Annotated in this window: 220 protein-coding genes and 3 pseudogenes (2 of these 223 running past the window's edge); 99 read left to right on the plus strand and 124 right to left on the minus strand. The window is 62.9% G+C overall.

All coding sequences use genetic code 11. The annotated features are described in order from the left end of the window. The 4 genes from ACWA1U_RS01090 to ACWA1U_RS01105 form a co-directional block, all read left to right on the plus strand. Positions 1-939 carry the 3' portion of a DUF2252 domain-containing protein gene (locus tag ACWA1U_RS01090; RefSeq protein ID WP_463723502.1) on the plus strand. The gene continues 375 nt to the left of window position 1, outside the view, so the window shows 939 of its 1314 coding nt (coding positions 376-1314); its start codon lies beyond the left edge, outside the window; the stop codon is at positions 937-939. Between the two features lie 71 nt (positions 940-1010). Beyond that, the gene (locus ACWA1U_RS01095; RefSeq protein ID WP_463723503.1) at positions 1011-2420 is read left to right on the plus strand and encodes a dihydrolipoyl dehydrogenase family protein; all 1410 of its coding nucleotides are present in this window, start codon (positions 1011-1013) and stop codon (positions 2418-2420) included. A 118-nt stretch (positions 2421-2538) separates the two neighbouring features. Continuing rightward, a complete protein-coding gene (locus tag ACWA1U_RS01100; protein ID WP_463723504.1) occupies positions 2539-2817 on the plus strand; it encodes a hypothetical protein in 279 nt (92 codons plus the stop codon). Next, a complete protein-coding gene (locus tag ACWA1U_RS01105) occupies positions 2814-3047 on the plus strand; it encodes a DUF6480 family protein (protein ID WP_463723505.1) in 234 nt (77 codons plus the stop codon). The genes ACWA1U_RS01100 and ACWA1U_RS01105 overlap by 4 nt, the downstream gene beginning before the upstream one ends. 56 nt (positions 3048-3103) lie before the next feature. On the opposite strand, the gene ACWA1U_RS01110 is transcribed toward ACWA1U_RS01105, so the two are convergent. From ACWA1U_RS01110 to ACWA1U_RS01130, 5 genes are all read right to left on the minus strand, one after another. Continuing rightward, positions 3104-3412 carry a PRC-barrel domain-containing protein gene (locus ACWA1U_RS01110; RefSeq protein WP_463723506.1) on the minus strand — a complete coding sequence of 103 codons (309 nt, stop codon included), beginning with the start codon at positions 3410-3412 and terminating at the stop codon, positions 3104-3106. 119 nt (positions 3413-3531) lie between these two features. Beyond that, positions 3532-4599 (minus strand): ABC transporter substrate-binding protein, encoded by a 1068-nt coding sequence (locus ACWA1U_RS01115; protein ID WP_463723507.1) that lies wholly within the window; start codon positions 4597-4599, stop codon positions 3532-3534. Between the two features lie 111 nt (positions 4600-4710). Beyond that, the gene (locus ACWA1U_RS01120) at positions 4711-5139 is read right to left on the minus strand and encodes a ChaB family protein (protein WP_463723508.1); all 429 of its coding nucleotides are present in this window, start codon (positions 5137-5139) and stop codon (positions 4711-4713) included. Positions 5140-5226: 87 nt separating this feature from the next. After that, entirely contained in the window at positions 5227-6324 is a 1098-nt protein-coding gene (locus ACWA1U_RS01125; RefSeq protein WP_463723509.1) for an SDR family oxidoreductase, read from the minus strand. Then, the gene (locus ACWA1U_RS01130; protein ID WP_463723510.1) at positions 6311-7312 is read right to left on the minus strand and encodes an ATP-grasp domain-containing protein; all 1002 of its coding nucleotides are present in this window, start codon (positions 7310-7312) and stop codon (positions 6311-6313) included. Before ACWA1U_RS01130 ends, ACWA1U_RS01125 begins: the two co-directional genes overlap by 14 nt. A gap of 179 nt (positions 7313-7491) precedes the next feature. On the opposite strand from ACWA1U_RS01130, the gene ACWA1U_RS01135 reads away from it, so the two are divergent. Further along, complete coding sequence (locus ACWA1U_RS01135; protein WP_463723511.1) at positions 7492-7776, plus strand: hypothetical protein; 285 nt, start codon at positions 7492-7494, stop codon at positions 7774-7776. Positions 7777-7857: 81 nt separating this feature from the next. On the opposite strand, the gene ACWA1U_RS01140 is transcribed toward ACWA1U_RS01135, so the two are convergent. Together ACWA1U_RS01140 and ACWA1U_RS01145 are read right to left on the minus strand one after the other, a co-directional pair. After that, positions 7858-9051 carry a TerC family protein gene (locus tag ACWA1U_RS01140; protein WP_463723512.1) on the minus strand — a complete coding sequence of 398 codons (1194 nt, stop codon included), beginning with the start codon at positions 9049-9051 and terminating at the stop codon, positions 7858-7860. Positions 9052-9122: 71 nt separating this feature from the next. Further along, entirely contained in the window at positions 9123-9665 is a 543-nt protein-coding gene (locus ACWA1U_RS01145) for a TetR/AcrR family transcriptional regulator (protein ID WP_463723513.1), read from the minus strand. Positions 9666-9763: 98 nt separating this feature from the next. Between ACWA1U_RS01145 and ACWA1U_RS01150 the strand changes: the two genes are divergently transcribed. Further along, positions 9764-11320 (plus strand): APC family permease, encoded by a 1557-nt coding sequence (locus tag ACWA1U_RS01150; RefSeq protein ID WP_463723514.1) that lies wholly within the window; start codon positions 9764-9766, stop codon positions 11318-11320. Between the two features lie 55 nt (positions 11321-11375). Then, the gene (locus ACWA1U_RS01155) at positions 11376-12602 is read left to right on the plus strand and encodes a saccharopine dehydrogenase family protein (protein ID WP_463723515.1); all 1227 of its coding nucleotides are present in this window, start codon (positions 11376-11378) and stop codon (positions 12600-12602) included. A gap of 81 nt (positions 12603-12683) precedes the next feature. On the opposite strand, the gene ACWA1U_RS01160 is transcribed toward ACWA1U_RS01155, so the two are convergent. Then, positions 12684-13655 carry an aldo/keto reductase gene (locus ACWA1U_RS01160; RefSeq protein ID WP_463723516.1) on the minus strand — a complete coding sequence of 324 codons (972 nt, stop codon included), beginning with the start codon at positions 13653-13655 and terminating at the stop codon, positions 12684-12686. A 123-nt stretch (positions 13656-13778) separates the two neighbouring features. Here ACWA1U_RS01160 and ACWA1U_RS01165 point away from each other — a divergent pair, with 123 nt between their 5' ends. Beyond that, positions 13779-14480 (plus strand): SDR family oxidoreductase, encoded by a 702-nt coding sequence (locus tag ACWA1U_RS01165; RefSeq protein WP_463723517.1) that lies wholly within the window; start codon positions 13779-13781, stop codon positions 14478-14480. Next, positions 14477-14755 (plus strand): acylphosphatase, encoded by a 279-nt coding sequence (locus ACWA1U_RS01170; protein WP_463723518.1) that lies wholly within the window; start codon positions 14477-14479, stop codon positions 14753-14755. Before ACWA1U_RS01165 ends, ACWA1U_RS01170 begins: the two co-directional genes overlap by 4 nt. Here ACWA1U_RS01170 and ACWA1U_RS01175 read toward each other — a convergent pair. Both ACWA1U_RS01175 and ACWA1U_RS01180 read right to left on the minus strand, forming a co-directional pair. After that, positions 14752-15465, minus strand: coding sequence for a YqjF family protein (locus tag ACWA1U_RS01175; RefSeq protein WP_463723519.1), 714 nt, complete (start codon positions 15463-15465; stop codon positions 14752-14754). The genes ACWA1U_RS01170 and ACWA1U_RS01175 overlap by 4 nt on opposite strands. Further along, positions 15458-16759, minus strand: coding sequence for a cation:proton antiporter (locus tag ACWA1U_RS01180; RefSeq protein ID WP_463724924.1), 1302 nt, complete (start codon positions 16757-16759; stop codon positions 15458-15460). The genes ACWA1U_RS01175 and ACWA1U_RS01180 overlap by 8 nt, the downstream gene beginning before the upstream one ends. 144 nt (positions 16760-16903) lie before the next feature. Here ACWA1U_RS01180 and ybaK point away from each other — a divergent pair, with 144 nt between their 5' ends. The 5 genes from ybaK to ACWA1U_RS01205 all read left to right on the plus strand — a co-directional run bounded on the left by ybaK (position 16904) and on the right by ACWA1U_RS01205 (position 22624). Continuing rightward, the gene (ybaK, locus tag ACWA1U_RS01185; RefSeq protein WP_463724925.1) at positions 16904-17392 is read left to right on the plus strand and encodes a Cys-tRNA(Pro) deacylase; all 489 of its coding nucleotides are present in this window, start codon (positions 16904-16906) and stop codon (positions 17390-17392) included. An 83-nt stretch (positions 17393-17475) separates the two neighbouring features. Next, positions 17476-18390 (plus strand): diacylglycerol/lipid kinase family protein, encoded by a 915-nt coding sequence (locus tag ACWA1U_RS01190; RefSeq protein ID WP_463723520.1) that lies wholly within the window; start codon positions 17476-17478, stop codon positions 18388-18390. Positions 18391-18717: 327 nt separating this feature from the next. After that, positions 18718-20175, plus strand: coding sequence for a M23 family metallopeptidase (locus tag ACWA1U_RS01195; RefSeq protein WP_463723521.1), 1458 nt, complete (start codon positions 18718-18720; stop codon positions 20173-20175). A 202-nt stretch (positions 20176-20377) separates the two neighbouring features. Then, positions 20378-21544, plus strand: coding sequence for a M14 family zinc carboxypeptidase (locus ACWA1U_RS01200; RefSeq protein WP_463723522.1), 1167 nt, complete (start codon positions 20378-20380; stop codon positions 21542-21544). Between the two features lie 45 nt (positions 21545-21589). After that, entirely contained in the window at positions 21590-22624 is a 1035-nt protein-coding gene (locus ACWA1U_RS01205; protein WP_463723523.1) for a M14 family zinc carboxypeptidase, read from the plus strand. 314 nt (positions 22625-22938) lie between these two features. Here the strand turns inward: ACWA1U_RS01205 and ACWA1U_RS01210 are convergent, their stop codons facing one another. The 6 genes from ACWA1U_RS01210 to ACWA1U_RS01235 form a co-directional block, all read right to left on the minus strand. Then, positions 22939-24363 (minus strand): GTP pyrophosphokinase, encoded by a 1425-nt coding sequence (locus ACWA1U_RS01210; protein ID WP_463723524.1) that lies wholly within the window; start codon positions 24361-24363, stop codon positions 22939-22941. 32 nt (positions 24364-24395) lie between these two features. Continuing rightward, the gene (locus ACWA1U_RS01215; RefSeq protein WP_463723525.1) at positions 24396-27470 is read right to left on the minus strand and encodes an alpha-mannosidase; all 3075 of its coding nucleotides are present in this window, start codon (positions 27468-27470) and stop codon (positions 24396-24398) included. Between the two features lie 4 nt (positions 27471-27474). Continuing rightward, a complete protein-coding gene (locus ACWA1U_RS01220; RefSeq protein WP_463723526.1) occupies positions 27475-28371 on the minus strand; it encodes a carbohydrate ABC transporter permease in 897 nt (298 codons plus the stop codon). Then, entirely contained in the window at positions 28368-29270 is a 903-nt protein-coding gene (locus tag ACWA1U_RS01225) for a carbohydrate ABC transporter permease (RefSeq protein ID WP_463724926.1), read from the minus strand. The genes ACWA1U_RS01220 and ACWA1U_RS01225 overlap by 4 nt, the downstream gene beginning before the upstream one ends. A 32-nt stretch (positions 29271-29302) precedes the next feature. Beyond that, positions 29303-30658, minus strand: coding sequence for an extracellular solute-binding protein (locus ACWA1U_RS01230; RefSeq protein ID WP_463723527.1), 1356 nt, complete (start codon positions 30656-30658; stop codon positions 29303-29305). 87 nt (positions 30659-30745) lie between these two features. Then, positions 30746-31942: an ROK family transcriptional regulator gene (locus tag ACWA1U_RS01235; protein ID WP_463723528.1), complete on the minus strand. Its 1197-nt coding sequence runs from the start codon at positions 31940-31942 to the stop codon at positions 30746-30748. A gap of 152 nt (positions 31943-32094) precedes the next feature. Between ACWA1U_RS01235 and ACWA1U_RS01240 the strand changes: the two genes are divergently transcribed. Further along, on the plus strand, positions 32095-33744 hold the full coding sequence (locus tag ACWA1U_RS01240; RefSeq protein ID WP_463723529.1) for a sensor histidine kinase: 1650 nt from the start codon (positions 32095-32097) through the stop codon (positions 33742-33744). 63 nt (positions 33745-33807) lie between these two features. Beyond that, entirely contained in the window at positions 33808-34566 is a 759-nt protein-coding gene (locus tag ACWA1U_RS01245) for a response regulator (RefSeq protein ID WP_463723530.1), read from the plus strand. A 2-nt stretch (positions 34567-34568) separates the two neighbouring features. Here the strand turns inward: ACWA1U_RS01245 and ACWA1U_RS01250 are convergent, their stop codons facing one another. Beyond that, on the minus strand, positions 34569-35114 hold the full coding sequence (locus ACWA1U_RS01250) for a hypothetical protein (RefSeq protein ID WP_463723531.1): 546 nt from the start codon (positions 35112-35114) through the stop codon (positions 34569-34571). Between the two features lie 273 nt (positions 35115-35387). Here ACWA1U_RS01250 and ACWA1U_RS01255 point away from each other — a divergent pair, with 273 nt between their 5' ends. From ACWA1U_RS01255 to ACWA1U_RS01345, 19 genes and pseudogenes are all read left to right on the plus strand, one after another. Further along, on the plus strand, positions 35388-36050 hold the full coding sequence (locus ACWA1U_RS01255) for a GntR family transcriptional regulator (RefSeq protein WP_463723532.1): 663 nt from the start codon (positions 35388-35390) through the stop codon (positions 36048-36050). Between the two features lie 128 nt (positions 36051-36178). Further along, positions 36179-36334 (plus strand): hypothetical protein, encoded by a 156-nt coding sequence (locus ACWA1U_RS01260; protein WP_463723533.1) that lies wholly within the window; start codon positions 36179-36181, stop codon positions 36332-36334. Between the two features lie 40 nt (positions 36335-36374). Continuing rightward, positions 36375-37229: an RCC1 domain-containing protein gene (locus tag ACWA1U_RS01265; RefSeq protein ID WP_463723534.1), complete on the plus strand. Its 855-nt coding sequence runs from the start codon at positions 36375-36377 to the stop codon at positions 37227-37229. Positions 37230-37450: 221 nt separating this feature from the next. Continuing rightward, positions 37451-38209, plus strand: a complete 759-nt coding sequence (locus ACWA1U_RS01270; RefSeq protein WP_463723535.1) for an SDR family NAD(P)-dependent oxidoreductase — start codon at positions 37451-37453, stop codon at positions 38207-38209. Positions 38210-38237: 28 nt separating this feature from the next. Further along, positions 38238-38795: a carboxymuconolactone decarboxylase family protein gene (locus ACWA1U_RS01275; protein WP_463723536.1), complete on the plus strand. Its 558-nt coding sequence runs from the start codon at positions 38238-38240 to the stop codon at positions 38793-38795. Positions 38796-38853: 58 nt separating this feature from the next. Further along, positions 38854-39867 carry a TAXI family TRAP transporter solute-binding subunit gene (locus tag ACWA1U_RS01280; RefSeq protein WP_463723537.1) on the plus strand — a complete coding sequence of 338 codons (1014 nt, stop codon included), beginning with the start codon at positions 38854-38856 and terminating at the stop codon, positions 39865-39867. Positions 39868-39885: 18 nt separating this feature from the next. Further along, positions 39886-40386, plus strand: coding sequence for a hypothetical protein (locus ACWA1U_RS01285; protein WP_463723538.1), 501 nt, complete (start codon positions 39886-39888; stop codon positions 40384-40386). Further along, positions 40383-42506, plus strand: coding sequence for a TRAP transporter permease (locus ACWA1U_RS01290; protein WP_463723539.1), 2124 nt, complete (start codon positions 40383-40385; stop codon positions 42504-42506). The genes ACWA1U_RS01285 and ACWA1U_RS01290 overlap by 4 nt, the downstream gene beginning before the upstream one ends. Beyond that, positions 42506-43717 (plus strand): MFS transporter, encoded by a 1212-nt coding sequence (locus ACWA1U_RS01295; RefSeq protein ID WP_463723540.1) that lies wholly within the window; start codon positions 42506-42508, stop codon positions 43715-43717. The genes ACWA1U_RS01290 and ACWA1U_RS01295 overlap by 1 nt, the downstream gene beginning before the upstream one ends. Then, the gene (lhgO, locus tag ACWA1U_RS01300; protein WP_463723541.1) at positions 43714-44940 is read left to right on the plus strand and encodes an L-2-hydroxyglutarate oxidase; all 1227 of its coding nucleotides are present in this window, start codon (positions 43714-43716) and stop codon (positions 44938-44940) included. The genes ACWA1U_RS01295 and lhgO overlap by 4 nt, the downstream gene beginning before the upstream one ends. After that, positions 44937-45827 carry a dihydrodipicolinate synthase family protein gene (locus ACWA1U_RS01305; RefSeq protein ID WP_463723542.1) on the plus strand — a complete coding sequence of 297 codons (891 nt, stop codon included), beginning with the start codon at positions 44937-44939 and terminating at the stop codon, positions 45825-45827. The genes lhgO and ACWA1U_RS01305 overlap by 4 nt, the downstream gene beginning before the upstream one ends. After that, entirely contained in the window at positions 45827-46600 is a 774-nt protein-coding gene (locus ACWA1U_RS01310; RefSeq protein WP_463723543.1) for an SDR family oxidoreductase, read from the plus strand. The genes ACWA1U_RS01305 and ACWA1U_RS01310 overlap by 1 nt, the downstream gene beginning before the upstream one ends. Next, a complete protein-coding gene (locus ACWA1U_RS01315) occupies positions 46600-47463 on the plus strand; it encodes a fumarylacetoacetate hydrolase family protein (protein ID WP_463723544.1) in 864 nt (287 codons plus the stop codon). Before ACWA1U_RS01310 ends, ACWA1U_RS01315 begins: the two co-directional genes overlap by 1 nt. A 24-nt stretch (positions 47464-47487) precedes the next feature. Further along, entirely contained in the window at positions 47488-48654 is a 1167-nt protein-coding gene (locus ACWA1U_RS01320) for a CaiB/BaiF CoA transferase family protein (protein WP_463723545.1), read from the plus strand. A 7-nt stretch (positions 48655-48661) separates the two neighbouring features. Continuing rightward, complete coding sequence (locus ACWA1U_RS01325; RefSeq protein WP_463723546.1) at positions 48662-49816, plus strand: acyl-CoA dehydrogenase family protein; 1155 nt, start codon at positions 48662-48664, stop codon at positions 49814-49816. Next, the gene (locus ACWA1U_RS01330) at positions 49813-51576 is read left to right on the plus strand and encodes an IlvD/Edd family dehydratase (protein WP_463723547.1); all 1764 of its coding nucleotides are present in this window, start codon (positions 49813-49815) and stop codon (positions 51574-51576) included. Before ACWA1U_RS01325 ends, ACWA1U_RS01330 begins: the two co-directional genes overlap by 4 nt. Positions 51577-52128: 552 nt before the next feature. Then, positions 52129-52428, plus strand: a pseudogene (locus tag ACWA1U_RS01335) (acyl-CoA dehydrogenase family protein); the annotation flags it as partial. A gap of 436 nt (positions 52429-52864) precedes the next feature. Then, a complete protein-coding gene (locus tag ACWA1U_RS01340; RefSeq protein ID WP_463723548.1) occupies positions 52865-53833 on the plus strand; it encodes an AAA family ATPase in 969 nt (322 codons plus the stop codon). Continuing rightward, entirely contained in the window at positions 53826-56384 is a 2559-nt protein-coding gene (locus ACWA1U_RS01345) for a S8 family peptidase (protein ID WP_463723549.1), read from the plus strand. The genes ACWA1U_RS01340 and ACWA1U_RS01345 overlap by 8 nt, the downstream gene beginning before the upstream one ends. 261 nt (positions 56385-56645) lie before the next feature. Here the strand turns inward: ACWA1U_RS01345 and ACWA1U_RS01350 are convergent, their stop codons facing one another. The 8 genes from ACWA1U_RS01350 to ACWA1U_RS01385 form a co-directional block, all read right to left on the minus strand. Next, on the minus strand, positions 56646-57590 hold the full coding sequence (locus ACWA1U_RS01350; protein WP_463723550.1) for a hypothetical protein: 945 nt from the start codon (positions 57588-57590) through the stop codon (positions 56646-56648). Then, a complete protein-coding gene (locus ACWA1U_RS01355; RefSeq protein WP_463723551.1) occupies positions 57583-58689 on the minus strand; it encodes a DUF3696 domain-containing protein in 1107 nt (368 codons plus the stop codon). The genes ACWA1U_RS01350 and ACWA1U_RS01355 overlap by 8 nt, the downstream gene beginning before the upstream one ends. Beyond that, on the minus strand, positions 58686-59888 hold the full coding sequence (locus ACWA1U_RS01360) for a GmrSD restriction endonuclease domain-containing protein (protein ID WP_463723552.1): 1203 nt from the start codon (positions 59886-59888) through the stop codon (positions 58686-58688). The genes ACWA1U_RS01355 and ACWA1U_RS01360 overlap by 4 nt, the downstream gene beginning before the upstream one ends. 341 nt (positions 59889-60229) lie before the next feature. Further along, complete coding sequence (locus tag ACWA1U_RS01365; protein ID WP_463723553.1) at positions 60230-61597, minus strand: MFS transporter; 1368 nt, start codon at positions 61595-61597, stop codon at positions 60230-60232. Positions 61598-61823: 226 nt separating this feature from the next. After that, positions 61824-63254, minus strand: coding sequence for an aspartate ammonia-lyase (locus tag ACWA1U_RS01370; RefSeq protein WP_463723554.1), 1431 nt, complete (start codon positions 63252-63254; stop codon positions 61824-61826). A gap of 22 nt (positions 63255-63276) precedes the next feature. Continuing rightward, positions 63277-64422: a M20 family metallopeptidase gene (locus ACWA1U_RS01375; protein WP_463723555.1), complete on the minus strand. Its 1146-nt coding sequence runs from the start codon at positions 64420-64422 to the stop codon at positions 63277-63279. After that, positions 64412-65083 carry a DUF1028 domain-containing protein gene (locus tag ACWA1U_RS01380; RefSeq protein ID WP_463723556.1) on the minus strand — a complete coding sequence of 224 codons (672 nt, stop codon included), beginning with the start codon at positions 65081-65083 and terminating at the stop codon, positions 64412-64414. The genes ACWA1U_RS01375 and ACWA1U_RS01380 overlap by 11 nt, the downstream gene beginning before the upstream one ends. Further along, positions 65080-65505, minus strand: coding sequence for a RidA family protein (locus ACWA1U_RS01385; RefSeq protein ID WP_463723557.1), 426 nt, complete (start codon positions 65503-65505; stop codon positions 65080-65082). Before ACWA1U_RS01385 ends, ACWA1U_RS01380 begins: the two co-directional genes overlap by 4 nt. Positions 65506-65635: 130 nt before the next feature. Here ACWA1U_RS01385 and ACWA1U_RS01390 point away from each other — a divergent pair, with 130 nt between their 5' ends. Beyond that, positions 65636-66562, plus strand: a complete 927-nt coding sequence (locus ACWA1U_RS01390) for a LysR family transcriptional regulator (protein ID WP_463723558.1) — start codon at positions 65636-65638, stop codon at positions 66560-66562. Here ACWA1U_RS01390 and ACWA1U_RS01395 read toward each other — a convergent pair. Continuing rightward, positions 66559-67170, minus strand: coding sequence for a TetR/AcrR family transcriptional regulator (locus tag ACWA1U_RS01395; RefSeq protein WP_463723559.1), 612 nt, complete (start codon positions 67168-67170; stop codon positions 66559-66561). The genes ACWA1U_RS01390 and ACWA1U_RS01395 overlap by 4 nt on opposite strands. A 92-nt stretch (positions 67171-67262) precedes the next feature. Next, positions 67263-69263 carry a primary-amine oxidase gene (locus ACWA1U_RS01400; RefSeq protein WP_463723560.1) on the minus strand — a complete coding sequence of 667 codons (2001 nt, stop codon included), beginning with the start codon at positions 69261-69263 and terminating at the stop codon, positions 67263-67265. A 198-nt stretch (positions 69264-69461) separates the two neighbouring features. Between ACWA1U_RS01400 and ACWA1U_RS01405 the strand changes: the two genes are divergently transcribed. The 4 genes from ACWA1U_RS01405 to ACWA1U_RS01420 all read left to right on the plus strand — a co-directional run bounded on the left by ACWA1U_RS01405 (position 69462) and on the right by ACWA1U_RS01420 (position 74600). Further along, entirely contained in the window at positions 69462-69866 is a 405-nt protein-coding gene (locus tag ACWA1U_RS01405) for a hypothetical protein (RefSeq protein WP_463723561.1), read from the plus strand. Between the two features lie 24 nt (positions 69867-69890). Further along, complete coding sequence (locus ACWA1U_RS01410; protein WP_463723562.1) at positions 69891-71381, plus strand: aldehyde dehydrogenase family protein; 1491 nt, start codon at positions 69891-69893, stop codon at positions 71379-71381. 178 nt (positions 71382-71559) lie between these two features. Next, complete coding sequence (locus ACWA1U_RS01415) at positions 71560-73080, plus strand: APC family permease (protein WP_463723563.1); 1521 nt, start codon at positions 71560-71562, stop codon at positions 73078-73080. Positions 73081-73322: 242 nt separating this feature from the next. Next, complete coding sequence (locus ACWA1U_RS01420; protein ID WP_463723564.1) at positions 73323-74600, plus strand: flavin-containing monooxygenase; 1278 nt, start codon at positions 73323-73325, stop codon at positions 74598-74600. Positions 74601-74650: 50 nt separating this feature from the next. Here ACWA1U_RS01420 and ACWA1U_RS01425 read toward each other — a convergent pair whose 3' ends face one another. The 5 genes from ACWA1U_RS01425 to ACWA1U_RS01445 all read right to left on the minus strand — a co-directional run bounded on the left by ACWA1U_RS01425 (position 74651) and on the right by ACWA1U_RS01445 (position 80027). Next, on the minus strand, positions 74651-75886 hold the full coding sequence (locus ACWA1U_RS01425; RefSeq protein ID WP_463723565.1) for an ADP-dependent glucokinase/phosphofructokinase: 1236 nt from the start codon (positions 75884-75886) through the stop codon (positions 74651-74653). Between the two features lie 89 nt (positions 75887-75975). Next, on the minus strand, positions 75976-76839 hold the full coding sequence (locus tag ACWA1U_RS01430) for a ketose-bisphosphate aldolase (RefSeq protein WP_463723566.1): 864 nt from the start codon (positions 76837-76839) through the stop codon (positions 75976-75978). A gap of 46 nt (positions 76840-76885) precedes the next feature. Continuing rightward, positions 76886-77728, minus strand: coding sequence for a carbohydrate ABC transporter permease (locus ACWA1U_RS01435; protein WP_463723567.1), 843 nt, complete (start codon positions 77726-77728; stop codon positions 76886-76888). A 7-nt stretch (positions 77729-77735) separates the two neighbouring features. Further along, positions 77736-78662 (minus strand): carbohydrate ABC transporter permease, encoded by a 927-nt coding sequence (locus tag ACWA1U_RS01440; RefSeq protein ID WP_463723568.1) that lies wholly within the window; start codon positions 78660-78662, stop codon positions 77736-77738. 72 nt (positions 78663-78734) lie between these two features. After that, on the minus strand, positions 78735-80027 hold the full coding sequence (locus ACWA1U_RS01445) for an ABC transporter substrate-binding protein (protein ID WP_463723569.1): 1293 nt from the start codon (positions 80025-80027) through the stop codon (positions 78735-78737). Between the two features lie 227 nt (positions 80028-80254). Here ACWA1U_RS01445 and ACWA1U_RS01450 point away from each other — a divergent pair, with 227 nt between their 5' ends. After that, positions 80255-81067 carry a DeoR/GlpR family DNA-binding transcription regulator gene (locus ACWA1U_RS01450; protein WP_463723570.1) on the plus strand — a complete coding sequence of 271 codons (813 nt, stop codon included), beginning with the start codon at positions 80255-80257 and terminating at the stop codon, positions 81065-81067. A 111-nt stretch (positions 81068-81178) separates the two neighbouring features. After that, positions 81179-82531, plus strand: a complete 1353-nt coding sequence (locus tag ACWA1U_RS01455) for an alkaline phosphatase PhoX (protein ID WP_463723571.1) — start codon at positions 81179-81181, stop codon at positions 82529-82531. Positions 82532-82643: 112 nt separating this feature from the next. Here the strand turns inward: ACWA1U_RS01455 and ACWA1U_RS01460 are convergent, their stop codons facing one another. Beyond that, positions 82644-83186 (minus strand): dihydrofolate reductase family protein, encoded by a 543-nt coding sequence (locus ACWA1U_RS01460; RefSeq protein WP_463723572.1) that lies wholly within the window; start codon positions 83184-83186, stop codon positions 82644-82646. Between the two features lie 107 nt (positions 83187-83293). On the opposite strand from ACWA1U_RS01460, the gene ACWA1U_RS01465 reads away from it, so the two are divergent. Then, entirely contained in the window at positions 83294-83923 is a 630-nt protein-coding gene (locus ACWA1U_RS01465; protein ID WP_463723573.1) for a TetR/AcrR family transcriptional regulator, read from the plus strand. Between the two features lie 60 nt (positions 83924-83983). On the opposite strand, the gene ACWA1U_RS01470 is transcribed toward ACWA1U_RS01465, so the two are convergent. Continuing rightward, a complete protein-coding gene (locus tag ACWA1U_RS01470) occupies positions 83984-84181 on the minus strand; it encodes a hypothetical protein (RefSeq protein ID WP_463723574.1) in 198 nt (65 codons plus the stop codon). 48 nt (positions 84182-84229) lie between these two features. Here ACWA1U_RS01470 and ACWA1U_RS01475 point away from each other — a divergent pair, with 48 nt between their 5' ends. Next, positions 84230-84502 carry a hypothetical protein gene (locus tag ACWA1U_RS01475; RefSeq protein WP_463723575.1) on the plus strand — a complete coding sequence of 91 codons (273 nt, stop codon included), beginning with the start codon at positions 84230-84232 and terminating at the stop codon, positions 84500-84502. A 442-nt stretch (positions 84503-84944) separates the two neighbouring features. Here ACWA1U_RS01475 and ACWA1U_RS01480 read toward each other — a convergent pair whose 3' ends face one another. Then, the gene (locus ACWA1U_RS01480; protein WP_463723576.1) at positions 84945-85697 is read right to left on the minus strand and encodes an SDR family oxidoreductase; all 753 of its coding nucleotides are present in this window, start codon (positions 85695-85697) and stop codon (positions 84945-84947) included. A 75-nt stretch (positions 85698-85772) separates the two neighbouring features. Between ACWA1U_RS01480 and ACWA1U_RS01485 the strand changes: the two genes are divergently transcribed. Both ACWA1U_RS01485 and ACWA1U_RS01490 read left to right on the plus strand, forming a co-directional pair. Beyond that, positions 85773-86378 (plus strand): TetR/AcrR family transcriptional regulator, encoded by a 606-nt coding sequence (locus ACWA1U_RS01485; RefSeq protein ID WP_463723577.1) that lies wholly within the window; start codon positions 85773-85775, stop codon positions 86376-86378. 111 nt (positions 86379-86489) lie between these two features. Beyond that, a complete protein-coding gene (locus tag ACWA1U_RS01490; protein ID WP_463723578.1) occupies positions 86490-87404 on the plus strand; it encodes a helix-turn-helix transcriptional regulator in 915 nt (304 codons plus the stop codon). A gap of 34 nt (positions 87405-87438) precedes the next feature. On the opposite strand, the gene ACWA1U_RS01495 is transcribed toward ACWA1U_RS01490, so the two are convergent. The 6 genes from ACWA1U_RS01495 to ACWA1U_RS01520 form a co-directional block, all read right to left on the minus strand. Further along, the gene (locus ACWA1U_RS01495; RefSeq protein WP_463723579.1) at positions 87439-88635 is read right to left on the minus strand and encodes an MFS transporter; all 1197 of its coding nucleotides are present in this window, start codon (positions 88633-88635) and stop codon (positions 87439-87441) included. Positions 88636-88791: 156 nt separating this feature from the next. Continuing rightward, a complete protein-coding gene (locus tag ACWA1U_RS01500) occupies positions 88792-89430 on the minus strand; it encodes a TetR/AcrR family transcriptional regulator (RefSeq protein WP_463723580.1) in 639 nt (212 codons plus the stop codon). Next, positions 89427-90191 carry a tyrosine-protein phosphatase gene (locus tag ACWA1U_RS01505; RefSeq protein WP_463723581.1) on the minus strand — a complete coding sequence of 255 codons (765 nt, stop codon included), beginning with the start codon at positions 90189-90191 and terminating at the stop codon, positions 89427-89429. Before ACWA1U_RS01505 ends, ACWA1U_RS01500 begins: the two co-directional genes overlap by 4 nt. Continuing rightward, entirely contained in the window at positions 90188-91045 is an 858-nt protein-coding gene (gene phnE / locus ACWA1U_RS01510; protein WP_463723582.1) for a phosphonate ABC transporter, permease protein PhnE, read from the minus strand. The genes ACWA1U_RS01505 and phnE overlap by 4 nt, the downstream gene beginning before the upstream one ends. Beyond that, on the minus strand, positions 91026-91853 hold the full coding sequence (locus ACWA1U_RS01515) for a phosphonate ABC transporter ATP-binding protein (RefSeq protein WP_463723583.1): 828 nt from the start codon (positions 91851-91853) through the stop codon (positions 91026-91028). The genes phnE and ACWA1U_RS01515 overlap by 20 nt, the downstream gene beginning before the upstream one ends. Next, on the minus strand, positions 91854-92765 hold the full coding sequence (locus ACWA1U_RS01520; RefSeq protein WP_463723584.1) for a phosphate/phosphite/phosphonate ABC transporter substrate-binding protein: 912 nt from the start codon (positions 92763-92765) through the stop codon (positions 91854-91856). A gap of 247 nt (positions 92766-93012) precedes the next feature. Between ACWA1U_RS01520 and ACWA1U_RS01525 the strand changes: the two genes are divergently transcribed. The 6 genes from ACWA1U_RS01525 to ACWA1U_RS01550 all read left to right on the plus strand — a co-directional run bounded on the left by ACWA1U_RS01525 (position 93013) and on the right by ACWA1U_RS01550 (position 98982). Further along, the gene (locus ACWA1U_RS01525; RefSeq protein ID WP_463723585.1) at positions 93013-93411 is read left to right on the plus strand and encodes a MerR family transcriptional regulator; all 399 of its coding nucleotides are present in this window, start codon (positions 93013-93015) and stop codon (positions 93409-93411) included. A 53-nt stretch (positions 93412-93464) separates the two neighbouring features. Continuing rightward, positions 93465-94808 (plus strand): NtaA/DmoA family FMN-dependent monooxygenase, encoded by a 1344-nt coding sequence (locus ACWA1U_RS01530; protein WP_463723586.1) that lies wholly within the window; start codon positions 93465-93467, stop codon positions 94806-94808. Then, the gene (locus ACWA1U_RS01535) at positions 94805-95311 is read left to right on the plus strand and encodes a flavin reductase family protein (protein ID WP_463723587.1); all 507 of its coding nucleotides are present in this window, start codon (positions 94805-94807) and stop codon (positions 95309-95311) included. The genes ACWA1U_RS01530 and ACWA1U_RS01535 overlap by 4 nt, the downstream gene beginning before the upstream one ends. Before the next feature lie 121 nt (positions 95312-95432). Beyond that, positions 95433-96176 carry an NADPH-dependent F420 reductase gene (locus tag ACWA1U_RS01540; RefSeq protein WP_463723588.1) on the plus strand — a complete coding sequence of 248 codons (744 nt, stop codon included), beginning with the start codon at positions 95433-95435 and terminating at the stop codon, positions 96174-96176. A gap of 56 nt (positions 96177-96232) precedes the next feature. Continuing rightward, on the plus strand, positions 96233-97456 hold the full coding sequence (locus ACWA1U_RS01545) for an MFS transporter (protein ID WP_463723589.1): 1224 nt from the start codon (positions 96233-96235) through the stop codon (positions 97454-97456). A 29-nt stretch (positions 97457-97485) separates the two neighbouring features. Continuing rightward, positions 97486-98982, plus strand: a complete 1497-nt coding sequence (locus tag ACWA1U_RS01550) for a DHA2 family efflux MFS transporter permease subunit (protein ID WP_463723590.1) — start codon at positions 97486-97488, stop codon at positions 98980-98982. A 204-nt stretch (positions 98983-99186) separates the two neighbouring features. Here the strand turns inward: ACWA1U_RS01550 and ACWA1U_RS01555 are convergent, their stop codons facing one another. Next, entirely contained in the window at positions 99187-100023 is an 837-nt protein-coding gene (locus tag ACWA1U_RS01555; RefSeq protein ID WP_463723591.1) for an alpha/beta fold hydrolase, read from the minus strand. Positions 100024-100272: 249 nt separating this feature from the next. On the opposite strand from ACWA1U_RS01555, the gene sigK reads away from it, so the two are divergent. Further along, complete coding sequence (gene sigK / locus ACWA1U_RS01560; RefSeq protein WP_463723592.1) at positions 100273-100854, plus strand: ECF RNA polymerase sigma factor SigK; 582 nt, start codon at positions 100273-100275, stop codon at positions 100852-100854. Positions 100855-101101: 247 nt separating this feature from the next. Here sigK and ACWA1U_RS01565 read toward each other — a convergent pair whose 3' ends face one another. Further along, positions 101102-102241, minus strand: a complete 1140-nt coding sequence (locus tag ACWA1U_RS01565; RefSeq protein WP_463723593.1) for a ferritin-like domain-containing protein — start codon at positions 102239-102241, stop codon at positions 101102-101104. 159 nt (positions 102242-102400) lie between these two features. Continuing rightward, positions 102401-102880: a class F sortase gene (locus ACWA1U_RS01570; RefSeq protein ID WP_463724927.1), complete on the minus strand. Its 480-nt coding sequence runs from the start codon at positions 102878-102880 to the stop codon at positions 102401-102403. On the opposite strand from ACWA1U_RS01570, the gene ACWA1U_RS01575 reads away from it, so the two are divergent. The 3 genes and pseudogenes from ACWA1U_RS01575 (at position 102828) to ACWA1U_RS01585 (ending at position 103787) form a co-directional block, all read left to right on the plus strand. Next, complete coding sequence (locus tag ACWA1U_RS01575) at positions 102828-103061, plus strand: hypothetical protein (protein ID WP_463725098.1); 234 nt, start codon at positions 102828-102830, stop codon at positions 103059-103061. The genes ACWA1U_RS01570 and ACWA1U_RS01575 overlap by 53 nt on opposite strands. Before the next feature lie 294 nt (positions 103062-103355). Next, a pseudogene (locus tag ACWA1U_RS01580) lies at positions 103356-103605 on the plus strand (hypothetical protein); the annotation flags it as partial. 14 nt (positions 103606-103619) lie between these two features. Beyond that, positions 103620-103787 carry a Txe/YoeB family addiction module toxin gene (locus tag ACWA1U_RS01585; protein WP_463723594.1) on the plus strand — a complete coding sequence of 56 codons (168 nt, stop codon included), beginning with the start codon at positions 103620-103622 and terminating at the stop codon, positions 103785-103787. Between the two features lie 103 nt (positions 103788-103890). On the opposite strand, the gene ACWA1U_RS01590 is transcribed toward ACWA1U_RS01585, so the two are convergent. The 3 genes from ACWA1U_RS01590 to ACWA1U_RS01600 are packed head-to-tail and all read right to left on the minus strand — an operon-like array spanning position 103891 to position 106400. After that, the gene (locus ACWA1U_RS01590) at positions 103891-105399 is read right to left on the minus strand and encodes an MFS transporter (RefSeq protein ID WP_463723595.1); all 1509 of its coding nucleotides are present in this window, start codon (positions 105397-105399) and stop codon (positions 103891-103893) included. 47 nt (positions 105400-105446) lie between these two features. Next, positions 105447-106154, minus strand: a complete 708-nt coding sequence (locus tag ACWA1U_RS01595) for an LppX_LprAFG lipoprotein (RefSeq protein WP_463723596.1) — start codon at positions 106152-106154, stop codon at positions 105447-105449. A gap of 60 nt (positions 106155-106214) precedes the next feature. Further along, positions 106215-106400 (minus strand): PspC domain-containing protein, encoded by a 186-nt coding sequence (locus tag ACWA1U_RS01600; RefSeq protein ID WP_463723597.1) that lies wholly within the window; start codon positions 106398-106400, stop codon positions 106215-106217. A gap of 226 nt (positions 106401-106626) precedes the next feature. Between ACWA1U_RS01600 and ACWA1U_RS01605 the strand changes: the two genes are divergently transcribed. Further along, entirely contained in the window at positions 106627-107469 is an 843-nt protein-coding gene (locus ACWA1U_RS01605; RefSeq protein ID WP_463723598.1) for a PhzF family phenazine biosynthesis protein, read from the plus strand. Positions 107470-107505: 36 nt separating this feature from the next. Here ACWA1U_RS01605 and ACWA1U_RS01610 read toward each other — a convergent pair whose 3' ends face one another. From ACWA1U_RS01610 to ACWA1U_RS01645, 8 genes are all read right to left on the minus strand, one after another. Beyond that, positions 107506-108423, minus strand: a complete 918-nt coding sequence (locus ACWA1U_RS01610) for a nitrilase-related carbon-nitrogen hydrolase (protein WP_463723599.1) — start codon at positions 108421-108423, stop codon at positions 107506-107508. A gap of 31 nt (positions 108424-108454) precedes the next feature. Continuing rightward, the gene (locus ACWA1U_RS01615; protein ID WP_463723600.1) at positions 108455-109072 is read right to left on the minus strand and encodes a bifunctional 4-hydroxy-2-oxoglutarate aldolase/2-dehydro-3-deoxy-phosphogluconate aldolase; all 618 of its coding nucleotides are present in this window, start codon (positions 109070-109072) and stop codon (positions 108455-108457) included. Next, positions 109062-110099 carry a sugar kinase gene (locus ACWA1U_RS01620; RefSeq protein ID WP_463723601.1) on the minus strand — a complete coding sequence of 346 codons (1038 nt, stop codon included), beginning with the start codon at positions 110097-110099 and terminating at the stop codon, positions 109062-109064. Before ACWA1U_RS01620 ends, ACWA1U_RS01615 begins: the two co-directional genes overlap by 11 nt. A 26-nt stretch (positions 110100-110125) precedes the next feature. Beyond that, positions 110126-111301 carry an ABC transporter ATP-binding protein gene (locus ACWA1U_RS01625; RefSeq protein WP_463723602.1) on the minus strand — a complete coding sequence of 392 codons (1176 nt, stop codon included), beginning with the start codon at positions 111299-111301 and terminating at the stop codon, positions 110126-110128. A 4-nt stretch (positions 111302-111305) separates the two neighbouring features. After that, a complete protein-coding gene (locus ACWA1U_RS01630; RefSeq protein ID WP_463723603.1) occupies positions 111306-112142 on the minus strand; it encodes a carbohydrate ABC transporter permease in 837 nt (278 codons plus the stop codon). Further along, a complete protein-coding gene (locus ACWA1U_RS01635) occupies positions 112139-113083 on the minus strand; it encodes a carbohydrate ABC transporter permease (protein WP_463723604.1) in 945 nt (314 codons plus the stop codon). Before ACWA1U_RS01635 ends, ACWA1U_RS01630 begins: the two co-directional genes overlap by 4 nt. Positions 113084-113145: 62 nt before the next feature. Further along, a complete protein-coding gene (locus tag ACWA1U_RS01640) occupies positions 113146-114423 on the minus strand; it encodes an ABC transporter substrate-binding protein (protein WP_463723605.1) in 1278 nt (425 codons plus the stop codon). 107 nt (positions 114424-114530) lie between these two features. Continuing rightward, complete coding sequence (locus tag ACWA1U_RS01645; protein ID WP_463723606.1) at positions 114531-116114, minus strand: N-acyl-D-amino-acid deacylase family protein; 1584 nt, start codon at positions 116112-116114, stop codon at positions 114531-114533. 91 nt (positions 116115-116205) lie between these two features. On the opposite strand from ACWA1U_RS01645, the gene ACWA1U_RS01650 reads away from it, so the two are divergent. The 4 genes from ACWA1U_RS01650 to ACWA1U_RS01665 are packed head-to-tail and all read left to right on the plus strand — an operon-like array spanning position 116206 to position 119615. Beyond that, a complete protein-coding gene (locus ACWA1U_RS01650) occupies positions 116206-116940 on the plus strand; it encodes an IclR family transcriptional regulator (protein ID WP_463723607.1) in 735 nt (244 codons plus the stop codon). Positions 116941-116957: 17 nt separating this feature from the next. Then, complete coding sequence (locus tag ACWA1U_RS01655) at positions 116958-118085, plus strand: aminotransferase class V-fold PLP-dependent enzyme (RefSeq protein WP_463723608.1); 1128 nt, start codon at positions 116958-116960, stop codon at positions 118083-118085. 52 nt (positions 118086-118137) lie between these two features. Next, positions 118138-118518: a RidA family protein gene (locus tag ACWA1U_RS01660; protein WP_463723609.1), complete on the plus strand. Its 381-nt coding sequence runs from the start codon at positions 118138-118140 to the stop codon at positions 118516-118518. An 11-nt stretch (positions 118519-118529) separates the two neighbouring features. Further along, the gene (locus ACWA1U_RS01665) at positions 118530-119615 is read left to right on the plus strand and encodes a Gfo/Idh/MocA family protein (RefSeq protein ID WP_463723610.1); all 1086 of its coding nucleotides are present in this window, start codon (positions 118530-118532) and stop codon (positions 119613-119615) included. A 41-nt stretch (positions 119616-119656) separates the two neighbouring features. Here the strand turns inward: ACWA1U_RS01665 and ACWA1U_RS01670 are convergent, their stop codons facing one another. Further along, the gene (locus ACWA1U_RS01670) at positions 119657-120844 is read right to left on the minus strand and encodes a hypothetical protein (RefSeq protein ID WP_463723611.1); all 1188 of its coding nucleotides are present in this window, start codon (positions 120842-120844) and stop codon (positions 119657-119659) included. A gap of 160 nt (positions 120845-121004) precedes the next feature. Between ACWA1U_RS01670 and ACWA1U_RS01675 the strand changes: the two genes are divergently transcribed. Both ACWA1U_RS01675 and ACWA1U_RS01680 read left to right on the plus strand, forming a co-directional pair. Next, positions 121005-121463, plus strand: coding sequence for a GNAT family N-acetyltransferase (locus tag ACWA1U_RS01675; protein ID WP_463723612.1), 459 nt, complete (start codon positions 121005-121007; stop codon positions 121461-121463). A gap of 35 nt (positions 121464-121498) precedes the next feature. After that, positions 121499-122179, plus strand: a complete 681-nt coding sequence (locus ACWA1U_RS01680; protein ID WP_463723613.1) for a haloacid dehalogenase type II — start codon at positions 121499-121501, stop codon at positions 122177-122179. A 161-nt stretch (positions 122180-122340) separates the two neighbouring features. Here the strand turns inward: ACWA1U_RS01680 and ACWA1U_RS01685 are convergent, their stop codons facing one another. From ACWA1U_RS01685 to ACWA1U_RS01695, 3 genes are all read right to left on the minus strand, one after another. Continuing rightward, positions 122341-123048 carry a 4a-hydroxytetrahydrobiopterin dehydratase gene (locus ACWA1U_RS01685; RefSeq protein WP_463723614.1) on the minus strand — a complete coding sequence of 236 codons (708 nt, stop codon included), beginning with the start codon at positions 123046-123048 and terminating at the stop codon, positions 122341-122343. 123 nt (positions 123049-123171) lie between these two features. Further along, positions 123172-123822, minus strand: coding sequence for a maleylpyruvate isomerase family mycothiol-dependent enzyme (locus ACWA1U_RS01690; protein WP_463723615.1), 651 nt, complete (start codon positions 123820-123822; stop codon positions 123172-123174). Continuing rightward, on the minus strand, positions 123819-124493 hold the full coding sequence (locus tag ACWA1U_RS01695) for a DNA alkylation repair protein (protein WP_463723616.1): 675 nt from the start codon (positions 124491-124493) through the stop codon (positions 123819-123821). Before ACWA1U_RS01695 ends, ACWA1U_RS01690 begins: the two co-directional genes overlap by 4 nt. 167 nt (positions 124494-124660) lie before the next feature. On the opposite strand from ACWA1U_RS01695, the gene ACWA1U_RS01700 reads away from it, so the two are divergent. Further along, complete coding sequence (locus ACWA1U_RS01700; RefSeq protein ID WP_463723617.1) at positions 124661-125272, plus strand: hypothetical protein; 612 nt, start codon at positions 124661-124663, stop codon at positions 125270-125272. Positions 125273-125290: 18 nt separating this feature from the next. Here the strand turns inward: ACWA1U_RS01700 and ACWA1U_RS01705 are convergent, their stop codons facing one another. Both ACWA1U_RS01705 and ACWA1U_RS01710 read right to left on the minus strand, forming a co-directional pair. Next, a complete protein-coding gene (locus ACWA1U_RS01705) occupies positions 125291-126091 on the minus strand; it encodes a MerR family transcriptional regulator (RefSeq protein WP_463723618.1) in 801 nt (266 codons plus the stop codon). A gap of 249 nt (positions 126092-126340) precedes the next feature. Further along, positions 126341-126802, minus strand: coding sequence for a VOC family protein (locus ACWA1U_RS01710; protein ID WP_463723619.1), 462 nt, complete (start codon positions 126800-126802; stop codon positions 126341-126343). Between the two features lie 135 nt (positions 126803-126937). Between ACWA1U_RS01710 and ACWA1U_RS01715 the strand changes: the two genes are divergently transcribed. Continuing rightward, positions 126938-127405, plus strand: a complete 468-nt coding sequence (locus ACWA1U_RS01715; RefSeq protein ID WP_463723620.1) for an SRPBCC domain-containing protein — start codon at positions 126938-126940, stop codon at positions 127403-127405. Positions 127406-127500: 95 nt separating this feature from the next. Here the strand turns inward: ACWA1U_RS01715 and ACWA1U_RS01720 are convergent, their stop codons facing one another. The 3 genes from ACWA1U_RS01720 to ACWA1U_RS01730 all read right to left on the minus strand — a co-directional run bounded on the left by ACWA1U_RS01720 (position 127501) and on the right by ACWA1U_RS01730 (position 129872). Beyond that, positions 127501-128328: an isocitrate lyase/PEP mutase family protein gene (locus tag ACWA1U_RS01720; RefSeq protein WP_463723621.1), complete on the minus strand. Its 828-nt coding sequence runs from the start codon at positions 128326-128328 to the stop codon at positions 127501-127503. 104 nt (positions 128329-128432) lie between these two features. Further along, the gene (locus ACWA1U_RS01725) at positions 128433-128816 is read right to left on the minus strand and encodes an NUDIX domain-containing protein (protein ID WP_463723622.1); all 384 of its coding nucleotides are present in this window, start codon (positions 128814-128816) and stop codon (positions 128433-128435) included. 303 nt (positions 128817-129119) lie between these two features. Further along, positions 129120-129872 carry a GAF and ANTAR domain-containing protein gene (locus ACWA1U_RS01730; protein WP_463723623.1) on the minus strand — a complete coding sequence of 251 codons (753 nt, stop codon included), beginning with the start codon at positions 129870-129872 and terminating at the stop codon, positions 129120-129122. 236 nt (positions 129873-130108) lie between these two features. On the opposite strand from ACWA1U_RS01730, the gene ACWA1U_RS01735 reads away from it, so the two are divergent. Then, positions 130109-130726, plus strand: a complete 618-nt coding sequence (locus tag ACWA1U_RS01735) for a GNAT family N-acetyltransferase (RefSeq protein ID WP_463723624.1) — start codon at positions 130109-130111, stop codon at positions 130724-130726. A gap of 24 nt (positions 130727-130750) precedes the next feature. Here the strand turns inward: ACWA1U_RS01735 and ACWA1U_RS01740 are convergent, their stop codons facing one another. Then, the gene (locus tag ACWA1U_RS01740; protein WP_463723625.1) at positions 130751-131215 is read right to left on the minus strand and encodes an anthrone oxygenase family protein; all 465 of its coding nucleotides are present in this window, start codon (positions 131213-131215) and stop codon (positions 130751-130753) included. Next, positions 131212-132054, minus strand: a complete 843-nt coding sequence (locus tag ACWA1U_RS01745) for a Rossmann-fold NAD(P)-binding domain-containing protein (RefSeq protein ID WP_463723626.1) — start codon at positions 132052-132054, stop codon at positions 131212-131214. Before ACWA1U_RS01745 ends, ACWA1U_RS01740 begins: the two co-directional genes overlap by 4 nt. A gap of 80 nt (positions 132055-132134) precedes the next feature. Between ACWA1U_RS01745 and ACWA1U_RS01750 the strand changes: the two genes are divergently transcribed. The 5 genes from ACWA1U_RS01750 (at position 132135) to ACWA1U_RS01770 (ending at position 140176) form a co-directional block, all read left to right on the plus strand. Beyond that, positions 132135-133073, plus strand: a complete 939-nt coding sequence (locus tag ACWA1U_RS01750; protein WP_463723627.1) for an AraC family transcriptional regulator — start codon at positions 132135-132137, stop codon at positions 133071-133073. A 251-nt stretch (positions 133074-133324) separates the two neighbouring features. Next, positions 133325-134611: an exo-beta-N-acetylmuramidase NamZ family protein gene (locus ACWA1U_RS01755; protein ID WP_463723628.1), complete on the plus strand. Its 1287-nt coding sequence runs from the start codon at positions 133325-133327 to the stop codon at positions 134609-134611. Positions 134612-134754: 143 nt separating this feature from the next. Next, positions 134755-136404, plus strand: a complete 1650-nt coding sequence (locus ACWA1U_RS01760) for a serine hydrolase domain-containing protein (protein ID WP_463723629.1) — start codon at positions 134755-134757, stop codon at positions 136402-136404. A gap of 61 nt (positions 136405-136465) precedes the next feature. After that, positions 136466-138499 carry a glycoside hydrolase family 3 protein gene (locus ACWA1U_RS01765; RefSeq protein WP_463723630.1) on the plus strand — a complete coding sequence of 678 codons (2034 nt, stop codon included), beginning with the start codon at positions 136466-136468 and terminating at the stop codon, positions 138497-138499. 471 nt (positions 138500-138970) lie between these two features. After that, on the plus strand, positions 138971-140176 hold the full coding sequence (locus tag ACWA1U_RS01770; RefSeq protein WP_463723631.1) for a sensor histidine kinase: 1206 nt from the start codon (positions 138971-138973) through the stop codon (positions 140174-140176). Here the strand turns inward: ACWA1U_RS01770 and ACWA1U_RS01775 are convergent. Then, positions 140114-140866 (minus strand): response regulator transcription factor, encoded by a 753-nt coding sequence (locus ACWA1U_RS01775; protein WP_463723632.1) that lies wholly within the window; start codon positions 140864-140866, stop codon positions 140114-140116. The genes ACWA1U_RS01770 and ACWA1U_RS01775 overlap by 63 nt on opposite strands. A gap of 152 nt (positions 140867-141018) precedes the next feature. Between ACWA1U_RS01775 and ACWA1U_RS01780 the strand changes: the two genes are divergently transcribed. Beyond that, the gene (locus ACWA1U_RS01780; protein WP_463723633.1) at positions 141019-141504 is read left to right on the plus strand and encodes a hypothetical protein; all 486 of its coding nucleotides are present in this window, start codon (positions 141019-141021) and stop codon (positions 141502-141504) included. Positions 141505-141564: 60 nt separating this feature from the next. Next, entirely contained in the window at positions 141565-142059 is a 495-nt protein-coding gene (locus ACWA1U_RS01785; protein WP_463723634.1) for a hypothetical protein, read from the plus strand. 64 nt (positions 142060-142123) lie between these two features. On the opposite strand, the gene ACWA1U_RS01790 is transcribed toward ACWA1U_RS01785, so the two are convergent. Continuing rightward, a complete protein-coding gene (locus ACWA1U_RS01790; protein ID WP_463723635.1) occupies positions 142124-142504 on the minus strand; it encodes a hypothetical protein in 381 nt (126 codons plus the stop codon). Further along, positions 142501-142836, minus strand: coding sequence for a PadR family transcriptional regulator (locus ACWA1U_RS01795; protein WP_463723636.1), 336 nt, complete (start codon positions 142834-142836; stop codon positions 142501-142503). The genes ACWA1U_RS01790 and ACWA1U_RS01795 overlap by 4 nt, the downstream gene beginning before the upstream one ends. Positions 142837-142990: 154 nt before the next feature. On the opposite strand from ACWA1U_RS01795, the gene ACWA1U_RS01800 reads away from it, so the two are divergent. Together ACWA1U_RS01800 and ACWA1U_RS01805 are read left to right on the plus strand one after the other, a co-directional pair. After that, positions 142991-144724 carry an ABC transporter ATP-binding protein gene (locus tag ACWA1U_RS01800; protein ID WP_463723637.1) on the plus strand — a complete coding sequence of 578 codons (1734 nt, stop codon included), beginning with the start codon at positions 142991-142993 and terminating at the stop codon, positions 144722-144724. 134 nt (positions 144725-144858) lie between these two features. Continuing rightward, positions 144859-146760 (plus strand): ABC transporter ATP-binding protein, encoded by a 1902-nt coding sequence (locus ACWA1U_RS01805; protein ID WP_463724928.1) that lies wholly within the window; start codon positions 144859-144861, stop codon positions 146758-146760. Between the two features lie 65 nt (positions 146761-146825). Here ACWA1U_RS01805 and ACWA1U_RS01810 read toward each other — a convergent pair whose 3' ends face one another. Next, on the minus strand, positions 146826-147872 hold the full coding sequence (locus ACWA1U_RS01810; protein ID WP_463723638.1) for an NAD(P)-dependent alcohol dehydrogenase: 1047 nt from the start codon (positions 147870-147872) through the stop codon (positions 146826-146828). Between the two features lie 147 nt (positions 147873-148019). Here ACWA1U_RS01810 and ACWA1U_RS01815 point away from each other — a divergent pair, with 147 nt between their 5' ends. Further along, entirely contained in the window at positions 148020-148568 is a 549-nt protein-coding gene (locus ACWA1U_RS01815; RefSeq protein WP_463723639.1) for a heme-degrading domain-containing protein, read from the plus strand. Here ACWA1U_RS01815 and vapC read toward each other — a convergent pair. Further along, positions 148565-148969 carry a tRNA(fMet)-specific endonuclease VapC gene (gene vapC / locus ACWA1U_RS01820; RefSeq protein WP_463723640.1) on the minus strand — a complete coding sequence of 135 codons (405 nt, stop codon included), beginning with the start codon at positions 148967-148969 and terminating at the stop codon, positions 148565-148567. The genes ACWA1U_RS01815 and vapC overlap by 4 nt on opposite strands. Further along, positions 148966-149196: a type II toxin-antitoxin system VapB family antitoxin gene (gene vapB / locus ACWA1U_RS01825; RefSeq protein WP_463723641.1), complete on the minus strand. Its 231-nt coding sequence runs from the start codon at positions 149194-149196 to the stop codon at positions 148966-148968. Before vapB ends, vapC begins: the two co-directional genes overlap by 4 nt. Positions 149197-149337: 141 nt before the next feature. Here vapB and ACWA1U_RS01830 point away from each other — a divergent pair, with 141 nt between their 5' ends. Together ACWA1U_RS01830 and ACWA1U_RS01835 are read left to right on the plus strand one after the other, a co-directional pair. Continuing rightward, a complete protein-coding gene (locus ACWA1U_RS01830) occupies positions 149338-150213 on the plus strand; it encodes a TPM domain-containing protein (RefSeq protein WP_463723642.1) in 876 nt (291 codons plus the stop codon). A gap of 10 nt (positions 150214-150223) precedes the next feature. Beyond that, on the plus strand, positions 150224-151405 hold the full coding sequence (locus ACWA1U_RS01835) for an aminotransferase class V-fold PLP-dependent enzyme (RefSeq protein ID WP_463723643.1): 1182 nt from the start codon (positions 150224-150226) through the stop codon (positions 151403-151405). Here ACWA1U_RS01835 and egtD read toward each other — a convergent pair. The 5 genes from egtD to ACWA1U_RS01860 form a co-directional block, all read right to left on the minus strand. After that, positions 151402-152388: an L-histidine N(alpha)-methyltransferase gene (egtD, locus tag ACWA1U_RS01840; RefSeq protein WP_463723644.1), complete on the minus strand. Its 987-nt coding sequence runs from the start codon at positions 152386-152388 to the stop codon at positions 151402-151404. The genes ACWA1U_RS01835 and egtD overlap by 4 nt on opposite strands. Continuing rightward, positions 152385-153179 (minus strand): ergothioneine biosynthesis protein EgtC, encoded by a 795-nt coding sequence (gene egtC / locus ACWA1U_RS01845; RefSeq protein WP_463723645.1) that lies wholly within the window; start codon positions 153177-153179, stop codon positions 152385-152387. The genes egtD and egtC overlap by 4 nt, the downstream gene beginning before the upstream one ends. Next, positions 153179-154495 (minus strand): ergothioneine biosynthesis protein EgtB, encoded by a 1317-nt coding sequence (gene egtB, locus ACWA1U_RS01850; RefSeq protein ID WP_463723646.1) that lies wholly within the window; start codon positions 154493-154495, stop codon positions 153179-153181. The genes egtC and egtB overlap by 1 nt, the downstream gene beginning before the upstream one ends. Beyond that, the gene (gene egtA / locus ACWA1U_RS01855) at positions 154492-155793 is read right to left on the minus strand and encodes an ergothioneine biosynthesis glutamate--cysteine ligase EgtA (protein ID WP_463723647.1); all 1302 of its coding nucleotides are present in this window, start codon (positions 155791-155793) and stop codon (positions 154492-154494) included. Before egtA ends, egtB begins: the two co-directional genes overlap by 4 nt. 191 nt (positions 155794-155984) lie before the next feature. Further along, on the minus strand, positions 155985-157460 hold the full coding sequence (locus ACWA1U_RS01860; protein ID WP_463723648.1) for an alanine/glycine:cation symporter family protein: 1476 nt from the start codon (positions 157458-157460) through the stop codon (positions 155985-155987). Positions 157461-157629: 169 nt separating this feature from the next. Here ACWA1U_RS01860 and ACWA1U_RS01865 point away from each other — a divergent pair, with 169 nt between their 5' ends. From ACWA1U_RS01865 to ACWA1U_RS01875, 3 genes are read left to right on the plus strand one after another with little or no spacing between them, the layout of a single operon-like run. Continuing rightward, positions 157630-158841, plus strand: a complete 1212-nt coding sequence (locus tag ACWA1U_RS01865) for an amidohydrolase family protein (RefSeq protein WP_463723649.1) — start codon at positions 157630-157632, stop codon at positions 158839-158841. An 8-nt stretch (positions 158842-158849) separates the two neighbouring features. Beyond that, on the plus strand, positions 158850-159542 hold the full coding sequence (locus ACWA1U_RS01870) for a DNA alkylation repair protein (RefSeq protein WP_463723650.1): 693 nt from the start codon (positions 158850-158852) through the stop codon (positions 159540-159542). A 44-nt stretch (positions 159543-159586) separates the two neighbouring features. Then, positions 159587-160015, plus strand: a complete 429-nt coding sequence (locus tag ACWA1U_RS01875; RefSeq protein WP_463723651.1) for a VOC family protein — start codon at positions 159587-159589, stop codon at positions 160013-160015. Between the two features lie 26 nt (positions 160016-160041). Here the strand turns inward: ACWA1U_RS01875 and ACWA1U_RS01880 are convergent, their stop codons facing one another. From ACWA1U_RS01880 to ACWA1U_RS01890, 3 genes are all read right to left on the minus strand, one after another. Then, a complete protein-coding gene (locus ACWA1U_RS01880) occupies positions 160042-160776 on the minus strand; it encodes a hypothetical protein (protein ID WP_463723652.1) in 735 nt (244 codons plus the stop codon). Between the two features lie 92 nt (positions 160777-160868). After that, positions 160869-161327 (minus strand): hypothetical protein, encoded by a 459-nt coding sequence (locus tag ACWA1U_RS01885; protein WP_463723653.1) that lies wholly within the window; start codon positions 161325-161327, stop codon positions 160869-160871. A gap of 600 nt (positions 161328-161927) precedes the next feature. Beyond that, positions 161928-164840, minus strand: a complete 2913-nt coding sequence (locus ACWA1U_RS01890) for an FAD-binding and (Fe-S)-binding domain-containing protein (protein WP_463723654.1) — start codon at positions 164838-164840, stop codon at positions 161928-161930. 51 nt (positions 164841-164891) lie between these two features. On the opposite strand from ACWA1U_RS01890, the gene ACWA1U_RS01895 reads away from it, so the two are divergent. The 3 genes from ACWA1U_RS01895 to ACWA1U_RS01905 all read left to right on the plus strand — a co-directional run bounded on the left by ACWA1U_RS01895 (position 164892) and on the right by ACWA1U_RS01905 (position 167518). Beyond that, entirely contained in the window at positions 164892-165587 is a 696-nt protein-coding gene (locus ACWA1U_RS01895; protein WP_463723655.1) for a GntR family transcriptional regulator, read from the plus strand. Between the two features lie 121 nt (positions 165588-165708). Then, positions 165709-167145: a lipase maturation factor family protein gene (locus tag ACWA1U_RS01900; RefSeq protein WP_463723656.1), complete on the plus strand. Its 1437-nt coding sequence runs from the start codon at positions 165709-165711 to the stop codon at positions 167143-167145. A gap of 55 nt (positions 167146-167200) precedes the next feature. Further along, positions 167201-167518 (plus strand): hypothetical protein, encoded by a 318-nt coding sequence (locus ACWA1U_RS01905; RefSeq protein ID WP_463723657.1) that lies wholly within the window; start codon positions 167201-167203, stop codon positions 167516-167518. 19 nt (positions 167519-167537) lie between these two features. Here the strand turns inward: ACWA1U_RS01905 and ACWA1U_RS01910 are convergent, their stop codons facing one another. The 4 genes from ACWA1U_RS01910 to ACWA1U_RS01925 all read right to left on the minus strand — a co-directional run bounded on the left by ACWA1U_RS01910 (position 167538) and on the right by ACWA1U_RS01925 (position 172793). Then, positions 167538-168146, minus strand: coding sequence for a Pr6Pr family membrane protein (locus ACWA1U_RS01910; RefSeq protein WP_463723658.1), 609 nt, complete (start codon positions 168144-168146; stop codon positions 167538-167540). A 96-nt stretch (positions 168147-168242) separates the two neighbouring features. Further along, positions 168243-170141 (minus strand): S8 family peptidase, encoded by a 1899-nt coding sequence (locus ACWA1U_RS01915; protein WP_463723659.1) that lies wholly within the window; start codon positions 170139-170141, stop codon positions 168243-168245. A 448-nt stretch (positions 170142-170589) separates the two neighbouring features. Continuing rightward, positions 170590-172107 carry a DUF6297 family protein gene (locus tag ACWA1U_RS01920; RefSeq protein WP_463723660.1) on the minus strand — a complete coding sequence of 506 codons (1518 nt, stop codon included), beginning with the start codon at positions 172105-172107 and terminating at the stop codon, positions 170590-170592. Further along, the gene (locus tag ACWA1U_RS01925) at positions 172107-172793 is read right to left on the minus strand and encodes an ABC transporter ATP-binding protein (RefSeq protein WP_463723661.1); all 687 of its coding nucleotides are present in this window, start codon (positions 172791-172793) and stop codon (positions 172107-172109) included. Before ACWA1U_RS01925 ends, ACWA1U_RS01920 begins: the two co-directional genes overlap by 1 nt. Before the next feature lie 102 nt (positions 172794-172895). Between ACWA1U_RS01925 and ACWA1U_RS01930 the strand changes: the two genes are divergently transcribed. Next, positions 172896-174155, plus strand: a complete 1260-nt coding sequence (locus ACWA1U_RS01930) for a multidrug effflux MFS transporter (RefSeq protein WP_463723662.1) — start codon at positions 172896-172898, stop codon at positions 174153-174155. Between the two features lie 65 nt (positions 174156-174220). Further along, a complete protein-coding gene (locus ACWA1U_RS01935) occupies positions 174221-174562 on the plus strand; it encodes a YciI family protein (RefSeq protein ID WP_463723663.1) in 342 nt (113 codons plus the stop codon). A gap of 3 nt (positions 174563-174565) precedes the next feature. Here ACWA1U_RS01935 and ACWA1U_RS01940 read toward each other — a convergent pair whose 3' ends face one another. The 14 genes from ACWA1U_RS01940 to ACWA1U_RS02005 form a co-directional block, all read right to left on the minus strand. Further along, entirely contained in the window at positions 174566-175675 is a 1110-nt protein-coding gene (locus tag ACWA1U_RS01940) for a spore photoproduct lyase family protein (protein ID WP_463723664.1), read from the minus strand. Beyond that, positions 175675-176181 carry a DNA alkylation repair protein gene (locus ACWA1U_RS01945; protein ID WP_463723665.1) on the minus strand — a complete coding sequence of 169 codons (507 nt, stop codon included), beginning with the start codon at positions 176179-176181 and terminating at the stop codon, positions 175675-175677. Before ACWA1U_RS01945 ends, ACWA1U_RS01940 begins: the two co-directional genes overlap by 1 nt. A 3-nt stretch (positions 176182-176184) precedes the next feature. Beyond that, entirely contained in the window at positions 176185-176583 is a 399-nt protein-coding gene (locus tag ACWA1U_RS01950; RefSeq protein WP_463723666.1) for an antitoxin, read from the minus strand. A gap of 68 nt (positions 176584-176651) precedes the next feature. Continuing rightward, on the minus strand, positions 176652-176774 hold the full coding sequence (ykgO, locus tag ACWA1U_RS01955) for a type B 50S ribosomal protein L36 (RefSeq protein WP_133409460.1): 123 nt from the start codon (positions 176772-176774) through the stop codon (positions 176652-176654). A gap of 10 nt (positions 176775-176784) precedes the next feature. Then, the gene (locus tag ACWA1U_RS01960) at positions 176785-177885 is read right to left on the minus strand and encodes a GTP-binding protein (RefSeq protein ID WP_463723667.1); all 1101 of its coding nucleotides are present in this window, start codon (positions 177883-177885) and stop codon (positions 176785-176787) included. Positions 177886-177942: 57 nt separating this feature from the next. After that, complete coding sequence (locus ACWA1U_RS01965; protein WP_463723668.1) at positions 177943-179193, minus strand: ABC transporter permease; 1251 nt, start codon at positions 179191-179193, stop codon at positions 177943-177945. Further along, positions 179190-180071 carry an ABC transporter ATP-binding protein gene (locus tag ACWA1U_RS01970; RefSeq protein ID WP_463723669.1) on the minus strand — a complete coding sequence of 294 codons (882 nt, stop codon included), beginning with the start codon at positions 180069-180071 and terminating at the stop codon, positions 179190-179192. The genes ACWA1U_RS01965 and ACWA1U_RS01970 overlap by 4 nt, the downstream gene beginning before the upstream one ends. 81 nt (positions 180072-180152) lie before the next feature. After that, on the minus strand, positions 180153-180842 hold the full coding sequence (locus ACWA1U_RS01975) for a response regulator (RefSeq protein ID WP_463723670.1): 690 nt from the start codon (positions 180840-180842) through the stop codon (positions 180153-180155). A gap of 23 nt (positions 180843-180865) precedes the next feature. Then, on the minus strand, positions 180866-182221 hold the full coding sequence (locus ACWA1U_RS01980) for a sensor histidine kinase (protein ID WP_463723671.1): 1356 nt from the start codon (positions 182219-182221) through the stop codon (positions 180866-180868). Between the two features lie 165 nt (positions 182222-182386). Further along, positions 182387-183514: an NAD(P)/FAD-dependent oxidoreductase gene (locus ACWA1U_RS01985; RefSeq protein ID WP_463723672.1), complete on the minus strand. Its 1128-nt coding sequence runs from the start codon at positions 183512-183514 to the stop codon at positions 182387-182389. Positions 183515-183542: 28 nt separating this feature from the next. Continuing rightward, entirely contained in the window at positions 183543-184583 is a 1041-nt protein-coding gene (locus ACWA1U_RS01990) for a Gfo/Idh/MocA family protein (protein ID WP_463723673.1), read from the minus strand. Then, positions 184583-185365, minus strand: coding sequence for an amino acid ABC transporter ATP-binding protein (locus ACWA1U_RS01995; protein WP_463723674.1), 783 nt, complete (start codon positions 185363-185365; stop codon positions 184583-184585). The genes ACWA1U_RS01990 and ACWA1U_RS01995 overlap by 1 nt, the downstream gene beginning before the upstream one ends. Further along, a complete protein-coding gene (locus ACWA1U_RS02000; protein WP_463723675.1) occupies positions 185362-186144 on the minus strand; it encodes an amino acid ABC transporter permease in 783 nt (260 codons plus the stop codon). The genes ACWA1U_RS01995 and ACWA1U_RS02000 overlap by 4 nt, the downstream gene beginning before the upstream one ends. A gap of 45 nt (positions 186145-186189) precedes the next feature. Beyond that, positions 186190-187041, minus strand: a complete 852-nt coding sequence (locus ACWA1U_RS02005) for an ABC transporter substrate-binding protein (RefSeq protein ID WP_463724929.1) — start codon at positions 187039-187041, stop codon at positions 186190-186192. Positions 187042-187206: 165 nt separating this feature from the next. Here ACWA1U_RS02005 and ACWA1U_RS02010 point away from each other — a divergent pair, with 165 nt between their 5' ends. The 3 genes and pseudogenes from ACWA1U_RS02010 to ACWA1U_RS02020 all read left to right on the plus strand — a co-directional run. Beyond that, positions 187207-188295 carry a LacI family DNA-binding transcriptional regulator gene (locus ACWA1U_RS02010; RefSeq protein ID WP_463723676.1) on the plus strand — a complete coding sequence of 363 codons (1089 nt, stop codon included), beginning with the start codon at positions 187207-187209 and terminating at the stop codon, positions 188293-188295. Positions 188296-188554: 259 nt separating this feature from the next. Further along, on the plus strand, positions 188555-190048 hold the full coding sequence (locus tag ACWA1U_RS02015) for a glyceraldehyde-3-phosphate dehydrogenase (protein ID WP_463723677.1): 1494 nt from the start codon (positions 188555-188557) through the stop codon (positions 190046-190048). Continuing rightward, positions 190035-190121 (plus strand): annotated as a pseudogene (locus ACWA1U_RS02020) (zinc permease); the annotation flags it as partial. The gene ACWA1U_RS02015 and the pseudogene ACWA1U_RS02020, both read left to right, overlap by 14 nt. Before the next feature lie 13 nt (positions 190122-190134). Here ACWA1U_RS02020 and ACWA1U_RS02025 read toward each other — a convergent pair. The 9 genes from ACWA1U_RS02025 to ACWA1U_RS02065 are packed head-to-tail and all read right to left on the minus strand — an operon-like array spanning position 190135 to position 198774. Continuing rightward, the gene (locus ACWA1U_RS02025) at positions 190135-191424 is read right to left on the minus strand and encodes a TRAP transporter large permease (protein WP_463723678.1); all 1290 of its coding nucleotides are present in this window, start codon (positions 191422-191424) and stop codon (positions 190135-190137) included. A 3-nt stretch (positions 191425-191427) separates the two neighbouring features. Next, the gene (locus tag ACWA1U_RS02030) at positions 191428-192237 is read right to left on the minus strand and encodes a creatininase family protein (RefSeq protein ID WP_463723679.1); all 810 of its coding nucleotides are present in this window, start codon (positions 192235-192237) and stop codon (positions 191428-191430) included. Further along, on the minus strand, positions 192234-192779 hold the full coding sequence (locus ACWA1U_RS02035) for a TRAP transporter small permease (protein ID WP_463723680.1): 546 nt from the start codon (positions 192777-192779) through the stop codon (positions 192234-192236). The genes ACWA1U_RS02030 and ACWA1U_RS02035 overlap by 4 nt, the downstream gene beginning before the upstream one ends. Beyond that, positions 192779-193852, minus strand: coding sequence for a TRAP transporter substrate-binding protein (locus ACWA1U_RS02040; RefSeq protein ID WP_463723681.1), 1074 nt, complete (start codon positions 193850-193852; stop codon positions 192779-192781). The genes ACWA1U_RS02035 and ACWA1U_RS02040 overlap by 1 nt, the downstream gene beginning before the upstream one ends. Before the next feature lie 22 nt (positions 193853-193874). Further along, complete coding sequence (locus tag ACWA1U_RS02045; RefSeq protein WP_463723682.1) at positions 193875-194366, minus strand: RidA family protein; 492 nt, start codon at positions 194364-194366, stop codon at positions 193875-193877. A gap of 34 nt (positions 194367-194400) precedes the next feature. Next, on the minus strand, positions 194401-195315 hold the full coding sequence (locus ACWA1U_RS02050) for an NAD-dependent epimerase/dehydratase family protein (RefSeq protein ID WP_463723683.1): 915 nt from the start codon (positions 195313-195315) through the stop codon (positions 194401-194403). Then, the gene (locus tag ACWA1U_RS02055) at positions 195312-196445 is read right to left on the minus strand and encodes a mandelate racemase/muconate lactonizing enzyme family protein (RefSeq protein ID WP_463723684.1); all 1134 of its coding nucleotides are present in this window, start codon (positions 196443-196445) and stop codon (positions 195312-195314) included. Before ACWA1U_RS02055 ends, ACWA1U_RS02050 begins: the two co-directional genes overlap by 4 nt. Then, complete coding sequence (locus tag ACWA1U_RS02060; RefSeq protein WP_463723685.1) at positions 196442-198109, minus strand: thiamine pyrophosphate-dependent enzyme; 1668 nt, start codon at positions 198107-198109, stop codon at positions 196442-196444. Before ACWA1U_RS02060 ends, ACWA1U_RS02055 begins: the two co-directional genes overlap by 4 nt. After that, complete coding sequence (locus ACWA1U_RS02065; protein ID WP_463723686.1) at positions 198106-198774, minus strand: GntR family transcriptional regulator; 669 nt, start codon at positions 198772-198774, stop codon at positions 198106-198108. The genes ACWA1U_RS02060 and ACWA1U_RS02065 overlap by 4 nt, the downstream gene beginning before the upstream one ends. Positions 198775-198911: 137 nt before the next feature. Here ACWA1U_RS02065 and ACWA1U_RS02070 point away from each other — a divergent pair, with 137 nt between their 5' ends. Next, positions 198912-199895, plus strand: a complete 984-nt coding sequence (locus ACWA1U_RS02070) for an aldo/keto reductase (protein WP_463724930.1) — start codon at positions 198912-198914, stop codon at positions 199893-199895. Between the two features lie 7 nt (positions 199896-199902). On the opposite strand, the gene malQ is transcribed toward ACWA1U_RS02070, so the two are convergent. Together malQ and ACWA1U_RS02080 are read right to left on the minus strand one after the other, a co-directional pair. Further along, complete coding sequence (gene malQ, locus ACWA1U_RS02075) at positions 199903-201948, minus strand: 4-alpha-glucanotransferase (RefSeq protein WP_463723687.1); 2046 nt, start codon at positions 201946-201948, stop codon at positions 199903-199905. A 46-nt stretch (positions 201949-201994) separates the two neighbouring features. Beyond that, positions 201995-202543 carry an acyl-CoA thioesterase gene (locus ACWA1U_RS02080; RefSeq protein WP_463723688.1) on the minus strand — a complete coding sequence of 183 codons (549 nt, stop codon included), beginning with the start codon at positions 202541-202543 and terminating at the stop codon, positions 201995-201997. Between the two features lie 123 nt (positions 202544-202666). Here ACWA1U_RS02080 and putP point away from each other — a divergent pair, with 123 nt between their 5' ends. Continuing rightward, complete coding sequence (gene putP / locus ACWA1U_RS02085; RefSeq protein ID WP_463723689.1) at positions 202667-204166, plus strand: sodium/proline symporter PutP; 1500 nt, start codon at positions 202667-202669, stop codon at positions 204164-204166. A gap of 29 nt (positions 204167-204195) precedes the next feature. On the opposite strand, the gene ACWA1U_RS02090 is transcribed toward putP, so the two are convergent. Continuing rightward, on the minus strand, positions 204196-205269 hold the full coding sequence (locus ACWA1U_RS02090) for a DNA polymerase IV (RefSeq protein ID WP_463723690.1): 1074 nt from the start codon (positions 205267-205269) through the stop codon (positions 204196-204198). 144 nt (positions 205270-205413) lie between these two features. On the opposite strand from ACWA1U_RS02090, the gene ACWA1U_RS02095 reads away from it, so the two are divergent. After that, on the plus strand, positions 205414-206247 hold the full coding sequence (locus ACWA1U_RS02095) for an aldo/keto reductase (protein ID WP_463723691.1): 834 nt from the start codon (positions 205414-205416) through the stop codon (positions 206245-206247). Positions 206248-206317: 70 nt separating this feature from the next. On the opposite strand, the gene ACWA1U_RS02100 is transcribed toward ACWA1U_RS02095, so the two are convergent. Continuing rightward, entirely contained in the window at positions 206318-206965 is a 648-nt protein-coding gene (locus ACWA1U_RS02100) for a pyridoxine/pyridoxamine 5'-phosphate oxidase (protein WP_463723692.1), read from the minus strand. Between the two features lie 57 nt (positions 206966-207022). On the opposite strand from ACWA1U_RS02100, the gene ACWA1U_RS02105 reads away from it, so the two are divergent. Then, positions 207023-207820 (plus strand): phosphatase PAP2 family protein, encoded by a 798-nt coding sequence (locus ACWA1U_RS02105; RefSeq protein WP_463723693.1) that lies wholly within the window; start codon positions 207023-207025, stop codon positions 207818-207820. A gap of 48 nt (positions 207821-207868) precedes the next feature. Here the strand turns inward: ACWA1U_RS02105 and ACWA1U_RS02110 are convergent, their stop codons facing one another. The 3 genes from ACWA1U_RS02110 to ACWA1U_RS02120 are packed head-to-tail and all read right to left on the minus strand — an operon-like array spanning position 207869 to position 210958. Then, positions 207869-209644: a thiamine pyrophosphate-requiring protein gene (locus ACWA1U_RS02110; protein ID WP_463723694.1), complete on the minus strand. Its 1776-nt coding sequence runs from the start codon at positions 209642-209644 to the stop codon at positions 207869-207871. Positions 209645-209647: 3 nt separating this feature from the next. Next, positions 209648-210793 carry a baeRF2 domain-containing protein gene (locus ACWA1U_RS02115; protein WP_463723695.1) on the minus strand — a complete coding sequence of 382 codons (1146 nt, stop codon included), beginning with the start codon at positions 210791-210793 and terminating at the stop codon, positions 209648-209650. Then, a complete protein-coding gene (locus tag ACWA1U_RS02120) occupies positions 210794-210958 on the minus strand; it encodes a hypothetical protein (protein WP_463723696.1) in 165 nt (54 codons plus the stop codon). It abuts the gene before it with no gap. A 144-nt stretch (positions 210959-211102) separates the two neighbouring features. On the opposite strand from ACWA1U_RS02120, the gene ACWA1U_RS02125 reads away from it, so the two are divergent. Beyond that, complete coding sequence (locus tag ACWA1U_RS02125) at positions 211103-211996, plus strand: phosphoribosyltransferase (RefSeq protein ID WP_463723697.1); 894 nt, start codon at positions 211103-211105, stop codon at positions 211994-211996. 4 nt (positions 211997-212000) lie between these two features. Further along, positions 212001-212849, plus strand: a complete 849-nt coding sequence (locus tag ACWA1U_RS02130; protein WP_463723698.1) for an MBL fold metallo-hydrolase — start codon at positions 212001-212003, stop codon at positions 212847-212849. 12 nt (positions 212850-212861) lie between these two features. On the opposite strand, the gene ACWA1U_RS02135 is transcribed toward ACWA1U_RS02130, so the two are convergent. The 3 genes from ACWA1U_RS02135 to ACWA1U_RS02145 all read right to left on the minus strand — a co-directional run bounded on the left by ACWA1U_RS02135 (position 212862) and on the right by ACWA1U_RS02145 (position 216001). Then, positions 212862-213956, minus strand: a complete 1095-nt coding sequence (locus ACWA1U_RS02135; protein WP_463723699.1) for a LacI family DNA-binding transcriptional regulator — start codon at positions 213954-213956, stop codon at positions 212862-212864. A 46-nt stretch (positions 213957-214002) separates the two neighbouring features. Further along, positions 214003-214887: a PfkB family carbohydrate kinase gene (locus tag ACWA1U_RS02140; protein ID WP_463723700.1), complete on the minus strand. Its 885-nt coding sequence runs from the start codon at positions 214885-214887 to the stop codon at positions 214003-214005. 109 nt (positions 214888-214996) lie between these two features. Then, positions 214997-216001, minus strand: a complete 1005-nt coding sequence (locus ACWA1U_RS02145) for an SIS domain-containing protein (protein ID WP_463723701.1) — start codon at positions 215999-216001, stop codon at positions 214997-214999. A 363-nt stretch (positions 216002-216364) separates the two neighbouring features. On the opposite strand from ACWA1U_RS02145, the gene ACWA1U_RS02150 reads away from it, so the two are divergent. From ACWA1U_RS02150 to ACWA1U_RS02165, 4 genes are read left to right on the plus strand one after another with little or no spacing between them, the layout of a single operon-like run. Continuing rightward, positions 216365-217684 carry an ABC transporter substrate-binding protein gene (locus ACWA1U_RS02150; protein ID WP_463723702.1) on the plus strand — a complete coding sequence of 440 codons (1320 nt, stop codon included), beginning with the start codon at positions 216365-216367 and terminating at the stop codon, positions 217682-217684. Between the two features lie 3 nt (positions 217685-217687). After that, on the plus strand, positions 217688-218650 hold the full coding sequence (locus ACWA1U_RS02155; RefSeq protein ID WP_463723703.1) for a carbohydrate ABC transporter permease: 963 nt from the start codon (positions 217688-217690) through the stop codon (positions 218648-218650). Next, the gene (locus ACWA1U_RS02160; RefSeq protein ID WP_463723704.1) at positions 218644-219480 is read left to right on the plus strand and encodes a carbohydrate ABC transporter permease; all 837 of its coding nucleotides are present in this window, start codon (positions 218644-218646) and stop codon (positions 219478-219480) included. Before ACWA1U_RS02155 ends, ACWA1U_RS02160 begins: the two co-directional genes overlap by 7 nt. 51 nt (positions 219481-219531) lie before the next feature. Continuing rightward, complete coding sequence (locus tag ACWA1U_RS02165; protein WP_463723705.1) at positions 219532-220176, plus strand: alpha-ketoglutarate-dependent dioxygenase AlkB family protein; 645 nt, start codon at positions 219532-219534, stop codon at positions 220174-220176. Positions 220177-220202: 26 nt separating this feature from the next. Here ACWA1U_RS02165 and ACWA1U_RS02170 read toward each other — a convergent pair whose 3' ends face one another. The 7 genes from ACWA1U_RS02170 to ACWA1U_RS02200 form a co-directional block, all read right to left on the minus strand. After that, positions 220203-221387, minus strand: a complete 1185-nt coding sequence (locus ACWA1U_RS02170; protein ID WP_463723706.1) for a Gfo/Idh/MocA family protein — start codon at positions 221385-221387, stop codon at positions 220203-220205. 39 nt (positions 221388-221426) lie between these two features. Beyond that, positions 221427-222464: a LacI family DNA-binding transcriptional regulator gene (locus ACWA1U_RS02175; RefSeq protein ID WP_463723707.1), complete on the minus strand. Its 1038-nt coding sequence runs from the start codon at positions 222462-222464 to the stop codon at positions 221427-221429. A gap of 104 nt (positions 222465-222568) precedes the next feature. Beyond that, a complete protein-coding gene (locus ACWA1U_RS02180; protein ID WP_463723708.1) occupies positions 222569-224227 on the minus strand; it encodes a type 2 periplasmic-binding domain-containing protein in 1659 nt (552 codons plus the stop codon). Between the two features lie 59 nt (positions 224228-224286). Next, entirely contained in the window at positions 224287-225207 is a 921-nt protein-coding gene (locus tag ACWA1U_RS02185) for a carbohydrate ABC transporter permease (protein ID WP_463723709.1), read from the minus strand. A 29-nt stretch (positions 225208-225236) separates the two neighbouring features. Continuing rightward, positions 225237-226115: an ABC transporter permease gene (locus tag ACWA1U_RS02190; RefSeq protein ID WP_463724931.1), complete on the minus strand. Its 879-nt coding sequence runs from the start codon at positions 226113-226115 to the stop codon at positions 225237-225239. Positions 226116-226481: 366 nt separating this feature from the next. Continuing rightward, complete coding sequence (locus tag ACWA1U_RS02195; protein ID WP_463723710.1) at positions 226482-227357, minus strand: sugar phosphate isomerase/epimerase family protein; 876 nt, start codon at positions 227355-227357, stop codon at positions 226482-226484. Next, positions 227354-227907: the 3' portion of a dihydrodipicolinate synthase family protein gene (locus ACWA1U_RS02200; protein WP_463723711.1), read on the minus strand. 661 nt of this gene lie beyond the right edge of the window; 554 of the gene's 1215 nt are visible here — the last part of the coding sequence; its start codon lies off the right edge, out of view; the stop codon is at positions 227354-227356. Before ACWA1U_RS02200 ends, ACWA1U_RS02195 begins: the two co-directional genes overlap by 4 nt.

The raw sequence follows: 227907 nt of genomic DNA on the forward strand, positions 1-227907 counted from the left end.
GCCCTCCCGGAGGAAGCGGTACGGGGCCTCGCGCGGACGTACCTTTCCGCGTACCTGGACCAGGTGAAACATTACGACGACGAGGGCCAGGACGACTTCGGGTTGCACCTGGGCAACACCTCGGGGACAATCCACGCGGTGCTGCTGGCCGCCCGGGCTGCCCGGCGCACCGAACTGTTGGACGCGAGGACCCTGGTCGAGGACCACGAGCGCCGCTTCCAGGACAACGGCAAGACCCGCCGACTGGACGAAGCCGAGTACGACATGGTGATGGCTGCATTCGAGGATTATCTCGGCACCATCCCGGAGGACAAGCGCGCCACCCGCGAAGTGTTCTACCGGGTGAAGGACATTGTGGGAAGCATGGGTTTCGGGATCGGCAGTGCCGGGCTTCCCGCGTACAACGTGCTCATCGAGGGCTACAACGAGGCCCTGGAAAACGACATCATCATCTCGATGAAGCAGGGCAACGTCGCCGCACCGAGCCGCATTGTCACGGACGAGAACGTGCGCTCGTACTTCGAGCATGACGGCCACCGCACCGTCATCAGCCAGCGGGCGCTCCAGGTCCACACCGATACGTTCCTCGGGTACACCACTGTGGATGGCGTTGGTTTCGTCGTGGAGGAGCTCTCCCCCTACAAGGCCGATCTGCGCTGGGACGAACTCACCGAACCGGACGAAATCGAGCCGGTCCTTGTCGATCTGGGCCGCGCGACGGCGAAGGTCCACTGTGAGTCGGATCAGGACAGTGAGCAGGACCTCGTGGACTTCCAGACAGAGCGGGCCATCATGCAGGTGATCGGCGGGCAGCGCGAGGAATTCATGGATGACATCATCGAGTTCTCGCTGGACTACGCCAAGTCAGTCCGTGCCGATCATGCGCTGTTTGTGGACGCTTTCCGGGAAAACCGGATCCAGGGCGTTCCGTCAACCTAGAACTTTTTGTCGCCTAGTTGCTGTCCGGAAGGCGATTAGGCAGCAAGTAGGCGACAAAAACTGGAGGAATTGTGGACTTTGACGTGATCGTGATCGGTGCCGGACCTGCAGGCATGGCCGCCGCAACCCGCGCAGCCGAGCTGGGTGCGCGCACCGCCGTCGTCGAACGCGCCCGCCTCGGCGGTACCTGCGTGAACTCGGGCTGCGTGCCCACGCGCGTCCTCGCCAAGACCGCGCGGCTCTACCGGGAAGTGCGTACGGCACAGGACTACGGGATCGTGGTGCAGGAGCCGCGGGTTGACTGGCCGCAGTTGGTCCGGCGCGTCCGCGCGACCGTGGACCGCGTGCTCGAAGCGAAGGCGTACGACGACGTCATGCAGCGCCTGGACATCGCCCTCCTCCGCGGGGACGCAACTTTCACCGGACCGCACGAGCTCACCGTCGATGGCCGGATGATCACCGCGGAATCCGTCATCCTGTGCGTCGGCGGCAGCGCACGCCGCCTGCCAATCCCTGGTGCCGAACACGCCGTCCTCCCACACGAGGTGCTCGACCTCCCTGACCTTCCCGACGCCATCGCCATCATCGGCGGGGGTCACACCGGCGCCCAACTGGCCACCATCTTCGACGCGCTCGGCTCCAGCGTCACCCTGCTCGACCTCGCACCGCGGATTCTCATGACCGAGGACCACGACGTCTCCGCCACCGTCACAGATGGCTTCCGCACGCGCGGCGTGTCCGTGGAGACGGGTATCGGAGGCGTGGACGGTATCGACAGGCACGACGACGGCGGCCTTGAGATCCGCTGGCACGGCACCGTCAGCGGGGCCGATTCTGCGCAGTCGGCGAGGGTGGGCGCCGTCGTAATGGCAGCTGGTTGGCCGGCCAACCTTGAGGGGCTGGGGTTGGAATCCGCTGGTGTTGAGACTGGCCGGACTTCCATTCCCGTAGACGGCTACCTCCGCTCCAACGTGCCCCACATTTTTGTTGCCGGGGATGCGAACGGAACGTCCATGCTGGTCCAGGCGGCGGTCTTCGAGGGTGAAACGGCGGCTGAGAACGCGGTCCTCGGTGCCCACCGCACCACACCGCACCACCTGTTGCCCGAGGGCGGCTTCACCGACCCGGACTACGCCGGGGTAGGGCTGACCGAGGCGCAGGCGAGGGAGCGGGATGCGCAGTGTGCCGTCGTCGTCGTTCCCTATGCTTCGGTTGAGCGGCCCATCATCGACGACCGAGAGCAGGGCTTCCTCAAACTTGTCACTGACCGGCACCGTGAGCTGATTCTCGGAGCGCACGCCGTCGGCGAAAATGCCGTGGAGGTGATTCAGGCGGTGGCGTCGGCGATGGCCGCAGGCACCGACGTCGCAACCCTCGCGCGGGTGAAGTATGCGTACCCCACGTACGGCTCGATCATCGGCCACGCTGCGCGTAGTCACCTGCGGGGTGTCACGCAGGGCGGAGCAAAAGACTCCTGGTGAGCTGACTGCTACTGTGGGATCAGGATCACTACAAAGCTTGCTTATGAATCTATTCAGATGGGCAGGGGTCGACGGCGCCAGGCCGCATCCCTGCCGGTGCGGGCGATGAGGAGTTGATATGGGCAACGCGGAGAAGAAGTACTCGACAACCGAGGAATCGGACAGCAAGCACCCGCATGACTGGGGCCGTGCCATGGCCGTGGCGATCAGCCGCTTGGTGGAAATGGCACACAAAGCCGGCGACGTCGTCGAGCACGAGAACCTGTACGGCGAAGACCTCCACCTTTGTGTGACCGAGACCGAGCACGGCGCGGACATCACTCTCTCGTGGACGCCTCGCGAGTCCGCCAGGCAGGAAAATGGGGCCGGGCAGAGCAATAGCCAGGAGCAGCCATGAGCGGACAGAATCCTGACCCGGAAGAGGACAAGATCACCGGGCTTGAACCTGGCGGCGGTGTGCCCCCTGGCGAGACGCCGCCCGGTGAGTCGAGCATCGGCGCGCCCCAGGGCCACGACGAGGGCGGGCCGGGCAAGGCCGCCTCACGAATCTGGCTGACGGTCATAGGAATCTTCGTGTTGCTGGGACTGCTGTTCTTCGTCGGTTACATCGCCGGGTTGTTCTCCTAGGACTGAGGACATGGAAAAGGCCGGGACGAGTCACCTCGTCCCGGCCTTCCTGTGTGTCAGGCCTCTTTGTAGTAGGCCCTTAGCTCTTCCTCGTTCTCGGCAGTCAGCCCGTGCTCGGCCTTGAAGTCCGGTGATCCCTTGATCTGGTCCTTGCTGACCGAAACAAAGAGGCTTTCACCATCCAGACGGGCGCCGGTCAGCGGGATGAAGTTCTCACGCGAGTTCAACAGCCCCAGCCCGACGGTTATCCAGGCTGGCTGGCCTGAGGCTCCGTCAAGGTGTACCTGCGAGACGTTGCCCAGCTTCTCGCCGTGAACGTCCCAGGCCGTAGCCGACTGCAGCTGTTCCATTTCGAGCTGTTCCATGACGCCTCCATAGGTCGAATGACAAGTCCGCTTACTATTCCAGTGCATTGGGGCGTCAAAGGCAACGTGCCGGCCGCTGCGCTCAGATCAGGGCGCGCCGCCGTCGTCGTTTCGTTTCGTTACTCGGCCGCAACGGCAGCCTCATTGAGCATCGGCAGCCACTCCTCCAGCGCCCAGGGGATGCTCAGCGGGTTGATCGCGGAGAGTGACAGGGTGCGGGTGCTGTCGGAATCAGCGACCAATGCGCCTGTTTCCACTGCGGGGATCTGGCCCAACAGCGGATCTCCGGCGATGGATTCAGCGACCGCTTCATCGGCCACCCAGGTGACGAAGACGTCGGAAACAAGTTCGTCCGTGCGCTCCGGTGACCACGGGAAGTAGAAGGAGCCTGCAGCGGCGTCCTCGTTCTCGGCGACAACCTCAGCCTGAACCATGCCGAGCTCGGTAAGGAAGCGAGGCCGGTTATCGCCGGCCGTGTAGATGCCGACGGGCTCGGCCCCCTTCGGATCGAGGTTCCCGAAGATGAAGCTCTTGCCCTCCAGGGCCGGGTACTCGGCGGCGGCCGTCTGTATGGATTCCTCGGTCTTGGTGACGAGTTGCTCGGCTTCTTCGGAGAGCCCAAGGGCGTCACCGATGATGCGGGTGGAGTCCTGCCAGGCAGTTCCGAAGGCCATTTCGGGGTACGCCACGACCGGGGCGATTTCGCTCAGCGTTTTGTAGTCCTCTTCGGTGATGCCGGAGTAGGCAGCGAGGATGACGTCGGGGTTCGTGGCTGCGATCTCGTCGAACGCTATACCGCTTGCCTCCGAGTACTGGACCGGCGCGTTTTCCGTGCCGATAGCCGCACCGAGTTCCTCGAGCTTGGTGTCCTTCCACGGGGTGGAGCCATTCTCATTCTGTCCGTATTCGTCAAGCGGCATGCCAACGGGAACGACGCCGAGAGCCAGGCTCACATCGGCGTTGACCCAGGACACGGTCGCTACGCGTTCGGGCTTCTCCTCGAGGACGGTCTCGCCATAGACGTGCTCGATGGTCACCGGGAAGGCGTCCGTGGAACCCTCCTCATTGGCTCCGACCGCTTCGGAGCCCCCGCCTGCAGGGCCGGTGGAGCAGGCGGAAAGGGACAGAACGGCGATGGCTGCTGCGGCTGTGATACCGCGAATACTGCGCAGGCGTGTGGGGGCCATGAGGGCTCCTGACTTTCGTGAAGGCTGTGGACGGACCGTCGATGACGGCTACGAAAGTTAGGCTAGCCTATGTTCCCAAGGAAATAGGAAATGTTTATGTTGCGTAATGGTTCAGGCCCGCGCCTTTCGGGTTTCCCTGTCGTTCGCCTTCTGGATCGCCTCGACCAGTTGCTGCTTGTCCATCGTGGAGCGGCCGGGAACCTCAAGCCGTTTCGCGACGTCGTAGAGGTGCCGCTTCGTTGCATTTGCGTCCACGCCGCCAGCTGTTTTCTGCTTCTTCTTTGGAGTTTTGCCGCCGCCCTCGGCTTGCTCGTCGGAGGGACCCTTCCGGTCCTTCTTCTCCCAGCGGTCGCCGATCTTCTCGTGCGTGTGCTTGAGCGCGCTGATCGCAGTGCGATGGGCGCGTTCGCCCTCGCCGTACTGCTTCTCAGCGGCGTCGAGCGCCTTGGCATACGTCTTTTGCGCCTTCCTGCCCGAGCGCTGCAACGTGCCTGGAAGCTTCTTGGTCTTGATCTTCCCCTTCTTGGTCACCAGCGGCATTGCTTTAGCTCCATTCGTTAGGGGTCACCTGGAACTTCCGACACTATAAGGGCGCTTGGTGGCCTGCAAGCGCCTTCAGATTCCCGTTCACGGTATGAGGTTGTCCGTCCGGTAACGATCAAAAAGCGCGATGAATGCGTCCAGTGTCCGCCGGTAACCGGTGAATCCGGCATCCCGGCTCTTGCCCATGTCTGTCAGCACCTCGATGTTGCGCCCAAGGTCGCCGTCCGTATGCCACCAGGACGCCACGCGATCCAATTCCGGCTCGGTGAGGTTATGGCGCTGGGCAAGTTCCCTCCACTGGTCCTCACGCCCTGCCATGGACTGCGAGAGAGGCCGGGGCGCTTCCTCGTAGCCCTCCCACTCCACACCGAAGTAGGCCGCGAGCTTTGGCCACATCCAACGCCAGCGGAACACGTCCCCGTTGACAATGTTGAAGGCCTGATCAGCTGCCTGAGGCGTGGTGGCAGCCCAGAGCATGTGCTCGGCGAGCAGGCCAGCCTCAGTCATATCGGTCAGCCCGTTCCACTGCGTCTCGGATCCCGGAAAGACGAACGGCTCCCCGCTCTCCCTGCACAGAGTGGCGTGGGCGGCGAGGGTGAGCCCGATGTTCATGGCGTTGCCCACCGCATGCCCGATCACCGTATGCGCCCGGTGCACGGACCAGGTGAATCCCTGACCAGCCGCCGCAGCCCAGAGCTCATCCTCCTGCGCGTAGTAGAAGTTCGGAGCCGGGAGACGCGGCTCCTCCTCGTGGAAAGGCGTGTCGGCCATCTCCCCTGCCGCGTACGCCTCGAACGGCCCGAGGTAATGCTTCAGGCCGGTCATCAGGGCAACGTGGGCTACGTCCTTGCCACGAAGCGCAGCGAGCAGGTCCCGAACCATGCCGGCGTTGACGGCAATGTTCTCCTCCTCGGTGTCGCGCCGCGACCACGCAGTGAAGAAGACGAGCGAGGGATTCTCCGGACCGAGCACGGAGGCCAGCGACGCAGCGGAAGTCAGGTCCGCCGAGAGCCACCGAACACTCGGACGCTCCGCCCCGGGATTGCGGGACAAGGCAAGGACGTCCCAGCCCTCGCGTGTCAATGTGTCCACCAGGGCTGATCCAGCGATGCCGGTAGCTCCGACCACCAGAGCCGGAGGCCTGGCACCCGCTGTTGTTCCTGTGCTTTCATTCGTCGTCATGGTGCTCCTCCTGGTTTGCCCGCTCCTGAACCGCTGCGACCCCGGCCAGGTACTTCGCGAGCGCGCTGGGCGCCGAGCGGGGAGCTTCCGCCTCAACGACGGCGTTGTAGTTGGTGTTCGTGTTCACGTCGTAGGTGAGGATGCGTCCGTCAGCCGTTTCCATGAATTCGATCCCGCACACCTCAATGTTGTTCCGGCGCGCGAACTCGACGTACTTCTCAATGATCGGGTGGGCGAAATCCTTCCGCAGGCTGAAGAGCTGCTGGTCGGCTTCAGGCTCGATGGTTGCCCCGGGCGGCATGATCGGCTTGCCCGTGGTGGGGTCGATGGCGCAGGCATCAGCCGGGCAGAGCTGGAATCCGCCGCGAGCCGTGTCAGCCTGAATCGCGTAGATGAACTCGCCGCCCACGATCTCCACGCGGGTGATGACGGGTTCGGCAGCGTGGATGAACTCCTGAATCAGGGTGATGCCGTCCTGTGGCTCCTCGAATTCGTCCGAACCCACGTACTCCGCCAACTCCTCATGGCTCTCGAACTTCCGCACGCCCAGCCCCTTGCCGCCCTGGTTGTGCTTGGTGATGAACGGCGTGGGGAAATCCTTCGCGGCTTCGAGAATCCGGTGGCGCCCAATCGCCGCCACCGTGTGCGGAGTATCGATCCCGGCCGCCTTCAACGCAGTGAGCTGGTCCACCTTACTCATCTCGAACTCCAGTACGCGCCTGCCATTGATGGTCCTGCGGCCATGAGCCTCCAACCAGGACAGGACCGCACGGGCGTAGTCCTTCGACAGGTTGTGGTCGCGGGTATGCGCGGAGGCGCTGATGCGCGACCAGAAGATCCCCTCCGGCGGCGTGGCGTCAAGGTCCAGCACACCATCAGTCAGCAGCAACTCCTCGAATTCCAGGCCCTCCCGCTCAAAGGCTCGTGCGAAGGGTGGAAACCATTCGGGATTCTCGTGCAGCGCGTAAATCTTGGCGTGAGCGGTCATACCAAATGCAAGCGCCCCTCTGGGGCTTCCTATTCCTTGGCCGGAAGAAGATGCGTATCCCGTGGCAATAAAGTTGCTTCGCGAAAATAACGCGGCCGAAACCGGATTGCAACACACGGACGGAAAGCTTGGAGGTACCGGCGGAAGCGCCCATTCCGCCCAGTACCGAGGAGCACCACATGTCTCTACTCTCGTCCATAGCCCCAATGCCTGAGTCCCTTGTCAACGCCACCGAAATCAGCCGCGTCCGAGCCCTTGGCACACTGCGCCGGGGCGACCTCGTCGAAGCCCACCGCCGCAACGAGGTCCACTACCGCGGCCGGGTCGAGGACACCGCGCCCGGCCTGGGCGTCGTCTGGATCCGAGACGACGCCGACGGCCGCCGCGCCATCCTCCACACCGACGAGTACGTGATCTGGCAGATCCACCCAGCAGCACCGCTCCATGCTGACGCTGCGGCCTAAGTTCCCACCTCAGCACCAACAAAATGACGACGGCGACATCCGGCTTTCCCGGGCGTCGCCGTCGTCGTTTGCTGTCGGTTGTCAGCGGTTAGGCGCGCGGTCGAGTGCGGCCTCGTGCTGCTCATGCGCCTGCTTGATGAGCGCCATGAACTCGGTCTCGTTGCGGATCAACCGCTTGTACTTCTCGGGCTGCTTCTTGAGCATTTCCTCTTCGCGGCGCAGCTTGTTGTAGATGTTCTCGCGCTCGACAATGTTGGTCTCGTAGTTGAGGTCGAGGTACTCGGTCGCGTGGCGGCGGGCGCCTGAGACCAGGTTCTTGGCCTTGCCCTTGGGGCTGAGCAGGGAAGCGAGGACCGTGACCACCAGCACGCCGAGGATCACCAGGAGCGAGGGACCGGTTTCAATTTCCACGACGTTGACGGGCTGGCCGTCGTTGATGAACGGCAGGTTGTTCTCGTGCAGCGCGTGCAGGATGAGCTTGACCCCGATGAAGCCGAGAATCGCGGCGAGGCCGTAGGAGAGGTAGATCAACCGGTCAAGCAGCCCGTCGATCAGGAAGTACAGCTGGCGCAGGCCCATCAGCGAGAACGCCGTTGCAGTGAAGACAATGAAGACTTCCTGGGTCAGGCCGAAGATCGCCGGAATCGAGTCAAGTGCAAAGAGGATGTCCGTGGCGCCGATGGCAATCATCACCAGGAGCATGGGCGTGAGGACCTTCTTGCCGTTCTCCACGGTGAAGAGCTTGTCGCCGTCGTAATGTTCGGTGGCCGGCAGGAACTTGCGCGCCATGCGGATGATGAAGCTTTCTTCCTCCTGGATGTGCTTCGGCTTCAGGATGTTGCCGGCCGTGATGAGCAGGATCAAACCGAAGATGTAGAAGACCCAGGCAAACGAGTTGATCAGGGCCGCGCCAAGAAGGATGAATCCTGTGCGGGCGATCAACGAAAATACGATGCCGAACAGGAGCACCTTCTGCTGGTCGGCCCGCGGCACCTTGAACGTAGTCATGATGATGAGGAAGACAAACAGGTTGTCGACGGAGAGCGCCTTCTCCGTGATGTATCCGGCGAAGTACTCCTGGCCATAAGTGGGCCCCGAGAAGATCAACACACCCAGACCGAACAAGATCGCGATGCCCACGTAGATTGCCGACCAGATGCTGGCTTCCTTCAACGACGGCGTATGGGCCTTGCGAACATGGAAGAAGAAGTCGAAAAGGAGCAGCCCGACGATCCCGGCGATGGTCAGGATCCAGACGATTGAGGGTACTTCCATGCGGGAACTCCTGGTCAGTTGGGTTTGACTTCACCGTAGTTCGCTGGCGAGCGCGCCCGCAAGGCGGCCCACTAGTACTTGATGGTGCCGATCAGCGTGATGATGCGGTCAATGGTGCGGGGATCAGTCTCCTCAGGCATGGCTCCAGTACCTGTGAGCGACGCATTGAAGTAGATCCCGTCTCCCAAAAGCATCACGAGGTGCACCATGTCTTCGTTCCCGACGGCGTCCATCAGCACCGTGTACCACTGCGTTCTGCACTCGGCCAGGAGCTCGTTGGCTTCCGGGTGCGAGCCCTGGGCCAGCCGCGTGACCGCCATGTTGCAGCGCTCCAGAGGACTGGCGATCTCCAGCGAGCTCTTGATGTAGTAGTCCGCCGCGCGTTCCGGCTCGGCACGCATCACGGCGAGGTCCGCTTCCACGAGGTCGCGGAGCCGTTGGAAAAGAGCCTGGGCCAGCTCATCCTTGGACTTGAAGTGGTAGGTCAACCCGCCTTTGGAGACGCCTGCGCGCACTGCAATTGCGTCGAGGGTGGCGCTGCGTTCGCCCTCGTTGATCAGGATGTCCTCGTACGCGTCGATCAAACGCTGCAGAGTGGTTGGTGCGTGGCCCATACGTTGAGTTTACGTAGTTTTGAAAAAACCGACCAGTCGGTATAGTGATCCACACAACATTCACCAACCGTCCACGCATGCCACTGGGAGTGATTCATTTGAGTGAGACATCGGTCCATAGCGGACCACCAGCCACCAACTCGGAAGGCAAGGGACTCGCAGCAGGGACGCTGGGAGTCTTCGGTTCAGTAGTCATCGGTCTCGCATCCACTGCGCCGGTCTACTCTCTTGCCGCCACCCTCGGATTCGTCGTCCTGGCCGTTGGCGCCCAGGCTCCCATCGCCTTCATCCTCGCGTTCATCCCCATGCTTTTCATCGCCTTCGCCTACCGGGAACTCAACCGCGACGTGCCCGATTGCGGCACCGCTTTCACCTGGGGCACCAAGGCATTCGGCCCATGGGTCGGCTGGATGGCGGGCTGGGGCGTCGCCGTAGCCGGCATCGTCGTCCTGGCCAACCTCGCGCAGATCGCCGGCCTCTACTTCTGGCTCCTGATCGGGGACGGCGCGCTTGCGGAGAACACCGCCCTGGTGACCGGAACCGGCGTCGTCTTCATCGCCCTTATGACCTACGTCAGCTACCGTGGCGTGGAAATCGGCGAGAAGCTGCAGAATTTCCTCCTGGCCATCCAGTACGTGGCGCTGGCGCTCTTTGCGGTCCTCGCCGTCGTCGCCTTCTTCAACGGAACCGCGGAAACCCCGACACCGCCGTCGGCCGACTGGTTCAACCCCTTCGCTTTCGGCAGCGTGGAAGGCTTCACCGAGTCCATCCTGCTGGCCCTGTTCATCTACTGGGGGTGGGACACGTGCCTGGCGCTCAATGAGGAGACCAAGGACGCGCGCCGCATTCCCGGACGCGCCGCCGTCATCACCACCCTCATCCTGCTGTTCACCTACGTTGGCGTGACGATCGCCGTGATGATGTACGCCGGCGTCGGCGACACGGGACTGGGCCTCGCCAACGAAGAAGGAGCCGACGACGTCTTCTTCGCCCTCAAGGACGCGATACTCGGCCCGTGGGCCTGGCTGCTCGTGGTCGCTGTACTGGTTTCCGCCGTGTCCTCGACCCAGACCACCATCCTCCCCACCGCCCGCGGAACCCTGTCGATGGCCGTCTACAAAGCCCTCCCCCGCAGGTTCAGCGTGGTGCACCCGCGTTACAAGACGCCGTCGTTCTCCACCCTGGTGATGGGCCTCGCGTCGATCGCCTACTACGTGGTGATGACCATGATCAGCGAGAACATCCTTGCCGACTCCATCCTGTCGCTCGGGCTCGCCATCGCCTTCTACTACGCGATTACCGGCTACGCCTGCGTCTGGTACTTCCGCCGCGAGCTCTTCGCATCCCGCCACAACTTCTTCTACAAGTTCCTGCTGCCGCTGCTGGGTGCGCTGATGCTCACCGCTGCGTTCATCAAGTCGGCGATAGACATGCTCGACGTCGAATACGGCTACAGCGTCCTCTTCGGCATCGGCGGGACCTTCGTTGTGGGCATCGGCTCGCTGGCTTTGGGCCTGGTGCTGATGCTGGCTTGGCGGTTCTCCTCCGGGTCCCGCGAGTTCTTCCGCGGCGAAAGCCTGAACGAAGCGACGCCGGTGCTGGTCCCCGATGCCCCCGACGTCTACAAGAGGTCCATCGACGGCGGGCTCTCCTGACGTTCACCACCCCATCGAGTCCGATAAGAAAATTACCAACAAGGAAAGAAACAACATGCGAATCCTCATTATTGGCGCCGGTGGAGTGGGCTCGGCCGCGGCTCGGATAGCCGTGCGGCGGTCCTTCTTCGACCTGATGGTGGTGGCAGATTACGACGCCGCCCGTCCGGAAGCGCTGATAGCCTCCCTCTCCGATTCCCGGCTGGTCGCCGCGCAGGTCGATGCCTCCTCCCCGGAAGCGGTTGCCGCTGTGATCCGCGAGCACCAGATCACCCACGTGCTCAACGCGGTGGACCCGCGCTTCGTGATGCCGATTTTCAACGGCTGCTTCGACGCGGGAGCCACCTACCTGGACATGGCGATGAGCCTGTCCACCCGCCACCCGGAACAGCCGTTCGAATTACCCGGCGTGATGCTCGGGGACGAGCAGTTCGCCGATGCCGGCAAGTGGGCCGACGCGGGCCAGCTGGCTTTGGTGGGTATCGGCGTCGAGCCTGGCCTGTCTGACGTCTTTGCACGGTATGCGGAGGACGAACTGTTCTCCGAGATCGATGAGCTCGGCGTGCGCGACGGCGCCAACCTCACCGTTGAGGGACCCGATGGGGAGCCTGCTTTCGCTCCGTCGTTTTCCATCTGGACCACCATCGAGGAATGCCTGAACCCGCCGCTGATCTTCGAGAAGGACCGCGGCTGGTACACCACAGAGCCGTTCAGTGAGCCCGAGGTGTTCGACTTTCCCGAGGGCATCGGCCCGGTGGAGTGCGTCAACGTTGAGCACGAGGAAGTTGTCCTCATGCCCCGCTGGACCTCCGCGAAGAAGGTCACCTTCAAGTACGGGCTGGGGGACGAATTCATCGGCGTGCTGAGGACCCTGAACAAGCTCGGCCTCGACTCAACGAAACCTCTGAATGTGAAGGGTGCTTCGGTTGCCCCGCGCGATGTTGTGGCCGCTGTACTGCCGGATCCCGCGAGCCTGGGTGACCGCATGAAGGGCAAAACCTGCGCGGGCCTCTATGTCACCGGGTTGGACAAGTCCGGCAACCCCCGGAGGGTGTACATCTACCACGTTGTCGACAACGAGTGGTCGATGCGCGAATACAACTCCCAGGCCGTGGTGTGGCAGACCGCAGTGAACCCCCTTGTGGCACTCGAACTCTTGGCCAACGGCACCTGGAAGGGCACCGGCGTCCTCGGTCCGGAAGCTTTCGACAGCCGTCCGTTCCTCGAACTGCTCGCGTCCCCGGACGGTTACAACTCGCCGTGGGGCATTGAGGAGCGGTAACGCCCCCACATCGACTCAGCGGAAATAGCTGGGTTCCATCCCGGAATCCAGCTATTTCTGCTGAGTCGATGTGCTCGGTGTTTACCAGGCGTAGTCTTCCGGGGCGGTCTTATGGCCCGGGAAGATTTCGTCGAGCTTGGCGAGGGCGTCGTCGTCGAGCTTGATCTCCATGGCGCGAAGACCGCCGTCGAGCTGGTCCTGGATGCGCGGCCCGATGATCGGCGCGGTGACGGCGGGCTGCGCGAGGAGCCAGGCAAGGCCGAGATCGCCGGGGTTGTGACCGAGCTCGTCTGCGAAGTCCTCGTAGCGCTGGATCTGATCGCGGTGCTTCTCGAGCGTCTCGGCGGCGCGGCCTTCAATGCGCCGGACACCCTCTTCCTGCTTCTTCAGGACGCCACCGAGCAGACCACCATGCAGCGGCGACCACGGGATGAGGCCCAGGCCGTACTCCTGTGCGGCGGGAATGACCTCGAGCTCGACGGTGCGGGTGAGCAGGTTGTAGATGGACTGCTCACTCACCAGGCCCGTGTAGTTGCGGCGAGCTGCGGAGGCCTGTGCCTGCGCGATGTGCCAGCCGGCGAAGTTGCTGCTGCCCGAGTAGAGGATCTTGCCCTGCTGAACTGCGACGTCGATAGCCTGCCAAATCTCGTCCCATGGAGTGCTGCGGTCAACGTGGTGGAACTGGTACAGGTCGATGTAGTCGGTCTGCAGGCGCTTGAGGCTGGCATCGAGTGCACGGCGGATGTTCAGTGCGGAGAGCTTGCCGCCGTTGGGCCACTCATTCATATCGCCGTACAGTTTGGTGGCGATGACGGTCTTCTCCCGGCGTCCTTCACCCTTCGCGAACCAGCGGCCCACGATCTCCTCGGTCCAGCCCTTCTTCTCGCCCCACCCGTAGACGTTTGCGGTATCGAAGAAGTTGATGCCGTTGGCGTGGGCGGAGTCCATGATCGAGTGGGAGTCGGCTTCCTCGGTCTTCGGGCCGAAGTTCATGGTGCCGAGGCAAAGACGGGATACGGACAGGCCGGAGCGGCCGAGGTGCGTGTATTCCACGGTGTTTCCTATCGGGTTGGCGGGGTTGAATCGTTTTCCATCCTGCCAAGTTGGAGCCGGCAGCGCTAGGGCTAACGTTTCCTGCGGCAACGTTTCCGCAGCCCGCACCGTAGGATTTTGCCCATGACTTCTCCACCGGTTTCCCCGCTGCCCGTTGCCCTCATCACCGGAGCATCCCGCGGCATTGGCCGTGCCATTGCGGATGAACTCGCGCCCACCCACCACCTGTTCCTCGGTGGGCGGGACCGCGCGGCGCTGGAGGCGGCGTCGTCGTCGTACCCGTCGGCTGAGCCGTTCGCCGTGGACGTGCGCAAGGTGACCAACGCCGACGTCGCGGGCATTGACCGGCTCGACGTACTGATCCACTCCGCGGGCGTGCTGCAGATGGGCACAATTGCGGAGCTCGACGACGAGACCTGGCGAAACAGCTTCGACATCAACGTCTTCGCGGTCGCCCGGCTGACCCGGTTGCTGCTGCCGGCGCTGCGGGCAGCGGGTGGGCAGGTCATCGCGATCAACTCGGGGTCGGGCTACAGTTCCGGCGCAGGGTCTTCCGTATATAGCGGAACCAAATTCGCGCTGCGGGCACTCACTGACGCGTTGCGCGAGGAAGAACGGCCCAACGGTGTGCGGGTCAGCTCCATCCATCCGGGCCGCGTCGCCACCGACATGCAGCAGGAACTTCACGAGTTCGAGGGCAAGGACTACTCCCCCGAAGCATGGATCCAGCCGTCGCAGGTGGCCAAAGCGGTGCGGCTCGCGGTTGACGCGACGAGGGACTCCACGATCGAGTCGCTCAACATCCGCCCCTCCGGCCTGACGTGAGTACCGTCCGGCTGGTCGCGACGGTCACGGGCCACGTCCAGGGCGTCGGCTTCCGTTACAGCACTCGGCAGCGGGCCGAGCAGTTTGGCCTCGTCGGCTCTGCGACCAACCGTCCCGACGGGTCGGTGCTGGTGGTGGCGACCGGGCCGGCGTCGTCCGTGGAGCAGTTGGTGCGTTGGCTGCGCTCCGGCGACACTCCCGGCCGGGTCGATTCCGTGAACGCCAGGACCGACGACGACGGCGGCACCGGTCTCAGCGGTTTCCTCACCGACTAGGTGGGTTGCCGCACCCGCCGCGGCATACCGAACTGGGTCTGCACGCCCGGCGAGTAGAGCACAGACTCAGGCGGCCCGTCCACGGTAATTCCCGCGGCAGCGACGAGCCCGTCCTCGCACCGGGACAACTGTGCGGGCTGAAGCGGCCACGGAACATGCGTATTCGGGATGTACAGCGTGCGCCCCGCGAAGACCGAGTGCAGCCCAAACCGGGCGGTCAGGTGGACGGACAACGGATCCGATGCAACGTCGTCCAGCGGCCGGACCGCAAATGCCGACGATGCCCCACGGAACCTTCGCACCGAGTAGCCCACTTCCCCGCCGGACTGCCTGACCAAGCAACGCGACCACACATACGGAATGCCGCCGGCACGGGCACCGAGAACAACTGCCAACCGCGACGCATCCAGAGTCAGGAACACAACGCCCCGCACACCATCAGGCCCCCTTGAGTAGAGCCGGACGTTGATCTCGTTGAATGACCCGAAGTACGGAACGGGATTGCCCGCACCAAACCCGGCGCCCACCATGCGGAAGCCGATCAGCCCAACCCAGGCATCGCCGTCGTACACGTCCGGTTCGGTGCCGGGCGGCATGAACCGGGCAGCCGTGGCAACCGGAATCCGCCAGTGCAGGAAGACCGCGTCCCGCCAGGCCTGATCCATCAGCACGCGCCCGCGTAGGGGCGCCGGTGCGGGCCAGTCAGACATGGGTGTCGGCAGCGCCGTCATCTTTGTTCAGGGCCCGCGATTCACGACGGCGGACGCGGTCCAACGCCCGCATCACTGGCGTCGCGCTCACGCCATGCAGCACCACTGACAGCGAAACCACCAGGCCAACGAATCCCCAGACCTCGTTCGCCTCAGCGGTGAACTCGCCGTTACTCAGGCCGTAACCGATGTAATACAGCGAGCCAATTCCACGCACGCCGAAGAACGCGAGCGCAACCTTCTCACGCATTCCGGTTTGGCCCCCAAGCAGCCCAAGGTAGCCTGCAAGCGGCCGCACCAGCAGGAGGAAGACCAGGGCGAGTACGACGTCGGTCCAGCCGATCGTGTCCAGCAAGCCGCGGGAAATTGCGCCGCCGAGCAGAACCAGGATGAGCACGGAGAGCAGCCGTTCGAGCTGTTCGACGTAACTATGGAGAACGCGGTGGTAGCCGTGGTCCCGTTCGGCGGCCCGGATGGTGATGGCACAGACAAACACGGCGATGAACCCGTATCCCTCGAACGTCTCGGTGACTCCGTAGGCCAGGAAGGTGGCTGCGAGCGCTACGAAACCTTCGGAGTGGTTGGACAGCTTGAAGGTGGTGGATTTGGAGGAGAAGAACAGGCGGCCCAGTAGCTTCCCCGTGCCGTACCCGAGCACGATGCCGAACCCGATGCGCCACAGCACGTCCACGAAGAACCACTGCGGGAACCATTCACTTGGCGCGGCGCCTACCAGGCTGATGCCAATGGCCAGGTAGACGAAGGGGAAGGCTAGGCCGTCATTCAAGCCGGCTTCCGAGGTGAGTCCGAAACGGACTTCGTCCTCCTTGTCGAATCCTTCCTCACCGTCGGCTGGTTCACCGACCTGCACCTCCGAAGCGAGCACCGGGTCGGTGGGAGCGAGGGCTGCTGCCACCAGGATGGCGCTGGCGAGCCCCAGCCCGAGGAACACATACCCCAGAAACGCAAAGACGAGGATGCAGAGGGGCATGACGATCGCGAGGAGCCGCCACGTGGTCGACCAGTTCCGCCAGCCGATCGGCCGGTCCAGGGCAAGACCCGCTCCCATCAGGGAGATGATCACGCACACCTCAGTAAGGTGGGTGGTGATGTCGCCGTACTTCACGGGATCCGGCGACGGCAGGTAGTCGATCAGGGCAAACATAACCACTCCCGCGCCGAGGAAAACCATCGGCATCGAGATGGGCGCCCGGCGCAGCAGACGGGGGAGAAGAGCCGCCGCGAATACGACGAGGCCGAGCACCGTGTAGATGATGCTCGGACCCTCAAACAGTTTCAGCAAAGTGTTCCCTTTTCGGCGCAAGTGGTACCGCCTAAAGATACTCGTCCGGGGCTCCGCCGTGTGGGCCGAAAAGCCCCGATGCGATACTGGGTGCGGAATTTAACTGCTGGAATGAACTGCGTGAGAGAGGTCCAGATGGCCCGGCGCGAGACAACCGGGACACCGGCCACCGTGTTGTTGGCGAAGCATCGGGTCACCCATCGCATCCTCACCTATACGCATGATCCGGCGGCCGAGCATTACGGAACCGAGGCTGCCGAAAAATTGGGGGCTGATCCCGCGCGCGTGTTCAAGACGCTGATGGTGGACCTCGGCACCAGACTGGCCGTCGCCGTCGTACCCGTGAACCGCACGCTGAATTTCAAGGCGATGGGCACCGCCTGCGGGGGCAAGCGCGCTGGCATGGCTGATCCGGCTGCCGCACAGCGGCGAACCGGTTACGTGCTCGGCGGCATCTCGCCCCTTGGCCAGAGGCAGCGGAGCCCGCTGGTGCTCGACGAATCGGCGCTGGAATTCGAGACGATCGTTGTCTCCGGAGGGCGAAGGGGCATGGAGATCGAGCTGGCGCCCGCCGATTTGCTGGCTTTGACAGAGGGTACGACGGCGGCAATCGCCTCGTCCTGAGCCCGGCGTACGATGGTCCTAGCCAATTGGCTCATTTCCTCCTCTAGGCGTGAAGCCAGGTAAGAGAATCCATGCATCAGGGCATGTTGGCGGTCGTTAATTCCTCCGCTGGAACGGCGTCCAGGCGCGGTGTTGACGCCGTCGCTTCCTTTTTCGACACTCATGCGCGGCGGCACGGCACGTCGTTCGAGCTTGCAAAAACGGACGACCTCGAAGAGCTCTCCTCGGTGCTGGACGGTCTGGACGGACGCCGGCTGGTGTTGCTTGGCGGTGACGGTTCCATCCACGCGGCGGTGCAGTGCCTTTATACAAAAGGGGCCCTTGAGGCTGCGGGTCCCATCGGGATCGTTCCCGTGGGTACGGGAAACGACCTCGCCCGGTCGCTCAATCTTCCGTTGGACGCGTTGAAGGCAGCGGAGGGTGTGCTGACGGGAACTGCCCGCACCATGGAATTGCTGGTGAGCGAAGACCGGGTTGCGGTGAACGCGGTCCACGTGGGCATCGGTGCGGACGCCGCGGCGAAGGGTGCTGCAGCGAAGAAGAAGCTGTCCAGGTTCAAGATGGGAAAGCTTGGCTACCCGCTGGGTGCGGTGGCGGCGGGTGTCTCGTCCCCCGGCTGGCACTTGAGCGTTCATGTGGATGGCGAGTTGCTGCACGACGGAACGCGGCCGTTACTGATGGCCGCCCTGGGCCTGGGCGGCACCGTCGGTGGAGGCGCTCGGCTCATTCCCAACGCCAACCCGCACGATGGTTTTGTCGACGTCGTTCTGTGGGAGTCCGTTGGACCGGCTGCCCGGGTGGGCTATGCGCTCGGGCTGAAGGACGGCGACCACGCGAAGCGCAGCGATGTCCGCATCGGCAGGGGACAGACAGTTGAGGTAACCGCAATTGATGGGAACGGCTTTCGCGTGAGCAACGACGGCGAGCTGATGGGGCCGTTTGTTGACAAAAGCTGGGAGACCGTGTGTGACGCGTGGCAGGTGGTCGCGCCAGCCTGATTTCTGCTTTTTTGTGCTCCTTCCAGCGTATATTCGAGCAGGAAGACGTACCCTGTGAATATGCTCAAGGTTTCCACAGGACAACCACCGCACTCTATCTACATAACGATTTGGCCAGTAGGCTGAACCACGTACTTGTAACGCGACGCCTCTAGAGGGGCACCCGGATTTTTCTGGCAGCTCGGATTTCTTTCCGCACTCGCTGCTGACAGTTCTTTGGGGGAAACACATGGAGAGCAACTTGTGACTGAAGTCAGGCCAATATCTGGCCCGGAAACGTCAAACGTTCGGCGCCGCCGAGCGCTGAGGTCAACCCTCAGTGTCGGCTTGGCGCTGGCTGTCATCTACTCCAGTGGCTATTCGGGCAGCAGCATCTCAAAGCTTGACGCAAACGGCTCCATCCAGGCTCAGGGCGTAGCGAGCGTCTCGGAAACGGATCAACCAACCGGCATCGTCGGCGAGCAGGTCCTCGAACTTCCCTGGACCGCATCACCTTACGGGCAGGTTGACTCCCTGGTCCCCGGGCAGCAGGTCCCAGCATCTCCCAAGGCCTCCGAGCGCGGCTCTGAGACCCAGGTACGCGGCACCATGGAGCGCCCTGGCACGGGCACGCTGATTGCTCCGCTTCAGTTCCTGAATGCGAGCTCGTCCTTCGGTTACCGAACCAGCCCCATCACCGGAGAACACGGTGAGTTCCACACCGGCCAGGACTTCGCAGCCCCCTGCGGCACCCGGGTCTTCTCGGCTGACGCCGGCCTGGTGCGGGCCATCGGCTGGCACCCCTGGGGCGGCGGCAACCGCGTGGAAATCGATCACGGAAACGGCCTTGTCACCACCTACAACCACCTTGAGGGAATCGCCGTCAAGAAGGGGGATGAGGTCGGCGCCGGCCAGGTCATCGCCACGGTTGGAACCTCCGGAATGTCCACCGGATGCCACCTGCACTTCGAGACCATCCTCGATGGCGAACACACCGACCCGGCAAAGTGGAAGCTGACCGCACTGGATGGCAGCGGACCAGTAGACCTGCCAAAGCTGGTGAGCTTCGGTCCCGGTGGCGGCAACGAGGCCGATGGCGAGAAAGCCTGGGTTGCCTACCTTGCCGCAAGCGGGCCGATCGAACCGCTGGCCACACCGTCGCCAAATTCGGTTGACGCTGCAGCTAAGCAGTCTGAGGCTCCCAAGGTTGAGAAACCGAGCAAGAAGCCGAGCGAGAAACCATCTGAGAAGCCTTCAGCCAAGCCCAGCCAGAAGCCCTCTGCGAAGCCGTCTCCGGACGCATCGAGGCCGCCGGCCACGGGTGAACTGACCAAGCCACCAGCCACGGACGAAGTCACTAAGCCTCCGGCAACCAGCGAACCGACCGAGCCACCAGCCACGGACGAACCCACTAAGCCTCCCGCAACCAGCGAACCGACCGAGCCACCAGCCACGGACGAACCCACTAAGCCTCCCGCAACCAGCGAACCGGCCGAGCCTCCCCCATCCGGTGAGCCAGCACCAGAGCCGGATCCCCTGCCCACAACGCCCGAGCCGGAGCCGACCGATTATTGCGCTCCTGGTGCTGACGCCCTGTTCGCGACAGGCGATGAAATCGTCGGCGCGGAAGCTGCCGCCTTGGGTTCTGCCGCCGTCGTCGTGCCTGTGGCGTCCATCGTGAAGACCGTTCAGGCGGACGGAACCTTCACGTTCACGTGTGGCAATTCTGCGCCGTCGGGCGCTGCTGTAGCCCCTGAAGCTGAGGTTGCTCGCGAGCCGGCACCAGCAGTCACCGGCGCTCCGTAACGCGCCTTCAAAAGTGGCCCCTAGTCGCGGAACATCCGCACCGGGGGCCATTTTCATGTCTCGGGCAATAAGCATCTAATAGGCACTTTGGTCAAGACCTCAGGGCGAAATTCAACCAATATTGGCAAACCCCTAGAACAAGTTGCTTGCCGGAAGTAACGTCGGGAGACCACTCATCTGAGATCTTCCTGGAGGCACCACCATGGGAAAACCGTTCAATTTCTATTCCACCCTGGCACTCCTCGGCACCGCCGCCTTGGCTGCGCCGCTGCTCGTTGGACCGCCCGCCGTCGCCGACGCCAACTTCCCCTCCCCCAAAGGCAACACGAACACGGCGAGCATCCTCACTTATGAGGACACCATCCGTGAGCTCACCAAGCTTGAGCGCACCAGCCGGTATGCCGTGGACGTCTTCACGCTTGAGGAGGCTGGAACCGAGGTCAACAAGAGCGAACAGGGGCGCGAGCTCTATGTCGCGACCGTCGGCAACGGACCGGAGGACGTCTGGGTGCAGGGCCGCATCCACGGTAATGAGCCGTATGGCGCGGAGTCCATCCTCACCCTCCTGAAGGATCTGGGCACCAACGGCTCCGCGGACTACCAGGAAATCCGTGACGCGTTCACCATCCACTTCATCCCGATGTACAACCCGGATGGCAGTGAGCTGAATATCCGCCAGACGGTACTGTACGACGATGTAACCGGTGAGCCGCTGCGCGATGCCAATGGTAACGAGCGCCGGATCGACCTGAACCGTGACTGGGTGGCGGACAAGTTCGAGGCTGATGAGTCACTTGCGTTCTACGAGTATTGGACGATGGTGAAACCCGAGTACGGCATCGACATTCACCACCAGGGGCTCAAACGGCAGTACGAAACGGGCGATGACGTCACGTTGTCGCTCGGCATCTCGCTTGCGCCGGGTGGGCCTACCCTTCCCGGACTGCAGGGTGGGGCGTACGACGTCCTAACCCGCCAGATGCACGGCTACGTCTACCAGGACCTCTCGAAGTACGGCTTCATCAATATGGACCGTTACCAGGTGGGCAACGGGCTCGAGATCGATATCAAGGGCGGTGTGGTCTCGGCAATGATGCTCGGCCTGAACTACCAGGGCCTCAACCCGACCGGACATTCCAACCCGGTGGTCTTCTTCGAGACTTCGGGCAACACCAGCGACGGCAGCCTCGGCCAGAAGGCGCGCGGCAAGAGCATCCAGCAGAACGTCCTGGCCATGAAGTCGCTTCTGTTCGGCCTTGCAACCGAGGAAGTGCAGCAGGTTGACCCGGAAATCTGGGAGGAAATCCCGCACGCACCGGTCACTGGCTACAGCACCGACTATGCAGGAACCATCCCGGCGTCGTTCTAACAGTTCGCTCATCACCCGATTCATCACACCGAGAAAGGACACTCAATGAAGAAATCACTCGCAGCTGCCGCGCTGAGCGGCGCGCTCGCCGTCGCCTCGATCACGACGGCGGCACCGACTTTTGCGGTCGGCGAAGGGCCGGGATACAACGGCAACGAGTCCATCAATACGTCGATTCTGCGCACCTATGACGAGGTGGCGAAGTACCTCCAGACCCAGGACGCCAAGCAGGAGGCATTGGAGGTTGAGGTGATCGGCCAGTCTGTGAAGGGTCGTGATTTGTACCTCGCCAAGTACATCTCGGACCCTGCCAATCCGACGATCCTGTTCCTCACCCAGCAGCACGGCAACGAGCAGCTGACCACCGAGGGGGCGCTTGAGTTCATCAAGCATCTCGGGTCCGGGAAGACCGGGGACGTGCTCGACAACGTGAACGTGCTGATTGTCCCCATGCTGAACGCTGATGGTGCAATGGGTGACGTCAACTTTTCACTTGATGACTACATCGCGAAGGGGGACCGGCACCTCACCCGGTATAACGCCGTCGGGGTGGACCTGAACCGCGACCACGTCGCCAAGGTGCAGCCTGAAACGCAGGCACTTCACGAGAACGTGATGCAGAAGTACGACATCGATTACATGATTGACCTGCATCATCAGGGCACGAACAGTGAACGTGACGGAGAGCTGGTTTCCGGTTCGATCCTTCACCCCACGACGCCGAACGTCGACCCTGCCGTGCTCGAGGGTTCGAAGCGCCTAGGTGCCGTGGTGTTCGACGCCGTCGACTCCACCGGTTGGGGCCACCTTGGCAAATACGTTGGTGGAACTGCCGAGACGATCAGCCGTAACGGCATTGCGGTCGAGTACGGGATTTCGACGCTCTTGTTCGAGATGCGTGGCATGTCGGATCACGAGGGTGAGTGGGCGATTCTCGGCCAGAAGAGCAACGGTTACCTGATCAAGCAGACGGTCACCACGCTCGACGCGACCGTTTCGGCGATTGCGGACGGGTCGATTGCGACTGCGGATACCTCATTCTGGGACACTCTGGCTGAGCAGAACAATCGTTCCGAGTAACTAGGGATTTGGGAAGGGGCGGCGACCGCGGAGTTGGTTGCCGCCCCTCTCTTCGTTTACTCGCGTACACAGTATCCGGCCCAGTTGCACCGGGAGCCACAGTCACAGTCGTCAACATGGACAGCGAAGTCCACACAGTTACTAGCCGGGGAAGTGGATCGAGTTTCGAGTGGAACGCTTGTGGAGCAAGAAGCTCCTGCTCCAGCTGCCGAGGATGACACTGATGACGAGAACACACGGCGGCAGCTTCATCCTGCTCGTCGCAGCCGGCGGTACCTATGTTGTCCGGAAGCAGAGCAACAGCTAACCGGCGATCAAAAAATGGCGGGTGTTGAGGCTACCTCGCGACCATTACTGTGCACGCGGAGGTCGAGTTCCTCGCAGCGACGGAGAAGCTCGATTAGCAGTGCCTCAGAGGATTCACGGCGAAGGTTTGACGCAACCCACAGCGAGTGACCGTTACGGAGCGAAACCACCTTCGGCCGTGTTGAAGATTGCAAGGCATCGGCTGATTCGCCCACGGCGTCATCGATGAGTGCCACCCCTGGTCCCTTCTTCTCAGCGAGAAGCTGTACCACTTCACGCACAGCCCGGGCCGCCGGGAGGAGAACGCCTTCGAGTCTCTCAGGACAGTCTGCTCCGGTAATTTCATAGGTGCTATAGCCAACTTTTGCGCGGAGACGGTCGTACCGCCATTCGAGCTGCTGATCACGTTTCCGGACGGTTCCGATGGCGCCCGTTGCCTGAATATAAACTTCTCCGAATCGGGCAAGGAGCTCGTCATCGAGGCGCCTTACTCTGGTGACGGAAATGGTAGCGTCCATCAGTCGTCTAACTTGATCGCCGTCGATCGCTTCAAGGGCACGAGACAAAGCTTCAATCGATTCCAATCCGCTCGCACGCACCAGTTCACAGGCAAACTGTATGCCGGCGTCGGTAGCTTCCCCGTCCTCCGGAAACCGATCGGCAAGATAGGCCCGAAGACTTGCTATTCCTACAGGGGTGCAATCTCCCTCTCGGTCCTCTTGTTGTATGGATTCACCGGCAGCGTTGTCTTGCACGGCGTCTTCCATGGTTCTTGCATCCGCCGTGGATAAGGTCGGATTGGCGAGCACTCGATCGATCGCAGCGAAGGTCTCATCAAGGGCTCTTCGTGCGTCAGAGGCAGCACCGAATAGCTGGTCAATCGTCTCTTGATCATGTTCGCTAATCGCTTGGTATGACTGACCTTTGTACCGCCGCGCGTGCTCGAATTCTGCCCACGCATGGGCAGCAACGGTTCGAACCTGAATTTCCAGGCCCCCAAACCTGTCAAAGTATCGCGTTAACTTTCCCCCTGCGATCAACCAGCCTCGGTCGACCTCCGACGCTTCGCCGGTGATGACGAAGTGGTGACAGTCGTATCCACGCCGTCGTTGGTCCTTCGCCTCACCGGGGTTGGCATCTTCCTTGACCATGAAACGGTCACGAATGATTTCAACAGCACGCTTCTGGTCGGTGACTGAGTAGGTGATGATTCTTACCGCAACTGTGTCGGTGACCTCCCGCAACGGATCGGAGTAGGCCTTGCGTTGGCACTTGTCCTGGAAGGACCTGATCGACTTTGCCCGAGCGGACACAGAGTGAGCTTTTATCGCAGCCTCAGTGAGGAGCCGATCCAGGTACGCTCCGCTTTCTGCCGCTGCGTCAGGCAGCCAGTCCCACTCTCGATAATCCACTGGGAACGCACTTTCCCCCATTAGTTTCTCCAATTCAGTGATCGCACATTTCGCTACTGCTGCCTAGAGTGCAAGTGACGGCCAGCGTCAGCCAGCACAAACCTCAACGTCACCAACTGGAACGGGCGCAGTGAAAGCCGCACACCGGCGTCGTTTGCTGGTGATGAGTCGTTGGCTTGCATGAAGTCCGCCTCAACCGGACGCTCCAGCAGGTCCGTAACGCCAACCGACACATAAGAAAATCCGGGCGACACCAGGGCTGACGCCCGCCCACCGAACGCCTCATACAAGCGGACGACGACGTCGCCACTCCGGTCCTCCGCCAACTTCACCGCCTCCACCACCACAGCCGGGTTGTCCACCGCAAACGCAGGCACAACCGGCGACGACGCCACCCCCGACACCGTTCGCACCGGCAGGTTCAACCGGTACCCCGCTGCGACCGCATCGGCAATGGAAGAACCAGGCCGCAACGAAAACTCGAAAGAGTGCGCACCCTGATCTGACTGCGGATCGGGAAACAACGGCCCACGCAGCACCGACCCACGGAGCAAGGTGTAGGCAGTACCGGCAGGGGTCGCAGCACGCGTGATGTCGTGACCGTACGTCGAATCGTTCGCCAGTGACACCCCGAAGCCCGGCTCCCCCACGTGCACCCACCGGTGAGCAACCGTCTCAAACCGCGCGGCATCCCAGGACGTATTCGAATGCGTCGGCCGGTGCACATGTCCAAACTGGATCTCCGAGGAAGCCCGATCCGCCAACACATCCACCGGGAACGCGAGCTTCATCAGCTTCTGCTGCTCGTGCCAGTCAACCTCAACCGACAGATCCACCGCCGTCCCGTCGCCACTCAGCGCAATCCGCTGCACCAACCGTGACTTCCCGAACACCCGCTCCACCCGCAGCACCGCGCCCACCACGTCAATCGACACGGCATCGGTCAGCTCGGTGACGTTGAACTTGTAATGCTCATCAATGTCCCACGCATCCCACTGGTTCGGCGTGTCACGGAACAACTGGAACACGTTCCCGCGCGTCCCCTCCGGTATGACCTCCCGGTCACCGGATTCAGACACGGCGACCAGCGAGGTGAACAGCCCCTGCGGGTCCACCGTCAACCGCAGTGACGGACTCTCCAACAGCCACGATGAGCCCATACGGACCGGTTCAAAGGCAGCAGACGACGACGGAACTCCACATCCCAGCGCAGGCACACCGCCGACGTCGTACGGTCCGGCGTTCAAAGCCGCAGTAGCAGAACCAGTCCCCAGCAACGCAGCTAGTGAAGACGAAATCAGGGACTCCAGCAACAAGGCAACCGAAGCATAGTGACGCTCCGCCTCCTCATGCACCCACGCAATCGAGGACCCGGGCAGGATATCGTGGAACTGCTGCAGCAGGACGGTGTGCCAGGCGGATTCGAGCGCATCATACGGGTACTCAAACCCAGCCCGCACGGCAGCCAATGAACACCACAGTTCCGCCTCACGCAGCAGGTGCTCGCTGCGCCGGTTCCCCTTTTTGGTTCGCGCCTGGGACGTGTACGTCCCGCGGTGAAACTCCAGGTACAACTCCCCGGACCACACCGGCGCATCCGGATACTCAGCCTCCGCTTCCGAGAAGAACCGGGACGGCGAAGACAACGTCACCATCGGCGAACCCTCAAGCGACGCCGTGCGGGACGCTGCTGCCAGCATCTCGCGGGTGGGCCCGCCACCGCCGTCGCCCCAACCGAACGGAACCAGCGACGTGTTCGCGGCCCCCTTCTCCCGGTACTGCCGCTGCGCCCGGGCCAGATCCCGGCCGGACAGCTCCGAGTTATAGGTATCCACCGGCGGGAAATGCGTGAAGACCCGCGTCCCGTCGATACCCTCCCACTGGAACGTGTGATGCGGGAAGGCGTTCGTCTCGTTCCACGAAATCTTCTGCGTCAGAAACCACTTCGATCCGGCTGCCTCAACAATTTGCGGCAACGCGGCCGAGTATCCAAACGAATCCGGCAACCACACATCGAGCGGCTCCACCCCGAAGTTCTCAAGGAAGAACCGCTTCCCCGCAACGAACTGCCGTGCCAGCGCCTCGCCGCCGGGCATATTCGTGTCGGACTCCACCCACATTCCGCCAGCGGGGACGAACTGCCCGGACCGCACCTTCTCGGCAACCCGCTCAAACAACGCGGGGAAGGAAGACTTCAGCCACGCATATTGCTGCGCCGACGACGCCGCAAACACAAAGTCCGGATCCCGGTCCATCAGCTCAAGCACGTTCGAGAACGTCCGGGCCACCTTCCGCACGGTCTCCCGCACCGGCCACAACCAGGCACTGTCGATATGCGCGTGCCCGACGGCGTGGAGCCGGTGCGCGCTCGCATACGCGGGCGACGCCAGTACCCCGGCGAGACATTCCCGCCCCGCCGCGGCAGTCCCGGACACGTTGGAAGGGTCGACGGCGTTAACCGCCTTTTCGAGCGCCCGCAGGATTTCGTGCCGGCGCGGCAGGTCCACAGGCAACTCGTGCATCAGACCGTTCAGCGTCCATACGTCCTGCCCCAGCTCCCATGCCCCGCGATCGAACAGGGCGATCTCGGCCCGGCGGAACGTGTACAGCGGATCGGTTCCGGCAGTAGACAACGATCCCAACGCGGTCGGCTGATAGTCGAAGTTCTCGATCACGTTCGGATTTGAAGCCGCCTCAACGTAAAACCCCACCCGGGAGCCAGGCGAGCCCGCCAAACCGGACAGCGGCACCCACATGTTCAGCGGTTCGAGCGCCTTGATCACCCGCCCGTCCGGCGCGTACACGAGGCCTTCGGCCTGGAAGCCGGGCATCGTCGTCGTGAATCCGAGGTCCACCAGAGCCTCGAAGGTGAAGGAAGAAACAGACCATTCCTCCGGCACCGTCCCGGAGAACCTGAACCAGGTTGTCCCCCACGGACTCCCCCACGAAGAACCGACAACAAACGGCGAGAACGGCGAATCGGCCGCCGCAGCAAACGGCACCGGCTCCCCCGGCGCCTCCCACACCGAAACCTCCAACGGCACCGAAACCGGCCACACGGCAGGCGTAAGCCGTTCGTTCAGGAACCGGAGGATCCGCGCTTCGACGAGCAGTCGGTTGTCGTGCATGAACCTAACCTTTCAAGGCGCCGGACATGGCGAACGAGCCGCCGAACACACGCGAGACGAGGATGTACAGGACGATCACCGGCAACGCATAGAGGATCGAGAAGGCAGCGAGCTGGCCGTACGCAACCGTCCCGAACTGGCCGAAGAACTGGAAAATACTCACCGCTGCAGGCTGATTTTCGAGCGAGAACAGCAGGATGAACGGCACGAAGAAGTTCCCCCACGCCTGGATGAACACGAAAATGAAGACGACGCCGAGGCCCGGCCGCATCAACGGAACCACTATGTGCCACAGCGCTTTCATGGATGACGCCCCGTCCACCCATGCCGCTTCCTCCAGCGAAACGGGTACCGAATCCATGAAGTTCTTGGTCATCCAGATGGCCATCGGCAGTGATGTCGCGGCCATGAAGAACGTGGTGGCCACGAGCGAATCGAGCAGGTTCAGCTGCACAAACAGGCTGTACACGGGGACCATGATCGCGGTGATCGGCAAACACGTCCCGAACAGAACGGTGTAGAGGAATGGCCGGTTGAAGCGCGTGCGGAACCGGGACAGCGGGTAAGCGGCAAGCACCGCGGCGACCACGGTGATCAGCGCCGAACCGCCGGACAGAATGAGGCTGTTCAGCAACGGAAGGAACGTCTGCTCCGGCGTCAGGATGGCAGTGAAGTTCGCCAGCGAGAACGACGACGGCACGGCAGTCCGGTACGTCGCCTCCGCATCGAGGGACGCCAGTACCAGCCAGCTCAGCGGCACAACGAAACACAGCCCGATCACGGCCAGCACCGCGGTCGCGGTCCAGCTCGGCGCACCCCTGCGCACCCGCGCAGCAGGCGCCGACCCAACGGAGCCGGAGCCGGGTGCCGCCGTCGTCGTCGTTCGTGTAGACACCGTCATGGCCTGCGCTCCCGGAGCAGGCGGATGTACGCCAGCGAAAACGCCGCACCGATGATGAGCATGACGACGGCGATGGCCGTACCGTAGCCGATGTCGCTGTAACGGAAGGCTTCCTCGTACGCCATGATCGGCAGGGTGGTGCTGCGGTTAGTCGGCCCGCCTGCGGTCATGACGTAGATCAGCGTGAACACTGCGAGGGTCTGCAGGGTGATGAGCATCAGGTTGGTCGCGATGCTGCGGCGGATCATCGGCACCGTCACGAATATGAGTGACTTCACCCCGCCGGCGCCGTCAATCTCGGCAGCTTCAGTGACTTCGCTCGGTACGTCGTTCAGCGCCGCCTGGTACACCATCATCGAAAACGCCGCCCCGCGCCAGATGTTGGCGAGGATGATCGCGAGCATCGGGTGCTCGAACAGCCAGTCGACGGCCGGCAGGCCAGCGAAACCGGTCAGCTGGTTCAGCGTCCCGTCGCGGAAGAAGAACGCATACGCCACGAACGCCGCCACGATTTCCGGCAGCACCCACGCCGCAACCACACCGACACCGACGACGGCGGCAACTTTCTTGTGCGCCCGCCGCATGAGCAGCGCCAGACCAAGGCCGAGCAGGTTCTGCCCGATCACCGCGGACACCAGCACGAAAACGACGGTGAGCAGCAAAGACTGCGGGAACAGCGGATCTGCGAATAGATCGGTGTAGTTCTGGAACCCCACCCACTCGGGGTTCTTGGCGTTGGCGCCAGTGAGCGCGGCGTTGGTGAACGAGCCGTAGAAGGACCAGAGGATGGGCCCGGCCAGGAAAATCCCGATCAGGATACTCGCCGGAAGCAGGGGGATGAACTTCAGGAAGGAAGCGGTGCGGGAGGCCCGCCCGTTGCCCTCCCGTTCCTGCCTTATGGTCCTTCCGGACGCCGTGGTCTGGGAGATGACTAGTCCTCCACCACGTTCTCTTCACCGACGATGGACCTGAGCCGTTCGTCGAAGGTTGCTGCTGCTTCCTCCGGTGATGCTCCACCGGTGATCACGGCTTCGGTAGCTTCCTGGACCGCTGTGGAGATTTCGGCGTACTCCGACGTAGCAGGCCGGTAATGCGTGACGTCCACTACGGCCGACACGTCCTCCACAAACGGGTTCGCTTCCAGGTACGTGGAATCCTCAGCGATGTCGGTCCGGACTGCAATCTGCGAATTGTCCACCGTGTACTGCAGCAGGTTCTCCTGGTTCATCGCGGTGGTGAGGAACTCGAAGGCGAGGTCCGGGTTCTCACTGCCCGCACCCACCGCCAGCGTCCACCCGCCGGACATGCTCACGCCCCCAGGCTGCTGCCCGTCCTGCGTGGGGAACGGCGTGACGCCCATGACGTCCCCGTATTCTGCCCACTCGAACTGGCCGCCTTCCTGCCAGAACGACGGCGCGTAGGAGCCTTCAACCGTTGCGCCCATCTGGTTCTCGGGTAACAGCGTGCCGATGACCGTCTGCCACACGTTCGGGTCCAGTGCCTCAGCGGGGGTGACTGCGAGTTCCTCGTCGTAGAGCGTCTTCAGGAATGCGAGCGAATCGACAAAGCCGTCAGACCCCGCCACCCATTTCTGCGCTTCCTCGTCATACAGCCCGCCGCTCTGGGTCCCGTACAGCAGCTCGTAGAAACTCTGCATCACGGTTCCCTCACCCGTGCCGGTTCCCGCGTACATGCTGAACGGCACTGAATCCGGCTGCTTCTCCTTGACCGTCCGCGCCATGTCCAGGATGTCTTCCCAGGATTCGGGCTGCCACGGGACGTCCACCCCAGCTTCCTGGAGCACCTGCTTGTTGTACCAGATGACCCGCGTGTCGGTGCCGAGGGGCACCGCGTAGGTGCCGCCGTCGTCGGCCTTTCCTGCTTCCTTCGCGGCGTCATTGAAGCTGGCCCACTCGTCCCAGCCAGCGAGGTGCTCGTCGAGCTGCAGCAGGTAGCCGGCCTCCACGTCGGAGCGGAGGCGGAAGGTGTCCTCGTAGAAGACATCGGGAGCTGTGTCCGGCGAGCGCTGCGACAGCGCGAGGCGGGTGTTGTAGTCCTCGTCGGTGCCTTCAACGGGTTCGAGTTCGACGGTCACGCCCTCATTGGCGGCCTCGAACTGTTCCTTGGTGGCCTGCATGAGGGTGTCGAGCGGGGAGACGTCGCCGGCCTTCTGGTAGATGATGCGCAGCGTCTGGCTGTCGGGATCATCGCTGCCTGCGCTGCAGCCGCTGAGGGCCAGAAGTGCGGCGACCGCCGCGGCCGGGAGGATGTGTGGGGCGCCGCGCATGGTTCTCCTTTGAATCAGGGGCCTCGGGAGACTATCCGATTACCCCGAATAGTACATCGAGTAGATTTACTCGTCCACGACCGACGTTTATTGGGTGAGGAGCAGCCGCTCAGCCCGCGGTCCCAGCGTTTGCTCGAGCATGAGACACGCGGCTCCAACCGCCGCGACGTCGTCGCCGATCTGCGCGGACACCACCGCAACCGGGTGGATGCTGCGGGTGGCGCGAAACTTGAGCAACGACGACGGCACCACCTCGAGGTAGCGGCTTGCCAGCGGCTTCCAGAACGGCCCGCCGAACACCACCCGGTCAACATCGAGGATGTTCGCGACAACGGACACGGCCCGCGCGGTTCGGACAGCCGCACGGTTGAGGATTTCGACGGCGAGCTCGTTCCCGGCGTCGGCGGCTGCGCTGAGCTGAACCAGCCCTTCGGCCACGTCCCCATTGCGGTGCGCGTCGCTGTCCAGCACGCCGAGCCGTTCAGCCTCCTGCACGAGCGATAGCGGGTCGCAGGTCACGGCGATGCAGCCGCGCATCCCGCATTCACACTCCGGGCCATCAGGGTCGGTGACAATGTGCCCGATCTCCCCGGCATTCCCCGAGGTTCCGCGCATCACTTCGCCGTCGATCACGATCCCGCCGCCGATACCCGTACCTATATAGACGAACACGAAGCTCTGCGTGCTCTCCGCGCCGCCCGCCCAGATCTCGGCGACGGCGGCCGCGGTGACGTCCTTCTCCACAAGCACGGGCATGCCGGTCGCCTCAGCCAGGGCATCCCGCAGCGGCACCCGGTGCCAGCCGAGCAGAAGGGGAGGGTCGACGACGGCGCCAGCCGGCTGGTCGATCGGGCCCGGCGCTGCCACGCCGATGCCTTCGATCCTTGCAGAGTCAACGCTGCTTTCATTGAGCACCGCGCGCACTTCGCCGGCAATTACCTCGATGATCTGGCTGGGAACAGCATCGGTTGGGGATTCGAGGACTCGCCGCTGCAGCACCGTACCCATGAGGTCCATCAGGACCACCGTCATGACGGCGGGGTCCAGGTGCACGCCGATCGCGTATCTGCCGGAAGGATTGATGCGCAGGATGGTGCGGGGTTTGCCCGGGCCGCTCCCCGATTTCCCCGCCTCTACGATCAGTTCTTCGGCGATCAGGCGGCGGGTGATGTTGGAAACGGCCTGGGGTGAAAGCCCGATCAATTCCACCAGCTCGACTCGGCTCAACCCCTCGCTCGAACGGCGGATGGCGTCGAGAATGACACTCTGGTTGAAATCCCCCATCCGGGGGAGGTTGGTGCCACGGCGCACAGCAGGGCCTTTCGTTGAGGCGACTGATGCATGATCCTACCGTCGCCCCTGACCGGATAGGAGTAGGCGCCGCTAGACTCGGCTGGAACTGTATAACTAAGGAAGCTGGCTGGAGGGACGTCGGATTGACGGCTATTGAGGCGTCGGGGGCAGGGACGGTCCTCGCGGTGCACACTGACCAGGGAGTGCTCGACGACGTCCAACGTGCCCTCAGCAGCGCCGGCTTCACCGTCATCGCGCACAACTTGGTGGGCCCCGCATTCCGGACGGCGCGTGAGCGCAAGGTGGCGCTCGCCGTCGTCGGGGCGGGCGATGCCCTTGAGTACCTGGCAACGATCGCGACCGAATCCGATCACCTCCTGCCGCGGAACATTCCCGTGGTACTGACGGCGGGAGCCGCTGAGGAAGTGCTCTCGCATCCGGAACTGGTGATGCGGTCCAGTGATTACGTGCTGACGCCGCTCAACGCTGACGAGTTGGTTCACCGCGTCCGTACAGCGATCCACCGCAACCGGTTGCGGGAAGCGCGGCGGAATGAGTCGGCGACGCTCCGCGAGCAGGTCCGCGCTATCTCGGACCGCATCCGGCGCACCACTTCTCCTACCGACATGCTGGACCTGACCCTGGCGGGCATCGGCGAGGCGATTGACGCGGACGAGGTGCGGCTGCACGTGTTCGACGACAACCGCGTTTCCTGCGGGTCCGGGGCGTGGGTTCGGGGTACAGGCGCTTCTGCTCCTATCGAGCTCGGCGACCTGCTTGGTGAGCTGCGCGAGCTGGGGACGGACCTGTGGCGTACGTCCAGTTCAGTGGCCGTGATCAACGGGGCTGCCGACAACGTTCCGGATCACCTGCTTCAGCTCAACGCCCGCATGGCCGAGTTCACCAAGAGCGGGCTGCTTCTGCCGATCGGCGAGGGCTCCAGTGCGTTTGGAGTGCTGTGGCTGGTGGTGGACCGTGGGCGCCGCAAGTGGTCCAGTGCGGAAATATCGTTGCTGCAGCACCTGCTGGGAAACCTGGCGCACGGAGTTGTGCAGGGACAGTTGATCATCGGGCAGCAGCAGGTGCTGGACCGGTTGCGGGACCTCGATGCCGCGAAGGACAACTTCGTCGCGACCGTGCACCATGAGCTCCGCACCCCGCTGTCTTCCATCCTCGGGTATGTGGAGCTGCTGCAGGACGGCGACGCCGGCGAGCTTCCCGCTTCCGCGCAGAAGATGCTGGCGATCATCGAGCGTAACGGCCAGCGGCTGGGCAGTCTCGTCGAGAACGTCCTGGCACTTTCGGTGCTGGACGCCGGGACGGAACTGACGACGTCGTCGGTTGATGTGGTGGACCTCATCGAATACCTGGTGACGGACCTGCAGCCGATAGCCGCGGCGAAGAACGTCTCCGTCTCCCTTGAGCATTCGATCCCGGAACGCCTGGTCTGTGGCGTGCGGGACCTGCTGGAGCGGGCGTTCGTGAACGTGCTTTCCAACGCGGTGAAATTCACGCCCGTCGACGGGTCCGTCACGGTTCAATTTGCAGCGGACGACGACGGCACTCTCCGCGTCACGGTCGCGGATACCGGCATCGGCATCCCGGCGGACGAGCTCCCGCGGTTGCTGACCCGGTTCTACCGGGCGTCCAACTCCGTTTCGGCCGAGATTCCCGGAACGGGCCTGGGCCTCGCGATTGCCGCATCCGCTGTCGCACGGCACGGCGGGAACCTGGACGTTCACTCTGAACTGGGCGTCGGGACCACGGTCACCATCGAACTGCCCAAAGCATAACGATGCTCCCAGTTTTCGCTGTAGCATCTCGACACCCGCGCGGAGTCTGGCAAGGTAAGGGGTATGGTCTCTGAAACCTTCGATCGCACGGCTGTTGTGGTGGAGGATGACTCCGACATCCGGGAGCTCCTCGCCTTGACGCTGTCCATGGTCGGGTTCAAAGTCGTGGAGACGGCGAGCGGCAAGGAAGCAGTATCGCTGATCCGCGAACACAACCCCGACCTCATCACCCTCGACTTGAACCTGCCTGACCTTGACGGAATGGAAGTGTGCCGGCAGGTCCGGCCCACCACTGACGCGTACATTGTCATGGTCACTGCCCGGGTGGAGGAGATTGAACGCGTCCTCGGCCTGGAAATAGGGGCCGATGACTTCATAGTTAAACCTTTCAGCCCCCGCGAGGTGCGGGCGCGCGTGGCGGCGATGTTCCGCCGGCCCCGGGCCATGCTCGACGGTCCCGCGGGCTCTCCTGCTTCCACCACGCCTGCGGCGAAGGCACAAGCGGACGACGACGCCGCCGTCGTCGTGCATGGAGCCCTCGCCGTGGATGTCGAAGGGCGGGTTGCCCGTCTGGATGGCGAAGAACTGGGCTTGACGAAGATCGAGTTCGACCTGCTGGCCACGCTGATCACCGGGCCGCGCCGGGTGTGGACCCGTGAGACGCTGCTGGCGCGTGTGTGGGGCGAGGGGTGGACCGAGGACCACCATCTGGTGGAGGTGCACATCCGGAACCTGCGGAAAAAGCTTGGTGAGGATACGCGGGAGCCGCGGTATATCCGGACGGTGCGCGGTGTGGGGTACCGGCTGGTACCGGTCAGCTAGCTTTAGTTTGCGGCGCGCTGTTCTTCGGTGAGGTAGGTGAGGAAGCGCTCGGCTTCCATGACCAGTGCGGGCAGGTAACAGCTTTTGCGGCCTGAGCGGATGTCCGTGAGGCAGTGGCTGGTGACGTACTCGAGGCGGGGGGCGCCTACCATGCTTGAGCCGATGTGCAGGCTCATCAGGGTGACAACGGCAGCAGATTCGTCCCGCGAGCGCAGCCCTGCGGTGAGTTCCTCGATGCGGGTAGGCAGGAGCCGGGCGAAGTTGTCGCGGTAGCGGAGTGCGTCTGAGTAGCTGGGCAGTTCGGCGCCGAGCTGGTCGATGACTTCGTGCCGGTGGACAGGCAGGGCCGCGGGTACCGCAAGCTTTGCGTTTCCGGTGATTCGGGCCTTTCGGGCTCTTCCAAACTTGAACCAGGTCACCGGACGTCTCCGATCATTGGATGTGCCTATGCGGGCGGAGTTGCCGTGCGTGCTGTTTCCGCACCAGGGGTCCTCGCAGAGGACGTCGCCACAGAGCGCGAAGGACGCGCTGACTGGGACTATCCGCATTGCGTGCTCCTGATTACGGGTTAACCAAACCTCCGGGCCGGCGAACGGTCCGGCCCGGAGGCAATTGGATTTGTCGGGGAGAGGAAAGGGGGGGTCCGCCCCGACGTGCTATCTACTCTGGCCCATCTCCCTCAAGTCACGGGGCGGATTTTTGCGAAGGTTTCCTCAAGAATTTTTCGCTCGGTTCGGCACCCCGCGAATCCGTTGCTTCCGCGCCGGGTGTGTTGAACTAGTGTCGTCACGAAACGGCCGCAACAGGAGGGGGTCATAGCCATGACCGGCATCTCCCCCAAGCGCCCGCCCACAGCACAGGCCTTCGCCCTGGCCGAGCTGCGGCGGATGATTATCGCGGGCGAGGTCCAGCCAGGGCAGCCGCTGCGGCAGGATGCGCTCGCTGACCGGCTGGGTGTCAGCAGGGTTCCCCTGCGCGAGGCGTTCAAGATCCTCGAGGGTGAAGGGCAGATCGTTTACGAGCCGCATCGGGGCTTCAAGGTCGCTCGGCTCTCACTCGCTGACCTCCTTGAGGTGTACCGCATCAGGCAATTGCTCGAGACCGAGGCCGCGAGCGCCGCCGTCGAACGTGCCGATGGTTCGGTTCTGCAGTCAATGAAGGATGCCGCACGTGAGGTGGAGGCAGCGAGCGCAGCCGCGGACATCCTCCCGATGACAGAAGCGAACCGGCGGTTCCACTTCGTGTTGCTCTCGGCGTCAGGGATGCCGAGGCTCGAACGGCTGATTCAGGTACTCTGGGACGCCACCGACACGTACCGTTTTGTGTACTACGGCGTGCCGGGCAACCGCCAGCGGGTGGAGCATGAGCACAATCTCATCATCGACGCGTTTGCCGACCGAGACGTTGACAGGCTCATCAAGCACCTGGATGAGCACCGGGACCACGCCGTCGAGGGGCTGCGCGCGTTCCTCGACGTGACCTGACGGGTCATTTTCGGTCGATATCTTCATCCGCACCACATCATCGGGCGTCGCTGACGAAATCGATCGAAGTTTCAGCCGGGTAGCGGATCCCCGGCACCTTCCACGGTGAACACCCGTAGGATTTGGCCATGTCAACTGATGAAGAGAAGGATCCACCCGTACCCGAATACCTCGAAGGTATTTCCCTGAAGCGGGTTCCCGACAAAAAGGGCACCGACAAAAAGGGCACCGAGGAAAACGACGACGGCGCTAAGACCCAGCCGCCTGGAGGTAAGGACGACTAGGCAGTCAGTTGGCATCGCAGCCAGGTGACTCGGAGAGACCATGACTGACTCCGCGAGTGGTACAGCTGCGGTCGCCGCCGGACGGCGCCATTCTGTCGGCTTGCGTACAGACGGCACGGTCGTGGCGGCCAGCGTCTCCCAAGCTGAGGAATGCCAGGTCGGTGAATGGCATGACGTCGTCGCCGTCGCCGTGGGAAACGTGCACACCGCCTCTAATACCGGACGGTCACACACTGTAGGGCTGTGCAGGAACCGCGAAGTCGTAGCGGTTGGATGGAACAACGACGGACAGTGCGACGTGAGCACCTGGTCAAATGTGCTGAGCATCGCCGCAGGATGGCGACGCACAATGGCCGTGCTCGCAGACGGCACGGTACGTGCAACAGGACGCCAACAAGAAGGCGCATGCCGGGTCGACGGATGGACAGGAATGGTTGCCGTTGCGGCCGGCGACTGGCACTCCGTCGGACTCCGGGCAAACGGTACTGCCATAGCTGTGGGAAACAACCGCAAAGGGCAATGTGAGGTCGATGAATGGCGGGGACTGATTGCAGTCGCCGCTGGTTACCTACACACGGTTGGACTCAACAGGGGCGGACGTGTGTTGGTGACCGGGGCGGGAACAAACGGTGCACATGACGTATCTGCTTGGCGCGACATCACGTCGGTGTCGGCGGGGAGTCATCACACCGTCGGCGTTACCGAGAGCGGCCGGGTAATGGCGGCCGGTGATAACAGCCGAGGACAGTGCGACGTCGGGTTGTGGCGCGACATCCTGTCCGTATCCGCCGGCTCCACTCACACTCTTGGGCTCCGGGCTGACGGGGCCGTTCTGGCCGTCGGCAGCAATGAGCACGGCCAGTCCGACGTCGCTGGTTGGGCCCTTCTGTCATAGCCCTTCACCATGAGGTCAGCCGGCGGATCCTGTTGTTAGCGTTCCCAGAAGCCATCATCCGCTCCTTTCCCAAGGCTTGGTAACCCAGTTACCTTTGATAACTTTTGTGTGACAGAGGTTACATCGAGCAGGAAATTTGTATACAATCTCCAATAACGCTGTATTCGACGAGGCATCGCAGCAGCCCACAAGAAGCACCGGTCTCACCGGACGCTTCTGTAGTGGGCCAGGCACTGCCTGAAGGGATCACATTCGTGGAGAACTGGCTCGGTCTGTCAGGCCGGCGCGTACTCATCGCCGGAGCCGGCGGTATCGGCGCAGCATGCGCCGAAGCCTTCTCCGCGGTCGGTGCCAGGGTCGTGATTACCGACGTCGACGAAACCAAGCTGAACCACGAACACACGGTCACTGCGGACCTCTCCTCCCGGGAAGGCGCCGAATACGCGGTCAACACAACTGTTGACGCACTCGGTGGCATCGATATCCTTGTCCACGCCGTCGGCATCAACCGCCGCATCCCCATCCTCGAAACGCACGATGACGACTGGCAGCTTACGCTCGACGTGAACCTCTCCAGCGCCTTCCGTCTCGGCAAGGCCGCCGGACAGCACATGGTCAACGCGGGGTGGGGCCGCCAGATCTACTGCTCGTCAGTGTCCGGCCTGCTCGCCCACCCCGATCATGGCCCCTACGCCGCCAGCAAAGGCGGCATAAACCAGTTGATGCGCGTCATGGCCCGTGAATGGGCTCCGCACAAAGTCACCGTCAACGCGATCGCGCCGGGCTACACCGAAACGGACCTCACCACCGCCCACCTCGACAAGCCGGGAGTCCGCGAGCACTACACCTCGCTGGTCCCGGCCGGACGGCTCGGCACGGTCAAAGACCTCACCGGCCCTATCCTGTTCCTCGCCTCCGAGCAGGCTGCTTTCATCACCGGGCACGTCCTCTACGTGGACGGAGGCCGAACCCTTGTCTAACCGCTTCCCTCTGCTGCACCCTGAATACATGAGTGAGGATCAGCAGAACCTCTACGAGAAGATCATCGCTCCCCCACGCGCCAACGGTCCCTTCACCATCAAGTACGACGACGGCTCCCTCGCCGGCCCCTTCAACGCCCTCCTCTTCGCGCCGGGCATCGGAAATGCAGTGCAGGAGCTTGGCGCCGCACTGCGGTTCAACGGCAACCTCCCGGACCGTACGCGCGAACTGATTATCTGCGCCGTCGCGGCCGCCCTCAACTCTGAGTACGAGTGGTACGCGCACAGCCGAGTCGCCGCCGTCGTCGGGGTCTCGGAAGAAGAGCTCGCTGAGCTAAAGACGGGCAGCGTCCCAGGCGAGGCAACGGAAGCTGAAGCTGCGGCGCTCGGACTCACGCGCGAACTCATCGCCGAGGCCGGGGTCTCCGAGAGCACCTTCGAGCACGCGAGGGAGCATCTAGGCCTCGCCGGAATCACGGAAGTTTCGCTCCTGGTGGGGTACTACCGCACCCTGGCAGGCGTACTGGCCGTGGCCGACGTCGGAGTGCCGCCTGACAATACTGACAAGACCCACCTAGTGAACTAGACAACCCGAAATGAAAAGCACTGCTCCAGAAATTCACCACACATCAAGGGAGAAATCCATGTCCAGCACCATGAATAAAGGTCGCGGATCGCGCATAGCTGCCGCCGCATTCCTTGCACCGGCACTTTTCCTGAGCGCCTGCGGTAGCCCCGCACCCAGCGGCGGAGGCGACGGCGGAGGCGGTGCAGACAGCGGCGAGGGTGGCGCTCTGTCCATCGCGACAGGCGGCACCGGTGGCGTCTACTACCCGCTCGGCGGTGGTTTTGCCACCGTAATACGCGACAACATCGAGGGCTACGACGCCACCGTCCAGGAAACCAACGCGTCCGTCGACAACATTTTGCTACTCGAAAGTGGAGCGGCTCAGCTTGCCCTTGCCGTGGGTGACGTGGTTTCAGATGCAGTCGAAGGAGTGAATGACTTCGACGGCAAGCCCCAGGAAATCTGCTCGCTCGGCAACGTCTACAACAACTTCCTGCAGCCCATCACGGTCGAAGATACCGGTATCAAGACCGTCGAAGATATGAAGGACAAGGTTATCTCAGTGGGCGCGCCCGGCTCGGCAACAGAAGTTGCTGCCCTTCGCACCCTGGAGGCCGCGGGGCTTGACCCCGAGGCTGACATTGATCGCCGCCAGCTTGGTGTTGCCGAAACCGTTGCGGCCCTTCGCGACGGCACCATCGATGCAGGGTTCTGGTCCGGCGGCCTGCCCACCGGCGCGATGATCGACCTCGCCAGCGACGGCGACATGGTGATCGTGCCGATCGGCGAGTACGCAGCACCGCTGGCAGAAGAGTTCGGCGAGTTCTATGTGGAGGAAGAGATCCCCGCAGACACCTACGAGGGACAAACGGAGCCCGTCTCCGTAATCATCTCGCCGAACATCCTGGTGGCACCCTCCAGCATGGATGAGCAACTACAGGAAGACATCACCACCGCGCTCTTCGAGAACAAGGATCAGCTCATTCAGGTCCACCCTGCGGCGGAAGAGATGGATCCGGCTACCGCCGGCGAAGTTCCGTTCGTAGAGACCTGCCCGGGCGCTCAGGCCTATTTCGACCAGGCCGGCTAGATAACAAGGACGCAGCTCGTGCCAGCTCGCTCAACAACCGTCGTCGCCGCGCTGGTGTGCCTTGGCACACTGGCCGGCGTGACTGCAGGGAACGCCGATCCACCGCAGCGCTTCCTGGTGATCTCGAACGACGACGGCGAACTGGCGCGCGTTCCCCTTGATGGGGAAGGCTTCGCCGTCAGCTACCGCAACTCGATTTACAAGACACTCGCCGAGGAACGCTACGAAGTGCAGGACGGCTCCTACCGGTTAGTGGAGATTGCGGCCGACCAGCTCGCTGTCCTCGAAGAGTATTACGGCGTCCCCGGAGCTCCGTCCGAGGCAGCATCCGGGGACCGCCGCAACTATGTTGTAACGGCCAACCAGGCCCGTCCGGCCGTCTTTGACACGCTTTCGATCGCTGCCACCGACCTTGGGCAGCGCACACTCCACGTTCCCGGAGAACCACCGCTTGAGCTGTGGAAACTGGTCGGGGATGACAATCCGTTCGTTGTGCTAGACATCAAGGAGATCCCATGACCGAGCGATCCGACGGCAAAGGAGCCGTTGCAGCGCGACCGGCGCGACGGTCCAAGGACCGCAAGTCGCCTACTGGAGAAGGGCCCGACGATCACGGGTTTCAGCCCTCGCCGGATCCTGACAAGGCAGCCACGGACAAGGTCGGCACAGACAACGGCACCATCGACGAAGAAGCGTTGATCGCCGAGTTCGAAGCCGAGAAGCCCGCCCGGCACCTCAGCGGCAAGCCGGCGCTGATCATCAAGGTGATTGGCGTTGCACTGTCCGTCTTCGGCCTGTACTGGGTGTTCAATCCGATGGCCACGCAGTTCTACCTGCCCGCGTTCCTGATGATCGGGCTGTCGATGACGTTCCTGGTCTACCGCGGATGGGGCCGGTCGGACAAGGCGAAGGAGTCGAATAGAGCGGATAATCCGCACATCCTCGACTGGGCGCTGGCGATCATTGCCATCGTGCCGTTCGCCTACATCATTTCCGACTGGGACGCGTTCTTCCGCCGGGCAATCGTGCCCACCTACCTCGACCTGGCCATGGGCACCATCGCCATCCTGGTGGTGCTCGAAGCCTGCCGCCGGACCGTGGGCATCCTGGTGCCGATCGTCGTCGTCTTCTTCTTCGCGTACGCCTACTTCGGCCCGTACTTTCCGGATCCGTTCGGGACGTCGTCGTTCGGGTGGATCCGTCTGGTGGGCCACAACGTCATGGGAACGCAGGGCATTTTCGGTGTTCCGACGGATGTGGCGGCGACGTACATCATCCTGTTTACGATCTACGGCGCCGTGTTGACGGCGTCGGGTGCCACAAAGTTCTTCATCGATCTGTCTTTCTCGGCGTTCGGGCAGTCGAAGTCGGGTCCCGGCCGTACGGTCACGCTGGCGGGCTTCCTGCTGGGTACCGTGTCCGGTTCCGGTGTTGCCACCACCGTAACCCTCGGTGGTATCTCCTGGCCCCTGCTGAAGAAGGCCGGTTACCCGAAGGAGCACGGCGGCGGCGTCCTGGCGGCTGCCGGTATCGGTGCGATCATGTCTCCCCCGACCCTCGGCGCCGCAGCGTTCATCATCGCCGCGCTGTTGGGCGTTTCCTACCTCCAGGTGCTGATCTGGGCGACCATCCCTACGCTGCTGTACTACCTCGGAATCATCCTCGCCATCGAGATGGACGCCCGGAAGTTCAAGACCAAGCCTGTCGAGGTGGAGACGAAGCCCGTCGGCAAGCTGCTGCTGCGCTTCGGCTACCACTTCAGCTCACTCGTGGCGATCGTCGTGTTCATGGCCCTCGGGATGACGCCGTTCCGCGCCGTCGTCTTCGCAACCGTCCTTGCGTTCCTGCTCAGCTTCCTCGACCGCGAATCATGGATGACCCCCAAGCGCATCTGGAACGCCCTTGCGGTCGGCGCCACCGGTGCGCTTTCGGTGATTCCCGTGATGGCTGCGGCTGGCCTGATTGTCGGCGTCATGACCCTGACGGGCCTTGGCTTGAAGCTCGCGAACATCATCGTGGACTTCGCGGGCGGCAGCCTCTTCCTGACCGCGCTGTTCTCCGCGATCTCGGTGATCCTGCTGGGCCTGGCCGTCCCGGTGACGGCTAGCTTCATCATTTCGTGGGTGATCATTGGACCGGCGCTCCAGGACGTCGGCGTTGCCCCGTTCGCGGCGGCGATGTTCATCTTCTACTACGCGGTGCTCAGCGAAGTGTCGCCGCCCACCGCGCTCTCCCCGTTCGCGGCGTCGGCCATTACCGGCGGTAAACCGATCAAGACAATGTGGCTCACCTGGCGGTACACGCTCTCGGCCTTCCTGGTGCCGTTCATCTTCGTGCTCTCAGGCTCGGGCATCGGCCTGTTGATGCAGGGCGGAATCGGCACGGTATTGCTGGCGCTGACGGTCTCGGCTGTCGCTGTTGCCGCTCTGGCGGTCGCGACCGGCGGCTGGATCGCCATGCCGGCCAACGTGCTCGAGCGGGTGCTGATCGGCCTCGGTTCGCTGCCGCTGCTCGTCATGGAGCCGCTGTACCTGGCGGTCGGTGGCGCGCTCATCGCCGTCGGGCTTGTTCTCCACTTCATCCGGCGGAAACGTCACCCGCATGATGAAAATGTAACGCCGGCGGTAGCCCGCGCCTGATGAATTCACCGTCCTCGGGACGGCCTGTCACCACCCTGCTGCAGGCCGTCTCCGTCACCACTACCGGGGTGCTGCCCGCCTTCCTGCTCGGAGCGCTCGCGGTACAGATCCGCGACGACCTCGACCTGGGGCCTGCGCAGATGGGCATCGCAGCAGCAACACTGTTTGCGGTGTCCGGGACCCTCGCCCGGCCGTTGGGCGGACTGGTCCAGCGGGTGGGATCCGGCCGGGGAATGGTCATTTCGGCCACCCTGGCCACCGTGGCACTGGCAGGAGCCGGAGCAGCACCGTCATTCCCCGTTCTGGTGGCGGCACTGTTCATCGGCGGCTTCGCCAACGGCACGGCCCAGCCGTCAGCGAACCTCGGTATCTCAAGGGCTATCGGCTCCAACCGGTTGGGCCTCGCGTTCGGCGTGAAGCAGTCATCCATCCCGGCGGCTTCACTGCTGGGCGGACTGGCCGTGCCGGGCATCGCGCTGGTGCTCGGCTGGCGGTACGCGTTCTTCTTCGGCGCCTGTCTCGCGTTGTGCCTGGCGGTGTGGGCCCTCTTTCGCGGGCCTGCAATGCCGAGCACGACGACGGCGGCAGCCCAACCGGAAGACCGCGGCACCCCGCGCTCGGGGCTGGTTGTCCTCACCATCGGCGCGGGGCTCGCCGCCGCAGCAGCAACCTCGCTCGGCGTGTTCCTCGTGGACTCGATGGTGCAGTCCGGCATCGCGCCCAGCACCGCCGGGTTCATCTTCGCGGGCGCCGCCGTGGTGGGCCTCGGCATCCGCATCCTGCTCGGGGCGCTCATGGACAAGATGCCCACGCGCAGCCCGTACGTGCTGATCGCGAACCTGCTGGTGACCGGCGTCGTCGGCTATGCGTTGCTGAGCGTCGGTACGCCCACGCTCATGGTGTTCGGCACCCTCCTCGCCTTCAGCGCCGGCTGGACCTGGCCCGGGCTGCTGCACTTCGCCGTCGTGCGGGATAACCGGCTGGCTGCGGCGTCGGCAACCGGGGTGGTGCAGACCGGGCTCTCGCTCGGTGCCGCCGGTGGGCCGCTGCTCTTCGGGCTGCTGGTGAGCGCTACGTCCTACTCCACCGCATGGATGGCGGCCGGCGTCGTCGCGCTTGCTGCTGCACTGACCTTCCGTATCGGGCGGCGGCTGATCCGCAAGTCGCGCGGGCTGCCCGTCCGTTCCACCTTCGTTAAGGAGTCTCGATGACACGTTATGCAGTGATCGGCGGCGGCATTCTCGGCACCGCCGTTGCGCGGCGCCTGCTGCAGCAGCAACCCAGCGCTTCCGTGACCGTGCTGGAAAAGGAACCTGCGCTCGCCGCTCACCAGACCGGGCGGAACTCCGGCGTGGTGCACGCCGGGCTGTACTACACGCCCGGATCGCTGAAGGCGAAGCTGTGCCGGCGCGGGGTCGATCTGCTGAAGGAGTACTGCGGATCGAAGGGACTGGCGTACAACGAGATCGGTAAGGTCCTTGTTGCCCGGAACGAGGTGGAGGAATCCCGACTGGGCGGCATCCTGGACCGCGCCCAGGCCAATGGCGTTCCAGGCGTTCGGATCATCGACCGCGACGAGCTGCGCTCTCTTGAGCCGCACGTCTCCGGGACCGCTGGTCTGCACTCGCCGCACACGGCGATTGTGGACTACGGCGCGGTGACGCGGGCCTTCGCGGAGGACGTCGTTGCCGCCGGAGGCACCGTGCACACCGGGTTCGAGGTCACGTCGCTGATGCGCAAGGGAACCGAGACGCTCCTGACCGGGCGGCATGACGGCTCCGACACCTGGGACATTTTCGACTCGGTGATCATCTGCGCCGGGCTACATGCCGACCGCGTTGCTGCGCTGGCCGGTGATGACGAGGACCCGAAGATTGTGCCGTTTCGGGGCGAGTACTTCCTGCTGCGCCCCGAGAAGCGTTCGCTGGTGCGCGGGCTCGTGTATCCGGTGCCTGATCCGCGCTACCCGTTCCTCGGCGTGCACCTGACTCCGCGGACCGACGGCGAGGTGATGGTCGGGCCCAACGCGGTGCTCGCCCTTGCCCGCGAGGCGTACGGGTGGGGCACCTTCTCACCGCGGGACCTCGGTGACGCCGTTGCCTACCCGGGCTTCCGTGCCTTCGCGAAACAACACTGGCGGACCGGCGCCGTCGAAATGATCGGGTCGCTGAGCAAGCGCCGCTTCGTGAACGAGGCGCGAAAGTACGTGCCGGAGCTGACGGTCGACGACGTCGTTCCCGGGCCCAGCGGGATCCGCGCCCAGGCGCTGGACCGCGACGGATCGCTGGTGGACGACTTCCGCATCACCCGCCACGGTTCGGTCCTGGCAGTGCGGAATGCGCCGTCACCCGCGGCGACGTCGTCGCTCGCTATTGCCGAGCACATTGTTTCGCTTGTTCTTGATGCTGATTCTGACAGTGAGGAAATTGCATGACTTTTCTGCCTCGAGGCCTCTGGGGCGTGCTGGCCACGCCGTTCACCGGGCCGTCATTCTCCGTCGACACGGAGTCCCTTCGCCGCGAAGTGGAGCTGTACACGCACATCCCGGCCACAGGCTTGGTGGTCCTCGGGGTGTTTGGAGAGGGTGCCGCGCTCGATACCGGCGAGCAGATCCTCACCGTTTCGACTGTCGCTGAGACCGCTGAGGAGACGCCGCTGGTGGTGGGATTGTCTTCGCGGACCACGCAGGTGGCAATAGAGCAGGCGAGTACCGCCGTCAGTGCCGCGGGCTCCAGCCTGGCTGCGCTGATGGTGCAGGCGAACACTGCCAACCCTGACCTGCTGACCGCCCACCTGACCGCGATCCATGAGGCGACCGGTGCTGACATTGTGCTGCAGGACTACCCCGTGGCGTCCGGAGTGAAGATCAGCACCGCGCAGATCCTCGCCGTCGTCGAACGCTGCCCCTTCATTGCAGCCGTGAAGTCGGAGGCGCCACCAACGGCCGTATCGATCGCTCAGTTGACGCGCGCTACAGACGTACCCGTGTTCGGTGGGCTAGGCGGCGTCGGGCTGATTGACGAGCTCGCCGCCGGTGCCGCGGGCGCCATGACCGGCTTCTCCCATCCCGAAGCGCTGCAGCTGGCTATTCAGGCCAACGACGACGGCGGCTTCCGCGCCGCCCGCAGCGCCTTTGCGCCGTGGTTGCCGCTCGCGAACTTCGAGGGCCAACCCGGGATTGGGCTGGCGCTGCGTAAGGAGATCCTCAAGCGGCGCGGAATCATCGCGGAGGCGTTGGTGCGCCCGCCGGCTCCCACGCTGCCACCCGAACTGGCCGACATGATCGATGCCCACCTCGAAGCAGTTAAGGAGCTCGCCTAATGGATACGGGACTCAAAGGGAAGAACGTGCTGGTGCCGGGGTCGAGCTCCGGGATCGGGCTCGCCATTGCGCAGGCGCTGGCCGCTGAGGGCGCCAACGTGGTGCTCGCCGCCCGCCGCGAAGACGTGGTGCAGGCCGAGGCAGCCAAGCTGCCGTCCGCCGTCGGGCTCGGTATGGACCTCAATGCTGACGGTGCGCCCGCCGCTTTGGTCGAAGCCGCTGAGGAAGCGTTCGGTCCAGTCCATGTACTGGTGCTCAACAGCGGCGGGCCGCCTCCGGGTGGTGCGGCCGATGTATCGGACGAACAAGCTTTAGCTGCCGTGAACCAGCTGCTGCTGCAGCACATTCGGCTCGTGTCGCTGGTGCTGCCGGGGATGCGGGAGCGGGGCTGGGGGCGGATTGTCGCCGTCGGGTCCTCCGGGGTGCAGAGTCCGCTGCCCAACCTGGCGCTGTCCAACATCGGCCGTGCAGGGCTGGCCGGGTACCTGAAGACTCTGGCGGGAGAGGTCGCCGCGGACGGGATCACCGTGAACATGGTGCTGCCCGGGCGGATCGATACAGACCGGGTGGCGTCCCTCGACGCGGCTGCGGCCAAGCGCACCGGTGTGAGTCCCGAGGAAGCGCGGGCGTCGTCAGAGAAGACGATTCCGGCTGGACGATACGGGAAGCCGGAGGAGTTTGGCGCCGTCGTCGCGTTCCTCGCAAGCGAACCCGCAGCCTACGTGACCGGTGAGCAGATCCGCTGCGACGGCGGCCTGGTAAGGAGCTACTGATGATGAACCACACTGTGCACCTGTGCTCCGTCCTCGACGGCGGTGAGGAAGTCGCGGCCGTAGTGCACCCAGTGCGCGGCGTTGCGCTGGTCCGCGACCTCATCCCCGAATTCACCGGCGACATCCGCGACGTGCTGGTGGACGGGCTGCTGGAAGAGCTCGAGTCTGCTGCAGCCGCAGTCGACGACGGCGCCTTCCGGAACCCCGCGTCCGTCACCTACGGCGCCCCCTACCGGCACCCGCGGATGCTGTGGGGCATCGGGTTGAACTATGTGGAGCATGCGTCGGACCTGTCCGAGGGTGTTCCGGAGGAACCGGCGTCGTTCATCAAGGGCGACCACACGGTCATCGGGCCGGGCGAGGAGATTCCCATCCCGTCGCAGAGCGAGCGGACCACCGCGGAGGGGGAGGTCGCCGTAGTCATCGGGCGTTACTGCCGCAACGTGGAGGTGGAGGACGCGCTGGACTATGTTGCCGGCGTCGTGCCCGTGCTGGACCAGACCGCGGAGGACATCCTGCAGCGGAACCCGCGGTTCCTGACGCGGTCCAAGAACTTCCCCGGATTCTTCTCGTTCGGACCGCGCATTGTGCCGCTGGCCGAGGCGGTGGGTGACGGGATCCTCGCGGACATGGAGGTATCCACGGTGGTGAACGGCGAGGTGCTGCGGACCAATACCGTGGCGCACATGCGGTACAGCCCGGAGTACCTGATCAGCTTCCACTCGAAGGTGATGCCGCTCTACCCGGGCGACATCATCTCCACGGGAACACCAGGCGCGATCCACATCAAGCCCGGTGATGTTGCTGAGGCGCGGGTATCCGGCGTCGGAGTTTTGAGCAATCCCGTCGTTGCGGGCAGCTAAATCTACTGAGGAGGATGAGGCGCAATGGGTACGTCAGTATCTGGCCCCCTGGAGGGCGTGCGGGTGGCCGACTTTTCCCGCGTGCTTGCGGGCCCGTATGCCTCGATGATGCTCGCCGATTTCGGGGCGGACGTCATCAAGGTGGAGAGCCCTGCCGGGGACGACACCCGGTCCTGGACACCGCCCGTCGACGAGCACGGTGTTGGCACGTACTTCTCGAGCGTGAACCGGAACAAGCGCTCGGTTGTGTGTGATCTGCGGACCGAGGACGGGCTCGAGCGGGCGCGGGATATTGCGCTGCACGCTGACGTGATTATCGAGAACTTCCGGCCTGGAGTGATGCAGAAGTTCGGGCTGGACTATGAGACGCTGCAGCGTTCCGACCTGATCTACTGCTCCATCACCGGATTCGGTTCGACGGCGGGGGCTCACCTTCCGGGGTACGACCTCCTGGTGCAGGCCGTCGGCGGGCTGATGAGCGTGACCGGATCGCTGGATTCGGAGCCGAGCAAGGTTGGTGTGGCGCTGGTCGACGTCGTGACCGGGCAGAACGCGGCGCTTGGGATTCTCGCGGCGTTGCGTCATCGTGATGCGACCGGGCGCGGGCAGCGGATTGATGTGAACCTGCTGTCGTCGCTGCTGGCCGGCCTGGTGAACCAGGCGTCGAGCACGCTGGCCACCGGTGAATCGCCGCAACGGATGGGCAATGCGCATCCGTCGATCGCGCCGTACGAGACTCTTCGCACCGCCGACGGGCCGCTCGCCGTCGCCGTCGGGACGGACCGGCAGTTCGCTTCACTGGTGCGGATGCTGGGCGTTCCGGCCATGGCGTCCGACCCTCGCTTCGAGACCAACTCACAGCGCGTAGCGAACCGGGATGAGCTGAAGGCCCTGTTGGAGGAGCAGCTGGCGAAGCGTCCCGCGGCCGAGTGGTCCGCCGTCCTGTCGAAGGAGGGCGTCCCGGCCGGGAAGGTGAACTCCATTGTGGAGGCGCTCCAGCTGGCCGAGGAGCTGGGCCTTGATCCCGCCGTCGAAATGAACGACGACGACGGCCCCCGCACCAGCCACCAGGTCGCCAACCCGATCCTCCTGTCCGAGACACCCGCCAGCTACAGGCGACTGCCGCCACTGCTAGGCGAACACAACGATGCGACGTTCGCGGCGCTCACGACAACCCTCAGCGGAAAGTAGTAGACCCATGACTGTTGACCTTCTGTCCATCGACTCGCTCCTGTCACCGGAAGAAATTGAATTGCGTGCGTCCGTGCGTGAATTCGTGGACACCGAGATCAAGCCCAACATCGCCGGGTGGTATGACAACGCGGTGTTCCCGCTGGAGATCGTGCCGAAGATGGCGTCTTTGGGGCTGCTCGGCATGCACATCAAGGGGTACGGCTGCCCGGGCCGCAGCTCGGTGGAGTACGGTCTGGCCGCGCTGGAGTTGGAAGCTGGTGACTCGGGGCTGCGGACGTTCGTGAGCGTGCAGGGGTCGCTGGCGATGAGCGCGCTGGCCAAGCACGGGTCCGAGGAGCAGAAGAACGAGTGGCTTCCGCGCATGGCTAAAGGCGAGGTGATCGGGTGCTTTGGGCTGACGGAGCCTGGCTCCGGGTCGGATCCCGGATCAATGACCACGTTCGCTAAGCGCGACGGTTCCGACTGGGTTCTCTCCGGGGCGAAGCGGTGGATCGGGCTGGCTTCCGTTGCGCAGGTTGCGATCATCTGGGCAATGACCGACGACGGCGTCCGCGGCTTTGTGGTGCCGACTGATTCTCCGGGGTTCGTGGCGACGCCGATCACGCAGAAACTGTCGATGCGGGCGTCGATCCAGTGCGACATCACGATGACCGATGTGCGGCTGCCTGAGTCGGCGATGCTGCCGAAGGCGAAGGGGTTGCGTGGGCCGTTCGAGTGCCTGAATGAAGCACGGTACGGGATCATCTGGGGTGCGATGGGTGCGGCGCGTGACAGCTACGAGTCGGCGCTGAACTACTCGAAGGAGCGCATGCAGTTCGGCAAGCCGCTGTCGGGGTATCAGATGACTCAGCTGAAGCTGGTGAACATGGCGCTGGAGATCAACAAGGGCATGCTGCTAGCGCTTCAGATCGGGCGGCTTAAGGATGCCGGGACACTGGAGCCGTACCAGATCTCGGTGGGCAAGCTGAACAACTGCCGGGAGGCGATCGAGATCTGCCGGGAGGCGCGGGCGATGCTGGGCGGCAACGGCGTCACGCTGGATTACTCGCCGTTGCGACACGCGAACAACCTGGAGAGCGTACGCACGTACGAGGGAACCGACGAGGTGCACACCCTGATCCTGGGCAACCACATCACGGGTACGCCTGCGTTCCGGTGAGCGACTCCTCCCCTGCGCCTGAACCCACCGGCCTCCGCCGCGGCCTGACCAGCTACGGTGACGCCGAGTTCTCGCTGTTCCTGAGGAAGGCGTTCATCAAGGGCGCCGGGTATTCGGATGATGCGCTGGACCGGACCGTCGTCGGGATCGTGAACACCGGCAGCGGCTACAACCCGTGCCACGGCAACATGCCGGCGTTGGTAGAGGCTGTGAAGCGTGGCGTGATGCTGGCGGGTGGGCTGCCGGTGGAGTTCCCGACCATCTCGGTACACGAGAGCTTCTCCTCCCCCACCAGCATGTTCCTGCGGAATCTGATGTCGATGGATACCGAGGAGATGATCCGCGCGCAGCCGATGGACGCCGTCGTGCTGATCGGCGGGTGCGACAAGACGGTCCCGGCGCAGCTGATGGGTGCAGCCTCGGCGGGTGTGCCGGCGATTTCGCTGGTCACCGGGTCGATGCTGACCGGCGGGTACCGCGGTGAGCGGGTCGGTGCGTGTACGGACTGCCGGGCGTTCTGGGGCCGCTTCCGTGCGCAGGAAATTTCACAATCAGAGATCGACGACGTGAACTCGCGCCTGGTGGGCAGCGTCGGCACGTGTTCGGTAATGGGGACGGCGAGCACCATGGCGTGTATTGCGGAGGCGATGGGGATTGCTCTGCCTGGGTCCGCTTCAGCGCCGGCGGTGACGGCGGACCGGGTGCGAATTGCTGAGGCTACTGGGACACAGGCTGTTGCCCTGGCTGATGCTGGGGTTGCTCCGTCCGCCATTTTGACTCCTGAGGCGTTCCAGAACGGGCTGCGGATGCTGCTGGCGATCGGTGGGTCGACGAACGCGATCATCCACCTCACCGCAGTGGCCGGTCGCCTTGGGATCAAGCTCTCGCTGGATGAGCTGGACCGGATGAGTACCGAGACGCCGGTGCTGGTGGACCTGAAGCCGTCGGGCAAGTACTACATGGAGGACTTCCACCGTGTTGGTGGAGTCCCCGCGGTGCTGCGCGAACTGGGTTCGCTGATCAACCGCGATGTGCTGACGGTGACCGGCCGGACGCTGGGCGAGGAGATCGACGACGCCGGTCCCGGCTTCCCGCAGGACATCATCCGCCCGTTGTTGGACCCGATCTATCCGCAGGGCAGCCTGGCGGTGCTGCGTGGGAACCTGGCTCCTGGTGGGGCGATCATCAAGCAGGCCGCTGTGTCGCCTGCGCTGCTCGAGCATTCCGGACCCGCCGTCGTGTTCGAGAACGCCGCGGACTTGGCTGCCCGGATCGATGATCCGACCCTCGACGTCAATGCCGACTCCGTGTTGGTGCTGCGGAACATCGGGCCGGTGGGTAACCCTGGCATGCCTGAGGCGGGCTACTTACCGATCCCGAAGAAGCTCGCGGCCCAGGGCGTGAAGGACATGGTCCGCATCTCGGACGGCCGCATGTCTGGAACCGCTGCCGGAGCTGTGGTGCTGCATGTAACCCCGGAGTCTGCGGTGGGCGGGCCGCTTCGGCTGGTGCGGACCGGGGACACGATCACGCTGAGCGTGAGCCGGCGGTTGGTGCAGTTGGAGGTATCCGACGAGGAGTTGACGCGGCGGTCCAACGAACTCGGCCCAGCATCACCGGAGCTCCCCGAACGCGGCTACCGACGCCTCTATGTCCAGGAGGTAACTCAAGCGAACGAGGGCTGTGACTTCCGTTTCCTGCAGTTAACCCGGTTAGGGCATGACACTTACCACGCAATGAGCAGATCCTCAGCAACCTGATTTCAACGCCACCCTCCCAGCTTTTCAGCAATTTCTCCTACAGACATGTGATGGAAGGTGGTGGTGTTGTCATTACTGGCCGAGTACTCGACGATGAGAAAGCACTCGCGCTTCTTCGACGAGGCAGGCACGCCATCAATGAGTTATTGCTCTCCTGCAACGAAGCTTTAGTACCAGCACCACAGGGCGCGCGAATCACCATCTGGGCGAGCGCTACCTTGATGGAGGTGTCGGGTTTCTCGAACGGAGGTTGAACCGCAGGCCAGGATTAACGATGCAGAGATATGACGCCCGGCACTGAATGCCTAACCATCGTGATCGGGGCCAATAAGACGCGCTCGGGCCCGGGTGACGGGTTGCTGAAGGAACAGGAGTACCCGCTCTATCAGATGGTCATCCCCCCACCAGGCCACGTCGAGGGCAGCGCGCACGGCTACTTGGGTCCTCGACACGGTCCCCGCGGACCACAAGCTGGTAGTAGAAGACACAGGCAACGAGGTCGAAGCAAGCCTCCACATCCAGGTCCGCACTTGAATCGTCCTTCTCGATTCTAACCAGGCGCGCTACGGGATTATCTGGGGTGCGATGGGGGCGGTGCGGGATAGCTATGAGGCGGCGCTCAACTAATCGAAGGAGCGGCTGCAGATCGGCAAGCCGCTGTCCGGGTACCAGATGACTCATTTGAAGCAGGTGAACATGACGTTACAGATCGGGCGGTTGAAGGATGCCGGAACCTTGGAGCCTTATAGAATCTCGGTGGGCAAGCTGAACAAATGCCGTGAGGCGATCGAGATCTGCCGGGAGGCCAGCTCGATGCTCGGTGGCAACGGCGTCACGCTGGATTATTCGCCGTCGCCCTGGGCAACCACATCACGGGGGTGGCGGCGTCCCGGTGAGGTCGCACGACACCGTCTTCCGAGGATGAATTCGTATGTAGCTTCAATCAAACAACGGAGATCCAAAGTACTTGTTCGTGGGAAATGCGACTTGTATCAGGACCAAAGGTACCGATCGATCGGGCCACCGTAGCGTGCGGCCATCTTGTGCTCTAGACGATCCGCCACGCAATCTTCGCACCAGCGGAGCCGACGACACTTTCTTTTACCCAACACATAACTCGGGACGCGAATCCGACGAACAACGTCCGTCGGATCCTACGACGTGTTGGAGTAGCCGCGTCGAGAACGTCACCCATACCGCCTTGCCGCACCGTCGCCGATAGAGCCCAAGTTCGCACCCTAGACTAAAGGAAGACTTTATCCTTGGGATGATGCTGCGAGGAGGTGTAATGGCGGGCATAGGCGAACACATCACTGCGATGGTCCGCAGTCACGCGTCCGGCGACGACTCAGCGTTCTACTCAGTGGCTCTTCAGGTCGCAGCGCGGGAAGCCCGTCAGGGCCACCACCTGCTTGCTGACGACATCAAGAAGGCTGTTGACGCCTCTCGCCGCACGACGCCCCGTAGTAACGTGACTAAGCTTGCTAAGCCACGTGGGGACCTGACAGACCTGATCGAGGTAACGCACCCAGAAGCGACCTTGAAGAACCTCGTCGCTCCGCGCGAACTTGTTGAACGACTTGAGCAGGCACTCGCAGAGCAACGGCAGCGAAAAGTACTCCTCGAGCACGGTTTCGACCCCACCCATAGACTCCTCCTCGAAGGACCGCCGGGGACCGGGAAAACGATGACCGCTGCTGTACTCGCTCGCGAGCTGTCGCTACCTATGTTTACAATTCGACTCGATAGCTTACTCAGCAAATACATGGGTGAGACTGCAGGTAAGTTGCGACTCGTTTTTGACGCGGTCGCAGAACGTCGCGGTGTGTATCTCTTCGACGAATTTGACGCTCTAGGCGCTGATCGATCCGGTAACGACGTCGGTGAGGCCCGACGAATCCTAAACTCCTTCTTGGTTTTCCTCGAGCAGTCCAGTCCAGAGAGCATCGTAATCGCAGCAACCAATCACCGCTCCATTCTCGATAAAGCGCTCTTCCGACGGTTCGACATGGTTCTCACCTATCATCTCCCGGACAAAATGCAGGCCCGCGCGGTCGTCAAGGGCAGATTGGGCCCACTTATCAGAGGAATGCGCTGGGACAACGTCGACAAGCACACCGAAGGTCTCAGCCACGCAGACCTCGTAAAGGCTGCCGAAGCTTCCGCAAAGTCTGTCATCATGCGAGGGGCCACACTCATTACCGCTAATGATCTAATCGCTGCTTTGGACACCCGGCGGACGGCGAGCCTTGGCTGACGACCTTCGACATCTCACGCATCTCTTCGTATTCGACCGTGCACGAAATGAGGACTTCTCCCGGGGTGGTCAGGGAAACCCGAAGATTCGCCCGGTTGAATATCGTGCCCATGGACTCGCCATCAAAGGACAGCTTGAAGACGCCTTCTCTGAGATTAGTGACGAGCGAACCGACATAGGCCTCAGCACGGCCGAGCTCAAGGCCCTTGGCAGCGTGATCACTCTAGAAGGAGAAGAGGCTGCTTACCCCCTCAAGGTTGAGTCGCTTCAGGCTTTCTCCCGTCACCGAAAGACCCCGAAAGTGCCGCAATGGCTGCTCCTATCGGTGCAACCAGCAACAGCGGCTCTGCCCGAGCGCGCAATAGTCTGGGTAGCAGACACATATCGTCCTCAGTTCTTAAAGATCTTTGAAGATTACCTCGAGAAGAAAATCACTAAGGCATCCGCAGACAAGTGGGAGACGCCGGAAGGGAACCCTGCGAACCGCGCACTCGTCGCCAATATCTCCCGAATCCGTCACGCAATTCTGGAGGACCTTTGGCAATCCCACGGCGAACCACCTAAATCCGGATGTCGCTGGTGGGAACTTTGGTTGGACCCGTCCCAGCAGAGCGTCAACGCCCTTCAAAAGTTCGCGACCGCATATAAGCTCAAGCTGCCGAACCGATCGCTTGCTCTGAACGACAGAGTCGTTGTGTGGATCGAGGCGACATGGCAACAGCTCGAGATTCTGCTGTTTACAAACGTCCCAATTGCGGAGGTTCGTCGCCCAGAATTCATCGACACCATCGAGGATCTTCTGCCCGACGAACAGGATGAGTACGTAGACGATCTCGCTTCGCGCGTCCTGTCAGCATCCAAAGATGCGCCGGCGGTCTGTCACCTCGATACAGGAGTAGCCCGGACACATCGACTGCTTTCGAGCTCCCTTGACTCCGTAGATCTTCACACGATCATTGGAACCTCGGGGAACGACAAGCAAGGCCACGGCACTTCCATGGCTGGCCTCGCACTCTACGGGTCGCTCGACGATCTACTTACTGGGACAGGAACCGTTCAGCTGCATCACCGACTCGAATCCGTCCGAATTCTCCCCGACATCGAGGAGTCTGACACAGACCCCCTCGACTACGGAACGGTCACCGTCGAGGCGGTCGCGATGGCCGAGGTCGCAGCCCAGCGAAAACGCGTTTTCTGTCTGCCGATCTCGACGGATCCAGACCACCCGGGTCTTCCCACACTTTGGTCTGCAACAATAGACGCGCTCGCAGTGGGCACAGACATTGTCCGTGACGGGAACCAACTCCAGCTGTTGTCCCAGCCAGACCGCGACGCTAGCCGCTTACTTGTCATTGCCACAGGGAATGTCGACAGCTACCAATCGAATCACCGCCTTGAATCCGACACCTCCGGTGTCGAAGACCCCGCCCAGTCCTGGAATGCCCTTACGGTTGGCGCATATACGGATCTCGTAACGTTACCCAACGATCCGGAGTACGCGGGATGGTCGACGTTATCCGGAGAAGGTGAGTTGTCGCCCCACAGCCGAACATCGCTCCCGTTTGGCAAGCGAAAGTGGCCTATCAAGCCCGATATCTGCTTTGAAGGTGGCAACGTCCTTACAGACGGCGAATCAGGATATGAAGACCGTCACCCACTGCTCTCGCTGCGCTCGACAGGAATACACAACGACCTCGCGCTCACTTCCGCCAATGCAACGAGCGCTGCCGCGGCACAGGCCTCCCGCTTAGCTGCGCTTACTATGGCTCATTATCCGGACTATTGGCCGGAGACCGTGCGCGGCTTGCTGACCCACGCGGCAGAGTGGACACCCGCGATGCGAGCTGAATTTGACGCGACCGGTACTAGGAAGGAACCGAAGCTAGAACTACTGAGGCGATATGGTTGGGGCGTCCCAACGGAGGACGGAGTGCTCCGTTCGTCCAGACAATCCGTCACCTTAGTAACACAAGACACATTCGTTCCGTTCGAAGGGAACGAATACAAGATGCGCAGATTCCGACTCCATACGATGCCCTGGCCAGTAGACGTGCTCGAGGCTATCGGCGCCGGCGACGTCACTTTAAAGGTGACGTTGTCGTACTTTGTGGAACCGTCCGCATCTAGAAGGGGTTGGAGGCAACGATACTCATTTGCTTCCCATCTCCTCCGGTTCGAGCTCAAGTCGCCGACTGAAACGGAGAGCGAGTTCATCTCCCGCATAAACCGTGACGCTGAAGACGATGAAGAATCAAGCGGCGGTTCCTCGTCGTCGAGCTCAGATCGATGGTTCATTGGCCCGAATCAACGGAACCTCGGCTCTCTTCATCAAGACATATGGGAGGGTTCCGGACAAGAACTGGCAGCTAGCGGTATGCTCGGCGTTTACCCCGTTGGTGGCTGGTGGAAACGCAACCAGCGCAAAGATCGGCTCGACCTTCCTGTCCGTTACTCGCTGATTGTTTCCCTCAAGACTCTTGAACAAGACGTTGATCTCTACACGCCGATCGCAACTGATCTTCACCTTCCCATCGAGATCGATAGCGCATGACTGCTGCTGTGAGGGGTTAAGAATCTAGTTGGAGGCGCGCCGGGTGACCGGATGTCGCACTGCACCCAACGTGATCGGCACTGTCAACACCGAAGTCAGCCATCCAACCCGTGCCACTGGAACCTGCCGCGCGGGTCGAGTTCGTGAAGCGGCTGTGCGCCGTCAGATACTCCTATTGGCGTCCGAAGGGCGCAACGCGCGAGCACGGCCGACCGTTGAGGTCGATGCCTGAGAAAAAATGACCCCTGCTCTAGCACAAACCTAAAGCTTTTCTCCGATGTGTGCTACCCGTAACTCCTTACGGCCCGGTCCCACGTTAGTCCGGAAATGAATCCTGCCAGCGCCTGGTGTAAAGCGTGCGTGCATATCGAAGAGATGTTGCTCGCCGTCGGTGTCGACGAACCAACACAGATGTTGCCTCGTTGACGCTTCCGGCGTTACTTTGGACTGCCACCTTGGTTCTACGTTTTCGTTCGGTTGCCACTCGGAAATGGAAGCATCCAACTCCAACAACCGCTCGTCCACCTCTCGCAACCCGTCCGAATATAAACTCGGCTCCAGGAACTGGGATCTGACATGTGGCAAGAAGAATAAATTCGGATAACGCGAAGCACGCGTTTCCCACAAATCGCTGCCGGTTGGCCGCGCGGGCATGCCCAAATTCTTAACCCGCTGACGATGAGTCTCAGAATGATCTGCCCTGCTCACGTTCGAGAGAGTAAGCGAGAAAGTCGACACTATTACCTCACGCTCACAATTCTCCACCAGCTCGCTGATGTCTGCATGAACAAAGTCATTCTCCCACATCGGATGAGAGATCAGTGACAGGAGCACATCTTCCCTACTAATCGATGGCGGCCCCAGGAAATTTTTACCGTTCACCCTGACGTCCCGCGTCAGATCGGCAGTGAGAGTGGGAACCGAATTTCTTTTGGCCTTCAAGTAGCGAAATTTGTCTTGTGCACCACTATTGTCGGTGGATGCAAGGTCAGCAAACGTACGGCCATTAGCTCCTACAGTCGCGGACTGGATTGGTGTCGTACTTAGCAGGGCAACATCGGGTCTTAGTCTGGCTAGCGCTCGAAGCGCCTCAACCATCGCGTCTAACAGTCGAGCACACTCTTTCTCAGCCGAGTTCGAGAGGCCCGTCGGCATGGAATTGCCATTGAAAACCACTAAAGGCGTATAGCAGCCGACCTCAGTCATCTAACAATGCGTCCAAATCCTTATCCCACTGATCGAAAAAGCCAGAGGGCCAGCGACTCACAGATCCGTCGAGGGCGACTGCCATAGATTGGACTGATGGTTGAAGGTTCTCTTCCGTGCGCCAGAAGTAATTGAAGACTACGGCGTTCTGGTTTAATGCACCCTGTTTAACGAGCAGTCGAGTAGCGTTCAAGACGTGATCGCTGTGGGTTTCGACGATGACTTGACTGCCAGCAATGGAAGCGTATGCACAAAGTCGGCCGACGATGCTTTGCGCTGCAGGATGCAAATGCGCCTCCGGATTCTCGACAACAATTAGCCCACCTTCGGATGCCGAGAGACAGGCCACTATTATGGGCAACGCATAAGTGAGCCCAAATCCTACATTCGTGGACCTCTGGGAAGGGGTGCGGACATCAGAACCCGCTCTCGAAAAGGATAATCGCACAAACTCTGTGCCCGGAACGTCAAGGATCTCAATCCGCGTACCCGGAGACAACTCATTTAACCAAGCTTCCGTTTGGTCAAGTAGACCGAGGCTGCGAGCACTTGGGTGAGCAACGGCGGTCGAGCTTATAGTACGCTCACCGTATACCCTCAAATAATTTGCGGTATTCTCCCCTCGCACGCCTAGCCAGCGCTTTATATTCACTGCCTCGTATGATTTCGGAAATACCGGAGAAGGAACAATTCTGTCGGCTTGCAAATATTGGAAATTTGAAGAGAAAAGCGACGCGTCAGGCTTTCGCACTGAACTGCTAAGAGGAAGAATATCCGCAGCACTATCATAGGAGGCCGACCAAGTTACCGAAGACTCAGCCAAAACCAGCTCGATCCGCATTCCCCCTTTCCTCATGTCGGTTATTTCGACCGGTTCCGCATATAACAAGTCGCGACCGGTTCCTAGGCTGATCAGCTCACCATTGAGTATCCAATCGGACAAGGTATCTTCAGATCCGTACGATTGGCGAAGCATGGCGAGCGCGCGTAAAACAGAGGTCTTACCGCCGGAATTCCCACCTGTGAGTAGCGTCAACCGCGCTAGGGGCACTTCCACGTTGGCGAACGCGAGTATGTTGGTTAGGAGAATACTCTTCACAGGTCGATCTCCTGTGCATACTTTTCAAAAAGTTCTCCAACAAGTGCGAATCTAAGCCGAACCCTAGCGGGGTCGCCGGTGCCTTGAGATATCGCGCGCTCGAAGCCGGAATCATGCATGAGTAGCCGAAATTCTTTTGTGATCTCCGCCTTATGGTTTACTATGTGCCGATGTGCACTGTCACCATAGCGATCTAGGGCCTTAGTTATTCCGACGGAAACGGCCTCAAAGAGAGCCTTACTTATAGGTCGCCGCTGATCGGATACTGTGTATCGCTTCCTGAAGGCGTCCCTTCCGAATACGTCTCGTGCAATGCTCATTGAGCGGGCGAAATCATCTGTTGCTCTAATTTGCTCCGATTCATTCCAACCATTAATTCGCTGAGTTGCCGACCGGAGGAAACTATCGAAGTCGGCCTCCCTATGTTTCAGCGGGTCGCTCATACGAAAGGCCAGATATCGTAGCGCCATCTCGCGATCCACCATCCGGCTGCTCCTGACGCTAAAATCAACTGCTTTTTGGAACTCAGGACGAAGCGCCATCTCCTTCAATAGTCTCCTACTAGGCCCTGGGAGCAAGGCATTTCGCAATTCTTGGCCGGTTAGAGGCAGCCCTCCAGTGTTGATTCTGGCAAAGATGTTGAGCTTGACCGCCTCTGGCGTGGACTTCCGAATCACCTGAATGGTGAATTGTGATTCAAGGATCCTGAGTTGAAGAGAGACCGGGAGCTCGCCGAAAGCTTTGCCTTCTTCGTCCCGGAGGTACTCCAAACCTCGCAGGCGTAGAGGAGACAGGGATAGCGCATCCGGGTCTACGAACTCCGCAATGGTCGTGAGGCGTTGTATCCCATCAACCACTGCCCAACGGGATTCCCCCAGTTCGGATCCTGCTTCAAGCTCAGATACATAGAAGGTGGGCAGAGGAATACGCAGAAGGAGCGACTCGATTAGTAGGCTCTTCTTCTTCGGCGTCCAAATCCCTCGCGAACGCTGGAAGTCCGGGTCGAGGTCTATCTGTCCTATCTTCAACCGCTTTAGCAGATTGTCTAGACTCCTCACCTCGCTCGTAACGTCGATCAATCTAGGATCGAACGGCTCGGTAATCTCCCCCTCCTTCAGTTCCTCAAGCTCCACGCCAGATTCCAGACCTTGCGCATCGGACTCTTGGAGGATGTCTTTCGTCACATTATCTTCAGACATACGTTTCCTTGGAGCGAGTCGCTTTTTGCATACGTTCACCTTACGCAGGCACCTTCGAGCATGAATAGCCGGTGATGGCGCGCCACACGCATAGAGGCGAAGTTCGTCAGCGGAACGCCCGGCCGGTTGGCCACCAAGCTACTCACTATTGCCCGCGTCAACCCAGAATTACAGAAGGCGCATGACCCGGCAGGGCCCAGCTTCACGGGGCATCTCCCCCTCTCTCCGACGGCGCCGTCGGCGCCGTCGTAAGTAATCACACACTCAGATGCCCAGGACCCGCACAGGTCCTAGGCATCCGCTGCCAACGTCCTCGTCCGGCAGTTGGTCGTAAGGAATGTCTACTTGGTAGCGCCCAACGCCCCTTCGGAGCTGGCACCGGCTGTGGCTGCCTTTGAGGACAAGTCATCACCGTGAAGCAGATCGATGCCCTTGGTTTCCTTCATGCTGAGCACCGCAACCAGTCCAATGATGCCGACGACTACCAGGTAGAACGCGGGCATAAGGTTATTTCCCGTTTCCGCGATGAGCCAGGTCAGGAAGTAGGGAACCGTGCCCGCGAAGATGGCGGCCGTGACGCTATAAGCGATTGACAATCCGGTCTGGCGAGTTCTGGTCGGAAAGAGTTCCGCCGCTGCGGCGGCGTGCACCCCAAGGATGATCGCCAGGATGATTCCGAGACCAAGCGTTCCGACGATTCCGGCCCAAGGTGTGCCTGAACCCATAACCATGAACAGCGGGACAGCCAACACAATGAGGGAGACCGCCGCGACGATCAGCACGGGACGGCGACCGAACCGGTCAGATGCCGCTCCGCAAATTGGAACGAGAATCAGACCCGCGATCGATGCAACTGTCGACAGGAGTGCTGCGGTGCCGGCGTCGAATCCCAGCACAACCTCTTGATAGGTAAGGAGGTAGACGAGCACCACGTAGAACGTCACGTGCATCATGATCTCCAGCCCGCTCATTTGCAGCAACTGCTTGCGGTTCCGCTTGAAGACCTCCTTGACCGGGCTCTTCGGTACGTTGTCCAGCTTCTCAAGCGAAAGGAACTCCGGGGTGTCCTCAATCTTGGTTCGAATGTAGAACCCGACGATTCCAAGCGGGACAGCAATCAGGAACGGTATACGCCAACCGCCCGCCAGGATGGCTTCCTCAGACATGACGGACGTCAATACAAATACGACCAGGGAAGCTGCAAGGAAACCAAGGAGACTGCCGAACTCGAGCCAGCTGACGCCGAAACCACGACGTTTGCGGGGTGAGTATTCGGCAAGGAACGCTGCGGCGCTGCCAAACTCACCTCCCGCTGCGAGTCCCTGCACAACACGGGCCGCAATGAGGAGAACAGGAGCCCAGATACCGATTGCGTCATAGGTGGGCAGAAGGCCAACCACCAGGGTGGCTCCCGACATGGACAGGATGACGATTGACAGTGTTTTCTTCCGCCCGATCCGGTCACCCAGCGTGCCGAAAATCAGGGCTCCTATCGGGCGTACGCCGAAACTGATAGCGAAGACCACGAATACCGAGAGCAACGCTGCTGTGCCATCTTGTTCGGGGAAGAAGATCACAGCGATGGTGGATGCCAGATACGCGTAGATTGCCCATTCGAACCAGTGGACGAAGACACCGATGGAACCAGCGGTGATGCTTTTGCGTAGGCCCTTCTGGTCGACCCGTTGCTCGGCCTGAATGTTGACCATGATTCCTCCTATGAGGTGGATTGGGGAGCCGGTTGGTTCCAACGCCTTGCAGTAGCGTGACTCCGGTCACTTCGTCCTAACCATTCCAATTCACTCTGCTTGATCTGTCCAACTCATTTAACTCTTGAACTTCATCTGTTTTTCAGATGCACAAAGCCCGGACATGACGAAATCGACCGCCCCGCAATCGCGTTGTTTGAAGCAGAGGGCTCTCGGAAAGTCCGCACTAGGGGACCTTCGCCACCAGACCGGCCAGGCTGCTCGGCGATAGTGCGAGCAGCAGCCGCTGTTCGTCCAACAGGCCCCGCTCCACCGCCAGGGATGCGATCGTTCGATTGCTGGCCAGCGCTTCTTTCGCGAGGTCAGCTGCTGCCGCATAACCGATCAACGGCGCCAGACCCGTGACAACACTGATGGATTCGAGCATGCGTTGCTGCAATACCGCTGTGTTGGCACGGATGCCGTCGACACAGTGGGTGCGCAGTTGGCGGCAGGCCGCGGTGAGCCAGTCGAGGGACTCGAGCAGTGCGTCGGCAATGATAGGTTCGAAGGCATTGAGCTGAAGCTGCCCCGCCTCCACAGCCATCGTCACGGTCGAGTCCGCACCGACCACCCTGAAAGCCACCTGATTGACCATCTCAGGGATGACCGGGTTAACCTTGCCCGGCATGATGGATGACCCTGCCTGGACGGCAGGCAGGAAAATCTCGCCGAAACCGGTCTGGGGACCGGAGGACAGCAGCCGCAGGTCGTTGCAGATCTTCGACAGCTTCACCGCAGCCCGCTTCAGTACACCCGATACCAACATGAACACGCCGGTGTCGCTGGTGGCCTCCACCAGGTCAGTCGCGGAGACGAGCTGCATTCCGGTCAGCTCATTGAGTTCCACGATCACTGCTTCACGGTAGGCAGGTGGTGCGGTGATCCCGGTTCCAATGGCGGTAGCGCCGAGGTTGGACTCCCGCAGATGCGGCAGCAACTCGAGCAGCCGCTTCCGGTCCTCACGAAGGGTTTCCGCGAAAGCACCGAACTCCTGACCTAGAGTCATCGGCACAGCGTCCTGCAGCTGTGTCCGCCCGACCTTGACGATGTCTGCGAACTCCTCAGCTTTCGCCGCGAACGCATCGCTGAGCCGTTCGTGCTCGTCGCAGAGAATCATCAACTCGCGCTGAAGGGCGATCTTGATGGCCGTCGGGTAGGTGTCATTGGTCGACTGACTGCGATTCACATCGTCTATCGGGTGCAGCGCCGCATAATCCCCCTTTGGCCGGCCCATCAGCTCCAACCCGCGGTTCGCCACCACCTCGTTGACGTTCATATTGGTGCTGGTCCCAGCCCCGCCCTGAATACGATCGACAACGAAATGGTCGTCCAGCAGCCCGTCCATCACCTCACGGGATGCCGCCTGGATGGCCTTCGACCGCTCCGGCTCCAACAGACCCAGCTTCTCGTTGGTACGAGCAGCCGCTGCCTTGATAGCGCCGAAGCCCCACAGCATCGACCGCATACTGCCGATCGTGCGTCCGCTGATCGGGAAATTCTCAACAGCGCGGAGGGTGCTGATGCCCCAATACGCATCGGCGGGAACTTCCCGCTCCCCGAGGCTGTCCCGCTCAAGCCGAACGTTGCCGGTCGACGTTGACTCTTGGCTTGTCATGAGTTCTTCCTAAGTAAAAGGGCTAGGCCAGATAGTCCAGCGCGGTGAGCGCCAGGGCGGCAGCGCCGTCGTAAATTGCCTGGTTCGCGGCATCGCCGACACAATGGGCCTCGAAGCTGGGCTGATGGTTGGCTGCCGGGAAGCAGCCGAGACCTATATAGGGATGGATGGCCGGCACCACCTGGGAGACGTTGCCCATGTCGGTGGAGGCGCGGTTCATGGTCGCCTGCTCGGGTGGTGCGTTGAAGTCCCGTCCGAGCGACTCGGCGTGCCGGACGTACAGTTCAAGGGCTCGCTGGTCGGTCCGGAACTCGGAGTATGGTTCGGACTCCGGCGTGATCGTCAGCTCGCTACCGGAGGCCAGTGCGCCGGCTTCGAAGCACCGGTACACGCGTTCCTCCAGCCCTTCGAGCTCCGCCAGCGTTTCAGCACGGACATACCAGCGGCCTTCAGTCTTCTCGGGGATGGCGTTCGGCGCCTCTCCCCCGCGGGTTTGGATACCGTGCACCCGGGTCCCGGACGGCAACTGCTGCCTCAGCAGGCCGAGCGCAACCTGTGCGACGACGAACGCATCGTTCGCGTTTACACCCATCTCCGGGTAGGCGGCGGCATGGGCCGATTTCCCCTGGAACTCAATGTGGCTGTGCGCGACGGCGAAGGGCCGGGCATCAGCGGAGTCCACGGGACTGGGATGAGCCATCATGGCCAGGTTCAGCCCCTGGAAGGCGCCACGCTTCAGCAGCTCAATCTTGCCGCCTCCGCCTTCCTCAGCCGGCGTCCCGTACACCTCGACGGTGAGGTCCTGCTCCTCCGCGAATTCGGCGAGCGCCGCAGCGGCGCCGCACGAGATCGCGGTGATGATGTTGTGCCCGCAGGCGTGCCCAAGGCCGGGAAGTGCGTCGTACTCCGCCATCAGTCCAACCCGTCGGCTGCCGGAACCGAAGACCGCGCGAAGGGCCGTCGGGAAGCCGAGGTACTCCTTCTCAACCTCGAAGCCGACGGCGGTAAGGTACTCCGCGGTCCATGCGGCCGCCTTATGTTCCTGCCACCCGAGCTCGGGATTCGCGTGCAACTGCTCGGAGAGCCCAATCAGCCGCGCGTGCTCCGAAGAAACAGTGCCAAGTACACGGGCGCGCTGGTCAAACTCAGGAGTTTGCTCAGCGGTCATCGCCGGGCACCCCGTACCCGACTGACGCTGCAGGATCGAGTCCGCGGACCACGTAGTCCTCGCGCTGCGGCAACCACACCCCGAGCAGCCGCTCAAGTTCAGCGATGGGATCCTCGTGCCAGTCCACGCGCAGGTCTGTGTCCCGCCAACCATGGTCGGAAACAACCGACAGGCCCGCCGACATCACCGGCCCCACCTCTCCCCCGGCGGCTTCGGCGCCTTTCAGCGCAGCCAGGAGACGCTCTTCCAACTCACCGGCGGCGGCATCGAACGCATCGCAGAGCGCCTGGGCGACGTCGGAACTGGTCAGCATATTCCCGGCAGCCACGCAGTCCTGGCCCCGACCCTCACCATAAGTGCCGAGAGTGTTGGATCCGCTGTAGACGGCAGACCCACCGGCGGCGTCCAGAACGACGAGCTGCCGGAAGTCGATCCCGGGAGCCTCCTGAACGACGGCGTCCAGCGCCTCGCGCGCGGACGCCCCCGCCTGCATGCGATCAAGAAGCTGAGCGCCGAGCCTCGGGTCAGTAATGTTTTGCGAACTTACGACGCCGACGCCGTCACGCAGGTGCGCACACCGGGCCGCAACCGCGGGCGACGACGACGAAACAGCGATACCGAACCGCCCATTGCCGTCGGTGGCGGCGATGCTGAAGGTCACTTCGCCGCCTCAGGCGTCGACAGCACTGCGGTGGCGTCGATCTCGACGAGCCACTCCGGACGCGCGAGCGCCTGCACCACAATTCCCGTGGACACGGGGAACACGCCTTTGAGCCAGCGGCCCATGGTGCGGTACACCGTCTCGCGATAACGCGGATCGACCAGGTACACCGTGACCTTGACGATGTCCTCGAGGCTGCTGCCGGCTTCCTTCAGGAGCATGTCGATGTTCGCCATGGCCTTCTCGGTCTGGGCCTCGACGTCGCCGATGCCGACCGACTCCCGAGTGTCCAGGTCCTGACCGATCTGGCCGCGCAGGTAGACAACACCGTTGGCGACGACGGCCTGGCACAGATCGTTGTCCAGGTTCTGCTCGGGGTAGGTGTCCTTCGTATTGAAGGTGCGGATGCGCTGATGCTTCACGTGGTCTACTCCTGATGATCAAGGGATGTGAATGTCTGTTCTCAGCTTCCTCCCCTGGACTGAATCTGTCTAACAGTCATTTCTGAGAAGTTGCATCAGTAGAAGTGTTGAAGGGGTTATGCTGTCGGGCATGGATGTCACGCTCACCCAGCTGCGCTACTTCGTCGAAGCTGCCGCCCAACTGTCGATGACCGGAGCCGCTCTTCGCCTGAACGTGGCTCAATCCGCGGTCTCGGCGGCCGTCTCCCAACTGGAGAAGAGCGTCGGTTCCCAATTCTTCATCCGGCAACGGTCCAAGGGCCTGCTGCTCACTCCCGCCGGTGAGCTGTTCCTCCGCGATGCCCAAGCAGTGCTCGGGCACCTGGAAGAAGCCCTGGATCACGCCCGCGGCGAGCAGCGCAGCGTCGAGGGGCGCATCCGCCTGGCGTGTTTCAGTACGCTGGCGCCCTTCCTGCTACCCGGACTTTTGGGGCGGCTCCGTGCCGACCACCCGAACCTCGAGCTGGAAGTCACCGAGGCTGACGCCGCCGGCTGCTCAGCCGCGCTTCTCACCGGCCAGGCGGACCTGGCCCTCTGCTATGACCTTGGGCTTCCGGAAGCGATCGCGGTTACCGCCGTCGACAGCGTCCGCCCGTACCTGGCCCTCCCTCCGGAGCACAAACTCGCCTCCCGCAAGGAGGTTTCGCTCTCCGAAGTGGCCGAGGAACCGTTCGTCCTGCTCGACCTCCCGCATAGCCGCGAGCTCATGCTCTCGATCCTCCGCAGCGCAGGATTCGAACCCGATGTGCAGTTCCGCTCCGCCAGTTACGAGACGGTGCGTACCTTCGTGGCCAACGGTCACGGCTACTCGATCCTCCACCAGCGCCCGCAGCACGGATTGACGTACGACGGCGGACACGTAGCCGCCGTCGTCATCAAGGACAAAGTGCCTGAACTGAGCATCGTGCTGGCACGACTACGAACGCAACGCCCGACGGCGCGCATGAGGGCGGTCGCTCAAAGCGTGCGCCAGCAGCGCGCGGCCGCAGGCCAACCGAAGCCACCGGTGAAGGACTAGACGCCCGCGGATTGCCCCGCCGATAGCCGGGCTAGAGCCCGCTCCATCATGTGGCGTTGACGCGAGCCGGTGACCACATGGGGGTCCAGCATCGACGTGACATGCAGCCCCATCATGGTGTTCAGGAGCTCGTCGACGATCGTGTCGGGGTCCGCCAAAGGCGGGCATTCGCCGTCGTGCTCTGCTTCCGCAAGGAAACCCATCATCAGGCTGCGCCAGTGCAGCAACGCGTCCCGGCCGACTGCACGCAGCGACTCCTCAGTCTGCGCGCGCTGCCAAAAGGAAATCGCCACGCGGGCTTCCACTACCGTCAGCGGGTCCGCCGGAATGATCTCCAGGCACAGCCCCCGCAACGCGGCGAGGCCGCGACGGCCTTCCGTACCGGCAGCGATCCGCTCATTGGTGCGCTCGCAAATCAGCTCATAGGACGCGAGCAGCAGCGCATCCTTATTCGGGAAGTAGTGGGCCAGGACGCCGGGCGCAGCGTAGCCGCACTCCCGCGCGATGTCCCGCATGCTCGCGTTCTCGATCCCCTGCTCAGCAATCAATTGCCAGGTGGTCTCGATGATTGAACGGCGTCGCTCCTGGTGATCCACCAAGCGGGGCATGATGCTCGCTCCTTCGTTTGCGGGTTCTCTCGGCCGTGTGCACCGTATCACCGCGGGGGCGCGCTGATACGTGCCCCCGCGGGAGTCTGATGCTAGTGGCAGCCGCCGGATTGGGAATGTCCGACGGCGGTGTCAGCGATTTGATTCTTCGCTGCACTTCCGCTGGCGCAGTGCCCGGACGACGACGGCGGCACGTTCAGCGTGGGGTTGGCGTCAAAGAAGCCGTGCGGCTTCAGCTTGAACCCGGTGGTGTCCACGGGCATGATCGGCCAGTCTTCCGGTCGAGGGAAGTGAGTCAACCCGAAGGAGTGCCACACCACGAGGTCCTGTCCGTCGATATCGCGGTCCTGTGCCACGAACGCGGGCAGTCCGGCGCCACCGCTGTGCTGGTTCACGAAGTCACCGGCAGCATAGAGTTCGTCCTCCGCGTGACGGGTGACCCAGAGGTGGTGACGTGCGAACGCTGCCCGTGAAGCGATGGAGGAGTCATCGGCCATCGCGAGGGTGGGGCCGCCTTCCGGGTAGAGCGTGTAACCCACCGGGTGGCCGAGGTGGTTCAGCGACTCCGGGTTGCTGATGTGCCAGACGCGGCCCTTGGTGCCGTCGGCGTCGCGTATGGCATCGGATTCGCGGGCAAGCAGGGTGCGCTGCTGGGTGAAGGCGTTGCCGTGCGGATTCCCTTCACCCTTGGGCAGGCGCACGAGGTCCAGCTCCTCAACCCGGTTGGTGGCGCCGTCGATCATCATGTCCAGGCGGGCGCTGAAGAGGTGCTGATGGTACGGCGCTCCCAAACCCGGTGCTATTTCCGACGCGTAGGGGTAGTCCCTATCCGGGAGGGCCGCCGTGAAGACGATGCCGGTTGCCTTTGCTTCGAATTCGATGGTGCCGTCAAGGTAGAGGTACCAGTAGAAGCCGTAGTCATAGTTACCCACGGTGGTGAAGAAGGAGACCACGAGGCGGCGGTTGCGGCGCACCTCGTTGGAGTTTGCCCATTCGTCCGTGTGCTTCCAGAGAATACCGGCATCCTCCTCGTGGATGCAGATGCCGTTTTCGATGGTGCGCGGATTGCCGAAGTCGTCGGCGACGATAGGCGACATGTAGGTGATTTCGCCCAGGCAGTCGCAGCCGAGCTTCAGGGAATTGGCGTCACGGCCCACGAGGTATTCGCCGGAGTCGAAGTAGTTCTGCCAGCTCCGGTACGGCGAAGGGTCGCCGTAGGGAACCACCATTTCGGAGATCGATGCGCGGTGGATGAGCGGGCGCCGTCGTCCACTGTGTGTGTGATGCAACTGCTGGAGCACCAGCCCTTCGCGGGCATCGAAACCAACCCGCAGGTCCCAACCGGCCCAGGAAAGCAGGTTGCCCTCCAGGGTGAAGCTCGGGCCGTCGGGCTGGGTGATCTCAATGGGCTTCAGGTCGGTACGGTGTTCACCGTGGATCGCGGGTTCGGTGTAATTGCCGTTGACCTCGGGGACCGCGACGGGCCCGTCATCAATGAGGTAATCCACCCGGCGCTTTTCCACGTCGACGAACGCCACGAGCCCATCGATCGGGTGCGCCCAGGGGTGGTCCTTTGCGTGGTCCTGGCGGAAGCCGAGTCCGCGGAGGAGCCGCTTGCCGGTCTCGTTCTCGTACTCGAAGACGCCAGCCGAGAGTGGTGCCACCCGAACCTGAGCCGGTGTGAGATCACGGGCGGCGAGCGAGGCAACCCACTGCGAATCATTCGCGAGGATGGTCTCGATGATCTCGAATTCCTCGATCAAGACGGGCAGTTGGCCGTCGACGGCGGGGTCCAATTCGCGCTGGCCCAGGATCTGCCCACTCGTCAGGGAAAGGCGAACGTCCAGTGAGCGCGAGAGCGCCGCGTCCCAGAGCATGGCACGGACGGAGCGCTCGGTGCCCGCTTCTTCGGCGTCGTCGTCGTAAAGCGCGGACTTCGGTGGCTCGATCAGCCCGAGGTACGCGAATCGGGTGGTGTCGGCGACCAGTCCGGCGTCGGCCAGGATGCGGCGGGCTTCGGTGATCTCCGGAGCCGTGATCTGGTCCAGCGGGTGCTGCGTCAGCGCAGCCAGGGTAGGTGATTCAAGCGTCATGGCACTTCCTGAAAGTCGGGTTTTGGTGGTACAACTGTTCAACCAACGCTTTGATGTTACGCACCTCACAGCCCAGACGTAAAGCCCGCAGGTGGAAAGACGCCAGTCAGGAGGGAAATGCACCAGCTTGCAGCGCGCTCCCCTGGTTACTCACGTGCCGATCGAGTCCGGACGAGCCTTGTCATCATCGCTATTGCCGTGAGCACCACAGCTCACAGTGCCGCAGCCGCCGCCGGACCAGCAGGCCCGATGGCGTGGTGGATGGCTGCAATGGCTGTCCTTTGCCTCGCGTGCGCCGCGCCCATGGTGACCGGGCAACGCTGCACCTCTCGGGCAGCAGAACATTTGCTCTTCATGGGCGCCGCAATGATCCTGATTCATTTGGCGGTTCTCGCGTGGCCCGCCGGCGGCTCCCATCACGGACCAATGCATGGCGGCGGAACCCCGGGTGGAACAGACCATGGCACCGCGATGCTCGCCCTCCTGGCGGTGGAGTTGCTCTGCCTCATGCTCGCTTCTGCTGCACTCCGCATGGACCCTGACCCGCGCCCTACACCTGCCCCGCTGCCCTCCGAACGCCACCCCCTCGATTCCGTCATCTAACCAACGCCCACCAAAGGAGCCCTCATGACTACCAGCACCACTTCCACCGATTGGCAGAGCCGCGCCGACGCACTCTCCATCGACGGGCGCGCCTTCATCGAGGGACGCCGCGTGACAGCAGGCGATCAGCTCTCGCGCGCCGCCATCAGTCCCATCGATGGCCGCGCCCTGGCGGAAGTGGCGGCCTGCCGGTCCGCCGACGTCGACATTGCGGTCGCCGCCGCCCGGCGCGCCTTCCCAGCCTGGTCCCGCAGTGGCGCAGAAAATCGCAAGGAAGCGCTCCTCGCGGTCGCTGCACTCATGGAACAGCACGCCGACGAACTGGCACTCCTGGAAACGCTGGACAGCGGCAAGCCAATACTGCAGACGACGACGGTCGACGTCCCGGGAGCCATCTCGACCCTCCGCTGGTATGCCGAGGCCGCGGACAAACAAAGCGGCGAATTACCCGCCGTTCCGCCCGGAGCCACAGCGCTGGTGACGCGGGAACCGCTCGGTGTGGTGGCCGCCGTCGTGCCCTGGAATTATCCGCTCGAAATCGCGATCTGGAAGATCGCGCCGGCTCTCGCTTCGGGGAACACCATGGTGCTCAAGCCTGCTGAGCAGACTTCCCTGAGTATCCTGCGCGTGGCGGAGCTTGCTGCGGAGGCCGGGCTTCCGGCGGGCGTCCTGAATATCGTCACGGGCAGCGGGCGGGAAGTGGGCGCCGCACTGGCGCATCACATGGACGTGGACGCCCTTGCCTTCACGGGTTCCACTGCCGTGTCGCGGACCCTGCTCGAGGCATCCGGCAAAAGCAACCTCAAGCGGCTGAGCCTCGAAGCCGGGGGCAAGAGCTCCAACATCATCTTCGCCGATACGGCGGACCTTGCTACGGCGGCCGCCAAAGCCGCCTTCGGGGCCTTCTACAACCAAGGGCAGGTGTGTTCCGCCAACTCACGCATCCTGGTCCAACGGGAGGTGCACGATGACTTTGCGGCACTGCTGGCCAAGGCCGCTGCCGGCTACACGCCCGAAGATCCGCTGGCCGGCCTGGAGGGGAATGGTTCGCTGATCAGCAGCGCCCATACCGACGACGTCGAGGGCTGGATTAAGCGCGGCCGCACCGACGGCGAGGTGCTTTTCGGCGGCGGGCGCCGGGAGGTTCGCGGCTCCAACGCCTACCTGGAACCGACACTGCTGGGCGGACTCGGCACCGACCATGAGGTTCACCGCGAGGAGATCTTCGGGCCGGTAGCAGTGCTGCATGCCTTCGACACCGAGGCCGAGGCGATAGCCCTCGCCAACGCAACCGACTACGGACTCGCGGCATCGGTGTGGACGTCGAATCTCTCGCGCGCCCACCGGGTGGCTGGTGACCTGCTGGCCGGGACCGTTTCTGTGAACACCGTGGACGCCCTGGGTAACACGACGCCGTTTGGCGGATTCAAGCAGTCGGGTTTCGGCCGGGACCTGTCCCTTCATGCCTTCGATAACTACACGGCACCCAAGACGACCTGGATACAGTTCGGCTAGCCGCCTGCATCTGATGAATCGATGATTCTCATCGATATTCAATGGTGTACGTGATGCAGTTCACAGGCCTACGCTTCTCGCAATACACGTCGCCTCACCCGTCCCAACTGAGGTGCCGCCGCACTCTTCCCGCCCCGTTTGCGACGCTGCAAACGCAAGCAAAAGCAAAGGACCGATCATGGATCAACCAGTAGGCAAGACCCGCCTCGCTGAGGAGCAGAGCAAGCATCTGCAGAAGTCCCTCGGCCGCTTCGACATCCTGTTACTGGTGGTCGCAGCAGTCATCTCCGTAGAAGTGCTGGGACAGGTTTCCGGCTTCGGCGGAGAAACCTTCACCTGGACACTCATCCTCGCCATCACCTTCATGATTCCCTACGGACTCATCTTCGCTGAGACCGGCGGAGCGTTCACCGAAGAGGGAGGTGTGTACGTCTGGACGAAGATGGCCTTCGGCCGAGTGGTGGCCGCCATCACCTCGCTCTTCACCTGGGTGACACAGCCCGTCTGGGTGGGCGGCGCCATGGCCTTCGTTGCGGTGGAAACGTGGTCAGAGTACGTCAGCCATATCGATGCGGGCAGCGTTGGCGATTACGTCTTCAAACTGACCTTCATCTGGATCACCGTCACCTCAGCCATCATCAGCCTGAAGCACGGCAAATGGCTACCGTCGCTGGGCGCCATCCTCAAGGTCCTCTTCCTCACGTTCTTCATCCTCGTCACGATCGTCTACGGGATTCAGCACGGCTTCAACGGTCTGGACCTCGGCTTCTTCTCCCCCACCCTGGCAGGCTTCCTTGGCGTTACCCCGTTGCTCCTGTTCTCCTTTCTCGGGTTCGAGTCCGGTAACAGCGCCGCCGGGGAAATGAAGAACCCGGCCAAAGACGTTCCCATCTCCGTGGCGCGATCCTCAGTCATCGCTGCGGCAAGCTACCTCCTGCCGATCCTTGCCATTCTGCTGGTGGTGCCCGTCGACCAGATCACCGGCATCGGCGGACTGTTCGGTGCTATTGCCACGGTCTACACGGTGTTTGGCGGCGCGGCGGAAGTCATGCTGGCGATTTCCGCGATGGTCTTCTGCTTTGTGCTGGTCTCCCAGGGCGCCGCGTGGATGATCATCAGTGACCGCATGCAGGCCATGGCTGCCGCCGACGGTTCCTTCTTCGGAGGCTTCTTCGGCTACTTCCACCCCAAGCTGGGCACGCCCATCCGCGTCAACACCCTGTCCGGTGTGGTGGCGACCCTGTTCATGCTCGCTGCAATGCAACTGACCGGCACCAGCAGTGCACTGTTCGGAGTGGTGCTGACCATCGCAATCTCCACCTTCCTGCTCAGCTACCTGCTCGCCATCCCCGCAGCGGTCATGTTGCGCACCAAGTACCCGACAACCCACCGCCCCTTCAAGGTCCCGGTGTCGGATAAAGGGTTCAAGATCCTCGGAGCGATCTGCTTCGGCTGGATCCTGATCGGCTCGTGGGTGGCCATCTTCCCCGGCACCCTGGACGTCCTCTTCGGGCTGGAATACAACTTCGAAGAGATCTGGGGCGTCTCCCAGTTCACCTTCGAGGCCTTCGCTCTCGGCACGCTCGGCTGCATTCTTGCCCTGGGCATCGTGGGCTACGTCCGCGGCAAGAAGGTCCGCGACGCCGGCGTTACCGACGACGTAACAACGGATAGCAAAGCCTTCACCTCCGGCGTTTGATCCCCCGGGTTGGGCGGCGCGTTCTCAACGCGCCGCTCAAACCTATTTTCTAGAGGACGATCCTTGAAGGCGAGTCGGTGTACCCACGCTCAGCAAAACTGGCATCGCCCGTTTCATAGCGCTCATTGCATCTGCACATCAGATGATTCGGAGCGTTTTTATTAGCTATGCAGATGAAGTCGCAGCCGGAAGAATTGAAATAACACGGAGTTCAGTGGTCGCAGAACGTAGAGGAGATTCACATGTCCAGCCCTGAGGTTGAGGTCCTCGTTGTAGGCGCAGGCCAAGCCGGCGTCGCGATGAGCGAACATTTGAGCGAGCAAGGGATCCCGCATCTGGTTCTTGAGCGCCACCGTATCGCCGAGCGCTGGCGCTCCGAGCGGTGGGACTCCCTGGTGGCGAACGGACCCGCATGGCACGACCGTTTCCCGGGAATGAGCTTCGCCGACCTCGAACCGGGCGAATTCGCATCGAAAGAGCAGGTCGCCGACTACTTCGTGGCCTATGCAGAGAAGATCGGTGCGCCGATTCGCTCCGGGGTCGAGGTGACGTCCGTGCGCCGGAACGTCGGCACAGCCGGCTTCCAGGTGGAGACCTCGGAAGGGAACTTCACCGCCCGCTACGTCGTCGCTGCTACCGGACCATTTCAGCGTCCGGTGATTCCCGCCGTCGTTCCCGAAACTGCCAACCTGACCCAGCTGCACTCCAGCAAGTACCGCAACCCGGGGCAGCTTCCCGAGGGCGCCGTGCTGGTGGTCGGTGCCGGGTCATCAGGTGTCCAGATTGCCGCTGAAGTCCAGCGGTCGGGCCGCCAGGTCTACCTCTCTGTAGGCCCGCATGACCGTCCTCCGCGAAGTTACCGTGGACGCGATTTCTGCTGGTGGCTCGGAGTTCTGAACAAGTGGGAAGCTTCTGCTCCCCCGCAGGGAGCGGAGCACGTGACAATCGCGGTCAGCGGGGCCGACGGCGGTCATACAGTTGATTTCCGCTACCTCGCGCATAGCGGGATCAAACTCGTTGGGCGGACCCTTTCTTTCGAGGAAGGGACCATACGGTTCGCCGACGATCTCCGAAAGAACATCTCGAACGGAGACGCTCACTACCTTGAACTACTCGACGAAGCGGACGCTTACGTCGAGCGGAATGGCCTCGATCTGCCCGAAGAAGCTGGGGCCCGCGTCCTGGAGGCTGACCCGGCGTGCGTTACCGATCCTTTCTCCGAACTGGATCTCGCAACAGCGGGGGTCACGTCAATCATCTGGGCGACCGGCTTCGCTGTCGACTACAGCTGGTTGAAAGTGGATGCGTTCGACGAGAACGGCAGGCCGCGGCAGCAGCGTGGGGTATCCACCGAACCCGGCGTCTACTTCCTGGGTCTGCCGTGGCAGTCGCGCCGCGGATCGAGCTTCATCTGGGGCGTTTGGCATGACGCCAAGTATGTGGCTGACCAGATAGGCATCCAGCGGAGCTACGTTGCGCACAACGAACAGTCAGCGATGGTTGCGAGCGGAACGAGCTAAGGCAGCAAACTCTGCGGCCGGTCCTGGCGCCCACTGCCGGTGATCGGCCGCTAACCTTGCGGATCTGGCTGCGCGGATCGATGACCCATCGCTGATGGTTCCGGAACCGGTGCGTGGACTACCAGGAAGCCTCCGACGAAGCTGTCGCCCAGCCCGATGGTCGTCGGAGTCGCGGTGTCGATCCGAAAGGCCGGGACGCCGACTGAGCCGGGGATCATTCGCTCGACGCCGTCCACCACGCGCTCGCCCCGACTGCTAAGCGGAAAGAGAGCCGTGGCAGCAAAATCGGACGCGGTGAATGCGTCCCCCACACGGAAACGTGTGGCTGCCATTCGTACCGCGGAAGCGAGGGCGGCGCCGTGCCGTTCCGCCGTCGGGCCAACCGCGATCGCCCAGTGCTGGGTGTGGACGAGCAGCGTGGGTACCGGGATGAGTTGGTGTAAATCGAGGAGGGCTGCGGCGACGTCGGCAGCGTCCAGCAGGTCGACGGGCCGTGCCAGGTACTCCTGGAGTTCGTCCTCGTTCATGCCGTATACGTCGATGCGGGGCAGCAGGTGCGCCCAGATCCGTTCGGCGAACCGCCGGACGTAGAAACCCGCGTCCTCGTAGTACAGGAGGGCATCGGCCGGCAGATGAACAAGTGCGGCGTCGAGGTCGCTGAGCCGCTGTTCGAGCAGCACCTCGTCCTGCATGGTGTTGAAGCCTGAGACGAGGAAGGCGCCGGCAGCGGTGAGCGCGTCCCCCAGTTCCGGCGCGATCGCCATGCTGCGATTCGGCGGATCGTTGGCGAAGATCAAGCGGTTCGACGACGGCGAGACAATCTCGCCGTCGTCGAACCGGATGACCGTCCCGGCCGGGTACTGCACGATCAAGTGCGGATCCAGGGTGTCCCCGGTAGCCGAGCTGACCCAGGAGATGGACGCCGGCATGAGCCGCCGCACGTGGTCGTCGATGCTGACGAGGTGCTGGACACTCGGGATACCGAGCCGGTCGAGGGCGATGCCTGCCCGCACCCCGGTGCCGCCGAGCGTGATCTCCTTGGCGAAGCGGTCAGCGAACCGCTTGACCACCTCGGAAGAGGCAACAAAGCGCTCCCCGCCGGCACCGTCAACCACGAAGGCGAGGATGGTGACCACCAGTGATCGCTCGTCCATGATCGGTGCCATGGTGGTGAGCTCCGCCCGTCGGATGCCGTACTGTTCGGCCAGTGATCCGATGATCGCCGCGTCCCACTGCACCTCGTAGTCGACTGTTCCGCCGAGTCCGAGGACGAGCGTGGTTTCCATGTCACCGATCCCCTTTTCCTGTCAGTCTCGTGTCAAGGCTGCGTCAACCGTGCGTCACCCCGCATGCAAGCATGCTCCAGGCAATGGTCTCAGTACAGTTTGGCCTTGCCGTCCGCGCCGAAGAGGTCGATCTTCTCGGCGGCGGTTACCTTCAGGGCAGCGACGGCCTCGGGCTGGATGGCGTTCGGCTCCCGCAGGCGCTCGTCCGTCCCTAAAATGCGCCGCATGGCGTTGTGGTAGGAGACCTTGATGTCGCTGGAGATGTTGATCTTGTTGATGCCGAGGCTCACCGCGCGCGCCAGCTCGCTGTCCGGGTTCGCGGACCCGCCGTGCAGCACGAGCGGGATGCGGACGGCGGCCTTGATCTCCTCGAGGAGGTCGTGGCGCAGCTCGGGGTTCTTCTCCGCCGGGTACAGACCGTGGGAGGTGCCGATGGCGATCGCCAGGCTGTCCACGCCGGTCTCCTGGACGAAGCGGACGGCGTCGTCGGTGTTGGTGTAGATGATTTCGGCGGCACCGGACTCGCCGTAGCTGTCATTGGCGCCAATGGTACCGAGCTCGCCCTCCACCTGGATGCCGACGGCATGGGCAGCTTCGACGACCTTGCGGGTCAGGGCCACGTTCTCGTCAAAGGGAAGCAGGGAGGCATCAATCATGACAGAGGTGAAGCCAGCCTGGATGGCGGTGATCATCTGCTCGTATGTCCCGCCGTGGTCCCAGTGAATAGCTACAGGGACACTGGAGCGGTGAGCCCGGCTGCGCATGGCAGCCACGAGGTCCGTGCGGATGTGGGAGACCTCGTCCGGGTGGATGGCGATGATGACCGGCGCCTCCAGCTCCTCGCTGATGTCCATGACGCCGTTGAACATAGCCCAGTCGCTGATGTTGAAGGCGGGAATGGCGAAGTTGTGTTCGTTGGCGATATCGAGGATGGACTTACCGGTGTACAGCACTGTGATTCTCCTTGGATAGATGAGGTGCGAAAGGTGGTGTGTGGGGTCAGCTCTTGACGGAGCCGGCGGTGAGGCCGCTGATGAAGAAACGTTGCAGGACCAGGAAGAGGATGAGCACGGGGATGGACCCGAGGATGCTCATCGCCATGATCTGGTTCCACTCGTACGAGTGCTGGCCCATGAGCAGCTGGATGCCGATGGGCACGGTGCGCATTTCCGTGGTCCGGGTGAGCGTGAGAGCGAAGAGGTATTCGTTCCAGGCGATCATGAACGTGTAGATGCCCACTGACACGATGCCGGGGACAGAGATGGGGACGAGGACTCGCCATAGCGCGGTGAGCGAACCGGCGCCGTCGACCCGCACCGCCTCGTCCAGCTCACGGGGCAAGGTGTTCATGTAGCCGGTCATCATGATGATGGCGTAGGGCAGCGTGAAAACCATGTACGTGAAGATGAGGCCCGGGTAGGTGTTGTAGAGGCCGAGAGCCACCACCAGGCCGAAGTACGGGATGAGCAGGGTGATGGGCGGCACGGCCTGAACGCTGATGATGACGACGTTCAGCACCCGCTTGCCGCGGAACTCGAAGCGGCTGAACGCGTAGGCGGCGTGGATGGCCACCAGGAGCGTCAGGATGGTGACTACGCCGGCCACCAGATAGCTGTTGAAGAAGAACCGCAGCGTCTCGGAGTTCGTGAGGATCGCGGCGTAGGCGTCGAATGAGAACGTGTCCGTGATGAGTCTGGGCGGCAGTTCGAAGATCTCGGTGTTGGACTTGAACGAGCTGGACAGCATCCAGAGCACGGGCCCTGCGGCAAACACTGCTCCGAGGATCAGTCCCGCCAGGACGCCTGACTTCGCCAGGCGCGTGCGGCGTTGCGTGGTGGTCATCGCCATGTCAATCCCTTGCTTTCTGGTGACGAACGTAGAGGACGGCCAGGACCAGCGACATCAGCAGAATCAGCACCGCGGCGGTCGCGGCGAGCGAGAAGTCGTAGTTGGCGAAGGCGAGCTTGTACGTGTAAGTGCTGAGCATCTCGGTAACGTCTATCGGACCGCCGCCCGTGGTCAGCCAGATCAGCGCGAACTGCTGGGAGGTCCAGATCAGGTCGAGGAGCACGAGGCTGATGATGATGGGGCGCAGTTGGGGAATGGTTACATTCCAGAAGCGTTGGACGTGGCTGGCGCCGTCGATACTTGCCGCCTCGTGGAGGTCCTGTGGAATGCCCTGCAGGCCGGCCAGGAGGCTGACCATGAAGAACGGGTAGCCGGCCCAGATGTTGATGAAGGTCACCGTGCCGAGCGCGAGCTGCGGATCGGCGAGCCACTCCACGTCTGTGTTCAGCAGGAAGTTCATGATCCCGTTGGGCGAGAGCAGCATGCGCCACAGGACGGCGATGACGGCGGCGGTGAAGAGCCACGGCAGGACGTACAGGGCACGGAAGATGGCCCGGGAAGTCACGCTGATCAGTGGGCTGTTCAGCAGCATCGCGAATGTGAGGCCGAGGACCAGGTGCACGGTAACGCTGACGGTGGAGAAGAAAACGGTGTTGCTGGTTGCCTTCCAGAACGCCGGGTCCGTCAGCACGGTGACGTAGTTGGCCGTCCCGGTGAACTCGGAGGACGACTTCAAAATCACGTTGTCCTGGAAGGAGTAGCCGATCACCATCACGATCGGGACGATCATGAGGATGAAGAGCAGGATCAGCGTGGGAGAGAGGAAGCCGTAGGACTCACCGGCGCGTCGCAGCTGGCGGCGCTTCCTGGGAGGTGCTCCCTGGACGAGGGTCTCGGGGTCAGGCGGTGTGACGGTGCGGAGGCTCATGGGGTGACCTTTGTGGAGGGATCGGGCACCGCGCGGAGGCAGCGGTGCCCGATCCGGTTCGGGGAGGAGGACCTAGAACTCGCTTTCCCACTCCGCCTGCGCCTTATCGAGCGCATCGGATAGGGATTGCTGGCCGTCGAAGGCGGCCTGCAGCTGAGCTCCGAGCTGGCGCATCAGTTCCTCCGCGACGGGGAGGCCGACGAACTCGTTGGCCGGGTAGCCCGCCTGGTAGATGTCGAAGGCCTTCTTGAACAGCTCGTCGTCCTCGACGAAGGCAGGGACGGATTCGGTGTTGCCGGGGAAGGCGTTTGCCATGGTCGAGAGCTCGGAGTTGGTCTCCTCGCTCATCAGGAAGGACACCAGCTTGGCGGCCGCATCCTTGTTCTCGGAGTTCTCGGCGACGCCGATGCCCCAGGAGGCGTAGGGGATGCCGCGTTCGCCGGTGTAGTCATCGGCTGCGGGAACCGCCGAGATGGAGAATTTCAGGTCCGGATTGGTCTCCCGGATCAGGTTGATGTGCGCAAGGGAATCGATCATCATGCCGACACGGCCGTTGGTGAACTCCTCGACCTTGTCCTGTTCCTTCATGGTGAAACTGCCCGGAGCGATCACGCCGTCGTCCCACATGCCGCCGATGAACTCGACGGCGGAAGTGACGTCGTCGTTCGTGAGGTCGGGCTGACCGTCCTTGAGCATGGTGCCACCCGATGCCCAGGCCCAGGACATGACGTCGTTCTGGACACCGTTCGGCGCCTCGAGCGAGAGGGGAAGGACCCAGCCGGAAGCGTCGCCGTCGAGGTCCGAGATGCTCTTGGCCGCGTCGGCGAATTCCGAACGGGTCTCCGGCGGAGCGCTCACGCCGGCCTCGGCCAGGAGGTCGTCATTGGTGAACATCGGGTAGACGAAGTTCACGACCGGGACCATATACGTGCTGTCATCGACCTTGACCTGGCTCACGAGCTGGCTGTCGTCGAAGCCGGCCTCATCCAGCAGGGGACCGAGGTCGGCGATGACGCCCTGCTTCGCGAAGTCGCTGACCCAGGCGCCGTCCAGGCCGACGACGTCGGGCATTGTGCCCGAGGCCGCTCCGGCGAACAGCTGCTCCTTCGTGGAGGCGTAGGGTCCGCTGACGAGATCCACGGTGATCCCGGGGTTCTCCCCCTCGAACGCGTCGATCAGGGCGCGGAATTCGCCATCGGGAAGTTCGGGCTCCCACCACTGGGCGAATTCGATGGTGACGTCGCCGGCCGCTTCCGAACCGGACCCGCCCGAACCGCAGCCCGTGAGTGCGACGATCGATACTGCGGTGGTTGCCATGCCGGTAAGCAGTGTTGCGCGGGTACGCGTGCGCCGATGGGTGGACATCAGGTCTCCTCGTTGAGATAGTGCGATATTTCGCAGGATTATGCTGTTTCTTGCTTCTTTCTTCCACAAGTGTGCGCTCGGTCACAGCGGTCCGTCAAGGGTTTTGCGAGAGAAATAAGCGCAAAGCAGCAGAAAAGTCACGCCAGATCCTTGTGTAGGATGCAAAAAGCTGCAGATTTCTGCTGTTTTTGCTGCGCTAAAAGAGTCCATGTGTTACAGATGGGTGCATGACATCGCAAGAACTACAGCGCGTGCGCCAACTTCCTGCGGGGCGGAAGGCGGACCTAGCGGCCTATGTAGACGAGGTGGGCCGGGTGACGGTCGCGGACCTCGCCGCGCACTTCAACGTGTCCATCGACACGATCCGCCGCGACCTCGACCAGCTGGACCGGGAGAATATCGTGATCCGGACGCACGGCGGTGCCGTCAGTACGTCGGAGCGGGCCGGGCGGGACCGGGAAATCGACGTGCGCCTCAGCATGCAGACGGCGGAGAAGGAGGCGATCGCCCAGCTCGCCGTGGAACTGGTGACCGACGGCTCCGTCCTGATGATCAACGCCGGGACGACGAGCCTCGCCGTCGCCCGGGCGCTCCGGAACCACCGCAACCTGACCATCGCCACGAACAACCTCCGGATCCCGGCGGAGATCTCGCCAGTGGTGTTCCGCGACCTCTACATGTTCGGCGGAGCCGTGCGCACCCTCACACAGGCGACGACGGGCCCAGTTACCCTCGGGATGAGCGGGAGCACGCCAGAGGTCGAAATCCGCTGCGATATGGCGCTCATCGCCGTCGGCGCCGTGGACGCATCAGGCTGTTCGACGTCGAACCTCGGCGACGCCGCCATGATGACCCAGATGATCAGCCGGGCCGAGCGCACGGCCATTCTGGCCGACTCCACCAAGCTCGACCGGCGGCTGTTCGCGCAGATCGTTCCGCTGGAGAGTGCCGACTACCTGATCACCGACAAGGCGCCGTCGACGGAGTTGGCCGCGGCGCTCGACGCAGCAGGGGTCACGGTTCTGCTGCCAGAGGAGTGAGTCAGGGCATCCGGCACCGTTCAGGGTGAGTTCACCTTGGTCTCCTCAGTGGTTCACCTCCCTGTGATGGTCTGTTTATGGCTATTCACACAATCAAGGAGCCACGAATTTATGACGACATCACAGACAGACCAAGCGACAACCTCAGTAGGACGGCGCGGATTCCTCCGGGCAGGCGGGGTCCTCGGCGCGACCGCAGCCCTGTCAGGACTCATGGGAAACACTGCACAGGCTGCCCAGGGCCGACGACGCGGCGACGACACCATGCAGGCACCGGACAACGGTGGCTACGGGCCACTGCAGCCTGCGCCCGGCGGCGAGCTCCTGCTGCCCGCAGGGTTCACCTACGTGGCATTCGGTCAGACCGGCACGCCGATGAGTGACGGCACCCCAACGCCTGGCATGCACGACGGCATGGCGGCCTTCCCCGGCGAAGACGGCCTGATCCGCCTGGTACGCAACCACGAGCAGTCGCAGGGCCCGGCCTTCGGTTCTAACAGCTACGACCCGACTGCCGCAGGTGGCACCACCAACATGGTGTTCGATCCACGCAGCATGCAATTGCTCGACACTTACCCGACCCTGACCGGCACCATCCGCAACTGCGCCGGCGGACCCACCCCTGCGGGGACCTGGCTCACCTGTGAAGAAACCTTCACCAGCCTCGACGTGGAATTCCCACACGGCTACGTGTTCGAGGTACCCGCCGACGCCACCAGCCCGGTTGACGCTGTTCCATTGAAGGCAATGGGCAGGTTCACCCATGAGGCGGTCGCCGTCGACCCATCCACCGGCATCGTCTACGAGACCGAGGATCGCGGCACCTCCGGGTTCTACCGGTTCCTGCCCACTGACCGTGACAACCTTGCCAGCGGCGGGCAACTCCAGATGCTGGCCATCAAGGACCAGCCCCAGTACGACACCCGCTTCGGCCAGCGCGTCGCCAAGCCGTTGCCGGTCGAGTGGGTAGACATCCCGGACCCGGATCCAGCCAGCAGCGACAGCCTCGCTGTGTTCCGGCAGGGCTTCCAGCGTGGCGGCGCAGTGTTCGACCGGTTGGAGGGGGCCTGGTTCGGCGAGGGTTCGATCTACATCAACTCCACCAGCGGAGGCGACGCCGGCCTCGGCCAAGTCTGGGAGTACCGCCCCCGGGGCCGTTCCGGAGGCCAGCTCGTCCTGGTCTTCGAGTCCACTGACCCGGAGGTTCTGCAGAGCCCCGACAACATCTGCGTCTCACCGAACACCGGCGGTTTGGTGCTCTGCGAGGACGGTGGCGGCAAGGACCTGCTTCGCGGTGTCACCAACCGCGGACTGATCTTCGACTTCGCGGAACTCGCCAGCCCCAACACCAGCGAGCTCGCCGGTGCCACGTTCAGCCCCGACGGTGAGATCCTCTTCTTCAACGTTCAGAGCCCGGGCATCACCTACGCAGTCACCGGACCCTGGGAAAACGGCGCGTTGTAAACCCTTCACCGGCCTGACCGGCGGGTAGCGCATACCAATACGCTGCGACGCCGGAACTAGCGTCACCTCCCTCTTTTCCGCATCTCGACTATGAGATGCGGAAAAGAGGGAGTCAGCGCACCACCCGGTAACGAAGATGTGCTTCGCCCGCGTGTCCTGAGGTCTCGAGACGCTCAAGGTTGACCCGCTGCCCAAGCCCGGCAAAGAGTGAGATTCCATCTCCGAGCAGTACGGGGACCACGTCCAGGTGGATCTCATCAACGAGGCCCAACTGCAGGCAGGACCGCGAGACTTTTCCCCCAAGAAGGCTGACCCACTTGTCTCCCGCCGCTGCCTTCGCGGCCTCAACGGCAGAAGCTATGTCATCCACGACGAACGTGTAGATGGTGCCGTCCTTCTCGATCGGCTCATGTTCCTGCCGGGTCATCAGGTACACCGGCACTTTCAGCATCCCGCCGTACGGCTCCTCACCCTCCTCGATCGTTTGGTCTTTGTTGGCCCCACCGACAACCGCACCGATACGGGCCATCACTTTCTGAACAACTGCCTCGTCTTCGGGGACCGTGGGGAAACCAAACATCCAGTCCGCACCTCCGTCGACGTCGGCCATGTACCCGTCGAGGGTCACCGTTGCGTGAATGATTACTGTCGCCATCGTCATGCTCCTTGGGTAGCTGATGGTGAGTTGACTGACTCACCACTTGAAGAATGCCACGGGCTGAGAGGTGAGTCAATAGACTCACCTCGTGGAATACTGATGTCATGACACCCAGCGTTTCGCCGTATCACCAGCAGATTGCGTCGCGGAATCGTGCCGCAATCCTTGACGCGGCCGCCGAGCTGTTCCTCGAGACCGGCTACGACAGGACGTCGCTTGCGCGCGTAGCCGAGAATGCGGGAGTGTCGAAAGCAACTCTGTTCAAGCAGTTCCCGGTGAAGAGTGAACTCTTCGAGGCGACGGTGCTGGCCGCCGGCGCAACAGCCGACATCGAGTTGGGTAGTCCACCGATCGGGGATCTCTTCGCAGGGCTCGTTCAACTGGGCCGGACCTACGCTGATGTCCTTGACCGCCCACAGATCGCCGGTTTGATGCGGACCATCATCGCGGAAGGGCCCCGGTTTCCAGAGCTGCGGGAGCGAACCTTTGATTTTGGGACTCTTCCCGTGCTGCGGGCGCTTCGCAATTACCTGGCCGAAGCCGATGCCGCCGGCACAGCTCAAATCGACGATCTTGAGGTAGCAACGACTCAGTTCCTCGGCATGATCGCGTCCGCTGTGTTCTGGCCCCGACTCGTACATGGCACCTGGTCAATCACCACCGAAGAACGCCTCCGTGCAATAGACGAAGCAGCGCGAACGACCACCGCACGCTGCACACTCAAGCAGCCGTAAACGTGCGCTAATGATGGGTGCGTAGACCCTCGGTGCCACCGGGCTCATCATCGGGCCGGCTCAGCCCCTCACCCGCAGCGGCAACAGCCGGCGCAGTTCAACGTTACCCACAGGGTCCAGCACCGAGTGCTGAGCACAGGTCGGCACCAGCTGCCCCATGTCCGGATGGCTCATCGTATATATGCAGGCTTCCAGCCGTTCCTGGGTCTCACGCACCGCCGGATCATCACTGGTCTTCCCCTGCTGCATCAGTGCCATGCCGGCGCCACCACTTCCGCGTCCATGAAGTTGTGCACCACAAGCTTCATGGCCCGAGGCACACTCGGCCCACTGGTCGATGGACCGTCGCTGCAGTTCTTTTGGTGGGCGTCAGTGTTCCTCATCGCCGTCCCAGCAATGCAGCTGCTGCTCGGCACGGCGCGATTCCTTCTTCCGGCGTCGCAGAGGGCGGCTACAGATGGAACTGATCCGTTCAGCGTGTTTCTGTCGCTCGCGACGTCCGTTTCACCGGACCGGACGGGTCGACGATCAACAAGGCAACAGACATGCCAGCTCATCGAACGCAGGCTTTCACGCTAATCGCGGTCGACGAACTAGCCCGGTTATTGAAGGGGTTGGCATCACTCGAACGACGCTGCACCTCCTCGGCGCTTCGGGTGAGGGCGCGTTTGACATGATTCTTGCCTACACCAGAGTTTCGATTCCGCCGGGAAATGGCTGGGTAGTTGCAGCAGCTCATGGTGGTCCAGGTCCAGTGAACTAGTAGAGGGGACCTGCCGACGTCTGAGCCCTTTGGTCTTCGTCGCGCGATCTGGTCTCAACGTCCCGTGATGGTTTGGCTGATCCGGCACCTGTCCCCGACTCGGCATGGGTCACCCAAACAACATAGCTGCCAATTGACCGTGGGCGTTCGACAAGTCGTGCAATGTTCGCGAACACTATCGGATTGGCCGTTTGCGACCAATCATCGGGCCGCAGAAGCGCGTTGCCCCTCCTTCCTGGCCACGTTGAAGCTCGGCTGTCAAAGCAAGGCTCCACCGGAGGTATCAATGTGTTGTCCGGTGATCCAGCGGCTGTCTTCTGAGGCAAGAAACGCAACAACGTCGCCGATATCCGATGGCTGGGCAACCCGGCCCAGCGGAGAGAGATTTGCAACCGTTTCCCGAGCCTGATCGAGCCAACTGGCATTCATGTCTGTGTCGACGGCGCCGGGTGCCACCGCATTGACGGTGATACCCCGTTTGCCAAGATCTTTACCAAGTGTCGCAGTGAAGACGTCAATGGCGCCCTTCGTCATTGCATAAGCAATCAGGTCAGGCTTTGAGCCACCTCGGGTCAGATGTGTAGAAACGTTCACAATGCGGCCGCCATCAGTGATGCGTGGCAGGGCGAGCTTGGTGACGAAGAAAGGGGCCAGAGCGTTGACCGCAATCAGACGGGTAAGAGTGGCCTGATCGATGGTCTCAATGGTGCCTCGTCCATCGGCGATGCCGGCGTTGTTGACGAGGATATCCAGGCGGTCAGTGATCGCGTCGAATTTATCCCAAAGGGCGGTCGCCTCCCCCTCAATGTCGCCGCCCCCCATTGGTGCTTTGAGGATGTCGGCACGGCCACCGTCCTCACGTATTGCTGCTGCAGTTAGTTGGGCTGCCTCTTTGTTTGAGCCGTAGTGCACAACCACGTGAGCGCCCTCTGCCGCAAGACGTCGTGAGATAGCTTGCCCGATACCTCGCCCGCCGCCGGTCACTAGGGCCGTTTTTTCGTTTAGTTTCATGTTTTCACAACTTTCATAGTGATCGATACATAACAAGCTTAACAGATTCTTGAGCTATCGCTATAGAATGGGGCTGTGAGCACTAAAGTGGGGCGTCCAAGGAGCTTCGATCGCAGTGCGGCGTTGGAACAAGCGATGCTGCTGTTTTGGGAGCGCGGCTACGATGCAGTATCCATCCGTGACCTGATTGCTGCGATGGGCATCACTCCACCCAGCCTGTACGCGGCTTTCACTGACAAGAAAGCACTCTTCGAAGAAGCTGTCGAGCACTATGCGCACCGGTATGGGAGCTACATCCAGGAAGCCCTTGAAGCTGAGGAGACGTCTTACCGGGCGGTGCGACGATTGTTAACGCAGTCAGCTATCCAGCAAACTCTGCCCGGCCATCCCGCCGGTTGTCTTATCCTCCAAGGTGGGGCAAATCAATCTGCCTCTGAAAGCGTCGCGACGGGCCTTCGGGCGCGACGAGCTGACACAGCAAACCTCATTGAGCAAGTGACTAAAGCTGACATAGAGAGTGGAGAGCTTCCGCCCGGCACCGACGCCCGCGCCCTCGCAACCTTCGCAGTAACTATCTGGCAGGGACTCGACCAGCTTGCCAGGGACGGCCGCAGCCTGGCTGATCTCAAGAATGCGGTGGATATCGCAATGAGCGCGTGGCCAGTGGCGCCGTCACAGTAACTACAACAACCGGGGAAGGTTCAGCATCGCTATCATGCCGTACTGTCCAGATTCGCTGCACCGGTCTGCTGCGCCGGAATGCCCCCTCCTTTCTCGGCGTTGGCGACTGTTATGACGGTTGATGCGGATGCTCTGGCGAAGGTTCTCAGTTCCATCGATCTACGTGTTGGAGTGGCGCGCAGGGTGACCCTCGCGCCGGGCGGGTTGCTCCCTTTGGCATCCCGCGTTGTCACACTCGTCTACATTGCGCAAGGCAGCGTGCACGGTCAACCACCGCTCGCCTCCAGATGCCACCTTGAGCTGGATAGTGCCTCGCGGCTGGTCGCCTTTACGCCCCGGGACGAGAGGGACCGTCTGGCTACTGGCGACGCCTTCGTAACGTTCGGCCAGGAGTCCTTCGCGCTGGAAGCGGACGTCGCGACAAGCCTCATGGTCGTTGATATTGAGCTCTCCGAAACCGCCGCGCGTCTGAGCACGATGCTTCCCGAGTTCATCGCGGTCACTGGCTTCGATGCGCTCGAGCCCGCTGCAGCGGGCCTGGCCGGGCACATGGGGAAGGCCGACCCTGAGAACTGTTCACTGCGCTCCGGCGACCCTGTTATCTGTCGGATGATGGTGACAACCGTACTGCTGTCCCTCATCCGGGCCTGGGCCGAAAGCGGCTGCGCGCCGGATGGCTGGCCGTCACGCGCCGCGGATCCTTTCCTCGACCGCGTCGTGGAGGCCATCCACGATGAGCCTGGGCGCGACTGGACCGTTGATAGCCTCGCGATCGTTGGCGTCATGTCCCGATCTGTGTTCGCGGAGCGGTTCCGCAGTGCGACCGGACACTCCCCGGCGAGTTACGTCAGGCAGGTGCGTATGGACGCGGCGAAGCGGATGTTGAGCGCGGGGCGTAGCGTCTCTGATACGTCCCGCGCGTTAGGTTACGCTTCCGATGAGGGCTTCAGCCGTGCGTTCCGCCGACACACCGGGTCGGCCCCGAATGCGTGGCGGGTGGCGCAAAAGGTAGCCGTTCTCGCATAGCGGGTAGCACTCAACCAGTCTTCCTTTATTGCTCCTACCTCTGCTTCCGGTTCGACGCTCCGAACAAGACTGCACCCAGGATGAGCACTCCGGCGCCCAGCCAGTATGCAAGCTGTACGCCGAGCGTGTCGACGAGGAGACCGCCCACTCCCGCAGCAACCATGATCGCCGCCTGAAACCCGACGACAACCAGGCTTCCGCCGGCTTCGAGACGGTCCGGCATCCTGTGCCCGACCCAGGTGTTCACGACGATCAGCCAGGAGGCGAAGAAGAACCCCCAAACGAATACTGCGACCCCGATTGCGAGCACTGAGCCGGGGAGCAGGATCGTCGCTGCGATAGTGAAGGCAATGACCGTTGGTGTGAGCACCGCGAGCAGCGCGAAGGTGCGGTCCACGACCAGGCCGATGGTGATGTTGCCAATGAGTCCGCCAATGCCGAACAGTGCCAGGAGGAGTACGATCATGCCGGCGTCCACGTTGGGAATGCGCTCTAGGGCGAGGCGAATGTAGGTGTACCCGAGGAAGTGACCGAGCACGACGAGCACGTGTCCGGTCAATCCGATGGTGACGCCCGGGCGGCGTACCGTGTTCAGTAGCAGGCCGAACCCCGAGGCGGGCGCGGCAGGCACAGCTGGGAGCAACACGCGCAGCGCGATCGCCAGCATACCCGTGACAATCCCGGCGAGGGCGAAGACGGCGCGCCAGTCCATAAGTTCACTGAGCATCACACCGACGGGGACACCGGCGACTGTTGCCAGGGAGGCTCCGGCGGAGGTGAACATTACCGCCCGACCGAGCCGCTCTGGGCCAGCGATCCGCACGGCGACGGTGATCGACATCGACCAGAATGCGCTGAGAGCAGCACCGAGGAAGAATCGGGCGAGCAGAACGATCACCAGGTTCGGTGCGATTGCAACGAGCAGGTTCGATAGCCCTGCGGCTAGCGCCATCCACACGAGCAGCGTCCGGCGATCCAGCCGCGGGAATATGAGCCCCACCGTCGGCGCGACGACCAAGCCGACCAGCGCGGTCACGGTGACCGTTTGTCCCGCCTGACCCGGCGTTACACCGAGCGAGGCCGCCATCTCGGTGAGCATTCCGTTGGGCAGGAATTCCGCCGTGACCAAGAGGAAGCTCATCAGCATCACGACGACGAGTCCGCCATAGCGGATCCGCTCGGAGGAGGATGGGGAGGAGACGGTCACGGGAACAGGCGCGGCGGTTTTCATAATCCCACTCTGACGGGCAAACGAACGCTCCGCCCGACTTCGCGTCCGTGACATCCGATCATTCGTCCGCCGACCGTTTGTCCGCCGCCGTTGTCTGCGGGTACTGAATGTTTTGCCGTGGTCGGGTGCGCTCCCCGCTGGTTGCAGGGTCAGCCATCATCCTTCTCTCCGCGACATCCCCCTCCAGGCGACGTCGAGTGCCGCACGGCAGCGGGCGCGGGTCTTCGGGTCCTCAACGCGGTCTCCGCGGACCACCAGTTGGTAGTAGAAGACGCCGGCGATCAGGTCGAAACAGGCCTCAACATCCAGGTCCGCACGGAGCTCGCCCTTCTCGATCCCCGCACGGAGCGCGGCCTCGATCGGCGCCCGACGACGCGATACGTGCGACTTCCAGTACGCCTTCTGCAGTTCACGGTCAGCCATCGCAAGCCGGATGCGCTGACGGAACCGCGCCTCCGAGTAGCCGCCCAGACCTGCTCCTTCACTCCCGCCGAGGAGTCCCCCGACTATTGCCTCCCGCAGATTGCCATCGATCGGAATACCTGGCGGCATTTCCCGACCGACGTCAAGAGCCGCCGCGATCAGCGTCGTCAGTGAAGGCCACCGACGATATAGCGCCGCCTTACTCACACCACTCCGCTCCACAACCCGTGAAGCCGTAATCTCTGAACCCTGATCAATCAGTTCCAGAGTCACCTGCAGAATCTGGCTATCGATCTCCTCATTACGCGGACGGCCGGGACGCCGACGCACAGTGTGCGCCGGCGTCGCGACCTCGACGAGCGTGGTCGTCATGCAACCGCCCGCTCACGCAGACGGGCAACAATCGCATCCGACAACCCAGCCGCACGCAACGGCGCCAGCGCATCGCCGTGCCGGTCGCGCAGCCGGGCGAGCATCGTCCGCATCGAGATGTCCATCGGCTCCTCGGACAGCGTCAGTGAAGCCATCTCCTCAAGATCGAACCCAAGCCGCGCCATCAACGTCCCCATCACCGGGCGCATCCTCTCGTGGATCGCGGCCATGTTGAGGTCGGTCCGGGCGTAGTCGGTGACGATGTCGTCGTCGTCGGCTCCCAACGCCAGCAGCAGGACCGCCGCCAGCACGCCAGTCCGGTCCCGGCCAGCAGCACAGTGGAACGCCGTCGCTCCAGGCGACACCGCAATGATCCCCAGCGCAGTCACCAGCTGCGGCGCAGCGGTCTCCACCATCCGCGCATACATCTCCCCCATCGCGATGTGATCCATCACGAAGGACCGGTCCTCCGGCATCGCCGTACCAATGCTCGCCATCAAAGGTAAGTGGTGGTAAGCCACGGGATATGCGGCAAGCGGACCGCGCCCAGTCAGACCAACCTCATCACTGGTCCGCAGATCAATCACCGAGGTGAGGCCCGCGCTGACGAGGCGGGCGGCGTCGTCGTCGGTAATCACCGCAAGGTCATCGGCACGGATGGCCAGGCCTTCGCGGAGGGTACCGCCGTCGATGGGGATCCCGCCGAGGTCGCGCAGGTTGACGGGTGCGCTGAGCTCGATTTCGGGTGCGGTCAGTGTCATGTGATTCTCCTTCGGATAAGGGCGCTGCCCTGGTCGATCACCGTGACCAGCACGATGATGCAGATGATGATGGCGCTGAGGTGGCCGTAGTCGTACATGCGCATGGCGGTGGTGAGTTCCAGGCCGATGCCGCCGGCGCCCACGAGGCCGAGGATCGTCGCGCCGCGCACATTCCCCTCGAAAAGCAGCAGCGTGTACGAGACGAGGAGCGGCGCAGCCTGCGGCACAATCCCGTACTGGATGACCTGCCGCTTCGACGCCCCAACCGCTTCCATGGCGACCATCGGGCCGCGGTCCACCGACTCCATGGCCTCGGCGAACACCTTCCCGATCGAGCCCAGCGAACCAAGCGTCATGGCGAGGATGCCAGCGAAGGGACCAAGGCCCACGGCGGAAACGAACATCAACGCGAACACCAGGTCCGGCACCGAACGGATCACGTTCATGATCCAGCGCGCCGGGTAGTACACCCACTGCGGTGCAATGTTCGACGCCGCCGCGAACGCCACGAGCAGGGACAGCACGGCACCGAGCACAGTTCCGACTATCGCCATCTGCAGGGTCTCGATCAGCAGGGCCACGATGGTGCCGAACTTCCCAAAGTCAGGCGGGAACAGCCGGGAAAGGAACTCCCCCATATTGACCGTTCCCTCGCCGAGCTTGGTGAAGTTGAACTCGGCGCCGACAAAGGACCAACCAAGTACGACGACGGCGACAGGGAGGCCGAGCAGGAACCTCGCCCTGGGTACCGAGAAGGCACGTTCGAGGCGCAGGCGATCGGCCGGGTCGAGCGGCTTCTCGGCCGTCGCGTTGGTGCGCTGCGTGCGCGCGGAATCAGGCACCGTCGTCGTCATGATGTGTTCCTTCCGCTGCGTTGTCCTCGCTGTAGAGGACAGCGAGCTTCCCGGCGTCGAGCTGGGCGGTGGGTGCGGAGACGAGCATCTCGCCGTTGCGCAGACCGACGATGCGGTCGCTGTGCGCGAGCGCGAGCGGCAGCACGTGGAGGCTGACGAGTACGGGGATGCCGTCCTCGGTGGCGATACCTCGAAGCAGTTCGAGCACGGAGTCCGCGAGCTTCGGGTCGAGCGAGGCCACTGGTTCATCGGCGAGGATCACGCGCGGCTGCTGCATGAGTGCCCGTGCGATGGCGACGCGCTGCTGTTGGCCGCCGCTAAGTGACCGTGCCGGGTCCTTGGCCTTATGCGCGATGCCAACGCGGTCGAGGTAATGCATTGCCAGCTTACGGTGCTTGCCGCCGAAGCCGCCCACCAGGTTGACCGGTCCCGCGGAGTGAAGCGCACCGGTCAACACGTTGGTGAGCACGCTCATCCGCGGGATCAGGTTGAACTGTTGAAAGACCTGCCCCACGCCGGAGCGCAGCTCCCGTAGTTCGCCCGCCCGGAGGTTGGTGACGTCGTGGCCTGCAACCCGGACGGTCCCTTCAGCAATGGGCGCGAACCCGGTGAGGCTTTTCATCAGGGTCGACTTGCCGGAGCCGGACGCACCGAGCAGCGCGACCATCTCGCCGGGGTGGAGGTCGAGGTCGACGCCGTCGAGCACCTGCTGCTGGCCATAGGCGACTTTCAGGCCCCGCACGGTGACGAGGGGAAGCGCCTGGCGGAGCTCCGACGTCGTCGGCTGGGTTTCGGTGGGAGTGCTCATTCAGCCCAGGTCCTCGAGTTGAACGCCGGCGACCTCAGCGATTTCAGCGAAGCCTTCGAAAGTGCTGGTGTCGGGGTCCATGATCTCGTCCAGTCCGATGAAGCCTTCACCGAGGGCGCCGAGCGCTTCTGCGTTTTCCTCTGAGAAGACCTTGGGAAGGGCTTCCTGGAGCAGGGCTCGGGTTTCGTCGTCGAGCGTCTGGCGGACCAGCACGCTGCCCATCACGTCCATGGATGGGCTTTCGCCGACGCCGCGCCACTCACCGTCAGCGAAGGGGAACATTGGCTCGCCGAGTTCGGTGAGCATGATGGCTGTGCACGCGGCGTCCACCTGGCCCTGTTCCAGTGCGGCGAAGCTGCCTTCGTGGCCGCCGGCGAAGATGGCTTCGTAGTCGGTGCCCTGCTCGAGCCCGGCTTCGTGGAGCATGTAGACGGGCATGAAGTATCCGGAGCTGGATGCCTGGTCGGCGAAGGCCACGGTCTTGCCGCGGAGGTCTTCCAGTGTTTCCACTGGCGAGTCATTGAGGACCACGCAGGTGGAGACCGGCTTGTCGCTGCCGGCCCACGCCATGAGCGCATCCACTTCGCCGGTGTTGACGGCGAGCGCTGAGGGGAAGCCGCTCATGATGCCGATGTCCACGTGGTCGGCGCGGATGGCTTCGACCACGCTGAGGTAATCGGGAACATCGGTGACCTCGACGGGGCGGCCGGTCTCCTTCTCGACGAGTTCGGCGAAGGCTTCGATGGGGTTGGCTTGTGTGGGATCGTCACCGAGCGGGATGGTGGCGATGGTGATGGGGGCTTCGGTGTCGGTTGCGGTGCTTGCCTCGGAGGCGGCTGTCTGGCAACCTGTGAGCGCGAGGACGGCGCTGATGCTGAGAATGCCCAAAGCAGGAACGGTGCGGTGGCGCATGATGGCCCTTTCACGGGAACGTTTTTCGAATAACGAGAACGTATGTATTCAAACCGTGGAAGATGACCGGGAATTACGAGAACGGTGTACTTGTATTGGAACGCGGGGTGAACAGTTTCGTTTCGCCAGCTAGCAGAGTCCGCGATGCAGCCGCAGCACTGCACTTCGATGTAGTTACCCGCCCGCAACCTTTACACTTGTGTGAGGCCTTGGACGGCCTTACGACGCGATCTACAGGAGGCTTCTTTTGCGTATAGGCGAACTGGAACAGAAAACCGGTGTACCGGCCCGCATGCTGCGGTATTACGAGGAGCAAGGCTTGGTGACACCACGCCGCCTCGACAATGGTTACCGGGAGTACGACGAGTACCTTGTGGACCGCGTCGCCAAGATCCGCGGGCTCATCGACTCAGGCATCCCGACCAGGATCATCGGAAATATCCTCCCATGCCTAAATCAGCCGCAGACAGTCATCGTCAACGACGCGGACCCGGAACTCCTGGAGATCCTGCGGCACGAGCGGGATCGAATGTCCCACAAGATTGACGTCCTTTCCCAGAACCGGGACGCTGTCACCCGCTACATTCATGCCCTGGAGGCCGCTGGCAGCAAGAGAAGCATCATTACGGAACGGCAGCCGGCGTAGCAACACGCCCACGATTTGACCTTGCCATTAGTGAGAAGGTTGACGATAGATGGGTGACTTCTTCCTCCTCCTCAAAAATGATTCTCGGCCTGCAGCTCGGCAACGGATATGGCGCCCACGGCTCGGCTTGGCGCGCCGAGGGCGTAGATCCAGCCAACTACACCGACTTCGACGCGCAGGTGCGGTACGCCCAGGCCGCCGAACGGGGAAAGTTTGCGTTCCTGTTCCTGCCCGACTTCCTTGCGTACAAAGCAGATGGCGTTCAGGAAGCGCCCATGCTAACTCTGGAACCCATGCTGACGCTGGCAGCCATAGCCCGCGCGACCGAGCGCATCGGCCTCGTAGCGACAGGCTCCACGACCTTCAATGAGCCCTACAACCTCGCCCGCCAATTCAAGGCCCTGGACGTGATGAGCCACGGCCGAGCTGGGTGGAACGCCGTGACGACCAGCGACCCCGCGTCCGCCGCGAACTTCGGGCAGGAAATAGCGCCCCGACCGCAGCGCTACCAGCGGGCGCACGAAACCATCCAGATCACGCAGGCTCTCTGGGGTAGCTGGCAACAGGACGCATGGATCAGGGACACGACGAACGCTCGGTTCATCGATCCGGAGAAGATCGAGGCCATCAACCTGCAGGGACACTACGTCTCCTCCCGGGGACCGCTCCCCATCCCACCCTCGGAGCAGGGCCAACCCGTGGTCTTCTCGGCCGGCGGAGGCGCGAACGGCCTCGAGATTGCTGGTCGGTACGCCAGCGCAGTCATCGGCGCCGTGTTCACCATTGAGGACGCGCGCGCCCAGCGTGAAGCCATCCGGGACGCAGCGCGCAGGGCCGGACGTAACCCTGACGAGGTGAAGTTCATCGCTGGAGTCATGCCTGCCATCGCCGCCACCAAACGGGCAGCCCTTGACCGCCGCGTAGCCCTCGGCGATCAAGCCGCCCCGGCTCTCGTGCCCTACCTCGGCTCAATGCTGGGACTGACTCTCGATGCGAGCCAGATCGACGAGCCACTCAGGCCCGCCCAGCTGGCAGGGGCCCGACCCAGTCCCTTCGATCCCCGATCCACGCGGGCACTCGAAGTCGCCCGCGAAGGATGGACGCTCCGCGACATCCTCGCTCATGGGGTCATCGACTACCATCCAACCCCCGTTGGCCCGGCATCCGTCACTGCGGACCACATGGAGGAATGGTTCGAAGCGGGCGCCTGCGACGGCTTCTGGGTATCCATCGATGTCTACGAGGACGGGATTGACACCTTCGTCGACGAAGTTGTCCCTCTACTACAAGAGCGCGGTCTGTTCCATGACGACTACGAAGGCTCGACCCTCCGTGATCACCTCGGCGCCCCGGACCAGTACGGCCTGGACGCGCGACTCGCGAACCCCACCGAATGACGACGACCGCTGACACCCACAGCCAGAACATCGATCAGAGTCTCTTCCGCAATACCGTCGGCAGTTACGCGTCGGGCATCACGATCATTACCGGTCACGATGACCAGGGACCGGTCGGGTTCACCTGCCAGTCCTTCTACAGTGTCTCCGTCGACCCGCCGCTGGTGTCCTTCAGCGTCATGAAAACCTCCACCAGTTACCCGAAGATCCGGGACACCGGGACCTTCACAGTAAACGTCCTAACACGGAATCAGGAAGCAGTATCCAACCAGTTCGCTCGGCAAGGCGCCGACAAGTGGACAGATATCCAGTGGACTCCAACAGCACAGGGCAACCCAATCCTCGATGGAGGCGTGGCCTGGCTCGACTGCACAATCTGGGCCGAACACGACGCCGGCGACCACCTCATCGTGCTCGGACGCGTTATCGAACTAGGAACCTACCCAGACGAAAACCCTGATCCTTTGCTGTACTTCCGGGGCCAATATCGATCCCTGCACTAGCGACCCTCTGCTTTGCGCGCACTCATGACCTCGGGCTCCGGGCCGGGCTTCATTCTCGATTTGACCTTCACACTAATGGCAAGGTTGAGAATGAAATGACAGGAATCGAAAGAGGAGAAGCATGAAAATCGGAATCATCGGCGCGGGCTCGATCGGCTCGACCATCGCTCGGCGGCTCAGCCGTAATGGACATGACGTCGCGATCGCGAACTCCCGCGGCCCGGAAACGATCGACGCCGCCGCATTGAGCACCGGCGCACGAGCCGTCACCGCTTCCGAAGCGGCCACCGACGTTGACGTCTTGATCGTCTCTGTCCCGATGAACCGCAACGAGGACATCGCCGCTCACGTCCGGCGCGCGCCCGAGGCGGCAGTCGTTATCGACACGTCAAACTACTACCCGGCCCGCGACGGCATCATCCCCGCCTTCACTGAGGGACAACCCGAGAGCATGTGGTTGTCCGATCTGTTTGGCCGCCCCATCACCAAAGCCTGGAACGCCATCACATCCCAGTCCTTCGACGCCAAGGCCACCGAGGCCGGTAACGCAGGCCGAGTCGCCATTCCAGTGGCATCCGATCACGACGATCACCGGAACCTCGCGATGTCCCTGGTCGAGCAGACCGGCTTCGACGCTGTCGATGCCGGAGTCCTCGCCGAGTCCTGGCGTCAGCAGCCCGGTGCCCCCGTCTACTGCACGGATCCTACGCGCGAGCAGGTCCCTGCCTTGTTGGCAGGCGCCGAGAAGGAACGCGTCCCCCAGCGCCGGGATCTGGCCATGGACGCAATCGGCGGGTACATCGCCGCCGGCGGCAGGCCGGACGGCAAGTTCCTCGTCGCCATCAACCGTGCCTGCTACAACTGACGCTCCCCCGAACTTCACCCAACCCATCCCCACCCTCAAGCCAGAATGAATAACGAATGACTTCTCATGACGCGACAGCCATACAGGAGGTCGGCAGTAGCGGATCACCGTCCAACAACGCAAGCCCAACGCCGAAAACATCATGGGCGGGAGTGGCATCGCTGAGCGTAGGCGTATTCGCCCTCGTGATGGCCGAATTCCTACCTGCAAGCCTTCTCTCCCGGGTCGCCGCAGACCTGGGGGTGACAGAGGGTGTGGCCGGTCAATCCGTCGCCATCACCGCCATCGTCGCAGCCATTTCCGGCATCACCATCCCCGTCCTGTTGTCGCGCATGGACCGCCGGCACCTGATGATCATCCTCTCGGCGCTTGCCGTCATATCCGACGTGCTGGTGGCGATTGCGCCGACCTACCCGATCCTCCTCACCGCCCGCATCCTGCTGGGCATTGCTATCGGTGGGTTCTGGGCCCTGGCAATTTCCATCACCGCGCGCCTGGTTCCAGCGTCAAAAATCGGACTGGGTCTGACGATCGTGAACGTAGGTGTGACACTGGCCACGGTCGCCGCCATTCCACTCGGCACGCTACTCGGTGAAATATGGGGCTGGCGCGCGGTATTCGCCCTGGCTGCGGGCGTGGGCGTCATCGCCATCATCATCCAATTCATCGCCCTGCCCTCAATCCTCGCCGGCCCTTCGGGCGGATTCCGGCCCCTGGTACAGACACTTCACTCCCGACTGGTTCTGCTCTGCCTGTTCACCATGGCCCTGATGGGCGCAGGTCACTTCGCCGGATTCACCTACATCCGTCCTGCAGCTACCGACGTGGGCGGCCTCGAGCCGGAGCAGCTCGCCGTCCTGCTCCTGGTGTACGGCCTCGGGATTGTAGGCGGCAACCTGATCGCCGGACCTCTCGCCGACCGCACCCTGCGTATCGCGGCACTGATCTTCCCGCTCGTCCTCGGTCTCGCGATGATCGCCTTCGTGTACATGGGTGGCAGTCCTATTCTCCTCTTCGTCGCCGCCGCTCTTTGGGGTGCCGGATTCGGTGCCCTGCCGACGGTCATCTCGACCTGGCTCGCACGCGCCGAACCGAGCCGCCTCGAAAGTATCGGCGGACTCCAGACAGGTGTGTTCCAGGTTGCGGTCGCTCTCGGCGCGTTCCTCGGTGGGCTCCTCGTCGACGGTGCGGGCGTACAGACCGCCCTGGTCCTCGGCGGTCTCGCATCCGTGCTCGGCGCCGTGATCCTAGTGGCAGTCAAACCCCCAAAACTTCCCTAATTACACAAGCACTTCGGAGTCGACATTTCATGAGTAATGACACGCACCTCGCTCCTGCAACAGGGCATATTGGCATAATCGCCGACCCTCAAGGAGCAGTGACCGGTCCGATCGCGGCCATCCCGGCTCCAACGAAGCAATTGTCTCCGGGAGAGGTTCTGACAATCTCCGTCCTGGCCTTCTCAGCATTCGTGGCGGTCCTGTCCGAGATGGTCATCGGGGTGGCACTGCCACAGATCATGGACGACCTCAACATCACGGCTACGACCGGGCAGTGGCTCACCACTGGCTACGCCCTCACCCTGGCGGTGATCATCCCCACCACCGGGTACATCATGCAGCGGTTCCAGCTTCGGACAATCTTCATCGTCAGCGTCGGACTGTTCTCCCTCGGCACCGCGGTCTCGGCGGCCGCTCCGGGCTTCGAGCTACTGCTTACCGGCCGGATCGTGCAAGCCCTCGGTACGGCGGTGTTGGTTCCGCTGCTGCTGACGACGTCGATCGGTCTCGTCGCGCCCTCTCGTCGCGGACAGATGATGGCATTGGTCACCGCGGTGACTGCCGTCGCGCCCGCCCTCGGCCCCGCCTTTTCCGGGATCGTGATGTCGCAGCTGAGCTGGCGGTGGCTGTTCATTATCATCCTGCCGCTGACACTCCTCGCCCTCATTATCGGGGCGATTAAGATGCCGAACCTCACCACGCCGCGGCGCATCGGCTTTGACACACTGTCGCTGGTGCTCTCCGCGATCGGGTTCGGCGCACTGGTCTACGGCCTGGCAAGCGCCGGCGAATCCAGTGATGGCCATCTCTCTGCTGCGTTCTGGATCGCGATCCCGCTGGGCCTCGTAGGTATTGCAGCATTCGTGGTGCGGCAGCTCCGGCTGCAGCGCCATGACGCGGCCGTCCTGGATATGCGGATCTTCACGCATGCTGCGTTCGCGCGGCCCGTGATCGTCTTCGTGTTCCTGGTGGTGGGTGCCTTCAGCCTCGCCACCCTGCTCCCCCTGGTCCTGCAGGAATCTATGGGATTCGGTTCGTTGGAGACCGGGCTGCTCATGGTGCCCGGCGGGGTGACGATCGGGATCGTGTCCCTCCTCGTCGGCCGTTACTACGACCGCATCGGAGCTCGTGGGCTTGCGATCCCGGGAGCCTTCGTCGTCGGTATCGGTTGGTTGTTCATGACGACCTTCACTGAGAACACCTCGATGTGGGTGGTCCTGGCCACCTATGTGTTCATCTGCATCGGACAAGCTTTCACCTGGGTCGCTCTTTTCACCATGTCGCTGGGGTCCCTCCCCAGCGCCCTGACCCCACACGGAAGCGCCGCACTCAACACCATCCATCAGCTCGGCGGCGCGGCCGGTCTGGCAGTACTCGTCGCCGTTCTCAGCTCGAGCGCTGGCGGCACCGACGCCGCCTCTATCGCCGATGGTGCCCGCGCTGCATTCACCGTCGGCGCTGTCATCGCAGGCGTCGCCCTCGTCGCAGCGTTCTTCCTGCCGCGACACGCACGCAATGCGGACTGAGACTGAACAAGCAGCAGGAAAGAATCTGTCAGCTGCGCCGGCAGGGGTGGCGATGCCCAACCCGGCTGCTAATGCGACGGTGGCGGCTAGCGGTGCGAGAAGCTTTTTCACGGTGCTCATTCGCCATCAGTGCAACCGGCGCTGTAATGCCGAACGGCTACCACCCGCAGGGGTGGTAGCCGTTCGTTTGCGTGGTGCGGCGAGTTACTTAGCGAGGAACGTGATGAGGGCGCTATTCCACTCGTCCGGATGGCTGACGTTACACCCGTGGGGCGCCCCTTCGATGACGTGCAGGTCGCTGCCGAGCAGGGCGGCGTGGGTGCGCTGACCAGACCCTTCGTAGGGGACTGTCGCGTCGCCTGCACCATGGAGGATGAGAGCAGGCACCGTTACTATGAGCAGGTCATCGCGGAAGTCGGTTGTCCCGAAGGCCTCCATACACCCGAGGGCCGCTTTCTTGTCTGCCTGCTTGCACAGGGTCAGGGCCTCCTGACGCTGCTCTTCGGTGACCTTGAGTTCGCCGTTGACGGAGAAGAACTCCGTAGTGAACCCGTCATAGAACGAGTCTTCATCCTCGGTGAGATCCTTGGTCATGCCGGCGGCCGCTTCTTCGGTCAAAGGTCCGTCGGGGTTGTCCTCGGTTTGCATCATGTAAGGGGGAACCGCTGAGGCGAAGACGACACTACGCAGGCGTTCGGCGCCGTACTTGCTGAAGTATCGGGCTACTTCCCCTCCACCCATTGAGAATCCGACCAGTGTGACGTCGGTGAGGTCCAACTGCTCAAGAAGGGCACGAAGGTCCTCTGTCAGGGTGTCGTACGTGTAACCGGAGTCTGGCTTGTCGCTGCGCCCAAAACCGCGGCGGTCATACGTGATCACCCGGCAACCGGCCTGCTGCAGGGCGGGAATTTGGGCTTTGAATGACTCCCCGGAGAGCGGCCACCCATGGATGAGAACGACGGGCCGTCCGGACCCACCGGTGTCGTCGACGTGCAGATTCGTGTCCTTGAACAACCCGTGATGGGCGGTAACTTCAGTCATCGAGCAACCTCCAGTGTCAGTTTGCTTGTGGCGCGGTCACGCAAAGGGATATTCGTACGCAGACTGTCTATTGGATGGGCCCGCATTCGCGGAAGCTCAATGTGAATGAACGGTCGGCACATGACGCAAGAGTGGCCCTTGAATGTAGGCAAAGGTATGTTGAACGAAGGACGGACCCGGTTACCGTTCCCTGCTGTTCACCTCTTTACCGTTTGACCGCACGGCGTGTTACCGATAAGGGATCCCGTCATGAACAGGCATGGACACGCTGCTTCCGTCGAACAAGTTGCGCTGAGACACCTGGCCGAGCTCCTCCAACAAACCGCGCAGGGCGACCAGCACGCCTTCGCAGCCTTCTATCAACTGACATCCCGCCGGGTCTACGCACTGGCCCGACGCATCCTTGTGGACCCCGTGATGGCTCAGGACTCCACCCAGGACGCCTATCTGATGGTGTGGCAGGAAGCCCACAAATATGACCCCTCCACGGGTAGCCCGATGGCATGGTTGATGACCATCGCCCACCGCAGGGCAGTCGACAAGGTGCGTAGCGAACGAGCCCACACAAACCGGGAAGCCCACTGGAACCGCACCAGCCTGGGCGTGGAATATGACGTTGTCGCGGAAACCGTGGGCGACCGCCTGGAAGCACAGGACGTCGTCAAATACCTGGGTAGGCTCTCAGCCCTGCAACGTGAAGCGATCACCCTCGCCTTCTACCGCGGCCTTACCTACAAAGAAGTAGCCGAGCACCTCTGCGTACCACTGCCGACCGTCAAGTCGAGGATCAGGGACGGGATAAAGCATCTGCGGGCCTGCATGGAGAGGTAATTGAGCGTGAGCTGACTTGTTGCCGGGTAATAGTTCAAAGCGACGAACGGCACTGGTAAGGGTCCAGCACGGTGATAGCGTCGACGTCGTTGTGCGGCAGCCGCAGGGCTTCTGAGCGAACACGGAACCATCTCAGGCCAACAAAAAACAGATGACCCTCATGTCCGGGTTGGTGGTTGCATGAGGGTCATCTGCGAGGATTGCTGAAGGACAATCCTCTATTGGGAGTGCCTTTGAAACCCGGCTGCTAGTCGGAGTTTACGGAAGTGTTTTCGGTAGCAGTTTTGGTTCCCATCTTGTGTTGCACAGCCAGGGCTGCTCCAGCAGCCAGCGCCGCTCCAGCACCGAGCCCGATGAGTCCCATGTCTGGCTGTCCGCCGCCCTGTCCGGCATTGGGTCCTTGCACTCCAGTGCCAGGTGCGCCAGCGGGGAAATCCCCTTCCGGTGCGGGGCCGAGGTTTCCGCTGCCATTGAGGGCACCGTTTACGCCGTTGGGGAAGAACCCGCCGGAGCGTACTGGCTCCGGCGTCAGGTAGACGATGTTCAGGACCTGGCCCGGGGTGCGGCTGAAGGCAATGCCGTTGGCATCCAGAGGCACGAGGTTGGCAGTGTCGTTGAGGATGATGGGCTGATCGACATCCTCGGGGCCGTCGACGCTGTCGCGAAGGTCCGAAATGTTTACTGTCGGGGCGGCGAGATCAAGCCCATACAATGTGGTTCTGATAATTCCCGAGTGATATGCCTCGGCGGCAAGAATCCCCGCAGCAGCCTCAAGGAAAACCTTGCTGTCGATCAGCGGTGCAGCACCCTTGTATGCCGTGACTCCGACATCTTCGAAGATGAACGCGCCAAGCAGAAAGTTCTCCTCCTTTTCATACACATCGAAGGGTTCCCCCTCTTTAATCAGTCCTGCCGCTACAGCGGCCGCGGTGAAGCTGGCACCAATATCAATGGCAGGACGCGACACGGCCGCGCCTCCCAGGGCTGTGCGCAGGAAGGCGACGTGAGCTTTTTCATCCTCCGCGATTTCCCGTGCATACTGCTCAATGTTCTTAGTTTTGAACGGGACAGCATGACCGCCGGTTACCTCGCCCGGGGTACCAGTTCCTCCGATCAAGTCCGACGAAAGACCCTCTCCATACACTGCTCGCAAATAGAATTCAGCTTCGAGGTATTCCAGGTTCAGGGCGAAGTTCAGTATTGCTGAATCGCTCGGGCCTTCCGCATCCATAGGCTGCGCGTTCGCGGGTCCGGCCGTGGTTGCCATCAACGCCGCCGAACCAACACCAAGGCCAGCTATACCAGCAGTTCGGAAAAAGCGGCGGCGATCAAGCTGATTTTCCGCGCTCCTGGAAATAGCCTTGGTAATAAATTTCTGATCAAACATTGCCTAGCACCTACCCGTCCATGAGAAACCGTGGGAGATACCCTAGACGGATCCCTAACAGCGCCTGAGGCATGTTCCCGTGTAGGGATGATCATTCTTGACGGACGGGGCAAATACAAGGGTGCTGACTAATTTATTATTTGCAGGTTGATTTTCTGCTCAGGCAGGGTGGCTGGAAATCAAGTGGGCGTAGACCACGATGTTCTGGTCGAACTCTCCGTTGGAGGGGTCGTAGCCTCCGCAGGTAATCAACCGCAGCTCGGCACGATCAACGTACCCATAGACATCCACCGTGGGGAACTTTTCCTTATCGTAGGTGTCCACACGATATACCTCGAAAACGGCGACTGTACCGTCGGCGCGGGTGACGGAAACCTGATCGGCGGCCTTCAACTCAGGTAGCCGGTAAAACACCCCGACACCGGTCTGGGTCGAGTTGACGTGACCGAGTATGACGGAGGATCCGACCTCTCCTGGCGTGGGCGAGTTCTCGTACCACCCTGCAGGCGAATCGGCATCTCCGGGCGGGACCTCCACGGTCCCATCGTCCTCTTTACCCAACACCATTAAAGCGGAGTCCACCCCGATGGTTTCGATCGCCGTGCTGACTGGGGCCGAAGCTGGCAATACTGGCCCCACCGGAGCAGCCGGCTCTGGCGGCTCTGGCGGCTCTGGCGGCGCGGGTACCGCCGTTGGTGCTGGCAGCGCGGGCGGCGCCGTTGGTGCTGGCGCTACCGTCGTCGTCGGCGTGACGGTGGGAGGCGCTGACGGCGCCACAGCGGACTGGGAAACGGCAGAACCGGCGAGGGCATCCCCTTGAAGGCCCACACCAATGGTGGCCGCACCCCCAGCAAGAACCAGGACGCATGCCGCGGAAAACAACCGCCGGCCAGCAACGGGCTTTTGATGTTTCATTCACCCATCCGTTGCTTGTGGGAAGCGCTTATTCGGCAGGTGGCCTTCGCTTCGCCTGCACCGTCGGCGGAGATCTTCACGCAACGTTCCGCAATCTTTCACGGTCACACCTTCCACGAAAATCAACCATCAAAGGGGGCGTTGAAAATGGCTAGTTGCCCTTAGTACAGCACCGGATCCTCCTGAGGTCCACCCTTGACCAACCAAAACTGCCGCCGAAGGGTCCTCCCAACTCGGGCCGCTACTCGGCGAAGGCACCTCGCGGGGGATTGCGTTGATCTTCCTGATCGCGGGAATCGTCATTATCGTGGCCGCGTTACCTGGCTTTCCTGACACCGGTCTACCGCCGCGTTTCCGAGTCCACGAGGCGTGAGCCGACAGCTCGCATTCGACCGGAACGGGTCGGAGGACTGCACCTACTGGCAAGGCAAGGCCAGGACAGGAACTGAAGCGAATTAACCTGTTGATCCAGGACCTCCTGCAGGACCTGTTCGCCGGTATCGGCAAACCCGAGCCGCTCAAGCACATCCTGTCGGGCGCCTGGTCCAGGCGAATCGATGAGGCGCACCGTCTCGTCTACCTTGTGACCGACACGCACGTCGTCGTTTCACAGGCATGCGACCACTACTGATCCACGATCAGTAGTGCGGGCCTCCGTATGGCGACATTCGCGCACAGAAGCCGGAGTGCAGGTAAGTCCTCCGGCAGCCCTACCGGGGTGGGAGAGCAGGGCCCTATCGCTCCCGGAGGTCTTTCGCTACGTCTGGCTGCGGCTCCTCGGCATGCTCGTCCCGCGCGCTGATCAGCAGTCCCAGTACCGCGCCCACCACACACACGACCGCGGTGATCGAGAATATTTCGCCGTACTGCAGGGCGTAAGCTTCACGGAGCCGGCCAGCTTCGGCCAATAACCGTTCCTCGAGTGTGCCGTCCGTACTGGCGGGCAGGCTGGCCAGATGCTGGTTGAACCGGTAGAGGCCCCATGCGCTCAGCGCCGCGATGCCGAGCAGCATGCCGATCATTCGGGCAACGACGATCGCCGCCGACCCGATTCCGTGCTGGGCGGCGGGCACCACCCGAAGCGTGGCGGACGTCAACGGACCGATCACCAGGCCGAGACCCAGGCCGGCGATCGCCAGATCGGTGTCCAGTGTCGGCAGGGTGAACAGCCCAAGATCGTGTTGCGTCGTCAGCACATCGACGGACCATTTCGAGATCAGGAGATAACCCGCGGCCGCGATGAGCAGGCCGGTGAACGCGACGATCCGGTCGCCGATCTGCGTGGCCAACCATCCACCGAGTAGCGCCCCAACCGGCAGCGCGATGAGGAAACGTAGCAGCAGGAATGCGGCCTCGTTCTGGTCCTTGCCCAGGACACCCTGACCGAACAGCTCGACGTTGACCAGCGTCACCATGAGCGCGGCTCCCGCGGCCATGGACGCGCCGAGTGCCGCCAGGAACGGTCTGAGGTGCACTCCTGCCGGTTCCAGCAGCCGGGTGCGGGCGAACCTCTCCCAGACGAAGAACGCGACGCTCACCACGGCCGCCGCGATCAGCACCGGCATTCCCCAGCTGGGCAACACCGCCTTGCCGTCCGGCTCGGGGTTGTAGAGCCCGATCACAATCAGGCCCAAGGCGACGGCCAGCAGGAGGCCTCCCACCACGTCGACCTTTTGAGGATCATCGGTTTCCTGCCGGCCGGGCAGGCTGAAATGGATCATCACCATCGCGAGCACTGCGAGCGGCACGTTCACCCAGAAAATGGCCTGCCAATGCTGGAACAGCCCGACCAGGACGATGCCGTACACCGGACCGAGCACGCTGCCCAGTTCCTGTACGGCACCGATGCCGCCGAGCACAGCTGCGCGGTTGCGCGCAACCCACAGTTCGGCGGCCAGGGCCATCGTCACCGGCAGCAGCGCGCCACTGGCGGCGCCCTGGAGAGCGCGGCCGATGACCAACACCGTGAGATCGGCTGACAGTGCCGTGACTACCGATCCGAGCGCGAAGCCGGCCAGACTGACCTGAATGAGCATCTTCCGCCCGAACCGGTCCGACGCCCGGCCGAGTAGCGGCATCGCCGCGATATACCCGAGCAGGTAGCCGGTGATGATCGGGGTGACCCGCTGGAGCTGATTAATACCAATGCCGACGTCGCGCATGATGTCGGTCATGATCGTGACCACCACGTAGGTGTCGAGCGCTCCCAGCGCCACTGCCAGACTGGCCGCACTTATCGCCATGCGGCGGTTGGTCGGCACCCGCCTGACTGCCGGGGGCGGGCCCTGAATCACTCTGCCGGATCGTCGACGGTGACCGGTTCGCCCCACTTGGACAGGGTCATCGTGACGCTGTTACCAGGGCTGGGCTCCAACTGGACCTGCATCAGTTCGCGGTTGTCATCCTCAGAGATCCAGACGGTGCCGGGCACGGGCCCGGTGGCCGCGATCTGCGGGGAGATTTTGTTGACCGCGTCCGCGGTGACGTTTCCAGTAATGCGTACCGAGTTCACGCCCTCGACGGCCTCCTCGCCGTCGATCGCGGCGTCGGAGAAGTTGGCGAGCACGTTGGCCAGCCCGGCGTCAGGGTCCAGGATCGTCGCGACGTCGTAAATCTCGGATGCCGGTCCGAAGTTGGTCACGCTGCCTCCCGACGTGATGGCGGCCCAGAGGTCGCCGTCGAAGACCACGAACTCGACACCTTTGAGCGGTTGGCCGAGGAACGTCATGTCGAGTGTGCCCTGGGCAGCCACCGCCGGGGTCTGTGTGAGATCGCCCTCGACGAGTTCGACCGGCAATCCGTCGATTTCGCCCTCAACCGTAAGCGCGAGATGTGCACTGCTTTGCCCTTTGGTGGTCTCACTCGACTCTTCCAACAGGGCGGCGGGGTCGGGGGAATCATCCGGCGACGGGCCTGTGCACCCTGCAACAAGCGCGACAACGGCGAAGAGGGACGCGAAGATCGCCATAAGGCGGGTCTGCATGGATGCACTGGACATGGCCGAAGTGTACACGACTAGTTCAACCCATTGTTGTAAACCGTGAGGAGCTTTCTGAGACTACCGATCCGACTTCGGCAGCACGATCCACAGGATGACGTAGACCAGCTCCCCCACGCCCACCAGTCCGAAGATGACGAAGCCCAACCGGACCAGCCACTTGGGCAGGCCGAAGCCCGCAGCGATTGCCGCGCAGACTCCAGCGAGGATCTTGCCATTACGGGGACGTACCAGTGTGCCAGCCATGCGGGCGACTCTACGCGGGTCAGCCGCTGGGCGAAAGGGGCTCTCCCCCGCGGTCCTGGCTTCTCCCGGCGGGAGCTCATGATCGATCGATCAGTTCATCCGCGCACGATCATCTGACGCATTGGACAATTTCGATCGATATCCCACCGTGCAGGTGGGCACGAAGCCTCCGGAACAACGACGGCGGGGGCGAGCGAAATCCTGCCAGCCCTGACACACTGGGGCCATGGCAACTCCCCGTCCCTTCGCCCAGGTCGACGTGTTCTCCTCGACCCCTTATCTCGGCAACCCGGTCGCCGTCGTACTGGACGGAAACGGCCTGGACGCCGACACCATGCAGCAGGTCGCCCGTTGGACCAATCTCTCCGAAACCACGTTCCTCCTGCCACCAACCACGCCTGACGCCGACTACCGCGTCCGCATCTTCACCCCCGGTGGCGAACTTCCCTTCGCTGGACACCCCACGCTCGGCTCCGCCCACGCCTGGCTTGAGGACGGCGGTCGTCCGCAACGCGCCGGCGTCGTCGTCCAGGAATGCACGGCCGGGCTGGTCACCCTCAAGCACGACGCCGGCGTCCTCTCCTTCGCTGCTCCGCCCACCCAACGTAGCGGCGACCTCGACGAGGAGTATCTCGCCGCCGTCGTCAGCGCCTTCGGCATCGAGCGTGACCAGGTGCTGTCCCACCAGTGGGTGGACAACGGGCCCGGCTGGGCGGGCATCCGGCTTGCCACTGCGGAGGAGGTCCTCAGCCTCGAGCCGGACCTGTCGCAGATTCCGACGGCGATGATCGGCGCCATCGGCGCATACCCGGAAGGCGCCGAGCACGCTTTCGAGATGCGCACATTCGCCCCTGCGGTCGGCGTCGCCGAGGATCCGGTGTGTGGCAGCATGAACGCGTCGGTCGGGCAGTGGCTCACACGCACCGGCGCAGTTGCCGACGGTTACCGCGTCTCCCAGGGCTCCCGGCTGGGCCGGGCGGGCAGCATCACCATCACGGCGGACGACGACGGCGCTGTCTGGGTGGGCGGCGCAACCACCACCTGCTTCCGCGGGACCGCGCTCATCTGAGTAGCGCTGCCGTCCCCTCGCGCTCGGTCAGAGAAATTAGCCTGCAAAGGGCTGAGCGATGGCTCCGTAATGCTCAGGCCGCCGATGATGGGAGAAATTGAAGACATCGCGCCGGTACCGGGTGACCATGTCAAGGTCGATTTCCGCTGTCACCAGCTCATCTTCCAACGTCTGCGCTGTGGCAACAATTTCGCCCGAAGGCGCGATGATAGCGGTGCCGCCTATCTGAGCAACGCCTTCCTCTGTGCCTGCTTTGGCAGTACCTACAACCCACATTGAGTTCTGGTAGGCGCCTGCCTGCATCGACAGGTGGTTGTGGAAGTCCACCAGTGCATCGCTCTCAGGCAGATGTGGTGTCAATGCTGGGGTGTTGTACCCAAGGCAGACCAATTCCGCTCCACCGAGCGCCAGTAGCCGGTAGGTCTCCGGCCACCGCCGGTCATTGCAGATAGCCAGCCCAACCTTCGTATTCGCCCAAGTCCGCACACCGAAACCAAGATTCCCCACCTCGAAGTACCGCTTTTCAAGGTTTTGGAACGGAGCGCCGTGCTGTACTTCCTTGAATCCTGGGAGGTGGATCTTCCGGTATTTGTGAAGAATCTCGGCCCGTTCATCGACCAGTACTGCCGTGTTGAACAGCTGGTTTTCAACCGTGCGTTCGGCATAGCCGAGGACAAAAGCAACCTTTAATTCACGTGCGGCGTCGAACAGCGCCTGAGTGTCCGGGTTGGGCAAGCTGGCCTCGAAATAGGCATGAAGCTCCTCATCCCCGGTCACGAGCCAATGGGGGAAGAAGGGGGTCAGCGCGGCTTCCGGAAAGACAACCAGTTGTGTGCCATCCAGTGCAGCCTTCTCCAGCAGGCTGATCAATCGCGAAAGTGTCTGGGCCCTCGTTGCTGAACGTGGGACAGGTCCAAGCTGAGCTGCGGAGACAGTAAGCACTCTGCTCGTCACGTGGACCTACTGAAGTGGGTCATCAGAATGATCAGTTATCCGTTCCAGCTCTGGCGCCAAGAATCTCGCTGATCAGATCCAGCTGGCGTTCATCCGCGAGAGCTGAGCCGACGGCCACCGTTTGTGCGCCGGCGTTGAGGAACTCTGCCGCGTTCGTCGCGTCGATGCCGCCGGTGGCAACGAAGGTGACCGCGGGGAACGGTCCCTGCATTGCCTTGAACCACTCAGCACCCAACACGGACGCCGGAAATGCCTTCACCACATGGCAGCCAAGACGAACCGCAGACTGTATCTCGCTGGGGGTGGAGATACCCGGCAGATGCGGCATGCCGACCTCGCGGCACAACCGGACCACTTCCTCGTCCAGTCCCGGTGCCACAGTGAAAGCCACTCCGAGTTCCTGGCTTTGCCGGACCTGCTCGACAGTGACGATGGTTCCGGAACCAACGAGCTTTCCCCGTTCTGCTCCAGCCCTGACGACAGCTTCCAGGGAGGGAAGAGCATCAGGGGACTGGATGGGCACTTCCACCAGGTCGATTCCCAGATCCCAGGCGCGAGACGCCAGCTCAACCGCGCGTTTGGCATCCATGTTCCGGAGAATCGCCATGACAGGTTGGCCCTCGATGAGAGTTCCGATTTCAGCTGACATTCGCATGTCCTTTCCGTATGAAGCCCTCGAGGTCGTCCAGATGCGTACTGCTCAAGGAGATACCAGCCCACTCTTCGGCGCTGGCATCGCTCAGGGACAATATGGCCGCTGCAGAAGGAAGCGTCGGCAGATCGCTGACATGCTGCAAGGTGAGGCCAGCCATCAGATGGCCCAGACGCAGCGCTCGCGGCACTCCAAGGCCGCGGACGACGCCGGACAAAAAGCCTGCGGCGAAGGCGTCACCGGCACCGACGGGGTCCACCACCTCGGCCTTGAGCGCAGGCTCGAAGATCGCCTTGTCACCGGAGAAGTGAGTGGCCCCCACAGCCGCATCCTTCACCACCAGGTGAGGGATGTCAGGCAGGATCTGCCGGACATCCCGGGCCCGCGCGGTTCCCCACAATGTCTCCGCCTCGTCACGACCCACCACCACAATGTCCGAACCACGGGCGAGCTCAAGCAGACGCGGCGCCGCGTCCTCGACATCCCAAAGGGCGGGCCGGTAATTGACGTCGAAGCTCACCAGCAATCCGGGAACTTCGCGATCGACAACCAACCGCTGCATCAGGGCGTCGGCCGTCGTCGAGAGCGCGGGGGTAATGCCGGACACGTGGCATAACGCCCGTTCCTCCAGGTTCAGGGAAGGAAGGTCCTCTGGGCTCATTGCAGACGCCGCGGATCCAGACCGGTAGTAAAACACACGGCTTGTGTCAGCTTCCCGGTTCTTCAGATAGATGCCGGTAGACCGTGCGGTATCGACAACCACCGTCTCCAACCCCACTCCCCTGGCACGGAGAAAGTCCATGATGATGCGCCCAAAGGGATCGTCACCAACCCTGCTGAACCATTCGACGTCGTGCCCCAGATGGGCCAGCCCACTGGCTACGTTGCTTTCGGCCCCGCCCACATGGATCCCAACGTGACTGTTCTCCTCCAACGGGCCATCATCAGCGGTCAAAAGGACCATGGTTTCGCCAAGACACAGCAACGGTGGGGGCTTACCCTCAGAGGTTTTCAATCTCGTCATGCCGGCTCCAACTTCCGTTCGCATTATCAGCTGGAAGCCATCTGCGGGCTGTCAAGCAGTTCTCCGCTATCTGTGGAATACCAGAGGACATCGGATTGGTCGAAGGACACGTTACACAACTGGCCGTGCTCCAGACGGGCATCACCGACCAGCTTGGCGTAGAAGAGATCACGGGACGCCCGCGCACCAACCTCCGCGGTATGTTCCTCGGAACCAAATTTAAAGCCGACTACGGTCTCCGATCCCAAATGTTCAACGGTGATCACCCTGGCGGAGTAACCTCCGGACCCTGCTTCGGTGTGCACATGGACCTTCTCCGCGCGAATTCCCAATTGAACTTGCTGGGAACCGGTGGCGGCGGGAGGTGCGAAGGAGAGCTCGTTACCGAACATCTCCATCGTGGTCCCATTCATGTGGACCGGTATCAGGTTCATAGGAGGCGAACCGATGAATTTGGCTACGAAGGTATTGGCTGGCCGGTCGTAAATTTCCTTCGGGGTTCCGTACTGCTGTACCAGACCGTCGTTGAGCACAATGATCCGCGTTCCCATGGTCATCGCCTCGACCTGATCATGCGTGACGTAGACAAAGGTCTTCTGCACGCGGTCGTGGAGTGCTGAAATCTCGGCCCTCATCTGGGTTCGCAGCTTCGCGTCCAGATTGCTCAGCGGTTCATCCAGCAGATACAGCGCCGGCTCCCGGATCAGGGACCGCGCTACCGCTACGCGCTGCCTCTGGCCGCCCGAGAGTGCCTTCGGCCGGCGGTCCAGATAATCGGTCAGTTCCAGCATCTCCGCTACATTGCTGATCTTCGCTGCTATGTCCTTCCTCTTCATCAGGGAACGGCGAGCGAATCCTCCAACGATTGGGATGTGGTGCCACATCTTGAAGTTGTCCATGATGAGGGGGAATCCGATGTTGGCGCGCACGCTCATGTGCGGGTACAGCGCATACGACTGGAAAACGAAGGCGATATTCCTCTTCTTCGGCTCCAGGTCGTTGACCACCACGCCGTCGAACTTCAGTTGTCCCTTCGAGATGTCGGTAAGGCCGGCGATCATTCGGAGCATGGTGGACTTGCCGCAGCCTGAAGGGCCGAGGAGCACCAGGAACTCTTTGTCGGGAACGGTTGCATCGAAGCCCTGGATCACTGTGTTACCCGAGAAACTCTTGCTGACCTGGTCAAATTCAATAGTTGGCATGGAACTATCCCTTTACTGATCCGGCGGTAAGTCCGGAAACGATCTTGCGTTGCATGAGAAGGAAGAAGACGACGGCCGGGATGGTGAACACAAGAGCTGCGCTGAAGACGGTATCCAGCGGCGTCGAGAATTCACCGATGAACGACGCCAGGCCCGTCGAGGCCACCCAGGACGACCTGTCCTCAATGAAGGTCGTGGCAAACAGGTACTCGTTCCAACCATCGAAGAAGGTGATGACGGCGGCCGCAGCCATGGACGGCGCAACCAGCGGAACAACCATTACCTGCAGGATGCTCAGTGGGCTGCACCCGTCTACCCGAGCTGATTCCTCGAGCTCATAGGGGATGTTGTCGATCGCTGATTTCAAGATGAAGAGCGCCACCGGCATCGCAAAGGCGGTATTGACTAAAACAAGTCCGTGCAACTGGTTGAGTAGGCCCAGCGTCGCGAACAGGGAGTAGAGCGGCACGACAAGCAGTGCCTCGGGAAGCATCTGCGTGGCGAAGAAGAGGAATCCCATGGGTCCTTTGCCGACGAACTTGTACCTGGAAAGCGCGTAGGCACCCATCGTCGCCATGAGGAGACTCAGGAGGGTGGTGCCGAAGGCCACGAAGGCCGAGTTGGCCATCCAGCGCAGGAATGGCGTATCAGTGGTGAGGACTGAGAACACCTGCAGGCTGCGGGAGAAGTCCGGCACAAGAGTCTGTCCACCTTGAAAGAGGACATCCGTTGGAGTCATCGCGGTATTGATGATCCAGTAAAGGGGAAAACCTGCCAGGACGGTCAGCAGTAGCGCGAGCAGCGCCCTGATCCCGGTGCCCAGACGACGACGGCCGATCATGAGTTGACTCCGTTCTGCTTGTTGGAGCGTAGTTCCAGGACGAAGTAGACGGCGGTGACAATCAGGGACAACACCAGGCCCAACATGCCGAGAGCAGCCGCAAGTCCAAGCTGGCTGTTGTTGAACGCCTGTCGGTAGACGTCAATAACGATGGTCGTGGTTGCGTCCACCGGGCCCCCGCCGGTGAGGAGCCAGATGATCTCGAATCGTCTGAAGGACCAGATGGTCATCAGCAGCCCGACAACACGGAGGGTTGGCAACAGGAATGGCAATACAACGAGCTTGAAAGTGCTGTAGCTGTCGGCGCCATCTATTCTGGTGGCCTCGTAAAGGTCTTCCGGGACGGACTGGAGTGCGGCCAGGACAACCAGCATCACGAACGGCGTGACTTTCCAGACCGTGGCAACCACCACCGAGAGCATGCCGTAATCAGGGTCTGTGAGCCAGCCCCGTTCGCCAAGGCCCATTGCCGTCGTCGCGGCATTGGCTACTCCGGACGAATCGTTGTAGATCCACCGGAAGACCAGTACCACTGCCACCGTAGGAACTGCCCATGGCATGACCATGATGGCGCGTGCCAGCGTGCGTCCGGGAAACATGCGGTTAATGACGAACGCCGAGATGGTTCCAAGGGTCAGGGAGGCTACGACGGTGAAAGCGGTGTAGACCAGGGTGGTGAGTACGGACTTGAAGAAAGCACCGCTGCCCAGCAGCCGCTCATAATTCTCGAATCCAATGTAGGTACCGCCTGTCGGATTGAGCAGCCGCGTATCGGTGAAGCTCAGGTCCAGGCCTTTAAGTAAGGGAAGGACGGCGAACAACAGCAGATAGAGCACTGCTAACCCGATGAACAAGTAGGGTGTCCAGCTGAACCGTCTGCGCTTGGCCTTCGGTGGCGTCGCGGCAGCTGCACGTTCTTTGGGGGGCGCGTGGGTAGTCATCGCGGTTCTCTCGATAGGGCAGGGTGCTGGGCCGTTATGCCTGCCCAGCACCCTGCGTAAGGCTAAGGAGCCAGGCCTTCAGCCTGTTGCTGGGCTGCGTCCATGGCCTCCTGCGCGGACACCCCGGTGGTCAGCATCCGCTCAATCTCGGTGAGGACGATGGTGCGGATCTGCGGTGTCTGCGTTTCGAAGCCCGGGATCACTACGGAGGATGAGTTGTCGAGCTGCTCGTAGAAGGCCTCAATCCATGGATTTGCCTCGACCAGTTCCGTGGGAACCTCGGTATCCGTGGCGATACCGGATGGGAACAACGCCTCTACAAACGTGGACTGCGCATCCGCGGTCATCATCCATTTGATGAAATCCTTCGCCAGCTCCTTATTGTCCGAGTTAGCGTTGATGCCTATCGCGAAGCCTGCATAAGCAGAACCACCGCCGGGGAAAGGCAAGGTCGAGGCGGAGACCTCTTCAGACTGCACGCCGTCACCCGAGACCATGGTGAGCAGGGCCGACGAGTTGTCGATCACCATGCCTACCTCTCCGGCTGCGAACTTGCTTCGGTATGTCGAGGCATCATCCCCAACTCCAAAACCACCGGAGTTGTACGCGTTGAGGTACGCATCTGCCGCGGCGACATTTTCCTCGCTGTTAATGGTGAGGTTCTCGCCGTCTGACCAGGCGCCGCCGAACCCGTAGGCCCAGTTGCTGTAGTCGGTCCACCAAGGCGCCTCTTCATTGAGCTGGTGGCGGACAACGAAGCCCGTCTTCCCTGTCGCGTCCTGGATCTCCTTGGCCGCGGTAGCCAATTCCTCAGGCGTGGTAGGCGGCTCGACTCCAGCCTCACTCATGATGTTGTCGTTATAGAAAAGTGCATAGGGCACGGCTTCCCAGACCAGGCCGAGCTGCTCTTCCTCGAACAGATAGTTCTCGTTCGCCGGGCGCAGCGCCTCCTCGCTTTCGGGGTCCAGGATTCCATCGAGCGGCTCCAACGCCCCGGAGGCCGCGAGCTCCGGGAAGAACGGGTCCGGAATGATCAGGATGTCCGGACCCGCTCCGGAGCCGATCTGAGTGCTGATCGTCTTCTCGTAGTCAGCCCGGGTGATTTCCTGCGTTTCAATTGTGGCTGCGGTGTTGACCGTCTCGTACTGCTTCACTGCAGCCAAGATGTTCTCACCACGGCCCGGCTCGAGCCATTGCCAGTTGGCAAAGGTGAGCGTTCCGCCCTCCTCCGCCGGAGGCCCTTCGTCCTGTGCTGCCCCACCCCCGCCGCTACAGGCTGTGAGTGCCAGCGCAATCACTGCAAGCGAGGCCGCGTTCTTCATCACTGATCTGTTTTTCACTACGACTCCTGGTTGTGCACCTGTTGCAACACGTGTTGCGGTATATGCCATGGTCTCAGGTGAGCACAGTCTTTGTAAATAGGTGTGGGGTGATGTTTACAGAAGCGCTATACGCGGCGGACTGCCCGGCCGGGGGTTGAGGCCGTCCGTTGGCCGCGCTCGATAGTGGGCTCGCCATTGACAAAGACGTAGTGGATACCTTCCGGGGTGACCTTCGGGTTGTCGTAGGTCGCCCGCGACCCGACCAGATCTGGATCGAAGACCACAAGGTCCGCCCAGTTACCCTCGGAGACAACACCACGGTCCTTGAGCCCCAACCGGCGTGCCGGGCGGGATGTAGCGTGAAGCACGGCTTCCTCAAGGCTGAGGACGCCAAGTTCGCGAACGTAGTGTCCGAGGAATCTGGGGAAGGTGCCCCAACCCCTCGGATGCGGTTTCTCGCCTACGAGAATTCCGTCGCTGCCGACGGTATGGGCTTCGTGGCGCATGACGGCCTGGACATTCTCTTCGTTCCCTACCTGCACGAGGCACCCAGCACCGAATGCGTCCGCCAGGAGCAGATCCAGGAACGCTTCCCCGGGAGAGGTTGCGCGCTCCTGTGCGAGTTCCCCAACCGTCATTCCAACTGCGTAGGAATTTAGCGGGTCCTGGGTGGAGGCGATCACAATTGATTGCCAATCCATGGGAACACCGTGGTGTCCGTCGGACCCCTCGACTTCGATCTCATGCAGGATGTTGGTCCGGGAGACTGGATCACCCAGCAACGCCGTCATGGCGTCACGGCCACCTTCATGGACCCAACTAGGCAACAGGGCAGCCAGATAGGTGGCGCCGGCCAGGTAGGGATATGCATCCAGGGTGACGTCCACGCCGTCGGCTATCGCGTCATCGAAGGCCGCCAGTACCTCGTTGGCCCGTCCCTTGTTCTGCGGAAAGTTGACGTGGCAGTGGGCCAGGTGAAGCGGCACCTGAGCCTGACGGGCAATCTCGATGCAGGCGCGGTACCCCTCGACAACCTCCGTGCCGTAATTGCGGTGATGCGGGCAGTAGTAACCCCCAACCTGCCGGACGGCCCGTAGCGCGTGAATCAGCTCCTCGTCCGATGCATACATGCCGGGCGTGTAGGTGAGACCCGTTGACATTCCCATGGCGCCGTCCATCAGACCCTGCGCCACAATGAACCGGATCTGTTCAAGTTCACCGGCAGTAGCTGGACGGGACTGTGTGCCCATCACATTCATCCGCGCCGTGCCATGAGGAACAAGAACGGCAACATTGACGGCGCACCCCTTGTCAACCTCCGCAAGGTACTGCGCGACGCTGCGCCAGGAGTAGGTCAGGTCGGGTTTTCCATTCCAGCCTGCGATCTGCTCCCTGGTTGCTGTCATTACGGCGTCGGTCACTGGGGCATACCCCAGGCCGTCCTGACCTACAACCTCCAAGGTGATGCCCTGCGCTACTTTTGAAACGTGCTCCGGATCGGCCAGCACGGCAAGGTCGGAGTGGGCGTGCATGTCGATGAACCCCGGCGCTACAACCATTCCTGATACGTCAACGTCCCGCCCTTCGGCCGAGCTGCCGGGCGCAAGAACACCGGCAATACGTCCGTCCTGGATCCAGACGTCCGCCGCATATCGCGGCCCGCCGAGACCGTCAATTACTGAACCGCCGCGCAGAACCAAACCAGCCATGCTCAATCACTTCGCATTCTCATCAATGTTGCATATGCTGCACATACGTGTGCAAAATTGTTGGTGGACGACCAGTATATAAGGGGTTTACATGTCTCAAGCGGTTCAGCGAGCTATCGAAATATTGGAATACCTTTCGGAAGGACCACGAAGCCTCAGCGACACGGCCAGGCGGTTCGATGTCCATCGTTCAACGGTTTTGCGCCAATTACAGACCTTTGAGGACGCTGGTTTTGTGCTTCGCCGGGCCAACGGCCACTACAGCATTGGCCCCAAGGTAATCTCGATCGCGCAACAGGCATTGGATGGGTTGGACCTACCCGCGGTGGCGCATGATGAGATCCGCAAACTGCAGGCGAAAACCGGCAACACCGTTCACCTCGCGCAGCTGGTGGAGTCCACCGTTATGTACGTGGACAAGGTGGAGGGTCGTGACAGCGTCAGGATGTATTCACGAATCGGCAAGACCGTCCTTCCGCACTGCACCGGCGTTGGTAAAGCCATCCTGAGCCAACTCCCCGCTGCACGTCGGGACGCAATTCTTGCTCATGCAGAATGGACAGCGTTCACATCGCAGACCATCACCTCCCGTGCGGCTCTCGACGACCAACTGACCCTGATTCACTCGCAGGGCTGGGGGGTTGACGACGGGGAGTTCGAGGACTTCGTGAATTGCATCGCAGTACCTATCACCAACTCGAGCCGAAGCATCGTGGGTGCCATTTCACTCACCTCCATCAAGGTTGTGGCCACGTTGGATGACCTGAAGACGCATCTTGATGATGTTCGGAATACGGCCCACAACATCTCCCGCCAACTCGGTTGACCCTCACGAAAGGCGCCATGAGTTTCTATTCAGACCTCGGGGTAAAGCCCGTCATCAACGCCGCAACTACGTTCACCGCCCTAGGTGGGTCGCTGATGCCGGAAGAGGTGTTGGAGGCCATGCGGGATGCAGCAGGATCGTTTGTCGATATGCATCAACTTCATATTGCTGCCGGCAAGCGCCTTGCCGAGTTGACCAACAATGAGGCAGCGTACGCAACCTCCGGCTGCGCCGCGGCACTGATCCTCGCTCTCCTCGGCATCCGCACCAAGGGCGACCCAAGCGTTCTGCGTGAATTCCCCGGGAGGGAACACGCACCCAGTGAGGTAATCATGCACGCGGCACACCGCATCCCTTACGATGCAGCCATTGCCTTGGCGGGGGTCACTGTGCGGCAGATTGGCAATATTCAGCAGACCTTTGACTGGGAGCTGGAGGCAGCAATCACGGAGGAGACGGCAGCCGTGCTCTACGTTGCCGGTTCCCATCTCCCGCAGGTCGCGCTGCCCTTGTCCAGAGTTGTGAGCATTGCCAAATCGCGTGGTGTACCGGTCATCGTGGATGCCGCAGCCCAACTGCCACCCGTGGAGAATTTCTGGCACTTCACCCGTGACCTGGGTGCTGACATCGCAGTTTTCTCGGGCGGCAAGGCGTTGCGCGGTCCTCAGGCCAGCGGACTTATGGTCGGCAACCCGGAAATCATTGAAGCAGCCCGCCAGAACGGTGCACCATACCAACGCTGGGCACGCGCTATGAAGGCCGGCAAAGAAGAGATCGCGGGCCTGGTTGCCGCCGTCGAACGCTTCGTCAATCTCGATCACGCCGCTTTACACCAACAGTGGCTGACAACCGTCGACTCCTGGGAAGCCGCGCTCACCGGCCTTCCAGGCACGACCCTCCGGACAGAATTGCTCAATGAGGCCGGGCAGCCGGTCCCTCGACTCTACGTCGGGGTATCCGACTCCTCCCGGGCATCGCGGGTTCTTACCGCTCTCGACGAAGCATCGCCCCGCGTCGCTGTACACCCGGACCTACGCAACGGTTCTGCGCACGGCTTTTGGATTGGACCGGACCTCCTCCAGGACGGGGAGGCAGCGATCGTCGAAGAGACCGTTCGAGCGGCCGTTCGCATCAGCGACAGCTAGCGATTTTTCAAGCACCTATTCCCACCGATTACAGCGAAACAGGAGAATCATCATGTCCAAGAAGGCAATCGTCATTCCAAACGCACCGGCACCGGCAGGACCTTACAACCAGGGCATCATCGCCAACGGATTCCTGTACACAGCGGGGTTCGGGCCGCAGGATCCCGCCACGGGCAACGTCCCGGAAGGAGTTGCCGAACAGACCCGCCAGGTTCTAAGGAATATCGAAGCAGTCCTGACCGAAGCTGGGGCCACCTTCGCCGATGTCGTCAAGGTCACCACTCACCTGCAGCACCTGAAACGGGATTTCGCTGAATACAACGAGGCTTACATGGAGTTCTTCCCCACCCCATACCCTGTCCGGACAACTGTCGGCTCGGACCTTTACGACATTTTGGTGGAGATCGACGTCGTCGTTGCGTTGCCGTCCTGATCGGACCAGCAGTGAATCTTGAACAGGAGGACCGCACCCCTCCTATAAGGATAGGGATAATCGGCGCCGGGATCATGGGGCGCAAGCATGCTGACATGATCAGCCGAAATGCGTCAGCGAAGCTCGTCGCCGTCGCCGATCCTGCGACTACCGCTTTGGCGGAACAGCACGGTGTTCTCTATTTCGCCGATCATGAGGAACTGCTTGATGCTGGCGGTGTGGATGCCGTAATCATCGCCAGCCCAAACGGCTCCCACGTTTCCACGGCCCTGGATTGCCTGAGCGCGGGGCTACCCGCACTGCTTGAGAAGCCCATCGCTGTTTGCTACTCGGAAGCCGCGGCTCTGGTTCAAGCCGCTGAGGCAAGCACGACACCAGTCCTGATGGGGCACCATCGTCGTCACCACCCCGCAGTCGAAGCTGCCAAAGGCATCATCTCGAAGGGTGAGCTGGGTACCCTGGTGGCGGTCAGCGGAACCTGGCTCACCAAAAAGCCGGATGACTACTTCGATCAAACGTGGCGCAAGCTACCGGGCGCCGGCGTAATGATGATCAATCTGGTGCATGACCTGGACCTGTTACGTCACTTGTGCGGGGAGATAGTGTCCGTTCAGGCGAAAACCAGCAACGCTACCCGCAACTTTGCGGTCGAGGATACCGCCAGTGTGATCGTTGAGTTCGAGAATGACGCCCTCGGCTCCTTCATCATCTCCGATGCCGTCCCAGCGCCTTGGGGCTGGGACCAGGTCACCGAAGACGACCCTGCCTTTCCGTTCAATCCTTCACTGTCCTGCTACCGGATAGCCGGCACACGCGGGGCACTCGATTTTCCCCAACTGGCAAAGTACCACCACCTGGGAGTGTCTGACTGGAGCCAGCCTCTGAGCATGAACTATCAACCCAAAGGCACCGGAGATTCGTACACCCGCCAGCTGAACCATTTCATCGACGTCGTCCGCGGTACATCGGCGCCTCAAGTGACCGTCAAGGACGGCGCGCTGTCTTTGGCCGTGGTTGAAGCGGCGCAGAAAGCAGCATTGACTGGCCGCACCGTTCTGGTTTCGGAGGTTACCGACCAATCACTGAAGAGGTCCTAGCCGCGAGCCAACAGTCCGCCAAGGGGAGCGGACAGATACTCCTAACGGACAACCTTCTCGAATCCTGATGTTCCTTCACCAGTCCAGCGGTAAAGCTCCAGCGTGGCTGCTTCCTGCTTGTGGCCGCTGCTGTGGTCGTCGAAGTCGCGGGCGACGTAGAAGTAGCCGTCGCCGATCGGTTCTATGCCGACGTCGGACTTGAACTCCCAACCGTATATTCCGGTGGGCTCGTGGGGAATGCCCTGCTGCAGGAGCGGCACCACCAGCCCGGTTTCCTCGGTCAGCTGTCCTTCGATGACCTGCTCTTGAGGGACATCGGACCCGTCCACCATGTACAGAGTCCGGTTCGGATACTCAGCCTTGCTGCCGCGGTAGACACCCATGTACCAAAGGTTGGTGTCCTCGTCGTAGCTCAGGTTCTGCACGCCGTAGTGGGTGTTGCCGGTGTGGATGAAGTATTTGGCGTCCTCGTCGGCAGGGCCGGAGGTGTGCGGGTCGGCCTGGGTCAGCGGGCGTTCGTACTTCTTCCAGCCGGAGACGTCGTACTGCAGGAGCACCTGGTGGTTGTTGTCAGTTCGGGCGTTGTTGCGGTAGACACCGTAAGCGACCATCAACTGCTGTTTGCTGTTCTTTTTTCCGAACTCCGGTCCGAAGGAGACGCCGTCGATGCCACTGGAGCCGTACCGGTGATCCGCGGTGTTGCCGGTGTTCCCGTCGAACCGACCGTCACCGTTCCTGTCGGCGGTGTAGTCCTCGACGACTTCCTCCAGGTAGACGGCGGTGACGATGCCCGAGTCCTCAGCGTCCATGCCTATCTCGGTGATCTGGTCGACATCGAAGATCGCTATGTAGAAGGATTCCTCGGCCTTGTACTCGAGCGAGCCGTAGACGCGGCCGTCCTTCGTATTGAAGTCCAGATCGCCCAAGTGGCCTGTAAACCCTTCGACCGTGCCGATGACGTTGCCCTCGAGGTCGGTCTTGACCAGCATGTCGGTGAACGAGTGGTAGACGTACCCGTTCTTCTCATCGATCGCGATGCCCTGGATGTGCCCGGCATCCCAGGACCCGGAATCAATGCTCAATGGGTAGTTCTGGATGGCCCCCGGTGCTTTGGCATGGGCCGCAGGTGCCTGAGGGTCGGCCGGCGCAGCGCCCGCAGGGGCGGTGATACCCACCCCGGCTAATACGACGGTGGTGGCAATCGGTGCGAACATTTTCATCGAGGTCATTCCTAGGAGGGTGGGAACGGAACAGTCCTGGTTTCATCCACCCTGCCAGCGCCCCGGAAACGTTCACATGGGAGTAGGTGAACAGCACTGAAACTCCCGATCAACCCTCACGACTGTCCGCAGCCAGAAGGCACCGCTGTGGACGGTGTACCTTGAAACGGTGAAAATTGTTTCCCGGCCATACGAGCACCCCGATGTTGCCACCTTGCTCGACCAGGTGCAGGCGGAGTACGTTCGCATCTTCGGTTCGCCTGATGAGGGTCATATCGAGCCCAAGCAGTTCACGCTGCCGCAGGGTGACTTCGCCGTCGGCTACCTCGAGGCCCAGCCGATTGCCATGGGCGGCTGGCGCCTCCTCGATGACGGCCGCGCCGAGGTGAAGCGCATGTACGTCGTGGAGCACACCCGGGGTCGGGGCTATTCGCGGTCAATCCTCGCCTGGCTGGAAGCCTCTGCTGCCGCAGCGGGCGTCACCACGCTCATCCTCGAAACCACCGGGCAACAACCCGCAGCGCTCCACGTCTACCGGTCAGCCGGCTACGAGGACGTGCCGCCCTTCGGCCACTACGCGGATAGCGACATCTCGATCCACCTGGGCATCGACCTGCGCACGCGCTGACGCGACAGGAGCACACACCACGAGCGGGAGGAACCATGACCACCAGCAAACCGTCAACGATTGTTTTCGACGTCAATGAAACGCTCTCCGATATGTCGCCGATCGGCGGGGAGTTCGCGCATGTCGGCTTACCCGAGTCGATGGCGAAATTGTGGTTTGCGTCGGTACTGAGGGACGGCTTCGCGTTGGCAGCCTCCGGCACGAACCAGCGCTTCGCCGATGTCGCGGCCGAGGTCCTTCGCGGGTTGGTCACTGCGGCGGACCCGCAGCTCGACATGGACGACGCCGTCCGCAGGGTCATGCAGGCGATGGCCGCACTCGACGTACACGCCGACGTCGTACCCGGCATTCGCCAGCTCTCGGCGGACGGGTACCGGTTAGCAACTTTGACGAATGGTTCGGTGCAAACGTCGGACGGGCTACTCAGCCGTGCCGGCGTACGCGAGCATTTTGACCGGCTGTTGTCCGTTGAAGACGCACCGGCGTGGAAACCCGCACCGTGCGCCTACGAATACGCGATCCGCGAATGCGAGGCGGATGCAGGTGAAATGATGCTGGTTGCCGTTCATCCCTGGGACATTCACGGTGCGGCTCGCGCGGGCCTGCAGACGGCCTGGATCAATCGCTCGGGGGCGTCATACCCTGGCCTTTTCGAAGCGCCGGATATGACGGCGGCAAGTCTCGTCGAACTGGGGCAAGCGTTGCGGGACCGTTGAGTCGGCAGCTCCGGTGATGACCAGCCTCAGGCAGGATCGACGGACTTGACCATGAGCCGCTAGTCGGGGTCTGCGGCCTTGGTGGCGTCGTACTAGCTTGCGTGGTGGAGGGTTTCGGAACTGAGAGGTGCGATGGAGTAGGTCGGCGCGTCAACCATACGTTAGTCCTTCGCCACCGCGGATGTGTCAACGCACAGAACCCCCTTGTTCCCATCCTGATCGGCGATTACGGTGAGCGCCGGCGCATTGCTTTCGTCGACGACGGTCCCACCTGCTGCGACGGCGGCCGCAATCCGCTGCTCGGCCACCTCGGGCGCCACGTAGACCTCGACGTGGAACCGCTGGCCTGGGGCATCGCCCTCGCTGGCGTCCCCGAACCACAGGTTCGGTACCCGACCCGTGGCGTCCCGGATTTCATCGCTGGGGCTCCCTCGGCCCTGGTCGCCGGCATTCCCGGTCAGCAGGGCGGTCCACACCGGGGCGATGGTCGCGGACTGTGCCGTGTCCAGGCCGAGCTCGATAACGCTGACCGCGGCTGGGTCGCTCTTGACCTCGAAGCTAGCCGCGACCTCGGAGATGCGGCGCGCAAGGTCCACGTCCTGCTGGGTCGGCCATTCAACGACGTGCTCTGTGCCCTCACCGTCGCGGTAGATGGCGTCTTGACTGATCAGCTTCAGGTCGACGTACCCGTGACCGATTGACACGCTCGGGTAGTGACCGAGCGTGTCACCTGCTTCTCCCACCGCTACGACGAACCGCGCGGCGGCGCTGAAATCCTCAATCAGATAGCGGGCGTGTAGGCCCTGGGCCAGCTTGCGCCAGTCGGTCAACTTGGATTCGGCGATCTGTTTTCCCGTCAGCATGTCCATGAGCGGGACTCTACACGTGATCCACTTCACAGCAAGGGAGTGGCGATCAACTGGATCCGTCCGGAAGATGAACAGTTCACCGAGCGCTGCGTCGCCGTCGTCGTTCTCGTAAAAGACCCGCCGCTACAGCGCGCTGCCCTCGATACGCGACCGTAGAACCGGCACACCCGGGCCATCCAGCCCCTCAAGATAGGCTGCCCGGCCGGCCATCGTCATGACCAACGCAAGCGTGGACCCGGAAACCAGCGGGCCCTCCCCCGAGCAGAAAGGACCGTCGTCGGTCTTCAGCCGCAGGCCCTTTGCGAGCGTCCGGCTGGACACCGTGAAGTTGCGGCTCGCGTAGAATTCTGCGACTGGTGTCAGCGCTTCAACCCGCGGTTCACGCGCTATCCCGAGCGGCTGGCGAATGTCCTGTGCGTGCACCACAACTTCGCCGAGGTAGGCCGGGAGGTCCGACGACGGCGCGACGCTCGTGTTGATGATCCCCCGGAACCGGTCGAGGGTCTCGGCTGGAGTGCTGCCGAGGTTTTCATCGAGGCGCCGTTGGTTGTGGACGTCGGGCCGGAACCTTGCGCCGATCATGCTGCGTAACCACTGCCACTGGTTCAGGCTGCCCGCCGCGGTGATGTGCGCGACCACCTGCTCCACATTCCACCGCCCGCACAGTGACGGTTGGTGCCATTGCTCCGCGGTGAGCGCGGCGAGGTCCTCTGCCAGCGCAGCCCGTTCAGCGTGCGCCAGTTCCCATAGTGAGTTGTTGGCCGTCTTCGTCATGCTGAGTCCTCCTGCCGCCTCACCATCTCCCCGATCCAGATTGGCGCATACGGCGATGTGCAACCCGGGGATGTTGGATAGTCCTCGAGCACCCGCAACCGCTCCCCGATCCCCAGCGCACGGGCACGGTACTCGGCATGCTCGATCCCGATCTGTGCGAGACACGTGTTCATTGCCCACTGCAGCCGGTCCGGAGCGTCCTTCATCTGCGCCTCGATGAGGTTGAGCAACCCGGGCAGGTCCAGCCCCTCAGGCTTCTTCACCACCCGCTCCGACGTCAGCGCCCACCCCGCACTCGCCACAACGGGGTCTGCGTCGTCGAACCAGGCAACCCGCAACTCCTCAACGTGCGGAGACTTCCTGACCACGTAGTTGACGAACCAGTCCTGCACCTTCGGCGAGCGCGCCTCACGCAACATTAAATCCAACTCAACCCGCGTGAACTCTTTCGGCCGGCAGATCAGCAGTGCCAGCAGCTTCGCGGCGGTCTCTCCGGTCCCCCACAACTGGCGTGCCAGTTCCTGCTGCGTCTTCAGCCGCTTCGCCACGGCTCGCAGCTTGGTCAGGTTCACGCCGAAATCATCGCCGTGCCGCTCGTTCACCGCACGCATTTTCGGGTCTTCCAGCGTGGCCAGCTCGGCCAGCACCTCGTCCACGGTTGCCTCAGCCATCGCACTCCCTTTCGTCGCAGCTACAGCTTACGAAACCCGACCCCCAAGACAACCGCGCCTCCCGGCGGTACTCAAGTGCCGCCGTGGTGCGCTCAGAGAGTACGACGACGGCGCCAAGTCGCGCCGCCTGGTCCGGCACCCGCGCGGAGCTTGGCTAGGCTCGGACGATGGGGTCCAGCCAAAGTACCAAAATTCATCCTGCACGGCGGCGTTTCAGCCGAGCATCCGCCATCGTTGGGCTATCCGCGGTCCTGATCGTCGTGTTGGGCTGGAGCGGGCTGATTTTTGTGGTGGGCGGATTGATCCTGCCTGCGTGGGCCGTCGCCAGCGCTTTGTGCATAACCTCGGTGGTGCTTGCGGTCATCGACCCGGGTGTGCGCGTCGGTGAAGAGAATCACGGATCACCCCCGGCCGGCCGGTCGACGGCCTTCCTTCCGTGGTTGCTCATCAGCCTGGGCCTTGCCGGTTCAGGGCTCGCCATAGCCGGAGATGCTGCCTACAGCACGACGTACACGCTCTTGAAGCCGGCCGGACCCGATGGATGTCAGGCCGTGGTGCGCGAGGGCTCATTTTTCATGGGCGGCCACGGGGAGGTCTACGCAGTGCAGCCGTGGGGACTTGGCTGGCGCACTGGTTCCTGGACGGCTGACGATGGCATCCGCCCGATCGAGGACGGCCAATACGGGTTGTCGTGGGGTGTCGGCAGTGGATCGTTGGTTGTGCACGGCGAGAACGGGAACCCTGTCTGGCCCGCCCTGCACGATGTCAACTGCTTCTAAGCTGGCAGGAAAGCCGTTTCATTCACGGGCCGTTTCCTTCACGCCCGTTTTACGGACGCCGGCCTGCAATGTTACGGAACCGTCCACAGCAACGAGCTGGCGGTAGACGCCGCAGGTTCGCTGCCCTTTCTGCTCAAGGTGGGAGTCGATGAGCACCCACGCGTCGGCGACGTCGTTGGGCTCTTTGAACTGGACCGAAACGCCGTCGTCGACCGCTGACACCGTGGTTGGTGCGAGTGAGTCGAGAGGCGTCTCTACGCCCGCCGTTACGGCGATCGTCTCCGGGTCGGTCCCATCGAAGATGAGGATGATGGGATGTCCGGCAGTGCCAACCGCCTGGTTCAGTTGCTCACGGAGGATCGTCACCGCCGCTGGGATGTCCGATTCGTCGCGGACGCGCGCCTGGACGCCGGAAAGGTGCAGGGCGGGAAGTGGCTGATAGGTAAGGTTCACGGCGATCACCTGGGCTTTCGATTCGAGGAGGTCCAGGCGCTCCCGGACCCGGGCAAGACGCGTTGAAGCTTCGGAGATCTGCTGTTCGAGCACCCGCTCCTGGGTACGAAGGACGCTTTCCAACGTCGCCTTCCCAATCTGCGGATCGAGCATCACCTTGATGTCGTCCAGCCCGAATCCGAGCTCGCGCAACGCGGCGACGGCTTTGACCCTCCCCGTCTGCGTCGGATCGTAGCCCCGGTAGCCCGAGGCGGGATCGACGCGGGCGGGCTCGATCAGTCCGAGCTGCTCCCAATGTCGAAGCATGCGGCGCGAGACGCCGGTGCTGTGTGCGATTTCTCCGATGCTCAACATGTCGTCACTCACTCAACCCCTTGCCACAGTGTGAAGGTCAACCAGCTCGGTTGGACTGGTGTTACGCCGTCCGGTCATAGCCTCATAAGCGCATGGATCAAATTGCCGCTGGACGACGCCGGGGACGTGAAGTTCTTCGCGACGCCAGGAGGCATTACTCCCTTGCGAGAGGATGACGCCACACACGACCGCTGCGTCATACAGCTGAACCACACCGCGCACCTCGATAGGTCATCAGGCTGAGAACCTAAGGTGGCGCCGTCACCTACTTGGCGCTATGCGATAGTCAACCCGCTTACTCGGACCTGCGCTCTCCGGATCCGTCAGCTCGACCGTCTGGCCCATCGGGTCCTGAACAACGTAGCTCCAGTAACCCACCCAAAAAGGGTCGGGGCGGAGCGCCGTGACTACTGCTTCTTGTAATCGGCTGACCGCCCGCGCGAACAAGTCCGGGGAGAACGGGATGCTCCACGACGCGGCTGCGGGCCGTGGAACAAGTTCGGTATGGACTGCGTCAGTCCAACCCGGTTGATGCGCCCACCCAGTGTCAGGGGCCGCATCGGCGTCGTGGGTGACGGAGAACTGCACAGAATCGCCGAGGACGTAGGCGATGTTGTCTTCCTCGTCCCAGATCTGCTTGAGCCCCAACAGATCGGAATAGAACCTGCGTGAAGCGGCGACGTCGCTGGTTCGGGTGTAGAGGAAGAACGCTGGGCTCGGCATTCGGAAAGCGTACTCTTCCGCACCTGTCAACGGCACCCAAGTGCCGCCGTCGTATTTCCAGCGCTATGGCGAACCCAAAGAGCGCCAGTATCGGAAGACAGGTAAAGAACAACACCACCGCACTAGACTCCCGCTATGCCCCTTCTGAATTGCGCCCTCAACGACGATGCCGGGCAGGTCGTGCACCGGTGGTCCTTGGCCGTGCCCGCGGAACGGGTGTGGTGGGGACTGACGGACGCTGATGCGATGCCGCACTGGCTGGGGCGCCTGACAGGTGGAAGATTCGTCGTCGGGGAGGTTGTAACGGTCGAACACGCCGAAAACTACTCCTCCACCAGCCTCATACGGGAATGCGCGCCGGGCGCTCTGCTATCCATGACGTGGAAGTTTCCGGACGAGCGCGAGTCCTACCTACGGGTCACTCTCAACGATAATGACGGTCACACACAACTGGACTTGCAGCACACAGGATTAGGGAGCGAGACCACCAACTATCTTCATGGTTGGCACACTCACCTGCTCTACCTCGAATCGCTTCTCATTGATCAACCGAAATCCATGGACGATTTCTGGACTACCTATAACGCCATTGCCGAGACATAGAGAGCTTTCACGTCAGTCGAGCCTACGGCGCCTCAATGCCTGCGGGGCCTGGTAAGCCGTGAGGCGTCTCAGATTTTTGCGGGAACGCTTCTCTATTACCGCATCGACGCATTGAAGTGCCCGAAGTCCAGCGCCGGGCTAAGGGCGTTATATGTTCCGTGGTGCAGCAACTCACGGGCTGCGGATTCAACCTGCGAATAGGCGGCCAAAGCTCCGGCCATACCCGTCGTGATGCGCCCCGCGCCTGCGTCCAGCAGTTCGCGTACTGGTGGACTGCCCGGCCCGACCATCACATTTAGTGGGACAACCAACGCCTCCGCCAATGCGGTCACTGTGGGAAGGTCGACGATCCCCGGCACGAAAATCCCATCGGCTCCAGCATCGATGTATGCGGCGGCCCGGGAGAGACACTCGGCGTCTCTTTGGGTCGCGTCTTTCGAACCGAAAAACGCCGTATCGATGCGAGCGTTGATGAAGAGGTCGACGCCAGCCGAACCGGCTGCCGCGCGGACGGCTGCGATCCTCCGGGCTTGTAGCTCCGCCTTCACAAGAGCCCCGTCAACCGAGTCTTCGATGTTGATCCCAACGACACCGAGGTCGACGATCGCCTTGACGAAGTCCGCGAGTTCAGCGCATTCAGCCTCGTACCCATGCTCGACGTCGGCCGTCACAGGTCGATCAGTGGCGCTCGCGATATCGGCAATCGCTCGGAGGGCCTGCTCGCGGGTCAGCCCGCCGCCGTCGGGCACTCCATGGGCCCAAGCCACTCCGGCGCTGGTCGTTGCAATCGCACGGGCTCCTGCCCGAGCGGCACATACCGCTGAGGCGGCGTCCCAGGCGTTGGGAAGGACAAGGGACCGCTCATGGCAGAGCTCCCGAAAAGTAGCGGTTGTGCCAATAGTGCTGGGCGAAGAAGTAGTCATGCCTACAGCTCACCAGCTACCGGGCAAGGGTGTCTGGCGGGATTCAGTCATCAGCGTGAACTGCCGAACTCCCAGGCCCCGCTAACCAGCTGCCACTTCGAGAATCAGTTCCAGGCCATCATCCTCGTCCCATTGCTCCCCGACTTCCGCGAACCCATAGCCCCCAAGGAGAGTACGGGAAGCAACGATATCGGGGCTGACCGTTGCGCGGACAACGGTCGGGGTGTTATGTGCTCGACCCCATAGGACCTTTTCGCCCGCGCAAGGAAACGAATCGATCCGACCGGCAGGGTGACACCCAGTTCCTCGCGCACCTCACGTTCAACGCAGTCCCGAGCCGACTCCCCCGGCTCCAGCATTCCTCCCGGGATGGCCCACATATTAGGAAATGGAATCGAGGGCTTGTCGTCGCGTAGCTGCAAGAGGACCGCGCCGTGGTCGTTCACCAGAATAATCTCACAACCCTCGACGATTTCAGCGTGGCTCATCGAACCAGTCTACGAATCGGGAGCACCCGGCAAGCCGGCATCCTGAAGGCGCGCCTATCTTCTCTACCTTGAATCAGGGACTAAAGGGTTGGTCGCGCGGCTCTCGCCGTGTGACCGGCCCTAGGCTAGCGGCAGCGCCTCAGCTGGCTTCTTAACTGATCCACCACTACTAAGCCCACTTACAATTAGTTGTGATGGTTGGACGGCGAGTCAAGGTGCCGACCGGGAGTTTCAGAGGGAACAGCACTCATGCGCAATCAAATTGAACCCAGTTCCGGGCGATGAGGCTGTGGGCTGGTCGGCTTAGATGAAGTGGGTTTGGACGGGCGTTGACTGGCTCAATGACGCCAGGATTCCAGTGGCCAGGTCCCTGAGTTTGATGTTCCGGGCAGACGAAGCGCGGCGGAGGATGTCGATGGCCTCATCTTGGCCGCACCGGTTCTGCGCCATTATCGCCCCCACCGCCATATCGATTGCGGTGCGTGATTCCATCGCAATCCGGCGGTGACGTGCCTCGTCTGTGATGTTGGCGATGCGTACCGCCAACATCAACGAACGGGACGCTTCGCGCGCGAATCCCTCGGCGACCGCTATGCCTTTGTCGTCGAAGATGTTGGGCCTGGTGGAGTAGAAGTCCAACCCTGCGCTGGCGCCGTTATCGAGTTCGATGGGGACGCCCAGGGCTGATCGGATTCCATGTGCTGCGATCGCTTTCCGGTATTCCGGGAAGCGTGTTTCGGTGAGGAAATCAGGGATGTGCACCAGGTAGCCCTCGCGGGCGGCCCGCAGACAAGGTCCGTCGTCGAAGCCATACTGGATCTCGTCCATGAGCTGCGCTTCTTCGCTACTGCTCGCCACCGTCACCATCGATTGCGGCCGCAGTAGGGTTATACCGCAGAACACTTCGCCGTACTCACCCGAGAAGCCCTTCGCCGCTACCTCAACCATCCGCAGAAGGAAAATTTGGACGTCCTCACTTTCCAGGACCATGTCCTGGAGCACAGCGGTCACACTGTCCTGCTCGGCTTCCCGAGCTAATTCCTGTTCATCCGGCATGAGGATCTGACCTGATCTACTGTCCTACAGCGAAAATCGCCGCTCGGTGGGTGAGTATTGTTCGGTGAAACACCGGAGATTCAAGTGAAACACACTATTGATCGCCCGAATCATGTCTGATGGAGAACATAATCAGGAGCGGTCCGTGTCCGAGCACTCCAGTACGCGTTTTCGTCCGCGCGCTTCGCTAGTTTGGTTCTGATACAGCTGTCGGGTTATTGAGGGACTGGTTGCATATGTCAAAACCCACCACAAACATCACTGCTGCATCTTTACGGATTGCCCCCGCAAGCGAGTCGCCCTGGGAGGATCTCGAGCTGGTGCTCAGCGCGAGTGCACCGCACAGATGTCAGTGTCAGCGGTACAAGCTACTGCCAAGAGAGAGCTTCAGTTCGTTTCCCGCAGAAGAGCGTTCACAACGGCTGCGCCAACAAACGCACTCTGGCGACCCGGCAACGGGTGACACAACCGGCATTGTTGCTTACCTCGATGACGAGCCTGTTGGCTGGTGCGCGGTTCAGCCCCGCACCGCGTATCCAGGGCTCCTGCGCAACAGCCGTGTCCCCTGGACAGACAGGGCGGAAGACAAAACGGATGGCAGCGTATGGGCTATCACGTGTTTTGTGACCCGCATCGGGTACCGGCGACGGGGTATCAGCCGGGTGCTGGCGAGTGCTGCCGCACGGTACGCGCAGGAGCGGGGCGCGCGAGCGGTGGAGGGCTATCCCATCACGACGACGGCGGTCATCGAGGAAGAGCTGCACGTCGGTACCGTCGCGACCTTCGCTCAGGCAGGGTTCCGCGTAGTCAGCCACCCGTCCAAGCGGCGGGTTGTCATGCGCAAGGATCTATAGCCTGGACGCCGGAGCCCGGCCGCCTCACTTGGCCAGAGACCCCGCCAACGCCGCCGCACCTGCGAGCGCGAGGGCACCCCGAATGGAGTTCGCGCGACCCCACGGGCCCGCGAAAGTGCGCCACGCGCCGTCGTCGTCGACCCCGGCCTGTATCCGGGCGAGGGCGTTGTTGAGCGGGACGTTGGCGGCGACGGTCACGCCGAAACTCGCCAGTGACAGCACGGCCCCGACCACCCGAAGTGGGGCTAGCTCCGAAGCTCCGGCAGTTGCAGCCGCCGCCACTGACGCAACTGCACCGCCGAAGAACACGCTCATGAAGGGCGGCTGAACGGCGTGGACGTTGATGCGCTGCATCACGGCAACCGCTTCCGCGGCCGGGCGGGCTTTCAGCGCTGGGATCACGATTGCCGAGAACGCGATGTACACGCCACCGGTAGCGCCCGCACACACCACGGCAACAGTTGTGGCGGCGGTTGCGAGGAGGCTCATACTGTTGCCCGTGCGGGAACGTTCCACACGCCCGTCGCCGCAGCGCGCCGGGCATAGTCCGCGAAGTCGGTCGGTTCGCGGTCCAGCGCTGCAGCTAGGTCGCCGGTGAGCGACGCGTTGCGTCCGTCGAGGATCGACTCGAACAGTTCGGCCAACGGCTCGGCGTCCTCCGCCGGAATCCCATCGGCCGCAACATCCTCCACGAAGTCAGACGGCGTACCGGCCACGTACTCGATGCGGCGGCCAGTCGCCGTCGAAAGTTCCGCGGCGACGTCCTGCATGGAAAGCAGTCTCGGGCCGGTGAGCTCATAGACCCGGCCCGGCTCAAGTTCGCCTACCAGCGCGCGCGTGGCCACCTCCGCCAGGTCGTCCAGATCAATGAAAGGTTCGACGACGGCGCCCGCCGGCAATATCAGCCGCCCCCTCAGGACCGGGCCGAGCAGGAAGTGCTCGCTGAAGTTCTGCGCGAACCATGCCGAGCGCACGATGGCCCATTCGACGCCGGACTCCTGCACCGCCTGCTCGCTCGCCACCGCACCCTCCTCGCCGCGGCCGGACAGGAGAACAAGCCGCTGCACACCTGCCCGCCGCGCTTCGCCGGAGAACTCGGCGATCAGCTCAGCGGCGCCCGGGAAAGCGAGATCGGGTGAGTAGCAAACGTATGCTGACCCGACGCCGTCGAGCGCTGATTGCCAGGTGGAACGCTCATGCCATTCGAAGGGATGACTGCCGCGCCTGGACGTGGCGCGGACGGGCACACCACGGTTCCGTAGCCGCTGAACTATTCGGGCTCCAGTTCGTCCAGTGCCGCCGATTACGAGAGTCTTTAATGTAGTCATATGTCCATGAAACTTGAATTCACTCAGACTCAACATAGTCTGAGCGCTCCTTCAGATACGCCAGCGTCTAGGATGTTGGCATGGAACCTCTAGTACGATTGCTCGACGGCCCGCATGCGCGCCGTGCCTTCGCACTGCGCGTGATCATGAATCCGCCCTGGTCACTCAGCATTCAGGACGAGGCACCGCTGACAATGGTGGCTCTCCTGTCAGGACAAGCGTGGCTGACGTCCGACGGCGAACCGGTGGCACTTGGCGCGGGCGACGTAGCCCTCGTCCGCGGACCCGACGCCTACACCCTCGCGGATCAACAGGGCCGTGAGGCGAGCATCACCATCCTGCCCGGCCAGGTATGCACCACGCTCACCGGCGAGCCCGTCCATTTGAGCATGAGCCACGGCGTACGCACCTGGGGAAACTCTCCGGACGGCAGCACGGTGATGCTGATCGGCACCTACGAGACCGACGCCGAGATCGGCTCCGCGGTATCCGCAGCGCTGCCTCGCACCGCCGTCGTTCCCGCCAGCGGAGTGAGCCCTGCACTGATGCAGTTCCTCGCCGATGAGATTGGAAGTGACTTGCCCGGGCAGGGCAGCGTGATTGACCGGGTGCTGGATGTGCTGCTCATTCATGCGGTGCGGGCGTGGACCGCGGCGAATCCTGACCGAGCCAGGGGCTGGCTTGCGGCAGGTACCGATCCGCTCGTGGCCCGCGCGGCTGAACTGATTCACGAGTTCCCGGCAGAGCCCTGGACCCTTGAGTCGCTAGCGAAGCGGCTCAACGTCTCACGGGCCACGTTGGCTGCGCGCTTCAAGGTTGTGGTGGGTGAACCTCCCATGACCTATCTCGCGAACTGGCGGATGCTGCTGGCCAGTGAGTTACTTGCCGACCCCATGCTCACCACCGCCCGGATAGCCGGCAATGTTGGCTATGGAAGTCCCTTCGCGTTGAGTACGGCATTCAAGCGCCGGTACGGGCTCAGCCCAACGGAATACCGCCGTCGCAAGTACGCGCCGTAGGTCCCCCGCCAAGGGGGGACGCAGAGGAAATCGAAATCAAATTGTCCTGGTTCTGAAAATAAGTTTCAACATGCGAGTACTTAGTTGACTCAAGCTCTGAAGTTACCCTAGTGTTGCAGTGATGTAGATCACGAATAGAGCCGGTTCTCCAACAGAAGAGCAGGTCTACTGAAATCCGCTCTGAAAGTAATTTTCAATAATCGCCGATCCGAGTGTCACGCCTCAACACCCATTGAAAGGCACCCCCCACTATGGCTATCAATCGCAGAAACCTCATCCAGGCCTCCGGGCTTGGCGCCGTCGTCGCAATCGCCTCGCCGTTCGCCCCGAGCGCCGTCGCAAAGACAGACAAGACAAAGAACCCCAAACATCAGGTGATCAACGGCGCCGATGTAGCCGCCGCCGAGAACTGGAGCGTCTTCGACGGACGCACCATCGGCGTCATCACCAACCCGACCGGTGTCCTCGCCAACTTCCGCACCATCGTGGACGACATGGCAAGCAAGGGCGTGGACGTCGGCGCAGTGTTCGGGCCCGAACACGGCTTCCGCGGCACTGCACAGGACGGTGCCGCCGAAGAAACTTCCGTTGACCCCCGCACGGGCATCACCGTCTATGACACCTACGGTGCATCGGTGGCGACCTACGCGCGCTTCTACGAGGAGTCTGGCGTCGACACCATCGTGTTCGACATCCAGGACATCGGAGCCCGCTTCTACACATACATCTGGACCATGTGGGATGCCATGCAGGCTGCGTCCCAGGCCGGACGGCGCTTCGTGGTACTTGACCGCGCCAACCCCATCGGCGGCCAGGCCCGCGGACCGGTGCTGCAGGACGGTTTCCAGTCCGGCGTCGGAAAGCTCGGCATTGCACTGCAGCACGGCATGACCGTCGGCGAGCTCGCCCGGTACTTCAATGCCGTCTTCCTTCCGAAGGCCGGCCTCGAGCCCATTGAACTCGAAGTGGTCGAGGTGCAGGGTTGGGGCCGCGAGAAGATCGTTCCCGACAACCGCGCCTCCTGGATCCTCCCCAGCCCCAACGTGCCCACGCCGGAAACGGCCGTACTCTACCCGGGCACAGCGCTCTTCGAGGCCACCAACATGTCCGAGGGGCGCGGCACCACCCGCCCGTTCGAACTGATCGGCGCACCCTATGCGGACTACCAGTGGGCTGAAGCACTGAACAGCAAAGGGCTCGACGGCGTCACCTTCCGTGAGGCGTATTTCCAGCCGACACTGTCCAAGAACGCCGGCAAGATCTGCGCCGGCGTTCAGGTACACATCAACGACGCTCAGAGCGTTGAAGCCCTCGAAGTCGGTATCCACATGCTGGTGGAGGCCAAGCGCCTCTACCCCGGCTTCGACTGGCGCGGCGACGGCGGCCGCTGGATGGGACTGCTGAGCGGATCGGCACGTGCAGGCGAGCAGATCGACGCCGGCGCTGATGCCTCGACGATCATCAACGCCTGGCAGCCCGAGCTCCGCCAGTTCGTCCAGGACACCCGCGAATTCCTGCTCTACAACGGCAAGCGCTGATGCGGGTGCAACACAGGGCCGGAGCAATCCTGGCCCTCACCGGGATGCTTCTCAGCGGTGTCAGTGGTGTGGCTTACGCTGACGGGACAGCTGGTCAGAACGCTTCAAACGGAGCGGATCAACGCGCCACAGGAAGATTCGATATGCCACTTGACGGGTTCTCCCCCGCCAACACCCGCCTGACCGAGGGCAACCCCCGCGCCGTCGGCATCAAGGACATGTCCTCGATCGACGCCGCATGGGAGCAGATCGAGGCCTACGCCAACCCGGCCAATCCGGCCACCAAACCCATGTACGCATCCGCTGTCGGGCTGATGGCGCACCAGGGTCAGATCGTCAGCACCCACGCCAGCGGCTACTCACGCCTGTACGCTGACGGCGCCGGTACCAAGTTGCCTGAGGGCGAGCGGATCGCAGCAACCGGGGACACCATTTATGACCTCGCCTCGGTGACCAAACTCTTCACCTCTCTCCTGGTGATGCAGCAGGTAGAGCAGGGCCGCCTTGACCTTGACCGGACCTACGCATCCTATATCCCGGAGTTCGGCAACAACGGGAAAGAAGGCATCACGCTTCGGCAGATGCTCACCCATACAACCGGGCTGAAGCCGTGGCTACCCCTCTGGAGCGCATACGACACCAAGGAAGAGCGCATCCAGGCGGTCATGAACACCACGCCCGATGATGAGCCCGGCACCACCTACACCTACAGTGACCTGAACCTGATCTCGCTCGGTGTGCTGGTGGAAAAGGTCACCGGGCAGCCGTTGGACGAGGTGCTGGAGGCCGGAATCACAGGGCCGCTCGGGCTCAGCGACACCGAGTTCAATCCGCCTGCCAGCAAGCTCCCCCGGATCGCGGCAACCGAATTCCAGGCCTCACCCAACCGGGGCGTTGTCTGGGGAGAAGTCCATGATGAGAACGCCTGGAGCCTCGGCGGAGTATCCGGGCACGCCGGTATCTTCTCAACTGCCAGCGACATGGCGATCCTCGCCCAGACAATGCTGAACGGTGGCACCTACCAGGGCGTACAAATCCTGGAGGAAAGCACTGTTGAGGCACTGCTCCAGAACGAGAACGAGGAGTTCCCCGGCAACGCACACGGTCTCGGGTTCGAGCTGAACCAGATGTGGTACATGGGCGGGCTTTCCAACCCGCGCGCGGCCGGCCACACGGGTTACACCGGAACGTCGATCGTCATTGACTACGCATCGCGCTCATTCACCATCCTGCTGACCAATCGGGTGCACCCAAGCCGCGCCTGGGGGTCCAACAACCCCGCACGCCGGGTGGTCTCCGATGGCCTCGCCGGAGCGCTTGCCGTAAACCCCCAGAAGGGACCAACCGCCTGGTTCGGCGGCGCGGCCAACAGCTCCGAAGCCACGCTGCAGACGAAGGTAACCATACAAAACGGAGCCACTCAGAACGGTGCCGAACTGACCTTCGACGTCTTCTCCGACAACGAGGCAACCGACACATTCGCACTGGAAACCTCGACCGACGGCGGCCAGACCTGGGAACTGCTCCCGTTTGCAGTTTCCGGATCCGGACAGACCGAGCAGACCAACGGCACCTACAACAACCACGGCGAGCGCACGTGGGGTAAAGCCACTGCCGCGCTTCCCACCGGTGAGCATCTGGTCCGCTGGCGCTACAAGACCGACACCACCACCCTTGGCCGCGGCGTGTTCGTGGACAACATCCAGGTGCACGACGGCAACCGCACCATCCTCGACGGCGAACACAACGCGGACGCCTTCGAGGCTGACGGGTTCGCCGAAGTACGCCGCTAAAGCAATCGACCCCCCACCACACCGATCACCGGGCGAAGAAGCCCACTACCAAAGGTATGAGATGCACAAACAACTAGGCAGAAGAGCGTCGGTCCTGACAGCGGCCGCCTCGGCGCTGCTCATGGCTGGCACTGGCGCGGCATTCGCCACCGTCCCCTCCACCGTTCCAATGAACACCCCGATTACCGCAGCGGCGGCACCCGACATCGAGGCAATGATCGCCGGCATGACGCTGGACGAGAAGATCGGCCAGATGACCTGGACGCACGTCTACGGATCGACGGCGAATGACACGTCGATGAAGGCCAGCAACCAGGCGCGCTATGGCGTCGACACCCCGGCGCAGGTTGTGGAGAAGTACAACCTTGGAGGCGTGCTGTACTTCGCCTGGTCCGGGAACACCAACAATCCGCAGCAGGCAGCCAGCCTCTCCAATGGCCTGCAGGAAGTGGCATTGGACGACACCGGTGTTCCACTTGCTGTGACCATCGACCAGGAGGGCGGCCTCGTTGCACGCGTCGGTCCCCCGGCCACCGTGCTCCCGGGCAACATGGCGCTCGGTGCCACCGCTGACGCCGAACTTGCCCGTGCAAACGGTCAGATCCTCGGCTCCGAGATGCGGGCAATGGGCATCAACGTGGACTTCGCTCCCGTGCTGGACCTGAACTCCAACCCCGACAACCCGGTCATCGGAATCCGGTCCATGGGCGAGGATCCCGCGATGGTCAGCGCCCTCGGCGTGGCGCAGATCGAGGGAATGCAGTCCTTCAACGTTGGCGCGTCGGCGAAGCACTTCCCCGGCCACGGCGACACCTCAGTCGATTCCCATTACGGGCTCCCGACCGTCACCTACGACCGCGCGACGCTGAACGAACACCTCAAGCCGTTCCAGGCCGCGATCGACGCCGGCGTGGACATGGTCATGACCGCACACATCATTGTTGAAGCGATTGATCCCCACATGCCGGGCACCTTGTCCGAGAAGGTCCTTACCGGTCTGCTGCGTGACGAAATGGGCTTCGAAGGACTGGTCACCACCGACGCACTGGACATGGCTGGCGTCGCCGCACAGTGGTCACAGGAAGAAATTGCCGTCATGGCCATCAAGGCCGGGTCCGACATCCTGCTGAACTCCCCCGATGTTGACGCTTCGTTCGCAGGCGTTCGCGCCGCCGTCGAATCCGGTGAACTCACCGAGGAACGCCTCGACGAGTCGGTTCGCCGCATCCTTGAGTGGAAGGTCAAGCGCAACGTCTTCGGCGCGCCGATGGCTGACCTCGGCGCCGTGAACACGGTCGTCGGAAGTGCGGAGAACCTTGCCGCAGCAAACACCATCTCGGACCGCGCCGCAACCCTGCTGCGCAACGAAGAGCGTGTTCTCCCCCTGGATGAAGGCGCCTCGGTGCTGGTGGTCGGTTCGGGATCAGGATGGCCTGAGCTGTTTGGTCCGATGCTCGCTGACCAGGGCTTCGCGGTGACAGGGGATTACCAGAACGGTGCTTCACCGTCCGCTGCGTACCGTGCGCGCGCGGTGGCCGCCGCGGGTAATCACGACGCCGTCGTCTTCACCTCCTACAACGCCACATCCAATGCCGCCCAGCAGCAGATGGTGGCCGAGCTGGCCGCGACGGGAACGCCGGTCATCGTCGTTGCCACGCGCAACCCGTACGACATCAGCGTCTTCCCCGGCGCCGATGCCGTCCTGAACAGCTACGGCGTGAAGGCGGTCAACTTCCACGGAATTGTCCGCGCGATCGCTGGTGAGGTGAACCCGAGCGGCAAGCTGCCGGTCAACATTCCAGAAGCCGACGGCGAGGGCGTACTTCTGCCCCTGGGCTTCGGCTTGAGCTACGACACCGAAGTTGAACCGGCAGCACCAACGTTCGATGACCGCCCCGGACTCGGCCAGGACACCTACACGATTCCTGCTACGGAAGGCATTGGCTACCTGGTCAACGGACAGCCCGCCGCAGAGGGAAGTTACCGGAAGCCCGTCGGTACGGTGACCATCACCGCCGTCGCGCAGGAAGGCTACTACATCGACGAGGGCACCCTCGCCGAGTGGAGCCACACCTTCACCACCGGACGGCCATAGCCCGGACGGTTCAGCGTCAGAAATACGGCGCCCGCACCCGAAACGGTGCGGGCGCTTCTGCGTCCAGCTACGGTGACCGGGCACACCCTGAACTTCCGGTGGCGGATCCGCTAAACCTTGGACATTCGTCTATTGCTTCGCTGGAGCGGCGTCCGGCAGGCTGGGAGGACCAGCCTCCTACTAGATCCAGGACCCCCAGTGAAGCAAACCAGTCGCTTTTTTCTTGTCTCCCTGCTGGCAGTATCGGCAGTTGTAGCGCCGCTCCAACCCGCGATCGCCGCTTCGCCGACAGCATCCGAAACTGCATCCGTGGCCCGCTACCCCGGACTCGTTCCCTTCATCTGCAAGGCCCTGAAAATCTGTTGAGCAAGGCTGTTGCCTGCCCCGAAGCCGGAACGCGATAGGTTGAGTCCAGAGGACAATCCGTCGTCGGCCGCGGGAGGGGAACCAGTGTCATGGCGAGCCGACATCATGCGGTCTTTCTCTCTGACGCCCACGCTCCGATTCATCGCGTGCATTCTCCTGCTGTTGGTGATCGTCTCCGACCTCCTCGACCTTGCGGCCTCGACTTATAGCTCTGCCAGCCTCATTGTGCCGGTGGGCTCCTACATTGCACTGATTGTCTATTTCCTTCGGGTCGAGTTCGGGTTGCTGGCGGCCGTTGCCGTTGCAATTACTGCACTGGTGCTTGACCAGGCAGGCTATGCCATCCTCGTGGTGGCAGTAGTCACCATCGTTGTGTCCTTCCTCGGCCGCCGCTGGGCGCGCCTGACCGCCCTCGGCGGCGCATTTCTCTGGGGAATACTGACGCTCCTCGACACACACGGGCACCAATGGTCATCCCTTCTCAGTGTTGCCTTGATCAGCGTTTGCTTCAGTGGCCTCGGATGGGTGGGCCAGTGGTTTTGGGTGCAGCGCATCGGCTCCGAGGAACAGGTTCGCCGCCTGGAACGCCAGTCCGAGAGCATCCGCGCTGACGAACGCCGCGCCCTCGCGCGTGAGCTTCACGACGCCGTCGCCCATCAACTGACCGTGATCGTCCTGCAAATAGCGGGGACGCGCCGCTCAACCGATGTAGTCAAGCTCAGGGATACGCTCGGCGCGATCGACGGGGCATCGCGATCCGCTCTGACGGAACTCCGGCTCATGCTGCACTTGCTGCGCGATCAGGAAACCATAGCCGCCGCGCAGTCTGTCGCGGCGCCACCTGCCACGGACATTCGGGAGATGCTTTCCACGCTCGAGGAACAGCTGCGGGCGTTGGGGGTCCAGATCGAATCGCGGTGCGAACCCCAGCACGTAGCGGTTTCCGGAACTCTGGCGACGTCGATTACCAGGTTGCTTCAGGAGACCTGCACAAACGTCGCGAAATATGCCGACCGCACCCAGCCTGCCTTGATAGAAGTCTTTGCGGCCGATGAAACCCTCTTCATTGCGGTGACCAGCCACATCGACAGGCATAAGGGCGACACCACCGGCGCACTAAGCTCCGGGCACGGGCTTCAAAGCATGCGCGAACGAGTGAACCTGCTTCAGGGAAGTTTCTTTGCGGGATCAGTCGGCGAGCGGTGGGAAGTGCGCATCAGTTTGCCGACTGGCGGCCACAATGTTCGGTCATCGATTACCGCTGAGAGTGGTGCCGTCGACGTCGGCCAGCCCGGGCGAGACCAGACCTAGCTCCACCGCGCGCACCAACAGCTGCACCCGGTCCCTCACCCCCAACACCTCACAGGCGCGCCCGAGGTAGAGCTTCACGGAGCCTTCGGAGACGAACATGCTTGAAGCAATCTCCTTGTTGTTCCTACCCATGGCCAGGTGACACAGAGCCTCATACTCCTGTCTGCGCAAACCTGATTTCACCAGGCGTTCCTCACCATTCAGCGCGTCCGCGTTGGACGCCGCTACGTGATCGGCCAGGAGGCGGGTGACGTCCGGTGAGAGGACCAGTTCGTTGCGCATTACCTGCTCGAGCAGGCTGAGGATCTCGTCAGGGTCGGCGTCCTTCACCAGATAACCGGAGGCACCCGCCCGGAGCGCCGGAATGACGTAATCAAGCGTGGAGAAAGTTGTGAGGGCCACGACGTGCGGTGGGTCCGCCAGCTGGCAGATCTGGCGTGTGGCCGCGATCCCGTCCATTACCGGCATCTGAATGTCCATCAGCACAACATCAGGGTTGGAAACTGCCAGCTGATCAAGTGCCTGCTGGCCATTGCCCGCAGTCCATAGGACATCGAATCCGGGTTCAGAGTCGATGAAGTTCTCCAGGCCACGGAGCATAAGCGGCTGATCATCGACCAGTCCCACACGTATTCCCCCAAGCATGGTTCCACCATAACCCGCGAAGAGGCGCAGGGTCCAGCTGTCCAAAAATATTGGAAATTCGGCTATTGAAGCTGCAGATCGCTCTCCGGCACAGTGAAGACGGCGGGGAAATTCCCTGCATGAAGTGATCATTCATCCACATAATTCTCAGCGGCGCACTCGCACCGGCTCAGTGAAAACCATGGAGGAAATTCAACGTGAAAATCAAGAATGCACGAATGGCGAAGGCGCTGGTAGCGGCCTCCGTCATCGGGGGAATGTCGTTCGCAGGTATGTCGGCGGGCAACGCCGCTCCGGCCACGCCCGTGGTGTCGCCAACTTCTTCAAGCCAGTCGGTTGCAATAGTGCTCAGCGCGGGTGGCTCAACTTCCACCACATCAAGCACCCTCGGCGGCGTCAGCCCATCATCCGTGCCCAGCCTGCAGGGCAATCAAGCCACTCCCCAGGCAGTTCCCATCGCGGTGCGGCTGGCCGTACGGGCCGCCATGGAGGTCCTGAAGCGGACCAGCACCACCTGGTACAACGCTGTTCGCGCAACTCTCAACAAGGGCCGCACAGCCTTCGTCAGCTGGTGGAACAACAGCGTGCCGGCCAACATCAAGAATGTTATCTACACGGTCACTGGTGGGATCAGCGGAAATGCACTTTACGACGCACTTCTCTGGGTCTTCGGCCTCAACTAAGCCAGCAAATTAGCACGAAGTATTCTCCGCCAAATAACTGCACTTAGATAGGAAACTTTCATGGATAAGAAGAACTTCTGCCGAGCCGCGACCTCGGTCGCAATTGTCAGCGCGCTCTCCTTCGGCGGTATTTCCGCTGGCAACGCGGCTGTTGCGCCCACTGCGGCACCTGTGACGGCGTCGTCCTCTGTGATTCTGGCGAGTCCCGCCGGTTCCGCAGGTACGGCGTCGACTGTATCGCCGTCGTCGTTGGGTTCCCTTGCCGGCGGAATCACTGCAGCACCTGTAACCTCCGCCGGAGGTGGCGCTTCCACCCAGGCTGTGCCGATCGTCATTCGCCTGGCGATCCGGGCCGGCATGGAAGTCCTCAAGCGAACCAGCACCAGTTGGTACAACGCCATCCGCAGCGCCATCAACAGCGGGCGCACGGCGTTTGTGAACTTCTGGAACAACAGCGTTCCCTCGTCCATCAAGAAGATCGTGTACGGCGCAACCGGCGGCGTGGGCGTGAACGCCCTCTACGATGCTCTTCTTTGGGTATTCGGCCTCAACTAGCCACTAACCCCAAACTGACTTCAAGGGGCGTTCCAGGCTATGGCCCGGGACGCCCCTTGAAGTGTCATCCGGATGATTTGCCGGCCCGGCTGTAGCGGAGGAATTCCGCAAGGACACCAAGACCCATGACCAGTAATCCAAGCAAGGGGCTGAATGGTGTGACGGGATCAAGCGCGGTTACCCCTGCCTCAGCGGCCAGCCTGATCCCCAGCCAGACCACTAGGCCCAGAACCAATCCCGCGATGATGAAGCCGTACCGTTTTTTCGGCTTGTTGTTTGGAGTCAGGCTGCGCGCGTAGTCCTCAGGCTCACCAAACTCGCGCTCCAAGCCCTCGTCATCCAGGCCAAATTCCTTGATTCCTGCGACAGCCCCCCGGATTTGTTCGTGGGACGCACCGCGGTTCACCAGCTCGGCCTTCATCCGGCTCTCAAAATCAAACATCATCCCTCTCCCTCACTCAGTCTGTTCATGCTTGTCACGATTTCCTGCCAGGCCTTCCGCGCTTGTGCCAGTTCTGCTTGCCCATCAGGGGTCAACCGGAGGATCTTCCGGGCCGGGCCAGTGTTTCCTGTGTCCCAGGTATGGGCTATGAGCCCTTCACTTTCCAGCCTGGCCAGAATGGGGTACATCACCCCGCCTTTGACACTGCCGAACCCATACTCCCGAAGGCGAACCAGAAGCTCGTATCCGTGGACTTCCTCATGTGCAAGGACTGCCAGCGCGGCAAAGGGAAGGGTTCCTCGACCCAACTCATTGCGCCACTGCCGTGTTTCCATACCTAGACAGTAGGCGCAACTAGATGGAAATTCAACCTATGTACGAACGCAAGAATAATCCTTTCGGCTGATGTTTCCGCTTGCAGCCGGGCATAACCTGAGATGCGGTTCTCCCACCCCCGGAACCGCTCCCACTATTCAAGGAACCGGCTCAATGCTGATCAAACTGGTCCGGCACTACCTGCGGCCCTATGCTCCACAGGTTGCGGCGGTGGTGGTTCTGCAACTCATCTCGACCATCGCAGCCCTCTATCTGCCCAGCCTTAACGCGCAGATCATTGATGAGGGAATAGCCCGCGGTGACACAGCGTACATCTGGGATATTGGGCTGGTGATGCTCGGCGTAAGCCTCATTCAGGTGGCAGCGGCCATCGCCGCGGTGTACTTCGGGTCCAAAGCCGCAATGGCGCTGGGCAGGGACGTACGCAAAGGCGTCTTCCACAAGGTCTCAGGCTTCTCGGCCCAGGAGGTCAACCGCTTCGGAGCACCGAGCCTGATTACGCGGGGCACCAATGACGTCCAGCAGGTTCAGATGCTGGTGCTGATGGGCCTGAACTTCATGGTCGCGGCGCCGATCATGTGCGTTGGCGGCATCTTCATGGCGTTCCGCGAGGACCTCGAACTCTCATGGCTGGTGTGGGTGTCGGTCCCCGCGCTGTTCGTCGTCGTCGGGTTCCTGGTCTGGCGCCTGATGCCGCTGTTCCGCACCATGCAGGTGAAGATCGACAACATCAACGGCGTGCTGCGTGAACAGATCACCGGAATCCGGGTGGTCCGCGCCTTCGTCCGTGAACCGTACGAGGCCAAGCGCTTCGGCAAAGCCAACCGTGAACTGACCGATGTGTCATTGGCTGTTGGCTCGCTTTTTGTGCTCATGTTCCCCGCGATCGGCATGATCCTCCACCTCGCCACCGCCGCGGTGCTGTGGTTCGGCGGCCTGCGGGTCGAAGCCGGAGAAATGCAGGTGGGCGCCCTCACCGCGTTCCTCCAGTACCTGCTGCAGATCCTCGTGGCAGTCATGATGGGCACCTTCATGGCAATGATGATTCCGCGCGCCTCAGTGTGTGCCGAACGCATCGGCGAGGTGATGGACGTTGAGCCATCCATCAAGGAGCCTGCCAGCCCCCAACAGCCGCACAGCAAAGCCGGCGTAGTTGAGTTCCGCAACGTGACATTCGCCTACCCCGGTGCGGAAGCTCCGGTCCTGAGCAACATCAGTTTCACCGCCGAACCAGGGCAGACCACCGCTATCGTGGGGAGCACCGGCTCCGGGAAGAGCACGCTGATCTCCATGCTGCCCAGGCTGTTCGACGTCGGAAGCGGTCAGGTCATGCTCGACGGCATTCCGGTCACCGAAATGGACCGGACGGACATCACCGACCGCGTGGCACTGGTACCGCAGCGCCCCTACCTGTTCTCCGGGACCATCGCGCACAACCTGCGCTTCGGAAACCCCGACGCCCACGACGACGACCTTTGGGAAGCGCTGACCGTGGCACAGGCCGCGGACTTCGTTCTGGCGAAGGAGCACGGCCTGGACGCACTGGTGTCACAAGGCGGAACCAATGTTTCAGGCGGACAGCGGCAGCGGCTCTGCATTGCCCGCGCCCTCGTCGCAAAACCGAAGGTCTACCTCTTCGACGACTCCTTCTCCGCCCTGGACGTCACAACCGATTCCCGGCTGAGAGCGGCACTGAAAGCCAAGACCAGGAATGCCACCGTGATCATCGTCGCCCAGCGGGTCACCACCATCACCGGTGCGGACCAGATCCTGGTCATGGAGCACGGGGAGATCGTTGCGCGCGGAACCCACGAAGAACTCCTCGAAGACTCCTCCACCTACCGGGAGATCGTCGAGTCGCAGAGCACAGTGGAGGAAGTGGCATGAAGAAGAACAAGACCCTCCCACCCGACGCCGGCCCCACCGTGGACCCGGTCCTCGCGCCAACCCCCGGGGCGGCTGCTGACGCGGAAGCACAGGTGCTGGAGGAAGAGTTCCAGCCAACAGAAGCCGACGGCGACATGTTCGGCGGCACTCCCGCCAAAAAAGCAAAGCACTTCTGGCCCTCGGCCAAGCGTCTCTTCGGCCTGTTGAAGCCTGAGAAGGCAGCCATCGCGGTGGTGCTCGCAATGGTGGTCATCGCCGTCGTTCTCAATGTCATTGCCCCGCGCGTGCTTGGTAACGCGATGGACGTAATTTTCAGTGGGGTCATCAGCACCAACCTGCCGGGCGGTGTCAGCCAGCAACAGGTCATTGAGAACCTGCGCGCGGATGGCCAGGATCAGTTCGCCGACATGCTCTCCGGGATGGAGCTGACGCCGGGAGCCGGTATCGACTTCGGGTTGCTGGGCCGGCTCATCTACCTGGTGCTCGGGATGTACCTGGTGTCCTCACTGTTTATGTGGCTGCAGGGCTACGTGTTGAACAAGGTCGTCATGCGGGTGGTCTACAACCTGCGCCGAGACGTTGAAGCGAAGCTGAACAGGCTGCCGCTGAACTACTTTGACACCCGGCAGCGCGGTGACCTGCTCTCCCGCGTAACCAACGACGTCGACAATGTGCAGCAGGCGCTGCAACAGGCCTTCGCGCAACTCATCATGTCGGCCCTCAGCCTGATCGGCATCACGGCGATGATGTTCGTGGTCTCCTGGCAGCTGGCGCTCATTGCGCTGGTGGCGTTGCCGCTTTCGGCTGTTGGCGCCGGCATCATCGGCGTCCGCAGCCAGAAGCTCTTCGCGGCACAGTGGAAGAACACCGGAAAGCTCAACGGGCATATTGAGGAGTCCTTCAGCGGGCATGACCTGGTGCGGGTATTCGGCCGCGAGAAGGAATCGCTGGCCCAGTTCGATGAAAGGAACGACGAGCTCTACAAGGCTTCGTTCGGCGCACAGTTTGTCTCCGGGATGATCATGCCGGTCATGCAGTTCATCTCCTACCTGTCCTATGTGGGGATCGCGGTGGTCGGCGGCTTGCGGGTGGCTTCGGGTTCCATGACCCTCGGTGATGCGACGGCGTTCATCCAGTATTCGCGCGAATTCAATCAGCCCCTGAGCCAGATGGCGGGCATGGCCAACATGCTGCAGTCCGGAATAGCCTCAGCCGAGCGGGTGTTCGAACTGCTCGACGCCGAGGAACAGGACCCGGACACAGCATCTGAGACGCTTCCGGCGAAGACGGACGGGCATGTGGAGTTTGACGATGTCAGCTTCAGCTACTCCCCCGAGAACCCGCTGATCGAGAACCTCTCCTTCGCGGCGAGGCCGGGTGAGACTGTCGCTATTGTCGGGCCGACCGGGGCGGGGAAGACCACACTGGTGAACCTGGTGATGCGTTTCTACGAATTGAACTCCGGGCGAATCACCGTTGACGGCGTGGACATTACGCACATCACCCGCGCTGAGCTGCGCTCCAAGGTGGGCATGGTCCTGCAGGACGCCTGGCTGTTCGGCGGCTCCATCTATGACAACATCCGCTACGGCAACCTCGATGCCACCGAGGAGCAGGTGATGGAAGCGGCCAAGGCAACCTACGTGGACCGCTTTGTCCGCGCGCTCCCCGACGGCTACGAAACCGTGATCGACGAGGACGGAAACAACGTCAGTGCCGGCGAGAAGCAGCTGATCACCATTGCGCGTGCGTTCCTGGCCAATCCGTCGCTGCTGATCCTGGATGAAGCAACCAGCTCCGTGGACACCCGGACTGAACTGCTGGTGCAGCATGCCATGGCCGCACTGCGGACGGACAGGACCAGCTTCGTTATCGCCCACCGGCTCTCAACCATCCGTGACGCGGACGTCATCCTGGTGATGGAGGACGGCCGGATCGTTGAGCAGGGAAGTCACGCTGAACTGCTCGAGTCCAAGGGCGCCTACTACCGGCTCTACATGTCGCAGTTTGCGGGAGCGACGACGGACGCCGGCTAGGAGGGCGCCCGCCGTCGTCGTACCCCGATTTGGGCGCTGGACCAGTCCGGTTTGGTTTGTAGTGACTAGCTGAGCGTCGAGGTGTCGATCACGAAGCGGTAGCGGACGTCTGATGCAAGCACGCGCTCGTAGGCCTCGTTGATCTTGTCGGCCGGAATGACCTCGATCTCCGAACCCAATTGGTGTTCGGCACAGAAGTCGAGCATCTCCTGGGTCTCGCGGATCCCGCCGATCATCGATCCGGCGAAGGACCGCCGGCCGCCGATCAGCGACATGGCGTTGACCGGCAGTGGCTCGGCGGGAGCGCCCACGTTCACCAATGCACCGTCGAGACTCAGCAGGCTAAGGTAGTCGCTGATGTTGATCGAGGCGCTGACCGTGTTGATAATCAGGTCGAAGGAGCGCGCCAGGTCCTTGAATGTGTTTTCGTCGCTGGTGGCGTAGTAGTGGTCAGCCCCGAGCCGGAGCCCGTCTTCCTGCTTCTTCAGCGACTGGGACAGCACGGTGACTTCCGACCCCATGGCGTGTGCGAGCTTAACGGCCATGTGGCCGAGACCGCCAAGCCCGACGACGGCAACCTTCTTGCCGGGTCCGGCACCCCAGTGCCGCAAGGGAGAATACGTGGTGATCCCGGCGCACAACAGGGGCGCAGCGGCGTCGAGCTCGATTCCCTCCGGGATCCGGACCACGAAGTCCTCGGTCACCACAACGTGGGTGGAGTAGCCGCCCTGGGTGACGGTCCCGTCACGGTCAACGGCACCGTACGTGCCCACGTTTCCTTTGAGGCAGTACTGCTCCTCGCCTGCTTCGCAGTTTTTGCACTCGCGGCACGAGTTGACCATGCAGCCCACTCCCACACGGTCTCCGACGGCATGCTTGCTGACGTTCGCGCCCACCTCCGCGACCACGCCGGCAATCTCGTGCCCGGGTGCCAGCGGGAACTTCTGCGGCCCCCAGTCGCCGCGGACGGTGTGGATGTCGGAGTGGCAGATGCCGGCGAACTTGATGTCGATCAGTACATCGTCGGGGCCGACGTCCCGGCGCTCGATGGTGGTGGGTATGAGGTCTTCGGTTGCGGAGGGGGCGGCGTAAGCGTGAACGGTGGTGGGCACGGTGAACTCCTGTGAATGGTTTCTATGGGCTACTAACCATCTAACCCCTTTTCGTGCTGACGTGGGAGACCTCGGTCCGCGGACATGGCATTGACGGTGCGAGCGACTAGGCTCGTTGGCGACGCAATCGAAAGCAGGAGGAACGCGGTGCCCGAGAACCAGCAACCTGACGGCGAGTTCGATCCCGATACCTCCGATCCCCAGCCGCCCGAGGCCCTCGAAGCGCTGATCAACCGGGTTGAGGAAGAAGTGAAGGCGCTGCAGTTTCCGTCCTTCAACCAGGGGGACGCGCTGGCGTTGGGGCTGCTGATCGTTGAGCTGGCGACAGAGCGGGAGCTGCCCGTCGCAGTCGATATCCGGCGCGGCACCCACGTCCTGTTCCACGTCTCCCTGCCTGGTGCAACGCCGGACAATGAAGCGTGGGTCGAACGGAAAGCCCGCACCGCCGAACGCTACGCAGCGCCGTCGCTTTTGATTGGTCTGCGTGGACGGCGGGGCGGCGGGAGCATCGCGGACAACGCCTGGTTCGATGAGTCCGTTTACGCACCTCAGGGCGGCTCTTTCCCCGTTTACGTTCGGGACACCGGTCTGGTGGCAACGGTGACCGTTTCGGGACTGCCCCAAAGGGAGGACCACGACCTCGTGGTCGAAGCGCTCCTCAAGTTCCGCCGTCGGAAGAAGAAACCGCGCGCCTAGGCCAGCCAGCTCTCCGTGAGGAGTCCCGGTACTCGGTCAAACTCCTTCAGGTTATTGGTAACGACCACCAATCCCCGGGACCGTGCCTGACCCGCGATCATCGAGTCGAACGGCCCTATGGAGGTTCCGACTCGTTTAAGGTGTGCCCTGACCTGCGCCGTGTGGTGCGCCGCGGCGGCGTCAAAATCAAGTGGCGCCAGTCTCCCAACGAGCCCGTCAATCACCCGCAGGTTGGTTTCCACCCGGTCGGAGATTTCCGCGCCGTAGACGAGTTCGGACAGCACCACGGACGACAACGCCATGCGGCCAGCATGCTCGTTGAACTGCGCACGCAGCGACTCCGGCTTGTGACGAATGGCGTGGATAAGAATGTTGGTGTCGAGGAGGTACTTGAGCGTCACAGTGAGTGCCGCTCCTGCTCTTCGGGTTGTTCGCGTTCAGCTGGAAAACTGGCGTCCAGTCCAGCCTCTCTAAACCACGAATCCCACACCAAGTCCACTGGCGTGATCACTCTCGACGAACCATGCTGGATCACTTCGACTTCCGTCACTGTGTCCGGCCACTCCAGGGCTTTGGGTATGCGGACGGCCTGCGACTGATTGTTCTTGAAGATTCGGGTTGTGGTCATGTGGTAACTCCTGCGGTATATACAACAAGCATATACAGGATGGGTCGAAGGGACTAGGCCGTTCGACTGGTTTTTCCTGCAACCCTGAATTTCGGTTTTCAACGCCCCTACGCTGGAAGCAGGAACAACACGGAGGGGACCATGATGAACCTGAAATCGGTAGGACCATCCGCCGCCGCGGGCGCGATGCTTCTCCTGGCGCTCACCGCTTGCGGCGACAACGGGCCGGCCACCCTGCCGAATCCTCCCAGCGCCAGCAATGTGCTCGATTCCGCTGACGTACTCACTGGCGACCAGGAGCGGGGCCTCAATGCGCTGATCGAAGAGCGGAACACCGAGACCGACGCCGCCCGTGTAGCAGTACTGACGGTCGACGGCGCCAGCGGCTCGATCGAGGACTACGCCCGGGATGTCGCTGCCCACTGGGGCGTCGGTGACGAGGGCGCCGACAACGGCGTACTGGTGGTTGCCGATACCGGCGAGCGCGAACTGCGCATCGAGACGGCCGACGGCGTTCGCGAGCGGTTCTCCGACGACGAGGCTGAGGACGTGGTTGGGGATGTCCTTGAACCGGCCTTCAAGGATGAGGAGTACGCGGAAGGCCTGTCCGCGGCAGTGGGCCAGATCTACCTGTACGCACAGGGTCAGGAACCACCGAAGGATCCCTACGCCTGGGTTCTTCCCGTTTCGATCGTAGGCGGACTTGTCATCGTGGTGACCGCGGTGATGCTGTGGATTGCGGCGGACTCACGCCGTCGTCGTCGGATTGCCGAAGCCGAAATTCAGGCTGCCGAACAGCGCGACCCCGAGTTCCAGCTCACCGATTTCGAGCGGGAAGCCTACCGAAAGTACCGGTACAGCCACCGCAAGTCCGACGCCGTGAGCAACCCGGCCATATGGCTCCCGCTGTACGCCGCGAACCCGGGGCAATTCAACGGAAGCGCGGGTAATGCGTCCGGCTCCTCGGTCAACGGGGGTGGCGGGTTCTCCGGCGGCGGGGCCTCTGGGAGCTACTAACGTAGGTCCTGTGCACGCTGAAACAAACCCCAACGTTCCCACGACCATCGACGTCGACCGCGTGCGTGCTGACACCCGCGGCGCCGGGCAGGTCGTCCACCTGAACAACGCCGGCAGCGCCCTGCCGCCGCGCCAGGTGACGGATACCGTCATCGAGTATCTGAGGCATGAAGAGCTGACGGGCGGCTATGAGGCAGCCGAAGACGCCGCCGACCGCATTGACGGCGTGTACTCCTCGCTAGCCCGATTGCTCGGTGCCACGCCGAACGAGGTCGCCGTGATGGAGAGCGGAACAATCGCGTGGGAGCGGGCGGTCTCTGTCCTGCCGCTCGAAGGTTCGCGCATACTCGTCAGCCGCACCGAGTACCATAACAACCTTCCGCTCCTGCGAGAGCTGGCGGACCGGACGCACCTCCGGATCGACGTGCTCGACGACGACGCCCACGGCCAGGTGAGCACCGACCACCTCTGCCAGGAACTCGACCGGGACGACGTTGCGTTGGTCGCAATCCCACACGCCGCCATGGCGAACGGCCTGGTGAATCCGGTGGAAGAGATCGGGCAAGCGTGCCGGAATGCCGGCACACTGTTCCTGCTCGACGTGTGCCAGTCGATTGGGCAGTTACCCGTGGACGTCAACGCGATCGGGTGCGATATTGCGATCGGCACCGGCCGGAAGTTCCTCCGTGCTCCCCGAGGTACCGCCTTCGCGTACGTGCACTCCGCCCTGATCGATCGCTGCGAACAGCCTCTCCTCAATCGGGACCTCACCGCGGACGAACCCACCGCCAGGCTCCTGGAGAGTTGGGAAACGAGCATCGCCGGGCGTCTGGGGCTCGGCCGTGCAGCGGATTACGCACTTGACCTCGGGCTCGATGCAATTCGCGAACGGCTTGACCACCTCGCCGGAGAGCTAAGGGCCCAGCTCTCCGAGTCACCCGGCGTACGCGTCCTCGATCGAGGGCTCACACAGTCCGCCATTGTCACGTTCTCCGTCGATGGCATCCCCTCTGATGAGGTCAAACAACGCCTCCGCGCCAAGGGCATCAACGTCTCGGCAGTCCCGGCTCCGCCCGGAGACCCGAACAAAGCACTGGACTACGACGGACGCGCCCGCGTGGTCCGCGCAAGTCCGCACTACTACAACACCGAAGCGGAACTGAAGCGGTTGGTCGAGGCAATACGGGCCTAGACGGGCTCGGCAAGGGTCATCGCGTACCGGCCACTCTCGTTAAGCCACTGCCCGACGACACCGAACCCCGCCTTTTCGAGCTCGGCCACCAACCCCTCGGGCCGGAACTTCGCCGAAATCTCCGTACGCAGTTCCTCGCCCTCGCGGAAAGTGATCGCGAGATCGGCTCCAGGGAGCCGGACGTCCATGGCCCGCGTGGCGCGTAGCCGCATCTCGATCCATTCCTCCGTCTCATTCCAGAGCGCCACGTGCTCAAAAGCATCGGCGTCGAAATCAGCGTCCAGCTCCGCGTTGAGGACGCGCAAAACGTTGCGGTTGAACTCGGCAGTGACGCCGGCGGCGTCATCGTAAGCGGGGACCAGAACCTCCGCCGGCTGCACCAGGCCCGTACCCATCAGCAGCGAGCCGCCGTGGGGACCGAGGAGTTCCCGGATGTGCTCGTAGAAGAGCTCCCGCTGGTCCGGCTGCATGTTCCCGATGGTCCCGCCAAGGAAGGCGACCATGCGCCGGCCCTCGCGTGGAAGGAGGTGCAACTGCGATTCAAAATCGGCCGCGACGGCCTGTAACGTCAGATTCGGGTACCGCTGGGCAAGCTGCGCCTTGGCGTCCAGCAGAGCGCTGTCACTCACGTCCACGGCCACGTAACCGCGCAGATTTCCGGCCGCACGCAGTCCATCCAGCAGCAGCGGCGTCTTCCGCGACGAACCCGAGCCGAGCTCAATTAGCGTCTCCGCAGGGCCTGCGGCTGCGATCTCGTGGGCGCACTGTTCCAGGAGGCGGCGCTCGTCGCGGGTGGGAAAGTACTCGGGAAGTTCGGTGATCCGTTCGAACAGCGCGCTGCCCGCCTGATCGTAGAACCACTTGGGCGGGAGCGTCTTCTCCGGTGCCGTCAGGCCGGCACGCACATCCTTCCGGAGGCTTTCCTCGAGGAAGTGCGGCGGCAGGTGGTGGATGATCTGGCAGTCGGTTTGGGCGGGATTCATTGAACAGCAGGCTCCGTCCGGGCGGGTTTGAGGTGATGAACGTTGAGGGGGTGGACAGCTACATGGCCGACGACGGCCGTCACCAGCGACCCGTCGGGCACCTCGTGCCAGCCGGTTGTATCGTCGGAGGGTTCGCTGGCAACCAGGGTTCCGCCGTCGTCGTCGATTCTCCAGAACAGGGTGTCGCCGGCTGCTGTTGCGGCAATCGACTTCCCATCGGTGATCAGGAGGTTGAACCTGCCGGTGGTCTGCGCGGCAACCGCTGCAACCACGTGGGCCAGGGCGTCGCCGGGCGGGTCTCCGACGGCCAGGCGGTCGAGCACCAAGGCCCACAGCAGCGCCGAATCCACCCGGGCCTCGAGGTTCAAAAGCCTGGTTGGAGACAGGGTGGCGGCAAGGTCTTCGACAGCGTCCGGCCAGCCTTCCACCCGGCCGTTGTGGCTGAAGAGCCAGGGACCGTGGGCGTACGGGGCGGCGGCGGCCTCGTCCGGAGCCGTGCCCGGTGTCGCCGACCGGACGGCCGCGAGTACCGCGCCGCTCCGGATCACCCGGGCAAGGTCGGGAAGGGAGGGGTCCGCCCACATCGGGATGGCGCGGCGGTAACGGGCGGGAGCGGTGACATTGTCACTAGAAGCGTCGTCGTACCAGCCGACCCCGAACCCGTCGGCGTTCATGTTCCCGTTGCGCTGCAGACGTGGCGACCAGGACTGACGCAGCAGCCCGTACTCCGGTTTCAAGAGCAGCTCCGTGAGCTGGACCGGCGGGCCAAGGTACGCCAGGTGGCGGCACATCAGGACTCTCCGGCTGACCGCACGGTGCGGAAGCCAGTGAAGATCTGGCGCCGAACGGGAAAGTCCCAGTTGCGGAACGTGCCGCGGCAGGCGGCAGAGTCCGCGGCCCATGACCCGCCGCGGAGCACCTTGTAATCGCCTCCGAAGAAAGCCTCGCTGTACTCCTTGTAGGGGAATGTGCGGTATCCGGGGTAGGGCGCTAAGTCGCTCGACGTCCACTCCCACACGTCGCCGATCAACTGCCGGACGCCCAGCGCCGAAGCCCCGTCCGGGTAGGAGCCCACCGGCGCGGGGCGCAAGGCTCCGCCGCCCAGGTTCGCGTGCGCCGGCGTCGGGCTCTCATCGCCCCAGGGGTAGCGCCGGGAGCGTCCGGTGCCGGGGTCGAACCGCGCCGCTTTCTCCCACTCGGCCTCCGTGGGCAGGCGGCGGCCGGCCCAGCGGGCGTAGGCGTCGGCTTCGTAGAAGGACACGTGCTGCACCGGCTCGTTCATGGGCACAGGCTCGACGACGCCGAAGCGCCGCCGCCACCACGCACCGCCTTCACGGGTCCAGTACTTCGGCGAGTTCAGCCCGGCCTCGTTCCGGTGGGCCCACCCTTCGGCGCTCCACCAGCGTGGGTTGAGGTAACCGCCGTCGTCCATGAATTCAAGATACTGCCCGTTGCTGACAGGAGTGGTGTCGATCCAGTAGGCGTCCAGCTCGATATCGTGGGCCGGGCGTTCATTGTCCAGGGCCCATGGTTCCAGGGAAGTGCCCATGCTGAAACGCCCTGCCGGAACGTACACCTCCCGCGGGAGGGTGCTGGTATCGAGCGCAGCAGGGCCTATGGGCGTGGCGTGCAGCACCGGCTCGCCCTGCCGCAACTGGTGGGTGGCCAGCATAGTTTCGGCGTGCTGCTGCTCGTGCTGGATCATCATGCCGAAGACGAACCCACCCTCAAGCAGCGGCGAGCCGTGCAACGGCACCTGGTCGAGGATGTCCATCGATTTCGCGCGGACACCGGCCAGGTAGTCACGGGACTCCGTCGGCGCCAGGAGCGGCAGTGAGGGGCGAGCGCTGCGCGAGTGCTCGAAGGCGTCATACATCTGGTCGATCTCGGGGCGCAGCGGGTCCATCCCGCCGACGTCCCGCACCAGCCAGATCTCCTCCTGGCTGCCGACGTGCGCCAGGTCCCACACCAGCGGTGACATCAGCGGTGAGTGCTGCTTCAGGAGCTCCTCCTCATCGCACGCCGTCAGCAGATGCGTCCTGTCGCGTGCACGTTCCAGGCCCCCCGCAATGCGGCTCCGGAGGTCTTCGGTCGATTCCGCGGTCACGTCACTTCCTCCATCTGGTTGTCATTCGTGCATCCGTCCGTCACGCTGCCGGTGCGCTGCCAGGTGTCGAGCTGGTCATCCGCCGGGCTTCGGCCGCGGCGTGTGTACCTGTCCACGAAGTCCTCCACGAGGGCCTGGGTGCGCTGGTCGGCTTTCAGGCGTACGACGCCGGCAGCGGCCTCCAGTGCGCAGGTCCGGGCGGCCTCGGCGAGGATGGGATGCTGAAGGCCTGCCTGCGCGGCGATGCGCATGGGATCGGGAAGGTCGGCGAGCGCGCTGGTGGCGTGTGTCGCCTGGTCAGCTGTCTGCGGGTCCTCGATCAGCGCCGTGGTGATGGCTGCGGCTGCTTCCCAGAGCGGGCCGGGTTGGGTATCAATGACCCGGATTTCGAGAAACCCGCGCGGCCTGACCCATGGGAAGAGGGTGGTGAGGTGGTAGTCAAGGTCCGCGAGCGTGACCGGCCGCGGGCCCTTACCCCTCAGCCAGCCGCGCATGGTCAATCCCTGAGGAGCTGACCACGAGGTGTCCGGGTCCCGCAACGGTTCAGGCTGGATGCACAGTACAGCTGCATCAAGTGCGTATTGCGCCCACGACTCTTGCGGCATGTGCGTAATGGGTACTGGCGCTGTCCGGGAGGGGTCCGTGTTGAGCCAGATCGACTGGCGGGTGCTGTGCCAACCTGTGGGTGCACCTCGGTGAAAGGGCGAGTTGGCGAAGATCGCAACGAGCAGTGGTGCGAGGCGGTGGATGTGCCGCCAGCGTGCGACGGCGCTTCCCGGGCCCGTGCCATCGTGACCGGCGTCCACACATACTTGCAGTGACGCCGTGGAGCACATCATGATGCGGCCTGCCGGGCTGATGCGCTCAAAGTGCTGTTCCATGGCCTCGTAGCGCGGGTGAAACAGGGTGCGTACCGGTGGGCGCAGGGCGTCGGCGGCGAGCGGGCTGAAAGTGAGGCCGGCTTCGTGAATACTGCGGTTGATGTTGTCCAGGTTGCTCCTGGTGGCCGAAACCAGGGCCGGAAGATTTTCTGCACAGGCCGAGCTGAGTTCAAGTTGTCCGCCCGGCTCAAAGGTGAGTGCTCCCCCACCAGGGAGGTTGGTACCGGCGACGGCCCGCCGGACTTCCTCAACCGGCACGATGCGCCTCGGGTCGGTCGGGTCATGCACAATTCGTTCAATTTCGATTCCCACTTGACTTGGCGGGCCCGTCTTGAAGCACACCGATGCGACATACGCCTCAGCTTCGGCTTCGGAGAACCGCCGGCCCGGCTCCTCCAGTCCCTCGACCAGCACCATTGCGCCACACCCTTCCCGGTCGTTTTACCCTCCGTCGACTATCTCAATACCTGCGCAGGTTGGGAACCCTTCGGCCCTAAGAAACGACGACGGCACTTCCGTCCGCACAACACGAAGCCCGACGCCGGAGGGTAAGTTCCGGCGTCGGGCCGTGTTGTGCGCGTAGTCGCGCGTTCAGTGCCGCGCTGGGCTCAGTCGCCGCGTGAGCCTTCCCGCCGCGAGCCCACAGATGCCTCGGCGGGTGCCGTCTCCACCCAGAAGTCGGCGCCCTTGATTCCAAGCGGCCGCGGATCGAAGGTGGGGTCGATGCCCGTTTTACGCTGGCGGTCGTAGTCCTTGATCACCTTCCGGACGATCGGCGCGAGCAAAAGGATGCAGATCATGTTGATCCAGCCGAGCGACGCATAGCCGATGTCGCCGATTGTCCACATCACCGCGGCAGACTCGACCGACCCGTAAAAGGTGATCGCAAGCATTCCGACCTTCAGCACCCAACTGAGCAGGGGCCCGAGTTCGCGTCCGGCCAGGAACACAAGGTTGGTGTGCGCAATGTAGTAGAACGCTACGAGCGTGGTGAATGCGAAGAAGAACAGGGCTATAGCCACGAAACCCGGCCCGAAGCCCGGAAGCGCATCACTCACGGCCTCCTGTGTGTAGGCGGCTCCTGCCTCAAGACCCGGAACGTTGGTGACGATCGGGTCGCCGTTCTCCCGGGTGACGTTATAGGAACCGGTCATCACCACCATGAGGCCCGTCGCCGAGCAGACGACCACCGTGTCAACGAAGATGGAAAATGCCTGAACCAGCCCCTGTTTGGCGGGGTGGCTCACAGATGCCGCAGCCGACCCATAGGTTCCCTCACCCACACCGGCAACGTTCGAGAACACAGCGCGGCGCACGCCCCAGGCAACCGCTGCGCCGGCAATACCGCCGAAGAGCTCGTGCGTGCCGAAGGCGCTGGAGAGGATGAGCGCGAAGGTCGGGATGATCTGGTCGAAGTTGAACAACAGGACGACGACGGCGGCCAGGATGTACCCGACGGCCATGATCGGGACCATGAACTGGGCTGCGCCGACCACGCGCTTGGTGCCGCCGATGATCACGAAGGCGAGCAGGCCGGTGACGAAGATCGCGGTGACCCAGACGGGGATACTGAACGCCGTCTCCATGCTCGCCGCGATGTTGTTCGACTGCACGCCCGGGAACAGGAAGCCGTAGCCCAACGCGGTCAGGACGGCCAGCAGTGCCGCAAGCCACTTGATGCGCAGGCCGTACTTCACGTAGAACGGCATGCCGCCGCGGTGCTCGCCGTTGATTTTGCGCTTGAACACCTGCGCGAGGGTGGACTCCGCGAATGCACTGGCCGATCCGAGCAGTGCGCATACCACCATCCAGAACAGGGCGCCCGGACCGCCGGCTGCGATCGCCGTTCCGACGCCGGCAATGTTGCCGACACCGACCCGGCTGGAGATCGTCAGCAGGAGCGCCTGCAGGGGCGAGATGCCGCCGTCGTCGGCGTTCTTGGGTTTGAAGATCAACCGCAGCGTCTCCGGCAGGAGCCGGAACTGAGCCGCGCCGATGAGGATGGTGAAGAACAGGCCAACCCCCAACGCCATGTATGCCATCGGGTTCCACAACCCGTCGCTGATGCTTACCAGGATTTCCATGCGCCTCTTCCTAGGGTGATTCGCCCGATCGGTCCAAATGTGGCCTATGCCACATAATATGTGCAATGTTACATACTAAAGAGCTTCAAGCAAGGAAATCGTCAGGAATGACGGAACTACACTCGTAGAGAGTCGAACCCTCCATCCGGCCAGCACCCCAGGAGACCCCATGACCGTCCTTCGCGCCGTCCGCCCCTGGGGCGGAGAACTGAGCGACGTCGAACTACGGGACGGGCGGATAGCCGCCGTGCGTCCTTCCGCGGAGACCAGCGACGACGTCGGAGGAGACGTGGTCGAGGGCCGCGGGCGCCTGCTCGTTCCCTCGTTCTCCGACGTGCACGTGCACCTGGATTCGACGCGGCTCGGCCTGCCGTTCCGCCCGCACACCGGACGGCCAGGCGTATGGGGAATGATGATGAACGACCGCGAAAACTGGCGCGACGCCGGGTCCCCCCTCGCCGACCGGACATCCTCCACGCTCACGACCATGATCGAACGTGGGACCACCCGCGTCCGCAGCTACGCCCAGATTGACGCCGACTGCCGGCTGGAACGGTTCGACGCCGTCGTCGCTGCCCGTGAGGCGCACGCGGCGCGCGCCAACGTCGAGATCATCGCGTTCCCGCAGGCAGGGCTCCTGTTGGAGGACGGCGTCGTGCCGTTGATGGAAGAGGCGTTGCGGCAGGGTGCGGACGTGATGGGCGGAATCGACCCGTGCCAGTTGGACCGGGATCCGGTCCGACACCTCGACATCGTGTTCGGGCTGGCGGAAAAATACCAGGTTCCAATCGATATCCACCTGCATGAGCCCGGTGAACTCGGTGTGTACAGCGCTGACCTGATCCTTGAGCGCACGCGGGCAACCGGCATGCAGGGCAAGGTGACCATCTCGCACGGGTACTCGCTAGGCAGCGTTTCGGAGGCCACCACGCGGCGGCTCATCGAGGAGTTTGCGGAGGCCGACATTTCGATGGCGACGGTCGCTCCGGCCCGGAGTGCGTTGCCCCTGCAGCAACTGACCGGGGCCGGCGTGCGTGTGGGGCTCGGCGAAGACGGACAGCGGGATTACTGGTCGCCCTACGGCAACGGCGACATGCTGGACCGCACCTGGCAGCTCGCGTTCACCAACGGGTACCGGGCTGATGAACTGATCGAACATTGCCTTGCAGTGGCGACGATCGGCGGGGCATCGATCATGTCCGCGTCCGTCCCGCGGCTCGCTGGGGTTGCGGACCGGCCCGGGCTTTCGGTCGGGGATCCGGCCGAGTTGCTGTTGCTCGACGGCGAGACCGTCACCTCGGCCATCATGGACCGCTCACCTGACCGGACCGTCATTCATGAGGGCCGCGTTGTGGCGGACCAGCTCGAACTGGTTCAGTAGGGGGTCCCGTGGACGCAGCGCAGTTCGAGGCCGCTCTTCGGGCAATGGCCACCGAAGAGCAACGCATCAAGTACCAGCGCTTCTTTCCGGGAGATGAGTCCTTCATCGGTGTCCGGATGGGAAACATCTTCGCGCTGGCGAAGGAGAATCTGGCGATGCCGGTGGCAGGGCTGGAAGCACTCCTCGAGAGTGACACCCACGAGGTCCGGGTCGGTGCGGTGTCCATCATGGGGAAGGCTGCATCAGCGAAGAACGTCTCACCTGACCGGCACCGCGAACTGTACGAGCTCTACCTCCGTCGCCACGACCGCATCGACGGCTGGGACCTCGTGGACCTTGGCGCGTACCAGGTGGTCGGTTCGTGGCTGGTCGATAAGGCGCGGGCGCCGCTGGATAAGCTGGCGTCGTCGTCGTTCTGGCCTGAGCGGCGCACCGCCATCGTCGCGACGGCGGCGTTCCTCGGGCGCGGGGAGGTCGCGGACACACTGCGCATCGCCGCAGTGCTGGCGGATGACACCGAGGAGCTGGTTCAGAAGGGCGTCGGCTGGATGCTGCGCTACGTCGGCGACAACGATTCCGCTGCCCTGACGGGCTTCCTCGACGAGCACGCTCCACGCATGGCGCGGGTGGCAGTTCGCGCTGCGACAGAGAAGCTCGACAAAGAGGTCCGTGCCCGTTACGCCGCGCGGAAGTCTGCTTAGGCACCGGTAGGCTTGCCACTAAGCCGCAACGACGCAGGGAATCCATGGACCAGCAACTGCACTTCATCACGCTCGCCACACCCAACCTGGATGCGGCGCGCCGTTTCTACCATGAGGCCCTCGGCTGGCACCCCACCCTCGATGTCGACGGCGAGATCATCTTTTACCAGGTTGGTCCGGGACTGCTGCTGGGCCTGTTCGACGCCGACAAGTTCGCCGAAGACTCGGGTGCCGTATCAGCTCCGGGCCTCTCCGGATTCACGCTCTCCCACAATGTCGGCAGCCCGCAGGAAGTGCACCGCACCGTCGACGCGATGGCCGCCGCGGGAGCCAGCGTGATGAAGCAGCCACAGCCCGGCAAGTTCGGCGGCATCTTCCACGCGCTTGTGTCGGACCCGAACGGCGTCGCCTGGGAGATCGCGCACAACCCTGGTTGGCGGATCAACGACGCCGGGGACGTCGTTCTGAGCTGACGCTGCTTGACCTACGTTGTGGAGGGCTACTCGCCTGGTTCGAGGAGCTGCGCCACGCGCTCTGCCAGTTCGGCCTGCATTGTGCTGTCCGGCTTGGTGGAGCTCATGGACTGCATCGAGGCGACGAGGCCATTGGCCCGCGCGTTCACTGACATTGTGTAGAACGTCTGGTCGGCAGCAAGTTCCTGCGTAACCAGCAGCGCGATGGACTCATCACCGATCTGGTCCAGCGGAACTTCTTCGGTGGTGGAGGTGATTTTGCTTCCCGCGATCTCAAGGGTCACCGTGCTGCACTTCTCGAGGATATCTCGGTTGGCCCCGAAATCCTGCTCGGCCGCCGACTCTCCGCCAATCAGCGCGGCCGCCATGATGCCGCCAGCTGTGTCGGCTGCGCCAATCCCGGCAACACCGTCTTCGGCAGCGCCGTCGGAGGCTGCAAGACTCCCCGCAGCTAGATCCTTGCACTCAGCGGGCTCGACCACAGCGTCCTTCAACGCCGCGTTCATAGCGTCCATACCTGCGGCAGCCTGGTCGGTTGAGACCACCTGGAAAGGATCTCCCGCTGCATCCGTCAGAGTTGCAATGCGTGCCTCGAGTTCCGCCTTATCTACGGGCTCAGCGGGGGCTGCCGCCGTCGTCGTCGTCGTCGTTTCGGAAGATGCTTCTGGCGCTGCAGGATCAGCGGCATCGTTTGACCCGCCACACCCAGCCAGTAACAGCAATGATGCCAGTGCGCAGGACGTGACAACGGACTTGTTCATGGTGGTATCCCCCTTGTTTCGCCGCGACCTTTCGCGGACTCTGGGAAGATCGTAACCCGAATGATGGCCGCCGTGGCAGGGGAGCTGTGGGATTACCAATCCACTCCAATGAGGTCCGCTGCCAAGCCGGCGAGCTGGTCCTGGGTCAGGCCGTCCGCTTCATCCGTGCCCGTGTATTGGACGGAGGCGATGAGTCCGTTGCCGCGCGCGTTCACGGCGAGTGTGAATTCCGGCTCCCCGCCGTCGACGCGGACTTCGCCGGCGAAGGCGAAAGTGTCATCACCGACCAGATCCTGTAGCTGTTCCTCAACCGTGGTCTCCACCTGCGATTCGCCAGTAAGAACAACCATGGAGTCGCAGGCCTCAAGCTGGTCCGCGGTTTGGGTGAATCCCTGTTTCACCCAGTTGTCCGCCGTGTCATTGAACAGGGCGATCAATATAGCGCCGTCGAGCTCGCCTGCGGCACCCACGCCCACCACGCCTTCGGTGGCCTTGAACCTGGACTGTGACAACGTGACCGCCACGTACTCTTGGCAGCGTTTCGGCCTCACCCTGGCTCCCTCGTATCGGGCAGCCGTCTCTTGGATAATCGTCTTCATGTCTTCGTGGGGGATGAGCCGGAAGGGCTCGCCTAGTCCGTCACTTAGTGGTGTTATCCGTGCTTCGAGCTCGTCCCTGCTGAGAGTGGCTGAAGCGGCAAGGGGCTGAGGCGCCGCGGGGATCGCGTTGCAGCCGGTTATGAGTAGAACCGCCAAGAGCCCAAAAGGAAGCAAGCCCATCTGTTTCAAGGTGTTTGCTCCCTGCGTCAACGCGACCCCATTGGCCGTGGGGAAATGGTAACCCGCTCCTTTACAAACTCGTGTGGTTGAATCCCCGTATGGGGAAACAGGGCAGGTGGCAGCGGGTGAGAAGACGGCGTGCTCAGATTGAAGCTTTGATCGCGCAGTTCCTGGCGGACCACGACATCGCCACGAGGCACCATCCGATTGACACCACAAGAAGGTCGAACCGGTACCGGTAGGGACCGGAAGCTGGGCAAGTCGGCACACAGGAACGCTCACAAGTCCACAGACGGCTCTGGCTGTGGCTGCGGCTCACGACCATGGACCTCGCACCGTACCGGACCGCGAAACCCAAAGACTTCCCGAGCATCAGTCAGGCACACCTTCGGTTGGTTCAGATGGGGTCGACGCTCGCGCCAGCAGCTGCGCCAGATGGATGCCCTTCCGCTCGCTGAGGTCCTCGAGCTGCGTGCGGCAGGAGTAGCCATCAGCGAGTACGACGGCGCTTGCCTCCACCGCGCGGACCGCAGGCAGGAGTTGCTGCTCGGCTACCGCAACGGACACCTCGTAATGCCCGCGCTCCACACCGAAGTTCCCGGCAAGACCACAGCAGCCGCCGAGTTTCTGCAAAGATGCACCCGCTCGTTCAAGCAGGGCTGCATCAGGACTCCAGCCCATCACTGCGTGGTGGTGGCAGTGCGGTTGCGCTACGACCGTGGTTCCCTCAAGCGATGGAGGTGTGTAGCCGGGAGTCCTCGCCAGCAGTTCGGCGAGGGTGTGGGTAGCACCGGCCACCGGTCCGGCGGTTGAACCACCCAGTAATTCCACGGCATCGGACCGGAGCACCCCTGTGCAGGAGGGTTCGAGCCCAACGATGGGAATGCCCTGGTCCACGTATTCATTTAGTACCGAGACGGACGAGCGAAGAATCTTCCGAGCCGCATCGAGTTGCCCTGTCGATATCCAGGTCAGCCCGCAGCACACGGGCTTCTCAGGAATGAGAACTTGATAACCGGCGTCCTCCAAAACCTGCACAGCGGCCTGGCCAACCTCCGGGGAGAAACTGTTCGTGAAGGAGTCCGCCCACAGCAGTACCTGGGGTCGACCAACCGAAGAATCAACACCGGAGACAGGCCTCGATCCGAACCACTTGTGAAACGTCTGCGGCGCGAACGCGGGAATGTTCCTGCGTTGATCGACGCCGGCAAGACGCAGTCCCACTCGGCCGAGGCCCGGTAAGTGCACCAGGAAGTTGACAACCCGGGGCGCCACCGAGGCGAACCGTGCCCACCGCGGCAACCAACCGAGCGAATAGTGCGACGCCGGCCGCAACCGTCCCTTGTAACTCTGGTGCAGCACTTCGGCCTTATAAGCGGCCATATCGATTCCCGTGGGGCAGTCGGACGCGCAGCCCTTGCAGGACAGGCATAGGTCCAGCGCATCGTGCACTTCCTGCGCACGCCAGTTCGGCTCACCGGACGGAACCTGCCCGGGACGCCCCCGGTCCGACGGAGATCCGGTGACGCTTCCGTTGATCATCTCCTGCAACGCCCTCGCCCGCCCGCGGGTCGAGTCCTTCTCCTCAAGCGTCGCAATGTAGGACGGGCACATCACCGTCTGGTTATCCCGATGGGCCGCACGGCACTGACCCACACCGGTGCAGCGGTGGACCGCCTGGCTGAAGTCGCCGTCGTCGTGCTCATAGCCGAAGGCCAGGCCGGAACGCAACGGCCCAGCGGACGCGACGCGGACGTTCGCGTCCAGCGGGTCGGGATTCACCAGGACGCCCGGGTTGAGGAGATTGTCTGGGTCCAGGATTCCCTTGACCTTCCCGAACAGCGCCAGCGCGTCCGGCGTGTACATGTACGAAAGCAGCTCGCTGCGAGCGCGGCCGTCGCCGTGCTCGCCGGAAAGCGAGCCGCCGTATGATGCCACCAGCTTCGCAGCATCGGTGAGGAACGCGCGGAAGGCCGCGGCGCCGTCGTCGTGCTGGAAGGGGAAGTCCAGGCGGACGTGCACGCAACCGTCACCGAAATGGCCGAACGGGAAGCCGGTGAGGTTATGCGCGAGGAGCAGTTCATCAAACTCACGGAGGTAGTCACCAAGCCGTTCGGGCGGAACTGCGGCGTCTTCCCACCCGGCGTGGGCAGGGGCACCGGCCGGGGAGCGCCCGGCCAGCCCTCCGCCGTCTTCGCGGATTCGCCAGAGCGCGGCAGCCTGCCCGGGATCGTTGACGATGCGGGCATGGCGTGCGGCTTCGATCCGGCTCACTTCAGCTGCTCGTGCAGCGACCTCAAGCGCATCATCCCCGGAAACTTCGACGAACAGCCACGCGGCGCCGCCGGGAAGTTCGGGCACGGCCTGCGGCCCCTTACGGGTACGGACCACCTCGACGATCCGCGAATCCAGCCCCTCACAGGCGGTGGGCTTGAAGGGCAAAACGGTTGTTACCGCGTCGCCCGCCTCGCCGATGTTTTCGAAGCCGAGCACCACCATGGTCTTGTGCGGCGCGTCCTTCACCAGGCGGACGCCGGCCTCGAGGATCACCGCGAGTGTTCCCTCGCTGCCCACGAGCATTCGGCGCAGGTCGAACCCCCGCTCAGGCAGGAGGTGCTCCAACGAGTAGCCGGATACCTGCCGCCCAAACCGTCCGAGCTCAGTTCGGATGGTGCCGAGGTTGGCGGCCACGAGTGAGCGCAACGCGTCAGTTTCCGTGCCGCTCGGCGTCCCTTCCGCGTTCAGGCACAGCCGCGTGCCGGAGCCGGTGACGACGTCGAGCTGCGTCACGTTGTCCGCCGTACGCCCATAGGCCAGCGCACGGGAACCGCACGCGTTGTTGCCTATCATCCCGCCGACGGTGCAGCGCGTGTGTGTCGAGGGATCCGGGCCGAATCGAAGCCCGTTCGCCAGCGCCATCTTCTGCAGCGTCGCATGGACAGCGCCGGGTTCGACGACGGCGGTGTGCGCTTCGGCGTCGAACTCCAGGACCCGGTTCAGGTGGCGGCTGAAGTCGATCACCACGCCCGGCCCGATGGCGTTCCCCGCAATCGAGGTGCCTGCACCGCGGGACGTTACCGGAACACCGCGCTCACGGCACACCCCAAGGGTGGTCAGCACCTCGTCGATGTGACGGGGGAAGACGACCGCGGCCGGCTGGATCCGATACAGCGAAGCGTCGCTGGAGTACACGGCGCGGGACGTTGGGTCCGCGCGGGCGTCTGCAACCCCGCGCGCTTGCAGCTCGGCAGTAAGGGAACGGGGTTCGGTGAGCGTCGTCGCCATAGGTAACATGTTACTTCTACGGAGGGTGTCTCTGGCTACTACTCTGGTGGTATGCCTCCCGCCGCCCGCCCGCCTTCCCTGACTGAGCGCACCATCGAGGCCGTCCGCGAGGGCATCCGGAATGGCACCTTCGTGCCGGGCGAACTGTATTCGGTGTACCAGTTGGCGGATCAACTCGACGTTTCACGCAGCCCGGTGCGTGAGGCGTTGCTCCGACTCGCGGAAACTGGCATGGTGTCCATCGTCAGGAACCGGGGGTTCAGGGTGGTGATCCCCGGTGCGCGGGAGCTGGCCGAGATCATGGCCGTCCGGTTGGCGCTTGAGGTTCCGGCCGCGGCGCAGGCGGCGCGGCGGGCTTCCGCGGAGGATCTCGCAGCACTCGAAACTGAACGCGAGGCGATGCAGCAAGCGGTCCAGGACGGCGATGAGGGCGCGTTCCTCCTGCACGACCAGCGGCTTCACGCCCTGTTTCTGAACCTCGCGGGTAACAGCCACACGATCCGGATCATCGAGAACCTTCGCGATGCCACCCGCCTCGTCGGCATGTCCACCATCCGCAACTCCCGGTCCCTCGAAGAGGTGTACGCAGAGCACCTGCCTATAATCAGCGCCGTCGAACACGGCAACGCCCCCGCCGCGGCCGAAGGGATGCGGCATCACCTCGAGTCCACCGGCCGACTCCTCCTTCGGGAAGCGGCCGGCGAGCACGACGACGTCGGCCGGCTCTGGGCGGAGTACGTCGACTGATTGCTGCGTCCCGTGATCGACCGACGCCTATAGTTCACGTCGGGGAAGGGCTGCGTTGGGTCCGCACTCGGCACTAAGAACAGCCCTTGACGCAACAGGCACCCGGAACAATCGTTGAGACATGGACTGGCTCGACGCCGACGGATATGAGATTGGCAGACAGATCCTGCAGCGTGGGGTTGCGGCGATCTACCTCATCGCTTTTATCTCAGCCCTCAACCAGTTCCCGGCGCTCCTTGGCGAACGAGGGCTCCTTCCGGTTCCACGGTTTATCGAACGGACAGGCAAGCGTGCCGGCCCTACCCTTTTCCGCTGGCGCTACTCAGACCGGCTGATCAAGGGAGTCTGCTGGATCGGTGCTACAACGGCGGCGCTGCTCGTTGCCGGGATCCCACAGACGGGCCCGCCCTTGCTCCCCATGCTCGCTTTCCTCCTGATGTGGGCGCTGTACCTGTCGGTCGTGAATGTAGGCCAGGTGTTCTATGGCTTCGGTTGGGAGAGCCTACTCCTCGAAGCCGGATTCCTGGTCGCTTTCCTCGGATCCGATGACGTCGCTCCCCCACTCCTGGTCCTCATCACCATCTGGTGGCTCGTGTTCCGGGTCGAGTTCGGCGCCGGCATGATCAAAATCCGCGGCGACCGATCCTGGCGCGACCTCACAGCCCTCTACTACCACCACGAAACGCAGCCGATGCCCGGACCGGCCAGCCGGTTCTTCCACCTCCTGCCCAAGCCGCTGCACCGCATTGAAGTTGCTGGCAACCACTTCACCCAGCTCTTCGTCCCGTTCCTACTCTTCGCGCCCCAACCACTCGCCGGAACCGCCGCGCTCATCATCATCCTCACGCAGGGCTGGCTCGTCGTTTCCGGTAACTTCGCCTGGTTGAACTGGATCACGATCGTGCTCGCCTTCGGCGCCGTTCCCGACTCGTTCTACGGAGCCGCCGGGCTCACGGTCGCCCCAACGTACGGGCCGACGCCGCCTTGGTTCGCCGTCGTCGTCGGGCTGATGGCTGCGCTTATTACCTACCTGAGCTGGCATCCCCTACGGAACCTGTTCGCAAGGCGGCAGCTGATGAACGCGAGCTTCAACCGATTCCACCTCGTCAACGCATACGGCGCCTTCGGGAGTGTCACGAAGGTCCGGTATGAGGTTGTCATCGAAGGCACCACCGATGAGGTCGCGCATCGTGCCCACTGGCAGGAGTACGAGTTCAAGGGCAAACCCGGCGACCCCAGCCGAAGGCCGCGGCAGTACGCGCCGTACCACCTGCGGCTCGACTGGCTGATGTGGTTCCTGGCGTTGGGGTCCGACGGCGGCTGGTTCGCGCCGCTGCTGGTGAAGCTTCTGGAGGCCGACAGGACGATCCTGAAGCTGCTGCGGCATGACCCCTTCAACGGCGTCCGGCCGCGCTACGTGAGGGCCCTGGTATTCCGGTATCGGTTCAGCACGCGCGAGGAGAAGCGCTCGAGCGGTTTGTGGTGGATCCGCGAACCCACCGGCACGCTGGTGCAGCCAATGTCATTACGATCGGACCACCAGAGCCCCTTGCGCTAGGCACCCCTCGCGCGCACTGGTTGAATGGAGGTACGACTATTCGAGGGGGAATCTCGTGACCTACACCAAGCTCCTGTTCGTCGGCGGCACCTCGCTGCTCGCCGGCTTCTTCCTGCTGGTGGCACCGCTTTCGCAGGTATTCAAAGGGACGGCGGACGGCCTGGACTGGTTCCTCGCGGCAGTTGGCGCCTTCTTGCTGCTGGAGGGCATCGTCATGTTTTTCCTGGGCATGCAGGCCCAGCGGCGGGACCTCAAGCGGGCACGCAGTTACGGCCAGGAAGAGGATGACAAGCCTTTCGAGGAAGACCGTCCCCAGAATCCGCACCAGCTCCCAGGTTCCGGCGTGCAGGGCCAGCCGGGAAGCGGAGTCTGATACTGAAATACCTCCAGCGTTAGCGCTGGACCCGGTTCGCGATCCACCTGATCAGCAGCGCCAGCGCCGCAAACGCGAGAATCAACGCTACGCAGTACAACGCAACGCCCGCGTAGCCCTGTTCCGTCGGGTCCAGGAACGGATAAGGGTAGAACCCAACAATGGCACCGCGGATGAGCGAATAGACCACGTACACCACTGGGAAGATCATCCACATCAGGACGGTCTTCAGGACGATCGGCGAACGCGGCGGCTGCACTATCCAATCCACGATCACTGCCAACGGCATGATGAAGTGGTGGACCGTGTTTATCCACGGCAGCAGACCACCCAGGTCAACGTCGCGCAGGAGCGTGTTGAAGACCACCCCGACGAACACCATGTACACCACCGAGGCGCCGCGGATCGCGACGTCCCGGTCATTCGTCTGGTAATTCCTGGTGAGGCGGACGGCGCTGATGATGAATACGAAACTGGCGAAGATATTCGACAGGATGGTGAAGTAGCTGAAGAAATTTACGGCCCCGAAGCCCGTGGACAGGCTGATGCCAAGCTGAACGACGACGCCGGCAAGCGCCAGCGCCGCGAACACCAGCCTGAAGGCGACAACAAGATTTTTCTTCATCATGAGCGTCATAGTAACGGGGTATCAGCGCCGCACAACCGAAGAGGCCGTTGGCTGCACCAGTGGTGCGGCCAACGGCCTCTTTTGTGGTTCGAGCACCTACCTGGTGGTCACCGAGGTGTCATCGATGCGGAATATTGTGGCCACGGACGCATCCTCGGTACCCAAGAAGCGCAGCTTGACGGTCTTGCCTTTGTACGCGGAGAGGTCAAGGGTCTTCTCCGAGTAGGTGGAGGACTTTTCCCGGTTTGAGTACGTAGCCAGGGTCCTCGTGGTGGTGCCGTCGATGACCTGTACGCGGAGAGTGTCGTAGGCAGTGGCTGTGCCCTCGTTGCTTGCAACGTTCAGGAAGAACTTCAGCGACGCGGAGGTCACGGCCGCAGGGACGGCGACCGACTGGTCAAGCGTGTAGGTGTTGGAACTGCCATACCCGTTCAGTCCTGCTAATCCGTTACCAGTGCGTGCGTTCGCACCGGTCTCAAAGGTGTCCGCGCGGTTCGAAGTCCACGAAGCACCTCCTTCTTCAAATCCAGGGTTCTTCAGCAGGTTGCCGGTAGGCTCCGGGTCTCCGCCGCCGCCGAGCAGTGCAAGGGTTGCCGTGGCATCGGCCAGGCCTGCGCCACAGCCGCCGGTGCAACCGCCGGCGAGGGTGCGTGCACCCTGCTTGATGGTCGACTCAACCTGTGCAGGCGTGAGATTGGGAGCAGCGGTCTCCATCAGTGCGGCAAGGCCCGCGATGTGCGGAGCTGCCATGGACGTGCCCTGGTAGGAAGCGTAGCTCTCGCCGGCCGGCGTCGTCGTGCCCGCGTTCAGCGTCGAAAGGATGCCTCCGGCGGCGCCGTTGCGGGTGTCTCCGCCCGGCGCCGTGATGTCAACCAGCGAGCCGTAGTTCGAGTAGTAGGAGCGTCCGCCGTTGATGTTGCTCGCTGCTACCGCAATCACGGAGCTGCAGTTCGCGGGCAGGGAGCCGGAGACGTCCACATTGCTGTTGCCAGCGGCGACCACAACCGAGGTGCCGCGGGAAACCGCACCATTGATCGCGCTCTGCATCGTTGTGGTGCAGGTTCCGCCACCACCGAGGCTCATGTTGATGACGTCCGCCGGGTTTGTGTTGGCAGGGACGCCCGAAACGGTTCCACCGGATGACCAGATGATGGCATCGGAGATGTCGGACAGCGAGCCGCCGCACTTGGCAAGCACGCGGACGGGAACAATCTTGCTATCAAAGGCAACACTCGCCACACCCTTGGCGTTGTTGGTCACAGCTGCGACCGTTCCCGCGACGTGGGTGCCGTGCCAGGACGAACCGCTTCCGGTGTTCTGATTGCATTCGCCAGCGTTGTACCAGTCGCCTTCATCCTGCGGATTGGCGTCGCGTCCATTACCGTCACGTGCAGCGTTTGCGTCGGATACAAAGTCATATCCGGCCAAAACGTTGGCGTTGAGGTCAGAGTGCGACGTGATTCCTGTGTCGATCACCGCGACAACGGAGCCACCGCCTGTTGAAGTGTCCCAGGCTCCTGGTACGCGCATGCCGTTGGTTCCGGTGAAGTCCCACTGCTCGCCGTAGCGGGGATCATTCGGTGTCAGCTGAGTTTGAAGCAGGATGTCCGGCTCCACTGCCTCGACAATCCCGGATGCCGCGAGATCTTTCATGAAGTCCTTCGCAGCATCGCCGGCAAGCGGCTTGCTGGAAGAGATCAAAGTGCCACCAGTAGCAAGCGTACGGACTTCCTTGACCGATACTCCCTGCTCCTTTGCAGCGAGACCCCACGCGTTGGCGCGGCCCTTCGCGCTATTCGCGGCGGCGGTCGCCTTGTAGGTCACGATGAACTTGCTGTAACTCTCGCCCTCCGCAACGTTCTGCACAAAGGCAGCACCGTTACCGGAGTTGGTCTCGCCGCTGGGGTTGGGTGCGGCAGCGACAGGGGCAGCGACGAGGGTCATCGCACCAACTGCCGCAGCAACGGAGAGAGCGAGGAAACCCTGCTTCCTCATTTTCGAATTGCCCATTGAACTGCTTTCTCTCGCCGGGATCGTGTAGATCCCGGAAGGGTGGGAATGATGCGGACGCCGGTAGGTAAACCGAAGATCCTCCGTAAAAGTACGGACGTTTTGATGCGGTGTAAACGCTCAAAGAATAAATGGGTCAGTTTCGGCATTCACTGATGTAATTTCACGGTTTGTAGGCTATTGGTGCCCTGTGAAGGTTCGGCAGACGAGGGCAACTGAGTGAAACGACTCAGTTTAAAGTCCATCGTTTGGAGAGATTGTGGCCCCTCTAACACGCGTAAGTCCTCTTGGGAATAGTTGCCCATTGGATTACAGCCCAATGAATCTATTACATTGATTTTTGCGTCAACGGGACCTCAAAGGAACTTTGTTGTGTAATGAGGTGCAAATATAGGGCACCGATGAACGGACAAAAGTTGTTGCGCGGCACCGTCTAGTGGGATGCCGGATTGCCCGTCATCGCTACAACCAGGAACACCGCGCTGCTGATCACGGTCTGCACAATCAGGACCGGCAGCGCGACCACACCCAGGTACAGGGTGAGGATGACGGGCATCATGCTGAGCACAGTGACGTCGATCCCGCGCAGCATCGCCGCGAACTGCGCCCGCGGAACCGGCCCAAACGGTGTCTCGACGGGAGGCAGCGTCCAATCCGTGGCCGGTCTTGTGGCACCACGCACCGACCCTGCGCCCATGCCGATTCCGGCCAGCGCCGATAACAGGATCAACAGTGGGCCAGCAGCGCCGAGGGCAGCCAGCAACGCTCCGAGCAGTGCCATCCACAGACCCATGACGACGGCGGGCATGAACGCCCGGCTCGACCTCACCACGGCAGGCCCCACCGGAACCAGCGCATCGAGCTCCGGAACGAGCACCGCACGGCGCGCAACGCCGCCGAAACTCGACGCCGTAACGCAGCCCGAAATCACGAGGATCCCCAGCTGCGCGAATACCGGGAGTCCGCCATCCACCAGCATGACCGCAACGCACGCAGCCAGCCAGGCGAGCGCCGTCGTCGGCGTCCTGTGCAGGCGCAGGAAAGCGACGACGTCGGCACGCAGCAGGGCGCGCACCGGACCTTTCGCCGGGCGCAGGTAGAAGCGCCGTGCACGGGTGGGCGCTGTTTTGCTGGTGCCGCTGAATGCGCGCAGCAGCTCGTTGGGGTCCATGAAGAAGATGGACGCGCCTGCATGGCCGGACACCGCGCCGGCGCGGGCGAGTTCGGCTCCGGACACCAGGCCGGCGCGCGGCGAAACGAACCGGAGCATGCCGCCGGTCAGGGCAATGCCGAGCAGCAGGGTCCAGACGGAGGGGGCAAGCGGAAGCAGGACTGCACCGGCCAGCAGCAGTGCGGCGGGCAGGATCAGTTGCATTCCCCTGCCGCCTACCTGCAGGAGCGCCGCAATGGCTAGGGCTGCAGCGGCCAGTACACCGAACGTGAGGGCAGCCAGCGTGTGCGTGTCGAGCGCCCGGTCAAGCTCGGTCAGGAAGGAGAACGGGAAGTACACGACGGCGGCGCCTAGCCCGACCGCAAACATCCGCTTCCCGAACGGTCTCCACACCATGGGACGCCGATCCACCGGAAGGTTTAGCCACCACGTGCTTTCAGGGCCGCCCACGCCAAGCGGGCCGAGCCTGCGCCCGAACGAGATGACGACGGCGAGCGCACCGACCGTAAGCAGCACCCACAGTGCCTGGCTGGGCAGGACGATGGCGGGCTCCGCGATGAGGCCCGCCGTCGTCGTCGTTCGTTTGGCGAACTCGTCCCGGAGCGCCAGGACGAAGGAAACGGCGATGGTGATCGCGCAACCGAGCGCAAACACGCTGGTGTATACGTCTACGAAGAGGTCGCTGAACGCGGTGCGGGCGCGGTTGTAGCGGCGGGCGGATCCGCGGGTGAAGCGGATGACGTCGAGGGCTGTCTGGGTCTCCTGCGAAGTGGTGGTCATCAGGAACCCGCGATGATTGCCGCTGCAACGGCTGGCGTGCGCTGGGTTACGTCGTCGTCGATGATCAGGCTCGAGGACGCGGTGCTGGTGAGCAGGCGGGGGTCATGGGTGACGAGGAGGACCGCGCAACCGCCGCGGGCGATGCCGCGGATACGCTCCGCGAGTGCCTCGCGCATCACCGGGTCAAGGCGCTGTTCGGGTTCGTCGAGGATGAGCAGCGACGCCGGGCGCAGGACGCCTGCGGCGAGGAGGGTGCGCCGTCGTTGGCCCGAAGAAAGTGCCTCGGGGACGGCGTCTGCCCGCGCTTGGAGACCGAAGAAAACCAACTCCTCCTGCACGACCGCTTCCGGGTTGGGCAGAGAGTGACCACGTGCGATGAGCAGGAGGTGCTCGCGCACTGTCAGGGAGGGGAAGAACAGGTCTTCGTCGAACACCGCTGAGACTTCGCGCCGGAAGGGAACGGCGTCGGGGTTGGCAAGCAGGCCGTGTACTGTCACTTCTCCGGAGATCGGGTTCTGCCGCCCGGCGAGGGTTCGCGCCGCCGTCGACTTCCCCGCACCATTGAAGCCGACGACGCCGAGCACCTCCCCCGCGCTGAGGCTGAAGTTAATCTCCCCGCAAACGGGCGCGCCCGCATAACCCACGAGCAGTCGTTCGGCGTTCAGGACAGTCCCCCGGTCAGTCACCCTTCAACCCTATCGGTGCCCCGGTACGCTCCTCTTTCGTGAAGCGCCGTAACGTTTCAAAATCCCGCGCACGCTAGAGCCGGCCGGACTAGAGTTGCACCGGTGAGCACTACGCCTCCGCAAACCACCGAAACGCCCCGCTACCGGCCCGGTATCAAGTACATACTGATGCTAGGAGCGCTCGCGGCGTTACCCGCTGTCACCACCGACATGTACCTGCCGTCCCTGCCCGCGGTGGCAGAGGATCTGCGCGCGAGCCAGGCTGCCGTGCAGTTCACACTCTCGGGGATGCTGCTCGGCGGCGGTGTGGGGCAGCTGGTGATCGGCCCCTTGTCGGACCGGTTCGGGCGGAGGCTGCCGCTGATTGTCGGCATCCTGTTACACGTAGTGATTTCCGTGCTCTGCTCCATCGCCCCGGATATCGGCACGCTCATTGTGCTGCGCGTGCTGCAGGGCTTCTTCAACGCGGCGGCGGCAGTGGTGGCGATCGCCGTAATCCGCGACCGGTTTGTGGGGTCCGACGCCGCGAGGCTGCTCTCCCGGCTCATGCTGGTCATCGGGGTAGCGCCGCTGTTCGCGCCGACCGTCGGCCAGGCGATCGCGGGCCTGTGGGACTGGCGGGCAGTGTTCTATGCCCTCGCTGTGATCGGGCTGGTGCTCGTGGCGATCGTCTGGCGCTGGATGCCCGAGACCCTTCCGGCAGAACGACGCCGGCCGGGTCACGTCCGCCACATTGCGGGCAGCTACTGGCAGCTATTGCGCAATGTCCGGTTCATGTCACTGGCCGTCATTCCAGGCCTGGGGCTCGGCGTCATCATGAGCTACGTTGTGGGCTCCCCATTTGTGTTCCAGGAGGAGTACGGACTCAGCCAGACCGAGTTCGCGCTGGTCTTTGCCCTCAACGGGGTTGCACTCGTCCTGTCCGCACAGCTCAACGCCGCGCTGGTCCGCAAGGTGTCACCCGCCCGGCTGCTGCGTGCAGCCTCCGTGGCGCAATTGGTGTTCGCTGTCATCCTGCTGGCGGTTGCAGCGACGGGGTTCGGCGGGGTCGTGGGGTTGATCGCCGCGCTCTGGCTGGTGCTCGGTACACAAGGCATGATTCCCGCGAACGCGTCCGTCCTCGCCCTGAATTCCTACGGGCACATGGCGGGAACGGCCGCCGCGGTCATAGGCGCGCTGCAGTCAGGCGTGGCCGGGCTGGTGAGTCCGCTGGTCGGTGTGCTTGGAGGAGATGCACGGTCCATGGCCATCGTCATGGGAATCACCGTCGCGCTGACCGTTGTGGTGCTGCTGCTGGGGACACCGCTGTTCCGCAAAGGTGGGTGGCGGGCAGTCGACCAGCCGCCGGGCGAGGAACGGTAGACGCAATCCCCCTCCGTGATTGAGGATGGAACGAATCCCTCTTAGCCAATAAAGGAGCCGACGCGGTGACCAAGTACCTGATTTCTTTCCCGAGCAGCGCCATGAACGTTTCAGCGGAGGACTTTCCAGCCGTTGTGGAGGCCTCTCACGCAGTCGTTGAGGAGGCGAAAGCGGCTGGCGTCTGGGTGTTCGGGGGAGGCATCAACGAAAGTGTCCCTCCCGTGCTGGTCGATCGCGCTGGAACCGTCACGGAGGCAACTTATCCGCAGACCAAGCAGATCGAAGGCGGGTACACGGTGCTCGAAGTGCCAGCCCGTGAGGAGGCGCTGGAGTGGGCCAGGAAGATCGCGGTGGCCTGCCGATGCGCACAGGAAGTACGCGAGTTCCAGTACGACCCAGCGAGCTGACCGTCAGGTCCAGTAAAGGAGCCGGGCAGCGGGCAAGCGCCGCTCCAGTTCCGCGGTGAACCACTCGCGCATCTCCGCCATGGTCTGCTTCGGGTACACGTACTTGACGCCACCGAACTTGGAACGCTTCTGGCTCCGCGTATCCTCGTCCATCTCGAGCCTGGTCCTCGGGTACCAGCCCAGCAGCACCTCCTTGCTCGCGGGTGTGAAGCGGTGCGTGATGATCTCGGCCGTGAGATCAAGGTCCTCAATGCCGGCAACCGCGGCGGCGACGTCGTCCAGCAACGCGCCATACTGTTCCCGCCAACCGGGTACGGGCATGATCGGTGCGATCGTCAGACCCACCCGGTAGCCAGCCATCGCTACAGCCCGCAGTGCGGACAGCCGCGCCGGCATCCGCGCCGTGCCGCCCTCGAAACGGTTTGCAACCTCCGCGGCATTGACCGAATAGCGGATCCGCGTCCTGCGGCCGTGATCGAGCGTCACCAGCTCGCCGACGTCGTCGAACTTTGTCGTGAAACGCAGGGATACGTCGCTCCCGAACTCGCCGCCACCCACGCGGGAAATCGCGGCGGCAAGCGATCCGGTCACGTTCTCGATCCCGAGCGGATCGGTGTAACAGGACAGTTCAAACGTGGTGCCCTCTGCGCCACGTTCAACGGTGCCCCTGGTGACGGATCCCCTGCCGGCGTGGGTGCGGATTCCGTCGAGAACGTCGTCGAGATTGGCATACACGCGCGTCACCGGCGGACCCTGCAGCGATCCGGCTAGGTAGCAGTACTGGCAGTGGGCAGGGCACCCCCGGGCGAGGTCGATCCGCCAGTCAGCGCTCGGCGGGATGGGCTGCGGCTTGAGTGCGCTGGGAGGAGCGACGACGACGGCGAGTGTGTTCTTCGCGGACGCGTAGGTCTCGCGCTCGCTGGCTCCACGCAGGCCCGTCAGCGCGTTGCCGGACAGGAACCGGATGTCCTCCACTCCGGCGCGCTCACACCGCCTCACAATCTCGGCAGTGTGCGGCAGATCAGCTGCAGCCCGCGTGATCATCACGTGTTTGGGAATCCACAGGCGCGTCGGAGAGATGGTGGTCAGATCCAGTTCCCGGGATGGCGTCATTACTCTGTGTAACAACCTGGACGGCGGGTATGTTCCGCAAGTTGCCCGGCCGCACGGCGCAACAGCGGCTCCTCCTCCTGCGCCCAACGGTTGACCACTGCATCCGCCCGCGCCCGCTCCTGGCCCGTGAGAGATTCAAGAAGCGGAACGACGACGTCGGCCGTCAACGGATCGGCGAGCGCCTCCACGCAGGCGGTCCGCAGGAACCCTTCCAACCGGGTCAGATCAGTGTTCCGGAGCAGCCGTACCTTCGACTGCAGGAGAACGACTGCAGCCAGCCGCCGCTCGAAGACCGGGGTGTCCCAGAGCTCAGAACTCAGGGAAGTGACGCCGTCGTGCGTTAGATTCCGGTACTTGCGGAGTGCGTCCCGGACGGTTCCGCGAACGGCGCCGACGGACGCGCCGTAGTAGCGCAGTCCGTCGTCGAGGGCGTTCATCCCCTCAGCACGTTCCCACGACGCCTCCCGCTGCAGCGCAGCGTCAATGAACCGGGCTTCCTCGCTCAAGCGTCAGACGCGCGGGGTCCCGGGAACGTTGGGGTCAGTGGGGTCCGTTGGTCCATTTGGATCAGTAGGTCCTGTGGAATCAGTAGGTCCTGTGGAATGAGTGGGTTCCGCTGGATGAGTGGGTCCGGTGGGATCGACAGGCGTCCCGGTTGGCCCCGTGTTGCCGGGTACAGTGTTGCCGGTTCCCTCGCCCTGGCCGCCGAGATGCTTCTGCGCCTGGCCGCGGGCGTTGTGGATTTTGTCCTGGTGCTTGCCCTTGGTCGCCTTGTCCGCGGCGTCTGCCACCCTGTCCACAACCTTGCTGCCCATCTCGCGGGCCTTCGGGTTGTTGAGGGCTTCCTTTACCTTCGGGTTGCGCGCGAGTTCTTTCGCAAGCTTGCCGAGCGATCCAAATCCAGCCATGACGGAACCTTCTTTCGTTGCGGTGTCTTGCACAATCCAACGTGCCCACAACGAGAATAATCCCCGTGCTACCCCTGTCGGGCCTTCATGCGCGGATTCTTCTTGTTGATCACGAACGTGCGCCCACGGCGGCGTACCACCTGCGCACCCGGAATCTTCTTCAGTGCCCGAAGCGAATTGCGTACTTTCATGGTGATCTCCCTAGTGAGTGGTTCGTGCGTTGAATGGGCTGGTTGGGTCCGTGAAGGCGTCCACACCGGCGGCCATCTCGGCGTCCGTCAGTTCGCACCCGGTGAGCAGGACGCGGATTTCCTCGGCGTCGACCTCTTCCCCGGTCACCGCCAGGACGCTGCCGCGTTCCCCGAGGTGGGGAAACCAGGCGGTACCGGCGTCGGGCTCGGCTTCGAACGGGTGCGCCGTCCACGGGCCGGTGTTTTCGAGCCAGACGCGGGGTCCGATCCCCTGCACGGTGATGCAGCATTCCGGTGCCGCCGCCACCCAGAGCCGGCCGCGGAACCAGCAGCACCCCGCCGCCAGCGTGGCAAGGGCGTCGCGGAAGCGTTGGGGATGGAGCGGGCGGTCCGCGGTCTGCACCACGGTGGAGAACGACGACGACGACGCCCCCGCCGGCACCCGCACCGTACCGGGAGCGGCACGCACCAGCGCGGCGGCCAGGTCGTGGTGACCGGTACGGAGGTCCCCCTCGCACTGTGCCAGCTCAGCGTGCGGTGCGAGTTCCTCGATGAGGTGTACGCCCCGGCGTCGTACTTCGGGGTCCACGGGGATGAGCGCCGGGTCGGCAAGGATCACGGTGTCGCTGAATGAAAGTTCCCCGATGAGGAACTCCCCCGGCGTCCGGTTGTCCCAGGGCACGGGTGTGAAGCCGGACTCGAACAGGCTGTGGTGGTCCCAGATCTGGTCCTCCAGGGAATCCGGGGCGCAGGCCAGCGCGACGGCGTCGATGCTGAAAGCCTGGCTGACGCCGCGGTGCAGGGCCTCGACGACCGTTTCGCCGGTCACGGCCGGAGGGAGCCCGAGGATGATGTTCTCCACTCCCCTCGCCAGCAGTCGCTCCACCGTGGGCACCACGTCGAGGCGGACCGTGCAGCTGAGGCAGCCGTGCTCGAGGACGGTTTCCTCCCGCTCGAGCAGCTTCTCCCCCTCGAAGATGCGGCGGACTACGCGCCCGCCCTCGAGGAGGTCATGGAGCACGACGACGGCTCCCGGCAGTGTGCCACCGATGGCCTCGCAGGCCTGTTGACGGCAGAAGGAATCGAGCGAACTGATGATGGTGATGAACACACTGGTCAGCCTACATGAGAATGATTCGCATTACGTAACCGGTGCCCAACACAGAAACTACGCCTCCAGCTTCATCGCCTTCCGCAGCGAGAGCGCCCCGCCGCTCTGCATCACGGCCCGGCGGTAGATCTTCTCACCGAGGTGAAGCAACGCCACGGCTGCCGCGAGCGCAATGCCCATCGACAGGAGCGGCTCCCACAGGGCGACGTCGGAGTTCAGCATGCGGATCGGCATCGCCACCGAGGACACCACCGGCACATAGGACGCCACCACGAGCCACTGCCCCGAGGCGAACAAGCCTACGAACAGGGCCGCGAAGATCAGCGCCATTACCGGCGTCGAGTTGCTCGAAAGGTCCTCCGGCCGGCTGGCCAGCGAACCGAGCACGGCCCACATCGCCGCCAGAATCAGGAACCCGAAGAGGAAGAACACCAGGAACCAGCCCGACGCCGGGATGATGCTTCCAGCCAGCTCCGCCGTCCCCGTGAGGTTCAGTGCGAGCAGCGCCGCCCCGCCGTAGAGTGCCAGCTGCAGCATCGCCAGCACGGTGTTGCCCAGCACCTTCCCGTAGAGCAGTTGCCGGATCGGGATGGCCGTGGCGAGGATTTCCACCACCCGGTTCTGCTTCTCCTCCACAACCGAGTTGGCGATGGCCATGCCGAAGATGATGGACGCCATGTAGAACAGGAAGCTGAAGATGAACCCGGCCGCGGATGCCAGCGCCTGATTCTCGGCGTTACCTTCCAACAGCGACTCCTCAAGCTCCGAGCCGGCGAGCATTGCCTCCGGCGTGGTGCCCGCGGCAGCGGCGTTCCCTTCCAGTGCGTAGGTTTCCAGTGCGGCACCCAGCCCGGTGCTCAACCCCGACGAAACCTCCTCCTTGCCCGTGAGCGTCCACCCGCCGTCGTCGTTCTGAATGAGTGCAGCATCAGCTTCCTCGCTGCGCACCTGCGCGAGGGCGTCGCCGTCGGATTCGTTGACGGATGCCGTGAAGGTGGTATTGCCGTCACTGGTGCGGCCGTCCTCATCGGCGAGCGCAACGATCGCCTGGCCTGCGTCGGAGCTGACAGCGATGTCGTAGTCGTCCCCGCGGGAGGCCATCCAGGCGTTGAACACCACGCCCGCCGCGATCAGCACCACGGTCACCAGCGTGGAGATGGCGAAACCGCGGTCACGCGCCTTCACCAGGACTTCGCGCAGCGTCACGATCAGCCATGGCGGCTGCGTGCCCTGTGCAGGAGAGGACGACGACGACGGCACCTCGGCCTCTGACTGGTTCGATTGATTGAGCTTCAGTTCAGTGCTCACTGGGATACCCCCCGGTAGATTTCACTCAGGCTCGGCCTGATGCGGCTGAATTCGTGCAGGCTTCCGCGTGCCATGGCGTTGGCGAGGAGCCGTTGCGCGGCGTCGTCGTCGTGAAGTTCCACGACGGCGTCCTGGCCGGCGACGTCGATCACTGTCACGCCCGCTTCCTCCCGTACCCAGCCGGCGTCGGGTGAGACGGTCAGCCGGTGGCGGCGGGGGGCAGTGGCGCGGAGCTCATCGCCCGTCCCGGACGCGACCAGCTTCCCCTTCTGCAGCACCACGAGGTTGTCGCAGAGCCGGTCCACGAGGTCCAGCTGATGGCTGGAGAACAGCACCGGGACGCCCTGGGACGTGTGTTCGCGCAGCAGGTCCACCATGGAATCCACCGCCACCGGGTCCAGCCCGGAGAACGGCTCGTCGAGGATGAGCGCTGACGGGCGGTGCAGCAGGGACGCCGCGATCTGCACGCGCTGCTGGTTCCCGAGGGAGAGGGACTCAAGCTTGTCCTTGCCGCGGTCCCCCAGTTGGAACCGTTCCAGCAGCTCCTGAGCCCGCGAACGGGCATCCGACTGGGTCATCCGGTGCAACTGGCCCAGGTACACCAGCTGATCGAGGATGGGCTGCTTGGGGTAGAGCCCGCGCTCTTCCGGCATGTACCCGAAGCGTGCACGCTGGTTCGCCGTGACCGGCTGGCCATCCATGAGCACCTCCCCGGCGTGGGCGGTGAGCACTCCCATGACCATGCGCATGGTGGTGGTTTTCCCTGCACCGTTTGCGCCGACGAAGCCGGTCATCTTGCCGGCGGGAATGGTGAAGCTGACGTCGTCGACCGCGGTGTTGTCGCCGAAGCGCCGCGTCAGGTTCCGGACCTGCAGCATGAGTGGTTCCTCCCTATGGTTTTCCTGCACTCAAATCTAGTGAGGACGGCGCTGTCAGGGATGAGCCGAAAGAGGGAAAGTTCACTCCCCCGGACGGATGAGCCCGCTCTCGTAAGCGAACACCACCGCCTGCACCCGGTCCCGCACCTGGATCTTCGCGAGCAGGGACGAGACGTGGGACTTCACTGTCGCCTCCGCGAGGAACAGCTTCGTGGCCAGTTCCGCGTTGCTCAGCCCGGACGCCATGCACACGAGGACTTCCTTCTCGCGCTGGGTCAGGGCTGCAAGGAGTTTCTGCTGGTGCTGCTCCTCCTGGGTGGGCGTTTTCGGCGCCGTCGAGTTGTCGAGCTGTTGGGCGAACCGCTCGATGACGCGCACAGTGACTTCGGGGGCCAACAACGCATAGCCGCCAGCAACCGCATGCACCGCCGCGATGAGGTCCTCCGGCTCCGCGTTCTTCAGCAGGAACCCGCTCGCGCCTCCCCGGATGGCGTCGAAGAGGTAGTCATCCCGCTCGAACGTGGTGAGGATGATGACCTTTCCATGCCCGGCCGCGGTGATACGTTCGGTGGCTTTGATGCCGTCGAGTACGGGCATCTGGACATCCATGAGGATGACATCAACGCGGTTCGCCGCAGCGAAGTCGACCGCCTCCTGGCCGTTGGTAACCTGCCCGACCACCTCGATGTCGTCCTCAACGGAAAGCATGGTGGCGAAACCGGCGCGAACCAGCCCCTGGTCGTCGGCAAGCAGTACCCGGATTGTGTCCATGACAGTCATTCTGCTCTGCTGCGTCAGGACAGGAGGAATCGGGCGCGGACGCGCCAGCCGCCGTCGGACCGTGGACCGATCTCCGCCGTTCCCCGGTGCAGAGCCACCCGTTCGCGGATGCCCTGCAGTCCGTAACCCGTTCCCTTGACTCCCCGCGCCTGCTTTGTCTGCTGCTTTGGACGCCCGTTATCCACCGTCTCAAGCTCCACCCAACGCTGCCCGCCCGTGGTTCCCGTGCGCACGGTCATGACCGCGGACGACGCCGTCGAATGCCGCCTGGCGTTGGTCAGGGACTCCTGCGCCGTGCGGTACAGCGACAAACCGAGCGGGGGGGAGATCGCTTCCAGGGCGCCGGGCTCGTCCTCCACGCGGGCAAAGGACACGTGCAGGCCGAACTCACGCTGGTTCGCGGCGAGCACCTCAAGGTCGGCGAGGCCGGGCTCAGGGTGACGGCCGTCGTCGTCGTTCGCTCCCGGCACCAGCGTGTCCGAGCGCAGCACGCCCAGGAGGTTCCGCATGTCCGTGACCGCCTGGCGGCTGGCCTGTTCGATGGTGCGCAACGACTCGGCGGCGACCTCGGGCTTACGGTTCAGGACCCGACGGGCCGCCCCCGCCTGTACGCCGATCACGGAGACGTGGTGCGCGACGACGTCGTGCAGTTCGCGGGCGATCCGCAGCCGCTCCTCGATCACGGCGCGGCGCGCAAGCTCCGCGGACTGCCGTGAAATCTGGACGGCCTGCTCCGCCAGCTGCGTGCGCTGCAGGGCGCCGCGCCAGGAGGACAGGCCCGCGAGGATCGCCCCGCCGAAGTACGCAATGTTCACCGCGAAGTTATACAGCGCGGCGGAGGTGAGGGGCTCAAGGATGCCGCGCCACGTCTCATCCCCCTCCTGGACCCGATCGACCAGGCCGTCGAAAGTGTTCGACACCGTGAGCGCGAAGATGAGCCACAGCGCCATCGCAGCCACCACCACGGCCGTTCCCAGCCACAGCATCCGGCGGTCCTTCGCCCACGCCACCGCGGAATACAGCGACGCGAAGTAGGCCACCTGGTAGGAAAGCTGCACGGCGACCATGGGTGCCTGGAAGCTCAGGACGAGGAACAGTGCGGAGGAAACCATCATGACGGTGATGGGGAACCGGCGCCTGAATACCAGCGGGATGATCATCCCGGCGGAAACGGCGTGCTGCACCCAGAGGGGACTGTTCTCTTCGGCCATCCCGCCGAAACCGCGGGCGAGTTCCAGCAATACGGCGCTCACCAGGATGAAAACAACGACGCCGGCAGCGTCCTTGCGCAGTTGCTCCCGCGTTGGGCCGGGGCGTTCCCAGCGGCTCTCATCGGAATCGGCGGGGATCAGGCGCCTCAGTACGTTCACTTCACTTACCTCCGGTTGTCCCTGCGCCAGTTTAGTCAGCGAGGCAGTGCCGGCGGTTCCCCCGGACGGCGTAGGCCAAAGGGATGAACTCCGGTCACTCCCCCGTCCGGGATCCTTCCCCCAACAGGAAAGGCGGCCATTGGCGCCGCCTTTCCTAGTAGGTAACTACTTCTGAAACCGTTCCGGCCGGAACGTCGCCAGCATCGTGTGTTTCTCCCCAGTGAGGATCTCTCCAGCCAGAAGCTCCCCGGCGATCAGACCCAGCGTGGCACCGGAGTGAGTGAATGCCACAAAGCACCCGGGCACCTTCTCCAGTTCGCCAAAGACCGGTTCTCCATCACCGGGAATCGGCTTGAGTCCTATCTTCCAGGAAGCGGCCTTGAGCTTCGGCGTCCCCTCGATCAGCTTGGATGCCTCGTCGGCGAGCTCCTGCACAACGGCTTCCGGAATGGAGTAGGTACCGTCCCCGGTCACCGTGATGTCCTCCTCATACCAGTCATGATCGAGGGCGAGGGTGTTGTCGGGGTTGGGCCGGAGGGCAACCCGCGGCGTGTTCATCACGGCGCGGACCCCGAGATCTGCCGGTTCGGTAAGCACGAGCATCGACACCGGTGATGCATCATCAATCTGCACCCCCAGCTCGGCAACGACGGCGGGCGTCTGCGCTCCGCAAGCAACCATAACGACGTCGGCCGCATAAGTCTCGCCGCTTGCGGAAGTAACACCCACCGCCCGGCCCTGATCATTGACGGACACGGACACCTTGCCCGCATGCGTCACCAGATCGCCGCCGAGTTCCCTGAACTCCTCCATGAGGAACTCAATGAGATGAGGCAGGCTCACCCATCCCTCACCCGGGTTGTAAATCGAGGCCGATCCCGCAGCGGAGGAGTTCACGGAAGAAACACGGCCGCTCACCTCGTCAGGGCCGAGGAGGTGAGAGTCGTAAGCGTGAGCCTTCTCGTACGTGTGGCGCTTCACGGTCGAGTCCGAGTTTGCCTCGACGTCCCAGAACAGGCCACCGTCGAATCGCAGCCAGTCGAGGGCCGGGTCCTGTGCAAACAGGGTGCGGTACCGGTCGACTCCTGCGACGCGCAGCTGGTGGTACGGGCGTGACCTTTCGCCGGCCGAATTCAGCCAGGACAACGATCTTCCGGAAGCGCCGCTGGCGAGCTCGGCCTCGCTGAGGAGAATCACCGATGCGCCGCCACGGAGCAAGTGAACAGCTGTGGAGACACCCATGATTCCGCCACCGATAACGGCGACTCTTTGGGCAGATGGGTCCAGGGACATGACAACTCTCTTTCTGAAGCTAAGGGGCCTAGCGCAGGCCGTGGATCTCTTCGATGATTCTGAGGACGGCAACTGATTCGGAGGGGTCGACGGGCAGCTTCCCGCCGTCATGGATGGCGGAGGCCAACAGCCGGTAGTACTCCGGGTAGCTCCCGCGTTCGGTTGGGATGAACTGCTGCTCCTCGGCACCCGCGCCGAGAACACCCCAGGTGGACTCGGGCTCGGTCCCGTAGGAAGCATCGGTCGGAAGAACACCGGCTGCGAGAGCCGGTTCCTGCCCGTCCAGGCCCCATTTGGTGAAGGCCGCAGTGGAACCCAGAAGGTGGAAGCGCGGAGCCGGAAGTGCTGCCAGTCCGTTCATCCAGAGCCGGGAGCGCACGCCGGAGCGATGAAGCAGCGACACAAACGTGTCTTCATCCCCATTGGAACCGCCGTTCGAGTGGCGAACGGTTTCCGCGTAGAGGTCCTTCACCGGGCCGAACACCACCACAGCCTGGTCGATGAGGTGGCTTCCGAGGTCAAACAGGATCCCGCCGCCTTCGGACAGTCGTGCTTCGTCCTTCCAGCTGCGGAAACCCTCCGGCATCCACCATTCGAAACGGGACTCGAACGTGCGCACCTCGCCGAGGAGCCCGTCGTCGATCAGCTTCTTGACGGTAAGGAAGTCACCGTCCCAGCGCCGGTTCTGGAAGACCGAAAGCACGACGCCGGCGTCCGCAGCCCTCGTGATCAGCTCCTCACCTTCCGCGGAGGTTGGAACGAAGGGCTTGTCGACGACCACATTCAGGCCACAAGCAATTGCCTTCTCCGCCAATTTGAAGTGGTTGACCGGCGGAGTTCCGAGCACCACGAGATCAAGCTCGTCGGCGTGGTCGAACACTTCCTCGGGGCGGGCAAGCACCTTGACACCCGGGTAGAGGGCCCCGGCCTGCGCTGCACGGTCCGGGTTGCCGGTCACGATCACGTCCAAAGAGTATTTCGGGTCCGCGGCAATCAGAGGCGCATGAAATACCCGGCCGGAAACACCGAAACCAACGACGGCGGTCCGCAGCGGTTGCCCACGTTCCACTAGAGCACCTCCGAGAGGAAGCGTTGCAACCTCGGCGACTGGGGCCGGTCGAAGAGGTCGGCCGGGCGGCCGGCTTCCACAACCTCACCCTCGTCCATGAAGACAACCTGGTCCGCCACCTTGCGCGCGAATCCCATTTCGTGAGTCACGACCACCATTGTCATGCCGCGTTCCCCAAGTCCTGCCATGAGGTTCAGTACGCCCTTGACCAACTCCGGGTCCAGCGAGGAGGTCACTTCGTCGAACAGCATCACCTCGGGCTCCATGGCGAGGGCGCGCGCAATGGCAACGCGCTGCTGCTGCCCGCCGGAAAGGTCGCTGGGCCTGTGGTCGGCGCGTTCAGCGAGGCCTACTTCCTTCAACCGTTCCGACGCGAGTGCGCGCGCCTTGGCTTTGGACATCCCCTTCACCTTCCAGGGCGCGAGTGCAACATTCTCCAGCGCAGTGTGGTCCGGGAAGAGGTTGAAGTGCTGGAAGACCATCCCGATGCGGAGGCGCAGCGCATCGGGCTTGTCCTTCAGAACGCTGGCTCCGCCTAGGAGGACGTCTCCGCTCTTCGGTTCGTGGAGGCGGTTGATACCCCTGAGCAACGTGGACTTTCCAGATCCAGAAGGTCCGATGATGCAGGTCGTTGTTCCCGGTTCGACCGTAACGTTCACATTGCGCAGTACGTCTATATCGCCGTACGCCATGGACAGGTCCCTCAGCTCCAGGCTGGAACCGTGGAATGCCTTTACTGCCTGGTCAGTGGCTGTGCTGCTCGTCGACTTGGTCTGGTTCATCGTCCGCTCCCTGCGGTTGCGCTTTCGATTTCAGTTACTTCCTTCAGACCGCTGGTCGGTGCTGTAGGACGGCGGCGCCCGCCTGCACGGAACCGCTGGTCGAAGTAGTTCACGAGGTGGGTCAGCGGAACGGTGATGATGAGGTAGAACAGTCCCGCCATGACGAGCGGTGACAGGTTCCCCGTCAGTACTGCTGCGTCCTGCCCGACCCTGAAGAGCTCACGTTCCGAGACAAGGAGGCCAAGGAAATAGACGAGTGAGGAATCCTTGACGATGGCGATGAACTGGTTCACCAGAGCCGGCAGGACCCTGCGGATTCCCTGCGGAATGACTACCAGGCGCATGGCCCGGCCGTAACTCATGCCAAGCGCACGGCACGCCTCCAGTTGTCCACGCTCCACGCTCTGAATTCCTGCGCGGAAGATTTCTCCGATATACGCGCTGGCGATCAGGCTGAGGGCGAGGATTCCCAACGGGTAGGGCGAGGGGCCGAAAATTTCCTGGCTTGCTCGTGCGAAGCCCTGTCCGATCAGGAGGATCGTGAGGATAGCTGGCAGACCGCGAAACAGGTCGGTGTAGATACGAGCGGGAATTCGCAGCCACCGGGAGGGTGATATGCCCATCACGGCAACCACCATTCCGAGCACCACACCGATTATGGTGGCGCAGATGGAGATAATCAGTGTGTTGACGAGCCCCACCTGGAGGAGTTGCGGCAACACAGCCATCATGGCGTCGAAGTCCAGAAAGGTTCTTACGAGGTTATCGAGCAGGTCCATTATTGACTCTCAGTCGTCATGTGATTCAGTGCGCGGTAAGAGATGTCACTTACCGGCATTCTGCTCGGCTTTTGGCAGATACTGCTCCGGCATAGGAGAACCCGGGAACCACTTCTCGTAAAGTTCCTTCCAGGTTCCGTCTTCCATTGCCTCGGCCAGCGCTTCGTCGAGGGCTGCTTTGAACTCCTCGTTGCCCTTGGCAATGGCGAACCCGGCGGGTGCATCGAATGAGGGAATGTCGGCCGCGCTCACCAGGTCGAACTTCTCGACATAGTCCTTGGCAGCCTCATAGTCCAGGAAGTGCGCGTCAACACTTCCGCTATTCACCGCGGAGATCGCCGTGTTGTTATCGGGGAAGCGCACCAGGTCGGTATCGGTAAAGTTCTTGACCGCATAAGCTTCCTGCAGCGTCCCCTGCACCACTCCCAGACGGTGGCCGCCCAGCGTGTCTTCGCTGGTGATTCCCGATTGTTCTGTGGTGATGACGGTGAGGTAGCCGGCGAGGTAGCCCTCGCTGAAGTCGACGGTCTGCTTCCGCTCCTCGGTGATCCCGATTGCAGCTACGCCAACGTCGAATTGCCCGTTCGCCACGGCTGAGAGAAGTCCGGAGAAGTCCTGGCCTGTGAACACAACCTCGTCAATCCCTATGCGGCCGGCGACATTCTCGAATAGTTCGACATCAAATCCGGTGAACGCCCCGGTCTCATCGGTGAAGGTGTAGGGCTTGGCATCTCCAAGGCTTGCCACGCGAACCTTTCCCGGTTCAATGAGCCCGTAGGGATTTGCCTCTGCTGCTGCATCGGCGCCTCCCTCGCTACCGCAACCGGTCATAACCAGAAGTGAGAGGGCGGCCGCAGCCATGGCGGCTACCGGGCGAAATGTGGAGCGGATGTTCATCATTGGATCCAATCTCATTTGAGCTGAAGAAAAGCGGTACCCCAGCTGGTTGGTTGATGAGTCCGGTCTCAATCGCTAGAATGAGACCGGACTCACAAAGGTTGAAGAGGAATCTACTCGCACTTCGAGAGAGACGTCAACCCCTCCTTCTGAAAGGCTGCCTGTATGACGACTTCAAGTTCCCGAAAGCGGGACACCACCGTTGCAGACGTTGCTCGCGAGGCGAAAGTGTCAAAGGCGCAGGCTGCGAGGGCGCTCGGCGGGTACGGCGCTGTCAGCGAAGAGGTTAATTCGAGGGTCCTCGCAGCGGCGGAAATCTTGGGCTATCGGCCAAATGAGCTGGCCCGAAGCATGAACACGGGAAAGTCCAACACCATCGGCGTTGTGGTGGGCGATATCGAGAACCCCTACTTCGGGCTCGCAATGCGCGGTATATCCGATGCCGCAAAGCGCGCCGGTTACGACGTCATCCTCATCAATACGGGAGAAGACGTTCAAGCGGAGGTGGACGCAGTGCGGGTACTGCAGGACAAGCGTGTTGACGGCCTGATTGTTGCGCCTGCTTCCTCGTCCCACACGAACCACCTGAAACATGTCGTCGATGCCGGACGGCCTCTAGTGCTTTTTGACCGCTCTGCCCTTGGAATCGACGTCGACGTAATTGCCGCGGATGTTGAGCAAGCGGCCTACGACGCTACGGCTCTCCTCCTCGACTCAGGCCACGAGCACATCGCCTACATTTCCGCGCTCGAAACCGGAGGTGTCGAGTACGGCAACGGCAATGGCTACGCACTGGAATCTTCTGCCGTTGCCGACCGCATCAACGGCACCCGGAGGGCCTTTCTGGAAGCCGGGGTCCGTTTCCACGACTCCTTCATCCGGTTGGGGGCGAGTACACCCGAAAGCGTTCGGTTTATCCTCAACGACCTGATGACGAGCAGTGAGAAGACGACGGCGATCGTCGCCTCTGACAGTCTCGTCGCTCTGAGCATTCTGGAAGCGCTTCAGGCGATGGAGATCAGCATCCCCCACGATCTCTCCTTCGTGATGTATGACGACTTCCCCTGGACTCGCCTCGTCAACCCCCCACTGACCGTGGTTTCACAGCCGGTCTATGAACTCGGCGCGGCGGCCGCCACCACACTGCTTCACCGCATCCGGGGCGTCATTCCGCCTCCCCTCCCGGTCTTTCCTGCCACGCTGATCAGTAGAAACTCGGTGGGCGCGCCCAGACTCGCTGTACCTTCCGAGTAGTCGCATTGAATTCCCTCATCCAAGCCCCAACGAATTGAGCAGACGGGCCATTGCACGCGGCTCGTTGCGCACGAGTCCCATCTCACATAGGACCGGCTCGTCGCGCCGCAACCCCGCCCGGTACCCTTGAAAACAACCCGCCCGAGGCCGACGTCGTCGTTGGCTTGACCGTTACGGCGGGTGGACCCCGCCACACGCCCTCACCCCGGGCCGCACCACCCGCGCTGGAACTCCAGCGCCCAGAGAGGACCTGATCATCGTGGATCACAACCCTTCCGTTACACGCGACACCTGGATCAGCCGGGAGGCGCTCGCCGAGGGGATGATTCCCGTGATCGGTCGCCTCTACCGCGAGAACAATGTGGTCACCAGCATCCACGGACGCAGCCTCATCAATAAGTCCACCATGGGCATCCTCAAGGCGCACCGCTTCGCCCGCCGCATGAGCAAGGAAGAACTGCTGCTCGAAGAGACCGCGCCGCTGGTGCGCGCACTGGCTGAGCTGGACCTCGGTGCCGCCTCGATTGACGTTGCCCGTCTGAACCAGAAGTACAAGGCCGTTCAGAATCAGGACGGCGGCGCCTCCCTGGAAGACTACCTGCGGTCCGAACTGGCCGAAGTTGTCGGCAAGCGCGGTGCGGACGCGCGGACCAGCACCGACGTCGTTCTCTATGGTTTTGGACGCATCGGGCGGCTGGTTGCGCGGCTGCTCATCGAGAAGGCTGGCGGTGGGCACGGGCTGTGCCTGCGGGCCATCGTGGTGCGCAAGGGTGCCGAGAATGACCTCATGAAGCGTGGGAGCCTACTGCGCCGCGACTCGGTGCACGGGTCCTTCGAGGGCAGCATCCAGGTGGACGAAGCAACGAACACCATCACGGCCAACGGCGTCCGGATCCAGGTGATCTACTCGGACAACCCGGCGACCATCGACTACACCGAATACGGCATCCGCGATGCCCTGGTGGTCGACAACACCGGCCGTTGGCGTGACGAAGAGGGCCTCAGCCAGCACCTGCAGAGCAAGGGTGTTGCCAGGGTGCTGCTGACCGCGCCGGGCAAGGGTGCGCTGAAGAACATCGTGCACGGTATCAACCACACTTCGATTTCGTCCTCGGACCAGATCATCACTGCGGCGTCCTGCACCACTAACGCGATCACGCCGGTGCTCAAGGCGATCAATGACGAATTCGGCGTGGTCCACGGGCACGTCGAGACCGTCCACTCCTTCACCAATGACCAGAACCTGATCGACAACTTCCACAAGGGCGACCGCCGCGGACGCTCCGCTGCGCTGAACATGGTGATCACCGAAACCGGTGCAGCGAAGGCCGTGGCGAAGGCGCTTCCCGAATTGCAGGGCAAGCTCACGGGAAGCTCAATCCGCGTCCCCACCCCGGATGTGTCGATCGCGATCCTGAACCTGTCGCTTGAGCGTTCCGCTGCCAAGGATGGGGTCAACGACTTTCTCCGCGAAATGTCTTTGCACTCTGACCTCCGGAAGCAGATCGACTACATCGATTCACCCGATGTGGTCTCCACCGACTTCGTCGGCTCCCGCCGGGCCGGAACGGTGGACGGCCTCGCGACCATCTGCAATGACAAGAACCTGGTGCTCTACGTCTGGTACGACAACGAGTTCGGCTACAGCTGCCAGGTGGTCCGCGTGATGGAGGAGATGACCGGGGTCAACGCGCCGTCGTTCCCCGCGAAGGACGCGGTGCCTGCGGCGGAATTAGCCCCCACACGCGTATGAGCACGGAGGGCCTGCCGTTGCTCTCAGCATCGCCGCGGGCTTCATCCTCGCGTTCGTGCTGTCGCTCATGTAATGCTCCGCTGCCGCTAGTCGCTGAACACCAGGCCCGGCAACCAGGTGACCAGGCCTGGAACGAGCACGATCACAAGAAGACCGATGAGCAGTACCGCGACAAATGGCAATACCTCCTTGACCAAGCCGCCGAAGGAGACGCGCCCGATCTTCGTCATCACATACAGCAGCGCGCCCACAGGAGGCGTCAAGAGGCCAATCATGAGATTGACGACCACAGCCACTCCGTAGTGGATGGGATCTACCCCGATCTCGATAGCGACCGGAAGCAGTATCGGCAGGAAAATAAGGATGGCCGGAACGGCGTCGAGAACCATCCCAACGATGAGGAAAAACAGCATGGAGAGCAGGAGGAATGCGATCGGACCCAGATTCATACCCTCCAGCAACGCTGTCAGCTGGTCGCCGACGCGCTGCGCAACGATGATGAACGTGAAGGCCCCCACCGCAGCGAAAAGGATCATGATCGTCGATGCGAACACGGCGCCGTCACGGATGAGGGCGGGAACCTCGCGGAACCGGAGGGTTCGGTAGGCGAGACCGACCACCAGCACGTAGAAGGCCGCAATCATTGAGGTTTCCGTGATGGTGGCAAACCCACCGAAGATACCGGCGATGATCAGGACGGGAGCGCCGATCGGCGGCAGAGCCCGGAACAGAAGTGTGCCCAGGGACCTGCCCTCGACCCCGGTGCTCTCTGCACGGCCGGGGATCTTCCCTCGATGTGCCTGCCAGAACACGAGCACCATCATGGTTCCGGCGAGAACGAATCCCGGCAAGATGCCGCCAATGAACAACTGGCCCAGCGAGAGTCCTGTCACCAACGCCACGAACACCATTGGGATACTTGGAGGCAGAATCGGCCCAATGACCGCAGCGCTGGCGTTGATGGCGGCTGAGTAGGTTGGTCGGTAGCCCTCACGTTTCATTGCCGGGAGCATGACAGACGAGACAGCGGCTGCATCAGCTGGCGCTGAGCCGCTGACTCCGGCCGCGAAAATGTTGACGCCGATGCTGGCATGAGCCAGCCCGCCCTTGACCCGGCCCAGAAAGAACATCAACAGTTCAACGATGCGCTGGGTCAGGCCGCCGCGACTCATCAGCTCGCCCATCAGCACAAAGAAGGGAATGGCGAGAAGTTCGAACGAGTTGACGCCTGAGATCATCGTCGTTGGCAGGACGGTTGCAGTGCCGAGTCCCGTGACGGCCAAGGTGACCAGTGCCGACGCCGCCATGGCGATGAAAATGGGCACGCCGATTGCCATCAAGCCGAACAACACACCGAAAAGCGCGACAATCTCCATTGGTCACTCACTCCCTGTGTCGTTATCCATGGAACCGGACGGGTCCTGCGACCTGGGCGGCCGGACGGCGAAGTCCCGGATGAACTCTGCTGTCCGTCCGACGGCCGTGCCGAGAATGTCTTCTCCGGATTCCGTCGTAGCGAGGGTGGCATCCCCGAATACGCCGTTACGTGTGCGTGATGCGAAGCTCCTCGCCGTCGTCAGGGCGAATGGCTGGTAGTTGTCCTCGTAGGCGCCATATTCCTCGATGAGGTCCCCGGGCTCCCGGACCGTGGCGACCATTGACCCATCAACAGCCATCGCCACGCTGGTCTCAATTTCGCAACCATGCCCCCAACGGTCGGTCTTGCGATGCCGCGCGATGGCATCGGAAGCCTGAGTCATCCAAAACGAGGAGGCGGCCTCGATGCCAAGATCGTACGTCAGTTCCGCAGCGACCACCCCGAGGACATTTTCATTGCCTCTGTGCCCATTGACAAACACGACCTTTCTGATTCCGTGTCGGGCCAAGCTTGTAGCGATTTCCCGGCAAACCGCGGTGAACGTCGCGGCGGAAATATGCAGGGTCCCAGGGAATCCAAGGTGGTGCCCGGACAGCCCGAAGGGAAGTGGCGGCACCACCACAGCCAGGGGGTCGACAGCCGCAGCGATGCGGTCTGCCATCTCCTCGGCGACGCGCCAGTCGATTCCGCACACAAGATTGGGGCCGTGTTGTTCGGTTGCACCGACCGGAATGAGCGCGACCTTTGCTCGACCGATGGCCTCGGCGGCCTGGACTGTCGTCATGCAGTCCAGGCGGTGAGGGCGATTCATGTGGTTCCTTCCTGAGATGTCGGCCGTGGACCCAGCAAGCCCACTTCCTCTTCAATCTGGTCTTCGCTTGTGGTGGTTCTGGGCGCTGCGGTGAGGCCGAAAATCAACATGGACACACCGAGCGCCGGCACTGCCAGATAGGCCCACCCCGTAGGCACTCCCAACTGGATGAACGCGATGTTCATTCGGGTTTCGGCAATCTGCAGGCCTGCCACCAACAGGATGAAGGCGACAACCAGTTCGATTAGACGCACAGCATAGGCAAGCACGCGCCGCCCAGCTACCGGGAGCCTGTCGATCAGGAAGCTGGCCACCACGTGATCGAACTTGCCGTATGCGGCCGCCGCTCCGAGCATTACGGTCCAGGCGAACAGCAGTGCGCTCAAGTCGTGCACCCATACCCAACCCCCGCCGAACGGTCTCAGGGCGATTTGAACGATGTTGACGGCGAATATCACACTGAATGCTGCGAACGCAGCCCAGGCAACAAGTGCAACGAGTCCTTCCCTCCCTCGTCTAACCAGGGATGGCAGTGCCTGCATCAGGAGTTCTCTTCCGCCAATTGTTGGGTCTCGGCGAGCAGGCCTTCCGGCCATAGCTCGCCGTCGAACTCCTCGAACACGCCATCCAGAGCGGTACGGAAGGATTCGACGTCGACGTCCACGACTTCGACTTCCTGCTCGAGGGTCGCCATCGCTTCTTCCATCTGCGTGGTCGTCTCGGCAGTGGTCACCTCACCGGCCTCTTCAGCCTCCGCCTTAATAGCTTCCTGCTGGTCGGCGCAGAGAGAGTTCCAGACGCTGTCGCTGAAGTACCAGGAACGTACGTCGCGAATGTAGTCCGTCGGCATGTAGTGCGACTGCACTTCCATAAGGCTCTGGTTCACCATGGTGATCGCACCATTTTCCTGTCCGTCGACAACTCCCTGCCGGAGGGCAAGGTACAGGTCCGCGAACGCTACTACCTGCGGTTCCGCGCCGAGGGCCTGAGCGAACGCCTGCGGCATGGGGGCGTCCGCAATGCGCAGTTTCAACCCTTCCATCTCTGCAGCGGTCGGGATGGCCTTATTGGCGCTCAAGGCGCGTGGCTCTGCGTCACCCGCGGTCGCAACGACCCGCACGCCGGTCGCTTCAGCGGCTTCGTCCAGCAGTTGCTGGAACCTGTCGGTGTCAAGCACCGCCCTCATCTGTTCATAGCTGTCCCAGAGGAACGGGACGCTCATTACTGTGAACGCGTTGGCACCGTCCAACGTGGGGTAGAGGCTGATGCCCTCGTAGAACATGTCGACGTCCTGGCCGGACGCCATGCCGGCGTACAAATCATTGGCATCACCGAGCTGGCTGTTGGGGAAGACCTCAACGGTGACCTGTCCGTCGGTTGCCTCGGAGATGCCCTCGGCAAACGCCGTAGCGCCAAGGGTGGTCGGATCATCCTCTGTCCGGATGGTCGCCAATCGCAGAGTCTGCTCGGTGCACTCAGTGCCCGCCGTGCCTCCGCCGCCTTCTTCTGCCGATTCGTCCCCCGTGATGAACCCGCAGCCGCTCAGCCCCAATGCTGCAACGGCGGTCAGGCAGACGACTGATCGGAAGTACGGGGAATGTGTTTCCTTCTTCATGATGTTTCCCTTCAGTGTGTACTTACAGTGATTGTGATTCGCGGACGGTAAAAATGAACTCGATCTCCACAGGTGCACGGCGTGGGAGGGCGGCCACTCCAACAGCCGATCGGGAATGCCTCCCCGATTCGCCGAACACTTCACGCAACAACCGGCTCGACGCGTCGAGGACCTTCGGTTGGTCATGGAATTCCGGCGTGGAAGCGACGAACCCGGTGACACGCAATACGCGTTCGATCTCATCCAGCCCACCGGCGGCCTCAGCGGCACAGGCAAGGCCCTGCAGGGTGCAAATCTCCGCCGCACGGCGGGCTTCTTCCAACCCCACCTGCTCCCCGCAACGTCCGGTGATACGAACCTCCCCGTCCTCTTTCGGCAACTGGCCCGCGACGTACAGCACCTGACCGAATCGGGTCACCGGTACGTAGTCAAATGACGGCGATGCGGCAACCGGCAACTCGTGGCCGGCCGCGGCAAGACGCTCAGTGGGGGTTCGCAGATTGATATCGGACATTGCTGCCTCCTGATTGTCGGAAATGCCGGTCATGTCAGCTGGCTGCTGTCTTCAGGTAATCCGCGGCGCCGCTGGCGGCGTCGGGGAAGCGCGGATTCCAGCCCGTAGCGCGCCGGAGGAGTGAATCATCAATGGGAGGGATGTCCGGCTCTCCAGCTCCGACGGTCTGAACGGTTGCCGCAGGCGGATTGCCCGCCGCGTGCAGCATCTGATGGGCAAGTTCGGCGAAGGAGCCCCGATGGCCGAGCACGTGGTAGGCGGAGTTGGGCGCTGGCACATCGAGAAGGGCAAGAAGAGCCGTCGCGGCGTCATGGACGTGCACCCAGTCCGCAGCTCCATCCCACGCTTCGACCGCAATCTCTGTACCTTCGCGGAGTGCAGCGGCGAGCCCGACCATCGGAGCCTGACTTCCGCCGTACCAGCGGCCGGGGCCGTAAACCATGGGCAGGCGCAGGGAGACCACGTCCACCTCAAGCCGTTCCGCGAGAATTGGGCCAAGATGCTCACATGCTGTCTTAGTGGCGCCGTACGCCGTCGTCGGGCGCAGCGGTGCGGATTCGTCCACAACGGAGCCGTAAAGACCAGCCGAACCATAAACCGTTGTTGAGGATGACCAGACCACCCGCCCCACCCCGTGTCGGGCTGCTACCTCAGTGACACGCACAAAACCCTCGATATTGGTTCGAACTGCGGCCGCTGTATTTGCGTTGGCTCCAGCAACCAGCCCCTGATCACCTGCCCCAGCCGCCGCCAGGTGAATGACCGCGTCGACCGACGGCACGTCGCCGAATATGACGTCCAGTTCGTCGTCAGAGGAGATGTCGGCTGCGACCACGTCTGGAGCCGACCGGATGTCGATGGCGGTTGTGTAGTAGCCTCGCTCGGCCAGTTCGGCTCGGACGACTATGCCCAAAAATCCGCTGGCCCCCGTAACCAATACGTGTTTCATCGGTCCTCCCTTAACCGTTCGACGGCGGCTTCATCCACTTCGACGCCCAACCCCGGGCCGTCCGGTACACGCACGACGCCGTTCTGAACCTGAATCTGTTCGCAAAGGAGGCGTTCTCGCAGATGGTTGTCACCACGATCGAACTCCAGCCATAGGGGCTCCGGAACAATAGAAGTGTGGGGATATTCGGGCACAGAGCAGAGCAGTTGGATTGCGGCTGCCAGTGCGATACCGCCGCCCCAGACATGCGGACTGGCCCGCACACCCCAGGCCCGCGCCATCTCACAGACACTTTTCGCCTCCGCGAGACCCCCAATTTTCGTTACGTCAGGCTGGACGAAATCCACCAGCCGGTCGGTGATCAACGTCCGGAAGGGAGCCCTCGTGTAAAGCGCCTCACCTGTTGCCAGTGGCACGTCGAGCGACCGGAGCAGGCGAAGGCCGCTCGTGTCGTCAGGCGCCAGCGGTTCTTCCACCCACGCCAATCCGAACTCCGCCATCGCACGAATGGATGCGGCCGCCTGGTCCGCGGAGTAATTCCCATTGAAATCCACCATCAGCGCCCTGTCCGGGCCAAGCACCGTCCGTGCTGCTTCCACCCGCCTCCGGTCTTCGCGTGTCCCGAGTCCGCACTTGATTTTGGCCGCCATCATGCCCTTGCAGTCCCGCTCCAGATCAGCAGAGAATCGGTCGAGGTTTCGATCGGCCCGCACATACCCGCCCGAAGCGTAGGGGGTCACATACTCCCGGGCGCGCCCTCCGAGCAACGTGGCAACGCTGGCGCCCAGGGTACGCCCCAGCGCATCCCACAGTGCGGTCTCGACGCCCGAGACCGCCGCCGCGTGCAAACCGCCACCGCGGTGGTAATGCTGTTGCAACGAGGCTGCGCTGAATGGAACCGGACCGTCCAGAGTTGAACCCGGCAACGTCGAAGCAACTCCGTGCACCAACGGGACGACGGCGGACGTCGGCCCGAATGCTTCGCCCCACCCGACGGCGCCGTCACTGGTCACAACCTTGACTAGCGTTGTCTCCCGGGCCGGGACAATCCCGCGGGCCGAACCGTAACCGTCGCTGAGCGGATACCGGAGCGGGATGGCCTCGACGCCGGCGACCGTCACAATGCTCATTTCGTGCCTGCCGCCAGGCGGCTCAGCGATTTCGCTGGAGCGATGATGTCTGGATCGGTGTGGACGACGAGAACAGTGGTCCCCTCGCTGCCCATGAACTCCTCGACGGCGCCACGCAACGATTCCTCGTCAGAGCACTCAATGGCATGGGCCCCAAGAGCACGCGCCAGACCCGCGATATCCACGGCTGAGATGTCACATGCACTCACTGTGCGGCCGGAGGCTGCCTGATGCATGGCTATTGTTCCGTAGATACCGTTCTGGAGTACCAGCACCTTGATGTTCAGTCCCAGGCGCACGGCGGTTTCCAATTCCATCGCCGTCATCAGGAAGCCACCGTCTCCCGCCACTGCCAGCACCGGTTTGTCGGGGCAAGCTAGTGCAGCTCCTATCGCCCCCGGCACGGCATAACCCATTGCTCCGGAGATGGGAGCCGCCTGTGTGCGCGGCTCCCGAAAGACCCATTGGCGGTGCAGGTACACGGAAAAGTTCCCAGCGTCGTTGACGACGACTGTTCCCTCCTGGGCCGCCGCCTGGACCGCCTCAATTGCACGCCCGGGGTGTAGCCCTCCGCCTTCGACTCGCTGGGCTGCTTTCAAAGCCAGGTCGAGGTAGACCTGGTGTCCAGACCGCCACCAGCCGGTTTGATCCGAGCCGCTGTTTCCCGGTGCATCCTTAGCGGCCTCCACAAGGCTGCGGCAAACCTCGGAAGGCTCCGCAACGATGGCAACATCGGCGCGCTGGTGGACCCCGTGGACCGCTGGATCGCGGTGCACGTGAACCAACCGGGCGCTGGGAGGCGGCAGGGAATATCCCTGCGTGGTTGTCTCATCGAGTCGATCTCCGAGGACGAGCACAAGATCTGCAGCTTCAAGAGCGGCCAGTGCCGGCTTCGGCGTGCCGAGCGTCAGATGACCGAGGTAGTGCTCATCGTCGTTCGGGAACTGATCCTGACGGCGAAAAGCCGCGTAGACGCCCGCACCGAAGGTGTCCGCCAACTCGAGCAGTGCCGATGGTTCGTTGCCGGCGCCCGCGATAACAACAGGACGCTCGGCTGCAGCGAGCATCTGCATCACCGTCTGAACGTCGTCGGGGTGAACAATGCTTCGGATGCTGGTGACCAGTCGCTCCTGCGGGGCACAGGTACCGTCGAGAACATCCGCGGGAAACGCGACGACTGCCGGCCCCCGGCGCCCGGTAGTGGCCCGCACCAACGCCCGAGCCACGGCCTGCGCGGCACGGTCGCTGCGATGGACAGTGGTCCCCCAGACGCTTACCTCTTCGAGGAACCGCGGAAGGTCGACTTCCTGAAAGGCTTCGTTACCGAGATGGTCAGTCTCAACCTGCCCCAGCAGAGCGAGCATAGGGGTTCCATCCTGTCGCGCCGTGTGCAGTCCGATAGAAAGATTCGCCGCCCCGACTCCACGCGTCGCCATAACGACGGCAGGTATTCCGGACAGCTTTCCGTCCGCCTCCGCCATGAATGCGGCGCCACCCTCGTGACGGGTGGAAACGACCTGAATGTCAGGATGCCGGTCAAACGCTTCGAGGAGGGGCAGAAAGCTTTCTCCCGGCACGGTGTAGGCGCGGCGGACGCCGGCCTCCACCAGAAGGTCCGCTATTGCATCGGCAACCGGAACAGAGCTGGGATTGTGATGGCTCATACGATGGCTTCGCTTTCTGCGGTCATCACGTGGAGCGCCAGCCCGTCCACCACCCGATTGATGTGCGTGTGGACATGGGCACAGGCGGCTTCGCTGTCCCCCTGCCCGATCGAGTGCAGGAGGTGCCGATGATCCTCGTTTGATAACCGGGCCGCCACGATGGACTTCCCCTGATAGTGGCGGGCGATCTGAACATGCACGTGCAGAGAGTCGAGAGCTTCCACCAAGAATCGGTTGCCAGATGCCGAGACGGTCAGTCGATGAAACTCCGCGTCCACCGCGTTGAACGCTTTGATGTCGAGTTCTTCGGCTGAGGCGAGCAATTCCATACGCTCGGTCAAGGCAGCGAGTCGAGTCACCACAGAGGCGTCCCTGAACATCGCCGTCTGCTCGACCGCTGCCGATTCAATCACCTCGCGAGCCCGGAGCAGTTGGATCAGCTCAGCAGGATCGAGAAGATCGGCGACGCGAAACCCGCGGTACGGCTCCTGGACAACCAGACCTTCGGCAGCCAGCCGGTTCAACGCTTCGCGGACCGGAGTGGGGCTGACATCGAGTTCTTCACTGAGTCGCTCGGTCCGGAGCCGGGCACCAGGCGGCAACTCGAGATCGATGATGCGCGCTCGAAGCATGGTGTAAGTGCGGTCCGTTATGGCGGTTCTCATTGGCGGGAGGTTCGCTGACATAAATTATATATAATACATAAAATTCAAATGTGTCAAGCGTCACAGGATCGGTGAAGCGTCACCGGAGGACCCGCGGCGTTGATGAACCGTCGCTGCTGGAGCCTATAGTCGAAAGCATGGAACAGCGCACACTTGGCAAGACTGGCAGGCCGGTATCAACGGTAGGACTCGGAACCTGGCAGCTCGGAGCGGACTGGGGATCGGTGGATCCGCAGGAGGCCATGGCTGTGTTGGACGCAGCAGCCGGCGCCGGGGTGACCTTCTTCGACACGGCCGACGTCTACGGCGACGGGCGCAGCGAACAGACCATCGGCACATTCCTCAAGGCGAACCCGGACCTCAACATCACGGTGGCGACCAAAATGGGCCGCCGCGTGGATCAAACGTCCGAAAACTACACGTTGGCCAACTTCCGAAATTGGACGGACCGGTCGCGGAAGAACCTGCAGCAGGACACACTCGACCTGGTTCAGTTGCACTGCCCGCCAACGGCCGTCTACAGCAACTCAGAGGTTTACGACGCGCTGGATACCCTGGTCAGCGAAGGCGCCATCCGCAACTATGGCGTCAGCGTCGAGCGCACCGATGAAGCCTTGGAGGCGATCAAGCGCGGGAATACTGCGTCCGTGCAGATCATCCTCAACGCGTTCCGCCTCAAGCCCCTAGATGAAGTGCTGCCCGCGGCAGCGGCCGCCGGCGTCGGGATCATTGCGCGCGTTCCGCTGGCCTCCGGGCTGCTGTCCGGCAAGTACACCCCGGACACGTCCTTCCCCGAGGACGATCACCGGAACTACAACCGCACCGGCTCCGCGTTCGACGTCGGCGAGACCTTCTCGGGCGTGAACTTCGAGACGGGCCTCGCAGCCGTCCAGGAGTTCGACGGACTGGTGCCCGACGGCGTCACCACCGCCCAGGCTGCCCTCGCCTGGATCATCGCGCAGGAAGGCGTCACCACTGTCATCCCGGGAGCACGTTCTCCGGAACAGGCGCGTGCCAACGCGGAATCGGCCAATTTCGGCCCGCTTGGCCGTAACCTCGGCCCCGGCGTCGCGGAGATCTACAACCGGCACTTCCGCGAGGCGATCCACCCGCGCTGGTAGGCGCCCGTCAGCCCTTGAGCGCCTTCGCCAGCGCATCGAACCGCTGCAATGAGGCCAGATCCTCAACGAGAACGACGCCCTCCGGCCCCGCAAGCGGAACCTGCCAGTTGGGGTAAACCGCCGACGACGTTCCCGGCTGGTTCTGCGTCCGTTCCTCGCCCACGGCGTCAGTCAACGCCATCCCGAGCAGCAGCGACGGGGTCCGGGCGATGAAGGAGTGCAAGGCCTCGACGGTCCCCTGGACAGTCGAAGGTGAACTGCCGACGACGGACCGCACCATCGAAAGCACGCCTTCCTGAGCCTCGCGGTCGGCCGCCCTCTCCTCCTCTACAGGCCGGTTCAGCAGCCCGAGCTGTTCGCGCAGGTCAACGTGCCGCCCGGCCAGGTACCCCGCTGTGGGTGGGAGGTCATGGGTGGTGACCGTGGTGAGGCACGCCTGCCGGTACTGGCCGGCGACACGCGGGGCGCCGTCGTCGTACTCGAACCAGAGGATCGACGTGCCGAGCACGCCGCGCTCCGCCAGGTACTCCTGCACCCCCGGCTCGAAGACACCGAGATCCTCCCCGACGACGACGGCGCCCGCCCGCTCCGCTTCGAGGGCGAGGATGCCGATGAGCGCCTCGTGGTCGTAGTACACGTACGCGCCGTCACCGGGCATTGACCCGGACGGGATCCACCAGAGCCGGAACAGGCCGAGGATGTGATCGATCCGGATCCCGCCGGCGTGACGGAGGATGGTCCGCAGCATGTCGCGGTAGGCGGCATACCCGGACTCCGCGAGGCGTTCCGGATGCCACGGCGGCTGCGCCCAGTCCTGGCCCTGCTGGTTGAACATGTCCGGCGGCGCACCGACGCTGATTCCGGGGGCAAGGACGTCCCGGAGCGTCCACGCGTCAGCGCCAGCGGGGTGCACGCCGACGGCGAGGTCGTGCATGATGCCAAGGTTCATACCGGCGTCGACCGCTGTACGCTGGGCGGCTTCCAACTGCTCATCGCACAGCCATTGCAGCCACGCGTGGAACTCGATCCTCGGGCTGAGGCGGGTGCCCTGCTCCTCGAGAAACACGGGATCGGACCACTCGGGCGCATCCTCGGGCAGCGTCTCGGCGAGCGCCGACCACAGTGCGAAACTCTCCAGGCCAGGGCCCGCCTCGCTACGGAAGCTTCTGAACGCCTCCTCGCGCTCGGGCGTGCGCGGCACCTCAAACACCTCCGCCAGCGCGGCGAGTTTCGCGGCGTAGCTGGGATCCCGGTCAATCACTTCAGCGTTCCGGTTGGCTTCCTCGAAACTTGCGGCAAGGCCACTGATATCAACAGCGGCACTTTCCGGAACGTTCTCCACGCGCAAGTACAGCGGGTTGAAGAACCGCCGCGTGCTCGGCAGGTACGGCGAGGCTTCCACCGGCGGTTTGGGCTGTGCAGCGTGCAGCGGATTGATGAGCACGAACCCCGCACCCTTCCCGGCCGCAACCTCGGACAACTGCGCGAGGTCGGCAAGGTCGCCCACACCCCACGAAGTCTGCGACCGCACCGAGTACAGCTGCGCCATCAAACCCCACGTGCGGGTCAGCTTGTCCGCCGTGGAGAGTTTCTGCGGCGTGACGACCAGCGCACAGCGCGAACCGCCCTCGATCACCAGCGAATGCCACCCGAGCGGAAGGTCTGTGGGCACCTGCACAGTGAACCGACGCACCGGCTCACCGTTGACCTCGCGGGTCTCCTCCGGTATCGGATCCAGGTCCCGTTCGGTCCCGTCCTCCAGCACCAGCCTGGCCCCGGGCCGGCTTTCGGAGCGAACGTTCACCGGCACGGCGGCCGGGACACCAACACGCACGACGACGGCGGGCGGCAGCTCCCGCACCCACGGCGCTAGTTCGGCGGCGCGGAGGGAGGAGGCGACGTCTTCGTCGTTCCGGCAGGCGATGCCGAGTGCCGTGAGCACTGAGGTCAGGGTCGAGTCGCTGACTTCACGCTCGGTGCCGTCCCAACCCCGGAAGGTGATTCCGACGCGGTGTTCCTGGGCAAGACGCTGAAGGGGTGAAGGGCTGGCCATCCGTCCAGCCTAGTGAAAAGAGATGATGCGGGCGTTATCCCGCGACTTATCCCACCCAGGCGTGCGGGGCCGGCTTACGGGTACTGGGCAGCGCGGTGTTCAGCCGCCACTCGTGAATCCAGTCAGGCAACACCAGATCAGCGGGCGGGGTTCCGAAAGACCCGAAGATCTCCTCGTTACTCACCGGACCCTTGGAAGAGAGTAGCCGGGTGGCGATATAGGCGCGGGCGTAGATCTCGTCGCCGTGCACCATGCGCTGCTCGAAGAAGATGGCACGCTCGTCAAAGCCCAGGAGCTTCGTTTCGATGGTGTACCTCTGGCCAAGCTGGAGGGACTTGCGGAATGTAATGGTCTCGGCGTTCACCACCGGGCTCCAGCGCTTCTGCCGCATGAGGCGCCAGATGCCGCTGCGGATCATGAGGTCGAACCGCCCGAGGTCCATCAACGAGAGGTACATCCCGTTGTTGACGTGCATCGCGATGTCGATGTCCGTCAGCTGCACTCTCAGCGGCAAGGACGCCGAGTCCCAGATACTCACCTTCGATCGGCGCCGTGATGTCATGAGGATCCAGAGGGTGCGGAGGAGCAGGTGCATCGTCCCATGTTACCCGCGGGTAACATCCGTGACGCAACTCACTTTATTAGCCAACCGGGCGGTGATCTTGGAATAGTGGGCGGCTGCACTCAGCCAGTTCCAAGAAATCTGTGAAAGGGACCCATGACTGACCTGACCTACCAATACCTGGCGATGGCGCTTTACATGATCGCCATGCTGGGGATCGGCTGGTATGCCTTCAGGAGAACCTCCGACCTGGATGACTACATGCTCGCCGGCCGCGGGCTGAAACCCGGCGTCGCTGCATTGAGCGCCGGTGCTTCTGATATGTCCGGCTGGCTGCTGCTCGGACTGCCGGGAGCCATCTACGTCTCCGGCCTCATCGAAGTATGGATCGCTATTGGTCTGACCATCGGCGCCTGGGTGAACTGGAAAGTGGTGGCGCCCCGGCTGCGCAGCTACACAGAGGTGTCGAACAACTCGATCACCGTCCCCAGTTTCCTGGAGAACCGCCTCAAGGACCGGTCCCGGGTGCTTCGCGTGGTTTCCGGTGTGATCATCCTCGTCTTCTTCACGTTCTACGTATCCTCCGGCATGGTGGCCGGGGGAATCTTCTTCGAGTCATCCTTCAACTCCGATTACACGCTCGGCATGATTCTCGTTGCCGCCGTGACCATCGCCTACACCCTCTTCGGCGGATTCATGGGCGCCACCTTCACCGACGTGGCGCAGGGCTTGCTGATGCTGGTCGCACTGCTTGTGGTGCCGGTCATAGGTTTTGTCCAGGTGGGCGGATTCACCGGCATGACTGAATCCATCAACGCCGTCGACCCCTCCATGCTGAGTCTCTTTGCAGGCGGGTCAGCCCTTGCGATCATCTCCTCGGCTGCCTGGGGACTTGGCTACTTCGGCCAACCACACATCATCGTCCGCTTTATGGCGCTGCGCTCCCCGCAGGATGCTCGAGCCGGCCGCCGCATCGGCATCGGCTGGATGATCCTCACCGTCCTTGGAGCGGTCGCCACATCGCTGGTGGGTATTGCGTACTTCCAGCAGAACCCCCAATTGACCCTTGAGGACCCGGAAGCTGTTTTCCTCTCGCTGTCGCAGGCCTTCTTCCACCCCTTTGTAGCCGGGATTGTCCTTGCGGCCGTGCTCGCAGCCGTCATGAGCACCATCTCCTCGCAGCTCGTGGTCTGTTCCTCGGCCCTGGTTGAGGACCTCTACAACATGGTGTCCAAGAAGAACCTCACGTCGAAGCAGGGCGTACTCCTCGGACGCCTCGGAGTGCTTGTCGTTGCCATCGTTGCGATCGTCCTTGCGTCAGGCCGTAACGAGTCCATCCTCGCCCTGGTCGCCTTCGCCTGGGCCGGTTTCGGTGCATCCTTCGGGCCCACCGTCCTGCTCTCCCTTTACTGGCGAAAGCTCACTATGCCCGGTGCGCTCGCCGGGATGGTGGTCGGCGCCGTAGTCGTATTCGTCTGGGGCAACTCGCCGTTGTCCGCCACCATGTACGAAATCGTGCCGGCGTTCCTCGCGAACCTCGTGGTCGCCGTCGTGATCAGCCGCCTGACCTGGAAGCCGAACCCGGAGATTGACGCCGAGTTCAACGAAGCCCTCCGTGGTGTCTCATCACGCAAGGAGCTGGTCGACGCTAGCTGACGCTGGTCTGCAGGCCCGACGACGGCGCGTCACCAACCTCCGCGGGTGGGGGTGTGGCCGGTGCGTGCGTCGTCGGGCATTGCCATCTCCGCCCGCAGCCCGAGGAGGCGGATGGGCCGGTCGGGTTCGATTTTGCCGACAAGGTCCAGCGCCCGGGCGAGCACTTCGGCGTGGTCCGAAGTGGCCGGGATCTTCCGCGCATAGGTCTTGGTGAAGAACGGCGCGTAACGGACTTTGAGGGTCAGCCCGATTACGGCCCTACCCTCTGCTGCGACATCTTCGAGCACCCGCGCGGCCAACTCGCGGACGGCACCGTCAATCTGGGCTGGCTCGGTGAGATCCTGCTGGAACGTCGTCTCGCGGCTGTGGCCGCGCGCCACCCAGGGGGTGTCGTCGACGGTTTCGGAGCCGTCACCGCGGCCCAGCTGCGCGTACCACGGGCCCATTTTCGGCCCGAACTCGGGAACAAGGTCCGCCGGATCAGCCGCAGCGAGCTGATCAACGGTCTTGATGCCGAGGCCCGCAAGCCTGCGCGAGACCTTGCTCCCAATCCCCCACAGGTCCGCGACCGGCCGCTCACCCATCACCTCCAACCAGTTGCCTGCCGTGAGGCGGAAGACGCCGGCGGGCTTGCCGAACGTCGTCGCAACCTTGGCCCTTACCAACGTGTCCCCGATGCCTACGCTGCAGTGCAACGAGGTGCGCTCGAGAACGTTGGCCTGCAGGCTGCGCGCGTAGGCTTCTGGATCGCCCGTTTCGACGCCGACGAACGCCTCGTCCCAGCCCAGCACCTGGACGACGGCGCCCGGTTGCTCGCGGAGCGTTGCCATGACGGCTTCGGAGGCGAGGTTGTAGGTCTCATGGTCGACTGGGAGGATGACGGCATCGGGCACCTTCCGCGCGGCGATCCGCAACGGCATGCCCGAGCCGACGCCGAATGCCCGGGCCTCGTACGACGCCGTAGACACCACCGCACGCTCGCTTGGGTCACCCCGCCCGCCAACGATCACCGGCTTGCCCGCCAGTTCGGGCCGCCGGAGCACTTCCACGGCCGCAATGAACTGGTCGAGGTCGACGTGCAGAACCCACGGGGTCTCACTCACGTTCCCAGTCTGCCCCGCCTGCCCGTGCGGCACCACAACTTCCACTCTCCAATGGCGTTCGCGGTCACCCGGGATTGACGCGCCACCGCCGTAACTAGAAAGCTGGGGAGTTGAAGAACGCAACTAAAAGAATCTGAGGAGAACATGACTGACGCAGCGGCCCCAACCATCGAACTCCGCAGCGGCGCTTCAATACCGGTGCTCGGACTGGGCACCTGGCCGCTGAATGACGAAGAGGCGGCCACCGCCGTCGAGCAGGCTGTCTCCGCCGGTTACCGCCTGATCGACACAGCCGAGAACTACGGCAATGAGGCCGGCGTCGGCGAGGGCATCCGCCGCTCAGGGATCGATCGCGAGCAGGTTTTCATCACTACCAAGTTCAATAAGGAGTGGCACAGCGTCGACGGCGTCCGGCAAGCGTTCGGGCAGAGCGTGTCCAAGTTGGGCGTTGACTACATTGACCTGCTGCTGGTGCACTGGCCCAACCCGGACCAGGACCGTTACGTTGACGCAGTGAAGGGCCTCACCGCACTGCGCGACGAAGGGCTGCTTCGGGCGATCGGCGTTTCCAACTTCAAGCCGCACCACCTGCAGCGCCTGCTCGATGACGGCCTGGTGCCGGACGTGAACCAGATCCAGCTCGATCCACGGCACGCCCGGACGGATTCGCGGGCCTTCCATGCGGAGCACGGGATCGTCACGGAGTCATGGAGCCCGATTGGGAAGGGCGGCGACCTGCTCAAGCACCCTGCGGTGGACAGGCTCGCGGACAAGTACGGCATGACTCCGGCGCAGATCGTGCTGCGGTGGCACATTCAGCTGGGTCTGGTCGCGATCCCCAAGTCAGCAGACCCGCTGCGGATCAAGCAGAACATCAACCTGTTCGGGTTCGAGCTCACCCAGGACGAAGTGGACTCGTTGACAAAACTCGACACCGGCGACGCCGACATCACCGATTCGGACTCCTTCGGCCACTAGAAGTTTTTGTAACCTAGTTGCCCGCTGAAGAGCGTTTAAGCCGCAACTAGGCTACAAAAACTTTCGAGGTTCATGGCCAGAGGACCTCGCGCCGCCAGCCCTCACCGCCGCGAACGTAACGCAGCCGGGTGTGCCGCCGCTCATGGTCGGCCTGCCAGAACTCGACGCTGTCCGGCGCCACCGTGTACACGGTCCACGTCGCTGAACCTTTGCCTTCGATTCCCTCAAGTTCACGTTCGACGGCGGCGCTGACGGAGTTCCCTTCACCCACGACGGCGCTTTGCTCGCCGGCGAGCACCAGGGCACGTGCGGAGGGATGACGACGGCGGAAGTCGGCGTCGTTCTCTTCGGCACCCCCGGGCGTGACTGCTCCGCGGACGCGCACCTGACGCCCGGCCGGTTGCCAGAAAAACGTCAGCGCGGCAAAACGAGTCGATTGCAGGTGCCGGCCTTTGGGGCTTTCGCTGCTGGTCGCGAAGGAGAAGCCGCGCTCGTCGAGGTCCTTCAGGATGACCACGCGGGCGTCGGGGCGGCCGTCGTCGTCGACCGTGGATACGGTGACCGCGTGCGGCGCGGGAACGCCGTCGTCGATCGCTTCCGAAAGCCAGCGGGTGAACAGTTCAATGGGCGAATCCGGAGCAGCGCCCGCATCGAAGGCCCTGAGCGCATCAGGGAATACGGGCAAACCGCGTAGGAGGTCCCGGGCTGAGGTGGTCACCGTCCCAACTTTACAGAGGCCCAACCCTACGAACATTGATTCAGTTACAGTCAAAGGATGTCTTTTCAGGATCCGGGGAACGAGGACCACCACGTCGGTACACGCGACCTGACCCGGTGGACCACGCCTGTTGGCCGCTTCCTGGTCACGTGCGTCCGGACAGTGGCCGGGTGGATCGGGCCCCGCTGGGCACTCGTTCTCCTGCTGGTGCTCGGCATCGGTGGAGCTGTGGGCCTCACCTTCGCGTCGGCTGAAGTGTATGAGGCCGTCAAGGAACAGGACGACATCGCGTCCCTCGACCAACCGGCCCTCGATGCGGCGCTCGCCCTGAGATCCCCCGCGCTGGACGCCGTCGCAGTCGCGTTCACGTCACTCGGCGGAACGGTGGGCATGCCGATCCTCGCGACGGCCGCCACACTCGCCCTCACCGCGGCCCGCCGGTCATTCACGCCGCTGATCCTCATGGTCGCAGCGGCCGGCGGATCGCTCCTCATGACGGTGCTCGGCAAGGATGCCATCGGTCGGCTCCGCCCGGACACTGACTTTGCGGTTCCCCCGTTCGAGATCTCGCCGTCGTTCCCCAGCGGGCACACGCTGAACGCCGTCGTCATCGCGGGCGTAACCGCGTACCTACTGGTCCTGCGTCAGCACCGCAAACGCACACGGGCCCTCACCATCATCGCGGCCGTCCTCTTCGCCTTCATCATGGGCCTCACGCGCGTCTATCTCGGCCACCACTGGGTCACGGACGTCGCCGTCGCCTGGACGCTTGGACTCGCGTGGCTGGCGATCGTCATCACCACGCACCGGCTGCTGCTCACGTTCCGGAGCTATCGGCGGGAGCGCGAAGCCTAGTCTGCACCTGATCCGTCCCGGCGAACGGGGTGGTAGAACAGGGGCGGCCTACGGCTGCGCCTCCTCTTCAAGCCGGACGTACTCCCTCAGCAAGTCGAGCGCATGGGCATTGCCCTCAGCGGCCAGTCCCTCCTCCATCGACTCCGCAAGGGATCTGCCGCCCGGGAAGGGCGGCACTAACGGCACATCCCGATCCGTTACGACGTCGAGCACAAACGGCCGGTCCGCAGAAAGCGCGCGGTCCCACGCGGAGCCCAAATCATCCGGGGAGGACACCCGCATCCCGTCCAATCCGAGCAATTTCGCGTACGCAGCATAGTCAACGTCGGGAATGTCCTGGCTGTCCTCAAACCTCGGCTCGGACTCCGTCTCGCGTTGTTCCCAGCTCACTTCGGCCAAATCCCCGTTATTGAGGATGCACACCACGAACACCGGGTCTTTCCATGCCCGCCACAACCGGCTCACGGTGATCAGTTCGGCCACACCGGTCATCTGGAAACCGCCGTCGCCGGAAAGGACTACAACGGGACGGTCCGGCGAGGCGAGCTTCGCGGCCAGACCGTACGGCACCCCGCATCCCATACTCGCGAGCGTGCTCGACAGGTGTGCGGGAACACCACGCGGAAGCTGCAACTGCCGGGCGTACCAGTAGACGCAACTCCCGACGTCGATAGCCACCTGCGCGTTTGAAGGCAGCCTTCCGCTGAGCTCACGGACTACGCGCTCGGGATTAACTGGATCCGCAGGAACCATCGCGCGCGCCTCAGACAACGAACGCCAGGCGTCCACCTGGCCCGCTACGTCGGCACGCCACCCCGAACGCTGTGCCACCAACGGCAGGAGCATCCGGAGCGAGGAAGCGGCATCACCGGTCAGCGCCACTTCCACGGGGTACCGATTGCCAATCGCCTTGGCGTCGCTGTCGATCTGCACCGCACGCGCCGCACCCGGCGGCGGGTAGAACTCGGTCCATGGGTCGTTGGACCCGACGATCAGCAGCGTGTCGCAGTTCGCCATCACCCAGCCGGATGCGGACGTCCCGAGGTGCCCCATGGTGCCCGCGGCATAGGGCAGCGACTCATCAACATAGGGCTTCCCGAGCAGGCTGGTCACCACCGCTGCACCGAGTTTCTCCGCCAGGGCCACAACCTCTTCCTGCGCTTCCCGCGCGCCCTGGCCGACCAGCAGCGCAACCTTCGATCCGGCGTTCAGGAGAGCGGCGGCGTCGTGCACGTCCTGCTCCTGCGGAACCATGAGTCCCGGGCTCCACAGGACAGCTGACGGGACCACGCCGTGCTCGTGCTCCAGCTCGGGAGCGGGCTCCTGCTGGACATCGTGCGGAAGTATGACGACGGAGGGCGAGCGGGTTGCGAGCGCAGCCTTGAACGCACGGTCGATCACCATCGGCGCCTGCTCGGGACTGTTGACCTGCTGGCGGAAGCCGGATGCCACGTCCTTGAAGAGGCTCTGCAAATCGATCTCCTGCTGGTACGCGGAACCGAGCACCGTCTGGCTTTGCTGCCCGACGATCGCAACAACTGGAACGCTGTCCATCCGCGCGTCGTACAGACCGTTGAGGAGGTGTACAGCGCCGGGACCCTGCGTGGACAGCATGACGCCCACACCGCCCGTGTACTTCGCGTGCCCCACCGCCATGAACGCAGCATTCTCCTCATGGCGTGACTGGACGAACTGCGGCGCCCCGGCTCTTCGAAGCGCGCCCAGCACGGGGTTGATTCCGTCACCGCTGTAGCCGAAGACCCGGTCTACACCCCACGCGCTCAAGCGCTCAACAATGAGATCCGCAACCAGCCTGTCCCCCATCCCTCAGGACCCAGCCTGCACAGCAGAACGAACCGGCCCCACCGGCCAGCGCAGCAACGCCGCCACCGGCCCGCCGTCGAGCGCGCCAGAGGGGAACAGCACCACCTCCGCGTCGGTGAGCACCGCGGCCCGCAGCAACGACGACGGCGCTGATACCTCCTCGAGCACCGGCGCCCCCGCGGTTTCCCCGCCAACAAATGCGGTCCAGGGCTCGGTGCCGAGTGCCAGCAGGTGCTGCCCGTTGAGGCCCACGCTCTCCAGCAGCAGGGTGGCCACTTGCGCCTGCTGCAGCGCGTTCACCACCGCGCCGATGCCTTCCACCGCCTCGGGGTTCTGCCCGTTCTTGTGGTTGTTCAGCCGTTCGAGCAGCTGCGCCTGCCTGCGCGCGATGCACTCAGCGACATGCTTCTCGATCTCTTGCGCGTACGCCTCCTTGTCCGCGCCCTCAGTGCGACTATGGCTTTCAACAATGGTGAGGATGTCCCGGGATTGCTCACTGACCTGCTCAGCGACCAGGTTCCGGGCACGGATGTCACCGGCAACAATCAGCAACCGCGCACGGTTGCTCCGCACCACCCGGTCAATCTCCCCGGCGATATCCGCTGCATTCGCTTTCCAGATGTTCTCGGTGCGGTGCTGGTACCTGCCCTGTGACCAGCCGCCGCCTGGAATTTTCTTGAGGTTTTCGGTGTCGCCTTCGATGTGCGTGGTGTCGTCGTCGTGCCGGCCGTTTGCGTGGCGAAGGTGGATTTCGCCGCCGTCCCGCCCTACCTCGGCGACCACGTACGCGAAGTCATCCGGCCGGTGCCACACCAGCGGGCACAGGTCGGGCAACTCCCCCACGCTGATGATCTCCTTGAATGCGGCGGGCCCTGGCAGGAACTCATCAAGCTCCACCTTGCCGTCGGACACGAGGATCAGCCGCCCAACCGGGTCCGGAATGCCCTTCGCGGACTGGCGCAGCGCCTCGGCGACGGCCTTACGGTCCTCCCTGGTGGCGCTGCCCGCGAGCGCGCGGTCGATGTTCTCGGGGCGTGCATCGTCGGCATGAAGGGAATCGGCGGTGCCGGTGCTCGCGTCCGTGTAGACCGTGACCCAGGGCCCGGGCTTTCTGTAGAGGTCCGCGTAGGCATGCAGGGTGCTCGTCACTTACCGCTCCTCGTTGTGGTTGTTTTCGATGCGCGGTCGCTGCTGTTCTGGTTCGGTGTGTGAGCTTCCGGGTTCCGGATCGATGCCGGGATCAAACTCAGGCTTCTTGCCGGGACCCGGCCCATCGCCGTCGTGCTGTCCGTCTGTGCTGCCTTGTTCCGCCATGACGTACCTCTTTCTCATCCGCAGGCGTCGGTGCCCCGGATGCGAGAATGGTCAGAGTACTGCCGGTTTATCACTCTCGGGCGCAGTTGGAAAGGGCACCCGGGACACAAAACCGGGTACCGGACAAACTGAGCAGGAATAACCATGCGGAACAGGCATTCCGACCCCACGCGATACACGGACCGCGACGACGCCGGGCGCGCCCTCGCCGCCACCCTGAAGCCTGTCCTCTCCGGCATGGACCCGCTGATCCTCGCCCTTCCGCGCGGCGGTGTTCCCGTTGCGGCAGTGGTCGCGGACGCTTTCAACGCCCCGCTCGACGTCGTCATGGTGCGGAAAGTCGGCGTGCCCGGGTTTCCTGAACTGGCGATGGGCGCAATAGCCTCGATCGGCGGCCAGCTGCAGACCGTCCGCAATGAGCGCGTATTGCGCGATGTCCACGAGCGGGATGCCGCGTTCTCCCGGGTCGCAGCCTGCGAGGAGGCGGAGCTCGTCCGGCGTGAGTCGCTGTACCGTCAGGGGTGCGGTCCGTTGGTTGTCGCAGGGCGCGCTGTGGTGATAATCGACGACGGCGTTGCCACCGGAGCGACGATGCGCGCCGCCGTTGCTGCCCTCCGCGCGCAGGGTGTGGGCACCATCGTGGCTGCAGCTCCGGTGTTCCTCGGCTCCGCCCGCACCACGATCGGCGATGTGGTGGAGAGCCTGGTCAGCCCCTGGTCGGGGCCGGATCTGTCCGCCGTCGGCAGCGCCTACCACGCCTTCCCGCAGGTCAGCGATGACGAGGTTCAGCGGTTGTTGACGGCCGGGCGCGGGCGTAGGTTGGGAATCATGACCGACTACGACGATCTGCCCGAGGCTTACCGCGCCTACCTGACCACGCTCGATGACAGCACCGCCAACGCGCTGCTCCCCGTGCTCAAGCAGTCCGTTGCCGGCGGCGAGCACGGCGTGCTCGTGACCACCGGCCTCGGCCCCGATACCCAGGCCGAGGTGTCGCCCGAGGTGCCCTACGGCGAGGTCCGGGAAACTGTCCGATAAGCGCTTGAACGACGACGGCGGCGGCCTTCAGCGCAGCAGTGCCCTCACGCAGTACCGGCTGGCGCCCAACCCGGGGCCGATGAGCCTCGACGGCACCAACTCCTACCTGCTCTCCGGGCCGGAATGCGAGAGCGTGGTTGTAGTAGATCCAGGCCCGCTGGACGAGCCGCATCTGGCCGCCCTTATGTGCTCCGGCCGCGTTGAGCTCGTGCTCATTACCCACCATCACCTGGACCATACTGAGGCGAGCGCGCGCTTCCATGAGCTGACCGGTGCACCCGTCAGGGCCCTTGACCCGGCATTCTGCCATCGGGGTGCTCCCCTTGCAGACGGCGAAGTGGTTACGGCAGCCGGCGTCCGCATCGAGGTGCTCGAGACGCCCGGCCACACCGCGGATTCCGTGTGCTTCCATCTGCCCGACGACGGCCCCAGCGGTTCCGTCCTCACTGGCGACACCGTGCTCGGCCGCGGCACCACCGTACTGTGCTATCCCGACGGGACGTTGGGGGAGTACCTTGATTCGCTGGACCGGTTGGAGGCTTTGGGCGATGCGCTCGTTCTGCCCGCGCACGGGCCGGTTTTGCCGAGCACCGGCGAGATAGTCCGCGCGTACCGGGCCCATCGGTTGGAACGGCTCAACCAGGTCCGCGCGGCGCTTCTCACGCTGGGTATGTCAGCGACCCGGTACGAAGACGCCCAAGGGGCGGGCACCGACGCCGACGAGGTGAGTGCCGCCGTCGTCGCCGTCACGGACGCTGTGTACGCCGACGTCGACCCTTCCGTACGCAACGCGGCTGAGCAGTCCGTGGCCGCGCAGCTCCATTACCTTCGCGAGGAGCAGCGCGGGCGCTGAGCCGGGCGGTACTCACGACACAAGATTCGCGACAGACGCTCTCTCGATGAATCGAGTCTCAAGCGTGTGCATCATTCGCGAAGGCGCTGCGCCCTGGATCTCGTCGAGCAAGGCTTCGGCGGCGCGCGCCCCAAGTTCCAGCATCGGTTGCTCGATCATGGTCAGCGGCGGGTCCATCACCGCCGCCCAGGAGCTGTCGTCGAATCCAATCAGCGAAACGTCGGAGGGGTAGCTAAGCCCGCAGGCCCGCACCGCCCGGAGAGAACCCGTAAGCGCGTCATTCTCGGTGCAGAAGAGCGCCGTCACGCGATCATCCAACGCCAGCATGCGCGTGACCGCCACCGTTGCGTTCTGTTCTGTCTTGGCACCGGTCATGACGACGTCGGCGTCGAAAGGTATACCGGCGTCGTCGAGCGCGTCCAGATAACCATGAAGCCTCTCCCCATCTGTCCACAGGCTGCGGGCTGCGGCGGCGCTGAGAGCGCGTCGCGTGGTGACAGGTTGCTTCACCGGAGGACCCCAGATGAAGCCAATTCGGCGGTGGCCGTGCTCAATCAGGTGTTTGACTGCCCGACGGCTCGCTTCCCTGTTATCGATGACCACTGAATCGAGTGCCAGGTGTTCTACGGCCCGGTCAACGAGGACCACCGGGATCCCGCGGGAGATTGCGTCCTGGATATGTGTCACGTCGTCACGATCCACGGCAGCCGAGGCAATGATCATCCCGTCGACGCGCTTGTCCACCAAGACCCCCACGGCGGACTTCTCCTCCTCAAGATCTTCATGGGTGCTGAGCACTATCGTGTCGAAGCCTCTTTTGCGCGAGAAGTCGCTGATTCCGCGCGTGACCCCGGCAAAGAATGGATTCCCGATGTCCGCAACGATGAGCCCCAAAGTATGGCTGACACCAGTCGACATACTGCGCGCGAGCGCGTTGGCCCGGTAACCGAGCTTTTCTGCGGCTTGCAGGACCCGTTCCCGGAGCTCTGGGCTGACGTACCCATATCCACCGAGGGTACGTGCTGCTGAGGCACGGCCCACTCCTGCCTCGGCAGCCACTTCCGATATGGTGGGCGGGGCAACACTACGGTCACGTTCGGCAGCCATTCAGATCATCATTCTCTTCGCGGATCGACACACCCGGGTCAGCATGTCACATAGTAACCGTGAGGCCGGAATCGGTGATGCCGCGCCCGAACGCGCCTTCCACGAGACACTGTCTGGCTGCGAATGCGGCACCTGCGTTTAGCGCTTCCCTGATTGTCGCGTGGCCGAGCAGGGCACCACGGCTCCACCCCCCTTCCACCAGAGTCACTACGAAGGCGGTCAGGAATGCGTCACCGCACCCCATGGTGTCGATGGGCCCTTCCGCGGCCGGTATGGGAGCGGAAGGGGCACTGACGTAGTGCTTCCCGTCAAAGACGACGGCACCCCGTGACCCGCGGGTACCCAGCGCCATGCCGGCTCCGTGATCCACCAGGCTAGCCAGGAGTAGCTGGGTTTCATCTGCCCGAAGGTCGGAACAGGAGATGAGGGCAAGATCGACCGCAGGGCACACTTCTGCGAGGTAGCCGTTGGAGCGGAACTCCTCTTCGCTTGAGAAGTCGTAGCTGACCAACGGCCCACTGGCATGAATTTTCGGCAGTTCCTTCTCGGAACGGGAGTAGACACTCGAATGGACAAGGTCGAACCCAGCGATATAGGTCACCAGTTCGCCGTCCAGTTCCAGTGGATCACTCACCGTCACGCCACCGCCGTTCCATCCTCCAAATACCCGCTCACCGTCCACAATGCTGATGGTAGAGACACCACTGTGGCCATTCTTGACCACCGAACGGCTGGTGTTCACACCTTCCGCCTCAATCGCGTCCCGGAGGAACCGTCCGTGGTCATCGGACCCGAAGACTCCCAAATATGCGGACTCGACCCCCAGCCTGCGGGCGAACACTGTGAAGTTGACGCAGTTACCGCCTGGATAGATCTTCCCCCGGTCGAGGTACCGATCAATGATGTTGTCTCCGAACCCCAGAGCCTTCACAAGCCCCCACCCGTTCGGTGATGATTCTGCTTCATAGCCGCCTTTTGCACCTGGGCCTGTGTGTCTGGGCGCCCGTCCCGCAGCACGGGCGCCCAGCTGGAATTGTGGATCAGTACTCGACGACGCGGTAGTAGCGCCGCAGATCCAAGGAATGATTGCGGACCCTCTCGAGGTGCTTGCTGATTCGGCCGGTAACGGTATCCAGCACAGCGGGAGCGAAGAGACCCCGGAACTCTTCACTGATTCCTTCGAGGGGGTAGTCCCGGGTGTCGAAAACAGAGACATCGTCAGAAACGCGCTTGGCGAACTTCTCCACGCGGTCGGTTAGAGGCCGTGTCTCATCCTCACCCTGGAAGATGATGACGCTTGTGTTCTTTTCGAGCAGTTCGAGGGAGCCATGGAAGAACTCGGCACTGTGAACGCGGGTGGTCCGTAGCCACTGCATTTCCTCCAGGATGCACATTGAATAGAGGTACGTGAACCCCCACAGGTTCCCTCCGCCCACGAGGAAGTGGTAGTCGGTTTCGGCATGCGCGTCAGCAAAAGCAGCGGCAACCGGCTCGGCCTGGATGGCCACGTCAACCAGTACCTGGGGAAGTCCAGCCATCTCATCCGCGAACTTCTCATAGCCAGCAAATTCTCCACGCTCAGACAACAGCCGGGTCATGAAGAGGAGCATCTGCATATCGAACGGCCAGGTCTTCGGTTCAGAAATGAGGGCGGCGTCTACCGCCTGGGCAATCGGCGAATCCGGGTATCCGGTGAACGCAATCGTGTAGACGCCTCGCTGCTTGCAGTACTCGATAGCACGCAGGCTGTCGTCCGTGGTTCCGGAGACGGAGGTGAATACGGCAACAGATTTCTCACCCAGCGAGGCATCGCCGGAGACGATGAGCTCCGCCGCTACCGAAGCCTTCACCGGGAGGGTAGAGAGCCGGCGTGCGAGGTGTTCGTAGGGCCACATCGCGGCGTAGGTACCACCGGCGCCGACCAGGAACAGGTTGCTGACGCCGTTCGCGGAGATCGATCCAACCAGCTCCTCGATCTGGGGACGGAGGGACACAGCACTTGCGATCTGCTTGCGAAATGCCGACTCATCAAAACCGAGCATCATTTTCCTTTCAGAGGGGGAATAGGCAGGCTGCGGATAGAAAGGTATCTGATACCGGTATCAGCCGACATTGATCGTGGCACACGCTGCGGGACTCGTCAAGAGGTCGCATGCAACCAACTCAACGAGACGGACAGCTCGCCTAGACCAGCTGGAAGCTGCTAAGGCCGAGACGAATCTCCTTGAAACAAACGGGGCTGTTGACTGCACCATCAGTCGAGGAAATAATCTCACGAACCTCTGGTACCGGTACCAGAACATCTGTATAGTCATCGAAATCACGCACTACCTGTTCTCCCAATCCAACGGCGGGTTTGATGGCTCACATACGTGGCTACGAGGTCCGCTCACACATGAAGGACCACCATGCAGAGACGAGATTCCCTGGCGGCAGTTGCGCTCCTGATGGCTTCAGCATTAGGACTCAGCGGGTGCGGCGGCCAATCGAACACCGCCGTCGCCGACGTCGGAGCTGAGCCGGAGTTCTCCGGCACCCTGAGTATCCTTACCAAGTTCGCTGGAGACCCGCTGCAGCCTTACTTCGAAGACCTGGCCGCGGAATACACCGAGCTTCATCCGGAGGTCGAGGTCGAGCTGATCCAGGAGACTGACCAGAGCATCAAAGACAAGACCAAGACGCTTACGGCATCCGGTGCCCTGCCGGATATCTACTTCAGCTGGACAGGTGATTGGGCCGAAAACTTTGTGGGTGGCGGGCTTGCCGCAGACCTAAGCGGCATCATCGCACCCGGCACTGAATGGGGTGACACCTTCGGAGAGGCTTCCCTGGACGCATTCAAGTACAACGGCAAGTACTACGGTGTGCCGCTCTATAACAACGGGAAGTTCATGGGGTACAACAAAGCCGCGTTCCAAGAAGCAGGCATCGAAGTCCCCACCTCTTTCGAGGAGCTTATTGAAAGCTGCGGTCCCCTCCGCGATGCCGGCTTCGAGCCCATCGCCTTTGGCAACAAGGACGGGTGGCCCGGCCTGCACTACCTTCAGCAGCTTTTCGCCTACAACGTTCCAAGCGAAGTCCTGAACGCCGATTTCGACCCAGGAACCGCGGTGCTGGATCACCAGGGATACCTCACCTCACTTGAGCAATTCAAGAATTTAGTCGACGAGTGCACAGATTCAGGCGACGGCACCAATGGCGTCCTCTACACCACGGCGCAGGAGGCTCTCGCCCGCGGATCAGCCGCAATGTACTACCAGGAGATCCTTGAATTCGACACCGTCACCGCGGAAGGCAATTCGCTCACGCCCGAGAACTTCGGCATGTTCAAGTTGCCGGTTCCTTCCGGCGCGCAGGGAGATCCGGAGGCGATCGAGGGCTCACCCGAGGGATACCTCATTAATGCCAAGTCACCCCGTGCAGCACTGGCAGTTGATTTCATGAAGTTCGTAACCACGGCTGAGAGCGCCAAGACGTTGTCGTCACCGCCCTTCGGACAGCCCAGCACAGTCCTGGGCGCAGTTACGCCTGAGACTTCGAGCGAAGCGGTGTTTGAGGGCATTGACCAGGTGAACAGCGCCTCGCAGATAGTCATCTGGCTGGACATGGTCACTGTTCCTGAGGTGGCTGATGCCTGGCTCGCAGGCGGAGAAGCGATCATCAGCGGGAGCTCGACCCCCGAAGAGGTACTCGAGAGCGTGCGCAACGCGTCCAACTCGGCGAAGTAGGCCATGCTGACCGTAGAGGGCACCCGCAGGGAGCGGGTGCCCGGGCCCCACACTGCACATCCGAAGGCCGCCAGGGCACCCCGATCCCGCGTCCGGAAAATTCTCGGCCTCGCCTGGGTACTGCCGGCGCTGGTTCTCCTCGGGACGTTCGTATACCTTCCGCTTGTACAGAATTTCGGATACAGCTTCGTTGAATGGGACATCTACAGCGGTAGCCAGACATTTGTCGGTGCGGACAACTACGTCAAACTCATCAACGACCCGATCTTCTGGACTTCGCTGGGCAACAACGCACTGTACGCCGGAATCTCCATCCTGTTTCAGGTCTGCGGTGCGTTGGTACTGGCGGCCGTCATCGAGAGCGTGCGCAGGGAGCGCTGGCGGCAGGCGCTTCGCGCTATCTACTTCATTCCTTCCGCCATCTCACTCACCGTCGCCGGCCTCCTCTTCTACTTCATCTACGAGCCGAACCTCGGACTGCTGAATTTCATCCTCGACGGCGTAGGCCTGAACGCTTGGACTCAACCGTGGCTCGGCCAGGAGAGCACCGCCATGATGTCGGTTATCGCCATGAGCCAATGGCAGGGGTTCGGCTACTCGACGCTGCTTTTCGCTGTTGCGATACAGCGCATTCCATCCGAGCTTTACGAGGCGGCGTCCATCGACGGAATCGGCGCCATCCGGCGGTTCTTCACCGTAACCGTGCCCCTGGTTCGCGAAATGACCGGTCTGATGACCATTGTCACGATCTCCGGAGCCTTCCAGGTCTTCAACGAAGTGATGGTCATGACCAGCGGGGGTCCCAACAATTCCACCCAGGTCATGGCCACCTGGCTCTACCGCAACGGTTTTGTCCGTAATGACTTCGGTTACGCTGCTGCGATCGCCATGGTGATCTTCCTGGTCACGCTCGTCATAGCTCTTGGGCAGCTCTGGATCACGCATAGGAGAAGAGTGGAATGGTAACTCGAACATCTTTTCTCGGGATTATCGTCAAGGTCTTCATGTGGACCTTCTTGCTTGGCTTGGTGGTGGTGGTCGCCTATCCGCTTCTGTGGATGGTGCTGAACGGTTTCAAGCAGAACGCCGAACTGTTCGGCAACCCTTTCGCGCTTCCCATTACCTGGGACTGGCAGAATTACGCGAATGCCTGGAACAGGGGTGTAAGCAGCTATCTCATGACAAGCGTGCTGGTGACCGTCACCTCCACCATTGCCACGGTCTTCATCAGTGCGTGGGCGGCGTACGGCCTGACTCGTGTGAACCTTCCTTTCAACCGAGGGATCCTGACGGCGATCCTTGGCGGTCTCATGCTGGCCCCGGCGGTTGCCCTTGTTCCGCTCGTCAAGATGTTCCAGGGTCTGGGCCTCTACAACACCTTCTGGGCCCTCCTCATCCTGTACACCGCTTTCCGCATTCCCTTCACCACGTTCCTTATACGGGCATACATGATTGATCTGCCACGGGAAATCGATGAGGCAGCGAAGGTGGACGGAGCTACCCAGTGGACCACGTTCTGGCGCATCATCTTGCCGATGTGCAAGCCGATCATTGTTTCGACGGTCATACTGCACATCCTGTTCGCGTGGAACGAATACCTTTTCGCGATGGTGTTCACGAGCGGCACCGGCGTGCAAACGCTGCCGGTCGGCCTGACCAGCCTGATGAGCAAGCACGGGACCGACTACCCGGTGGTTTTCGCGGGCATGGTGATCGCCGCTATCCCAGTGGTCCTGCTTTTCTTCATCGGTCAGCGCTACTTCGTGAAGGGACTCGCAGACGGCATCGGGAAGTAGCTCTCAGCTCTTGCCACACATGCAGCCGCGTTCTCCGGTGAGAATGTACTCATGGCTTCCCTGCTCCCCCGCGAACGCGCCGTGATCGCGCCCGGCGCTGTCCACGTACCCGCCTGGCTGAGCTTCGACCGCCAGCTGGAGCTGGTCGCGGCGTGCCGGGAATGGGCCGCTGGCCCGGTCCCTATGCGCAACACGCGCATGCCTAACGGGTCCCAAATGTCGGTGCAGACCGTTTGCCTGGGCTGGCACTGGATGCCGTATCGGTACAGCAAAACAGCGGACGACGTCGGCGGCGGGCAGGTCGCCGGGTTCCCTTCCTGGCTGGCTGGGTTGGGACGCGACGCCGTCGAAAGCGCCTACGGAACGCGCGATGACACTTACGCACCCGACGCTGCGTTGATCAACTTCTACGACTCGGCAGCGAAGATGGGCATGCACCAGGACAAGGAAGAGAAGTCGCTGGCGCCGGTCGTGTCGCTCAGCATCGGGGACACCTGCCGTTTCCGGTTCGGCAACACCGAGAACCGGAACAAGCCTTGGAGGGATGTGGAGCTCGAGTCAGGCGACCTGTTCGTCTTCGGCGGCGAATCGAGGTTGGCGTACCACGGTGTCCTCAAGACCTACCCGGGCACGGCCGACCCGACGCTCGGCCTGAACGGACGGCTTAACATCACGCTCAGGGTCACCGGCCTGTAAGCCTGAGACGCTGGTACTGCGGGCTGTCAGTCCCTCTCGAGAGCAGGTTGACCAGCTTCGAAGTACTCAACCAGGGCGTCCGGAAGCGGTGGAACCTCGCGCGCCGATCCGTTGCCCCGCAGTGATTCCGCTGCCAGGACCCCCGCCGCAACAGCCTGCCGGGCTGCGACGGGGCTGGTACGCGTGCCGCTTCCGGTGGCAGCGAAGCTCAGGAATTCCTTGATCAGCAGTGGGTCAGCGCCACCGTGGCCACCGTTCCCCTCCTCGATCGCGATCACTTCGTCAGGCTCCGGGAAACCCGAGGCACGCTGTGTCCACAGGTTGATGGTCCCGCCCACGCTGTCGCCGAAGTTCTCCATCCGGCCCTTGGTGCCGATGACCGTGTAGTTGCGCCAGTAATCCGGTGTGAAGTGGCACTGCTGGTAGGAGGCGAGCACCCCGTTGTCCAGGACCATGTTCATCATGGAAATGTCTTCCACATCGATGGTCTCCGCGAGACCCTGCTGCTCTTCCGGCGGCCAGTTGGCCAGCGAGTACCAGTCGCGCATGCGGTCGCCCTTGTTGTCGCTCCGGTTGGGGACGTCACCGTAGACCGCAAGGTCTCCAACTGCGGAAACCCGCTGGGTGTACCCGCCCGCGAGCCAGTGGATGACGTCAATGTCGTGGGCTCCCTTCTGCAGCAGAAGAGATGTCACCTTGGAACGGTCCGCGTGCCAGTCCTTGAAGTAGAAGTCACCGCCGTGACCCACGAAGTGGCGGCACCAGATGGCTTTAACCTCGCCGATGCGTCCGTCCTCGATGAGCTGGCGCATCTGGGCGATGACCGGCATGTGGCGCATGTTGTGGCCGACGTAGAGGCGCGTGCCGGTTTCGAACGCCGTCTGGAGGACCAGATCAGCGGCCTGGATGGTGATGTCCAGGGGCTTCTCGCAGAAGGTGGGTATGCCTGCCTTCAACGTGCGGACCGCGACGGCGGCATGTTGGTTATCAGGCGTGAGCACCAGCACTGCATCGATCCCACTGGTGAGCAACACCTCAAGATCATCGGTGACCAGGGCGGTCGGCACCCGCGCAGCGGCGTCTGCACGCCCTCTTTCGCTGGTATCGCAAACCACTGTCACCTCAGATCCCTGACCCGGTCGGTGCGTCTGGTCCACCAGCGAGGCGCGCAGGCCGAATCCTACGATGCCAACTTTCAAGTCCTTCTCCACGGTAGGAGATCCCTTCTATTGCTTTTGAACGAGTGCTTCTCAGCTGAGTCGAGTCAGCGAAGTACGGCGGGGGGCTGAGTTACGGACAAACAGCTTCCATGGAAATTCAGTAAGACCCGGCTCTTTGGCTGGTGCGCTGTTCACGGCCCGGTCGAGCAGGAGGCGGGCGACCCGGTCGAAGAAGTCCGCCGGACCGACGGTTGTCAGGGAAGGCTCCAGCCGCTCGTCAAGGTCGGAGTTGCCCACTCCGAGGATGTCGACATCCTTGCCGACCTCCAGCCCGAGCCGCTGTGCAGCGCTGATCGCGCTGAGCGCGATGTAGTCGGAGGTGGCGTAGATGGCCGTCGGGCGGTCGGCGAGGCTCAGGATTCTGGTGGCGGCCAGGTAAGCGCCGGTCTCAGATCCGTCGAAGAACTCAACGTACTCGTCACGAATGGGCAGTCCCGCCTCCGTCAACGCTGTCGCGTAAGCCGTGTAGCGGTTCCAACCCGATGAATCGACCGCACGGGTCAGGCAGCCAATTTTGCTGTGCCCCTCCAGCAGGTGCGCCATCGCGATCTCACAACCAGGCCTCGCGACGGAACGGATGACGTCAAACCCCTCCGGGTCCAGGTGCTCGTCAAAGACCACCAGCTTCATCCCGCGTTCGGCGAGACGCCCCGGTTCGGAAGACTGACCCGCGCTTACACCGTCCACAAAAACAGCGTCAGCGCTGTGGACATCGAGGATTTCGACCCAGTTGGCATCACCGAGAATCATCGGGGTGATGCCCATCGGTTTCGCTGCCTGCTGCACTGCGCGGATGACCGATTGGGCCCAGGGATCCGAGAGCATGGTGAGCGAGAGGATCACCGTGTTGGTTTTTCCCATCCGGATGGTGCGTGCTGCCTGGTTTGGACGGTAGCCGAGTTGCCGTGCGACCGCCCTTACCTTTTCCGCCGTGGGATCGGAAACGCCGGGACCAATATCTCCACGCCGGCCTGAAAGTACATACGAGACCGTTGCAGTGGACACGCCCGCCAGTTCGGCCACCATTCGGATGGTCGGGCGGGTTTTCGGACCGGTGTTTTTCTCCATTGCTCCCTGCGTTCTACTTCTCTGGCGCCGTCACAACATTGTCGCAGCGCTTCCCCTTCGCGGCAGCGATGCTGCAGCGTACCGCGAAGGAGAAGCCTGTTGAGCTAGCTCGTGAAGACGGGGGCGTCTTCACTCAAAGCGGCTGTGTACTCATCGCGGATTTTGTTGCCACCCTCATTTGCCCACCGCTTGATGGCCCCCTCGAGCTCATCGATCCTGGACCGCCCGGTAATGATGTCCACCATCTTGTCCCGGAACTGCGTGGTGATCTTGGCACCCACGCGTGCGTTCGTGTCCGAGTAGGATCCGTTCGTTGGGTTGCGCCACGCCATCTTGAGCAGTTTCTGCTGCGTCTCGCTCACATACTTGGTGTCGTCGTCGAACCCTGGGTTGAAGATGACGTTCTCCGGACTGGACATGATGTTGAGCGCCGACACCAAGCCAGGAGCGTTGACCGCGGCGGACTCGGTACGGGCCGGGTTTCCAGTGTTGTCCAGCGTGTAATCCTCGCCTTCGGTACCGTAGTTCTTCTGAAGCCACTCGGCCGTTCCGAAAGGAGCAGAGAGGTAATTGATGAGCGAGAGGAGCTCCCGTATTTTGCCCTCCTCCGCCTTTTTGAAGGGAGTGAAGCCGACTGTGCCGTAACCCATGTCGTAGGTGGGCTTGGCGCTGCCGTCCGCACTGAACGGTACAAGGATCTCGTACTTGCCGGCGTCGTCGAGCAAGCGGAACTGCTTGATATCCTGCGGCCCGCTGGTCACTACTGCACCGATCGAACCGTTGGCTACCCTCGAGTTCAGGTCGGGTGTCTCAGCGTCCGGGTAGATCACACCGGCAGCGAATACCTTCACCATGAACTCAAGCCCGGCCGCGTAGGCGTCAGTCTCGAAGATATGCGTGAGGGTCCTGTCCTTGTTGACCGCCCAGCCGTTAGGGGCGCCGAACCATTCAGTGACCATGTGCAGCGCGTTGATGTAGTCAGGCGCGAGCGCCCACTTCTGCTCTCCCGGACGGTTGATTTCTTTCGCCTTCTCGAGGAACTCGTCCGCGCTTCCGGCGGAAAATCCTCCAACCTCTGCCCATGAATCAGCCTTGCCGATGTAGGTCTGTCCGAAGGGGGTGCTGGGGATGGGTGCTCCCCAGATCTTCCCGTTGACGACGGCGGTCTTCCAGGAGTCCGGCTTCAGTGCAGCGAGGTTCGGGTACTCGAGGACCGCGTCGCCCGAGAGGTAGGGAGTGAGGTCGTGGAATTTGGCTTCGAGCATGGGGCCCACGTTGGGAATGCCCTGGTTCGGCGGAACCCACATCAGGTCGGGCAAGTCATTGCTGGCCAGCACCGTTGCGAATTTCGCAGGGTATCCGTCACCGATGTCCTGCGCGATCTGCAGTTCCAACCGGCCGCCGAGCTTCTCGTTGAGACGTTGCCAGAACGGGTTGTCGTCGAGCGAAGGGCTCATCACATCGAAGGTCTCGGTCAACCCCGTGACGGTGCCCGTCAACGGCGGCGCCTTTACCGACTGAATGCCTTTCGGGAGGTTGTAGTACGCAGCCTGCAATCCCTCGGCATTGCCGGCGATTGCCGGGGTGGTTCCCGTGAACTCCTTGAACGTAGGAAGTTTCACGGAGGCGGATGCCGCAGCACCGCCGTTGCCGGCCCCTCCGCCGCCGCACGCGGACAGGCCAATGGTGGAAACCGCCAGGCCCGCAAGGCCTAGAAATCCACGGCGGCTGAAACCTGATTGATGCTGGGTGGCGCTTGTCATTGGTGTGCCTCTCTGTTGTCCCCTCGCGGGGAATTCGATGTTGTGGGGTTGCCTGCCGGCTAGCCCTTGACCGCGCCGGTGATGACGCCCTTGGTGAAATGCCTTTGGAGGAACGGGTAGACCATGAGGATCGGCACCAGGGCCACCACCACAACGGCCATCTGAATGGACTGCGGGGGCGCCGTCGTGGAGATGCCCAACTGCTCGGCAGCCCCGCTGCTCTGGACCACGAAGTTGCGCAGGAGCAACTGAATTGGCCATTTGCTCTGGTCGTTGATGTAGAGCAGTGCGTTGAAGAATGAGTTCCAGAATGAGACGGCGTAGAAAAGGCCGACGACGGCGATGACAGCTTTCGACAGCGGCACCACAATGCGCCACAGGATCTGCCAGTCCGATGCCCCGTCAATGCGGGCGCTTTCGATCAGTTCACCCGGGATATTCATGAAGAACGCGCGCATCACCACGAAGTTGAACGCGGCAAACGTTCCGGGAAGGATCAGCGACCACAACGAATCAAGCAGGCCAAGTTGGCGGATCATGAGGAAGGACGGGATGAGGCCTGGGCTGAACAGAAGGGTGAACAGGACCGCGATCACCACAGGGCGGCCGAACAGCACCGGCCGGCTGGTCGCGTAGGCCATGGTGATGGTGACGAAGAGGGCCAGCACCGTGCCTATCGAGGTGATGAAGAGGCTGACTCCCAGGGACTGCAGTACCAACGGACCCTTGAAGATCGTGACATAGGCGTCGAGGCTCGGGCGTTCAGGCCAGAGCACGAAGCCACCCGCCTCGATAATCTGCTTGCTGTCCGCCAGCGATGTCGCGACCACGAGGAGGATCGGTAGCAGGATCGAGAGACTGAACAGGATCAGTACCAGGGCCTTGATCCCCTGTTGCAGGAGCGAGGGGCGTTCCTGCCACAACGGGCGCTTCGGATCGTAGGTCAGCGCCTTTTCGCGCCGTGTGAGTGTGGTTGCCATGATGTCTCCTTCGCCTGGCCGCCCGGAGGCTAGCCGACCTTCCGTGCAAAGATGCCGTCCTCGCCGAAGCGATGGGCAAGCTTGTTGGCCCCGTAAATCAGTAGTGCGCCGACCACACCCTTGGCGAGGCCGGCCGCGGCGCCCGAGCTCCAGCCGCCACCGACTACGCCCGTGTAGTAGGCGAAGGTATCGAGAACCTCCGCAGCGCCCGCTCCTACGGCGTCCCGCTGGAGGATGTATTGCTCGAATCCGACGGAGAGGATGTCGCCGATGCGCAGGATGAGCAGGAGGATGATGACCGGCCGGAGCCCTGGCAGGGTGATGTGCCACATGCGGCGCCAACGCCCTGCTCCGTCAGCGGCAGCCGCCTCATAGAGCGCAGAGTCGATGCTTGCCAGGGCGGCGAGGAAGATGATCATCGCCCAGCCGGCGTCTTTCCAGATCATCTGGACAACAACCAGCAGCGGGAACGTGTCCGGGTTGGACATGAAGGGAATCGGGTCCATGCCAAGGTCCCGGAGGAGGTTGTTGACGAAACCCGCGCCACCGAGCATCTGCTGGAAGAACGCGATAACGAGCACCCAGGAGAGGAAGTGCGGCAGGTAGGCAATGCTCTGGAAGATCCTGCGGACCTTGTTGCTGACGAGTGAATCCACCATCAAAGCCAGGATCAACGGGATCGGAAAGAGGAACACGAGCTGGAATGCCGCCAGGTACAACGTGTTCCAGAATGCGCGGATGAAATCCGGATTGTTGAAGAGGTCCGAGAAGTTCTGCCAGCCGACGAACATGCTGTTTCCGATGCCCAGGAAAGGCTGGTAATCCTGGAACGCGATCACGTTGCCCAGGATGGGGATGTAGAAGAAGAGCAACAGGAACGCCACACCCGGGGCCATCATCAGCAGCATCTGCTTGTCGCGGCGCACCCGGCTTCGGAAACTCTGCGCCGGCGGACGGTTGGCCTCTCGCCTGGCCTTGAGAGCGCGGCCCTTTGTAGCGGGGGTCCGGAGCTGCTGAGACGACGGCGCGTCGGGCGCCTGCTTCGTCGTCGAGTTCATCCTGATCTCCTTTACCGAGGGTTGATGTGATCCGAGCCACACAATTAAACGTTTAACAGAGCGTAAGTGATCACCTCGGTCCATGCAATATCTGCGCGGGAGTAATTTGGGAGGCTCATCTTCGCAAGCCCCAAAACGAACGCCGTCGACTCAACAGAAATGGCTAGCCCCCCGTGGGAAGCTAGCCATTTCTACTGGGTCGACGAAACAGGATTGTTACAGGTGCGGCTCCACCAGCGACTCGTAGCGCTCCTTCACGGTCGCCAGAACCGACGCTGATGGGGAATCCCAGATCTCCTGGTTGAAGATTTCGACCTCCACCGGCCCGGCGTAGCCCGTCGCAGCAATCATCTGCGTAATGGCAGCGAAGTCGATGTACCCGTCCCCCATGTACCCGCGGGACAACAGCGCGTCGGCGGCAATCGGTAGGTTCCAGTCGCACACCTGGTAGGACGCGATGCGCCCTTCGTCCCCGGCACGCTTCACCGAAGATTCAAGCGACGGATCCCACCACACATGGAAGGTATCGACAACGACGCCGACAGTCTCCGAAGGGAAAGGCGCCGCCAGATCGAGTGCCTGGCCCAGCGTCGACAACACCGCGCGGTCCGCTACGTACATCGGGTGCAGCGGTTCGAGCACCAGGCGCACATTGTGCTCCTGCGCAACGGGTACCAACTCGGCAATCCGGTCAGCAACCCGCTGCCGGGCAGCTGATACATCCTTGGCGCCGGGAGCGGAAGGGTCGACGGCGGCACCTCCGATGAGCGAGCCCGCAGCCGGGAGCCCACCCACCACCATGATCAGTTCCCGCGTCCCCAGAGTGGACGCCTCGATGATCGCCTGGGTGTTGTCCGCCAGCGCAGTTGCCTGGCCAGCCTCGTCAGCAGCCGTGAGGAACCCTCCCCGGCACAGGCTGGAAACAGAAAGCCCGGCGTCGGAGACAAGGCGGGCAGCCTTGTCCAGCCCTGCCTCGGCAACCCGGTCCCGCCACAGGCCGATGTGCTGCAGCCCCGCGTCAGCAGACAGAGACACAGCTTCGGCGAGCGTGATGTTCTTGGTGGTCGCGGTGTTCAGCGACAGGCGGCTCATGCACTTACCCCGTAGCTAACCAGGAGGCCCTCGAACCGACGTGCAGCAAGCTCGGGATTCTCCAGCAGGCCCGCTTTGTCCGCCAGTCGGAACGTGTCCGTCAGGTGCAGTACGGAACGGCCCGAGTGAAGCCCGCCAACCATCTGGAACCCGGCCTGGTGCCCGTTGACCCAGGACAGGAAGGCAACACCAGTCTTGTAGTAGAAGGTCGGAGCACTGAAGATGTGCTTTCCGAGCTCCCGGGTGGAGTCGAGGATGGCGCGGCCACCGTTGGCGTCGCCGTCGTCGTACGCCTGCAGCGCAGCGGAGGCAGCCGGGTAGATCGCCGCGAAGATGCCGAGCAGCGCGTCCGAATAGTGCGTGCCGTCGCCGTGGATGAGTTCGGGATAGTTGAAATCGTCACCCGTGTAGAGGCGGACGCTCGCTGGAAGCACGGCACGAAGCGACGTCTCGTGGGCGGCGTCGAGCAGAGAGACCTTGACTCCGTCAACCTTCTCCGGCTGGCTGCGGATGAGGTTCAGGAAAACACCGGTGGCAGCGGAGACGTCAT

This window comes from Arthrobacter sp. TRD_SC_6, from assembly GCF_055361185.1.

Excerpts from the sequence above, each read along its gene's own strand:
- lhgO (WP_463723541.1), top strand. The coding sequence starts at position 43,714 with ATGACACGTTATGCAGTGATCGGCGGCGGCATTCTCGGCACCGCCGTT.
- ACWA1U_RS01910 (WP_463723658.1), bottom strand. The coding sequence starts at position 168,146 with ATGATGAAGAAAAATCTTGTTGTCGCCTTCAGGCTGGTGTTCGCGGCG.
- ACWA1U_RS01140 (WP_463723512.1), bottom strand. The coding sequence starts at position 9,051 with ATGGAAGTACCCTCAATCGTCTGGATCCTGACCATCGCCGGGATCGTC.
- ACWA1U_RS01535 (WP_463723587.1), top strand. The coding sequence starts at position 94,805 with ATGACGACGACCGCTGACACCCACAGCCAGAACATCGATCAGAGTCTC.
- ACWA1U_RS01540 (WP_463723588.1), top strand. The coding sequence starts at position 95,433 with ATGAAAATCGGAATCATCGGCGCGGGCTCGATCGGCTCGACCATCGCT.
- ACWA1U_RS01805 (WP_463724928.1), top strand. The coding sequence starts at position 144,859 with ATGTTCGGCGGCACTCCCGCCAAAAAAGCAAAGCACTTCTGGCCCTCG.
- ACWA1U_RS01995 (WP_463723674.1), bottom strand. The coding sequence starts at position 185,365 with ATGAACCAGACCAAGTCGACGAGCAGCACAGCCACTGACCAGGCAGTA.
- ACWA1U_RS01685 (WP_463723614.1), bottom strand. The coding sequence starts at position 123,048 with ATGGACATGCTGACGGGAAAACAGATCGCCGAATCCAAGTTGACCGAC.
- ACWA1U_RS01860 (WP_463723648.1), bottom strand. The coding sequence starts at position 157,460 with ATGGAAATCCTGGTAAGCATCAGCGACGGGTTGTGGAACCCGATGGCA.
- ACWA1U_RS01295 (WP_463723540.1), top strand. The coding sequence starts at position 42,506 with ATGAATTCACCGTCCTCGGGACGGCCTGTCACCACCCTGCTGCAGGCC.
- phnE (WP_463723582.1), bottom strand. The coding sequence starts at position 91,045 with ATGACGACGACGGTGCCTGATTCCGCGCGCACGCAGCGCACCAACGCG.
- ACWA1U_RS02060 (WP_463723685.1), bottom strand. The coding sequence starts at position 198,109 with ATGAGCCATCACAATCCCAGCTCTGTTCCGGTTGCCGATGCAATAGCG.
- ACWA1U_RS01900 (WP_463723656.1), top strand. The coding sequence starts at position 165,709 with ATGGACTGGCTCGACGCCGACGGATATGAGATTGGCAGACAGATCCTG.
- ACWA1U_RS01800 (WP_463723637.1), top strand. The coding sequence starts at position 142,991 with ATGCTGATCAAACTGGTCCGGCACTACCTGCGGCCCTATGCTCCACAG.
- ACWA1U_RS01710 (WP_463723619.1), bottom strand. The coding sequence starts at position 126,802 with ATGCCGAGCCCAGCGTTCTTCCTCTACACCCGAACCAGCGACGTCGCC.
- ACWA1U_RS01320 (WP_463723545.1), top strand. The coding sequence starts at position 47,488 with ATGGGTACGTCAGTATCTGGCCCCCTGGAGGGCGTGCGGGTGGCCGAC.
- ACWA1U_RS01220 (WP_463723526.1), bottom strand. The coding sequence starts at position 28,371 with ATGACGGTGTCTACACGAACGACGACGACGGCGGCACCCGGCTCCGGC.
- ACWA1U_RS01515 (WP_463723583.1), bottom strand. The coding sequence starts at position 91,853 with ATGAGCACTCCCACCGAAACCCAGCCGACGACGTCGGAGCTCCGCCAG.
- ACWA1U_RS01375 (WP_463723555.1), bottom strand. The coding sequence starts at position 64,422 with ATGACCGCTGAGCAAACTCCTGAGTTTGACCAGCGCGCCCGTGTACTT.
- ACWA1U_RS01550 (WP_463723590.1), top strand. The coding sequence starts at position 97,486 with ATGAGTAATGACACGCACCTCGCTCCTGCAACAGGGCATATTGGCATA.
- egtC (WP_463723645.1), bottom strand. The coding sequence starts at position 153,179 with ATGTGCCGCCACCTGGCGTACCTTGGCCCGCCGGTCCAGCTCACGGAG.
- ACWA1U_RS01915 (WP_463723659.1), bottom strand. The coding sequence starts at position 170,141 with ATGAGGAAGCAGGGTTTCCTCGCTCTCTCCGTTGCTGCGGCAGTTGGT.
- ACWA1U_RS02005 (WP_463724929.1), bottom strand. The coding sequence starts at position 187,041 with ATGAACATCCGCTCCACATTTCGCCCGGTAGCCGCCATGGCTGCGGCC.
- ACWA1U_RS02070 (WP_463724930.1), top strand. The coding sequence starts at position 198,912 with ATGGAACAGCGCACACTTGGCAAGACTGGCAGGCCGGTATCAACGGTA.
- ACWA1U_RS01410 (WP_463723562.1), top strand. The coding sequence starts at position 69,891 with ATGACTACCAGCACCACTTCCACCGATTGGCAGAGCCGCGCCGACGCA.
- ACWA1U_RS02120 (WP_463723696.1), bottom strand. The coding sequence starts at position 210,958 with ATGGCGGAACAAGGCAGCACAGACGGACAGCACGACGGCGATGGGCCG.
- ACWA1U_RS01340 (WP_463723548.1), top strand. The coding sequence starts at position 52,865 with ATGGCGGGCATAGGCGAACACATCACTGCGATGGTCCGCAGTCACGCG.
- ACWA1U_RS01165 (WP_463723517.1), top strand. The coding sequence starts at position 13,779 with ATGACTTCTCCACCGGTTTCCCCGCTGCCCGTTGCCCTCATCACCGGA.
- ACWA1U_RS01615 (WP_463723600.1), bottom strand. The coding sequence starts at position 109,072 with ATGTCAGCTGAAATCGGAACTCTCATCGAGGGCCAACCTGTCATGGCG.
- ACWA1U_RS01600 (WP_463723597.1), bottom strand. The coding sequence starts at position 106,400 with ATGGCTGGCACACTGGTACGTCCCCGTAATGGCAAGATCCTCGCTGGA.
- ACWA1U_RS02185 (WP_463723709.1), bottom strand. The coding sequence starts at position 225,207 with ATGGCAACCACACTCACACGGCGCGAAAAGGCGCTGACCTACGATCCG.
- ACWA1U_RS02190 (WP_463724931.1), bottom strand. The coding sequence starts at position 226,115 with ATGCTGCTGATGATGGCCCCGGGTGTGGCGTTCCTGTTGCTCTTCTTC.
- ACWA1U_RS01370 (WP_463723554.1), bottom strand. The coding sequence starts at position 63,254 with ATGACAAGCCAAGAGTCAACGTCGACCGGCAACGTTCGGCTTGAGCGG.
- ACWA1U_RS02025 (WP_463723678.1), bottom strand. The coding sequence starts at position 191,424 with ATGGAGATTGTCGCGCTTTTCGGTGTGTTGTTCGGCTTGATGGCAATC.
- ACWA1U_RS01155 (WP_463723515.1), top strand. The coding sequence starts at position 11,376 with ATGCGAATCCTCATTATTGGCGCCGGTGGAGTGGGCTCGGCCGCGGCT.
- ACWA1U_RS01415 (WP_463723563.1), top strand. The coding sequence starts at position 71,560 with ATGGATCAACCAGTAGGCAAGACCCGCCTCGCTGAGGAGCAGAGCAAG.
- ACWA1U_RS02160 (WP_463723704.1), top strand. The coding sequence starts at position 218,644 with ATGGTAACTCGAACATCTTTTCTCGGGATTATCGTCAAGGTCTTCATG.
- ACWA1U_RS01760 (WP_463723629.1), top strand. The coding sequence starts at position 134,755 with ATGCCACTTGACGGGTTCTCCCCCGCCAACACCCGCCTGACCGAGGGC.
- ACWA1U_RS01175 (WP_463723519.1), bottom strand. The coding sequence starts at position 15,465 with ATGTCTGACTGGCCCGCACCGGCGCCCCTACGCGGGCGCGTGCTGATG.
- ACWA1U_RS01395 (WP_463723559.1), bottom strand. The coding sequence starts at position 67,170 with ATGCCCCGCTTGGTGGATCACCAGGAGCGACGCCGTTCAATCATCGAG.
- vapB (WP_463723641.1), bottom strand. The coding sequence starts at position 149,196 with ATGACCACAACCCGAATCTTCAAGAACAATCAGTCGCAGGCCGTCCGC.
- ACWA1U_RS01400 (WP_463723560.1), bottom strand. The coding sequence starts at position 69,263 with ATGACGCTTGAATCACCTACCCTGGCTGCGCTGACGCAGCACCCGCTG.
- ACWA1U_RS01260 (WP_463723533.1), top strand. The coding sequence starts at position 36,179 with ATGTCAACTGATGAAGAGAAGGATCCACCCGTACCCGAATACCTCGAA.
- ACWA1U_RS01305 (WP_463723542.1), top strand. The coding sequence starts at position 44,937 with ATGACTTTTCTGCCTCGAGGCCTCTGGGGCGTGCTGGCCACGCCGTTC.
- ACWA1U_RS01985 (WP_463723672.1), bottom strand. The coding sequence starts at position 183,514 with ATGTCCCTGGACCCATCTGCCCAAAGAGTCGCCGTTATCGGTGGCGGA.
- putP (WP_463723689.1), top strand. The coding sequence starts at position 202,667 with ATGACTGACCTGACCTACCAATACCTGGCGATGGCGCTTTACATGATC.
- ACWA1U_RS01435 (WP_463723567.1), bottom strand. The coding sequence starts at position 77,728 with ATGACCACCACGCAACGCCGCACGCGCCTGGCGAAGTCAGGCGTCCTG.
- ACWA1U_RS01250 (WP_463723531.1), bottom strand. The coding sequence starts at position 35,114 with ATGCGGATAGTCCCAGTCAGCGCGTCCTTCGCGCTCTGTGGCGACGTC.
- ACWA1U_RS02175 (WP_463723707.1), bottom strand. The coding sequence starts at position 222,464 with ATGGAGAAAAACACCGGTCCGAAAACCCGCCCGACCATCCGAATGGTG.
- ACWA1U_RS01365 (WP_463723553.1), bottom strand. The coding sequence starts at position 61,597 with ATGGTCAACATTCAGGCCGAGCAACGGGTCGACCAGAAGGGCCTACGC.
- egtD (WP_463723644.1), bottom strand. The coding sequence starts at position 152,388 with ATGAATCCCGCCCAAACCGACTGCCAGATCATCCACCACCTGCCGCCG.
- ACWA1U_RS01755 (WP_463723628.1), top strand. The coding sequence starts at position 133,325 with ATGGCTATCAATCGCAGAAACCTCATCCAGGCCTCCGGGCTTGGCGCC.
- ACWA1U_RS01650 (WP_463723607.1), top strand. The coding sequence starts at position 116,206 with ATGTCTCAAGCGGTTCAGCGAGCTATCGAAATATTGGAATACCTTTCG.
- ACWA1U_RS02000 (WP_463723675.1), bottom strand. The coding sequence starts at position 186,144 with ATGGACCTGCTCGATAACCTCGTAAGAACCTTTCTGGACTTCGACGCC.
- ACWA1U_RS01940 (WP_463723664.1), bottom strand. The coding sequence starts at position 175,675 with ATGACGCCATCCCGGGAACTGGATCTGACCACCATCTCTCCGACGCGC.
- ACWA1U_RS01545 (WP_463723589.1), top strand. The coding sequence starts at position 96,233 with ATGACTTCTCATGACGCGACAGCCATACAGGAGGTCGGCAGTAGCGGA.
- ACWA1U_RS01645 (WP_463723606.1), bottom strand. The coding sequence starts at position 116,114 with ATGGCTGGTTTGGTTCTGCGCGGCGGTTCAGTAATTGACGGTCTCGGC.
- ACWA1U_RS01865 (WP_463723649.1), top strand. The coding sequence starts at position 157,630 with ATGACCGTCCTTCGCGCCGTCCGCCCCTGGGGCGGAGAACTGAGCGAC.
- ACWA1U_RS01115 (WP_463723507.1), bottom strand. The coding sequence starts at position 4,599 with ATGGCCCCCACACGCCTGCGCAGTATTCGCGGTATCACAGCCGCAGCA.
- ACWA1U_RS01630 (WP_463723603.1), bottom strand. The coding sequence starts at position 112,142 with ATGATCGGCCGTCGTCGTCTGGGCACCGGGATCAGGGCGCTGCTCGCG.
- ACWA1U_RS02150 (WP_463723702.1), top strand. The coding sequence starts at position 216,365 with ATGCAGAGACGAGATTCCCTGGCGGCAGTTGCGCTCCTGATGGCTTCA.
- ACWA1U_RS01970 (WP_463723669.1), bottom strand. The coding sequence starts at position 180,071 with ATGCTGCAGGTCCGGAACCTGACGCGGCGCTTCGGCGACAACACCGCG.
- ACWA1U_RS01275 (WP_463723536.1), top strand. The coding sequence starts at position 38,238 with ATGAGTGAGGATCAGCAGAACCTCTACGAGAAGATCATCGCTCCCCCA.
- ACWA1U_RS01895 (WP_463723655.1), top strand. The coding sequence starts at position 164,892 with ATGCCTCCCGCCGCCCGCCCGCCTTCCCTGACTGAGCGCACCATCGAG.
- ACWA1U_RS02080 (WP_463723688.1), bottom strand. The coding sequence starts at position 202,543 with ATGCACCTGCTCCTCCGCACCCTCTGGATCCTCATGACATCACGGCGC.
- ACWA1U_RS02135 (WP_463723699.1), bottom strand. The coding sequence starts at position 213,956 with ATGGCTGCCGAACGTGACCGTAGTGTTGCCCCGCCCACCATATCGGAA.
- ACWA1U_RS01740 (WP_463723625.1), bottom strand. The coding sequence starts at position 131,215 with ATGAGCCTCCTCGCAACCGCCGCCACAACTGTTGCCGTGGTGTGTGCG.
- ACWA1U_RS01105 (WP_463723505.1), top strand. The coding sequence starts at position 2,814 with ATGAGCGGACAGAATCCTGACCCGGAAGAGGACAAGATCACCGGGCTT.
- ACWA1U_RS01455 (WP_463723571.1), top strand. The coding sequence starts at position 81,179 with ATGACGACATCACAGACAGACCAAGCGACAACCTCAGTAGGACGGCGC.
- ACWA1U_RS01245 (WP_463723530.1), top strand. The coding sequence starts at position 33,808 with ATGGTCTCTGAAACCTTCGATCGCACGGCTGTTGTGGTGGAGGATGAC.
- ACWA1U_RS01205 (WP_463723523.1), top strand. The coding sequence starts at position 21,590 with ATGAAGAAATCACTCGCAGCTGCCGCGCTGAGCGGCGCGCTCGCCGTC.
- ACWA1U_RS01280 (WP_463723537.1), top strand. The coding sequence starts at position 38,854 with ATGTCCAGCACCATGAATAAAGGTCGCGGATCGCGCATAGCTGCCGCC.
- ACWA1U_RS02180 (WP_463723708.1), bottom strand. The coding sequence starts at position 224,227 with ATGACAAGCGCCACCCAGCATCAATCAGGTTTCAGCCGCCGTGGATTT.
- ACWA1U_RS01210 (WP_463723524.1), bottom strand. The coding sequence starts at position 24,363 with ATGGGGGAAAGTGCGTTCCCAGTGGATTATCGAGAGTGGGACTGGCTG.
- ACWA1U_RS01795 (WP_463723636.1), bottom strand. The coding sequence starts at position 142,836 with ATGGAAACACGGCAGTGGCGCAATGAGTTGGGTCGAGGAACCCTTCCC.
- ACWA1U_RS01595 (WP_463723596.1), bottom strand. The coding sequence starts at position 106,154 with ATGTCCAGTGCATCCATGCAGACCCGCCTTATGGCGATCTTCGCGTCC.
- ybaK (WP_463724925.1), top strand. The coding sequence starts at position 16,904 with ATGGCCCGGCGCGAGACAACCGGGACACCGGCCACCGTGTTGTTGGCG.
- ACWA1U_RS01670 (WP_463723611.1), bottom strand. The coding sequence starts at position 120,844 with ATGACCTCGATGAAAATGTTCGCACCGATTGCCACCACCGTCGTATTA.
- ACWA1U_RS01120 (WP_463723508.1), bottom strand. The coding sequence starts at position 5,139 with ATGCCGCTGGTGACCAAGAAGGGGAAGATCAAGACCAAGAAGCTTCCA.
- ACWA1U_RS01465 (WP_463723573.1), top strand. The coding sequence starts at position 83,294 with ATGACACCCAGCGTTTCGCCGTATCACCAGCAGATTGCGTCGCGGAAT.
- ACWA1U_RS01765 (WP_463723630.1), top strand. The coding sequence starts at position 136,466 with ATGCACAAACAACTAGGCAGAAGAGCGTCGGTCCTGACAGCGGCCGCC.
- ACWA1U_RS02165 (WP_463723705.1), top strand. The coding sequence starts at position 219,532 with ATGGCTTCCCTGCTCCCCCGCGAACGCGCCGTGATCGCGCCCGGCGCT.
- ACWA1U_RS01190 (WP_463723520.1), top strand. The coding sequence starts at position 17,476 with ATGTTGGCGGTCGTTAATTCCTCCGCTGGAACGGCGTCCAGGCGCGGT.
- ACWA1U_RS01425 (WP_463723565.1), bottom strand. The coding sequence starts at position 75,886 with ATGGAAACCACGCTCGTCCTCGGACTCGGCGGAACAGTCGACTACGAG.
- ACWA1U_RS01130 (WP_463723510.1), bottom strand. The coding sequence starts at position 7,312 with ATGACCGCTCACGCCAAGATTTACGCGCTGCACGAGAATCCCGAATGG.
- ACWA1U_RS01290 (WP_463723539.1), top strand. The coding sequence starts at position 40,383 with ATGACCGAGCGATCCGACGGCAAAGGAGCCGTTGCAGCGCGACCGGCG.
- ACWA1U_RS01100 (WP_463723504.1), top strand. The coding sequence starts at position 2,539 with ATGGGCAACGCGGAGAAGAAGTACTCGACAACCGAGGAATCGGACAGC.
- ACWA1U_RS01950 (WP_463723666.1), bottom strand. The coding sequence starts at position 176,583 with ATGGCTGGATTTGGATCGCTCGGCAAGCTTGCGAAAGAACTCGCGCGC.
- ACWA1U_RS01495 (WP_463723579.1), bottom strand. The coding sequence starts at position 88,635 with ATGAAAACCGCCGCGCCTGTTCCCGTGACCGTCTCCTCCCCATCCTCC.
- ykgO (WP_133409460.1), bottom strand. The coding sequence starts at position 176,774 with ATGAAAGTACGCAATTCGCTTCGGGCACTGAAGAAGATTCCGGGTGCG.
- ACWA1U_RS01785 (WP_463723634.1), top strand. The coding sequence starts at position 141,565 with ATGGATAAGAAGAACTTCTGCCGAGCCGCGACCTCGGTCGCAATTGTC.
- ACWA1U_RS02035 (WP_463723680.1), bottom strand. The coding sequence starts at position 192,779 with ATGCAGGCACTGCCATCCCTGGTTAGACGAGGGAGGGAAGGACTCGTT.
- ACWA1U_RS01470 (WP_463723574.1), bottom strand. The coding sequence starts at position 84,181 with ATGGCACTGATGCAGCAGGGGAAGACCAGTGATGATCCGGCGGTGCGT.
- ACWA1U_RS01725 (WP_463723622.1), bottom strand. The coding sequence starts at position 128,816 with ATGAGCCACGCTGAAATCGTCGAGGGTTGTGAGATTATTCTGGTGAAC.
- ACWA1U_RS01730 (WP_463723623.1), bottom strand. The coding sequence starts at position 129,872 with ATGCCGGATGAACAGGAATTAGCTCGGGAAGCCGAGCAGGACAGTGTG.
- ACWA1U_RS01230 (WP_463723527.1), bottom strand. The coding sequence starts at position 30,658 with ATGCGCGGCGCCCCACACATCCTCCCGGCCGCGGCGGTCGCCGCACTT.
- ACWA1U_RS02030 (WP_463723679.1), bottom strand. The coding sequence starts at position 192,237 with ATGAATCGCCCTCACCGCCTGGACTGCATGACGACAGTCCAGGCCGCC.
- ACWA1U_RS01460 (WP_463723572.1), bottom strand. The coding sequence starts at position 83,186 with ATGGCGACAGTAATCATTCACGCAACGGTGACCCTCGACGGGTACATG.
- ACWA1U_RS01390 (WP_463723558.1), top strand. The coding sequence starts at position 65,636 with ATGGATGTCACGCTCACCCAGCTGCGCTACTTCGTCGAAGCTGCCGCC.
- ACWA1U_RS01125 (WP_463723509.1), bottom strand. The coding sequence starts at position 6,324 with ATGACGACGAATGAAAGCACAGGAACAACAGCGGGTGCCAGGCCTCCG.
- ACWA1U_RS01830 (WP_463723642.1), top strand. The coding sequence starts at position 149,338 with ATGATGAACCTGAAATCGGTAGGACCATCCGCCGCCGCGGGCGCGATG.
- ACWA1U_RS01135 (WP_463723511.1), top strand. The coding sequence starts at position 7,492 with ATGTCTCTACTCTCGTCCATAGCCCCAATGCCTGAGTCCCTTGTCAAC.
- ACWA1U_RS01420 (WP_463723564.1), top strand. The coding sequence starts at position 73,323 with ATGTCCAGCCCTGAGGTTGAGGTCCTCGTTGTAGGCGCAGGCCAAGCC.
- ACWA1U_RS02195 (WP_463723710.1), bottom strand. The coding sequence starts at position 227,357 with ATGAGCCGCCTGTCGCTGAACACCGCGACCACCAAGAACATCACGCTC.
- ACWA1U_RS01500 (WP_463723580.1), bottom strand. The coding sequence starts at position 89,430 with ATGACGACCACGCTCGTCGAGGTCGCGACGCCGGCGCACACTGTGCGT.
- ACWA1U_RS01715 (WP_463723620.1), top strand. The coding sequence starts at position 126,938 with ATGCCCCTTCTGAATTGCGCCCTCAACGACGATGCCGGGCAGGTCGTG.
- ACWA1U_RS01720 (WP_463723621.1), bottom strand. The coding sequence starts at position 128,328 with ATGACTACTTCTTCGCCCAGCACTATTGGCACAACCGCTACTTTTCGG.
- ACWA1U_RS01235 (WP_463723528.1), bottom strand. The coding sequence starts at position 31,942 with ATGGGGGATTTCAACCAGAGTGTCATTCTCGACGCCATCCGCCGTTCG.
- ACWA1U_RS01445 (WP_463723569.1), bottom strand. The coding sequence starts at position 80,027 with ATGTCCACCCATCGGCGCACGCGTACCCGCGCAACACTGCTTACCGGC.
- ACWA1U_RS01265 (WP_463723534.1), top strand. The coding sequence starts at position 36,375 with ATGACTGACTCCGCGAGTGGTACAGCTGCGGTCGCCGCCGGACGGCGC.
- ACWA1U_RS01635 (WP_463723604.1), bottom strand. The coding sequence starts at position 113,083 with ATGACTACCCACGCGCCCCCCAAAGAACGTGCAGCTGCCGCGACGCCA.
- ACWA1U_RS01625 (WP_463723602.1), bottom strand. The coding sequence starts at position 111,301 with ATGCCAACTATTGAATTTGACCAGGTCAGCAAGAGTTTCTCGGGTAAC.
- ACWA1U_RS01620 (WP_463723601.1), bottom strand. The coding sequence starts at position 110,099 with ATGACGAGATTGAAAACCTCTGAGGGTAAGCCCCCACCGTTGCTGTGT.
- ACWA1U_RS02145 (WP_463723701.1), bottom strand. The coding sequence starts at position 216,001 with ATGATGCTCGGTTTTGATGAGTCGGCATTTCGCAAGCAGATCGCAAGT.
- ACWA1U_RS01735 (WP_463723624.1), top strand. The coding sequence starts at position 130,109 with ATGTCAAAACCCACCACAAACATCACTGCTGCATCTTTACGGATTGCC.
- ACWA1U_RS01145 (WP_463723513.1), bottom strand. The coding sequence starts at position 9,665 with ATGGGCCACGCACCAACCACTCTGCAGCGTTTGATCGACGCGTACGAG.
- ACWA1U_RS02095 (WP_463723691.1), top strand. The coding sequence starts at position 205,414 with ATGACTGACGCAGCGGCCCCAACCATCGAACTCCGCAGCGGCGCTTCA.
- ACWA1U_RS02010 (WP_463723676.1), top strand. The coding sequence starts at position 187,207 with ATGACGACTTCAAGTTCCCGAAAGCGGGACACCACCGTTGCAGACGTT.
- ACWA1U_RS02065 (WP_463723686.1), bottom strand. The coding sequence starts at position 198,774 with ATGAGAACCGCCATAACGGACCGCACTTACACCATGCTTCGAGCGCGC.
- ACWA1U_RS01440 (WP_463723568.1), bottom strand. The coding sequence starts at position 78,662 with ATGAGCCTCCGCACCGTCACACCGCCTGACCCCGAGACCCTCGTCCAG.
- ACWA1U_RS02110 (WP_463723694.1), bottom strand. The coding sequence starts at position 209,644 with ATGGGGGACAGGCTGGTTGCGGATCTCATTGTTGAGCGCTTGAGCGCG.
- ACWA1U_RS02155 (WP_463723703.1), top strand. The coding sequence starts at position 217,688 with ATGCTGACCGTAGAGGGCACCCGCAGGGAGCGGGTGCCCGGGCCCCAC.
- ACWA1U_RS01475 (WP_463723575.1), top strand. The coding sequence starts at position 84,230 with ATGGCCCGAGGCACACTCGGCCCACTGGTCGATGGACCGTCGCTGCAG.
- ACWA1U_RS01360 (WP_463723552.1), bottom strand. The coding sequence starts at position 59,888 with ATGTCTGAAGATAATGTGACGAAAGACATCCTCCAAGAGTCCGATGCG.
- ACWA1U_RS02125 (WP_463723697.1), top strand. The coding sequence starts at position 211,103 with ATGCGGAACAGGCATTCCGACCCCACGCGATACACGGACCGCGACGAC.
- ACWA1U_RS01575 (WP_463725098.1), top strand. The coding sequence starts at position 102,828 with ATGGTTTCGATCGCCGTGCTGACTGGGGCCGAAGCTGGCAATACTGGC.
- ACWA1U_RS01680 (WP_463723613.1), top strand. The coding sequence starts at position 121,499 with ATGACCACCAGCAAACCGTCAACGATTGTTTTCGACGTCAATGAAACG.
- ACWA1U_RS02045 (WP_463723682.1), bottom strand. The coding sequence starts at position 194,366 with ATGTCCGATATCAATCTGCGAACCCCCACTGAGCGTCTTGCCGCGGCC.
- ACWA1U_RS01875 (WP_463723651.1), top strand. The coding sequence starts at position 159,587 with ATGGACCAGCAACTGCACTTCATCACGCTCGCCACACCCAACCTGGAT.
- ACWA1U_RS01325 (WP_463723546.1), top strand. The coding sequence starts at position 48,662 with ATGACTGTTGACCTTCTGTCCATCGACTCGCTCCTGTCACCGGAAGAA.
- ACWA1U_RS01880 (WP_463723652.1), bottom strand. The coding sequence starts at position 160,776 with ATGAACAAGTCCGTTGTCACGTCCTGCGCACTGGCATCATTGCTGTTA.
- ACWA1U_RS02105 (WP_463723693.1), top strand. The coding sequence starts at position 207,023 with ATGTCTTTTCAGGATCCGGGGAACGAGGACCACCACGTCGGTACACGC.
- ACWA1U_RS01215 (WP_463723525.1), bottom strand. The coding sequence starts at position 27,470 with ATGCACGACAACCGACTGCTCGTCGAAGCGCGGATCCTCCGGTTCCTG.
- malQ (WP_463723687.1), bottom strand. The coding sequence starts at position 201,948 with ATGGCCAGCCCTTCACCCCTTCAGCGTCTTGCCCAGGAACACCGCGTC.
- ACWA1U_RS02040 (WP_463723681.1), bottom strand. The coding sequence starts at position 193,852 with ATGAAGAAGGAAACACATTCCCCGTACTTCCGATCAGTCGTCTGCCTG.
- ACWA1U_RS01690 (WP_463723615.1), bottom strand. The coding sequence starts at position 123,822 with ATGACGAAGACGGCCAACAACTCACTATGGGAACTGGCGCACGCTGAA.
- ACWA1U_RS01490 (WP_463723578.1), top strand. The coding sequence starts at position 86,490 with ATGACGGTTGATGCGGATGCTCTGGCGAAGGTTCTCAGTTCCATCGAT.
- ACWA1U_RS01200 (WP_463723522.1), top strand. The coding sequence starts at position 20,378 with ATGGGAAAACCGTTCAATTTCTATTCCACCCTGGCACTCCTCGGCACC.
- ACWA1U_RS01605 (WP_463723598.1), top strand. The coding sequence starts at position 106,627 with ATGGCAACTCCCCGTCCCTTCGCCCAGGTCGACGTGTTCTCCTCGACC.
- ACWA1U_RS01695 (WP_463723616.1), bottom strand. The coding sequence starts at position 124,493 with ATGGCTGAGGCAACCGTGGACGAGGTGCTGGCCGAGCTGGCCACGCTG.
- ACWA1U_RS01565 (WP_463723593.1), bottom strand. The coding sequence starts at position 102,241 with ATGTTTGATCAGAAATTTATTACCAAGGCTATTTCCAGGAGCGCGGAA.
- ACWA1U_RS01505 (WP_463723581.1), bottom strand. The coding sequence starts at position 90,191 with ATGACACTGACCGCACCCGAAATCGAGCTCAGCGCACCCGTCAACCTG.
- ACWA1U_RS01520 (WP_463723584.1), bottom strand. The coding sequence starts at position 92,765 with ATGCGCCACCGCACCGTTCCTGCTTTGGGCATTCTCAGCATCAGCGCC.
- ACWA1U_RS01450 (WP_463723570.1), top strand. The coding sequence starts at position 80,255 with ATGACATCGCAAGAACTACAGCGCGTGCGCCAACTTCCTGCGGGGCGG.
- ACWA1U_RS01555 (WP_463723591.1), bottom strand. The coding sequence starts at position 100,023 with ATGACTGAAGTTACCGCCCATCACGGGTTGTTCAAGGACACGAATCTG.
- ACWA1U_RS01700 (WP_463723617.1), top strand. The coding sequence starts at position 124,661 with ATGGGGTCCAGCCAAAGTACCAAAATTCATCCTGCACGGCGGCGTTTC.
- egtA (WP_463723647.1), bottom strand. The coding sequence starts at position 155,793 with ATGGTGCTGGTCGAGGGACTGGAGGAGCCGGGCCGGCGGTTCTCCGAA.
- ACWA1U_RS01350 (WP_463723550.1), bottom strand. The coding sequence starts at position 57,590 with ATGACTGAGGTCGGCTGCTATACGCCTTTAGTGGTTTTCAATGGCAAT.
- ACWA1U_RS01660 (WP_463723609.1), top strand. The coding sequence starts at position 118,138 with ATGTCCAAGAAGGCAATCGTCATTCCAAACGCACCGGCACCGGCAGGA.
- ACWA1U_RS01655 (WP_463723608.1), top strand. The coding sequence starts at position 116,958 with ATGAGTTTCTATTCAGACCTCGGGGTAAAGCCCGTCATCAACGCCGCA.
- ACWA1U_RS01480 (WP_463723576.1), bottom strand. The coding sequence starts at position 85,697 with ATGAAACTAAACGAAAAAACGGCCCTAGTGACCGGCGGCGGGCGAGGT.
- ACWA1U_RS01590 (WP_463723595.1), bottom strand. The coding sequence starts at position 105,399 with ATGGCGATAAGTGCGGCCAGTCTGGCAGTGGCGCTGGGAGCGCTCGAC.
- ACWA1U_RS01310 (WP_463723543.1), top strand. The coding sequence starts at position 45,827 with ATGGATACGGGACTCAAAGGGAAGAACGTGCTGGTGCCGGGGTCGAGC.
- ACWA1U_RS01750 (WP_463723627.1), top strand. The coding sequence starts at position 132,135 with ATGGAACCTCTAGTACGATTGCTCGACGGCCCGCATGCGCGCCGTGCC.
- ACWA1U_RS01770 (WP_463723631.1), top strand. The coding sequence starts at position 138,971 with ATGCGGTCTTTCTCTCTGACGCCCACGCTCCGATTCATCGCGTGCATT.
- sigK (WP_463723592.1), top strand. The coding sequence starts at position 100,273 with ATGAACAGGCATGGACACGCTGCTTCCGTCGAACAAGTTGCGCTGAGA.
- ACWA1U_RS01790 (WP_463723635.1), bottom strand. The coding sequence starts at position 142,504 with ATGATGTTTGATTTTGAGAGCCGGATGAAGGCCGAGCTGGTGAACCGC.
- ACWA1U_RS01920 (WP_463723660.1), bottom strand. The coding sequence starts at position 172,107 with ATGACCACCACTTCGCAGGAGACCCAGACAGCCCTCGACGTCATCCGC.
- ACWA1U_RS01745 (WP_463723626.1), bottom strand. The coding sequence starts at position 132,054 with ATGACTACATTAAAGACTCTCGTAATCGGCGGCACTGGACGAACTGGA.
- ACWA1U_RS02050 (WP_463723683.1), bottom strand. The coding sequence starts at position 195,315 with ATGAAACACGTATTGGTTACGGGGGCCAGCGGATTTTTGGGCATAGTC.
- ACWA1U_RS01255 (WP_463723532.1), top strand. The coding sequence starts at position 35,388 with ATGACCGGCATCTCCCCCAAGCGCCCGCCCACAGCACAGGCCTTCGCC.
- ACWA1U_RS01110 (WP_463723506.1), bottom strand. The coding sequence starts at position 3,412 with ATGGAACAGCTCGAAATGGAACAGCTGCAGTCGGCTACGGCCTGGGAC.
- ACWA1U_RS02055 (WP_463723684.1), bottom strand. The coding sequence starts at position 196,445 with ATGAGCATTGTGACGGTCGCCGGCGTCGAGGCCATCCCGCTCCGGTAT.
- ACWA1U_RS01890 (WP_463723654.1), bottom strand. The coding sequence starts at position 164,840 with ATGGCGACGACGCTCACCGAACCCCGTTCCCTTACTGCCGAGCTGCAA.
- ACWA1U_RS01975 (WP_463723670.1), bottom strand. The coding sequence starts at position 180,842 with ATGGACACAATCCGGGTACTGCTTGCCGACGACCAGGGGCTGGTTCGC.
- ACWA1U_RS01315 (WP_463723544.1), top strand. The coding sequence starts at position 46,600 with ATGATGAACCACACTGTGCACCTGTGCTCCGTCCTCGACGGCGGTGAG.